The 230,686-nt window shown below is 69.2% G+C and carries 201 protein-coding genes, 1 tRNA gene, 12 pseudogenes and 4 riboswitches (2 of these 218 only partly in view); of the genes and pseudogenes, 113 read left to right on the top strand and 101 right to left on the bottom strand.

Going from position 1 to position 230,686, the window contains the following annotated elements; genetic code table 11:
• Positions 1-537: the 3' portion of a GerMN domain-containing protein gene (locus ASG71_RS11325; RefSeq protein WP_082575071.1), read on the top strand. The gene continues 504 nt to the left of window position 1, outside the view; only the last 537 of its 1,041 coding nucleotides appear in the window; its start codon lies beyond the left edge, outside the window; it ends in the stop codon at positions 535-537.
• Between the two features lie 68 nt (positions 538-605).
• Here the strand turns inward: ASG71_RS11325 and ASG71_RS11320 are convergent, their stop codons facing one another.
• From ASG71_RS11320 to hrcA, 3 genes are all read right to left on the bottom strand, one after another.
• Positions 606-1,373, bottom strand: coding sequence for a 16S rRNA (uracil(1498)-N(3))-methyltransferase (locus ASG71_RS11320; RefSeq protein ID WP_056739251.1), 768 nt, complete (start codon positions 1,371-1,373; stop codon positions 606-608).
• A 2-nt stretch (positions 1,374-1,375) separates the two neighbouring features.
• Entirely contained in the window at positions 1,376-2,500 is a 1,125-nt protein-coding gene (gene dnaJ / locus ASG71_RS11315; protein WP_056739250.1) for a molecular chaperone DnaJ, read from the bottom strand.
• Between the two features lie 78 nt (positions 2,501-2,578).
• Positions 2,579-3,592, bottom strand: coding sequence for a heat-inducible transcriptional repressor HrcA (gene hrcA, locus ASG71_RS11310; RefSeq protein WP_056739248.1), 1,014 nt, complete (start codon positions 3,590-3,592; stop codon positions 2,579-2,581).
• Positions 3,593-3,801: 209 nt separating this feature from the next.
• Here hrcA and ASG71_RS11305 point away from each other — a divergent pair, with 209 nt between their 5' ends.
• A complete protein-coding gene (locus tag ASG71_RS11305; protein WP_056739246.1) occupies positions 3,802-4,653 on the top strand; it encodes a DUF3097 domain-containing protein in 852 nt (283 codons plus the stop codon).
• A gap of 122 nt (positions 4,654-4,775) precedes the next feature.
• Entirely contained in the window at positions 4,776-5,195 is a 420-nt protein-coding gene (locus ASG71_RS11300; RefSeq protein ID WP_056739244.1) for a DUF4870 domain-containing protein, read from the top strand.
• Positions 5,196-5,267: 72 nt separating this feature from the next.
• On the opposite strand, the gene hemW is transcribed toward ASG71_RS11300, so the two are convergent.
• Together hemW and lepA are read right to left on the bottom strand one after the other, a co-directional pair.
• A complete protein-coding gene (gene hemW, locus ASG71_RS11295; RefSeq protein WP_056739242.1) occupies positions 5,268-6,506 on the bottom strand; it encodes a radical SAM family heme chaperone HemW in 1,239 nt (412 codons plus the stop codon).
• Positions 6,507-6,508: 2 nt separating this feature from the next.
• Positions 6,509-8,362, bottom strand: a complete 1,854-nt coding sequence (gene lepA, locus ASG71_RS11290; protein WP_200947981.1) for a translation elongation factor 4 — start codon at positions 8,360-8,362, stop codon at positions 6,509-6,511.
• Between the two features lie 201 nt (positions 8,363-8,563).
• On the opposite strand from lepA, the gene ASG71_RS11285 reads away from it, so the two are divergent.
• Both ASG71_RS11285 and rpsT read left to right on the top strand, forming a co-directional pair.
• Positions 8,564-9,106, top strand: a complete 543-nt coding sequence (locus tag ASG71_RS11285; RefSeq protein ID WP_056739238.1) for a type II toxin-antitoxin system PemK/MazF family toxin — start codon at positions 8,564-8,566, stop codon at positions 9,104-9,106.
• Between the two features lie 187 nt (positions 9,107-9,293).
• A complete protein-coding gene (rpsT, locus tag ASG71_RS11280; protein ID WP_056739236.1) occupies positions 9,294-9,554 on the top strand; it encodes a 30S ribosomal protein S20 in 261 nt (86 codons plus the stop codon).
• A gap of 214 nt (positions 9,555-9,768) precedes the next feature.
• On the opposite strand, the gene holA is transcribed toward rpsT, so the two are convergent.
• The 8 genes from holA to ASG71_RS11240 all read right to left on the bottom strand — a co-directional run bounded on the left by holA (position 9,769) and on the right by ASG71_RS11240 (position 22,293).
• Complete coding sequence (gene holA, locus ASG71_RS11275; protein WP_056739234.1) at positions 9,769-10,782, bottom strand: DNA polymerase III subunit delta; 1,014 nt, start codon at positions 10,780-10,782, stop codon at positions 9,769-9,771.
• Positions 10,716-12,572 carry a ComEC/Rec2 family competence protein gene (locus tag ASG71_RS11270; RefSeq protein ID WP_082575069.1) on the bottom strand — a complete coding sequence of 619 codons (1,857 nt, stop codon included), beginning with the start codon at positions 12,570-12,572 and terminating at the stop codon, positions 10,716-10,718. Before ASG71_RS11270 ends, holA begins: the two co-directional genes overlap by 67 nt.
• Before the next feature lie 298 nt (positions 12,573-12,870).
• A complete protein-coding gene (locus ASG71_RS16435; protein ID WP_414826675.1) occupies positions 12,871-13,611 on the bottom strand; it encodes a helix-hairpin-helix domain-containing protein in 741 nt (246 codons plus the stop codon).
• Between the two features lie 373 nt (positions 13,612-13,984).
• Complete coding sequence (locus ASG71_RS11260; protein ID WP_082575065.1) at positions 13,985-15,091, bottom strand: DegV family protein; 1,107 nt, start codon at positions 15,089-15,091, stop codon at positions 13,985-13,987.
• 70 nt (positions 15,092-15,161) lie between these two features.
• A complete protein-coding gene (gene leuS, locus ASG71_RS11255) occupies positions 15,162-17,690 on the bottom strand; it encodes a leucine--tRNA ligase (protein ID WP_056739230.1) in 2,529 nt (842 codons plus the stop codon).
• A gap of 349 nt (positions 17,691-18,039) precedes the next feature.
• Positions 18,040-19,554 carry a glycerol kinase GlpK gene (glpK, locus tag ASG71_RS11250; protein WP_056739228.1) on the bottom strand — a complete coding sequence of 505 codons (1,515 nt, stop codon included), beginning with the start codon at positions 19,552-19,554 and terminating at the stop codon, positions 18,040-18,042.
• Between the two features lie 69 nt (positions 19,555-19,623).
• Positions 19,624-20,373 (bottom strand): MIP/aquaporin family protein, encoded by a 750-nt coding sequence (locus tag ASG71_RS11245; protein WP_056739226.1) that lies wholly within the window; start codon positions 20,371-20,373, stop codon positions 19,624-19,626.
• A 159-nt stretch (positions 20,374-20,532) separates the two neighbouring features.
• Positions 20,533-22,293: a glycerol-3-phosphate dehydrogenase/oxidase gene (locus tag ASG71_RS11240; RefSeq protein WP_157366428.1), complete on the bottom strand. Its 1,761-nt coding sequence runs from the start codon at positions 22,291-22,293 to the stop codon at positions 20,533-20,535.
• Positions 22,294-22,432: 139 nt separating this feature from the next.
• Here ASG71_RS11240 and ASG71_RS11235 point away from each other — a divergent pair, with 139 nt between their 5' ends.
• Genes ASG71_RS11235 through ASG71_RS11220 form a run of 4 tightly spaced genes read left to right on the top strand, consistent with a single transcriptional unit; the run spans position 22,433 to position 26,338 of the window.
• Entirely contained in the window at positions 22,433-23,395 is a 963-nt protein-coding gene (locus ASG71_RS11235; protein WP_056739221.1) for a sugar-binding transcriptional regulator, read from the top strand.
• Between the two features lie 48 nt (positions 23,396-23,443).
• Complete coding sequence (locus ASG71_RS11230; RefSeq protein ID WP_056739219.1) at positions 23,444-24,313, top strand: aldo/keto reductase; 870 nt, start codon at positions 23,444-23,446, stop codon at positions 24,311-24,313.
• 10 nt (positions 24,314-24,323) lie between these two features.
• Positions 24,324-25,256 (top strand): alpha/beta fold hydrolase, encoded by a 933-nt coding sequence (locus ASG71_RS11225; protein WP_056739217.1) that lies wholly within the window; start codon positions 24,324-24,326, stop codon positions 25,254-25,256.
• The gene (locus ASG71_RS11220) at positions 25,253-26,338 is read left to right on the top strand and encodes a glycosyltransferase family 4 protein (RefSeq protein ID WP_056739215.1); all 1,086 of its coding nucleotides are present in this window, start codon (positions 25,253-25,255) and stop codon (positions 26,336-26,338) included. Before ASG71_RS11225 ends, ASG71_RS11220 begins: the two co-directional genes overlap by 4 nt.
• A 30-nt stretch (positions 26,339-26,368) precedes the next feature.
• Here ASG71_RS11220 and ASG71_RS11215 read toward each other — a convergent pair whose 3' ends face one another.
• From ASG71_RS11215 to pyrR, 17 genes are all read right to left on the bottom strand, one after another.
• Positions 26,369-26,677, bottom strand: a complete 309-nt coding sequence (locus tag ASG71_RS11215) for a transcriptional regulator (RefSeq protein WP_056739213.1) — start codon at positions 26,675-26,677, stop codon at positions 26,369-26,371.
• Positions 26,670-27,137, bottom strand: coding sequence for a hypothetical protein (locus ASG71_RS11210; RefSeq protein WP_056739211.1), 468 nt, complete (start codon positions 27,135-27,137; stop codon positions 26,670-26,672). Before ASG71_RS11210 ends, ASG71_RS11215 begins: the two co-directional genes overlap by 8 nt.
• 61 nt (positions 27,138-27,198) lie before the next feature.
• On the bottom strand, positions 27,199-28,830 hold the full coding sequence (locus ASG71_RS11205) for an HNH endonuclease signature motif containing protein (RefSeq protein WP_056739209.1): 1,632 nt from the start codon (positions 28,828-28,830) through the stop codon (positions 27,199-27,201).
• Positions 28,831-28,940: 110 nt separating this feature from the next.
• Positions 28,941-29,300 (bottom strand): NUDIX domain-containing protein, encoded by a 360-nt coding sequence (locus tag ASG71_RS17210; protein ID WP_082575063.1) that lies wholly within the window; start codon positions 29,298-29,300, stop codon positions 28,941-28,943.
• A gap of 8 nt (positions 29,301-29,308) precedes the next feature.
• Positions 29,309-31,528, bottom strand: coding sequence for a primosomal protein N' (locus ASG71_RS11200; protein WP_056739207.1), 2,220 nt, complete (start codon positions 31,526-31,528; stop codon positions 29,309-29,311).
• Between the two features lie 138 nt (positions 31,529-31,666).
• Entirely contained in the window at positions 31,667-32,902 is a 1,236-nt protein-coding gene (gene metK, locus ASG71_RS11195; RefSeq protein ID WP_056739205.1) for a methionine adenosyltransferase, read from the bottom strand.
• Between the two features lie 79 nt (positions 32,903-32,981).
• The gene (locus ASG71_RS11190; protein WP_056739202.1) at positions 32,982-34,277 is read right to left on the bottom strand and encodes a bifunctional phosphopantothenoylcysteine decarboxylase/phosphopantothenate synthase; all 1,296 of its coding nucleotides are present in this window, start codon (positions 34,275-34,277) and stop codon (positions 32,982-32,984) included.
• Between the two features lie 28 nt (positions 34,278-34,305).
• Positions 34,306-34,569, bottom strand: a complete 264-nt coding sequence (gene rpoZ / locus ASG71_RS11185; RefSeq protein ID WP_056739201.1) for a DNA-directed RNA polymerase subunit omega — start codon at positions 34,567-34,569, stop codon at positions 34,306-34,308.
• A gap of 42 nt (positions 34,570-34,611) precedes the next feature.
• Positions 34,612-35,181, bottom strand: a complete 570-nt coding sequence (gene gmk, locus ASG71_RS11180) for a guanylate kinase (RefSeq protein ID WP_056739199.1) — start codon at positions 35,179-35,181, stop codon at positions 34,612-34,614.
• A 60-nt stretch (positions 35,182-35,241) separates the two neighbouring features.
• Positions 35,242-35,559 (bottom strand): integration host factor, actinobacterial type, encoded by a 318-nt coding sequence (gene mihF, locus ASG71_RS11175; protein ID WP_056739197.1) that lies wholly within the window; start codon positions 35,557-35,559, stop codon positions 35,242-35,244.
• A 148-nt stretch (positions 35,560-35,707) separates the two neighbouring features.
• Positions 35,708-36,574, bottom strand: coding sequence for an orotidine-5'-phosphate decarboxylase (pyrF, locus tag ASG71_RS11170; RefSeq protein WP_056739959.1), 867 nt, complete (start codon positions 36,572-36,574; stop codon positions 35,708-35,710).
• A complete protein-coding gene (carB, locus tag ASG71_RS11165) occupies positions 36,567-39,893 on the bottom strand; it encodes a carbamoyl-phosphate synthase large subunit (RefSeq protein WP_056739195.1) in 3,327 nt (1,108 codons plus the stop codon). The genes pyrF and carB overlap by 8 nt, the downstream gene beginning before the upstream one ends.
• Complete coding sequence (gene carA / locus ASG71_RS11160) at positions 39,893-41,110, bottom strand: glutamine-hydrolyzing carbamoyl-phosphate synthase small subunit (RefSeq protein ID WP_157366426.1); 1,218 nt, start codon at positions 41,108-41,110, stop codon at positions 39,893-39,895. Before carA ends, carB begins: the two co-directional genes overlap by 1 nt.
• Positions 41,111-41,147: 37 nt before the next feature.
• Positions 41,148-41,666, bottom strand: a complete 519-nt coding sequence (locus ASG71_RS11155; protein WP_056739191.1) for a hypothetical protein — start codon at positions 41,664-41,666, stop codon at positions 41,148-41,150.
• Complete coding sequence (locus ASG71_RS11150; protein ID WP_056739189.1) at positions 41,666-43,048, bottom strand: dihydroorotase; 1,383 nt, start codon at positions 43,046-43,048, stop codon at positions 41,666-41,668. The genes ASG71_RS11155 and ASG71_RS11150 overlap by 1 nt, the downstream gene beginning before the upstream one ends.
• Positions 43,048-44,055 carry an aspartate carbamoyltransferase catalytic subunit gene (locus ASG71_RS11145; RefSeq protein ID WP_056739187.1) on the bottom strand — a complete coding sequence of 336 codons (1,008 nt, stop codon included), beginning with the start codon at positions 44,053-44,055 and terminating at the stop codon, positions 43,048-43,050. The genes ASG71_RS11150 and ASG71_RS11145 overlap by 1 nt, the downstream gene beginning before the upstream one ends.
• On the bottom strand, positions 44,052-44,651 hold the full coding sequence (gene pyrR / locus ASG71_RS11140; protein WP_056739185.1) for a bifunctional pyr operon transcriptional regulator/uracil phosphoribosyltransferase PyrR: 600 nt from the start codon (positions 44,649-44,651) through the stop codon (positions 44,052-44,054). Before pyrR ends, ASG71_RS11145 begins: the two co-directional genes overlap by 4 nt.
• Before the next feature lie 177 nt (positions 44,652-44,828).
• On the opposite strand from pyrR, the gene ASG71_RS11135 reads away from it, so the two are divergent.
• Positions 44,829-46,061 (top strand): PrsW family intramembrane metalloprotease, encoded by a 1,233-nt coding sequence (locus tag ASG71_RS11135; RefSeq protein ID WP_235564060.1) that lies wholly within the window; start codon positions 44,829-44,831, stop codon positions 46,059-46,061.
• 64 nt (positions 46,062-46,125) lie between these two features.
• On the opposite strand, the gene nusB is transcribed toward ASG71_RS11135, so the two are convergent.
• The 14 genes from nusB to ASG71_RS11065 all read right to left on the bottom strand — a co-directional run bounded on the left by nusB (position 46,126) and on the right by ASG71_RS11065 (position 59,746).
• Positions 46,126-46,536 carry a transcription antitermination factor NusB gene (gene nusB, locus ASG71_RS11130; protein ID WP_056739182.1) on the bottom strand — a complete coding sequence of 137 codons (411 nt, stop codon included), beginning with the start codon at positions 46,534-46,536 and terminating at the stop codon, positions 46,126-46,128.
• Positions 46,536-47,099, bottom strand: coding sequence for an elongation factor P (efp, locus tag ASG71_RS11125; protein WP_056739180.1), 564 nt, complete (start codon positions 47,097-47,099; stop codon positions 46,536-46,538). The genes nusB and efp overlap by 1 nt, the downstream gene beginning before the upstream one ends.
• 146 nt (positions 47,100-47,245) lie before the next feature.
• Complete coding sequence (locus ASG71_RS11120; protein ID WP_056739178.1) at positions 47,246-47,764, bottom strand: tetratricopeptide repeat protein; 519 nt, start codon at positions 47,762-47,764, stop codon at positions 47,246-47,248.
• A complete protein-coding gene (gene aroB / locus ASG71_RS11115) occupies positions 47,764-48,855 on the bottom strand; it encodes a 3-dehydroquinate synthase (protein WP_056739176.1) in 1,092 nt (363 codons plus the stop codon). Before aroB ends, ASG71_RS11120 begins: the two co-directional genes overlap by 1 nt.
• A complete protein-coding gene (locus ASG71_RS11110; protein WP_056739954.1) occupies positions 48,852-49,394 on the bottom strand; it encodes a shikimate kinase in 543 nt (180 codons plus the stop codon). Before ASG71_RS11110 ends, aroB begins: the two co-directional genes overlap by 4 nt.
• A 59-nt stretch (positions 49,395-49,453) precedes the next feature.
• Positions 49,454-50,653, bottom strand: a complete 1,200-nt coding sequence (gene aroC / locus ASG71_RS11105) for a chorismate synthase (protein ID WP_056739174.1) — start codon at positions 50,651-50,653, stop codon at positions 49,454-49,456.
• Between the two features lie 26 nt (positions 50,654-50,679).
• Positions 50,680-51,558, bottom strand: a complete 879-nt coding sequence (locus ASG71_RS11100) for a shikimate dehydrogenase (protein ID WP_157366397.1) — start codon at positions 51,556-51,558, stop codon at positions 50,680-50,682.
• On the bottom strand, positions 51,555-53,288 hold the full coding sequence (mltG, locus tag ASG71_RS11095) for an endolytic transglycosylase MltG (protein ID WP_056739169.1): 1,734 nt from the start codon (positions 53,286-53,288) through the stop codon (positions 51,555-51,557). Before mltG ends, ASG71_RS11100 begins: the two co-directional genes overlap by 4 nt.
• A complete protein-coding gene (gene ruvX / locus ASG71_RS11090; protein WP_056739167.1) occupies positions 53,269-53,883 on the bottom strand; it encodes a Holliday junction resolvase RuvX in 615 nt (204 codons plus the stop codon). The genes mltG and ruvX overlap by 20 nt, the downstream gene beginning before the upstream one ends.
• Before the next feature lie 13 nt (positions 53,884-53,896).
• Positions 53,897-56,575 (bottom strand): alanine--tRNA ligase, encoded by a 2,679-nt coding sequence (gene alaS, locus ASG71_RS11085; RefSeq protein WP_056739166.1) that lies wholly within the window; start codon positions 56,573-56,575, stop codon positions 53,897-53,899.
• A 225-nt stretch (positions 56,576-56,800) separates the two neighbouring features.
• Positions 56,801-57,073, bottom strand: a complete 273-nt coding sequence (locus ASG71_RS11080; protein ID WP_235564058.1) for a DUF6167 family protein — start codon at positions 57,071-57,073, stop codon at positions 56,801-56,803.
• Between the two features lie 25 nt (positions 57,074-57,098).
• Entirely contained in the window at positions 57,099-57,473 is a 375-nt protein-coding gene (locus ASG71_RS11075; protein WP_056739163.1) for a DUF948 domain-containing protein, read from the bottom strand.
• A gap of 145 nt (positions 57,474-57,618) precedes the next feature.
• Complete coding sequence (gene rpsD, locus ASG71_RS11070; protein ID WP_056739161.1) at positions 57,619-58,245, bottom strand: 30S ribosomal protein S4; 627 nt, start codon at positions 58,243-58,245, stop codon at positions 57,619-57,621.
• 181 nt (positions 58,246-58,426) lie between these two features.
• The gene (locus tag ASG71_RS11065; RefSeq protein ID WP_414826674.1) at positions 58,427-59,746 is read right to left on the bottom strand and encodes a replication-associated recombination protein A; all 1,320 of its coding nucleotides are present in this window, start codon (positions 59,744-59,746) and stop codon (positions 58,427-58,429) included.
• 224 nt (positions 59,747-59,970) lie between these two features.
• On the opposite strand from ASG71_RS11065, the gene ASG71_RS11060 reads away from it, so the two are divergent.
• Together ASG71_RS11060 and arr are read left to right on the top strand one after the other, a co-directional pair.
• On the top strand, positions 59,971-60,618 hold the full coding sequence (locus tag ASG71_RS11060; RefSeq protein WP_056739157.1) for an acVLRF1 family peptidyl-tRNA hydrolase: 648 nt from the start codon (positions 59,971-59,973) through the stop codon (positions 60,616-60,618).
• 162 nt (positions 60,619-60,780) lie between these two features.
• Positions 60,781-61,209: an NAD(+)--rifampin ADP-ribosyltransferase gene (gene arr, locus ASG71_RS11055; RefSeq protein WP_056739155.1), complete on the top strand. Its 429-nt coding sequence runs from the start codon at positions 60,781-60,783 to the stop codon at positions 61,207-61,209.
• A gap of 93 nt (positions 61,210-61,302) precedes the next feature.
• On the opposite strand, the gene ASG71_RS11050 is transcribed toward arr, so the two are convergent.
• Positions 61,303-62,808 (bottom strand): HNH endonuclease signature motif containing protein, encoded by a 1,506-nt coding sequence (locus ASG71_RS11050; RefSeq protein ID WP_056739153.1) that lies wholly within the window; start codon positions 62,806-62,808, stop codon positions 61,303-61,305.
• A 101-nt stretch (positions 62,809-62,909) separates the two neighbouring features.
• On the opposite strand from ASG71_RS11050, the gene ASG71_RS11045 reads away from it, so the two are divergent.
• The gene (locus tag ASG71_RS11045) at positions 62,910-63,410 is read left to right on the top strand and encodes a hypothetical protein (protein ID WP_056739151.1); all 501 of its coding nucleotides are present in this window, start codon (positions 62,910-62,912) and stop codon (positions 63,408-63,410) included.
• Between the two features lie 9 nt (positions 63,411-63,419).
• On the opposite strand, the gene ASG71_RS11040 is transcribed toward ASG71_RS11045, so the two are convergent.
• Both ASG71_RS11040 and aspS read right to left on the bottom strand, forming a co-directional pair.
• Complete coding sequence (locus ASG71_RS11040) at positions 63,420-64,205, bottom strand: GNAT family N-acetyltransferase (protein ID WP_056739149.1); 786 nt, start codon at positions 64,203-64,205, stop codon at positions 63,420-63,422.
• Between the two features lie 80 nt (positions 64,206-64,285).
• Positions 64,286-66,079, bottom strand: a complete 1,794-nt coding sequence (gene aspS, locus ASG71_RS11035; protein ID WP_056739146.1) for an aspartate--tRNA ligase — start codon at positions 66,077-66,079, stop codon at positions 64,286-64,288.
• A 95-nt stretch (positions 66,080-66,174) separates the two neighbouring features.
• On the opposite strand from aspS, the gene ASG71_RS11030 reads away from it, so the two are divergent.
• Complete coding sequence (locus tag ASG71_RS11030; protein WP_056739144.1) at positions 66,175-67,461, top strand: APC family permease; 1,287 nt, start codon at positions 66,175-66,177, stop codon at positions 67,459-67,461.
• Between the two features lie 19 nt (positions 67,462-67,480).
• Here ASG71_RS11030 and hisS read toward each other — a convergent pair whose 3' ends face one another.
• On the bottom strand, positions 67,481-68,839 hold the full coding sequence (gene hisS, locus ASG71_RS11025; RefSeq protein WP_056739142.1) for a histidine--tRNA ligase: 1,359 nt from the start codon (positions 68,837-68,839) through the stop codon (positions 67,481-67,483).
• A 236-nt stretch (positions 68,840-69,075) separates the two neighbouring features.
• Between hisS and ASG71_RS11020 the strand changes: the two genes are divergently transcribed.
• The 3 genes from ASG71_RS11020 (at position 69,076) to ASG71_RS11010 (ending at position 72,110) form a co-directional block, all read left to right on the top strand.
• Positions 69,076-69,876, top strand: a complete 801-nt coding sequence (locus ASG71_RS11020) for a peptidylprolyl isomerase (RefSeq protein WP_056739140.1) — start codon at positions 69,076-69,078, stop codon at positions 69,874-69,876.
• A 60-nt stretch (positions 69,877-69,936) separates the two neighbouring features.
• Entirely contained in the window at positions 69,937-71,403 is a 1,467-nt protein-coding gene (locus ASG71_RS11015) for a DUF349 domain-containing protein (RefSeq protein ID WP_056739138.1), read from the top strand.
• Positions 71,404-71,528: 125 nt separating this feature from the next.
• Entirely contained in the window at positions 71,529-72,110 is a 582-nt protein-coding gene (locus tag ASG71_RS11010; RefSeq protein WP_056739136.1) for a type IV toxin-antitoxin system AbiEi family antitoxin, read from the top strand.
• A gap of 22 nt (positions 72,111-72,132) precedes the next feature.
• Here the strand turns inward: ASG71_RS11010 and ASG71_RS11005 are convergent, their stop codons facing one another.
• From ASG71_RS11005 to pdxT, 9 genes are all read right to left on the bottom strand, one after another.
• Positions 72,133-74,526, bottom strand: a complete 2,394-nt coding sequence (locus ASG71_RS11005; RefSeq protein ID WP_056739135.1) for a RelA/SpoT family protein — start codon at positions 74,524-74,526, stop codon at positions 72,133-72,135.
• A gap of 143 nt (positions 74,527-74,669) precedes the next feature.
• A complete protein-coding gene (gene secF, locus ASG71_RS11000) occupies positions 74,670-75,677 on the bottom strand; it encodes a protein translocase subunit SecF (protein ID WP_056739132.1) in 1,008 nt (335 codons plus the stop codon).
• Positions 75,678-77,438, bottom strand: coding sequence for a protein translocase subunit SecD (secD, locus tag ASG71_RS10995; protein WP_056739130.1), 1,761 nt, complete (start codon positions 77,436-77,438; stop codon positions 75,678-75,680).
• 106 nt (positions 77,439-77,544) lie between these two features.
• Positions 77,545-77,973 carry a preprotein translocase subunit YajC gene (gene yajC, locus ASG71_RS10990; RefSeq protein WP_056739128.1) on the bottom strand — a complete coding sequence of 143 codons (429 nt, stop codon included), beginning with the start codon at positions 77,971-77,973 and terminating at the stop codon, positions 77,545-77,547.
• A 222-nt stretch (positions 77,974-78,195) separates the two neighbouring features.
• Positions 78,196-79,284 (bottom strand): Holliday junction branch migration DNA helicase RuvB, encoded by a 1,089-nt coding sequence (gene ruvB, locus ASG71_RS10985; RefSeq protein WP_056739126.1) that lies wholly within the window; start codon positions 79,282-79,284, stop codon positions 78,196-78,198.
• On the bottom strand, positions 79,277-79,921 hold the full coding sequence (gene ruvA / locus ASG71_RS10980; protein WP_056739124.1) for a Holliday junction branch migration protein RuvA: 645 nt from the start codon (positions 79,919-79,921) through the stop codon (positions 79,277-79,279). Before ruvA ends, ruvB begins: the two co-directional genes overlap by 8 nt.
• A 115-nt stretch (positions 79,922-80,036) precedes the next feature.
• Positions 80,037-80,675, bottom strand: a complete 639-nt coding sequence (gene ruvC / locus ASG71_RS10975; RefSeq protein ID WP_056739122.1) for a crossover junction endodeoxyribonuclease RuvC — start codon at positions 80,673-80,675, stop codon at positions 80,037-80,039.
• The gene (locus ASG71_RS10970; RefSeq protein ID WP_056739120.1) at positions 80,672-81,427 is read right to left on the bottom strand and encodes a YebC/PmpR family DNA-binding transcriptional regulator; all 756 of its coding nucleotides are present in this window, start codon (positions 81,425-81,427) and stop codon (positions 80,672-80,674) included. The genes ruvC and ASG71_RS10970 overlap by 4 nt, the downstream gene beginning before the upstream one ends.
• Before the next feature lie 3 nt (positions 81,428-81,430).
• Positions 81,431-82,135 (bottom strand): pyridoxal 5'-phosphate synthase glutaminase subunit PdxT, encoded by a 705-nt coding sequence (gene pdxT / locus ASG71_RS10965; RefSeq protein WP_056739118.1) that lies wholly within the window; start codon positions 82,133-82,135, stop codon positions 81,431-81,433.
• Positions 82,136-82,227: 92 nt separating this feature from the next.
• Here pdxT and ASG71_RS10960 point away from each other — a divergent pair, with 92 nt between their 5' ends.
• The 3 genes from ASG71_RS10960 to ASG71_RS10950 are packed head-to-tail and all read left to right on the top strand — an operon-like array spanning position 82,228 to position 84,918.
• Positions 82,228-83,532: a Mur ligase family protein gene (locus tag ASG71_RS10960; RefSeq protein ID WP_056739116.1), complete on the top strand. Its 1,305-nt coding sequence runs from the start codon at positions 82,228-82,230 to the stop codon at positions 83,530-83,532.
• Entirely contained in the window at positions 83,529-84,326 is a 798-nt protein-coding gene (locus ASG71_RS10955) for a type 1 glutamine amidotransferase (protein WP_157366395.1), read from the top strand. The genes ASG71_RS10960 and ASG71_RS10955 overlap by 4 nt, the downstream gene beginning before the upstream one ends.
• Positions 84,304-84,918: a GNAT family N-acetyltransferase gene (locus ASG71_RS10950; RefSeq protein WP_082575061.1), complete on the top strand. Its 615-nt coding sequence runs from the start codon at positions 84,304-84,306 to the stop codon at positions 84,916-84,918. Before ASG71_RS10955 ends, ASG71_RS10950 begins: the two co-directional genes overlap by 23 nt.
• Here the strand turns inward: ASG71_RS10950 and ASG71_RS10945 are convergent.
• Together ASG71_RS10945 and ASG71_RS10940 are read right to left on the bottom strand one after the other, a co-directional pair.
• Positions 84,845-85,684, bottom strand: coding sequence for an alpha/beta fold hydrolase (locus ASG71_RS10945; protein WP_056739114.1), 840 nt, complete (start codon positions 85,682-85,684; stop codon positions 84,845-84,847). The two genes, ASG71_RS10950 and ASG71_RS10945, sit on opposite strands and share 74 nt — an antisense overlap.
• A gap of 3 nt (positions 85,685-85,687) precedes the next feature.
• Positions 85,688-87,001 carry a CapA family protein gene (locus ASG71_RS10940; RefSeq protein ID WP_056739113.1) on the bottom strand — a complete coding sequence of 438 codons (1,314 nt, stop codon included), beginning with the start codon at positions 86,999-87,001 and terminating at the stop codon, positions 85,688-85,690.
• A gap of 81 nt (positions 87,002-87,082) precedes the next feature.
• Between ASG71_RS10940 and ASG71_RS10935 the strand changes: the two genes are divergently transcribed.
• Positions 87,083-89,095, top strand: a complete 2,013-nt coding sequence (locus ASG71_RS10935; protein WP_056739110.1) for a M3 family metallopeptidase — start codon at positions 87,083-87,085, stop codon at positions 89,093-89,095.
• 204 nt (positions 89,096-89,299) lie between these two features.
• Here the strand turns inward: ASG71_RS10935 and pdxS are convergent, their stop codons facing one another.
• The 6 genes from pdxS to ASG71_RS10905 form a co-directional block, all read right to left on the bottom strand.
• The gene (gene pdxS, locus ASG71_RS10930; protein ID WP_056739108.1) at positions 89,300-90,226 is read right to left on the bottom strand and encodes a pyridoxal 5'-phosphate synthase lyase subunit PdxS; all 927 of its coding nucleotides are present in this window, start codon (positions 90,224-90,226) and stop codon (positions 89,300-89,302) included.
• Positions 90,227-90,446: 220 nt separating this feature from the next.
• A complete protein-coding gene (gene pgsA / locus ASG71_RS10925; protein WP_056739106.1) occupies positions 90,447-91,085 on the bottom strand; it encodes a phosphatidylinositol phosphate synthase in 639 nt (212 codons plus the stop codon).
• On the bottom strand, positions 91,078-91,722 hold the full coding sequence (locus ASG71_RS10920; RefSeq protein WP_056739104.1) for an HIT family protein: 645 nt from the start codon (positions 91,720-91,722) through the stop codon (positions 91,078-91,080). The genes pgsA and ASG71_RS10920 overlap by 8 nt, the downstream gene beginning before the upstream one ends.
• 14 nt (positions 91,723-91,736) lie before the next feature.
• Entirely contained in the window at positions 91,737-93,743 is a 2,007-nt protein-coding gene (gene thrS, locus ASG71_RS10915) for a threonine--tRNA ligase (RefSeq protein WP_056739102.1), read from the bottom strand.
• Positions 93,744-93,868: 125 nt separating this feature from the next.
• Positions 93,869-97,396, bottom strand: a complete 3,528-nt coding sequence (locus ASG71_RS10910; RefSeq protein ID WP_056739100.1) for a DNA polymerase III subunit alpha — start codon at positions 97,394-97,396, stop codon at positions 93,869-93,871.
• The gene (locus ASG71_RS10905) at positions 97,393-97,722 is read right to left on the bottom strand and encodes a DUF6504 family protein (RefSeq protein ID WP_056739098.1); all 330 of its coding nucleotides are present in this window, start codon (positions 97,720-97,722) and stop codon (positions 97,393-97,395) included. Before ASG71_RS10905 ends, ASG71_RS10910 begins: the two co-directional genes overlap by 4 nt.
• Before the next feature lie 183 nt (positions 97,723-97,905).
• Here ASG71_RS10905 and ASG71_RS10900 point away from each other — a divergent pair, with 183 nt between their 5' ends.
• Positions 97,906-98,292, top strand: coding sequence for a hypothetical protein (locus ASG71_RS10900; protein ID WP_056739095.1), 387 nt, complete (start codon positions 97,906-97,908; stop codon positions 98,290-98,292).
• 49 nt (positions 98,293-98,341) lie between these two features.
• Here the strand turns inward: ASG71_RS10900 and ASG71_RS10895 are convergent, their stop codons facing one another.
• The gene (locus ASG71_RS10895) at positions 98,342-98,668 is read right to left on the bottom strand and encodes a chorismate mutase (RefSeq protein WP_056739093.1); all 327 of its coding nucleotides are present in this window, start codon (positions 98,666-98,668) and stop codon (positions 98,342-98,344) included.
• Positions 98,669-98,682: 14 nt separating this feature from the next.
• On the opposite strand from ASG71_RS10895, the gene ASG71_RS10890 reads away from it, so the two are divergent.
• The gene (locus tag ASG71_RS10890) at positions 98,683-99,105 is read left to right on the top strand and encodes a VOC family protein (RefSeq protein WP_056739090.1); all 423 of its coding nucleotides are present in this window, start codon (positions 98,683-98,685) and stop codon (positions 99,103-99,105) included.
• 45 nt (positions 99,106-99,150) lie between these two features.
• Here the strand turns inward: ASG71_RS10890 and ASG71_RS10885 are convergent, their stop codons facing one another.
• Entirely contained in the window at positions 99,151-99,909 is a 759-nt protein-coding gene (locus tag ASG71_RS10885) for an SOS response-associated peptidase (protein WP_082575059.1), read from the bottom strand.
• A 147-nt stretch (positions 99,910-100,056) separates the two neighbouring features.
• Between ASG71_RS10885 and ASG71_RS10880 the strand changes: the two genes are divergently transcribed.
• The 3 genes from ASG71_RS10880 to ASG71_RS10870 all read left to right on the top strand — a co-directional run bounded on the left by ASG71_RS10880 (position 100,057) and on the right by ASG71_RS10870 (position 102,156).
• Positions 100,057-100,314, top strand: coding sequence for a mycoredoxin (locus ASG71_RS10880; protein ID WP_056739948.1), 258 nt, complete (start codon positions 100,057-100,059; stop codon positions 100,312-100,314).
• 121 nt (positions 100,315-100,435) lie between these two features.
• Positions 100,436-101,521, top strand: coding sequence for an S-(hydroxymethyl)mycothiol dehydrogenase (locus ASG71_RS10875; protein WP_056739086.1), 1,086 nt, complete (start codon positions 100,436-100,438; stop codon positions 101,519-101,521).
• A gap of 11 nt (positions 101,522-101,532) precedes the next feature.
• On the top strand, positions 101,533-102,156 hold the full coding sequence (locus tag ASG71_RS10870) for an MBL fold metallo-hydrolase (RefSeq protein WP_235564055.1): 624 nt from the start codon (positions 101,533-101,535) through the stop codon (positions 102,154-102,156).
• 109 nt (positions 102,157-102,265) lie between these two features.
• Here the strand turns inward: ASG71_RS10870 and ASG71_RS10865 are convergent, their stop codons facing one another.
• The 3 genes from ASG71_RS10865 to cycA all read right to left on the bottom strand — a co-directional run bounded on the left by ASG71_RS10865 (position 102,266) and on the right by cycA (position 105,629).
• On the bottom strand, positions 102,266-103,123 hold the full coding sequence (locus ASG71_RS10865; protein WP_235564054.1) for a methylenetetrahydrofolate reductase: 858 nt from the start codon (positions 103,121-103,123) through the stop codon (positions 102,266-102,268).
• 131 nt (positions 103,124-103,254) lie between these two features.
• Positions 103,255-104,166 (bottom strand): formyltetrahydrofolate deformylase, encoded by a 912-nt coding sequence (gene purU, locus ASG71_RS10860; protein ID WP_414826669.1) that lies wholly within the window; start codon positions 104,164-104,166, stop codon positions 103,255-103,257.
• A complete protein-coding gene (gene cycA / locus ASG71_RS10855) occupies positions 104,163-105,629 on the bottom strand; it encodes a D-serine/D-alanine/glycine transporter (RefSeq protein WP_056739082.1) in 1,467 nt (488 codons plus the stop codon). The genes purU and cycA overlap by 4 nt, the downstream gene beginning before the upstream one ends.
• A gap of 164 nt (positions 105,630-105,793) precedes the next feature.
• Positions 105,794-105,891, bottom strand: a riboswitch (glycine riboswitch).
• Between the two features lie 286 nt (positions 105,892-106,177).
• Positions 106,178-106,277: riboswitch (glycine riboswitch) on the top strand.
• Positions 106,278-106,413: 136 nt separating this feature from the next.
• Here cycA and ASG71_RS10850 point away from each other — a divergent pair.
• The 13 genes and pseudogenes from ASG71_RS10850 to ASG71_RS16420 all read left to right on the top strand — a co-directional run.
• Positions 106,414-108,036: pseudogene (locus ASG71_RS10850) on the top strand (glycine dehydrogenase (aminomethyl-transferring)); the annotation flags it as partial.
• Position 108,037: 1 nt separating this feature from the next.
• A pseudogene (locus tag ASG71_RS16990) lies at positions 108,038-108,504 on the top strand (glycine dehydrogenase (aminomethyl-transferring)); the annotation flags it as partial.
• Position 108,505: 1 nt separating this feature from the next.
• Positions 108,506-109,018, top strand: a pseudogene (locus ASG71_RS16985) (hypothetical protein); the annotation flags it as partial.
• A gap of 1 nt (position 109,019) precedes the next feature.
• A pseudogene (locus ASG71_RS16980) lies at positions 109,020-109,645 on the top strand (glycine dehydrogenase (aminomethyl-transferring)); the annotation flags it as partial.
• A 178-nt stretch (positions 109,646-109,823) separates the two neighbouring features.
• Positions 109,824-110,972, top strand: a complete 1,149-nt coding sequence (gcvT, locus tag ASG71_RS10835; protein WP_056739075.1) for a glycine cleavage system aminomethyltransferase GcvT — start codon at positions 109,824-109,826, stop codon at positions 110,970-110,972.
• A 64-nt stretch (positions 110,973-111,036) separates the two neighbouring features.
• Positions 111,037-111,420, top strand: a complete 384-nt coding sequence (gcvH, locus tag ASG71_RS10830; RefSeq protein ID WP_056739073.1) for a glycine cleavage system protein GcvH — start codon at positions 111,037-111,039, stop codon at positions 111,418-111,420.
• A 131-nt stretch (positions 111,421-111,551) separates the two neighbouring features.
• A pseudogene (glyA, locus tag ASG71_RS16975) lies at positions 111,552-112,465 on the top strand (serine hydroxymethyltransferase); the annotation flags it as partial.
• A gap of 1 nt (position 112,466) precedes the next feature.
• A pseudogene (locus tag ASG71_RS16970) lies at positions 112,467-112,796 on the top strand (serine hydroxymethyltransferase); the annotation flags it as partial.
• Positions 112,797-112,963: 167 nt separating this feature from the next.
• Positions 112,964-113,245, top strand: a pseudogene (locus ASG71_RS10820) (serine hydroxymethyltransferase); the annotation flags it as partial.
• 89 nt (positions 113,246-113,334) lie between these two features.
• A pseudogene (locus tag ASG71_RS16965) lies at positions 113,335-113,729 on the top strand (serine dehydratase beta chain); the annotation flags it as partial.
• A gap of 1 nt (position 113,730) precedes the next feature.
• A pseudogene (locus ASG71_RS16960) lies at positions 113,731-114,334 on the top strand (serine dehydratase beta chain); the annotation flags it as partial.
• 1 nt (position 114,335) lies between these two features.
• A pseudogene (locus ASG71_RS10805) lies at positions 114,336-114,957 on the top strand (L-serine ammonia-lyase, iron-sulfur-dependent, subunit alpha); the annotation flags it as partial.
• 1 nt (position 114,958) lies between these two features.
• A partial coding sequence (locus tag ASG71_RS16420) for an L-serine ammonia-lyase, iron-sulfur-dependent, subunit alpha (RefSeq protein WP_235564051.1) occupies positions 114,959-115,234 on the top strand: 276 nt, incomplete at its 5' end.
• Between the two features lie 4 nt (positions 115,235-115,238).
• Here the strand turns inward: ASG71_RS16420 and ASG71_RS10800 are convergent.
• A complete protein-coding gene (locus tag ASG71_RS10800; protein WP_056739067.1) occupies positions 115,239-115,793 on the bottom strand; it encodes a TspO/MBR family protein in 555 nt (184 codons plus the stop codon).
• 97 nt (positions 115,794-115,890) lie between these two features.
• Here ASG71_RS10800 and ASG71_RS10795 point away from each other — a divergent pair, with 97 nt between their 5' ends.
• Together ASG71_RS10795 and ASG71_RS10790 are read left to right on the top strand one after the other, a co-directional pair.
• A complete protein-coding gene (locus ASG71_RS10795; protein WP_056739065.1) occupies positions 115,891-116,964 on the top strand; it encodes a lipid II:glycine glycyltransferase FemX in 1,074 nt (357 codons plus the stop codon).
• A 33-nt stretch (positions 116,965-116,997) separates the two neighbouring features.
• On the top strand, positions 116,998-118,494 hold the full coding sequence (locus ASG71_RS10790) for a threonine/serine ThrE exporter family protein (protein WP_056739063.1): 1,497 nt from the start codon (positions 116,998-117,000) through the stop codon (positions 118,492-118,494).
• Between the two features lie 2 nt (positions 118,495-118,496).
• Here ASG71_RS10790 and ASG71_RS10785 read toward each other — a convergent pair whose 3' ends face one another.
• Positions 118,497-119,336, bottom strand: coding sequence for a siderophore-interacting protein (locus ASG71_RS10785; protein WP_056739061.1), 840 nt, complete (start codon positions 119,334-119,336; stop codon positions 118,497-118,499).
• Positions 119,337-119,362: 26 nt separating this feature from the next.
• Positions 119,363-120,157, bottom strand: a complete 795-nt coding sequence (locus tag ASG71_RS10780; protein ID WP_414826668.1) for a uracil-DNA glycosylase — start codon at positions 120,155-120,157, stop codon at positions 119,363-119,365.
• Positions 120,158-120,268: 111 nt separating this feature from the next.
• On the opposite strand from ASG71_RS10780, the gene ASG71_RS10775 reads away from it, so the two are divergent.
• From ASG71_RS10775 to ASG71_RS10750, 6 genes are all read left to right on the top strand, one after another.
• Positions 120,269-120,586, top strand: coding sequence for a DUF3263 domain-containing protein (locus tag ASG71_RS10775; protein ID WP_056739059.1), 318 nt, complete (start codon positions 120,269-120,271; stop codon positions 120,584-120,586).
• 91 nt (positions 120,587-120,677) lie between these two features.
• Positions 120,678-121,298, top strand: a complete 621-nt coding sequence (locus tag ASG71_RS10770) for a LytR C-terminal domain-containing protein (RefSeq protein WP_056739057.1) — start codon at positions 120,678-120,680, stop codon at positions 121,296-121,298.
• 167 nt (positions 121,299-121,465) lie between these two features.
• Positions 121,466-121,669: a cold-shock protein gene (locus tag ASG71_RS10765; protein ID WP_056739940.1), complete on the top strand. Its 204-nt coding sequence runs from the start codon at positions 121,466-121,468 to the stop codon at positions 121,667-121,669.
• 119 nt (positions 121,670-121,788) lie between these two features.
• Positions 121,789-123,012 carry an ABC transporter substrate-binding protein gene (locus ASG71_RS10760; RefSeq protein WP_056739938.1) on the top strand — a complete coding sequence of 408 codons (1,224 nt, stop codon included), beginning with the start codon at positions 121,789-121,791 and terminating at the stop codon, positions 123,010-123,012.
• Between the two features lie 294 nt (positions 123,013-123,306).
• Positions 123,307-124,944, top strand: coding sequence for a chaperonin GroEL (groL, locus tag ASG71_RS10755; protein ID WP_056739055.1), 1,638 nt, complete (start codon positions 123,307-123,309; stop codon positions 124,942-124,944).
• Positions 124,945-125,319: 375 nt separating this feature from the next.
• On the top strand, positions 125,320-126,327 hold the full coding sequence (locus ASG71_RS10750; RefSeq protein ID WP_056739054.1) for a ribonuclease HI family protein: 1,008 nt from the start codon (positions 125,320-125,322) through the stop codon (positions 126,325-126,327).
• 17 nt (positions 126,328-126,344) lie between these two features.
• Here the strand turns inward: ASG71_RS10750 and ASG71_RS10745 are convergent, their stop codons facing one another.
• The 6 genes from ASG71_RS10745 to ASG71_RS10720 all read right to left on the bottom strand — a co-directional run bounded on the left by ASG71_RS10745 (position 126,345) and on the right by ASG71_RS10720 (position 133,589).
• Complete coding sequence (locus ASG71_RS10745) at positions 126,345-126,632, bottom strand: WXG100 family type VII secretion target (protein ID WP_056739052.1); 288 nt, start codon at positions 126,630-126,632, stop codon at positions 126,345-126,347.
• 167 nt (positions 126,633-126,799) lie between these two features.
• Positions 126,800-128,407, bottom strand: a complete 1,608-nt coding sequence (locus ASG71_RS10740; RefSeq protein ID WP_082575051.1) for a sensor histidine kinase — start codon at positions 128,405-128,407, stop codon at positions 126,800-126,802.
• A gap of 2 nt (positions 128,408-128,409) precedes the next feature.
• Positions 128,410-129,120 (bottom strand): response regulator transcription factor, encoded by a 711-nt coding sequence (locus ASG71_RS10735; RefSeq protein ID WP_056739936.1) that lies wholly within the window; start codon positions 129,118-129,120, stop codon positions 128,410-128,412.
• Positions 129,121-129,209: 89 nt separating this feature from the next.
• Positions 129,210-130,856, bottom strand: a complete 1,647-nt coding sequence (locus ASG71_RS10730) for a DNA repair helicase XPB (RefSeq protein WP_056739050.1) — start codon at positions 130,854-130,856, stop codon at positions 129,210-129,212.
• Positions 130,853-133,345: a helicase-associated domain-containing protein gene (locus tag ASG71_RS10725; protein ID WP_056739048.1), complete on the bottom strand. Its 2,493-nt coding sequence runs from the start codon at positions 133,343-133,345 to the stop codon at positions 130,853-130,855. Before ASG71_RS10725 ends, ASG71_RS10730 begins: the two co-directional genes overlap by 4 nt.
• A gap of 10 nt (positions 133,346-133,355) precedes the next feature.
• Positions 133,356-133,589, bottom strand: coding sequence for a hypothetical protein (locus ASG71_RS10720; RefSeq protein ID WP_056739046.1), 234 nt, complete (start codon positions 133,587-133,589; stop codon positions 133,356-133,358).
• A gap of 177 nt (positions 133,590-133,766) precedes the next feature.
• Between ASG71_RS10720 and ASG71_RS10715 the strand changes: the two genes are divergently transcribed.
• Genes ASG71_RS10715 through ASG71_RS10705 form a run of 3 tightly spaced genes read left to right on the top strand, consistent with a single transcriptional unit; the run spans position 133,767 to position 136,113 of the window.
• The gene (locus tag ASG71_RS10715) at positions 133,767-134,150 is read left to right on the top strand and encodes a cold-shock protein (protein WP_056739044.1); all 384 of its coding nucleotides are present in this window, start codon (positions 133,767-133,769) and stop codon (positions 134,148-134,150) included.
• A gap of 7 nt (positions 134,151-134,157) precedes the next feature.
• Positions 134,158-134,724, top strand: a complete 567-nt coding sequence (locus tag ASG71_RS10710) for a DUF3027 domain-containing protein (protein WP_056739041.1) — start codon at positions 134,158-134,160, stop codon at positions 134,722-134,724.
• A gap of 45 nt (positions 134,725-134,769) precedes the next feature.
• The gene (locus ASG71_RS10705) at positions 134,770-136,113 is read left to right on the top strand and encodes an MFS transporter (RefSeq protein WP_056739039.1); all 1,344 of its coding nucleotides are present in this window, start codon (positions 134,770-134,772) and stop codon (positions 136,111-136,113) included.
• A gap of 28 nt (positions 136,114-136,141) precedes the next feature.
• Here the strand turns inward: ASG71_RS10705 and serC are convergent, their stop codons facing one another.
• Positions 136,142-137,269 (bottom strand): phosphoserine transaminase, encoded by a 1,128-nt coding sequence (gene serC / locus ASG71_RS10700; RefSeq protein WP_056739037.1) that lies wholly within the window; start codon positions 137,267-137,269, stop codon positions 136,142-136,144.
• Between the two features lie 337 nt (positions 137,270-137,606).
• Between serC and ASG71_RS10695 the strand changes: the two genes are divergently transcribed.
• From ASG71_RS10695 to ASG71_RS10655, 9 genes are all read left to right on the top strand, one after another.
• A complete protein-coding gene (locus ASG71_RS10695) occupies positions 137,607-138,305 on the top strand; it encodes a metal-dependent transcriptional regulator (RefSeq protein ID WP_056739036.1) in 699 nt (232 codons plus the stop codon).
• Between the two features lie 119 nt (positions 138,306-138,424).
• Positions 138,425-138,663, top strand: a riboswitch (cyclic di-AMP (ydaO/yuaA leader).
• Between the two features lie 4 nt (positions 138,664-138,667).
• Positions 138,668-139,486: a M23 family metallopeptidase gene (locus tag ASG71_RS10690; protein ID WP_056739035.1), complete on the top strand. Its 819-nt coding sequence runs from the start codon at positions 138,668-138,670 to the stop codon at positions 139,484-139,486.
• A gap of 110 nt (positions 139,487-139,596) precedes the next feature.
• Positions 139,597-139,790: riboswitch (cyclic di-AMP (ydaO/yuaA leader) on the top strand.
• 258 nt (positions 139,791-140,048) lie between these two features.
• Positions 140,049-140,819 carry an NlpC/P60 family protein gene (locus tag ASG71_RS10685; protein WP_056739034.1) on the top strand — a complete coding sequence of 257 codons (771 nt, stop codon included), beginning with the start codon at positions 140,049-140,051 and terminating at the stop codon, positions 140,817-140,819.
• A 234-nt stretch (positions 140,820-141,053) separates the two neighbouring features.
• On the top strand, positions 141,054-141,554 hold the full coding sequence (locus ASG71_RS10680) for an HNH endonuclease (protein WP_056739934.1): 501 nt from the start codon (positions 141,054-141,056) through the stop codon (positions 141,552-141,554).
• A 71-nt stretch (positions 141,555-141,625) separates the two neighbouring features.
• The gene (locus ASG71_RS16415) at positions 141,626-142,300 is read left to right on the top strand and encodes a molybdenum cofactor guanylyltransferase (RefSeq protein WP_235564050.1); all 675 of its coding nucleotides are present in this window, start codon (positions 141,626-141,628) and stop codon (positions 142,298-142,300) included.
• Positions 142,284-142,571: a DUF6457 domain-containing protein gene (locus ASG71_RS16955; RefSeq protein ID WP_056739032.1), complete on the top strand. Its 288-nt coding sequence runs from the start codon at positions 142,284-142,286 to the stop codon at positions 142,569-142,571. The genes ASG71_RS16415 and ASG71_RS16955 overlap by 17 nt, the downstream gene beginning before the upstream one ends.
• Positions 142,568-144,049: a molybdopterin-binding protein gene (locus ASG71_RS10665; RefSeq protein ID WP_082575049.1), complete on the top strand. Its 1,482-nt coding sequence runs from the start codon at positions 142,568-142,570 to the stop codon at positions 144,047-144,049. Before ASG71_RS16955 ends, ASG71_RS10665 begins: the two co-directional genes overlap by 4 nt.
• Before the next feature lie 84 nt (positions 144,050-144,133).
• Positions 144,134-145,003, top strand: a complete 870-nt coding sequence (gene fdhD / locus ASG71_RS10660) for a formate dehydrogenase accessory sulfurtransferase FdhD (protein ID WP_056739029.1) — start codon at positions 144,134-144,136, stop codon at positions 145,001-145,003.
• A gap of 128 nt (positions 145,004-145,131) precedes the next feature.
• Positions 145,132-148,155, top strand: a complete 3,024-nt coding sequence (locus ASG71_RS10655) for an alpha-mannosidase (protein ID WP_056739028.1) — start codon at positions 145,132-145,134, stop codon at positions 148,153-148,155.
• Between the two features lie 207 nt (positions 148,156-148,362).
• On the opposite strand, the gene ASG71_RS10650 is transcribed toward ASG71_RS10655, so the two are convergent.
• From ASG71_RS10650 to ASG71_RS10635, 4 genes are read right to left on the bottom strand one after another with little or no spacing between them, the layout of a single operon-like run.
• On the bottom strand, positions 148,363-149,061 hold the full coding sequence (locus ASG71_RS10650; RefSeq protein WP_056739025.1) for a hypothetical protein: 699 nt from the start codon (positions 149,059-149,061) through the stop codon (positions 148,363-148,365).
• Positions 149,054-149,851: a hypothetical protein gene (locus tag ASG71_RS10645; RefSeq protein WP_056739023.1), complete on the bottom strand. Its 798-nt coding sequence runs from the start codon at positions 149,849-149,851 to the stop codon at positions 149,054-149,056. The genes ASG71_RS10650 and ASG71_RS10645 overlap by 8 nt, the downstream gene beginning before the upstream one ends.
• Positions 149,848-150,588 (bottom strand): hypothetical protein, encoded by a 741-nt coding sequence (locus ASG71_RS10640; protein ID WP_321164505.1) that lies wholly within the window; start codon positions 150,586-150,588, stop codon positions 149,848-149,850. The genes ASG71_RS10645 and ASG71_RS10640 overlap by 4 nt, the downstream gene beginning before the upstream one ends.
• A complete protein-coding gene (locus ASG71_RS10635; protein ID WP_056739020.1) occupies positions 150,585-151,304 on the bottom strand; it encodes a hypothetical protein in 720 nt (239 codons plus the stop codon). Before ASG71_RS10635 ends, ASG71_RS10640 begins: the two co-directional genes overlap by 4 nt.
• Before the next feature lie 242 nt (positions 151,305-151,546).
• On the opposite strand from ASG71_RS10635, the gene ASG71_RS10630 reads away from it, so the two are divergent.
• Together ASG71_RS10630 and ASG71_RS10625 are read left to right on the top strand one after the other, a co-directional pair.
• Positions 151,547-153,217, top strand: a complete 1,671-nt coding sequence (locus tag ASG71_RS10630; protein WP_056739018.1) for an ABC-F family ATP-binding cassette domain-containing protein — start codon at positions 151,547-151,549, stop codon at positions 153,215-153,217.
• On the top strand, positions 153,214-155,127 hold the full coding sequence (locus ASG71_RS10625; RefSeq protein WP_056739016.1) for an ABC transporter ATP-binding protein: 1,914 nt from the start codon (positions 153,214-153,216) through the stop codon (positions 155,125-155,127). The genes ASG71_RS10630 and ASG71_RS10625 overlap by 4 nt, the downstream gene beginning before the upstream one ends.
• Here ASG71_RS10625 and ASG71_RS10620 read toward each other — a convergent pair.
• From ASG71_RS10620 to ASG71_RS10610, 3 genes and pseudogenes are all read right to left on the bottom strand, one after another.
• Positions 155,124-155,588: an NUDIX hydrolase gene (locus ASG71_RS10620; protein WP_200947992.1), complete on the bottom strand. Its 465-nt coding sequence runs from the start codon at positions 155,586-155,588 to the stop codon at positions 155,124-155,126. The two genes, ASG71_RS10625 and ASG71_RS10620, sit on opposite strands and share 4 nt — an antisense overlap.
• 24 nt (positions 155,589-155,612) lie before the next feature.
• Positions 155,613-156,083, bottom strand: a pseudogene (locus ASG71_RS10615) (DUF6314 family protein); the annotation flags it as partial.
• 1 nt (position 156,084) lies between these two features.
• Positions 156,085-156,157, bottom strand: a tRNA-Arg gene (locus ASG71_RS10610).
• Positions 156,158-156,242: 85 nt separating this feature from the next.
• Here ASG71_RS10610 and ASG71_RS10605 point away from each other — a divergent pair.
• The 6 genes from ASG71_RS10605 to ASG71_RS10580 all read left to right on the top strand — a co-directional run bounded on the left by ASG71_RS10605 (position 156,243) and on the right by ASG71_RS10580 (position 162,336).
• Positions 156,243-157,049 carry a DUF998 domain-containing protein gene (locus ASG71_RS10605; protein ID WP_056739014.1) on the top strand — a complete coding sequence of 269 codons (807 nt, stop codon included), beginning with the start codon at positions 156,243-156,245 and terminating at the stop codon, positions 157,047-157,049.
• Between the two features lie 30 nt (positions 157,050-157,079).
• Positions 157,080-157,970 (top strand): hypothetical protein, encoded by an 891-nt coding sequence (locus ASG71_RS10600; protein WP_157366391.1) that lies wholly within the window; start codon positions 157,080-157,082, stop codon positions 157,968-157,970.
• Between the two features lie 2 nt (positions 157,971-157,972).
• On the top strand, positions 157,973-159,487 hold the full coding sequence (locus ASG71_RS10595; protein ID WP_157366389.1) for a hypothetical protein: 1,515 nt from the start codon (positions 157,973-157,975) through the stop codon (positions 159,485-159,487).
• A 79-nt stretch (positions 159,488-159,566) separates the two neighbouring features.
• Positions 159,567-159,941, top strand: a complete 375-nt coding sequence (locus ASG71_RS10590) for a hypothetical protein (RefSeq protein WP_235564048.1) — start codon at positions 159,567-159,569, stop codon at positions 159,939-159,941.
• A 306-nt stretch (positions 159,942-160,247) separates the two neighbouring features.
• The gene (locus tag ASG71_RS10585) at positions 160,248-160,811 is read left to right on the top strand and encodes an STAS/SEC14 domain-containing protein (protein ID WP_056739006.1); all 564 of its coding nucleotides are present in this window, start codon (positions 160,248-160,250) and stop codon (positions 160,809-160,811) included.
• Positions 160,801-162,336, top strand: a complete 1,536-nt coding sequence (locus tag ASG71_RS10580; protein ID WP_056739004.1) for a putative bifunctional diguanylate cyclase/phosphodiesterase — start codon at positions 160,801-160,803, stop codon at positions 162,334-162,336. The genes ASG71_RS10585 and ASG71_RS10580 overlap by 11 nt, the downstream gene beginning before the upstream one ends.
• Positions 162,337-162,474: 138 nt before the next feature.
• On the opposite strand, the gene ASG71_RS16695 is transcribed toward ASG71_RS10580, so the two are convergent.
• Entirely contained in the window at positions 162,475-162,627 is a 153-nt protein-coding gene (locus tag ASG71_RS16695; protein ID WP_157366387.1) for a hypothetical protein, read from the bottom strand.
• 344 nt (positions 162,628-162,971) lie between these two features.
• Between ASG71_RS16695 and ASG71_RS10575 the strand changes: the two genes are divergently transcribed.
• Positions 162,972-163,898: a hypothetical protein gene (locus ASG71_RS10575; protein ID WP_056739002.1), complete on the top strand. Its 927-nt coding sequence runs from the start codon at positions 162,972-162,974 to the stop codon at positions 163,896-163,898.
• Between the two features lie 151 nt (positions 163,899-164,049).
• Here ASG71_RS10575 and ASG71_RS10570 read toward each other — a convergent pair whose 3' ends face one another.
• Entirely contained in the window at positions 164,050-164,703 is a 654-nt protein-coding gene (locus tag ASG71_RS10570; protein WP_056739000.1) for a hypothetical protein, read from the bottom strand.
• A gap of 93 nt (positions 164,704-164,796) precedes the next feature.
• Here ASG71_RS10570 and ASG71_RS10565 point away from each other — a divergent pair, with 93 nt between their 5' ends.
• The 18 genes from ASG71_RS10565 to ASG71_RS10480 all read left to right on the top strand — a co-directional run bounded on the left by ASG71_RS10565 (position 164,797) and on the right by ASG71_RS10480 (position 185,394).
• A complete protein-coding gene (locus tag ASG71_RS10565; protein WP_056738998.1) occupies positions 164,797-165,669 on the top strand; it encodes an inositol monophosphatase family protein in 873 nt (290 codons plus the stop codon).
• Positions 165,670-165,849: 180 nt separating this feature from the next.
• The gene (pcrA, locus tag ASG71_RS10560) at positions 165,850-168,450 is read left to right on the top strand and encodes a DNA helicase PcrA (RefSeq protein ID WP_414826673.1); all 2,601 of its coding nucleotides are present in this window, start codon (positions 165,850-165,852) and stop codon (positions 168,448-168,450) included.
• 26 nt (positions 168,451-168,476) lie between these two features.
• A complete protein-coding gene (locus ASG71_RS10555) occupies positions 168,477-169,184 on the top strand; it encodes a hypothetical protein (RefSeq protein WP_056738993.1) in 708 nt (235 codons plus the stop codon).
• A gap of 224 nt (positions 169,185-169,408) precedes the next feature.
• On the top strand, positions 169,409-170,578 hold the full coding sequence (gene sucC / locus ASG71_RS10550) for an ADP-forming succinate--CoA ligase subunit beta (protein WP_056738991.1): 1,170 nt from the start codon (positions 169,409-169,411) through the stop codon (positions 170,576-170,578).
• 12 nt (positions 170,579-170,590) lie between these two features.
• Positions 170,591-171,493, top strand: coding sequence for a succinate--CoA ligase subunit alpha (gene sucD, locus ASG71_RS10545; RefSeq protein ID WP_056738989.1), 903 nt, complete (start codon positions 170,591-170,593; stop codon positions 171,491-171,493).
• Between the two features lie 197 nt (positions 171,494-171,690).
• The gene (locus ASG71_RS10540) at positions 171,691-172,419 is read left to right on the top strand and encodes a FadR/GntR family transcriptional regulator (protein WP_056738987.1); all 729 of its coding nucleotides are present in this window, start codon (positions 171,691-171,693) and stop codon (positions 172,417-172,419) included.
• Between the two features lie 236 nt (positions 172,420-172,655).
• Positions 172,656-174,002 carry an MFS transporter gene (locus ASG71_RS10535; protein ID WP_056738985.1) on the top strand — a complete coding sequence of 449 codons (1,347 nt, stop codon included), beginning with the start codon at positions 172,656-172,658 and terminating at the stop codon, positions 174,000-174,002.
• Positions 174,003-174,011: 9 nt separating this feature from the next.
• Positions 174,012-174,788: an SDR family NAD(P)-dependent oxidoreductase gene (locus ASG71_RS10530; protein ID WP_056738982.1), complete on the top strand. Its 777-nt coding sequence runs from the start codon at positions 174,012-174,014 to the stop codon at positions 174,786-174,788.
• A gap of 65 nt (positions 174,789-174,853) precedes the next feature.
• Positions 174,854-176,326 (top strand): four-carbon acid sugar kinase family protein, encoded by a 1,473-nt coding sequence (locus tag ASG71_RS10525; protein WP_235564046.1) that lies wholly within the window; start codon positions 174,854-174,856, stop codon positions 176,324-176,326.
• 4 nt (positions 176,327-176,330) lie between these two features.
• On the top strand, positions 176,331-177,203 hold the full coding sequence (locus ASG71_RS10520; RefSeq protein WP_056738980.1) for an NAD(P)-dependent oxidoreductase: 873 nt from the start codon (positions 176,331-176,333) through the stop codon (positions 177,201-177,203).
• A 31-nt stretch (positions 177,204-177,234) separates the two neighbouring features.
• Entirely contained in the window at positions 177,235-177,939 is a 705-nt protein-coding gene (locus ASG71_RS10515; RefSeq protein WP_056738978.1) for a GntR family transcriptional regulator, read from the top strand.
• Positions 177,940-178,063: 124 nt separating this feature from the next.
• Positions 178,064-179,062: a sugar phosphate isomerase/epimerase family protein gene (locus ASG71_RS10510; protein ID WP_056738975.1), complete on the top strand. Its 999-nt coding sequence runs from the start codon at positions 178,064-178,066 to the stop codon at positions 179,060-179,062.
• 51 nt (positions 179,063-179,113) lie between these two features.
• Positions 179,114-180,835 carry a dihydroxyacetone kinase family protein gene (locus tag ASG71_RS10505; protein ID WP_056738973.1) on the top strand — a complete coding sequence of 574 codons (1,722 nt, stop codon included), beginning with the start codon at positions 179,114-179,116 and terminating at the stop codon, positions 180,833-180,835.
• 11 nt (positions 180,836-180,846) lie between these two features.
• Positions 180,847-181,368 (top strand): ribose-5-phosphate isomerase, encoded by a 522-nt coding sequence (locus tag ASG71_RS10500; protein ID WP_056738971.1) that lies wholly within the window; start codon positions 180,847-180,849, stop codon positions 181,366-181,368.
• Positions 181,365-182,318 carry a 3-hydroxyacyl-CoA dehydrogenase family protein gene (locus ASG71_RS10495; protein ID WP_056738969.1) on the top strand — a complete coding sequence of 318 codons (954 nt, stop codon included), beginning with the start codon at positions 181,365-181,367 and terminating at the stop codon, positions 182,316-182,318. The genes ASG71_RS10500 and ASG71_RS10495 overlap by 4 nt, the downstream gene beginning before the upstream one ends.
• Positions 182,319-182,357: 39 nt before the next feature.
• Positions 182,358-183,125 carry an SDR family NAD(P)-dependent oxidoreductase gene (locus ASG71_RS10490; RefSeq protein ID WP_056738967.1) on the top strand — a complete coding sequence of 256 codons (768 nt, stop codon included), beginning with the start codon at positions 182,358-182,360 and terminating at the stop codon, positions 183,123-183,125.
• Between the two features lie 98 nt (positions 183,126-183,223).
• Positions 183,224-184,570 (top strand): MFS transporter, encoded by a 1,347-nt coding sequence (locus ASG71_RS10485; RefSeq protein WP_056738964.1) that lies wholly within the window; start codon positions 183,224-183,226, stop codon positions 184,568-184,570.
• A gap of 35 nt (positions 184,571-184,605) precedes the next feature.
• Positions 184,606-185,394, top strand: coding sequence for a triose-phosphate isomerase family protein (locus tag ASG71_RS10480; protein ID WP_056738962.1), 789 nt, complete (start codon positions 184,606-184,608; stop codon positions 185,392-185,394).
• On the opposite strand, the gene ASG71_RS10475 is transcribed toward ASG71_RS10480, so the two are convergent.
• Both ASG71_RS10475 and ASG71_RS10470 read right to left on the bottom strand, forming a co-directional pair.
• Complete coding sequence (locus ASG71_RS10475) at positions 185,352-185,834, bottom strand: SRPBCC family protein (RefSeq protein ID WP_056738960.1); 483 nt, start codon at positions 185,832-185,834, stop codon at positions 185,352-185,354. The two genes, ASG71_RS10480 and ASG71_RS10475, sit on opposite strands and share 43 nt — an antisense overlap.
• On the bottom strand, positions 185,831-186,190 hold the full coding sequence (locus ASG71_RS10470; protein WP_056738958.1) for an ArsR/SmtB family transcription factor: 360 nt from the start codon (positions 186,188-186,190) through the stop codon (positions 185,831-185,833). The genes ASG71_RS10475 and ASG71_RS10470 overlap by 4 nt, the downstream gene beginning before the upstream one ends.
• 207 nt (positions 186,191-186,397) lie before the next feature.
• Here ASG71_RS10470 and ASG71_RS10465 point away from each other — a divergent pair, with 207 nt between their 5' ends.
• Both ASG71_RS10465 and ASG71_RS10460 read left to right on the top strand, forming a co-directional pair.
• Positions 186,398-188,041, top strand: a complete 1,644-nt coding sequence (locus tag ASG71_RS10465) for an alkaline phosphatase D family protein (protein ID WP_056738957.1) — start codon at positions 186,398-186,400, stop codon at positions 188,039-188,041.
• Positions 188,038-189,318: an alkaline phosphatase family protein gene (locus tag ASG71_RS10460; RefSeq protein WP_056738955.1), complete on the top strand. Its 1,281-nt coding sequence runs from the start codon at positions 188,038-188,040 to the stop codon at positions 189,316-189,318. Before ASG71_RS10465 ends, ASG71_RS10460 begins: the two co-directional genes overlap by 4 nt.
• 97 nt (positions 189,319-189,415) lie before the next feature.
• On the opposite strand, the gene ASG71_RS10455 is transcribed toward ASG71_RS10460, so the two are convergent.
• Positions 189,416-189,865 (bottom strand): MarR family winged helix-turn-helix transcriptional regulator, encoded by a 450-nt coding sequence (locus ASG71_RS10455; RefSeq protein WP_056738954.1) that lies wholly within the window; start codon positions 189,863-189,865, stop codon positions 189,416-189,418.
• A 169-nt stretch (positions 189,866-190,034) separates the two neighbouring features.
• Between ASG71_RS10455 and ASG71_RS10450 the strand changes: the two genes are divergently transcribed.
• Positions 190,035-191,279: an MFS transporter gene (locus tag ASG71_RS10450; protein ID WP_056738951.1), complete on the top strand. Its 1,245-nt coding sequence runs from the start codon at positions 190,035-190,037 to the stop codon at positions 191,277-191,279.
• On the opposite strand, the pseudogene ASG71_RS10445 reads toward ASG71_RS10450, so the two are convergent.
• Positions 191,276-192,030 (bottom strand): annotated as a pseudogene (locus ASG71_RS10445) (gamma-glutamyl-gamma-aminobutyrate hydrolase family protein). The gene ASG71_RS10450 and the pseudogene ASG71_RS10445 overlap by 4 nt on opposite strands.
• Before the next feature lie 71 nt (positions 192,031-192,101).
• Here ASG71_RS10445 and ASG71_RS10440 point away from each other — a divergent pair.
• Both ASG71_RS10440 and ASG71_RS10435 read left to right on the top strand, forming a co-directional pair.
• Complete coding sequence (locus ASG71_RS10440; protein ID WP_056738950.1) at positions 192,102-192,596, top strand: SRPBCC family protein; 495 nt, start codon at positions 192,102-192,104, stop codon at positions 192,594-192,596.
• Positions 192,597-192,605: 9 nt separating this feature from the next.
• Entirely contained in the window at positions 192,606-193,739 is a 1,134-nt protein-coding gene (locus ASG71_RS10435) for an LOG family protein (RefSeq protein ID WP_056738947.1), read from the top strand.
• 90 nt (positions 193,740-193,829) lie between these two features.
• Here ASG71_RS10435 and ASG71_RS10430 read toward each other — a convergent pair whose 3' ends face one another.
• Positions 193,830-194,747, bottom strand: coding sequence for a matrixin family metalloprotease (locus ASG71_RS10430; protein ID WP_235564045.1), 918 nt, complete (start codon positions 194,745-194,747; stop codon positions 193,830-193,832).
• A gap of 14 nt (positions 194,748-194,761) precedes the next feature.
• A complete protein-coding gene (locus ASG71_RS10425; RefSeq protein ID WP_056738943.1) occupies positions 194,762-195,958 on the bottom strand; it encodes a VIT1/CCC1 transporter family protein in 1,197 nt (398 codons plus the stop codon).
• A gap of 301 nt (positions 195,959-196,259) precedes the next feature.
• Here ASG71_RS10425 and ASG71_RS10420 point away from each other — a divergent pair, with 301 nt between their 5' ends.
• Positions 196,260-196,493, top strand: coding sequence for a hypothetical protein (locus tag ASG71_RS10420; RefSeq protein WP_056738941.1), 234 nt, complete (start codon positions 196,260-196,262; stop codon positions 196,491-196,493).
• A gap of 154 nt (positions 196,494-196,647) precedes the next feature.
• Here the strand turns inward: ASG71_RS10420 and ASG71_RS10415 are convergent, their stop codons facing one another.
• Positions 196,648-198,174 (bottom strand): sodium:solute symporter, encoded by a 1,527-nt coding sequence (locus ASG71_RS10415; RefSeq protein ID WP_056738939.1) that lies wholly within the window; start codon positions 198,172-198,174, stop codon positions 196,648-196,650.
• Between the two features lie 327 nt (positions 198,175-198,501).
• Between ASG71_RS10415 and ASG71_RS10410 the strand changes: the two genes are divergently transcribed.
• Positions 198,502-199,077: a helix-turn-helix domain-containing protein gene (locus tag ASG71_RS10410; RefSeq protein ID WP_056739926.1), complete on the top strand. Its 576-nt coding sequence runs from the start codon at positions 198,502-198,504 to the stop codon at positions 199,075-199,077.
• 279 nt (positions 199,078-199,356) lie between these two features.
• On the opposite strand, the gene ASG71_RS10405 is transcribed toward ASG71_RS10410, so the two are convergent.
• Positions 199,357-200,181 (bottom strand): DUF559 domain-containing protein, encoded by an 825-nt coding sequence (locus ASG71_RS10405; RefSeq protein ID WP_056738937.1) that lies wholly within the window; start codon positions 200,179-200,181, stop codon positions 199,357-199,359.
• A gap of 718 nt (positions 200,182-200,899) precedes the next feature.
• On the opposite strand from ASG71_RS10405, the gene speB reads away from it, so the two are divergent.
• The 10 genes from speB (at position 200,900) to ASG71_RS10355 (ending at position 215,043) form a co-directional block, all read left to right on the top strand.
• Positions 200,900-201,988, top strand: a complete 1,089-nt coding sequence (gene speB, locus ASG71_RS10400; protein WP_056738934.1) for an agmatinase — start codon at positions 200,900-200,902, stop codon at positions 201,986-201,988.
• Entirely contained in the window at positions 201,985-203,646 is a 1,662-nt protein-coding gene (locus tag ASG71_RS10395; RefSeq protein WP_056738932.1) for a thiamine pyrophosphate-binding protein, read from the top strand. Before speB ends, ASG71_RS10395 begins: the two co-directional genes overlap by 4 nt.
• A gap of 199 nt (positions 203,647-203,845) precedes the next feature.
• On the top strand, positions 203,846-204,331 hold the full coding sequence (locus tag ASG71_RS10390) for a MarR family winged helix-turn-helix transcriptional regulator (protein WP_056738930.1): 486 nt from the start codon (positions 203,846-203,848) through the stop codon (positions 204,329-204,331).
• A gap of 4 nt (positions 204,332-204,335) precedes the next feature.
• Positions 204,336-206,471: an MFS transporter gene (locus ASG71_RS10385; RefSeq protein WP_082575045.1), complete on the top strand. Its 2,136-nt coding sequence runs from the start codon at positions 204,336-204,338 to the stop codon at positions 206,469-206,471.
• Between the two features lie 228 nt (positions 206,472-206,699).
• Positions 206,700-208,433, top strand: coding sequence for an ABC transporter ATP-binding protein (locus ASG71_RS10380; RefSeq protein WP_056738926.1), 1,734 nt, complete (start codon positions 206,700-206,702; stop codon positions 208,431-208,433).
• Positions 208,430-210,484 (top strand): ABC transporter ATP-binding protein, encoded by a 2,055-nt coding sequence (locus ASG71_RS10375; protein WP_056738924.1) that lies wholly within the window; start codon positions 208,430-208,432, stop codon positions 210,482-210,484. Before ASG71_RS10380 ends, ASG71_RS10375 begins: the two co-directional genes overlap by 4 nt.
• A gap of 95 nt (positions 210,485-210,579) precedes the next feature.
• On the top strand, positions 210,580-211,008 hold the full coding sequence (locus tag ASG71_RS10370) for an acyl-CoA thioesterase (RefSeq protein ID WP_056739924.1): 429 nt from the start codon (positions 210,580-210,582) through the stop codon (positions 211,006-211,008).
• A gap of 123 nt (positions 211,009-211,131) precedes the next feature.
• On the top strand, positions 211,132-211,389 hold the full coding sequence (locus ASG71_RS10365; RefSeq protein ID WP_056738922.1) for a hypothetical protein: 258 nt from the start codon (positions 211,132-211,134) through the stop codon (positions 211,387-211,389).
• Between the two features lie 197 nt (positions 211,390-211,586).
• Positions 211,587-213,815, top strand: coding sequence for an McrB family protein (locus ASG71_RS10360; protein ID WP_056738920.1), 2,229 nt, complete (start codon positions 211,587-211,589; stop codon positions 213,813-213,815).
• On the top strand, positions 213,802-215,043 hold the full coding sequence (locus tag ASG71_RS10355; protein ID WP_235564035.1) for an McrC family protein: 1,242 nt from the start codon (positions 213,802-213,804) through the stop codon (positions 215,041-215,043). The genes ASG71_RS10360 and ASG71_RS10355 overlap by 14 nt, the downstream gene beginning before the upstream one ends.
• A gap of 56 nt (positions 215,044-215,099) precedes the next feature.
• Here the strand turns inward: ASG71_RS10355 and ASG71_RS10350 are convergent, their stop codons facing one another.
• Complete coding sequence (locus ASG71_RS10350; RefSeq protein WP_235564033.1) at positions 215,100-215,357, bottom strand: hypothetical protein; 258 nt, start codon at positions 215,355-215,357, stop codon at positions 215,100-215,102.
• Between the two features lie 120 nt (positions 215,358-215,477).
• Here ASG71_RS10350 and ASG71_RS10345 point away from each other — a divergent pair, with 120 nt between their 5' ends.
• Positions 215,478-216,140 (top strand): TetR/AcrR family transcriptional regulator, encoded by a 663-nt coding sequence (locus ASG71_RS10345; protein WP_082575043.1) that lies wholly within the window; start codon positions 215,478-215,480, stop codon positions 216,138-216,140.
• Here ASG71_RS10345 and ASG71_RS10340 read toward each other — a convergent pair.
• Positions 216,137-216,559 (bottom strand): very short patch repair endonuclease, encoded by a 423-nt coding sequence (locus ASG71_RS10340; RefSeq protein ID WP_056738915.1) that lies wholly within the window; start codon positions 216,557-216,559, stop codon positions 216,137-216,139. The genes ASG71_RS10345 and ASG71_RS10340 overlap by 4 nt on opposite strands.
• Positions 216,560-216,598: 39 nt before the next feature.
• On the bottom strand, positions 216,599-217,033 hold the full coding sequence (locus ASG71_RS10335; protein WP_056738913.1) for a pyridoxamine 5'-phosphate oxidase family protein: 435 nt from the start codon (positions 217,031-217,033) through the stop codon (positions 216,599-216,601).
• 244 nt (positions 217,034-217,277) lie between these two features.
• Between ASG71_RS10335 and ASG71_RS10330 the strand changes: the two genes are divergently transcribed.
• From ASG71_RS10330 to ASG71_RS10320, 4 genes are all read left to right on the top strand, one after another.
• On the top strand, positions 217,278-217,946 hold the full coding sequence (locus tag ASG71_RS10330; RefSeq protein ID WP_056738911.1) for a DUF308 domain-containing protein: 669 nt from the start codon (positions 217,278-217,280) through the stop codon (positions 217,944-217,946).
• A gap of 388 nt (positions 217,947-218,334) precedes the next feature.
• Positions 218,335-218,835, top strand: coding sequence for a DUF6318 family protein (locus tag ASG71_RS16690; RefSeq protein ID WP_157366383.1), 501 nt, complete (start codon positions 218,335-218,337; stop codon positions 218,833-218,835).
• A 136-nt stretch (positions 218,836-218,971) separates the two neighbouring features.
• On the top strand, positions 218,972-219,775 hold the full coding sequence (locus ASG71_RS16950) for a PKD domain-containing protein (protein WP_235564031.1): 804 nt from the start codon (positions 218,972-218,974) through the stop codon (positions 219,773-219,775).
• Between the two features lie 89 nt (positions 219,776-219,864).
• Positions 219,865-220,935, top strand: a complete 1,071-nt coding sequence (locus ASG71_RS10320) for an alkene reductase (RefSeq protein ID WP_056738909.1) — start codon at positions 219,865-219,867, stop codon at positions 220,933-220,935.
• A 177-nt stretch (positions 220,936-221,112) separates the two neighbouring features.
• Here ASG71_RS10320 and ASG71_RS10315 read toward each other — a convergent pair whose 3' ends face one another.
• The gene (locus ASG71_RS10315) at positions 221,113-224,736 is read right to left on the bottom strand and encodes a TM0106 family RecB-like putative nuclease (RefSeq protein WP_056738908.1); all 3,624 of its coding nucleotides are present in this window, start codon (positions 224,734-224,736) and stop codon (positions 221,113-221,115) included.
• Between the two features lie 161 nt (positions 224,737-224,897).
• Here ASG71_RS10315 and ASG71_RS10310 point away from each other — a divergent pair, with 161 nt between their 5' ends.
• The 5 genes from ASG71_RS10310 to ASG71_RS10295 all read left to right on the top strand — a co-directional run.
• The gene (locus ASG71_RS10310; RefSeq protein ID WP_056738907.1) at positions 224,898-225,563 is read left to right on the top strand and encodes an SOUL family heme-binding protein; all 666 of its coding nucleotides are present in this window, start codon (positions 224,898-224,900) and stop codon (positions 225,561-225,563) included.
• A 15-nt stretch (positions 225,564-225,578) separates the two neighbouring features.
• Positions 225,579-228,020, top strand: coding sequence for a Tex family protein (locus tag ASG71_RS10305; RefSeq protein ID WP_414826667.1), 2,442 nt, complete (start codon positions 225,579-225,581; stop codon positions 228,018-228,020).
• Positions 228,021-228,240: 220 nt separating this feature from the next.
• A complete protein-coding gene (locus tag ASG71_RS10300; protein ID WP_056738903.1) occupies positions 228,241-229,635 on the top strand; it encodes an OFA family MFS transporter in 1,395 nt (464 codons plus the stop codon).
• Entirely contained in the window at positions 229,636-229,779 is a 144-nt protein-coding gene (locus tag ASG71_RS16685; protein WP_157366381.1) for an MFS transporter small subunit, read from the top strand. It begins immediately after the preceding gene.
• A 2-nt stretch (positions 229,780-229,781) separates the two neighbouring features.
• Positions 229,782-230,686 carry the 5' portion of a gamma-glutamyltransferase family protein gene (locus tag ASG71_RS10295; RefSeq protein ID WP_056738901.1) on the top strand. The gene runs 919 nt beyond the window's last position, so only the first 905 of its 1,824 coding nucleotides appear in the window; it begins with the start codon at positions 229,782-229,784; its stop codon lies beyond the right edge, outside the window.

Below are 230,686 nucleotides of genomic sequence, written 5' to 3'. Positions count from 1 at the left end.
ATCACGGTGGATGTCTCCGCCGACGCCTTCAACAGCAACCTCGACGCCGACATGGCCGAACGCGCCATCCAGCAGCTCGTGTACACCGCCACGGCGGCCGGCGCCAGTGCAGGCCTGACGGACACCGGGCAGCAGATCCAGGTCGTCGTCCTGGTCGACGGGCATACCGACTACGTGGCCTTTAACCGGGTCCGGCTCGGCTCGCCGACCTCCCGCAGCGTCGGAATGGTGGCCCCGGTATGGATTATCGATCCGCAGGAGGGCGCCGAACTGGCCGACGGCGCCGTCAAGATCTCCGGCCGGAGCACGGTGCCCGGGGGCAAGCTCCGCTGGGAGCTGCTGCGTACCGACGGATCCGCCAAAGCCCCCTACCTGAACGGGACGATCACGGCCGCCAGCGAGGCGGACCAGGCCGGGATGTTCAACCTGGGCGTCAACCTGGGTCCCGGCAGCTATGAGGTGCGGGTGTCGCAGGTCGATCCCGCCGGCAAGGTCAAGGACCTGAACGTCGACACCCGCGGCTTTACCGTCAAATAGGCCCAGTCAAATAGGCCCAGTCAAATAGGCCCGGTCAAGCAGTCCGGGCGGCCTCCCGGTCGGAAGACCTACCAGCGCCCGAGGATGTCACTGGCGAGCACCGTCGCCGCCGGCCCGGCCGTCGAGGACCGCAGTACGTGGTGGCCGAGCAGGGCCGTCACCGCACCCGCGCCGCAGAGCCGGGTGACCTCGCGGGGGCTGATCCCGCCCTCGGGGCCGACGATCAGGAGCACTTCGCGGCCGCCGGCCGCTCCGCTGCCGTGGGCCCACCCTTCAAGTACCTGGCGCAGCGGCCGAACCGCGTCCTCGTGCAGGATGATGGCCAGGTCCGCGGCGGCGACGGCTGCCTGCAGCCCGGCGCCGTCGACCGCGGGGCGGACCTCGGGGATCCAGGCCCGGCGCGCCTGCTTGGCAGCCGCCGTGACCACCGACTGCCACTTGGCATGGGCTTTCGCGGCCCGCTCGGGCTTCCAGCGGACGATGGAGCGCTCGGCCTGCCAGGGAACGACGGCGTCGATTCCCAGCTCCGTGGCGGTCTCCGCGGCGAGTTCGTCGCGGTCCCCCTTGGCAAGCGCCTGGACCAGGACTAGGCGGATGTCGGGCCGGACCTCCGTGCTGACCTCCCGGCACTCGACCGTCAGTTCCTGCCCGGCGACGTCGGTGACCGTGCCGGTCAGCCGGGTGCCCGCGCCGTCGGCGAGGTCAACGGACTCCCCCACGCCGAGGCGCTTGACGGTCACCGCGTGGCGGGCCTCAGCGCCGTCGAGGACGAACGTCGTGCCGGGGGCCTGCCCGTCGAGGGCGCCTGCCGGGGTGAAGAAGACCGGGTTGCTCACCGCTACAGGTTACCGAGCCGGTCCCGCAGCTTCGCGAAGACACCGCCGCTGGCAGCGAGCTTGCCTTCGGTGAACTGCTCGCCGCGGAGTTTGGCGAGCTGGCGGAGCAGGTCCTCCTGGGCAGCGTCGAGCTTGGCGGGGGTTTCCACCTGCAGGTGGACCTTGAGGTCCCCGCGGCCGTAGCCGCGCAGGTGGGTGACACCCAGGCCGCGCAGCGTGATGACCTCACCGGACTGCGTTCCGGCCTTGACGTCGATCTCCTGCTGGCCGTCGAAGGTCTCCAGGGTGACCTCGGTGCCCAGCGCGGCGGCGGTCATCGGGATGTTCAGGCTCGCGTGCAGGTCGTCGCCTTCGCGCACGTAGGTCGGGTCGTTGTTGACCCGGATCTCGACATAGAGGTCGCCGGAGGGACCGCCGGCCGGTCCCGCCTCGCCCTGGCCCGAAAGCTGGATGCGGGTGCCAGTGGCGACGCCGGCGGGGACCTTCACGGTGAGCGAGCGGCGGCTGCGGATGCGGCCCTGCCCGGCGCACTCGTTGCAGGGGTCCTTGATGACGGTGCCGAAGCCTTCGCAGCTGCCGCAGGGCGCGGTGGTCATGACCTGTCCGAGGATGGACCGGACGGCCCGCTGGACCTGGCCGCTGCCGCCGCAGATGTCGCAGCGCTCCGGGTGGCTGCCTTCGCGGCAGCAGGAGCCCTCACAGGTGGGGCAGGTGACCGCGGTGTCAACCTCGATCTTCTTGTTGACGCCGAAGACGGCGTCTTTTAGTTCGATTCGGACGCTGATCAGGGCGTCCTGGCCGCGCCGCACCCGCGATGCCGGGCCGCCCTGGCCGGCGCCGCCGCCGAAGAAGGTCTCGAAGATGTCCTGGAACGCGAAACCCTGGCCGGCGTAGCCGCCGAAGCCGTTGTCCGTGCCGTTCTCGTTGCCGGTGGTGTCGTAGACCCGGCGCTTCTGCGGGTCGGAGAGCACTTCGTAGGCGTGCGTGACGGCCTTGAAGCGCTCCGCGACGTCCTCGCCGGGGTTGACGTCCGGGTGCAGGGTGCGGGCCAGCTTGCGGTAGGCCTTCTTGATCTCTTCGCCCGTTGCTTCACGGGAGACTCCAAGAACGTCGTAGTGGCTGCTCAAAGTGTGTATCTCTTCCTGGTTGTACTGCCGGTAACGGGCAAAGAAGCGGTAAAGGTCAGGGGCGCCGGGGCCGGCCGGTCAGGGTCCGAGGATCCGCGACAGGTAGCGGGCCACCGCGCGGACGGCGGCCATGGTGGTGGGGTAATCCATCCGGGTGGGGCCGAGGACGCCGACCTTGGCGGTGGCATCCGGGCCGTACCCGGTTGCGACCACGGAGGCCTCGGCCAGGCTGTCGTAAGGGTTTTCCCGGCCGATGCTCACGGTGACGCCGCGGGGGTCCTGGGCCATGTCGCTCAGCAGGCGGAGCATCACCACCTGCTCCTCCAGGGCTTCCAGGACCGGGCCGATGCTCAGCGGGAAGTCCACGTTGGAGCGGGCCAGGTTCGCGGTCCCGGCCATGACCATCCGCTCTTCCCGGCTGCTCAGCGCCAGCGATTCCAGCCCGCGGGCCAGCGCCTGGGCGGCGCCGCGGCGTTCCGGCGGGCAGCCGTCGACGACGGCCGGCAGCGACTGAGGCAACAGCCCCAGCGGAGTCCCGGAGAGCCGGGCGAGGAACTGGGTGCGGAGCCCGGCCAGGTCCTCGTCCCCGAAGTCCTGGCCGACGTCGATCACGCGCTGCTCGACCTTGCCGGTGTCTGCGATCAGGACGGCGAGCACCTTGCGCGGGGCGAGCAGGACGAATTCGATGTGCCGGACGCGGGCCCGGCCCAGGAGCGGGTACTGCACGACGGCGACCTGGTTGGTCAGCTGCGAGAGCAGGCGCACGGTCCGGTCCAGCACGTCGTCGAGGTCGTCCGACCCTTCGAGCAGCGCTTGGATGGCGCGGCGCTCGGCCGGGGACAGCGGCTTGACGGCCGAGATCCGGTCCACGAACAGGCGGTAGCCCTTGTCCGTGGGAATCCGTCCGGCGCTGGTGTGCGGGGCGGTGATCAGTCCTTCGTCCTCCAGCGCGGCCATGTCGTTGCGGATCGTAGCGCTGGAGACACCGAGGTGGTGCCGCTCCACGAGCGCTTTGGATCCGACCGGCTCACGGGAATGGACGTAGTCCTCCACGATGGCGCGCAGGACTTCGAGTTTGCGTGGCTCGCTCACGCTCCACCTCCAATTCGACGCGTATCGCTCCGCCGGCGACCGGCGGTTAGCACTCGACATGCCCAAGTGCTAACCAGTCTAATATGAGTCGCGCCGTTGTTAGCATTGGATTCGCTGCGGGCGTGAACTGCGGGGCCCCTGATTGGCGGGCACACCGCGGCCCGCGCGCCGTTTCCCGTAGTTCCCGAGCGCAAAGCAGTGTGTAGCAGATGTCATACCAGAACTGGGGCCCGCAGGAGCTCTCCGCACCGGCCAAGGCCCAGCTGCCCGAGGTGCCGGTGGAACGGGGCATGGTGCTCGAAGATGTGCAGTCCGGCTGGGTCGGCGCCGTCACACGGGTGGAAAAGTCCGGCGGCATGCACGTGGTGGCACTCGAGGACCGGCGGGGAAAAACCCGCTCGTTCCGCCTGGGTTTCGGCTTCCTGCTGGAGGGCCGGCCGATCCGGCTGATGCCGCCTGCACCGCGGGCCGCACCGGCCGCCGCTGCCGCCGGGCGCACCGCGTCCGGGTCGGTGCGGGTCGAGGGCCAGCGCGCGCAGGTTGCCAAGGCCAGCCGGATCTGGGTGGAGGGCAAGCACGACGCCGAACTCGTCGAAAAGGTCTGGGGCGATGACCTGCGGGTGGAGGGCATCGTCGTCGAACCGCTGCACGGCATTGACGACCTTGCCGGAGCCGTCCGCGACTTCCGGCCCGGACCCGGCCGGCGCCTGGGTGTGCTGGTGGACCACTTGGTCCCCGATTCCAAGGAATCGCGGATCGCCGACGCGGTCATGGCCTCCCCCGGCGCGGCAGGCAACGTGCTGATCGTCGGCCACCCGTACGTGGATGTCTGGCAGGCGATCCGGCCCGCGGTGCTGGGCATCGAGCAGTGGCCGGTGATTCCGCGCGGGGTGGACTGGAAGACCGGCATCCTGACCGCTTTCGGCTGGCCGCACAGCACCAAGGAGGACATCGGCCTGGGGTGGCAGAAGCTGCTCGGCGCGGTGCGCACTTACGCGGACCTTGAGCCCTCGCTGCTGGGCCGGGTGGAAGAGGTCATCGACTTCCTCACGGTGCCCTGACCGCCGCCGCGTGCGTCGAACCGCGGCGGGAGCAAGTATTCTTGGTACGGCGGCTGCAGCCCTTTGCTGCGGCCGTGGCTCGTACAGGCACCATCGCTCCACCGCAATCCAAAGGACTCAACGTGGCAGAAGACGCACGCGAACACCCGGACCACCACGCAGGCCCTGACCGGCCCCAGTACCATGGCGTGCCGGCGAACGCACTGCCGCTGACGGCCAGCGAAGACCGCCAGTGGGCCACCCTGGCGCACTTCGGCGGGATCCTTGGGTGCATCCCCGCGCTGCTGATCTATTTGATCTTCAAGGACCGCGGCCCCTTCACCGCCCAGGAGTCCAAGGAAGCCCTGAACTTCACGCTGCCGCCGACGATCGCCGCGGTCGTGGCCAACCTGCTGGTCTTCGTACCGGTGGTGGGGAACATTTTCGCCGTCCTGGCCACGGTCATCTGGATCGCCCTGGCCTGCTTCTCCGTGGCCGCCGGGATCCACGTCAACCGGGGCCAGCCGCACCGGTACGAGTACAACCTGCGCTGGATCAAATAGCGCGAACGTACACTTCAGGCCCTGCCGGGCCGGAGCGTCCGCGCGCCGCGCCGGCCCGCACCACGCCGCTGACTAGTCCGGCAGGATCCGGCGCACCACGGCGTCCGCGAGCAGCCGGCCCTTGAGCGTGAGCACCAGCCGGCCCTTGAAGGCCTGCTGCGGCTCCACCAGCCCGTCGGCGATCAGCCCGGCGACGGCGTGCCGGCCGGTGTCCCCCAGGCCGCCGAGGCCGGCGATCTCCAGTCCGGTCACCAACCGGGCTTCGAGCATGACGCGTTCCACCTCGCGGGTGTCACTGTCCAGGGTTTCCCGGCCGGCCGCGGGCGAGGCTCCGGCGGAGATCCGGCCCGCGTAGGCTGACGGGTGCTTGACGTTCCACCAGCGGACGCCGCCCACGTGGGAGTGCGCGCCCGGGCCGATCCCCCACCAGTCGTCGCCGCGCCAGTACGCCAGGTTGTGGCGGCAGGCCTGCTCCGGGGTCCGGGCCCAGTTGCTGACTTCGTACCAGCCCAGCCCGGCGGCGGAGATCAGTTCGTCGGCCAGTTCATATTTGACGGCGTGATCGTCGTCGTCGATCCCCGGAACCTCGCCGCGGCGGATCTGGGTGGCGAGCTTGGTGCCCTCCTCGACGATCAGCGCGTAGGCGCTGATGTGGTCCGGGCCGTAGGACAGCGCCTTCTCCAGCGAATGCCGCCAGTCCGCCAGCGACTCGCCCGGGGTGCCGTAGATCAGGTCCAGGCTGACAGCCAGCCCGGCATCGCGCGCCCACTGGACGGCCTGCGGTACCCGGCTGGGGGTGTGGGTGCGGTCCAGGACTTTGAGGACGTGCGGCACGGCCGACTGCATGCCGAACGAGACCCGGGTGAAGCCGGCGTCGGCGAGCAGCTGCAGGGATTCCGGCGTGACCGAGTCCGGGTTCGCTTCCGTGGTGACCTCGGCGCCCGGCTCCAGCCCCCAGGTCTCGATGGCGGCGCCCAGGATCCGGGCCAGGTCAGCGGCCGGCAGCAGCGTAGGCGTGCCGCCGCCGAAAAACACCGTGGACAGGCGGCGCTCGGGCAGTCCCGAGGCCCGGAGCGCCTTACCGGCGAACTCCACCTCAGCGACGGCGGTGCCCGCGTAGGCATCCTGCGAGGCGCCGCCGCCCAGTTCGGTGGCGGTGTAGGTGTTGAAGTCGCAGTAGCCGCAGCGCACGGCGCAGAACGGGATGTGGACGTAGAGCCCGAAGGCCCGTTCAGCGGCGCCCTCCAGCGCCTGGGCGGGCAGCAGCCCGTCCGACGGCGCCGGGTCGCCGAGGGGTAGTGCGCTTGGCATGGCTACTTCTTGGCCTTGTCCTTGGACTCTTCGGTGGTCAGGGCGGCGATGAACGCCTCCTGCGGCACCTCGACCCGGCCCACCATCTTCATGCGCTTCTTGCCTTCCTTCTGCTTCTCGAGCAGTTTGCGCTTTCGGGTGATGTCACCGCCGTAGCACTTGGCGAGGACGTCCTTGCGGATGGCGCGGATGCTCTCACGGGCAATGATGCGGGAGCCGATGGCGGCCTGGATCGGCACCTCGAACTGCTGGCGCGGGATGAGTTCGCGCAGCTTGCCGGTCATCATGACACCGTAGGCGTAGGCCTTGTCGCGGTGCGTGATGGCGCTGAACGCGTCGACCTGCTCGCCCTGGAGCATGATGTCGACCTTGACCAGGTCCGCGACCTGGTCGCCGTCGGCCTTCCAGTCCAGCGAACCGTAGCCGCGGGTCCGGGACTTGAGGATGTCGAAGAAGTCGAAGACGATCTCGGCCAGCGGCAGGCGGTAGCGGATCTCGACCCGGTCCTCGGAGAGGTAGTCCATGCCGCCCATGACGCCGCGGCGGCTCTGGCAGAGCTCCATGATGGCGCCGACGAACTCGTTGGGCGCCAGGATCGTGGCCGAGACCATCGGCTCGCGGACCTCGGCGACCTTCCCCGTGGGGTATTCGCTCGGGTTGGTGACGTGGACGACCTTCTTGTCCTCGAGCGTCACTTCGTATTCGACGTTCGGGGCGGTGGAAATCAGGTCCAGCTTGTACTCGCGTTCGAGCCGTTCCCGGGTGATTTCCAGGTGCAGCAGGCCCAGGAAGCCGACGCGGAAGCCGAAGCCCAGCGCGGCGGAGGTTTCCGGTTCGTAGACCAGCGCGGCGTCGTTGAGCATGAGCTTCTCGAGCGCGTCGCGCAGCACCGGGTAGTCGGTGCCGTCCAGCGGATACAGGCCGGAGAAGACCATCGGCTTGGCGTCGGCGTAACCGGGCAGCGACTCGGCAGCGGGCTTGGCCAGGTTGGTGACGGTGTCGCCGACCTTGGACTGGCGCACGTCCTTCACACCGGTGATCAGGTAGCCGACCTCGCCGACGCCCAGGCCCTTCGAGGGGGTGGGTTCCGGCGCGCTCACGCCGATCTCGAGGAGTTCGTGGGTGGCGCGGGTGGACATCATCTGGATGCGTTCGCGCGGGTGGAGCATGCCGTCGACCACGCGGACGTACGTGACGACGCCGCGGTAGGTGTCGTACACCGAGTCGAAGATCATGGCGCGGGCCGGGGCGTCCGGGTTGCCGACCGGGGCCGGAAGGTCACGGACGATCTTGTCCAGCAGGAGTTCGACGCCGGCGCCGGTCTTGCCCGAAACGCGCAGCACTTCCTCGGGATCGCCGCCGATCAGGTTCGCCAGTTCCTCGGCGTACTTCTCGGGCTGGGCGGCCGGCAGGTCGATCTTGTTCAGCACCGGGATGATGGTGAGGTTGTTTTCCATCGCCAGGTACAGGTTCGCCAGGGTCTGCGCCTCGATGCCCTGCGCGGCGTCCACCAGCAGCACGGCCCCTTCACAGGCGGCCAGGGACCGGGAAACCTCGTAGGTGAAGTCGACGTGGCCCGGCGTATCGATCATGTTCAGTGCGTAGCTGGTGCCGTCCAGCTCCCAGGGCATGCGCACGGCCTGGGACTTGATGGTGATGCCGCGTTCACGCTCAATGTCCATCCGGTCCAGGTACTGGGCCTTCATGTCGCGGGACTGGACGACGCCGGTGTACTGAAGCATCCGGTCGGCCAGCGTGGACTTGCCGTGGTCAATATGCGCAATGATGCAGAAGTTCCGGATGAGGTCCGGATCTGTTGCGGCAGGCACCGGGGCGGTGCGGGCCATGGGAGACACGCAGGGTCCTTACTCTTGGCAATTCTGGGGGCGGCGCGGGCGGACTATTCGCATAGGCCGTTCCGCGGACGGACGCAGCCGGTGGCACACCCGGCCGCGACACGCCGCAATTTTCGTTCTCCTAGTCTCCCACGTCCCGGCGCGTGGCACCGCATCCCGGCCCTTCCCGGCGCGCGGCCCGCCCGGCGGTAGGGTTTCCCCATGTCCCAGACTCTTCGCTCCCTCGCCAGGGCCTTCCGCGGCGCCTGGCGTCTGCTGGCTGGCTCCGGCGGTGCCCCGGCGGCGCCCCGCCGGCCCGCGGCCACCACCAAGACCCGGCGGAAGCCCGCCGTCGGCCTCTCCGGAACCTACCCGGGCGATTTCCAGGGCCGCTCGACGGTCCGCTACAACCCGGCGGCCAACGGCCAGCCCGAACCCGGCGAAATCGTCTGGACCTGGGTGCCGTTCGAGGAGGACCACGGCCGGGGCAAGGACCGGCCCGTGCTGCTGGTAGGCACCCATGGCCGCTACCTGCTGGGCCTGATGCTCACCAGCAAGGACCACGACGGCGATGACCGCCGCGCCCAGGACTACGTCGACATCGGGACCGGCCCCTGGGACCGGCAGTGGCGCCCCAGCGAGGCGCGCCTGGACCGCGTCCTGCAGATCAATCCGCTGGACGTGCGGCGCGAGGGCGCGATCCTTGACGCCGGGCGGTTCGGGGATATTTCGGCCGCGTTGCGCAGCCGGCACGGCTGGTCCTGAGCGACCCGCGGGCGCGGGCCCGAACTCGCCACCGGCGGCGCGGCTCTGCTATTATTGACAGCTGTGTGTCCGTGCAGGTCGACGGCCACAGATGGTTGGTCGCCATAGGTATCCCCACGCCGCTCAGTCAATGGCCAATCTGAAAGCCCTCTAGACCATTTTCCGCATTGAAAAAGAGAGTTCACACGTGGCTAATATCAAGTCCCAGAAGAAGCGCATCCTGACCAACGAAAAGGCTCGCCTGCGCAACAACGCAGTCAAGTCCGAGCTGAAGACGGCCATCCGCGCTGTCAACACCGCCGTTGAGTCCACCGACAAGGATGCCGCTGCTGCTGCACTGGTCACTGCCAGCCGCAAGCTCGACAAGGCTGTCAGCAAGGGTGTTCTGCACAAGAACAACGCTGCAAACCGCAAGTCCGCGATCTCCAAGAAGGTCAACGCACTCTAAGGTTTCCAGTTCCACTGAACTGATGATTGTGGCCGGCACCCCCTGGGTGCCGGCCACAGCCAGTTAAACGCGGGGTACGGCCCGGCTCCTGAGCGGCGCTAGCGCTAACGGCGGACCGTACTGCGGCGCCGGGTCGCGCGTTAGCGGCGGACGGAGCGCCGGGCGAACGTGCTAACCGCTGGCGACGCCCGGTATTGCGGTGACGCGTCGCGCGTTAGCGGCGGACGGACCCCGCAATCACCGAGACGGCGTGCTCAACGGCGTAGACCGGGTCCCGCGACAGGCCCTTGACCTGGGCGTCGGCCTCGGCCGTGACCTGGATGGACTGGACCAGGCCCTCCGGAGTCCAGCGCCGGACCTCACGCTGCGCCTGCTCCACCAGCCACGGCTGCATGCCGAGTTCCTTGGCGATCTGCGCGGAGGAGCCCCGCGCGCCGGCGACCTTGGCCAGCGACCGCAGCTTGGAAGCGAGGGCGGCGACGATCGGTACGGGGTCGGCGCCGGTGTCGAGGGCGTGGCGCAGTGTGGAGAGGGCCAGCGGGGCGTTGCCGGCCATGGCGGCGTCCGCGACTTTGAAGGCTGTGGCCTCGACCCGGCCGCCGTAGTAGCGGTCCACCATCTCAGTGTCCACGGCGGTGGTCGCGTCGGCGATGAGCTGGCTGCAGGCCGCGGCGAGTTCGGCCAGGTGCGCCCCGACCGCGTTGACCAGCGCGTGCACGGCGTCCGGTTCGATCCGGCGGGCGGCGGCCTTGAACTCGGCGGCCACGAACGCGGCCTTGTCAGCGTCTTTTTTCAGCGGCTGGCAGTCCACCACGGGCCAGCCGCCGGCCTTGACCGCGTCGAGGAGCTTCTTGCCGCGCACTCCCCCGCTGTGGCGCAGGACCAGCACGGCGTCCGGCTCCGGCCCGGCGAGGTATTTGAGGCCGTCGGCGAGGAAGGCATCGTTCATCGCCTCGAGGCCCTCGACCTCGATCAGCTTTTGCTCGCCGAACAGCGAGGGGCTGACGTTCATGGCCAGGCTGCCCGGTTCATAGCTGCCGGCGTTGAGCCGGGTCACCTCGACGTCGGGCGCGGCCGCCCGGACCTGCGCGCGGATCCGGTCCATGGCCCGGGAGCCGAGGTAGTCCTCCGGCCCCGCGACCAGCACCACCGCAGCCGGCGTCACATCGCGCCAGGAGGCGGTGTTCGTGGCCGTGGTCCGGGCGCGTTGGGTCTGGGCAGCAGCCACTGGTGGTTCCTCCGAAAGGTAAATTTACAGACTCTAAGCCTGCCACGACGGGCACCGTCCACCAAGCCGGTCCGTACCGCCACGCTCCATGTGCTGGCGGGGCCGTTGACGTGCCTGTTGAGGGGCCTGCGCCCCGCGCCCGAAGCGGAGCCCGGCGGCGTCCTGCCCGGCGGGGCGGGTTGCCGGTCGAGGAGCCGGCCTAGCAGACGGGCGGTGCGCCGGTGCATCTCCGGCAAAGCGGCGAGTGCAGCGGCAGGATGGCAGGCCAGCCAGACTGCGGCCAGCGACAGGACGGAGAACGCCGCCATGGTGGCCGCGCCAAAAGCCCCTTCCGGCCAGGGCAGCGCCGCGCCCGGCAGCCCGGCAAAGTACCGGGCGATTGCTGCCACCGCGCCGGCGAAGATGCCGGCAACGGCGATGGGAACCGCGGCCAGGGCCGGCGCTGCTGCGAGGAGCGGGACGGCGGCAGTACCGAGAAGGGTGATGGGTGCGACCAGGACCGCGGCCGCGAGGTTGGCGGGCAGGGCGTAGCTGGAGAACTGAGGCTGGAGCAGAACGATCACGGGGCCGCAGAAGAGCTGGGCGGACAGCGGAACAGCCAGCGCTGCGGCCAGGCTCCGGGGCACCGCTGCCGGCAGCCAGTCCATGATGGACCGCCCGGCCGCGACGATGCCCAGCGTGGCCACGACGGAGAGCGCGAACCCGATGTCGGTGGCCAGCGCCGGATCGGTCAGCAGGAGACCGGTCGTAGCAACGCACAGCAGGCTGAGGCCCCGGCCGGCGCGACCGAAAGCGAGACCGGCCAGTCCCACCGCCCCCATCACCGCCGCCCGCAGGACGCTGGCATCGGGCCCGACCATCAGCACGAACAGCAACAGTCCCGTCAGGGCCGCGGCGGCGGCAGCGGGCCTGGGGAAACGCAGGGAGCGGGCCGCCAACACCAGCGCACCGAGCACCAGGCTGCAGTTCGCTCCGCTGACAGCGGTCAGGTGGGTCATGCCGACGGTCTGCATGGCCGCAGCCAGCTGCGGATCGAGCCTCGCCGTGTTCCCGGTGATCATCCCGGGCAGCAGGCCGGCGGCATCTCCGGCCAGCTCGGCGGAGGCCGCGCCGAAGTTCCGGGCCAGGTCCGCCGGGGCGCGGGTCCACCCGCCTGCGTCCCGCAGCACGGTCGGAGCGGACGACGCCGCCAGGATTCCGGCCTCCCGCCCGGCGGAGCCCGCGGACTTCAGCTTGCCGGTGGCGCGGATCCGCTGGCCCGGGCGGGCCTGCTCCCAACCCTGGCCGCCCATGACGACCAGCGGCACCCGCACCTCAACGCGGCGGCCGTCGAAGGCCAGCACCCGAAGCGTGGCTGGCACCGCCCAGCGCCCGGCAGAGCCCGGCCGGTCCGGGGCTGCGAGCCGGCGCGGATCCTCGGCCACGTCCAGCTCGGCCAGCACGGCAGCCTCCCCGGAGATGGCCCTGGCGACGTCGTTGGCGTGCCGTTGGACGGAGCCCGCGGCGGCGTGGCCACCCGCGGCGCAGGAGAGCAAAAGGGCGAGGGCCAGCGTGGCCCGGATGCTTTGGTGCGGCGACTGACCGCCGGGCGCGCCGCCAGGGGTGCGGGACCGGCGGCCGCGGGTGTCCTGGCCGCGCGGCCGGCCCCGGCGTTGGGAGCTGCGCCGCGGGCGCCGGACCAGCAGCAGTGCCGCCGCTCCGGCCTGCGCGCCGCACACCACGGCAATGGCAGCGGGTTCCAGGAGCCCGCAGGCCGCGGCCGTTGCCCAGACGGACACGACGGCGGGCAACAGCCGAAGGTCGGTCCGGCGCCGGCGTTCCGGCCTCCCTGCCGGTGTGGCCGGTGTGGCCGGTGCTGCCGGCCGGCCAGCCATCGTCCTGCGGAGGGCACGAGGGGCATGATCCCGCCAGTAGTCCCATGCGCGGTTCCATGCGCCGCGCCTTGCGTTGTTCCATGAGCGGTCCCAGGCGCGACGCCACGCGGAACCGCTCTTTTCGGAAATGGGTGGTCCGGCTGGTTCCCCGGCGATCGTGCGGGCAGCTGCGTCCCGCAAGGCCTGCCATGGCCGCGGCTGCCCCGCCGCCATCTCAGACCTCCACCAGCGGCAGCAGGGACGCCAGCAGCTTGGGCCCGATACCTTCGACGGCGTCGAGCTCGGCGACGCTGCCGAAGTTCCCATGCTCCCTGCGCCAGTCGACGATGCGCTGCGCCAGCACCGGGCCCACCCGCGGCAGCGTGGCCAGTTCCTCGACGCCGGCGCCGTTCAGGTTGATTTTGCCGCCCGGCGGCGCGGTGCCCGCGGGTGCGGCTCCACTGCCCCGGCTGCCGGCACCGTTGCCGGCACTACTGTCGGCACCGTCCCCGTCGCTTGACGGCGGGTCAGGGTCGCCGCGTTTGAGGACGAGAACCTTCTGGCCATCGGCCAGGACGGCCGCCAGGTTTAGCCGGTCCAGATCAGCGCCCGGAGTGCTTCCGCCTGCCGCCCGGATTGCCTCGTGCAGCCGGCTGCCCTGCGGGACTTCCACTATGCCGGGGCGGGCGACCGCCCCGGCAACATGGACGATGATCGTGCCGGCAGGCCCGGAGCCGCCGTCTTCCGGAGCTGCCGGATCGGCGCCGCCCCCGCCCGGCCCGGCAGCCTCAATGCCCGCAGCTTCCGTTCCGGCAGCTTCCGTGCCGGCAGGGTCAGCGCCTGCAGTATCTGTGCCGTCAGCCGGCGGCGTCTCCCCGCCGCCCGCGGCACGTTCGGGGCCGGGCGGCCCGCCGAGGGGCAAGACGCGGGGTGCGCCAGCCGCCGCCTGCCACCAAAACCAGGTGCTCAACAGCACCGAAACAACGGCGACCAGGACAGCTGCCCGCCGCCCGGTCCGCGACCGGAACGCGCCCGCAGGCGGGCGGCGGGTCAGTCCGCGGCTGGACAACGCCTCGGCGGCGGGTTGCTCGGCCGCGGTTTGCCCGCCGACCGGTTGCCCGCCAGCCCGTTGCCCGCCGACCGGTTGACCGCCAGCCCGTTGCCCGCCGACCAATTGCCCGCCGTCGTCCGCCGGTCTTGCCGGCGCCCGGTCCGTGGCGGGGCCCAGGCTGGCGTCCCAGCGGTGCAGGGTCGGCCCTGCTGCGCTGCGGCGGGCAGCTTCCCCGGATCGGCGCGACATGCGCTCCAGCCTAGGAACGCGCTGCGGCGCAGGATAGGACCGGGCGGCGCTATGTGGACAGGTCTCCGGCGGACTCCGCGGAACCGGACGCGCCTCCGTGCCGTTCGGCAGGGCGGCGCGGCACCGCAGGCCCGCGCGCACCGGCTGGGCCGGCGGCCAGACCACCAGCTGGACCGGCGGCCAGGGCGGGCGGGGTGCTGCTCTCCCCCACGATCACCGCGAGGACGCCGAGACCGGCGTGGGCCGCCAGCACGGCGGGCAACGCACTGATCTGTGCGGGCGGACACTCGGGCAGCAGCGCGGCCAGCCTGGCCGACAGCTTCTCCGCCTCGGACTGGTTGCCAAAGTGGTGCACGGCGATCCGGGCCTCGCCGCGCGGCCGTGACAGCGCGTCAGCGGCGGCGATCTCCTCCAGCCGGGCGATGGCGCGGGGGGCCGACCGGACCTTCTCCAGCGGCACGACCTTGCCGCCGTCGACCGCGAGGATCGGCTTGATCGAGAACATTGTGCCCCAGAGCGAGGCGGCGGCGCCGATCCGCCCGCCGCGGCGGAGCTGCTCCAGGCTTGGCACATAAAAGTACACGCGGGTCCGGGCCAGCCGCTCCTCGGCAAACGCCTTGACCTGGGACAGACCGCGTCCGTCGGCGGCCGCTACGACGGCGCTCTGCACGCCCATCCCCTGGGCCATCCCAACGGTGCGCGAGTCCAGGACCTCCACCGGGATGCCCACCCTGCCTGCGGCAAGGCGGGCGGAGTCGGCAGTGCCGGATAGATCGCCGGAGATGTGCAGCGACAGCACCGATTCAAAGCCGCGGGCGGCAGCGGCCTGGAAGGCCTGTTCGAACTGGCCGGGCGAGGGCCGGGAGGTACGGACCGGAACGCCGCTGGCCAGGGCTACGGCGATGGTTTCGGCAATGTCATCCTCGCCCTCGCCGTAGATCTCGTCCCCGACCATGACGGGCATCGGCACGACGGTGAGGCGGCCGTCAGCGGTAAAGTCCCGCACCCACTCAGCCGGGAGCGCGGCGGCCGAGTCCGTGACCACGGCGATCCGGACCGCCGCCGGTACCGGGACCGCGGCAGGACGGCCCGCCTGGCGGAGCCTGGCCAGGCGCTCACGCAACCACGGCCAGCCCGGGGGCTCACGGTCCGGCACGAAGCACCTCCTGGAAAGAGATCCGGCCGCCGGCGTCTGCCAGCGGCCGGATCACGAACGGCTTGTCCGGCTAGGCCGGGACGATGTTGACCAGTTTAGGCGCCCGCACGATCACGGTGCGGATCCCACGGCCGTCCAGCGCACGCTGGACGTTCTCGGAGGCCAGCGCCAGTTCGCGCAGTTCATCCTCGGCGATGCCCGGGGAAACCTCGAGGCGGTCCCGGACCTTGCCCTGGACCTGGACGACGGCGGTAACCGTCTCCTGCACCAGCAGCGCCTCGTCGTGCGTGGGCCAGCCGGCGTTCGCCACCGACGCAGGATGACCCAGCACGTTCCACAGGTCCTCGGCCGTGTAGGGGGCGAACAGGCTCAGGATGACCGCAACGGCCTCGGCGGCCTCGCGCACGGCCGGGTCGGCGCCGCCGGCACCGCTGTCGATCGTCTTCCGGGTCGCGTTGACCAGTTCCATCAGCTTCGCGACCACTACGTTGAACTTGTTGTGGTCCAGCAGGGCTTCGGCGTCCGCGATGGTGCGGTGGGTGACGGTGCGCAGGGCGCGGTCACCGGTCGCGAAGTCGACGCCCGGGGCGCTGGTGACGTCCTGACCGAGCCGCCAGGCGCGGGCCAGGAACTTCGCGGAGCCCGACGGCGAGACGTCGGCCCAGTCGACGTCGTCCTCCGGCGGGGAGGCGAAGATCATGGTCAGGCGCACGGCGTCGACACCGTACTTGTCGAGCTGCTCGCCCAGGTCCACGCCGTTGCCCAGGGACTTGCTCATGGCCTTGCCGCCGTTGAGGACCTGGCCCTGGTTCAGCAGCGCCTTGAACGGCTCGTCGGCTTCGATCAGGCCCAGGTCGTGGATGACCTTGGTGAAGAAGCGGGCGTAGAGCAGGTGCAGGATCGCGTGCTCGACGCCGCCGACGTACTGGCCGACCGGCATCCAGTCATTGATCCTGGCCGGGTCGAAGGGGCCCTCGGTGTACTGCGGGGAGACGAAGCGCAGGAAGTACCAGGAGGAGTCCACGAAGGTGTCCATGGTGTCCGTGTCACGCTTGGCCGGCCCGTGGCAGGAGGGGCACTCGACGTTGACCCAGGCCTCCGCGGCGGCCAGCGGCGAGGTGCCCTTCGGGGACAGGTCTTCGCCGCGCAGGTCCGCGGGCAGCGTCACGGGCAGCTGGTCGTCCGGGACGGGGACCTCGCCGCAGGCCGGGCAGTGGATGATCGGGATCGGCGTCCCCCAGAACCGCTGCCGGCTCAGCAGCCAGTCGCGCAGGCGGAAGTTGACGAACTTCTCCCCCGTGCCCTGCTCCTCCAGGATCCTGATGGCGGCGGGGATGGCCTCGGCCTTCGGCAGGCCGTCGAGGGCGCCGGAGTTGACCAGGGTGCCCTCGCCGGCGGTTGCGGTGCCGGACACGGCCGGGTCCTCCTCGCCGGTGTCCAGAACGGCGCGGACGGGCAGGTCGAAGGTCTTGGCGAAGTCCAGGTCGCGCTGGTCGTGGGCGGGGACGGCCATGATGGCGCCGGTGCCGTAGTCGGCCAGCACGTAGTCCGCGGCCCAGACCGGCAGCTTCTCGCCGTTCAGCGGGTTGATGGCGTAGCGGCCGGTGAACACGCCGGTCTTCTCGCGCTCGGTGGACTGGCGCTCAATCTCGGACAGCGCCTTGACCTGCTCGCGGTACGCGTCGAGGGCGGCGGCGTGCTCGTCGGTGACCAGTTCCACTGCCAGCGGCGCATCGGCGGCGACGACGAAGAACGTCGCACCGTACAGCGTGTCCGGGCGGGTGGTGAAGACGGTGACGTCCTTGGCGGGTTTCCCGCCGTCGGCCTCGATCGCGAACGTAACGTGGGCGCCCTCGGACCGGCCGATCCAGTTCTTCTGCATGGCCAGGACGCGCTCGGGCCAGTGGCCGCGCAGTTCGTCCATGTCGTCCAGCAGCCGGTCGGCGTAGTCGGTGATCTTGAAGTACCACTGGTTCAGGGACTTCTTCGTGACGGCGGTGCCGCACCGCTCGCAGGCGCCGTTGACGACCTGCTCGTTGGCCAGCACGGTCTGGTCCTTCGGGCACCAGTTGACCGGGGAGTCCTTGCGGTAGGCCAGCCCGCGCTCGTAGAAGCGCTTGAACAGCCACTGCGTCCAGCGGTAGTACTCGGGGTCGGAGGTGTGCAGCCGGCGGGACCAGTCGGCGGAGATCGCGTAGCGCTTGAACGACGCCGCCTGGGTGTCGATGTTGGCGTAGGTCCACTCGCTGGGGTGCGCGTTGCGCTTGATCGCGGCGTTCTCGGCCGGCAGGCCGAAGGAGTCCCAGCCGATCGGGTGCAGCACGTCGAAGCCCTGCTGGCGCAGGTAGCGGGCGACGACGTCGCCCATCGCGAACGCTTCGGCGTGGCCCATGTGCAGGTCGCCGGAGGGGTACGGGAACATGTCCAGCACGTAGCGGCGTTCCTTGGAGCCGTCATCCAGGGGCGTGAAGACCTTGAGGTCCTCCCAGACCTGCGGCCACTTGGCCTCCATGGCGGCGAAGCTGTAAGCGCCCTCTTCGGGGCTTTCGCTCGCGCCGGCTGCTGCTGTTCCGGCTTCTGTCTCCGGCTGAACGCTCACTGCTGGCCTCTTCTGTTCATTCGATCGTGTCGGATCAGGCGTGCACGCCTGATCCCTGGGTCCCCTGCTGCGGGCCGGTATTAGTCCCGGACACACAAAAGCCCCTCGCCACGGAGGGGCTGCCGCTCGGCAATCCGGGTTGTCGTCGGGATGCCGGGCGGCTAGCTAAGCAGAAGGATCGCGCGCATACGACTACTTTAGCGCACCCGCAAACCCCCCGACCGTAAGTCGCCCCGAGCGGCTGAAGAGGGGACGCAACAAAAAGGGGCCGGAGACTCCCCGCCATGGTGTGGTGGGCACCGCGAAGCGGGCGGGCGGGAGTCTCCGGCCCCTTTTAGGGGCTAAGGCGCTACTTCACGTCCTCGTCGACCCAGTCCATGGACTTGGTCACGGCCTTCTTCCAGAGCCGCATCTGGCGGTCGCGCTCGGCCTCATCCATCTGCGGCTCCCAGCGCTTGTCCTCGGACCAGTTGGCCGAGCACTCGCCCAGGTCCTTCCAGAAGCCGACGGCGAGGCCGGCGGCGTAGGCGGCGCCGAGCGACGTCGTCTCCACCACCTTCGGCCGGATCACCGGCACGCCGAGGATGTCCGCCTGGAACTGCATCAGCGCGTCGTTGGCAACCATGCCGCCGTCGACCTTCAGCTCGCTCAGCGGCACGCCCGAGTCGGCGTTGACGGCGTCGAGCACCTCGCGGGTCTGGAAGGCGGTGGCCTCCAGCGCCGCACGCGCGATGTGGTTCTTGTTCACATAGCGGGTCAGGCCGACGATCGCGCCGCGGGCGTCGGAACGCCAATACGGGGCGAAGAGGCCGGAGAACGCCGGGACGATGTACACGCCGCCGTTGTCCTTGACCGATGCGGCAAGGGTTTCGACCTCCGGGGCGCTGCTGATCATGCCCAGGTTGTCGCGCAGCCACTGCACGAGCGAGCCGGTGACGGCGATGGAGCCTTCCAGCGCGTAGTGCGGCTTGGCGTCGCCGAGCTTGTAGCCGACCGTGGTCAGCAGCCCGTTCTTGGAGTGGACGATTTCCTCGCCGGTGTTGAAGATGAGGAAGCAGCCCGTGCCGTAGGTGTTCTTGGCCTCGCCGGTGTCGAAGGCGGCCTGGCCGAACGTGGCCGCCTGCTGGTCACCGAGGATGCCGGCGACCGGAACTTCGCGCAGCAGCTGGGAGGTGTGGACCGTGCCGTAGACCTCGGAGGAGGACTTGATGGCCGGCATCATGGACGCCGGGACGCCGAAGGCATCCAGGATCTCCTGGTCCCAGGAGAGGGTCTCCAGGTCCATGAACATGGTCCGGGACGCGTTCGTCACGTCGGTGACGTGCACGCCGCCGTCGGTCCCGCCGGTGAGGTTCCACAGCACCCAGCTGTCGGTGTTGCCGAAGACCAGGTCACCGGCCTCCGCCTTGGCGCGGGCGCCGTCGACGTTGTCCAGGATCCACTTGATCTTGGTGCCGGAGAAGTAGGTCGCCAGCGGCAGGCCCACCTTCTGCTTGAAGCGTTCCGGCCCGCCGTCCTTGGCGAGTTCGTCAACGATCGACTGGGTGCGGGTGTCCTGCCAGACGATCGCGTTGTAGACAGCCTTGCCGGTGGTCTTGTCCCAGACGACGGCGGTTTCGCGCTGGTTGGTGATGCCGACGGCGGCGATGTCGTGGCGGGTCAGGTTCGCCTTGGACAGTGCCGAGGCGATGACCTCACGGGTGTTGTTCCAGATTTCGGCCGGATCGTGTTCCACCCAGCCGGCCTGCGGGAAGATCTGCTCGTGTTCCATCTGGCCCGACGACACGATGCTGCCGCTGTGGTCGAACACGATGGCCCGGGTGCTGGTCGTTCCCTGGTCGATGGCGATTACGTACTGGTTCATGCTGACGTCCTTGTCTGTTGGGCCTGCGGTTGAAGTGATGCGAATCGAACGGGTCGTGCCCGGGGTGGATCAGGCGGCGGCGGTGGCGATGATCGGCACGACGGCTGCCACGATGCCGGCGAGGCCGCCGCCAACGAGCGGGCCGACGACGGGGATCCAGGAGTAGCTCCAGTCCGAGGAGCCCTTGCCCTTGATGGGCAGCAGCGCGTGCGCGATGCGGGGGCCGAGGTCACGGGCCGGGTTGATGGCGTAACCGGTGGGGCCACCGAGCGAGACGCCGATGCCGACGACCAGCAGGGCCACGGCGAGCGGGCCAAGACCGGAGGGGGTTCCGCCGAAGGTCAGGATGACGAACACGAGGACAAAGGTGCCGATGATTTCCGTGATCAGGTTCCACGGGGTGGAGCGGATCGCGGGGCCGGTGGAGAAAACGCCGAGCTTGCTGGCGGGCTCGGGTTCGACGTCGAAGTGCTGCTTGTGGGCGAGCCACATGACGACGGCGCCCAGGAAGGCGCCGAGCAGTTCCCCGCCGAAGTAGGTCAGGGTGGAGGCGAAGTCGACGGGAACGCCGGGAGCAAACTCCTTCTTGCCGTTGAGCAGCAGGCCGAAGGTGACGGCCGGGTTCAGGTGCGCACCGGACTTGGCTGCAACGAAGACACCGGCGAAGACGGCAATGCCCCATCCCCAGGTGACCATCAGGAACCCGCCGTTGTTGCCCTTCGTGCCTTTAAGCGCGACGTTGGCGACAACGCCACAGCCGAGCAAGGTCAGCATTGCGGTGCCGAATACTTCGGACAGGAAAACTATTCCAAGAGACATCTTTGACTCCTCTATTTTCTGTTGTCAGCCCTTCGCGAGTTTGAAGGGCTGTTGGGCCGGCAGCGGTTTCGCGCTGCCGGCCTGCCACTGCGGGGTTCCCCTGGGAGTAACCCCGCAGCCCTTGTGTCCGGAGGGCGGGCCCGCCGGACACGCAAGTCATCAGGCGACCAAGCTGTGCACCTGGACGCCGTGGAAGCGTCGGAGCACCTCCTGGGCGTGATCGATTTCGGCAGCGCGCGCCGCCGCGTCCCAGCCGAGCGGGCCGGAAAGGATCTCCGCGACCTCGTTCAGCAGTTCACCGGTGACCAGCCCGCGGAAGGCCAGCGAGGTCCTCCGGATGAGAACGTCCACCAGGTGCCCGATCTGCTCGTTGCGTGCCATGAACTCCAGTTCACGGACGCTGAGCTCGCGGGTGGAGTGCAGCGGAGCGTCGGGGCCCTCGTCGAGGAAGGCGATGACGTCCGCCGCGCGGGTGCCGTAGCGGGTCAGGAGGCCGGCTGTGCGGTCGGCGTCGCGGCCGGCCGCCATGTGGGCCTTGATCCAGCGCTGCACGCCGTCCTCGGTGGCCGGGAAGTCCGCGCCGCCGCCGATGGCGAGCTTCGCCGTCGAGACTTTCCGCTGCGAACCGAGCTCGGCGAGTACGTCGTTGCTCAGGTGTTCGGACAGGGCACGGAACGTGGTCCATTTGCCGCCGACGAGGCTGAGCACCACCGGGCCGCCGGCGTCGCCGCGGCGCTCGATGCGGTAGTCGCGGCTGACGAAGCCCGGCTGCGTGGCGTCGTGCCGGGGCAGCGGGCGGATGCCGGAGAACGTGTAGACGATCTGGTCCTTGTCCACCGTGATGTCGGGGAAGACGTGGCCGATGAGGTCGAAGAAGTACTCGATCTCGGCGTCCGTGCAGACCGTGTCCTCTGACGGGTCGGCGTCGATATCGGTGGTGCCGACCAGGACGCGGTCACCCATCGGGTAGATCAGCACGATCCGGCCGTCGGTGTGTTCGAAGAAGATTTCCCGGCCCTGGCAGGCGTCGAGCAGCTCCGGATGGTCCAGGACGATGTGGGACCCCTTGGTGCCGCCCATGAAGGCCGATGCGGCACCCATGGCCTGGTTGGTCAGGTCCACCCACGCGCCCGTGGTGTTGACCACGACGTCGGCGCTGAAGTCGAAGACTTCGCCGGTCAGTTCGTCACGCAGCTGAACCGTGCCGGCCTTGGCACCGGCCTGCGCGCCGCCGTCACCCATGGAGACCAGCGACAGGTAGTTGCTGGCGCGGGCGCCGTTGCCGCCCGCTGCGCCGGCCTTTTCCCCGTCCTGCAGCACGTCCAGCGTCAGGCGCTCGGGGTTGTGCACGGAAGCGTCAAAGTAGGTCGCGGCGTATTTGATGCCCGGGTGCAGCCGGGGCAGTTCGGCGAGGGCACGCTTGCGGCCACGGAACTGGTGCCGCGGGACGGTGCCGCCGTCGCGGGAGAAGAAGTCGTAGAGGCTCAGGCCGACCTTGATCAGGAACGCGCCCCGCTCCTTGGGCGCGCCCTGCTGTTTGTGGGTCAGGAACCGCAGCGGTGCGGCGAGGATGCCGGAGAAGGTGCTGAAGATCGGAATGGTGGTTTGCAGCGGCTTGACGTAGTGCGGGGCAATGCGCAGGAGCCGGTTGCGCTCGACGACAGACTCCTGGACGAGGCGGAACTCTCCGTTCTCGAGGTACCGGATTCCGCCGTGGATCATGTGCGAGGAAGCACCGCTGGCGCCCTGGCAGTAGTCGCCCCGTTCCACGAGCGCGACATCGACGCCCTGGAGGGCGAGGTCCCGGAAGGTTCCGACTCCGTTGATACCGCCGCCGATGATGAGCACCTGGGCGTGGGGCCGGTCCTTCAGTCGCTGCACGGATGTGCGTGGTGCGTTCGACGCCGGATTGGCCGGTATTACCTGGTTTCCCAAAACTGCTCCCTCGGGATTGCTGCTCTGCGGCGCGCCGGTAGGCGGGCCGCCGTTCACCACTATTGTTTGGACTAATGGAAAATGGAGTCAAGCACTATGCACAAACGTGCAGAATGGAAATGGAATGTCGCCAACCCGCCCGTCCGACGCCCTCCGCGCCGCCCAGCTGTACTACCTCCAGGACCTGACGATGGATGCCATCGCCCGGGAGCTGCGGACCTCGCGCTCGACCGTCTCGCGGCTGCTCTCGGCGGCCCGGGAATCCGGGCTGGTGCAGATCCAGATCCGCAGCCCGCTGGACACCGGCCCCGAACTGGCGAGCATGATCCGGGCGGAGTACAAGGTGGATGTGCACGTTGTCCCCGTGGTGGACACGCTGAACGAGGCGGAAACGCTGGACCGGGTGGCGATGCAGGCGGCCCGCACGATCGGTCCGCTGGTCGATTCGAACGCGATCATCGGGGTGGCGTGGGGCTCGACCCTCAGTGCCGTGAGCCGGCACCTGACCCGCAAGATCACCCACGACAGCATCATTGTCCAGCTCAATGGCGCCGGGAACATGCAAACCACGGGCATCACCTACGCCTCGGACATCATGCGCCGCTTCGGCAGCGCCTACGGCGCCAGGGTTGAGCAGTTTCCGGTGCCGGCGTTCTTCGACCATGCGGCCACCAAGAAGGCGATGTGGAATGAACGCAGCGTCCAGCGCATCCTGCAGTTGCAGTCCCGGATGAGCATCGCCATCTTCGGCGTCGGGTCCGTCGACGCCGACTACCCCAGCCATGTGTACGCCGGCGGCTACCTGGACGAGGATGACCTGAGCGTCCTGGCGAGCTCCGACGTCGTGGGCGATGTTGCCACCGTGTTCTTCCGCGCGGACGGTTCCTCGGACGGCATCACGCTCAACGAACGGTCCACCGGGCCCGACCTGGCGGAGCTGCGGCAGGTGCGGCGGCGGATCTGCGTCGTCTCCGGCGCGTCCAAGATCAACGGGCTGCGCGGCGCGCTGGCGGCGGGACTGGCGACCGACCTCATCCTCGACGAGGCCAGCGCCCGGCGGCTGGTCAGCGCCGAAGGCCTGTCCTGACGGCCCGTCTCCCCCGTCCCCGGCGTCGGACTGGGTAGAGTCTTCGCTATGAGAATCTCCCCGCGGCTGAGCCTGAACAACGGCGTGCTGATGGACCGACTCGGCTTCGGACTGTACAAGGTGCCGCCCGAAGACGCCGCCGGCCTGGTGACCATGGCCCTCGAGGCCGGGTACCGGCATTTCGACACCGCCGCGATGTACGGAAACGAGACCGGCGTCGGGAAAGCGATCGGCGCCCTCTCGGCCTTCAACGGCTCCACCGGCGGCTCGGGCGAGCTGCACCCCTCGCTCACCCGCGAGGATCTGTTCGTAACCACGAAGCTTTGGAACGACGACCAGGGCTACGACGCGACCCTGCGCGCCTTTGACACCTCGATCGCGAAGCTGGGGCTGGAGTACGTCGACCTTTACCTGATTCACTGGCCGTGCCCGCAGCGGGGTCTCTACACGGAGAGCTACCGGGCCCTCGAAACGCTGTACCGGGAGGGCAGGGTGCGGGCGATTGGCGTCTCCAACTTCCAGCCGGCGCACCTGGAACGGCTGCTCGACGGCGCCGAAGTGGTCCCCGCGGTCAACCAGATCGAACTGCACCCCTGGCTGCAGCAGTCCGAACTGCGCGCCCTGCACGCCTCCCTGGGGATCACCACCGAGGCGTGGAGCCCGCTGGGCCGCGGGCAGGTGCTGGAGGATCCGGTCATCCTGGAGTTCGCCGCGGCACATCATCGCACCGCCGCGCAGATCATCCTGCGCTGGCACCTGGAGCTGGGCAACGTCGTCATCCCCAAGGCCAGTTCGCAGGCCCGGATCCGCGAAAACCACGACATCTTCGGGTTCAGCCTCAGCACCGCCGACCTCGACGCCCTGGCCGGCCTGGAGCGTGGCTTCCGCACCGGTTCGAACCCCGACAATGTCAACTAGGACCGGACGCATGGACGACGTGGCGGCCGGGTCATCGCCCCGGGTTCCCCTGCTCAGCGACGGCCTGGATGCCAGGAGCCGGGCCGCCACGGCGGAGATCAACGGCAGCCGGGTCGCCTACTGGACCTACGAACCCGTCCAGGCGACCGCTGCCACCAGGACGATCCTGGTGATTCACGGGTTCCGCGGTGACCACCACGGGCTGCTGCGGGTGGTGGACCAGCTGCCGGAGATGCGGCTGATCATGCCGGACCTGCCGGGCTTCGGCGTCTCCGAGGCCGCGGGCGGCGCCGGAGAGCACAGCGTCGCCGGCTACGGAAAGTTCGTTGGTGACTTCATGGCTGCCCTCGGGCTGGGACCGGAGACGGTCCTGCTGGGACACTCCTTCGGGTCGATCATCGCGAGCCACTTCGTGGCGGACCACCCCGGGGCGGTGGCCGAACTGATCCTTATCAACCCCATCGCCGCGCCCGCCCTCGAAGGCCCCAAGGGCCTGATGACCAAGGCCGCGGTGCTCTACTACGAGGCGGCCGCCCGGCTCCCCCGCCGGCTTGGAATTGCGCTGCTGCGCAATCAGCTGATCGTGCGCGTGATGAGCGAGACCATGGCGAAGACCCGCGACAAGGACCTGCGGCGGTTCGTGCACGACCAGCACAGTGCCTACTTCTCCGCCTTCGCGGACCGCGACAGCCTGCTGGAAGCCTTCAAGGCCTCGGTCGGCAGCAATGTCGCCGAGGTGGCGCCGCGCCTGGCGCTGCCGGTGCTGCTGGTAGCCGGCGCGGAGGACGAGATCGCAGCCCTTCCCGACCAGCACAAACTGTTGCCGCTGCTGCCGGACGGGACCCTGGAAGTCATTCCCGGCGTCGGACACTTGATCCACTACGAAACCCCCGAACCCGCCGCGGGCTTTATCCGCCGCTTCTTGAAGGACCATGCCGCGTGAAAATTCTCATTGACGCCCGCTTCACCAGGCTCGACCACCATGACGGCATCAGCCGCTACGGCTCCAGCCTGATCGCGGCCGCAGCGAAAATCGCGGACGTCTCGATGCTGATCAGCGACCGGCGCCAGCTGGCCCTGCTGCCGGACGTTCCCTACACGCTGATCAACAGCCCGCTGTCGCCGGCGGAACTGTTCGTGGCCCGCAAGATCAACCCGCTCGGCGCCGACGTCGTGGTGTGCCCGATGCAGACCATGGGCAGCTGGGGGCGCAAGTACGCCCTCGTCCTGACCCTGCACGACCTGATCTACTACGAGCACCCGGCGCCTCCCGGGTTCCTGCCGGCCCCGGTGCGGATGTTGTGGCGGCTGTACCACAAGGCGTTTTGGCCGCAGCGGGTGCTGCTGAACCGGGCCGACGTCGTAGCGACCATCAGTTCCACCACCGAGGCCCTGATGGCAAAATACCGCCTGACCAAGCGGCCCGTGCGGATCGTGGGCAACGCCCCGCAGCCCGGGATCACGCCGCGCGATCCCGGCGCAGGGGCCGAGAAGACGCTGCTGTACATGGGCTCGTTCATGCCCTACAAGAACGTTGAGACCCTGGTCCGCGGCATGGCCGAGCTGCCGGAGATGACGTTGCACCTTCTGAGCCGGATCACTCCCGAACGCAGGGCCGAGCTCGAGGCGCTGGCGCCCGGGGCCGCGAACATCGTGTTCCACAACGGCGTGACCGACGCCGAGTACGAAGCACTGCTGGCCCGCACCACCGCGCTGGTCAGCCTGTCCCGCGCCGAGGGCTACGGCCTGCCCCTGGTGGAGGCGATGGCGCACGGCACGCCGGTGATCGCCAGCGACATCCCGATTTTCCGCGAGGTCGGTGCCGACGCAGTCAGCTATGTCGCCCCCGACTCCCCCCCGGCATTCGCCGCTGCGGTCCGCGCCCTGGAAGACCCGGCGCTGTGGAAGCAGCGCTCGGGCCGGGCAGTGGAGCGGGCGGCGGATTTCAGCTGGGACGAGTCGGCCCGCCGGCTGCTGGAAACCGCCGAAGAAGCCGTCACACTGCGGAAGCGCACCCGCCGGTAGGAACTGTTCCGGTAGGTACTATGCCGGGCGTTACTTCGGGTTGAGTCCGGCGATCTCCTGCAGGGCGCGAACGTGCGCGTCGAAAGCGCGCCTGCCGTCGGGCGTGAGGGACAGCCAGGTGATGCGTCGTGCATCATCGCGGCCCGCGGAAGCCGCTTTCGACGACGCGACGTAGCCGGAGGCGATCAGCGTCTTCAGCTGCTTCGAAAGGGTGGCGTCCGAAACGCCCAGCGCCGTGCGGATGACCGCGAAATCGAGCCGGTCCACCGGGCTGAGCAGACCGCAGATGCGAAGCCGCAGCGGGGCGTGAATGACCTCATCAAACGCCGCCTCAGCCATGGCGGAGGCGGGCCACGGCCGAGCTGTAAGCCACTCCGGCGAGCCAGGTCGTCGACGCGAACGCCGTGACGCTGGTGAGAACGACACCCCAGTGCAGCCCGAGGGAAACCAGGGCCAGAGAGATGCTGTAGAGCGCCAGGCAGGCCACGACAGCGCCGGCAACGGCCACCAGCGCCCGCGGCCCCATGCGGCGGAAGCGGATCCCGGTGTCACGCTGGACCAGGTGAACGAAGACGAGCGAAACAGCCAGGGCCAGCCACCCCATTGCCGGCGGCTGGTACATCTGCCCCGGCGACGTCGCGGCAGCCATGCCCACCCACCAGGCGGCCACTCCACCGAAGCCTGCCATGAGCGCCCGGGGCACCCTGACGTTTTCCGCGAGCCGCTCTCGGTCAGCAGTCAGTTCGTTCAATGCGGCTCTCGCCCCGTCACCGGAGGGCCGCTGAAGATCACTTTCCATAGCGGAAAGACTAATGGTTACTTTCCAAGGCGGCAAGTCACTAGCTGGCCAAGCCTAATCATTATCGGGCGCGTGGCCGGTCAAGCGACGAGCGACCACTCAAAGTCGTCCGGTTCGGCGGCGTCGGGGGCTGGGAAGAGATACCAGTCGGGGAAGGGATCCGCGGGTAGTTCCTGATCCGGGTCCGGCCCGGGATCCGACGGCGGGTCCTCGACGTCCGGCGGGAGCGGACAAGCCTCCGACCAGCCACCGAACCGGCTGTCGGGCCAGTCACCGGCACGGTTCTCCGGCCAGGCCTCGGACCAGTCGCCAGGCATGTCGTCGGGCAAGTCGGGGTGCCAGTCGCCTCGCCAGTCGCGTGGCGTGGAGTCGGGCCAGTGAGGTCCGGGGTGGCGGTCGTGGGGGTCCAGGCGGTGGTGTGCTTGAGGCGGTGGTGCTTCCGGCAAGGCTGGGCCAGGTTACTGATCTCGGTGCTACCGCCGTTGGACCAGGCCAGCAGGTGATCAGCCTCGGTGTCCAGGGACTGGTTGTTGCACGCCGGGAAGGAACACTTCGCATCCCTGAGCCGCAGCCAGTGCCGCAAGGCTTTCGGGATCCGGTAGCTGGTACGGCCTATCTCCAACGGCGCCCCGTCCCGTGGATCGACCAGGACACGGTAGATCGAATCCGCCCCCTCCGCCACCAGTTCCCGGGCCATCGACGGCGGAATCGGCCCGTACCCGTCCAGCACAGCCGGTTCCTCCGTGGCTCCCAGCAGCGAGAACACCGGGACGGTGACCAGCACTTGAGCCCGCGGTACCGGCACCCCGGCGCAAACCCCGCCGGGCCCGCCCGCGGTGGCTGGGGCGGCGCCGCGGGTCAGTAATAACGTCGCGGCCACGTCCGCCCGCAGCTGGGTCAGGGTCCGGGCCTCGGCCGGACCCTGCAACGCCCGCGACGCGGCCGTGAGTCGGTCGAAGATCCCCGTGGCAGTCGCGGCCGGCAGGTACGCGTTGATCCAGGCCATCCCGTCCCGGTCCGGAATGAACTCCACCCGGCGATCTCCCGCCCCGCGGACATGCCTGGCCTCGATACTGGCCGGGTGGTGACGCTCCCGCCACGAACGGGCCTTCGCCCGGAACCGGCCCGGAACCAACTCCCCCGCCGGGCACCCCCGCGCCGGCACCGGCGCCGCCGGATCCAGGAAATGCCCCTCCAGCGCCGCGGCAGCGGCCCGGTCCAGGCCCGCGGCTTCATCCACCATGACTCTCGCGTGCTGCCAGGACAGTTCCCCGGCCTGCAACGCCCCCAACGTCAACGGCAATGATCCGGTCAGCGCTTGCGCATCCGAAAGCAGCGCCGATGCGGACCGCTCGCTGACCGTCAGCACACACGCCACCTCCGCGACCGTCCCCATCTCCCGTGCCGTGTGGTCCTGCGGCGAGGCCACAGGACCTGCCAAGGTCTCCGTCACATGCGCATACCCCGCCGCCAACCAGACCTTCACCGCCGCCAACCGCGACTCGGCCCGGGCCACCTCCGCCAACCCATCCAGGTACGCATCCGACCGCACCTGCAGAGGATCGGCGCCGTCGATACCGGCGTCGTCACCACAAGCGGCCCCGCCAAGGAGAACCTCAAGCACAGCAGACGACTCCGCCAGGGCAGCCGCCGCTGCCCCGATCTCCGCGCTGAAAGCTTCTCCGCTTTGCATACTCAAAGCATCTCAAGAGGCACTGACAATACTGCGGCGGGAGTGCGGAAGTACGGCCATAACTCGCTTCATCCTCAACAGGCAGCTGACCCGTGCGGCGCAGCTTCGACTCAGTCTGCGCTGCTCGTTCCCGTTTCCCAGCTGGTGAAGCTGGGCCGGCGGCGTTGCGCCGCTGCGAATCCGGCATTCACGCCCGCATCCAGTCGATGGAAAGTGCGCCAGTTTGTGTCGACGTCGACCCATCGAGCGGGTTGGCCAGGCTCCGGCCGGAGCTCGCTGGAGGCCTCAGCCACCGCCCAATACGACAAATTGAGCGTCTCCGGCCAGTCCTGCCGGTACGAGCGGGCTGCGGCAAAAGCCGGGCGGTGCGCAATTGCCGGTTCAATCCCTGTCTCCTCCCTGAGCTCGCGGACTGCGGCCTCGCGAGGAGTCTCACCGGCGCCCGCGCCGTCGCGTGCAAGCGGGAACACCGGCGCCGCTAGAGCACGTCGACGCCGTCGAGCCGCAGCTGGACCGGGTCGTCAGTGCGCTTCGCCGCTGCGGCGGCCTTGACGGCCCGCAAGGCCTTCGTAACGTCGGCGGCCTGCGCGTACGGGATAAAGAGCAGGGTTCGGACGTCCCCGGCGGGCTGGACACCGGGAACCTGGGCGCCCGGAGCCGGGTGTCCGCCGGGGCTGTGCTGGGCGCCGGCCGCAGGCCCCGCTCCCCCGGCCAGCGGCGCCGGACCGGCCGAGCGCAGGGTGATGCCTTGTTGCGCCAGCGTCCGCTCCGCGGCCTTGGTGAAGTGGGCGACGGCGGTTCTGCCGCCGGTAACCGATGCGACCCGGACCGCCGGTGGCAGCGACAGTTCCTGCCGCAGGTCAAGCTCCCGGCCCGCGTACCCGGCAGGGTCCCAGCGCAGCAGCGCGCCCACGCCGGCGGTGTCTTCGGCCGTGATGACCACCAGTCCGCCGTCGGACGCCGGACGGACCAGGGCGGCGGCGTTGAACCAACGCCGCACGGCGTCTTCACCGGCTCGGAGGTTTTCGCGGCGCAGCAGCGAGTCGCCGTCGAGCAGCAGTGCCGCGGCGTACCCGCCGGCGGCCACAGGCTCCGCGCCCACGGTGGCCACCACGAGCGCCTTGGCATCCGTCACCTCGGCCAGCACCCGGTCCCCCGAAGAGGTGAAGACGGGTTTGCCGGGGAAGGCCCGGCCAAGCTCCTCGGCGGTCCGCAGGGCCCCGACGGCCCCGCGACGCAGCCGTACCCCGTTGCAGTGAACGCACCGCCACTCCGGCGCCGGCGCGGAGCACCAGCGGCACGCCGGCACCGACGCGCTTCCGCCCGAGCCGGCGATGGCCAGGGGCCCGCTGCAACTGGTGCAGCGCGCCGGTTCGCGGCAACGTTCGCAGGCCAGCGACGGCGCGTACCCGGCGCGCGCTACCTGGACGAGCACCGGTCCGCGCTCCAGTCCCTCTTTCGCGGCACGCCAGGCAGCCCCGGGAAGCCGGGCGATGCGGGCCAGCGGATCGCGCTCCTGCTCGAAACTGTCGGCCGTGTTCAACACCCGCGGCACGGCGCGGCGGACCACGTGGCGCTGAGCCTCCACTGAGCGGGCCCAGCCGGACTCCACCAGCCGCTGCGCTTCCGTGCTGCGGGCGTGCCCGGCGAGCAGGCACGCGGCACCTTCATGGGCGGCGCGGAGCAGCAGCACCTCCCGGGCGTGGGCGTACGGGGCGCGCTGCTCGATGTGCAGATCGTCGCCGTCGTCCCAGCACACCACCAGCCCGAGTTGCCGGACCGGGGCGTACGCGGCCGAGCGCGTTCCCACCGCTACCCCGGCGGCGCCGCTGAGCACCCGGAGGAAGTTCCGGTACCGCGGTGTCTGGCCGTCCTCGGCCGTGAGCCGGGCGACGTCGCCGGCCGGCAGGAGCTCCAGCAGCGCTGCTTCCGCGCGGTCCAGGTCACGCTGGTCCGGGACCACGACGACGGCGCCCCGGCCGGAGCGCCGGACCGCGGCCACCGCTTCGGCCACCAGCCGGGGCCAGCCCCCGCGGCCGTAGCCTTGCAGGGCGCCCAGAACCGCCCGCGGCGATTCCCCGGCGGCCACGTGCTGCAGGAACGCCGGACCATTGTGGTAGTCCGCCCAGCGGGACGGGGCAGCAGCATCGGCAGGGCCACCGGCAACGCCAGGCTCACCGGCAGCGGCGGCCCCGTCACCAGCGTCTGCGAAGAGTGCCGGGTCGAGTCTGCCGTCCGGAGCAAATTCCTTCTCCAGCCGGGCCATGCGGGGCGGGATCGCGACGCGCAGGACATCGCTGACGGTTCCGGCGTACCGCCCGGCGACCCGTCCGGCCAGTTCGGCGACGGCGGGGGTGAGTACCTGGACCGGCGACACGACCTTGTGCAGCGGCAGCAGGGCGTGGCCGGCGTCGGACTCCGCGACGCGTTCGAGCAGGTAACCGCCCAGTTCCTGGCCGCTGAACTTCACCCTGACCCGCACGCCCGGCTGCGCCGCCGCGTCCAGGTCCGCCGGAACGCTGTAGTCGAACGGCCGGTCCAAGTGCGGCAGGGGCGACTCCAGCAACACGCTGGCGACCGGCAGGTCGGCGGCCAGCGGCGGTCCGCCGGACGCCGCGGAGGCAGGGAAGCCCTGCAGCAGTGACAGCTGCAGGGGCTCCTCCGCCGCGGCGGCGGCGCGTCCACGTGGTGTGCTCATGTTCCCTGCCTCCCTTCAGCTGCCGTCGGGCATCTGTCCCGACCCAAAAAGACTGTAGCCAGGCCACCGGTCGGCGGCCTGGCTACAGTCCATCACAGGCCACCGACAGTCGGCGGCCTCCTAAGACATGCGTCGGACTCAGGCGTTGAAAAAGGCCTTCAGCTCGTCGACCCGGTCCAGGCGCTCCCACGTGAAGTCCGGCTCCTCGCGGCCGAAGTGGCCGTGGGCGGCGGTCTTGGCGTAAATCGGCCGCTTGAGGTCCAGGGCGTCGATGATCGCCCGGGGACGCAGGTCGAAGATCTCGGCAATGGCCTCGCTGATCCGGGCCGGATCGACGGTCTCGGTGCCGAACGTCTCCACGTAGGTCCCTACGGGGCGCGCCTGGCCGATCGCATAGGCGATCTGGATTTCGGCGCGCTTGGCGAGCCCGGCGGCCACCACGTTCTTGGCGACCCAGCGCATGGCATAAGCGGCCGAACGGTCAACCTTGGACGGATCCTTGCCGGAGAAAGCTCCGCCGCCGTGCCGGGCCATGCCGCCGTAGGTGTCGACGATGATCTTGCGGCCGGTCAGGCCGGCGTCGCCCACGGGGCCGCCGATCACGAACGCTCCGGCCGGGTTGAGGATGTTGCGGGCCCGGGAGGTGTCCAGGTTCGACATGGCCATGACAGGCCCCACCACGTGCTCGGCCAGGTCGGCGCGGAGCTGGTCGAGGCTGGCGCCTTCGGCGTGCTGGCTGGAGATGACCACGGTTTCGACCGAGACCGGCCGGTCGCCGTCGTAGCCGACGGTTACCTGGGTCTTGCCGTCCGGGCGCAGGTAGCCGAGCTGGCCGGATTTGCGGACCTCGGTCAGGCGTTCGGACAGCCGGTGCGCCAGCCAGATCGGAACCGGCATGTACGAGGGGGTCTCGTCGCTGGCGTAGCCGAACATGATGCCCTGGTCACCGGCGCCCTGGAGGTCGTAGTCGTCCTCCTGGCGGCCCTCGCGCGCTTCGAGCGAGTTGAAGACACCGCCGGCGATGTCATTGGACTGCTGGCCGATGGAAACAGAAACGCCGCAGCGGGCGCCGTCGAAGCCGTTGGCCGAGGAGTCGTAGCCGATGCCAAGGATGGTCTCACGGACGATCTGCGGGATTTCGACGTAGGCATCCGTGGTGACCTCGCCGGCCACGTGGACCAGCCCGGTCGTGGCCAGGGTCTCCACCGCGACTCGGGACTCAGGGTCCTTGGTCAGCAGGGCGTCGAGGATGGCATCGCTGATCTGGTCACAGATCTTGTCGGGGTGTCCTTCGGTCACCGACTCGGACGTGAAGAGCCGGAGCGAGGCGGGCGTGGACCCGTGGAAGTCTGGGATGTGCAGCGGTAAAGTCACTCAACTACCTTACTGGTTGGGAAACGGGCGTCCGGCGGCGTGAGTCCCTGTGCGAAGGAGACCTTGATTACGGCAGCGCTCAAGCGGGCGGGACTGCCCTGCTCAACTCGGCGCTGACGCGGTCAATCACGGCAGCCGCGACGTCGGACTTGGAGCCCGACGCCTCTTGGGGTTCGGAGCCGGACCTCGCAAGGATGACTACGGAGTTGCTGTCCTGGCCGAAGACCTGGTCCTTGCCGACCTGGTTGACCACCAGCAGGTCGCAGGCCTTGCGCCGCAACTTGGCCTGGGCGTATTCCAGGACGTCCCCGTCGGCGTCGCCGGTCTCTGCCGCGAAGCCCACAATCAGCTGGTTCCGTGCGGCGGCGTCGCGGATCTCGACGAGTTCGCGGAGGATATCCGGGTTGCGGACGAGCGAGATTACCGGATCGGCGCCGTCGTCGCGCTTCTTGATCTTGGTGCCGGAGACATCGGCGGGGCGGAAGTCCGCCACGGCGGCCGCCATGATGACGACGTCGGAGTCGGCGGCGGCGTGCAGGGCTGCTTCGCGCAGTTCCAGCGCGGTCTCAACCCGGACGACGTCGACGCCGGCCGGGGCCTGGACGTCCATGTGCGCGGCGAGCAGGCGGACGCGGGCACCGGCGTCGCGGGCGGCGGCGGCCAGGGCCACGCCCTGCTTGCCGGAGGACCGGTTGCCGAGGTAGCGGACGGGGTCCAGGGGCTCCCGGGTGCCGCCGGCGCTGATGGTCACGGTGAGTCCGGACAGCGGCCCAGCGGCTCCGGCCAGCGGCGCCCCGGACTGCGACGACGCCCCGGGCACCGGGGTGTCGGGTGAGTCCGGGACCTCGGCCCCACCGGCCAAGGCCAGCGCGGCGGCGAAGATCGCCTCGGGCTCGGGGAGCCGGCCCGGGCCGGAGTCGGCACCGGTCAGCCGGCCGCTGGCGGGCTCGAGGACGGTGACGCCCCGGCTGCGGAGTGTCTCGACATTGGCCTGGGTTGCCGCATGCTGCCACATTTCCGTGTGCATGGCGGGCGCCATCAGCACCGGACCGCCGGCCATCAGCAGCGTGTTGGTGAGCAGGTCGTTGGCCTGTCCGGAGGCGGCGCGGGCGAGCAGGTCCGCGGTGGCCGGGGCCACCACGATCAGCTCCGCTTCGTGGCCGAGCCGGACGTGGTTGACGGTGTGCACCTCGTCGAAGACGCTGTTGCTGACCGGGTGCCCGGAGAGGGCCTCCCAGGTGGCGACGCCGACGAACCGGGTCGCGGCCTCGGTGGGGATGACGGTGACGTCATGGCCGGCTTCAGTAAAAAGCCGGAGGAGCGACGCCACCTTGTAGGCGGCAATCCCTCCCCCGACTCCGAGGACTATGCGCACGTGACCTCCGTCAGGCAGCAGAGACTAATTACTCTGCGGGTGCTTCGATCGGCGTGGAGACGAGCTTGCCCTCGTTGATCTCGCGCAGGGCGATCGAGAGCGACTTTTCGTTGAGCTTGGTGTCGACCAGCGGGCCGACGTACTCGAACAGGCCCTCGTGCAGCTGGGCGTAGTAGGCGTTGATCTGGCGGGCGCGCTTCGCACCGAAAATCACCAGTCCGTACTTCGAGTCGGCGGCCTTCAGCAGCTCGTCGATCGGCGGGTTGATGATGCCTTCAAGGTTCGTGGACACGAATTCTCCAAATTCTAACGGGCGTACATCCCGTCGCATGGGCTACGGGTTCGGGGTCAGCCCCATGAGTGAAACAAGCTCGTCCGCTGCCCGGCGAACGTCATCATTGATGACGGTGTGGTCGAACTCCGGTTCAGCAGCAAGTTCTAGTTTAGCGGTTTCCAGCCTTTGCTGCTGTTCTTCCGCGGATTCCGTGCCGCGGCCGACCAGCCGGCGGACCATTTCGTCCCAGCTCGGCGGGGCCAGGAAGACGAACTGGGCGTCCGGGACGGCCTTCTTGACCTGGCGGGCCCCCTGCAGGTCGATCTCCAGCAGCACCGACCGGCCCTCGGCGATGGCGGCATCGACGGTGCTGCGGAGCGTGCCGTAGCGGTTCCGGCCGTGCACGACCGCCCACTCGAGCAGTTCGCCGTTCTCGACCAGGGAGTCGAACTCCTCGGCGGACTTGAAGAAGTAGTGGACGCCGTCCTGCTCCCCCGGGCGCGGCGGCCGCGTCGTGGCGGATACGGAAAGCCAGACGCCGGGGTAGTTGTCCCGGATGTAGGTGGACACGGTGCCTTTGCCGACGGCGGTCGGTCCGGCGAGGACTGTCAGTCCGGGTTTCTTGCTCACATATTCCTTTGGCGGTGTTGCGGCCGCGGCGCTGCAAGGCGCCGGGCTGCAAAAAGCGGGCTATTTCTCGTCTATAAAATCTACCAGCGCCCGGCGCTGGTGGATTCCCAGGCCCCGCACCCGCCGGGACGCGGCGATCCCGAGCCTGTCCATGATCGCCGCTGCGCGGACCTGGCCGATCCCGGGCAGCGCCTCGAGCAGCTCCACCACGCGCATCCGGGCGATGGCCTCGTCGGAGTCTCCGGCGCTGAGCAGTTCGCCGACCGACAGCCGGCCGGACTTCAACCGCTCTTTCGCCTCGGCGCGGGCCGCCCTGGCCGCGGCGGCCTTGTGCAGGGCATCGGCACGCTCCTGGGGCGTGAGGGGTCGCAAGCTCACTGAGGTCCTCCCTGCACTATCAACCGAGACCACGCGGACGGCCCGGTCAGCCGGGCCGCACCAGCACGCCGGCCGGTACCGCGGACTTGTCCTGAACTTACAGTCTGGGATCGCCGGAAAGCAATGGACCGGGGCCGCCTTGGTACACCTAGGCCGCGAGGAGCGCGTCCAGGGTGCGGCGCGCGGCCTCCTTGAGGGCGGCAGGTTCCGGGCCGGCAGCCAGGATGTCCCGGCTGGAGGTGCCGAGCACCTGGCCGTAGGCGTCCCCGAAGGTGCGGCGCAGGTCCGCTGCGGTGGCACCTTGCGCACCAAGGCCCGGGGCGAGGATCGGGCCCCGGACGGCCGCGAGGTCCAGGTCCAGGTCCGCCAGCGCCGTGCCGACCGTCGCGCCGACCACCAGGCCCACGGAGCCAAGGTCTCCGGCGTACCGCTGGTTTTCCGTGGCGGCGGCCCGGACGATTCGTCGGGCCACGGAGTCGGCGCCGCCGACGTGCTGGACCGAGGCGCCCTCCGGGTTGGAGGTCAGGGCCAGCACGAAGACGCCGCGGCCGGACTGCGCCGCGAGGTCCAGGGCGGGACGGAGCGATTCGAAGCCCAGGTAGGGACTTAGCGTCACCGAGTCCGCGGCCAGGGCCGAACCGTCGCGCAGCCACGCGTCGGCGTAGGCGGCCATGGTGGAGCCGATGTCGCCGCGTTTGGCGTCGGCGATGCTGAGCACGCCGGCCTCCGTCGACGCCGCGAGGGTGCGTTCCAGCACGGCCATGCCAGCCGAGCCGTGGCGTTCGTAAAGCGCGACCTGCGGCTTCACCGCGGCAGCGAGCGGCGCCACCGCGTCCAGGACGGTGCGCGAGAAGCGCTCCAGCCCGGCGACGTCGTCGGCCAGCCCCCACTGCTGGAGCAGGGCCGGGTGCGGGTCGATGCCGACGCACAGCGGGCCGCGTTCGGCCATGGCCCGCCCGAGCCGGGAGCCGAACGACTCCCGGCCGGGCGTGTCAGCGGTGCCTGCCTCAGGCATCCGCATTCGCTTCCTGCAGGACCCGCTGCTGCGAGGCGGCGAGGGAGGCGGCGTGCTCCTGCAGGCTCGTGACGGACCACTCGTAGGTCCGCATCGCCTCGATGGCCTGCACGGCGGCGTTGAACTCCGCCACCGTGGTGATGCACGGGATGCCGATCGACGTCGCGGCGGCGCGGATTTCGTAACCGTCGCCGCGGGCTTCGCCGCCGGAGGGGGTGTTGAACACCATGTCGATCTCGCCGGCGACGATCAGGTCCGCGATGGTGCCCTCCCCCTCGGCGCTGGAGCCCTCGGCGACCTTGCGCACCGTGGTGGCCTGCAGGCCGTTGCGGCGCAGCACGTCGGCGGTGCCGCCGGTGGAGACGATCTCGAAGCCCAGGTCGGAGAGCCGCTTGACCGCCATGATGATGGCGCGCTTGTCCCGGTTGGCGACCGAGACGAAGACCTTGCCTTCGGTGGGCAGCGCGTTGTTGGCCGCGGCCTGGCTCTTGGCGAAGGCGGTGTCGAAGTGCTTGTCGATGCCCATGACCTCGCCGGTGGAGCGCATTTCCGGGCCCAGCAGGGAGTCGACAACCTTGCCCTCCAGGGTGCGGAAGCGGCTGAACGGAAGGACCGCCTCCTTGACCGCCACCGGCGCGTCCAGCGGCAGCGTGGAGCCGTCGCCGGATTCCGGCAGCATCTTGTAGGCGCTGCGCAGCTGGTTGACGGTGACGCCGGTGCCGATCAGCGCCGCGGCCTTGGCCATCTGCACGCCGGTGGCCTTGGAGACGAACGGCACGGTCCGGGAGGCGCGCGGGTTGGCTTCGAGGACGTAGAGCACATCGGAGGCCAGCGCGAACTGGATGTTGATCAGGCCGCGGACGCCCACGCCCTCGGCGATGGCCCGGGTGGCGGTCCGGACGCGGTCGATCACGTTGTTGCCCAGGGTGATCGGCGGCAGCACACAGGCGGAGTCGCCGGAGTGGATCCCGGCCTCCTCGATGTGTTCCATGATGCCGCCCAGGTACAGGTCCTTGCCGTCGAAGAGCGCGTCGACGTCGATCTCGACGGCGTCCTCCAGGAACCGGTCGATCAGCACCGGGTGGTCCGGGGTGATCTCGGTGGCGTTGGCGATGTACCGGGAAAGGTTCGCCTCGTCGTAGACGATCTCCATGCCGCGGCCGCCCAGGACGTAGGACGGGCGGACCAGGACCGGGTAGCCGATTTCGTCGGCGATCTTCTTGGCGTCCTCGAAGGAAACGGCGGTGCCGTTTTTCGGGGAGACCAGGCCGGCCTCGTCGAGGACGCGGGAGAAGGCGCCGCGGTGTTCGGCCAGGTCGATCGCCTCCGGCGAGGTGCCGAGGATCGGCACGCCGGCGTCGGCGAGCTGCTGGGCGAGCTTGAGCGGGGTCTGCCCGCCGAGCTGGACGAAGACGCCCATCACGCCGCCGGTGCGTTCCTCGGCGCCGATGACCTCGAGGACGTCCTCAAGCGTGAGGGGCTCGAAGTAGAGCCGGGTGGACACGTCGTAGTCGGTGGACACGGTCTCCGGGTTGCAGTTGACCATCACGGTCTCGTAGCCGGCCTTGCGCAGCGCCATCGACGCGTGCACGCACGAGTAGTCGAACTCGATGCCCTGGCCGATCCGGTTGGGACCGGAGCCGAGGATGATGATCGACGGCTTGGCGTGCAGCGCCACCTCGTCCTCCTCGTCGTAGGAGGAGTAGTGGTAGGGCGTGTACGCGGCGAATTCGGCGGCACAGGTGTCCACGGTCTTGTACACCGGGCGGATGCCCAGGGCCTGCCGGACGCCGCGCACGACGGCCTCGGAGTTGTGCGTCAGGGCGCCGATCTGTGCATCGGAGAAGCCGTGCCGCTTGGCGCGCTGCAGCATCTCCAGGGTCAGGGCGGTGGACTGCCGGATTTCCTGGGAAATTTCATTGAGCAGCTGCAGCTGGTCCAGGTACCAGGGGTCGATCCCGGTGGCCTCGAACAGCTGCTCCACGGTGGCGCCGCCGAGCAGCGCGCGCTGGACCTGGTGCAGGCGCTCGGTGCTGGGCCGCTTGGCCTTCTCGACCAGTTCCGCGATTTCCCACTCGGGGACGGCGCTGAAGTCCAGCTGCGATCCCTTCTGTTCCAGGGACCGCAGCGCCTTCTGCAGGGCCTCGGTGAAGTTCCGGCCCATGGCCATGGCCTCGCCCACCGACTTCATGGTGGTGGTGAGGGTGGAGTCCGCGGCCGGGAACTTCTCGAAGGCGAAGCGCGGGACCTTGACGACGACGTAGTCGAGGGTCGGTTCGAAGGACGCCGGGGTCTTCTGGGTGATGTCGTTCGGGATCTCGTCCAGGGTGTAGCCGAGGGAGAGCTTGGTCGCGATCTTGGCGATCGCGAAGCCGGTCGCCTTGGAGGCCAGGGCAGAGGAGCGGGAGACGCGCGGGTTCATCTCGATCACGACGACGCGGCCGGTGCCCGGCTCGACGGCGAACTGGATGTTGCAGCCGCCGGTGTCGACGCCGACCTCACGGATGACGGCGATCGAGATGTCGCGCAGCCGCTGGTACTCGCGGTCGGTCAGGGTCAGGGCCGGGGCGACGGTGATCGAGTCGCCGGTGTGGACGCCGACCGGGTCGAAGTTCTCGATCGAGCAGACGACCACGACGTTGTCGTTCTTGTCCCGCATCATCTCGAGTTCGTACTCTTTCCAGCCCAGGATGCTCTCTTCGAGCAGCACCTCGGAGGTGGGGCTGTACTGCAGGCCCTGGCCGACGATCCGGCGCAGGTCATCCTCGTTGTACGCCAGGCCGGAACCGAGGCCGCCCATCGTGAAGGAGGGCCGGACCACCATCGGGTAGCCCAGGTCTTCGGCTGCGCTGAGGGCCTCGTCCATGGTGTGGATGATGTGGCTGCGGGCCGATTCGGCGCCGCAGCGTTCCACGACGCCCTTGAATTTCTCGCGGTCCTCGCCGAGTTCGATCGCAGCGATGTTGGCGCCGATCAGCTCGACGTTGAACTTCTCCAGCACACCGTTCTTGTCCAGGGCGATCGCGGTGTTCAGTGCGGTCTGGCCGCCAAGGGTGGGCAGGATCGCGTCGGGGCGCTCCTTGGCGATGATCTTCTCAACCACCTCGGGGGTGATCGGTTCGATGTAGGTGGCATCGGCGAACTCCGGGTCGGTCATGATGGTGGCCGGGTTGGAGTTGACGAGGATGACGCGGAGGCCTTCCTCCTTGAGGACGCGCAGTGCCTGGGTGCCGGAGTAGTCGAATTCGGCCGCCTGGCCGATCACGATCGGGCCGGAACCGATGACCAGGACGCTTTTCAGGTCAGTTCTCTTGGGCATTACTTCTTGTCCTCAGTCTTGGAGTCGGGGGCAGTCTTGGAGTCGCCGGCCTTGGTGTCCGCCATCAGCTCGATGAAGCGGTCGAAGAGGTACGCGGCGTCGTGCGGGCCGGAGGCCGCTTCGGGGTGGTACTGGACCGAGAAGGCCGGGATGTCGAGGCAGGACAGGCCCTCGACGACGTCGTCGTTGAGGCTGACGTGGCTGACCTCGACGCGGCCGAAGCGCTCCTCGGGGGCCTGGGTGGCGCCCTCAAGCGGGGCGTCGACGGCGAAGCCGTGGTTCTGCGAGGTGATTTCGACCTTGCCGGTGCGGCGGTCCATGACGGGCTGGTTGATGCCGCGGTGGCCGTAGCGGAGCTTGTAGGTGCCGAAGCCGAGGGCGCGGCCCAGGATCTGGTTGCCGAAGCAGATGCCGAAGTAGGGCAGCTTGGCGTCCAGGACGGAGCGGAGCAGGTTCACCTGGCTGTCGGCGGTGGCGGGGTCGCCGGGGCCGTTGGACATGAAGACGCCGTCGGGGTTGACGGCCTTGACGTCCTCCAGGGTGGCGGTGGCCGGCAGCACGTGGACGCGGACGCCGCGTTCGGCGAAGCGGATCGGGGTCATCCGCTTGATGCCGAGGTCGATCGCGGCGATGCTGAAGCGCGGCTCGCCTTCCCAGCCCCAGTCGGCGGGTTCGACCGTGTAGGCCTCATCGACGCTGACTTCCTCGGCCAGGCGGGAGCCTTCCATCGGCGCGCTGGCCAGCACCGCGTCGAGGAGTTCCTTGTCCGTGGCGGCCGCCGCCTCGCCGGAGAAGATCCCGGCGCGCATGGTCTTGTGTTCGCGCAGGTGCCGGGTGATGGCGCGGGTGTCAACGCCCTGGATGCCGACGATGCCCTGGTCGATGAGCTCCTCGTCGAGGCTGCGCTCTGAGCGCCAGTTCGACGGCCGGCGGGCGGCGTCGCGGACGATGTAGCCGGCCACCCAGATCTTCCGGGATTCGGCGTCGTCCTTGTTCACGCCGGTGTTGCCGATGTGCGGCGCGGTCTGGACCACGAGCTGGCGGGCGTAGGAGGGGTCGGTGATGGTTTCCTGGTAGCCGGTCATGCCGGTCGCGAAGACCGCCTCGCCCAGGGTCGTGCCGGTGGCGCCGTAGCTGGTGCCGCGGAAGATGCGGCCGTCTTCGAGGACGAGCACCGCGGGGGTCGTTGCTGTTTTTGTCACGTCTGTCTTCTTCACTTCTGCGTTCGTCGCTGGCTGGGATTCCGTCACGTCGTTACTTTCCACTATCGGCTTCTGCCTGAGGGGCTGCGGAGATCAAATCTTGGAGGGCGGCCAGGAGCAGGGCCTTGTCCCCGGCCCGTCGGGTCCTGAACCCGGTATCGAGTTCGCGGGCGCCGAGGGTCCAGCTGAGCACCAGGAGTCCGTCCTTCTCGACGAACTTCCCGGCCATGCCGCTTTCCTGCCGCACCCCGGTGAGCCGGCCGGCGGGAACGAAGACCGGCCCGGCGCCGGAACGCTCGAACAGGACGCCTTCGGGGTGGACGCTGAGTTCGGCGTTGGTGCGCAGTCCGAGCTGGTGCACCGCGATCCGGTCCAGCCAGTCGCCCGCCGTGGTGGAGGCGACGTACTGGCCCTCCGCCGCGGCCAGGGGCGCACCCAGCGCGGCGGGAACCGCGGGCAGGGGCTCGACGTCGGCCTGGCGGCGCAGCCGCCCGCGCCAGCCGGCCCAGATCAGGGCCAGGGCGCCGATGATCAGGACCAGCGTCAGGATCAGGGAGAGTTCCTTGACCATCACGCCCGGCCCGCCGCCGGTGCGCCGGCGCTGCCGGGAGCGTCCGGGAGCCAGCGGTACGGGGTGTTCAGTTCCCCGTCCAGGACCGTGGGGTGTCCCTTGAAGAAGGTGGCCACGACCTTGCCCGGGAGTTCCCGGCCGGCAAACGGAGAGTTACGGCCCATGGTTGCCATCTTAGAAGGGTCCACGGTCCAGCGCGCAGCCGGGTCCACGAGTGTGACGTTGGCCGGTTCGCCGGGCTCCAGCGGCCGGCCCTGGTCCGCCAGCCGGCCGATCGCGGCGGGTGTGGTGGAGGTGACGCGGGCGAAGCCGGCCCAGTCCATCAGCCCGGTCTCGATCATGGTGTGCTGGACCACGGACAGGGCGGTTTCGAGCCCGGTCATGCCCATCGCGGCCTGCGCCCATTCGCATTCCTTGTGTTCGCTCGGGTGCGGGGCGTGGTCGGTGCCGACGACGTCGATCGTGCCGTCCGCCAGCGCGGCGCGCAGGGCCTGGACGTCCTCGTCGGTGCGCAGCGGCGGGTTGACCTTGTAGACCGGGTCGTAGCTGCGGACCAGTTCGTCGGTCAGCCAGAGATGGTGCGGGGTGACCTCGGCCGTGACGTTGATGCCGCGGGACTTGGCCCAGCGCACGATTTCCACGGAACCGGCGGTGGAGACATGGCAGACGTGCAGCCGGGACCCGACGTGCTGGGCGAGCAGCACGTCGCGGGCGATGATGCTTTCCTCCGCGACGGCGGGCCAGCCGGTGAGGCCGAGGACCGCGGAGACGGCGCCCTCGTTCATCTGCGCCCCGGCGGTGAGGCGCGGTTCCTGGGCGTGCTGGGCGACGACGCCGTCGAACGCCTTGACGTATTCGAGGGCGCGGCGCATGAGCACGGGGTCGCTGACGCAGATGCCGTCGTCGGAGAAGACCCGGACCCGGGCTCGGGAGTCGGCCATGGCGCCGAGTTCGGCGAGCTGTTCGCCGGCGAGGCCTACAGTGACGGCGCCGACCGGGCGGACGTCCACCCAGCCGGCGGTGCGGCCGAGGGTGAGCACCTGTTCGACGACGCCGGCGGTGTCCGCGACCGGGTTGCTGTTGGCCATGGCGTGCACGGCGGTGTAGCCGCCCAGGGCCGCGGCCCTGGTACCGGTCTCCACCGTTTCGGCGTCTTCGCGGCCGGGTTCGCGCAGGTGCGTGTGGATGTCGACCATGCCGGGCAGGGCCACCAGGCCGGCGGCGTCGATGACGGTGGCGTCACCGGCGTTGCCGAGGTCGGTGCCGCGCGCGGCGATGACGCCGTCGCGGATCAGCAGGTCTTCAGCGGGGCCGCCGAGGATCGCGGCACCCCGGATGAGGTAGGCGCCGGTGCTGCCTGTGTCCTGTTGCTGTGGTGCCATCAGTGGCTCTCCTTGGAGTAGGCGGCGGTGGGGGTGGCCGGTCCCCGGGTGTCCCCGGAGAGCAGCAGGTAGAGGGCGGCCATCCGGACGGACACGCCGTTGCGCACCTGGGCCAGCACGGTGGAGCGGGGTGAATCGGCGGCGGCCGACGATATTTCCAGGCCGCGGTTCATCGGGCCGGGGTGCATGATGATGGTGTCTTTGAGGCCCAGGCTGTCCAGCGCGCGGAGCCGGTTGTCGTCGAACCCCCAGCGCCGGGAGTATTCCCGAGTGGTCGGGAAGAACGAGGCGTTCATCCGTTCGCCCTGGACCCGGAGCATCATCATCGCGTCGACACCGCCGGCGAGGGTCTCGTCCAGGTCGTAGCTGACGCTGCAGGGCCAGTGCTCGACGCCGATCGGCAGCAGGGTCGGCGGCGCCACCAGGGTGACGTCGGCGCCCAGGGTGCGCAGCAGCCAGACGTTGGAGCGGGCCACGCGGGAGTGAAGCACGTCGCCGGCGATCGCGACGCGCATGCCGGCCAGGTCGGCGCCGGCGGACGGGGTGCCGGCGAGCCTGGACCAGTGCCGGCGCATGGTGAACGCGTCCAGCAGCGCCTGGGTCGGGTGTTCGTGGGTGCCGTCGCCGGCGTTGATGACGGCGGCGTCGATCCAGTCGGTGGCGGCGAGCCGGTGCGGCGCGCCGGAGGCCCAGTGCCGGATGACGACGGCGTCGGCCCCCATGGCGGCCAGGGTCTGGGCGGTGTCCTTCAGCGATTCGCCCTTGGAGACCGAGGAGCCTTTGGCGGCGAAGTTGATGACGTCCGCGGAGAGCCGCTTGGCGGCCGCTTCGAAGGAGATGCGGGTGCGGGTCGAGTCCTCGAAGAACAGGTTGACGACGGTGCGGCCGCGCAGGGCCGGGAGTTTCTTGACCTCGCGCTCCCCCACCGCGGACATCTCTTCGGCGGTGTCGAGGATGCGGATGGCGTCGGCGTAGCTGAGGTCTTCGGTGGAGAGCAGGTGCTTCATGCGGTGGCCTCGATGACGACTTCATTCACGGCGCCGCCGTCAGCGGAGTCGGTTTCCTCGAGCCGGACCCGGACCTTCTCCGCGGAGGAGGTGGGGAGGTTCTTGCCGACGTGGTCGGCGCGGATCGGCAGTTCGCGGTGGCCCCGGTCGATCAGGACGGCCAGCCGGACGATCCGGGGCCTGCCCAGGTCGACGATTGCGTCCAGCGCGGCCCGGATGGTGCGGCCGGAGTACAGCACGTCGTCGATCAGCAGGACGACCTTGTTGTCGATGCCGGTGCGGGGCAGCTGGGTGGGGTACGGGGGCCGGGTGGGCTGGTGCGACAGGTCGTCGCGGAACATGGTGACATCCAGCTGCCCGACGATGGCGGCCGGGTCCACGGAGGGATCGGCGGCGGCGATCTTGGCGGCGAGGCGGACGGCCAGCGGATAACCGCGGCGTGGAATGCCCAGCAGGACCAAATCCTGGGAGCCCTTGTTGGACTCGAGAATCTCATGGGCAATGCGGGTGAGTGCGCGGTCGATGTCAGCCTGGGTGAGGACCACCCTGCTGAGCTTGACCGTCGCCGGGACCGGTGCTTCCGGGACAGAAGTCAACGCTCGTCTCCCCTTTCCCCGCCTCACAGGACGGAATTAAAAAAGGATCATTTGCCTTTTCAAATTACCACACGGCCACCCGCCGGAGCGCGCCCGCGGGGGCGGCGTGCATCACACCTGGGACCGTCCGGGCGGCGTCTCTTGGGCCTCCCGCCGCGGGCACCTTAGGCTCAGTGCATGACGAGCTTCAATCCCCCGCCCGGCCGGCAGGTGCCGCAGCAGGCCAATCCCAGCTGGATGGGGCAGGTCCGGCCCCGGGACTACCGGCCGGCTCCGGAGGCCGGCCGGTCAGCGGCACCCGGCGGGCAGCCGGCGTACGCCGTGGCACTGCCCGCGCGCTCCTCGGCCGGGATGGCCGCGCTTACGCTCGGCGGAGGGATCCTGGCGTTCTTCAGCCTGTTCCTGGTCCTGCCCTTCGTGCTGGAGAATACCGGACCCGCCGGGTTTGTCGTGGGGTTCATTGCCTCGCTGCTGCCGTTGGCTTCGGTGCTGCTCGCCGTCCGCTACATCGACCGCTGGGAGCCCGAGCCGAAGCGGCTGCTGTTCTTCGCGTTCGGCTGGGGCGCGCTGGTGTCGATTGCCGTGACGATGCTGATCCAGCCGTTCTTCTCGTTGGCCGCGGGCCCGGCGTCGGGGCTGGACTACCGCACGTTCGCCGTCACGGTCCAGGCCCCGGTGGTGGAAGAGTTCGCCAAGTCGCTGGGGCTGCTGCTGTTGCTGCTCTTCGCCCGCAAGCAGTTCGACGGCCCGGTGGACGGCATCGTGTTCGCCTTCACGGTCGCCGGCGGGTTCGCTTTCACCGAGAACATCCTTTACTTCGGCCGCGCAATTGCCGAGTCCAGCGCACCCGGAGCGGACCTGGCCGTGATTTTCTTCCTGCGTGGGGTGATGTCGCCGTTCGCCCACGCCATCTTCACCGGGACCACCGGGCTGATCCTGGGCCTAGCGGCGCGGCGCTGGCATTCGGGCCTGGCGCTGCTGGCGTTCCCGGTGGGGCTGGTGCCGGCGATGCTGCTGCACAGCGGCTGGAATTCCATGGGCCGGGACTTCCTGGCCCAGTACATCCTGGTCCAGGTCCCGATTTTCCTGCTGGCGGTGCTGGTGGTGGTGTTGCTGCGCGTCGCGGAGCGCCGGCTGACCCGGCAGCGGCTGTTGGAGTACGCCGCGGCCGGCTGGTTGACCCCGCAGGAGGTGGCCATGATGTCAACGCCTGCGGGGCGCCGCTCCGCTCTGCGCTGGGCCGGATCCGTCGGCCGCCGTCCGCAGATGAAGGCGTTGCTGCATGCCGCCACCCGGCTGGCGTTCACCCGGCAGCGGATCCTCAGCGGCCGGGACGTCGCCGCACACCAGCTGGACGAGCAGCACCAGCTCGGCGAGCTGCTCAGGCTGCGGGAAGCCGTGCTGCGGTAGACCCCGGGGACGCCAAAGGCCGGGGGCCGCCTTTCGGCGGCCTCCGGCCTTAGTGGTGTGGTGCTTAGGCCAGCAGCGAGGGCTTCAGCTGCTGCAGGCGGCCCAGCAGGCCGTTGATGAACGTCGGCGACTCATCCGTGGAGAGCGTCTTGGCCAGGGCCACCGCTTCGCTCACGGCGACGCCGTCGGGAACATCCTCGTTGTAGAGCAACTCCCAGGTTCCGATCCGCAGGATGATGCGGTCCACGGCGGGCATGCGCTCCAGCGACCAGCCCTGCGAGTAGGTCTCGAGGAATTCGTCGATGGCCGCCTGGTGCGAGACGACCCCCTCGACGATTTCCAAGGTGTAGGGGTTGATGACCTGATCCGTCATTTCCCGACGGGAACGCAGTACATCGAATGCGGAGGCGGAGCGCTGCTCTGCCTCGAAAAGAACATCCAGGGCCCGGTTACGGGCCTTACCGCGTGCGCTCACTAGTCGTTGACCCGGCCAAGGTAGCTGCCGTCGCGGGTGTCGACCTTGACCTTGGTGTTGTTCTCCACGAACAGCGGGACCTGGATTTCGTAGCCGGTCTCGAGGGTGGCGGGCTTGGTGCCGGCCGAGGAGCGGTCGCCCTGCAGGCCCGGCTCCGTGTAGGTGATTTCCAGCACGACGCTCGGCGGCAGTTCGATGTAGAGCGGGTTGCCTTCGTGGATGGCGATGTTGACCATCTGGTTTTCCAGCATGAAGTTGGTGGCGTCCCCGACCGTGGCGGCCGGGACGGTCAGCTGGTCGAAGTCCGAGGTGTCCATGAACACGAAGTCGGCGCCGTCCTGGTACAGGTACTGGTAGTCGCGGCGGTCAACCGTGGCGGTTTCGATCTTGAGCCCGGCGTTGAAGGTCTTGTCGACGACCTTGCCGGACATCACGTTGCGCATCTTGGTGCGGACGAAGGCGCCGCCCTTGCCGGGCTTGACGTGCTGGAACTCGATGATGTTCCAAAGCTGGCCCTCCAGCTTCAGCACGGTTCCGTTCTTGATGTCGTTAGTGGTTGCCACTGTATCCTCGGGTTTCGTTGTTGGCTGGTTCTAGCCACCGGCCGCTTATGCCAGGCAGGCATGCCGATCGGGGCCTGCCAGCGCGTCTTTATCAAAAATCCAAAAACCATTCTACCGGTTTTGCCGGCGGACTGCCGGTCGGGCCCCTAGCAGGCGAGGTCGAGGACGTCCCGCGCCCGCTGCAGCGCCACGGTCGAGGAGTAGATCAGCGCCGCGTCCGCGGACCCCGCCACCCGGAGGTCGAGCGCCTTCGCGAAGGATTCGACGGCGGCGGCGGCGTGGCCGGCGGCGAAGTGGGAACGGCCCAGGTGCTGCTGGACGACGGACTCCTCCGGGGTGCCCTGGGCCTCCGCCAGAAGCTGGCGGTACAGCTCGACGGCGCGGTCGAACCGGTGCGAGACCCGGAGGACCTCGGCTTCGAACATCCGCAGCCGGAAGGAGTCCGGGTCCTTGTACCGGGCCTCGGCCAGCAGCTCCGCGGCTTCTCCGGGGTGGCCCTGCACGAGGCGGACGAAGATGAGGTCGGTGGGGTCCGTCGAGGCGGCCAGCGCCGCAGCACAGGCCTCGTCGTTGACCACTTCCGGCATGAGCGATTCAGGGTTGATCCGGATGCCGGGAAACCCGCCGTCGGGCCAGTCGCTGGTGCTGCCGCCGTCACGGACCATCAGGAAGCGATTTCCTGGTAGGCCGCAAACAGCAGCGAGGTGTCCGGCACATCCAGGATGCCGGGCCGTGCCACCCCGTCAAGCACGACGAAGCGCAGCAGGTCGCCGCGGGACTTCTTGTCCCGCCGCATGCCGTCCAGCAGCGCCTGCCAGCGGTCCCGCCGGTAGCTGGTGGGAAGTCCAAGGCTCTCGAGGATGCTGCGGTGCCGGTCGGCGTCGGCGTCGCTGAGCCGGCCAACGCTGCGAGCGAGTTCGGCCGCGAACATCATGCCGACCGAGATGGCGGCGCCGTGCCGCCAGGAGTAGCGTTCAGCGAGCTCGATCGCGTGCCCCAGGGTGTGGCCGTAGTTGAGGATCTCACGCCGGCCGGATTCCCTTAGGTCCTCGGAGACGACGGCGGCCTTGACCGCGATCGACCGTTCGATCAGCTCGCGCAGGACCTCCGACCGCGGTTCGGTGACGGCGGACGGGTCCTTCTCGATCAGGTCCAGGATGGCCGGATCGGCGATGAAGCCGCATTTGATGACCTCGGCAAGGCCGGAAATGATCTCGTTCTTCGGCAGGGTGTCCAAGGTGTCCAGGTCCGCCAGGACGCCGGCCGGCGGGTGGAAGACGCCCACCAGGTTCTTGCCTTCGGCGGTGTTGATGCCGGTTTTCCCGCCGACGGCGGCGTCCACCATGCCGAGCAGGCTGGTGGGCATGTGGATGACCTTGACCCCGCGCAGCCAGGTCGCGGCGACGAACCCGGCGAGGTCGGTCACCGCTCCCCCGCCGACGGCGACGATCGCGTCGGAGCGGGTGAAGTCGTTCTGGCCCAGCACCTGCCAGCAGAAGGAGGCGACTTCGATGTGCTTGCCTTCTTCGGCGTCCGGGATTTCGGCCGTCAGCGCGGTGAAGCCGGCGGCGGCCAACTCTTCGCGGACGGTGTCGCCGGTGAGCCGCAGCGCGCGGGGGTGGATCACGAGGACGCGCCGGACACGCTCCCCCAGCAGGGCCGGGAGGCCGGCCAGCAGGCCGCGGCCGACGACGACGTCGTAGTTCTCCCCTGCAGCCTGGCCGGTGACCTTGATGACGGTGGATTCGTTGCTCACAATTCAACTTCCTTTGTTGCCGCTGGAGTGGAGGCAGTTGCCCCGGACCGGCCGGCGGCCAGTTCCTCCAGCGCATCTTCGAGACGGCGGGCGAGTTCCTGGACGGATCCGCTCCGCACGTCGAGGACCAGGTCGGCCAGCCGCTCGTAGACCGGTTGCCGGGTGGCGAAGAGCGTCCGCCAGCGTTCCATGGCGTCCCCGGCCAGCAGCGGGCGGCCGGAGTTCCGGGCGATGCGTTCGGAGACGGTGTCGGCGTCGCATTCGAGATAGACCACCGTGCACCCGGCCAGCAGCTGCTGGGTCCCGGAGTCCAGCACCGCGCCGCCGCCCAGCGAAATCACGGTTGAGGCGCCGGCCGCGTCCTCGATGGCCTGGGCCACCGCGCGGGCCTCCAGTTCGCGGAACGCGCACTCGCCCCGGTTGGCGAAAATCTCGGCGATGGTGCCGTGCCGGGCGACGACCTCGGCATCGGTATCCACGAACCGGGCGCCGAGCTGCTGTGCCAGCTGCTGCCCGATCGCCGATTTGCCCACCGCCATGGGCCCGATCAGGGCCACCGGCCGGGGCTGTCCCTGCGGTTGCTGGTTCCGGGCGGGCACTAGTGTCCGATCGAGTCCAGGGACGCCGGGATGTTGTCCAGGTAACCCTTGAGGTTGCGGGCGGTCTCCTGCACGGAGTCGCCGCCGAACTTTTCCATGACCGCCTCAGCCAGGACCAGGGCCACCATCGCCTCGGCCACGACGCCGGCTGCCGGGACGGCGCAGACGTCGGAGCGCTGGTGGTGGGCCTTGGCTGCCTCGCCGGTGCTGACGTCAACGGTCTTCAGCGCGCGCGGGACGGTCGCGATCGGCTTCATGGCCGCGCGGACGCGCAGGACGTCGCCGATGCTCATGCCGCCCTCAATGCCGCCGGCGCGGTTGGAGGCGCGGGTGATCCTGCCCTCTTCGTCCTTGACAATCTCATCGTGGGCGGCGGAACCGCGGCGCTCGGCGGTCAGGAAGCCGTCGCCGACCTCCACTCCCTTGATCGCCTGGATGCCCATCAGGGCCGCGGCGAGGCGGGCGTCGAGGCGCCGGTCCCAGTGGACGTAGCTGCCCAGTCCGGGCGGGAGTCCGTAGGCGAGGACCTCGACGACCCCGCCCAGGGTTTCGCCTTCCTTGTGCGCGGCGTCGACCTCGGCCACCATGGCGTCCGAGGTCTCGCGGTCAAGGCAGCGCAGCGGGTCGGCGTCGAGGGCCAGGACGTTTTCCGGCGCGGGCAGCGGACGGCCTTCGGGCACGGCAACACTGGCGATCGAGACCGTGTGCGAGACCAGTTCGATGCCGAGCTGCTTGAGGAACGCTGCGGCGACGGCGCCGAGGGCCACGCGCGTGGCGGTCTCCCGGGCGCTGGCACGTTCGAGGACCGGGCGGGCCTCGTCGAAGCCGTACTTCTGCATGCCGGTGAAGTCTGCGTGGCCGGGCCGCGGCCGGGTCAGCGGGGCGTTGCGGGCCTGGTCGGCGAGGACCGCGGGGTCCACCGGGTCCGCGGACATGATCTGCTCCCACTTGGGCCACTCGGTGTTGCCGACCTGGATGGCGACGGGGCCGCCCTGCGTGAGCCCGTGGCGGACACCGCCCAGGACCGTCACGGCGTCCTGTTCGAACTTCATCCGGGCGCCGCGGCCGTAGCCGAGGCGACGTCGGGCCAGCGCCTCAACGATCCGGTCACTGCTGAGTTCCACGCCCGCGGGGACGCCTTCGATAATTCCGACCAGGGCCGGCCCATGGGATTCTCCGGCGGTCAACCAACGCAACATACAATCCATCCTGCCATGCACGGCACTTAGAACACCCGCCGGGGGGCCCCGACTGCGTCACACATCACATCTATGACTTCGGCCGGCAGCGGGCCGTCGTGGCCGGTGAAGAGGCGTACCTGTTCCACGGCCTGGTAGAGCAGCATCTCCAGCCCCGGGACCACGGTGCCGCCCCCGGCCGCCCATGCTGCGGCGATGTCGCTGGGCCAGGGATCGTAGGCGGCGTCGAGCAGGACGCCCGCCGTACTCCGGCCGGAAGCCGCCAGTTGCCCGGCGAGCCCGTCGGCGGCGCGTGGCGGCAGGGTGGAGACCACGACGTCGGCGGAGGCGATCGCGGGTGCTGCCGCGGAGAGCTCCAGGACCCTCAGCGGAAGGCCGACGGCGGTTGCCGCGGCCCGCGCCTCGGCGGCCCGGCTGACATCGCGGACGTAGACCGCCGCTTCCGGCGCGCCGAGCTCCTGCAGGGCCGCCACCGCGGCGGCCGCGGTGCCGCCGCCGCCCAGAATGGCGGCGGAGGGCCGGGGGCCGACGCCGGCGTAGCGGATGGCGTTGACGATGCCGGCGACGTCGGTGTTGTAGCCGACCAGCCGCGCCGCCCCGGCCTGGCCGGCGGTGAGCTCCGCGGCTTCGAACACCACGGTGTTGACGACGCCGAGCTGGCGCGCGACGCCGCGCACGGAGTCAACCTCCGCGGCCATGGCGGCCTTGAGCGGCATCGTCACGGACAGCCCCCGCCAGCTGCCGTCCGCGCGGACCGCGGCCAGGAACTCCGGGAGCTCCGGGACGGTCAGGTCGACGGCGTCGTAGGCGATGTCCAGGCCAAGCCGGGCGTACGCCGCACGGTGCAGCGCCGGTGACTTCGAGTGGCTGATCGGGTGGCCGAGGACGGCAGCCCGCAACATCACACGCAGCGTCCGGGGTTCGCCTCGCACCACGCGTTGTACTTGGCGACGTACCCGTTGTGCTCGGCCAGCGTCTTGGAGAACTTCGTCTCCTTGGTGTCCAGGTTGATGGTCACCCAGTAGAGGTAGTCGTTCTTCTTGGGCTTGGCAGCGGCGTCAATGGCCCGCTTGCCCGGTGAGCCGATCGGTCCCACCGGGAGCCCCACATTGGCGTAGGTGTTGTACTTGTTCGACTTGTCGGCCTTCTGGTCCTCGTCGATGTGGAAGCTGCGGATGCCCAGGCCGTAGGTGACGGTGGCGTCGGACTGGATCAGGCCGTTGGTTTCGGTGTTGCTGGGCTTGAGCCGGTTGTAGATGGCGCCGGCGACGTCGCCGTACTCCGCCTGCCCGCCCTCGGCCTGCACGATGCTGGCCACGGTGATGGCGTCGTACTGTTTCGCCGGGTCCGTCACGCCCTGGGCTTTGAGCTCGTCGAGAGTGGTGCGGACGAGTTTCTGCAGGATGTCCTTGCCGGAGGAGCCCAGCGGGAAACGGTATTCGCCCGGGAACAGGAAGCCTTCGAGGTTCTTGGCCTCAGCTGGCACGCCGAACTGCTTGGGGTTGTTGCTGAGTTCCTTGAGGTCCGCGACCGGGATACCGGTGCCCTCCGAGATGGCCTGCAGAGATTCGTTGATCCGCAGGCCCGCGCTGAGCGCGAAGTACATGACCTTTTCCTGGTCCGCGTTCAGGAGGGCCGCCACCGCGTCCGCGTTGTTCATTTCCTTGCGCAGCGTGAACGTGCCGGGGCTCAGGGACCCGCCGGACGCGGCGAATTGCTTGAGGAAGGAGTCGGCGTTCGCGATGACATTCTTGGACTCCATGTCGGTGGCGACGGAGCTTGGTCCGGCCCCCGGCGGGACGGTGATGGTCACCGAGCCCGTGCCGGGCCCGGGGTAGTCAGCCTTAGTGTTGCCGCCGAGCAGCGGTTTGATGAACTGCGCTCCGACGGCGATCGCGACGACGAAGACCGCGAGGGTGACGACGAGGGCGAGGAAGCGGCGCCGCCGCCGGACCTTCTTGGAAGGGCCTTTGGCGGTGGGAATGGCGGCGGCGCCGACCATCAGGTCGTGGCCTTGGCCGTGGCCGTGGTCGCCGGCGTGGTCGTACCCGTCCGCGGCGTCGGCGTGGTCCTCATGGCCCTGGCCCTCGTAGCCGTGGCTGTCGTAAGGCTGTTCGTCGTAGGACTGCTCGTCGTAAGGCTGGCCGTCGTGGCCGTGGCCCAGGCTGTGGCCGTACTGCAGCTCATCGGCGCGCCGCAGGGTCTCTTCGCGGGACATGGCCGGAGCGTACTCGTGGACGGGTTCCGCTTCGACAGGTGCTGCCTCGACAGGCTCGGCTGCGGGCTGCCGCGGTGCGGACGCTTCACGCACCGGTTCTTCCTGAACAGGCTCTTCGCGCGCGGGCTCGTCACGGACCGGTTCGTGCACGGTCGGTGCGGCTGCGGGCGGCTCCGGAGCGGGTGCGGCTGCGGGCGTTTCCGGAGCGGGTGCAGCTGCGGACGTTTCCGCCGGGCCGGAGCCGGGCGCCGCGGCAGGGGGCGCATCCTGGCCGGTTTCGAAGGCCTGCGGCGGGATGACATCGTGGCCCTGCGTGGCCAGGGATTTTTCCCGGGCCCTGATCTCTTTGCGCGTCAGCGGACGGCCAGCGCCGTCGTCGGCAACACCAGAGGAGTCGTCATGATTGACCGGGCTCACTGTAGCCTTCCATGTCAGGCAGAATGCGTTGTGCAGAATGCGTGTGTACTGCCGGGGCGGCCTGAGCGCCGTCCCCGGGTGGCCCCGGAGGCAGGTCCGCCGTGACGCGGCGGCCTACATCCGTTCCCCTGGCCTTTTGCATATCGATCGCGTGCTGCAGGATACCCGCGGCCGCGACCTGATCAACTACTTTACGGTGGTTTTTGCTGCTCATGCCAGCTTGGTGCAGCTCTCGGTGGGCGCTGACCGTGCTGAGCCGCTCGTCAACCAGCCGCACCGGAACCCCGGAACCGGCCGCCAACAGCGTACTGACCAGTAGCTTTGCATACTCCGTCGCCATTTGGGCGGAAGCGTGCTCCTCGCCTTTCATGGTGCGCGGCAGCCCGACAAAAATTTCCACCGCGTCCAGTTCCTGCACCAGGCCGGCGAGGATGCGCACGTCGGTGTTCTTCTTCGCGTTCCGCTGCAGGGTGCGCAGCGGTGTGGCCAGGATCCCGTCCCGGTCGCACACCGCCACACCCACGCGCACGGTCCCGACGTCCACCCCGAGTTTGACTCCGCGGGGGTAGCCGCCGGGCTCGGCTGAATCTGCCATCCGTGGTTCCGGGCTAGCGCCGGCTGATGGCGTCCACGACGGCGGAGAGCGCCGCGCCGACCTTGGACGCGTCGGTGCCGCCGCCCTGGGCGACGTCGTCCTTGCCGCCGCCGCCACCGCCGAGGATCCCGGCGGCGAGGCGCACCAGCGCTCCGGCCTTGACGCCGGCCGCGCGGGCCGCCTCGTTGGTGGCGATCAGGATGACCGGACGGTCGTTGCTGACCCCGGCGACGGCGACAGCCGCCGCGTCCGACCCGAGGCGGGTCCGCAGGTCCAGGGCGAGGCCGCGGAGGTCGTCGGCGCCGCTGACGGTCCCGGCGTCGTGCGCGATGACCTTCACGCCGGCGGCGTCCTTGGCGGTGCCGACCAGCTGGGCGGCGGCAGCGGTGAGCTGTTCCTTGCGCAGCCGCTCCAGTTCCTTCTCGGTCGCCTTGAGTTTGGCCAAGGTGCCGGCGATCCGCTCGGTGAGCAGGCCGGAGGGAACCTTGAGCATTTCGGTGAGTTCGGTCACCAGGGCCCGCTCAGCCGCGAGGTGCCGGAACGCGTCCATGCCCACGAAGGCCTCGACGCGGCGGTTTCCCGATCCGACGGACTGCTCGCCGAGCAGCGACAGGCTGCCGATCAGCGAGGTATTGGACACGTGCGTGCCGCCGCAGAGCTCGCGCGACCAGGCGCCGTCGATCTCCACGACGCGCACCTCGTTGCCGTAGTTCTCGCCGAACAGCGCCATGGCGCCGAGGGCCTTGGCTTCGGCGAGGCCCATGACCTTGGTCTCCACCTGGAAGTTGTTCCGGATGGCGATGTTGGAGACTTCCTCGATTTCGGACCGGGTGGCGGCGCTGAGGCCCTCGCCCCAGGCGAAGTCGAAGCGCAGGTAGCCGGCCTTGTTGAAGGAGCCGCGCTGCAGCGCTTCCGGGCCGAGGATCTGGTGCAGGGCGGCGTGCACGATGTGCGTGCCGGTGTGCGCCTGCTCGGCGGCGTGCCGGCGTTCCCGGTCGACCGCGGCCTGGACCAGCGAGTCGGCGCCGATTTCACCCTCGCGGACGATCGCCTTGTGCACGCTCAGGCCCTTGACCGGGCGCTGGACGTCGAGGACCTCGACGACGAAGCCGTCGCCGGTGATCAGCCCGGTGTCGGCCGCCTGACCGCCGGCCTCGGCGTAGAACGGAGTTTCGGCGAGGACGAGTTCGATTTCGTCGCCGGTGGCGGCCTGGGAGACCTTGCGGCCGCCGGCGATGATGCCGCGGACCTTCGACTCGCCGGCGAGTTCGGTGTAGCCGGTGAAGACCGTCTCCCCCGCGCCGAGCAGTTCCTGGAAGACGCTCAGGTCCGCGTGGGCGCCCTTCTTGCCCTTGGCGTCGGCCTGGGCGCGCTGGCGCTGTTCGAGCATGAGCTTGCGGAACTCGGGCTCGTCGACCTCGAGCCCGGCTTCCTCCGCCATCTCCAGGGTGAGGTCGATCGGGAAGCCGTAGGTGTCGTGCAGGGCAAAGGCGTCGGCGCCGGAGAGCGGCTGGCCGGCGGCCTTGGATTCCTTTACGGCGTCCTCGAGGCGGGCGGTGCCCGAGGCGATGGTGCGCAGGAACGCCTTTTCTTCGGCGTAGGCGATTCGGCTGATCCGGTCGAAGTCGGTTTCCACGACCGGGTAGACGCCCTTCATGGCGTCACGGGAGACGGGCAGCAGGTCCGGCAGGCAGGCCTTCTCCACGCCGAGCAGGCGCATGGAGCGGACCGCACGGCGGATCAGCCGGCGCAGCACGTAGCCGCGGCCCTCGTTGGAGGGGGTGACGCCGTCGGCGATCAGCATCAGGGCCGAGCGGATGTGGTCGGCCACCACGCGGAGCCGGACGTCGTCGGTGTGGTGCGGGTCCTCGGGGGTCTCGGCGGAGGTGTACTCCTTGCCGGCCAGCTCGGCGGCCTTGTCGATCACGGGGCGGACCTGGTCCGTCTCGTACATGTTCTCGACGCCCTGGAGGATCATCGCGAGGCGTTCCATGCCCAGGCCGGTGTCGATGTTCTTCTTGGGCAGTTCACCGGTGATATCGAAGTCCACCTTGGAGCGGACATTGTCGATCTGGTACTGCATGAAGACGAGGTTCCAGATCTCGATGTAGCGGGTCTCGTCGGCCAGCGGACCGCCTTCGACGCCGTACGCCGGACCGCGGTCGTAGTAGATCTCGGAGCAGGGGCCGGCGGGGCCCGGCTGGCCGGTGGACCAGTAGTTGTCCGCCTTGCCCATCTTCTGGATCCGCCCGGCCGGGACGCCGGTGTTCTTGAGCCAGAGTTCCTTGGCCTCGTCGTCCTCTTCGTACACGGTGACCCAGAGGCGTTCGGGATCGAGTCCGTAACCGCCGTCGTCAACGCTGGTGGTCAGCAGTTCCCAGGCGAACTTGATGGCGTCTTCCTTGAAGTAGTCGCCGAAGGAGAAGTTGCCGCACATCTGGAAGAAGGTGCCGTGCCGGGCGGTCTTGCCGACTTCCTCGATGTCGCCTGTGCGGATGCACTTCTGCACGCTGGTGGCGCGGGAGTAGGGGGCTTCTTCACGGGCGGTCAGGTAAGGAATGAACGGGACCATACCGGCGACGGTGAACAGCAGGGAGGGGTCGCTGGAGACCAGGGAGGCGGAGGGCACCGCCGTGTGGCCCTTGCTGACGAAAAAGTCGATCCAGCGCTTGGTGATCTCCTGCGACTTCATAACCTGGTTTCTTACCCTTCAATATGCACGGCCGGGATGCGCTGCGTGGTGCCGCATCATCGGCTCTGCGTTGTTAGTACTGCTGCGTTTGTTTGTGCTGCCGCGTGTGGTGGGGCTGCGGCATTCGGTGGAACTGGGAGCTGCTGCGTCCCTTGGGAGGGGCGGCGGCCGGCGAGCCGGCGCCCCGCAGTTCCGCGGGCGCCGCTGCTGTCCATTCTCTCCCGGCTAGCGCCGGATCGCACCCCGGACGGTGGCGGCCGCGGAGCCGGCACCGCCGCCGTCGACGCCGCCGTCGACGCCGAGGGCGGTGCGGAGTTCGGTTTCCCGTTCCCGCATGCCGGCGCGGACGGCGTCGGCAAAGTCATAGACGCCGTCGGTCAGCCGTCCGACGGCGCGGTTGAGGCCTTCGGGGCCGAGTGAGGACTGGGCCTCGCTGAGCTTGCGGACGGCGATGACGCCGATCGCGACGCCGATGCCCATCCAGATGATCCTGTTCATGTCCAGCTCCTGTGTGCGGGTCGGGTCAGCGGCTGCGGCGGCCGGTGGCGGGCTTCTTGCGGGCCGTGAAGGCCGAGCGGACCCCGTAGCTGAAGGCGGCGACCTTGATCATCGGCGAACCCACGGTCGCGGCTACCAGCGAGGACAGCGCCGAGATGTTGGCGGAGGCGTCGGAGACGTTCGAGGCGATCCCGTCGACCTTCTTCAGCTGCTGGTTGGTCGTGGAGACGGTTGCGGTGACCTCGTCCATGAGCGGGGTGGCGCCGTCGCTGATGGAGCGGATGGTGCTGCGGACCTCGTCCAGCACGCCGCCGAGCTTGAAGATCGGGACCGCGAGCAGCAGGACCAGCAGTGCAAACACTCCGACCGCGATCAGGCCGGCAATATCGCCACCAGACATAGACGTTCATCTCCTTGAAACTACGTGGATTCCTGCGTGGTCCTCCGGCCGCGGGACGGCGGGCGGAGAACTCCCCCAAGTACCTTACATACAAAGAAGCCCGCGGCGCTTGCCACGGGCTTCTTTGTAAGGTGTCGCGCTGGTTCTAGCGTGCGTAGAATTCCACGACGAGCTGCTCTTCGCAGGTCACGGGGATTTCGGAGCGCTTCGGGCGACGGACCAGGCGGGCCTGGAGTGCCTCGAGCTTGACGTCGAGGTACGCCGGAACCATCGGCAGGACGTCGCGGTGTGCGCCGGCTGCTGCCACCTGGAACGGAGGCATGGATTCGCTGCGGCTGTGGACGTGGACCAGCTGGCCCTCGCCGACGCGGAACGACGGGCGGTCAACGCGGACGCCGTCAACGAGGATGTGGCGGTGCACAACCAGCTGGCGGGCCTGGGCGATGGTGCGGGCGAAGCCGGCACGCAGCACGAGGGCGTCAAGACGCATTTCGAGCAGTTCGATCAGGTTTTCACCGGTCAGGCCCTTGGTGCGGCGTGCTTCTTCGAAGGCACGGGTCATCTGGGCTTCGCGGATGCCGTACTGGGCGCGCAGGCGCTGCTTTTCGCGCAGACGAACGGCGTAGTCGGAGTCCTGCTTCTTGCGCGCGCGGCCATGCTCACCGGGGCCGTACGGGCGGCGCTCCATGTACTTGGCGGCCTTGGGGGTCAGAGCAATGCCGAGTGCACGCGAGAGGCGTGCGGTACGGCGAGCACGAGTGTTGTTAGCCACTTGTGTCCTTCCAATATCTGCGGTGTGTCAGTGTTACTGGCCTCCACGATGGAGAGCATCGGCCAACCGCTGCCTTTTGCTACTGGGCACAGGGCAAACCCGTCAAATCAGCAGGAACTGCCGAAAACTGGTGGATTGTGCGTCCGTGCCTTGCCAGACAACGATCCATCCTACCAGAGGATCACTTGCCCCGGATGATCTTCCGCAGCCGTTCCAGCCTGGTGGAGATGTCGCGTTCCGCGCCATTCGCAGTGGGTTCGTAGTAGTTCCGGCCCACGAGGTCATCCGGCGGGTACTGCTGGGTGGCCACGGAGTGCGGGGCGTCGTGGGCGTACTTGTAGCCCTTGCCGTGGCCCAGCTGCTTGGAGCCGGGGTAGTGCGCGTCGCGCAGGTGCGCCGGGATGCCCCGGCCCAGGCCCGCCCGGACATCGGCGATGGCCTGGTTGATGCCCAGGTACGCGGCGTTGGACTTCGGCGCGGTGGCGAGGTGGACCACGGCCTCGGCCAGGATGATGCGGCCCTCCGGCATCCCGATGAGCTGCACGGCCTGGGCCGCAGCGACGGCGGTCTGCAGTGCAGTCGGGTCGGCCATGCCGACGTCCTCGGCCGCGGAAATCACGATGCGGCGGGCCACGAAGCGGGGGTCCTCCCCCGCCTCCAGCATCCGGGCGAGGTAGTGCAGCGCGGCGTCGACGTCGGAGCCCCGGATGGACTTGATGAACGCGCTGGCGACGTCGTAGTGCTGGTCCCCGGCCCGGTCGTAGCGCACCGAGGCCACGTCGAGGGCGCGCTCGGTGTGCTTGAGCTCGATCGTCACGGGCGTTTCGGCTGCTCCCCCGGTCCCGGGGCCGCCCGCGACGTCGTCCGCGTCCCCGAAGGCGACGCCGGCGGCGGCCTCCAGCGCCGTGAGCGCCCGGCGGGCGTCGCCGCCGGAGAGCCGGACGAGGTGGGCCAGCGCCTCCGGCCCGAGCTTGACCGTGCCGCCAAGGCCGCGGGCGTCGGCGACGGCGCGTTCGAGCAGGCCTTCGATGTCGGCGTCGGTGAGCGGTTTGAGCGTCAGCAGCAGCGACCGCGAGAGCAGCGGGGAGACCACCGAGAACGACGGGTTCTCCGTGGTGGCCGCGACCAGGACCACCCAGCGGTTCTCGACGCCGGGCAGCAGCGCGTCCTGCTGGGCCTTGTTGAAGCGGTGGATCTCGTCCAGGAACAGCACGGTGGTGGTCTTGTACAGGTCCCGGGCGGTGAGCGCCTCGTCCATCACGCGCCGGACGTCCTTGACCCCGGCGGTGATCGCGGAGAGTTCGACGAATTTCCGGCCCGGGCCTTTGGCGATCACGTGCGCGAGGGTGGTCTTGCCGGTGCCCGGCGGTCCCCAGAGGATCAGCGAGCTGGGCCCGGCGGGGCCGGTGGCGTCGCTGCCGGCAGCGAGCTGCCGCAGCGGCGACCCGTGGCCCAGCAGGTGCTGCTGGCCGACGACGTCGTCCAGGCTCCGCGGCCGCATCCGGACAGCGAGTGGACTGCGCGGCGCGGTCCGGGCCGGCGCGCCGTCCGGGGCGCGGTCGCTGCCGTTTTCCTCGGCGTCACTGTCATGGTGCGCGGACGCAGTGTCCTGCCCTGCGCCAAAGAGATCATCCACATAGATAGGCTACTTCTAGTTCCCGGCCGCCCCGACACGGCGGCCGCCACCCTGCCTGCCCCACCGCACCTCACATCGGAGACCGCGCCATGCCCAGCCCCGACACGCGTGTGGCATTTGTCTCCGGCGACCGGCTGCCCGGCTGGGTGGAGCGTTTCGCCGCCAGCCACGGGGAGCTGCGGGAGGACCCGGAGGATGCCGGGCTGCGGCTGATCGCTGCCGACGGCGCCACCGCACTGCTGCTGCCGCCGTGGCCGGTGGACGGCCGCCCCGGCCGCGGGAGCGACGCTGTGGCCCGGCTGGCGTCCCTGGCCTCGCAGCCGCGGCGCCTCGGGGCGGTCCTGGTGCGCCGCGGCGGCTATTCGGTCGCGGTGGTCTCCGAGGGACGCGTCCTCGCGTCCAAGACCGGGACCCGGCATGTGCAGTCCCGCACTGCGGCCGGGGGCTGGTCCCAGCAGCGCTTCGCCCGGCGCAGGGCCAACCAGGCGGACGCCCTGGTCGAGGCCGTCGCCGAGCATGCCGCCCGGATTTTCGCGGACCACAGCATCGAATACCTCGCCCCGGGCGGCGACCGCACCCTGGCCGATCAGGTCCTGGCCGAGCCCGTGCTGAAAGGTTATGCGGCGCTGGCCCGGCTGCCCTTCCTGGATGTCCCCGACCCGCGGGCAGCGGTGCTGAAGAAGGCCGCCGCGGACCTGTGCGCCGTGCGGATCGTGGTGACGGACCCGCCGGCGTAGCGGCAGCCTCGGACCTGGAGCCAGCCCCGGCCGCGGGGTCAGTTCTACGCCGTCGCCCGTCCCGTGACCTCCTGACGGATAAGGCGGCTATCTTGGACCGACGGGCTGCTTACGCCAGCGGCCGCCGGCCGCGAGTGGGACAACGACGTCGAGGAGGAATGCATGGAGGACCATCCAGAGGCGCCCGAGGACAAGGATCCGGGGCCCTTTTACCACGGCACCAAGGCTGACCTGAAGCCGGGGGACCTGCTGGTACCGGGCTACAGCTCGAACTTTGGTGCCCGCAAAAAGGCGAACTTCATCTACCTGACCGCAACCCTGGATGCCGCGACGTGGGGCGCCGAACTCGGTGCCGGCGAGGGACCGGGCAGGATCTACCGCGTGGAACCAACGGGCCCGTTGGAGAACGACCCCAATCTGACGGACAAAAAGTTTCCGGGAAACCCGACAAGGTCCTACCGAACCCGCGAGCCGCTGCGGGTGGTCGATGAAGTGCTGGACTGGCAGCCACATTCCCCCGAGGTGCTCCAGCACATGCGGAATCACCTGGAAGAACTGAACCGGCTTGGAGTCGAGGCCATCAACGACTGACCGAATCACTACAGCCGCTGCGGGTGTTGCCGGGAACGGGCGCCGCCGCGTGGCGCAGAGCAGCCGTGGTAGTCGGGGGCCAGGGGCCGGGGATCAAGCGGCGTCCACGGGCGCGCCGTATTCCAGGATTGCGTCGGTGAGCGGGATGTTGTCAGGCCAGGTTGGTGGTTCCCAGTCCTGGGGTTCGCTGGCGTAAGTCCGCCCCGCCGGTGAAATCCAGCCCGGTGGGCTGGTCTTTGTGGCCCCGACGGGCCGCCACGCCGTGGTGTGTTTGAGGCGGTGGTGTTTCCGGCACGGCTGGCCGAGGTTGCTGATCCCGGTGGTCCCCCCATCGGCCCACGCCAACACATGATCTGCATCCGTGTCGAGGGAAGAGTTGTTGCAGCCGGGGAACGGGCATTTGCCGTCGCGCAGACGCAACCACTGCCGCAGAGCCTTCGTGACCCGGTAACTGGTCCGCCCGATCTCCAGCGGCACCCCATCCCGCGGATCAACCAAGACCCGGTGGAACGAATCCGCGCCGCCAGCCACCAAGCGCCGAGCCGTGGAGGGCGGGATCGGCCCGTACCCGTCCAGCATCGCCGGTTCCTCCGTCAGACCCAGCAACGACAACACGGGGACGGTGACCAGGACCTGAGCCCGCGGCACCGGCGCACCCCCGCCCACAACGCCCGCGTCCGCAACGTCCCCAGCCACAATGTCCTCGTTCACGATGTCCCCGCCGGCCGCATTGTCCGCGCTGCCGGTGTTGTTGCCCGTGAGGAGGAGAGTGGCGGCGACATCCGCGCGGAGCTGGGTCAAGGTCCGGGACTCCTCCGGGCCCTGCAACGCCCTCGCCGTAGCGGTTGTGCGGTTCCAGATCCCCGCTGCGGTCTCCGCCGGAAGGTACGCGTTGAACCACGCCATGCCATCGCTGTCCGGAACGAACTCCACCCGCCGGTCCGCCGCGCACCGGGCATGCCGGGCCTCGATACTCACCGGATGGTGGCGTTCGCGCCAGGTGCGCGCCCTGGCGCGGAACCGGCCCGGAACCAGCTCCCCGGCCGGGCAACCCCGGGCCGTGTCCGGCGCGGCCGGGTCCAGGAAATGCGCTTCCAGCGCCGCCGCCCCGGCCGCGTCCAAGTTCGCTGTCTCGTCCACCATGATCCGGGCGTGCTGCCACGAGAGGGTCCCGGCTTGCAGGGCTTTCAGGGTCAGCGGCAGCCTTTCCGTCAGTGCCACACAGTCGGAGATCAGCGCCCCGGCCGTGCGTTCGGAAACGGTCATGCTACCTGCGACCTCGGCGATTTCCGCCATCTCCTGAGCGGTGTTGAGCAGTTCCGGCGCCGCCAGCGCCTTGGTCGCGTCCAGATATTCCGCGGTGATCCGCGCCCGCAACGCCGCGCTCCGCGCATCCAGCCGCGCCAGCTCCGCGAAACCGTCCAGACACGCTTCCGCCCGTGCCCGCAACGGATCAGCACCATCCGGCAGCGGATCGTACCCGCCGTCGGGCAAGCCGGAAGAAGCCCCGCGAACAAGAGCATTCAGCGCACCGGCGGAATCAGCGACGGCGGCCGCCGCCTCCTGGGTTTCCGTACTAAAAGCCGCGCTGCTTTCCATACCCCCATCAAAGCAGGAGGCACCGACAAAATTAGAGTTGGCTTCGGCTCGGCCGGACGGGTTCCCCGGAATCCCTCAGTGGCGGCCGCTAGGGTGGGCCCATGCCACAAACCGCCGGACAGAAGCTCGGATCGTTACTGCTGCCGCTGTATTTGCTGGCAGTCCTTGCCGGTATGGCAACCGGCGCGGCTGTCGGCGCTGTCCTGAGCGCAATTTCGGCCCTCCAGCGCGTCCTCGACCCCGTCCTCGCCTCGACATGGGGACCGGGCGGACCGGGGATCATCCCCATCCTGGTCGGTGTGCCGGTCGGTGCCGGGATGGCGTTGGCCCCGGCAACCGGCGCTGTCGCGGGGCTTTTCGTGCAGGCTTGGAAATTGCCGTTCCCGTCGGTCAGGAGCCAGGCCCGCGCCGCGGCGTGGGGTGCCGGTCTGGCGTCGGTCCTGCTGACGTGCGGTGCCCTGCTAATGGACGGCGCCAATGTCCCCGCGATCGTGGCGGCCGGGGCAGCGTATGCGCTGGGGTCCTGGTATCTGGCGTCGGCTATCACCTCAAGGCTTCTCCGGCACCGGGAGTCCCGGGAGTCCCGGGACGCGACGGACTGAGACACCTGGTCAGCAGCCCGTGAGGTTCCTCTTGGGCCGTTCCTGCCGGTAAAGGTAGCGGCCGGCCAGCCGGAACCCCGCGCGGGTGTAAAGCTCGCGGGCTCCGGTGTTGGAGGCCACCACCAGCAGCCAGAACGACGTGACGCCGCGGGCTTCGCCTTCACTCAACAGCGCCCGCAGGATCCGGAAGGCGTAACCGCTCCGCCGGGCGTCCGGGCGCGTCGCCATGCAGTACAGCCCGCCCGCGGCGCCGCCGGCGTCCGGTGGCAGGGACAGGCGCCCGACGGCGGCCGGCTCACCGCCGTCGTCGCGCACGAGGGCGTACAGCGAGGGGCACGCTTCAAGGATTTTCCGGGCGACGGCGAGGTCCTTGTCGTCACCGCGGCCGTCCACACTCCACCACAGCCGCAGCCATTCCCGAGTGGGAGCCTCGGATATTTCGACGCCGCCGGCGGCAGGGACCTCCGTCCCGCCGTCCCGGACCAGTATCAGGGTCTCGGACTGCCGGGTGAACCCTTCCTCGTCCAGCAAGGCGTTGAGCGGCGCGGAACGAGGGTCGTCGAAGACCTGGAAGATCAGCGGAAGCCGTCGTTTCCGGTACCAAAGGCGCGCCTCCCTGAGGGCCGCTGACAGCAGGTGCGGATCCGTGCCAGGTTCGCGCGGCCACACGGAATTGGCCCGCTGGGTCACCCCGGAAGCTGCGCGGAGGACCCAGCCCGCGCGCTCCTCCCGGTCGGGGGCGGCCCACGCGGCGTCCATCAACGCTTCGATCCCAGGCATCGGTTCCGCTGCCATGTGGCCCCCACCTCCTACTTCTAAGAGACAGCAAAGGCTCCCCGGATACCCGGGAAGCCTTTGCTGATCGTCATGTCAAGCTACTTGGCGCCGTCCGCCGGAGGCGCGGCTTTCTTGGCCTCCGGCTTGAAGTCCACGCCGGCTTCCTTGCGCTGCTGGGCCGTGATCGGTGCCGGCGCCTGGGTCAGCGGGTCGTAGCCGCCGCCGGACTTCGGGAACGCGATGACGTCGCGGATCGAGTCCACGCCGGCGAGCAGCGAGACGACGCGGTCCCAGCCGAACGCGATGCCGCCGTGCGGGGGCGCGCCGAACTTGAAGCCCTCGAGCAGGAAGCCGAACTTCTCCTGCGCGTCCTCGTGCGAGAGGCCCATGACCTTGAAGACCCGCTCCTGGACGTCTCCCTGGTGGATACGGATCGAGCCGCCGCCGATTTCGTTGCCGTTGCAGACGATGTCGTACGCGTAGGCCAGGGCGGTTTCCGGATCGGTGTCGAAGCTGTCCATGAATTCGGGCTTGGGCGAGGTGAAGGCGTGGTGCACGGCCGTCCACTTGCCGCCGCCGACAGCGACGTCGCCGGAGGCGACCGCGGCCGCGGCCGGCTCGAACATCGGTGCGTCGACGACCCAGCAGAAGGCCCAGTCGCTCGGGTTGATCAGGCCGGTGCGGTGGCCGATCTCGACGCGGGCGGCGCCAAGCAGCGCCCGGGACGGGGTCTTCTCACCGGCGGCGAAGAAGATGCAGTCGCCGGGCTTGGCGCCGACCGCGGCGGCGAGGCCGGCACGTTCGGTCTCGGTCAGGTTCTTGGCCACGGGGCCGGCCAGCTCGCCGTCTTCCTTGAACAACACGTAGGCGAGGCCCTTCGCGCCGCGCTGCTTGGCCCATTCCTGCCAGGCATCGAGGGCGCGGCGGGCCTGCGAGGCGCCGCCCGGCATGACGACGGCACCGACGTACGGGGCCTTGAAGACGCCGAAGTTGGTGTCCTTGAAGAACTCGGTGAGCTCGGTGAGCTCCAGGCCGAAGCGCAGGTCCGGCTTGTCCGAACCGTAGCGGGCCATCGCGTCGTTGTACGTGATGCGCTGGATGGGCGTCGGGATCTCGACGTCGATCAGCTTCCACAGCGCCTTCACGATGCTTTCGCCGAGGTTGATGATGTCGTCCTGCTCCACGAAGCTGGCTTCGATGTCGAGCTGGGTGAATTCCGGCTGGCGGTCCGCGCGGAAGTCCTCGTCACGGTAGCAGCGGGCGATCTGGTAGTACTTCTCGAAGCCGCCGACCTGCAGGAGCTGCTTGAAGAGCTGGGGCGACTGCGGCAGGGCGTACCACGAGCCCGGCGCGAGGCGGGCGGGCACGACGAAGTCGCGGGCGCCTTCCGGCGTCGAGCGCGTCAGCGTGGGCGTCTCGATCTCGACGTAGCCGTCCTGGTGCAGCAGTTCGCGGGCCACGCGGTTGGCCTCGGAGCGCAGCCGCAGGTTGCGGGCGGGGCCGGGGCGGCGCAGGTCCAGGTAGCGGTGCTTGAGGCGGGCCTCCTCGCCGACCTCGACGTGCTCGTCAATCTGGAACGGCAGCGGGTCGGAGGTGTTCAGGATGGTGACCTTCTCGGCCATCACCTCGATCTCGCCGGTGGCCAGCGCCGGGTTCTCGTTGCCCTCCGGGCGCTTGGCAACCGTGCCGATAACCTGCAGCACGAACTCGTTGCGGAGGCCGTGGAAGACCTCTTCCTCACGGACGACGACCTGGGCGACGCCCGAGGCGTCGCGCAGGTCCACGAAAGCGACACCACCGTGGTCACGACGCCGGCCGACCCAGCCGGCGAGGGTTACGGTTTGTCCAATGTGCTCGGAACGAAGCGATCCGAGGTCGTGTGTGCGCAGCACAGCTCGCCTTTCAGCAGGAAAACAGGTGGTATTAGGGTGGACCGTTGCGGGAACGGTCCCGTTTGAGTTTACCCGCTGGAAAGGACCCTTCCGCCATGGCCCTCCCTCCCACCCCGCCGGGGCAGCTGCAGCGCCGCCTCGGCGTGGTCGATTCCACCGCGATCGGCCTCGGGTCGATGCTGGGGGCCGGCGTGTTCGTGGTGTTCTCCCCCGCCGCGGCCCTGGCCGGTGGGCTACTGGCCGTCGCGGTCGCCGTGGCCGGGGTGGTGGCCTACTGCAACGCCGTCGCCTCCGCCCAGCTCGCCGCCCGGTATCCCTCCAGCGGAGGTACCTACGTCTACGGCCGCCGGCAGCTGGGCGAATGGCCGGGGTTCATCGCCGGCTGGGGGTTCGTGACCGGAAAAACCGCGTCCTGCGCCGCGATGGCCCTGACCTTCGGGCACTACGTGGCGCCGGGTTTCGCCACCCCGATCGCGGTGGCCGCCGTCGTCGTGCTGACCGGCGTGAACCTGCTCGGCATCACGCGAACCGCGGTGCTGACCAAGATTCTGCTGGCCGTCGTGCTCGCCACCATCGCGTTCGTGGCGGCCGCGGCGCTGATCGGCCCGCACCCGGCCGGCGCGGGCGCGGCGTCCGGGACCCTGGCATCCGGGATGACGGCGGCCGGGGCGTGGGGCGTGCTCCCGGCGGCCGGGCTGATGTTTTTCGCCTTCGCCGGCTACGCACGGATCGCCACCCTGGGCGAGGAGGTCAAGGACCCGGCGACGACGATCCCGCGCGCCATCCTCGCGGCCCTCGCCGGGGCGTTCGTCATCTACCTTGGCCTGGCTGTGCTGTTGCAGTGGCACCTGCCCGCGGACCGGCTGGCCGCCTCCTCCGCCCCGCTGCTGGACGCCGTCGCGGACTCCGGGCTGCGCGCCGGCGTGCCGCTGGTCCAGGCGGGGGCCGCCGCCGCGTGCCTGGGCGCGCTGCTGGCCCTGATCACCGGGGTTGGCCGGACGACGATGGCGATGGCCCGGGAACGCGACCTTCCCCCTGTCCTGGCCCGGGTGGGCGGGCCGCACACGGTCCCGTTCGTTGCCGAACTCGCCGTGGCTGCGGCGGTGATCGTTCTGCTGCTGACCACCAACGTGCTGACCGTGGTGGGCTTCTCCAGCTTCGGGGTACTGGTCTACTACGCGGTGGCCAACGCCGCCGCGTTTACCTTGACCGGCCCGCGCCGCTTCGCCCCCCGCTGGCTCAACGTCCTGGGCTTCGCCGGCTGCGTGGTCCTGGCGCTGACGCTGCCGCCGGCCTCGGCGCTGGGCATGGCCGGGGTGCTGGCGGCGGGGATCGCCGGGCGGGCGCTGGTGCTGCGGCTCCGGGCGCGCAGCGGGGCCTGACCCGGCCTAGGCAGTACAGCTAGGCCCGGGTCACCCGGACGTGCAGGTCCTCCTCGGCCGGGGCCCAGGTGGCGGGGTCGGCGTCGACCTGCTCGCCGGTGCGGATGTCCTTGACCTGGTGCTTGCCGTCGTCATCGGTGAACCACACGAACGGAATGCCGCGGCGGTCAGCGAACTTGATCTGCTTGCCGAACTTCTCGGCCTTCGCCGCTACCTCGGTCGCGATCCCGCGGGCGCGCAACTGCGCCGCAACATCCTGCGCGGCGCCCCAGCTGCCGTCGTCGTTCAAGGCCACCAGCACGGCCGTGGGGACGGCCCGGGAAGCCTTGGCCAGGTCCTGGCTGAGGATCCGGGACACCAGCCGGGTCACGCCGATGGAGAGCCCGACGCCGGGGAACTTGCGGTTGCCCTTGCTCGCCAGCGCGTCGTAACGGCCGCCGGAACAGATCGAGCCGAGCTGCTCGTGGCCCACCAGGACGGTCTCGACGACGGTGCCGGTGTAGTAGTCGAGGCCGCGGGCAATGCTGAGGTCCGCGACCACTTTGCCCGGGGCGCGCTGGACCGCGGCGGCGATGACCTGCTCCAGTTCGTTCAGGCCCTCCTCGAGCAGCTCGTTGCTCACGCCGAGGGCCCGGACCTGTTCGACGAACGAGGTGTCCGCGGTGCGGATGCCGGCGAGCTTCAGCGCGGCCTGCGCCTGCTCCCCGGTGGCGCCAAGCTCCGACTTGAGCAGCTCGGCGACCTTGGCGGGACCGATTTTCTCCAGCTTGTCGATGCTGCGCAGCACCCCGGCGGTGTCGGTGAGGCCGATGCCGTTGTAGAAGCCTTCGGCCAGCTTGCGGTTGTTGATCCGGAGCAGGAAGTCCGGGATCGGCAGGGCGGACAGGGCCTCGGCGATCACCAGCGCGATCTCGACGTCGTAGCGGAACGGCAGCTCGCCGTCGCCGACGATGTCGATGTCAGCCTGGGTGAACTCGCGCGCCCGGCCCTCCTGCGGGCGCTCACCGCGCCAGACCTTCTGGATCTGGTAACGGCGGAACGGGAAGGCCAGGTAGCCGGAGTTCTCCACCACGTACCGGGCGAACGGCACAGTGAGATCGAAGTGCAGGGCCAGCGCGTGCGGGTCCGCCTTGTGTGACGTGCCGGCCGCATCCGCAGCGTCGCCTGCGTCGTCCTGGAGCCGGCTGAGGCCGTAGACCTCCTTGTCGATCTCCCCCTTGCGCAGCAGCTGCCCGACGGTTTCCACGGCGCGCGTCTCAATGGACGAGAAGCCGTGCAGCTCGAAGGTCCGCCGCAGGGTGTCCAGCACATGCAGTTCCACCAACCGCTCCTCGGGAAGCCACTCGGGGAATCCGGACAGGGAGGCGGTGCGTGCCATGGTGGAATTTTCTCCTTGGGTTACGACGGCGGCGGGAAGGTGCGCGGGCGCAGCGGCCGCGGCGTCCCGCGCAGACCGGCCGGTCATGCATAAACTGTGTGCGGCAGTCAGTTTATGCGCTCGGCGCGCTCATCTCTAATGCGGCGGCGCCCGGACAGTACTGCCGGCAGCTCGCGCGCTGCACCGGACCGGCGCCCCGGCGCTGACCGGGTGCGGCCCTATTTCCAGGAGGACTTTTGGCGGCCAGTTCACGCAGTGCCCGTGAGGCCAAGCGGCGCGTCCAGCAGATGGAGGCCAAGCGGGAGCTGCGCCGTGACCAGGACCGGCGGCGGAAACGCGACAACATCGTCGCCGCCGCGGGCGGCGGCGCTGCCCTTGTCCTGGCGCTGGTGCTGCAGCTCGCCGTGTTCTCCGGCAACCCGAGCGAGGACGACTTCAAGGCCGCCGAAGCCGGCCTGGAGAGCCCCACCGCCAGCCCGTCCGCCGCCGCGAGCAACGGGCCGGACATCCCGAAGCCGGAGACCGCGGCCGGCAAGATGTTCACCGGCACGCTGGCGCTGAACCGCGGCAGCCTCGGCGTCGAACTGGACGGCACGAAGGCCCCGCAGACCGCCGCCGTCTTCAAGTCCCTCGCGGACCAGGGCTTCTACAAGGGCCTGAGCTGCCACCGGCTGACCACCGGGGAGTCCTTCGGTGTGTTGCAGTGCGGGTCCAAGTCCGGCGACGGCAGCGGCGACCCTGCCTACACGTGGGGCCCGCTGGAAAACACACCGGCCGACAACAAGTACCCGGCCGGCACCATTGCCGTGGCCCGGACCGGCGGGAACGCCTACGGCAACGGAACCCAGTTCTTCATCGTTTACAAGGACACCCAGATCCCCGCCGACGCGGCCGGCGGCTACACTGTCGTCGGCAAGGTCACCTCCGGACTCGACGTGGTCAGCAAGATCGCTGCGGCGGGAATTAAACCGGGTTCCAGCGCAACGGACGGCGCACCTAAAGAACCAGTCACGATAGACTCGTTCTCTCTGAAGTAACCAGCCGGGCCCGTGTGGCCACGGTGCCGGTATTTCCCTCCAAGCGAAAGACTTCTAGCGGTGACAGACAGTCAGAAATCCGACGAAACAGTAGCAGCAGCTGCCAACCAGACCGAGGCCCCGGCCACGGCCCCCGAGGCAGGTGCGGCAGCCCCGGCCCCCGCGCCGTCGCCTGCGCCGCGCCCCGCGCCCTCTCCGGCGGCGTTCGCCGCCCGGCCGAAGGCCGCGCCGTCCCCCGTGGTGACCGCTGCCGCTGCCGCGTCCAGCGCCGCCTCCCTGGCCGAAGCGTCCCGCTGGGGCCGGGTGGAAGGAGACGGCCACGTCTTCCTGACCATCGACGGCGAGGAGCACCCGGTCGGCCAGTACCCGGGTGTCAGCGATGACGAGGCGCTGGGCTACTTCGCGCGCAAGTACGACGACGTCCTCGCCCAGATCGTCCTGCTCGAGCAGCGGGTGGCGTCGAAGGCGCCGGCCACCGACATGCAGAAGACCGTGACGCACCTGCGGGAAATCCTTGCCGAGCGCAACATGGTGGGCGACCTTCGCGCCGCCGAGGCCCGCCTGGATACCCTCTCCGGCCAGATCGCCGACCTCGAGAAGACGGAAAAGGCCGAGCACGACGCCGTCCGCGCCGCCGAGCTCGCCGCCCGCGAGGCGATTGTCGCCGAAGCCGAGCAGATCGCAGGGAACGACCCCGCCCAGACGCAGTGGAAGACCTCGAGCGCGCGGATGAACGAGCTATTCGAAAGCTGGAAGACCGCCCAGAAGAGCGGGGTCCGGCTGGGCCGCAGCAACGAGGACGCCCTCTGGAAGCGGTTCCGCGCCGCCCGTACCGTCTTTGACCGGCACCGCCGCGCGTACTTCTCCCAGCTGGACAGCACCAACTCCGCGGCGAAGGCCGCCAAGGAGAAGCTGATCGCCGAGGCGGAGGCACTGTCTTCCTCCACCGAGTGGGGCTACGCCGCCGGCGAGTACCGGCGCCTGATGGACCAGTGGAAGGCCTCGCCGCGTGCCAGCCGCAAGGACGACGACGCGCTGTGGGCCCGCTTCCGCGCGGCCCAGGACGTCTTCTTCACCAACCGGCAGGCCGCCAACGACGAGATCGACCAGGAATACGGCGCGAACCTCGTGGTGAAGGAAGCCCTGCTGGCCGAGGCGAACGAGCTCCTGCCGATCAAGGACCTCGCCGCCACGAAGAAGGCCCTGCAGTCCATCCGCGACCGCTGGGAAGACGCCGGCAAGGTCCCGCGGGCCGACATGGGCCGGATCGAAGCGGGCCTGCGGAAGGTCGAGGACGCCGTCCGCCACGCCGAGGACGAGAACTGGAAGCGGTCCAACCCGGAAACCAAGGCCCGCACCAACAGCGCCCTGACCCAGCTGGAATCCGCCATCGCAGGCCTCAAGGACGACCTGGCCAAGGCCGAGAAGGCCGGGGACGAGCGGAAGATCGCGGCGGCCCGGGAAGCCCTCGAGGCGCGCCAGGCCTGGCTGGAGCAGCTTGAGCGCTCCGCCAGCGAACTCTCCTAGCAGTACAGCGCCGCGAGGCAGCTGCCGCCCGGCAGCCACTGCCGAAGGACAGGCTCCGTCCCGGTTATCCACATGACCGGAACGGGGCCTGTCCTGTGTTCCGGCCCGGACGCGACGATTGCTGCATGGTTCTGCCGCACGCTGCCGACGACGCCTTCGAGGTGCTCTACTCCCCCGGCCGGCTCTTTTCCTGGCCGGAGTTGCAGGCAATGGCGGCCGACGGCGTGCTCGTCCGGTTCGCCCAGCGCGGGTTCCTGCCGCCCGGCGCGCAGTCAACTCCGCGGCTCCGCGCCCGGGCCGTCGCCTGCGCCCTTCCGGCACCGATCCGGCAGCGCGTCGTGGCGGGCCGGATGACCGCGGCCTGGATTTTCGGCTGCGCGCCCGAACCGGACCGGCTCGCCCTGCTGGTGGACGCCAACCGCCGGGTTTCGAGCCTGCGGGCCACCCGCGGCTGCAGTTTCCATGAGGTCAAGCTCGGACCGTTCGACGTCGTGAGCCTCGGCGGGCTGCTGGTGTCCAGCCCGCTGCGGACCGCGGTGGATATCGCCCTGCATGTCGAGCCCGGGCGGGCGCTGCCGGCCCTGCAGGCCTTCCTCGACGCGCCCGGGCTGGGCATCCGCACTGGCCTGCTGCGCCGCGCCGTCGAAGCAGTGCCGCGGCTGCCGTACCGGAAGACCGCCTTGGAGACGCTGGCCGCCCTCGAGTGACCAGACGCCCCGGCTGCCGGCGTCAGCTGCGGCGGCGGTTTCCGGTGGTGCGGTAGACGTCGAAGACACCGTCGATCCGTCGGACCGCGCTGAGCACGTGGCTCAGGTACTTCGGATCTCCCATCTCGAAGGCGAACTTCGAGATCGCGACCCGGTCGGTCGAGGTATGCACGCTGGCGGCAAGGATGTTGACGTGGTTCTCGGAGAGCACCCGGGTGACGTCGGACAGCAGCGACTTGCGGTCCAGGGCCTCGACCTGGATTTCGACCAGGAAGACGCTGGACTGCGTCGGCGCCCACTCCACTTCGACGATCCTGTCCGGCTGGTCCATCAGGCCGGACACGTTCGTGCAGTCGGTGCGGTGGACCGAAACGCCGGAGCCGCGGGTGACGAAGCCCAGGATCGGGTCCGGCGGCACCGGGGTGCAGCACCGCGCCAGCTTCACCCAGACGTCGTCGACGCCGCGGACCACGACGCCGGAGTCGGAGTACCGGGTCTTGCTGACCTGGGCGGGGATGGAGACCTCGGTGAGGTCGTCCTCGGGGGTGTCGTTGCCGCCGAGGCTCTCGACGAGCCGTTCCATCACGGACTGGGCGGAGGTGTGCCCGTCGCCGACGCCCGCGTAGAGACCGGAGATGTCCGTGTACTTGAAGTCCTCGGCAATCGCGGCGAGGGCGTCGTGGGTCATCAGGCGCTGCAGCGGCAGGTTCTGCTTGCGCATCGCCTTGGTCAGCAGCTCCTTGCCGCGGTCGATCGCCTCCTCGCGGCGCTCCTTGCTGAACCACTGCCGGATCTTGTTCCGGGCCCGGGCGCTCTTGACGAAGTGCTGCCAGTCCTGGCTGGGTCCGGCGCCTTCGGCCTTGGAGGTGAAGATTTCCACCCAGTCGCCGTGATTCAGTTCGCTGTTGAGCGGGACGAGCTTGCCGTTGACGCGCGCGCCGATCGTGCGGTGCCCGACCTCGGTATGCACGGCGTAGGCGAAGTCCACCGGCGTCGAACCGGCCGGCAGTGCCATCACCTCACCCTTGGGGGTAAAGACGAACACTTCGCGGGCGTTGATCTCAAAGCGCAGCGAATCGAGGAACTCGCCCGGGTCGGAGGTTTCCTGCTGCCAGTCCACGAGCGAGCGGAGCCAGCCCATGTCGCCGTCGCGCGGGCTGCCCGGCCCCGCGGCGGTGCGGTTGGGCTGGTCCTTGTATTTCCAGTGCGCCGCGACACCATACTCGGCGCGGCGGTGCATCTCGTGCGTGCGGATCTGGATCTCCACCGGCTTGCCGCCCGGACCGATCACCGTGGTGTGCAGTGACTGGTACATGTTGAACTTGGGCATCGCGATGTAGTCCTTGAACCGGCCCGGCAGCGGGTTCCAGCGCGAATGCATGGCCCCCAGCGCCGCGTAGCAGTCCCGGACCGAGTCCACCAGCACCCGGACGCCCATCAAGTCGTTGATGTCGTCGAAATCCTTATCCCGGACGATCATCTTCTGGTAGATCGAGTAGTAGTGCTTTGGCCGGCCCGTGATGGTGGCCTTGATCTTGGCTGCCCGCAGGTCCTCGGTGATTTGGTTGCGGATGACGGCGAGGCTCTTCTCCCGCTCGGGGGTCCGCTCCCCGACCATCCGGACGATTTCCTCGTAGACCTTCGGGTAGAGCGCCGCGAAGGACAGGTCCTCCAGCTCCCACTTGATCGTGTTCATGCCGAGCCGGTGCGCCAGCGGGGCAAAGATCTCCAGGGTTTCGCGGGCCTTGCGCGCCGAGGATTCGGCCGAGACGAAGCGCCAGGTCCGGGCGTTGTGCAGCCGGTCGGCGAGCTTGATCATCAGGACCCGGATGTCCTTGGCCATCGCCACGACCATCTTGCGCACCGTCTCGGACTGGGCGGCTTCGCCGAAGCTCACCTTGTCCAGCTTGGTGACGCCGTCCACCAGCATCGCGACCTCAGGCCCGAATTCACCCTTCAAGTCCTCCAGCGTGTAGGAGGTGTCCTCGACCGTATCGTGCAGCAGCGCGGCGGCGAGGGTGGTGCCGTTCAGGCCGAGTTCGGCCAGGATGGTGGCGACGGCAACCGGGTGGGTGATGTACGGGTCCCCGCTTTTACGCTTCTGTCCGCGGTGGCAGCGTTCCGCGACGACGAAGGCACGCTGGATGAGTTCAAAGTCGTCTTTAGGGTTGTTGGCGCGTACGGTCCGCAGCAGCGGCTCGAGGATGGGTGAGTAGGCGGGGGTGCCGCGGCCGGTGAGGCGGGCCAGCCGCGAGCGGGTGCGTTCGCGGCGGCCCGGGAAGGTGGACCGGGCTCCGGTGTTGTCGACGGGCACGGCCGTGTCGGAACGGCCGTCAGCCACGACGCCGGTACCCGGCCCCTGGCCGGAGGCCTTTTCCGCCGGGGCGGCTGGCGCCGGCGTCGAACGATCTTCCACAGAAGCAACCTCTCAAAACCCGTTAATTATTCAAGTCTATTCCCGCGGCAGGATACTTCGATAACCGCGCCTCCTACGCAGACGGGCCGGAGGACGCCACAAGGACGTTCTCCGGCCCGTCGGGCGCTTCTGTACCGCGGCGGTCAGGCCGTGGCGGGTGCCTGCCTGGCGGGGTCGGCGGCACGGCGCTGCTGGACGCGCTTGGCCTGCTTGACCAGGTCCGGCTCGCCCTGGCGCAGCCACGCGTACAGCGGCGCGGCGACGAAGATGGTCGCGGCGGTGCCGATCAGGATGCCGACGAACAGGGCCAGCGAGAGGTCGCGCAGCGTACCGGCGCCGAGCAGCCCCGCGCCGATGAAGAGGATCGCGCCGACCGGCAGGATCGCCACCATCATGGTGTTGATGGAACGCACCAGGGTCTGGTTCACGGCGAGGTTGACTTCCTCGGCGAAGGTGCGCCGGGTGGATGCCTGCAGGTCCGCGGTGTTTTCCCGGATCTTGTCGAAGACGACCACGGTGTCATACAGGGAGTAGCTGAGCACGGTGAGGAAGCCGATGATCGCCGAGGGGGTGACTTCGAAATCGCTGAGCGAGTACACGCCGGCGGTGATGAACATCGTCACGGCCATGCCGGCGAGGGCGGACAGGGACATCTTCCAGGTCCTGAAGTACAGCGCCATGAGGACCGCTGCGAGACCGACGAAGATGGCCAGGCCGATCAGCGCCTGCTTGGTCACGTCCGCGCCCCAGGTCGGGCCCACGAAGGTGGAGGTCACCTCGTTGTCGGTGACGCCGTACGCCTTGGTGAGCCCGTCCTTGATCCGGAGCGTCTCGTCGTCGCTGAGCTTGTCCGTCTGGATCCGCATCGTGTTGCCGGCGACGTTGGCCACGCGCGGCAGGGTGCCGGAGACGACGTCCTGGACGGCCTTCTCGCCGAGGGCCGGGTCGCGGTCCTTGACGTTGGAGACCGTGAATTCGGAGCCGCCCCGGAACTCGATGCCGAGGTTGAACCCGCCCTTGACGACCGGCAGCAGGATCGACAGCGCTACGGCGGCCGCGGCGACGAGGAACCAGATCTTCTTGGCCCCGACGAAGTCGTAGGATCGCTTGCCGGTGTAGAGGTCGTTGCCGAATGTGGCGAAGCTGGCCATTTACTTGCCTTCCTTGGACGCGCTCTTGCTGGAGCCGGCGAGTTGTTCCTGCCGTTCCGCGAGCCGCCGTTCTGCGATGGTCATGCGGCGTTCGGCCTCGGCCGCGGCACCGGTGTTCTTGGCGCGCGGGGCGGCGACGGGCCGCTCCTCCGGCGTGCGGATCCGCCCGGCACCCCGGTAGAGGGGCACGGCGCCGAGCCGCTTCGGGTCCAGGCCGGAGAACTTGTGGCCTTCACCGAAGAACTTGGTCCGGGCCAGCAGCTGCAGGGTCGGGTGCGTGAACATGAAGACCACGATCAGGTCGGCGATCGCCGTCAGGCCCAGGGTGAACGCGAAGCCGCGGACGTTGCCGACGGCGACGAAGTAGAGCACCAGGGCGGCCAGCAAGTTCACGGCCTTGGAGGCCAGGACGGTGCGCTTGGCACGCTTCCAGCCGTTCTCCACGGCGGAGACCAGGCCACGGCCCTCACGCAGTTCGTCGCGGATGCGTTCGAAGTAGACGATGAAGGAGTCGGCCGTCTGGCCGATGGCCACGATGATGCCCGCCACGCCTGCCAGCGAGAGCCGGTAGTTCTCGGTCCAGCCGAGGATCGCGATGGCCAGGTAGGTCAGCGCGCCGGCGACGACGAGGGAGGCGACGGTGACGAAGCCGAGCGCCCGGTACTGGAACAGCGAGTAGACCACGACCAGCAGCAGGCCGATCAGGCCGGCCAGCATGCCCATGCGCAGCTGCTCACCGCCGAGCGTGGCGGAGATCTGCTGCTCGCTCTGGATATCGAAGCTGATCGGCAGGGCGCCGAAGCGGAGCTGGTCGGAGAGCGCCTTGGCGGACTGCTCGGTGAATCCGCCGGTGATCTGCGGGCGTCCGTCGGTGATGACCGCCTGCGACCGCGGGGCGGAGATGACCTGGTCGTCCAGGACGATGGCGAACTGCGCCTTCGGGTCCGAGCCGGTCTCGCCGCCGGCGTCGACGTAGAACTTGTTCAGCCGTTCGGTGACCGTCTTGAACTTTGCGGTGCCCTCGTCGTCGAACTGGATGTCGACGGCCCACTCGTTGGTGACGGCGCCCTGGGCGCCGCGCTGCAGCTGGAAGGACGAGGACTTGATGTTCGAGCCCTTGACCTCGACCGGGCCCAGGATGTACTTGATCGCGGGCCGGCCCTCGGCGGCGGGTTCGCAGGTGACCAGCGGCTTGGCCGGGTCGGAGCGTTCCTGCTTGTCCTGGGACGGGTTGTCGCAGTCGAGCGCCTCGAACTTCTTGTAGACGTCCGCCGTGACCCAGTTCTCGTCGCTGCCGTTCTTCGGGGCGGCGGTGGGCTTGGGCAGTTTCGCCGCCGGGGTCCGGGACGCTTCGGGCACCGGAGCGCCGGCGCCGGCCTGGATCACCGGGCGGAAGTTCATGTCGGCGGAGGCCTGGATCAGCTTGCGGGTTTCCTTGGAGGGGGTGCCCGGCAGGCTGACGATGACGTTGCGCCCGGACTGCGTGCTGATCTCGGCTTCCGCGACGCCGGAGCCGTCCACGCGCTGGCGGATGATCGCCACCGCCTGGTTCAGTTGCTCTTCGTTAATGTCCGAACCGCCCGCTACCTTGGGCGCCAGGATCATCTGGGTGCCGCCTTCAAGGTCCAGGGCCAGCTTCGGGGCCCAGCTTGCCTGCCCGGCCATGGTGCCGCCCGCGAGGACGGCCGTCAGGACGGCGAGGATAACGCCAAGCCAGACCAGCACCCGAAGGGCTGAATTTTTGGGGCCAGTTCGTGCCATTGTCGATCTTTCTATTGTTTACGGAAGAACCGCCGGCGGGCCCTGACGGGCCGGCGCCGGCGGATGCCCGCGCACCGTAGCTCCGCGGGATAGCTCAGGAGGCAGACTAGCTGTCTTTCCGGCCTTCATCGTTCAGGCGGCGCAGGGTTTCGTCCGGAGTTTCGTTGCGCGGTGTCTCGGCGGCGGGGGCTGCGCCTTCGACGCCGTCGACCGTTGCGTCGGTCTTCCCGAGGGTCAGCGAGGAGGCGTCGTCGGGAACAACCGTGGGCTCCGTGGCGGCGGCTGCCGGCTCAACGATCTTCGTGACGGCCTGACGGTGCACCGTGGCGGTGTTGCCCGGGGAGAGCTCAAGCAGGACCTTGTTCTCGGCTTCATCGATCTCGACGATGCGGCCGAACAGGCCGAAGCTGGTCATGACCTCGACTCCGGGGCCGAACTTCGACTGGAGCTCTGCCTGCTGCTGCTGCGTCTTCTTGTTGCGGCGGAACATCATGAAGACGAACACGCCGAGCATGACGAACAGGAGAATTGTCATTGGATCCAAGGGAAAGTTCCGTTCTGTACTTGCAAGCTGATTGAGGGCATCATCCGCTTCGTTCCGGGGCGGCCCGGGGCTGCCCGGGAAGGACCTAAGCAGGAAACCTAGCGGGACTACCTCGCCCGGCCTGCGACGGCCGGCAGGAACCGCACACGGAAACAAAGGCCCGAACGTGCCGAGCGTCATACCAGTCTAAAGGGAAAAGCCTAAGCGTGAGTGCTACTGCGGGTTACGGATCCATTCCGGATCCGCTTCCTCCGCGCCGTCGGCGGCCTGGAACAGCTCCAGCGGGTCCTGGCCGGCCACCCCGGCCGGCACCGCGTAGCCCAAGTGCGTCCACGCGGCCGGCAGGGCGATCCGCCCGCGCGGGGTGCGGCCGAGCAGTCCCTCGCGGACCAGGTATGGCTCGGCGACCGTCTCCACCGTTTCGGTTTCTTCACCGACGGCGATCGCCAGGGTCGACAGTCCCACCGGACCGCCGCCGAACTTGGTGATCAGCGCCTCCAGCACGGACCGGTCCAGCCGGTCCAGGCCGCGCTTGTCGACCTCGTACATGTCCAGGGCCGCCGACGCCGCGCGCGCGTCGATCTGGTCGACGCCGTGCACCAGCGCCCAGTCCCGGACCCGGCGCAGCAGCCGGTTCGCGATGCGCGGTGTCCCCCGGGAGCGGCCGGCGATCTCGCTGAAGCCGGCGGAATTGACCTTCAGGTCCAGCAGGCCGGCGGAGCGGCGCAGCACGAGCTCAAGTTCCTCGACGGCGTAGAACTCCAGATGGCCGGTGAAGCCGAAGCGGTCCCGAAGCGGCCCGGGCAGCAGCCCCGCGCGGGTGGTGGCACCGACCAGGGTGAACGGCGGCAGTTCCAGCGGGATGGCGGTCGCGCCGGCGCCTTTGCCGACGACGATGTCGACCCGGAAGTCCTCCATGGCCATGTACAGCATTTCCTCGGCGGGGCGGGACATCCGGTGGATCTCGTCGAGGAAGAGGACCTCACCTTCGGAGAGCGAGGACAGGATGGCGGCCAGATCGCCGGCGTGCTGGATCGCCGGGCCGCTGCTGATCCTCAGCGGGGCGTTCATTTCGGCGGCGATGATCATCGACAGCGTGGTCTTCCCCAGGCCGGGCGGGCCGGAGAGGAGCACGTGGTCTGCGCTGCGACCCCGCATCCGGGATGCTTCCAGGACGAGCGACAGCTGCTTCCGGACCCGGTGCTGTCCGACGAAGTCGTGCAGGTTCTTCGGCCGCAGGGCGGCCTCGATGGCGCGTTCCTCGGGTTCCTCTCCCCCGGCGACCAGGGATGGTTCAGCCACGGGCGCCTGCCCGGTTCCCGGCGCGTGCCCCGTCCTGGCCGAGCCAGCGGAGCGTGGCGCGCAGGATTTCGGCAACGTTGCCCTGCTCGGCGAGGTCGGGGGAATCGGCCAGCGACTTGTCGATGCTGCTGGCGGCGTCCTTCTCGGACCAGCCCAGGCTGGTCATGGCGGCGATGACCTGAGGTTTCCAGACCGCCTCGGCGGACACGGCCGGCACGGAGGCTCCGGGAGTGCCGTGCGGCACCAGTTTGCCGGCAAGCTCCAGGACGATCCGGCCGGCGACCTTGGGCCCGATGCCGGGGACCTTGGTGAAGGCCTTGTTGTCCCCGGAGTGGGCGGCGACCCGGATGGCCTCGGGGTCGTGGACGGCGAGCACGGCCAGCGCGAGCCGGGGACCGACGCCGCTGACGCTGAGCAGGATGTCAAAGACCTCGCGCTCGTCGTCGCTGCCGAAACCGAACAGTGTCAGCGAGTCCTCGCGCACGATCAGCGAGGTGAACAGCTTGCCCTCGTCACCGACCCTGAGCCGGCTGAGGGTCTGCGGGGTGGCATTCACGCTCATGCCGGCGCCGTTGAGGTCGATGACTGCCGAGGACAGGCCGACGTGCGCCACCGTGCCGCGGAGAAAACTGATCAAGGCCTGGCTCCTGGGGTTACAGCTGGGGTCCAGCTGAGCTCTTACCGCCGGTACGGCCGGCACGCGCCGTCCATCCGAACATATCTACGAATACCCTAGCAAGCGGCCCGGACATTCAGCGCGCACGGCGCGCTTTGGCTTCCGCGTCCGCCCAGGCCCGCTGGGCTGCCGTGAGCGACCGGCCGCCGGGGGCGGCGTCGGCCCAGGCCCGCTGGGCGGCGGTGAGTGACTGGCCACTGGGTGCCGCGGCGCCTGCGCTCCTGCCCGACGTCGCGCCGCCGGCACGCCAGGCGTGCGTGATGGCCAGCGCCAGGGCATCGGCCGCATCGGCGGGCCGGGGCGGGGCGTCCAGCCGCAGGATTTTAGTCACGAGCTTGGTGACTGCGTCCTTGTTGGAGGTGCCGCTGCCGGTAACGGCGGCCTTGACCTCCGACGGAGTGTGCAGGGCTACCGGGATGCCGCGGCGGGCGGCGGCGGCGATGACCACGCCGGAGGCCTGGGCTACGCCCATTACCGTGCTGACGTTGAGCTGGGAGAAGACGCGTTCGACGGCGAGGACGTGCGGTTCGTGCTTGTCGAGCCAGTCGTCGATGGAGGTCGCGATCACCAGCAGCCGCTGGTCGAGCTCCTCCTCCGGGGAGGTGCCGACGACCCCGTAGGCCACCATCGTGGCCCGGCGGTTCTTCTCGACGTCCACGACGCCGATCCCGCAGCGGGTGAGGCCGGGGTCGACGCCGAGGACGCGAAGGGTCACTCGGCTTCCAGTGCGGCCTGCACGTCGTCGCTGAGGTCGGCGTTGCTGTAGACGTTCTGCACGTCGTCGAGCTCTTCGAGCGCGTCCACCAGCTTCATGAACTTCTTGGCAGCGTCCAGGTCCAGCGGCACCTGCATGGAGGGCACGAACTCGGCCTCGTCGGTGTCGTACTCGATGCCGGCTTCCTTGAGCGCCTCGCGGATGGCCTGCAGGTCGTTCGGCTCCGAGTGGATTTCGAAGCTGTCGCCGTTGTCCTTGACTTCCTCGGCGCCGGCGTCGAGGACTGCCATCAGCACGTCGTCTTCGGTGAGGCCGTTCTTCGGCAGCGAGACGACGCCCTTGCGGGAGAACAGGTAGCTGACCGATCCCGGGTCCGCGATGGTGCCGCCGTTGCGGGAAATCGCGAGCCGGACCTCGGAGGCGGCGCGGTTCTTGTTGTCGGTAAGGCACTCGATCAGCAGCGCCGAGCCCTGCGGGCCGCGGCATTCGTACATGATCTCGGTGTAGTCGACGACCTCGCCGGTCAGGCCGGCGCCGCGCTTGATGGCGCGGTCGATGTTGTCGTTGGGGACCGACGTCTTCTTGGCCTTGGTGACCGCCAGTTCGAGCCCGGGGTTGCCGGCCAGGTCGGGTCCGCCCATGCGTGCCGCGACTTCGATGTTCTTGATCAGCTTGGCGAACGACTTGGCCCGGCGGCTGTCAATGATGGCCTTTTTGTGCTTGGTCGTCGCCCATTTGGAGTGGCCTGACATGCTTTATGCTTCTCCTCTGATCATTCGAATAAACAGTTCGTGCACCCGCTTCTCCCCCGTCACTTCCGGGTGGAAGGAGGTGGCCAGCAGCTTGCCGGAACGCACTGCAACAATTCTAGCCGTCCCGTCGAGGGATTCCGGGTGGCCGGCGAGGGATGGTTCGACCTTGGCCAGCACCTCCACGCCCGGACCGACGCGCTCGACCCAGGGACCGCGGATGAACACGGCGTGCACGGGATCGACGCCGCCGGCCGCGCCCGCGCTGAACTCGAGGCCCTTGAAGACGAGGTCGGTTTCAAACGATTCGCGCTGCCGCCCGAAGGCGTTGCGGCGCACGGTGATGTCGAGCCCGCCGAAGGTCTGCTGCGGGTTGCCGGCCAGGTCGGTGGCCGGATCCGCGATCTCCTCGGCGAGCAGGATCATCCCGGCGCAGGAGCCGTACACGGGCAGCCCGGCGCGGATTCGCTCACGCAGCGGGTCACGGAGTTCAAAGGTCCTGGCCAGCTTGTCGATGGTCGTCGATTCCCCGCCGGGAATAATCAGGCCGTCCAGGCCGTCCAGTTCGGCGGGCCGGCGGACGCCGATGCCGGCAGCGCCGGCGGCCTCCACCGCGTTCAGGTGTTCGCGGAAGTCGCCCTGGAGGGCCAGGACGCCGATCCGCAGGCCGGAGCCCACGCGGGAGCCGGGCGCAGAAAGGGGGGTGGTCATCCTGCCAGCATAGTGCCAGGCGGAGCCGGGAGCCGCACCCGGGCCCGGCCCCGGGCCGGGTTCCATGCCGCTGCTGGGATATATTACAAACCATGCTCTACTTCAGCGTTCCGCTCGGCAAACTCGTCCGCCGGGTGTCCCGGCTCCGGGGCGGAGGCTCTGCCCTCCCCGGCCTGGTGGTCGAAAAGATCGACCCGGGGTTTATGCAGCGGACGCTCGCCACCCTCCCGCTTGGCGTCGCCGTCGTCAGCGGCACCAACGGCAAGACCACCACCACCAAGATGGTCGTGGAACTGCTGGAAAGCCAGGGCCTGAAGGTCTTCACCAACCGCACCGGCAGCAATTTCACCCGCGGCGTGGCCGCGGCGCTGCTGGGCGAGGTGGACTGGCGGGGCCGGCTTAATGCCGATATCGCCGTGCTGGAACTCGATGAGGCCCACGCCGTGCACTTCGTCAACAAGGTTCCGCCGCGCTACTGCCTGCTCCTGAACGTCCTGCGCGACCAGCTGGACCGGTTCGGCGAGATCGACAAGACCGCGGAACTGCTGCAGCACATCGCGGCGAAAACCACCGGCACCGTGGTGCTCAACCGCGAGGACCCGCGGGTGGCGCGGATCGCCGACACCCTCGGCGAGGGCACGGCCAACGCGCCGCAGGTACGTTATTTCGGCCTCGACGACTCGCTGCTGAGCACCTTTCCCAACGACGACGAACTGCGCGCCGCGCCGGGCAGCCCGGTGCCGGCGGCACCCCCCAAGCCGGCCGCCGACGTCGTGCTTCGCCGGGTGGGCGCCGACGACGCCGACTTCGAATACGACGGCGCCACGGTCAGCACGCACATGCTGCTGCGGGGCGTCTACAACATCTTCAACGCGGCGGCGGCCCTCACCCTCGCCCGGGCCATCGGTGGCCGGGACGGAGCGGCAGCCGACAACGGGCGCCTGCTGACGGCCCTGGCCCGGGTGGCGCCGGCGTTCGGCCGCGGCGAAAGCCTGGTGGTGGACGGCCTGCCGCTTGACCTGGTGCTGGTCAAGAACCCCAGCGGGTTCCGGCTGGGCCTGAAGTCCTTCCCGGCGGCCGGCTACGCCACGATGATCGCAATCAACGACAACTACGCCGACGGCCGGGACATGTCCTGGCTGTGGGACGTGGAGTTCGACACCCTGCGCGACGGCGGCGTGGACCAGCTGTCCGGGTCCCGCGCCTACGACATGGCGCTGCGACTGCAGTACGACGACGTCGCCATCGGCGCGGTGGACACCGAGATCGCCCCGGCGCTGGCCGCCTTCATCCGCGGAGCCAAAGACAAGCCCAAGCGGATCTTCTGCACCTACACCGCCATGCTGGCTATCCGCCGCGAGCTGTCCAAAATCACCACAGTGGAGGTGGTCTCATGACCCCGGCGTCCCCCGAAACCCCTGACGGGCTCTCCTTCGGCCACGAACTGCCGCCGGCGGACTCCCCCGCGCCCGGCAAGGGCACCATCCGCGTGCTCCAGCTCTATCCGCGCGACATGAACATCTACGGCGACTGGGGCAACGCCCTGGTCCTGGCCCAGCGGCTGCGCTGGCACGGCTACACCCCCGAACTGCTGGAGTACAACGTCGGTGACGAATTTCCCGACGGCGTCGACCTGATCGTCGGCGGCGGCGGCCAGGACAGCGGCCAGCTGGTGATCCAGGACGATCTGCTCACCCGCGGGCCCCTGCTGAAGGACCTCGCCGACGACGGCCTGCCCATGCTGGTGATCTGCGGGCTGTACCAGCTCTTCGGGAAGTTCTTCAAGACCCGGACCGGAGCGGTTATCCCCGGGATCGGCGTCCTCGACGTGGAGACCCACGGCACGGACGAACGGCTCATCGGCAACGTGTCGGTCTCCTCCCCCGAATTCGGGACCGTGCTGGGCTACGAGAACCACAGCGGCCAGACCACGCTGGGCCCGGACGTCACACCGCTGGGCACCACCGCCAAGGGCACCGGCAATAACAGCAGCGACGGGCAGGAAGGCGCCCGCTACCGGAACGTCGTCGCCAGCTACCTGCACGGTTCGCTGCTGCCGAAGAACCCGGCACTGGCGGATTTCCTGATCCAGACGGCAGTGGAGCGCAAGTACGGCAGCTTCACGCCCGGCGCCCCGGACGACACGTACGCCGTGCTGGCCCGCGAACATGCCGCCCGCCGCCCCCGCTGACACCCAGGCACTGCAGTCCGGGGCCATCGACGTCGCCCGGGACGACCCGGCGCGGACCGACGTGCTCGGGCTGCTGGGCGAGCACCTCGCGGACATGTTCGCCACGTCCCCGCCCGAGAGCGTGCACGCCCTCGACCCGGCGGCGCTGGCCGGCGCCGACATCACTTTCTGGACCGCGCGTCCGGCTCCGCACGGCAGCGGGCTGCTGCTCGGCTGCGGGGCGCTGAAGGAGCTGGACCCCCTCAGCGGCGAAATCAAATCGATGCGGACGGCGCAGCACGCCCGCGGCCAAGGCGTCGCCGCCCTGCTGCTGGACCGGATCCTGGCCGAAGCCCGCGCCCGCGGCTACCGGCAGGTGTTCCTGGAGACCGGCAGCCAGGACTACTTCGCGCCCGCCCGGCGGCTCTACGCCCGGCACGGCTTCACGGCCTGCCCGCCCTTCGCCGGATATGTCCAGGACCCGAACAGCGTCTTCATGGAACGCAGCCTCAACGGCTATCCGGCCCGGTCCAGCACCCTCACCAATCGCGCAGCTGTGCCGCAAACTCCGCGGGCCGGGTGGCCGGCCACCAGTGGCCGCTGTCGACCCTGACCACCCGCAGGTCATCCACCCAGTCCTGCAGCCCGTCGAGCAGGTCCGGGCTGAGGAAGGGATCCCTGACCGGGGCCACGACCTGCACCGGGAGGGTCACCCGCGCGGCCGGCGGCCAGTGCCGGCCGGGGCGGAAGTTGGCCCGGTAGAGCGCCAGCCCGCGGACCGGGTCGTTTCCCACGCCGCGCTTGGCGGTCCGCTCGTAGCGCCGGGCCAGCACCAGCCGCCACGCGGCCTCGGGCAGCACCGGGACCAGGAAAGCGGCGATGTACCAGCTCCGCAGCAACTGCCCGGCCAGCTGCGGCCACGCCCGGGCGTTTCGCAGCCGGGAACGCACCCAGCGGGAGTAATGGCGCAGATCAGGCCCGGAGATGGACGTGTAGCGGCTGATCCGGCCGGCGGCCCGCGGGTCCTGGACGGCGGCCCAGCCCTGGATGGATCCCCAGTCGTGGCCCACCAGGTGCACACCGGAGGCGCCGACGGCGGCCAGCACCGCATAGAGGTCGTCCACCAGGGTGGCCAGGGCGTAGTCGCCCGGTGTGGCGGTGACAGCGGACGCGCCGGCGTTTCGGGTGTCGTACGCGATCACGTGGTGCGTTGCGGCCAAATCCCTGATCGCGGCGGCGAACACCCGGTGGTCGTCCGGGTAGCCATGGACCAGCAGCAGCGTCGGAACAGCCGGGCCGGGCGCCGGGCCGTATTCGTAGACGGCCAGTTCCGCTCCTGCCGCCGTGACCGTCCGCCGTCGTTCCTGCAGCGTGCCCACGGCCTAGCGTTCCTTGGTGATCAGCAGTTCGTGCGCCCCGGCGGCCGCCGCGCCCATGGACTCGACGACGGTCCGGGTCCGCGTTCTCGTCGCGGCGTCCGCGGCGGCACCGGCGCATGGACCCTGCGGGGCGTCGGAGGCGACCGAACACCACCGGTAGGGGTCCCGGACGATGACGGACGGTACCCAGCCCAGGTCGGAGGCGGACCACTTGCCGGCGGCGTCCTGGCTGAACTGTGCCCGCACCAGCAGGCCCTCGTTGTTGACCACGTACCACGGCGAGAGCTCGGTAACGCCGTTGCCCAGCCCGTAGGCGATCCAGGTCCCCTTGTAGCGTTCGATCGGCAGGACCGAGTGGGTGTGGTGGCCGTAGATCATGGTGAACTGGCCGCTGTCCACAAGGGCGTGCGCCACGGTGCGCTGTTCGGCGTTAGGCGCGCTGGCGTACTCATCGCCGGCGTGCATGACGCCGAGCACAATGTCTGCACCGAGCGCCCGCGCCTTCCTGGCCTTGGCGATCATCGCCGCCGGGTCGAGCATGTCCACCTGCCAGGCGTGCTCCGGGAGCTGGCCGTTCAGCCCGTAGGCCCCCTCGATCACGGCGATTTTGGCCGCGGGGGTCTGCAGGATCATCACCTCGCGGGACTCGGCTTCGCTGCGGTAGGAGCCGGTGTGCTGCAACCCAGCTGCATCGAGCGCGTCCAGGGTGCGGACCAGCCCCGCCGTGCCCTGGTCGATCGTGTGGTTGCTCGCGGTGGTGCAGGCCTGGTAGCCGACCTGCTTCGCGGCCGTGATGATCTGCGGCGGCACGTTGAAGGAGGGGTAGGCGGAGAACGGCCCGGTGGGGCTGGAGACCGGCGTCTCCTGGTGGCAGACCGCGAGGTCGCTCTTGGCAATGTACCGGCGCTGGCCCGCCAGCAGCGGCTCAAAGTCCAGTCCCTTGGCGCCGGCGGCGAGGGCGTCCGCGCGGGCCTGCTCCCAGAGCTGCGTGTGGACCAGCATGTCGCCGGTCACCAGGACGGAGGCGCAGCGGACCCCCGGGCACGCCGGGCCCTTCCCCGGCGTCGGGGTGGGCGACGGGCTCGGGGTCGAGGACTCCGCGGCGCCGGGCGTGGACTGGCCGCCCTGCCCCGCCCCGGACGGCGTCCCGGCCGACGAGGCCGTGTTTTTTCCCGCGGATGTGCCCGCGGAGGCACCCGGGGCTTCCGCACTCGGGTTTGAGGCCAGGCCGCAGGACGCCAGCGAGGCGGCAAGGACAAGGGCCGCCGGTCCGGCAAGCAGTAGCCGGCCGGGCCGGAAGGAGGAGATGGTTCGCATTCCGCTATCGTACGGTGGCCGGGGTCACAACACGCCCACCATCCCGTTGTGTACCGCAGCCGTGCATGAAAGAGTTATTTCATGACTAACCCGCTCCTGAGCCCCAGCCCCCTGCCGTACAAACTGCCGCCGTTCGCGGACATCGAGGTCCGGCACTACTCCGAGGCCGTCGAGGCCGGCCTCGCCGAACACCTCGCCGAAATCCAGGCGATCGTGGACAGCCCCGAACCGGCGTCGTTCGAAAACACGGCGCTGGCGATGGAACGGTCCGGCCAGCTGCTGCAGCGCGCGGCGGCGTCCTTCTTCACGCTGGTGTCCGCCGACGCCACCGACGCCATCCGCGAACTGGAGACCAGCCTCTCCCCTAAGTTCTCGGCCCACCAGGACGCGGTGTACCTCAACCCCGGCCTGTACGAACGCTTCGCGGCCATCGGCACCGACCGGCTCGACGCCGAGTCCCGGCGGCTGGTGGAGGAGTACCTGAAGGAGTTCCGCCAGTCCGGCATCGGGCTGGATCCGGCCGGCCAGGACCGGCTGAAGGCCATCAACGCCGAGCTCTCCACCCTGGGCACCGAGTTCGGCCAGCGGGTGAAGGAGGGGATGAAGTCCGCCTCGCTGCTGCTGGACGACGCCGCCGACCTTGCCGGCCTGCCCGCGGACGACGTCGCCAGCGCCGCCGAGGCGGCCCGCACCGCCGGCCACGAGGGCAAGTTCCTGCTCACGCTGATCCAGCCCAGCAACCAGCCTGCGCTCGCCGCGCTGGAAAACCGGGAGGTGCGCCGGCGGCTGTTCGAGGCATCGACCGGCCGCGGCAGCGGCGGCGGCAGCCTGGACGTGCTGGACCTGGTCAAGGACATGGTCCGGCTCCGCGCTGAGAAGGCCCAGCTGCTGGGCTTCGCCAACTTCGCCGAGCTCAGCGTGGACCAGCAGACCGCGCCGGACTTTGAGGCAGTCCAGGCCATGATGAACCGGCTCGCCCCTGCCGCTGTCCGCAACGCCGACGCCGAGGCAGAGGCCCTGGCGGAGATCGCCGGGCACCCGCTGGAGGCCTGGGACTGGGCCTACTATGCGGCGAAGGTGAAGCGGGAGCGCTACGCCGTCGACGAGCAGGCGCTGCGGCCCTACTTCGAGCTGGACCGGGTCCTGAAGGACGGCGTCTTCTTCGCCGCGAACGCCCTGTACGGGATCACATTCCACGAACGCACCGACCTGGCCGGCTACCACCCGGACGTCCGCGTCTGGGAGGTGAAGAACTCCGACGGGACCGACCTGGGGCTGTTCCTGGGTGACTACTACACCCGGGAAAGCAAGCGCGGCGGCGCCTGGATGAACTCGCTCGTGGAGCAGTCCGGGCTGCTGGACAACCGGCCGGTGGTGATCAACAACCTCAACATCTCCAAGCCGCCGGCCGGCGAGCCGACGCTGCTGACCCTCGACGAGCTGCGGACCACCTTCCACGAATTCGGGCACGCCCTGCACGGGCTCTTCTCCGCCGTGACCTATCCGCGGTTCTCCGGCACGTCCGTGCCGCGGGACTTCGTCGAGTACCCCTCCCAGGTCAACGAGATGTGGATCATGTGGCCGGAGGTGCTCGCGAACTACGCCAAGCACCACGCCACCGGAGAGCCGCTGCCGCAGGAAACCGTGGAGAAACTCGAGGCAGCCGCACTGTGGGGCGAGGGCTTTGGCACCACCGAGTACCTCGGCGCGGCACTGCTGGACCTGGCCTGGCACGTCCTGGACGGCACGGACATCCCGGAGGACGCTCTGGAGTTTGAGGCCAAGGCACTGGCCGCGGCCGGCGTGGCGCACAGCCTGATCCCGCCGCGCTACCGCACCGGCTACTTCCAGCACATCTTCGCCGGCGGCTGGTACGCGGCGGGCTACTACTCCTACATCTGGAGCGAGGTGCTCGACGCCGAGACGGTCGAATGGTTCAAGGAGAACGGCGGTCTGACCCGGGCCAACGGTGACTTCTTCCGCGCCGAGCTGCTCTCCCGGGGCAACAGCCGCGACCCGCTGGAATCCTTCCGGGCCTTCCGCGGCCGCGACGCCGGATTGGAACCGCTGCTGAAGCGCCGCGGCCTGGACTAACCCTCAGAACGCAAACGAGTCCGGCCCGTCACCTTGGAAGGTGGCGGGCCGGACTCGTTCAATCAAACGCTCAAGGCGCCGAACGGTGTGATCCGGCAGCGTGCGTAAAAGGGGCCCCGCGCCCCGGCCAGCCGCTTAGCTGCCAACCGGGCGCGGGGAATAGCACGCAGAGGATCGCGCCGTCCGTCGCCCCCGGAGCGCGAGTTACCAGCCGCGCTCGGCGAGGCGGTGCGGCTGCGGGATCTCGTCGACGTTGATGCCGACCATGGCCTCGCCCAGGCCGCGGGAGGCCTTGGCGATGACGTCCGGGTCGTCGAAGAAGGTGGTGGCCTTCACGACGGCGGCGGCGCGCTGGGCGGGGTTGCCGGACTTGAAGATGCCTGAGCCGACGAAGACGCCGTCGGCGCCGAGCTGCATCATCATGGCGGCGTCGGCCGGAGTGGCGATGCCGCCGGCGGTGAAGAGCACCACCGGAAGCTTGCCGGTGGCGGCAACTTCCTTGACCAGTTCGTACGGGGCCTGCAGTTCCTTGGCGGCGACGTAGAGCTCGTCCTCGGGCAGGGCGGCGAGCTTCAGGATTTCGGCGCGGATCTGGCGCATGTGGGTGGTGGCGTTGGAGACGTCGCCGGTGCCGGCCTCACCCTTGGAGCGGATCATGGCCGCGCCCTCGTTGATGCGGCGCAGCGCTTCACCGAGGTTCGTGGCACCGCAGACGAAGGGAACGGTGAAGTTCCACTTGTCGATGTGGTTGGTGTAGTCGGCCGGGGTCAGGACCTCGGACTCGTCGATGTAGTCGACGTTGAGGGACTGCAGGACCTGCGCCTCGACGAAGTGGCCGATGCGGACCTTGGCCATGACCGGCACGGACACGGCGTCGATGATTTTGTCGATCATGTCCGGATCGGACATGCGGGACACGCCGCCCTGGGCGCGGATGTCGGCGGGAACGCGCTCCAGCGCCATTACGGCCACGGCACCGGCGTCCTCGGCAATGCGGGCCTGCTCGACGTTGACGACGTCCATGATGACGCCGCCCTTGAGCATCTCCGCCATGCCGCGCTTGACGCGGCTGCTGCCCGTAACGTTCTTGGCGGACGCGCCGGCTTCGCTGCTTACATCAGGTGTAGACACAAAAACCCCTATGGGTAGATAGATGACCTCGCCGGGGAGAGGAGGGCACGCGGATGGGAATCTCGCCTACACGCTCGCTCACACCGGATTACCGGGAACCATTGGCCGGTAAGGGTAATACTAGTCCCCCGCCGCGGCGGGTTTGAATTCCGGTTACGGTCCCTCCCTCCGCGGAAAGCGCGGCCCGGAAGGGCCCGCTAAGACACGGCGGGTGCGGCCCTCAGGCCGCCGGCTCGCTGGCGGTTCCCCGGTGTTCGTCCAGCGACTGGCGGTGCACCGCAGTGATGCGTTGCACGACGGTGACGAAGCTGGCCAGGGCCAGCAGGCACAGGGTGGCGAACAGGACCACGGTGGGCAGGCCGAGCCCGGTGAAGCCGGTGACCACCAGCACCGAGACGAGCCGCTCGGCGCGTTCGGCGATGCCGACGTTGGCGTGGAAACCCAGGGCCTCCGCCTTGGCCCGCGCGTAGGAGACCACCATGCCGAGGACCAGGCAGAGCAGCGCCGCGACGGCGATCGCCGTGTCCGCGCCGCCGGTGAAGAACCAGATGGCGACGCCGGCAAAAAGGGCGCCGTCGGCGATCCGGTCCAGGGTGGAGTCCAGGAAGTTGCCCCAGCGGCCGCCGCGGTCCTGCAGGCGGGCCATGATCCCGTCGACGACGTCGGAGAAGATGAACGCGGTAATGAACAGGGTCCCCCACCACAGCTCCCCCAGCGGGTAAAGCACCAGGGCGCCGACGACGACGCCGGCGGTCCCCACGATGGTGACCGCATCCGGGGAGACGCCGATCCGCAGCAGCCAGCGTGCGAACGGGGTGAAGAGCGCGGTGAAGAACCCGCGGGCGTGCTTGTTAAGCATCCGTTGCACCGGCCGGCATCTGCCCTGTGTTGCTGCCCTGGTCGCCGCCGCCGTCCTCCGCCTGGGGCCAGGCGTCGGCGACCTGCTGGCGGACCTCGCCCAGCGTCTGGGTGATGGCTTTGGTCTGGGCGATGATCGGGAAGAAGTTCCCGTCCCCGCCCCAGCGCGGCACGACGTGCTGGTGCAGGTGACCGGCGATGCCGGCGCCGCCGGTGACGCCCTGGTTCATTCCGAGGTTGAACCCGGTGGGGTTGGCGACCTTGCGCAGCACCCGCATCGCCGTCTGGGTCAGGTCTGCGAACTCCGCGGTCTCCTCCACCGTCAGGTCCGTGTAGTCCGGGATGTGGCGGTAGGGGCAGACCAGGAGGTGGCCAGGGTTGTACGGGAAGAGGTTGAGCACGACGTAGCACGACCGGCCGCGGAACACGATCAGCGAGTCGTCGTCCTCGCGCTCGGGCGCGACGCAGAACGGGCAGTCGTCCGGGTTCTTGAACTGGTGCTGGCCGCCCTTGATGTAGGCCATGCGGTGCGGAGTCCACAGGCGCTGGAACGCGTCCGGCACCCCGGCCAGGCCAAAGTCGTCGGTCACGCCGTCGTCGCCCGGGTAGCCCGGGACGGCGCCTGTGGTCTCCTGCACGTGCTGCTCCCCCGCTAGCTGGTCCGGTTGCGGACGGCGTCGACGATCCGGCTGACGGCTTCCTCCACCGGCACCCCGTTGTCCTGGCTGCCGTCGCGGAAGCGGAAGGACACGGCGCCGGCCTCGGCGTCGTCGCCGCCGGCGATCAGCACGAACGGGATCTTATCTTTGCTGGCGGTGCGGATCTTCTTCGGGAAGCGGTCCGAGGAAATGTCCACCTCGGCCCGGATCCCGGCCGCCTTGAGCTTGTCGACGACGTCGAACATGTAGTCGTTGAACGCCTCGGCCACCGGAATGCCGACCACCTGCACCGGCGCGAGCCAGGCCGGGAACGCCCCGGCGTAGTGCTCGGTCAGGACGCCCATGAAGCGCTCGATCGAGCCGAACAGGGCGCGGTGGATCATCACCGGGCGCTGGCGGGTGCCGTCGGCGGCCTGGAACTCGAGTTCGAAGCGCTCAGGCAGGTTGAAGTCCAGCTGGATGGTGGACATCTGCCAAGTCCGGCCGATCGCGTCGCGGGCCTGGACGGAAATCTTGGGCCCGTAGAACGCCGCTCCACCCGGATCCGGGACCAGGTCCAGTCCGGATTCCTCGGCGACCTCGGCGAGGGTCCGGGTGGCTTCCTCCCAGATCTCGTCCGAGCCGACGAACTTCTCCGGGTCCTTGGTGGAGAGTTCCAGGTAGAAGTCGTTGAGCCCGTAGTCCTTCAGCAGGGCGAGAACGAAGTTCAGCGTGGTGGTGAGTTCGTCCTTCATCTGCTCGCGGGTGCAGTAGATGTGGGCGTCATCCTGGGTCATGCCGCGGACCCTGGTCAGGCCGTGGACGACGCCGGACTTCTCGTAGCGGTAGACGGAACCGAATTCGAAGAGCCGCAGCGGCAGTTCGCGGTAGGAGCGGCCGCGGGAACGGAAGATCAGGTTGTGCATCGGGCAGTTCATCGGCTTCAGGTAGTAGTCCTGGCCGGGCTTGCGCACGGTGCCGTCCTCGTTGAGCTCCGCGTCGATGTGCATGGCGGGGAACATGCCCTCCCGGTACCAGTCCAGGTGCCCGGAAACCTCGTAGAGGTGGCCCTTGGTGATGTGCGGCGTGTAGACGAATTCATAGCCGGCGTCGACGTGCCGCTGGCGGGAGTAGTCCTCCATGGCCTTGCGGATGATGCCGCCCTTGGGGTGGAACACCGGCAGGCCGGAGCCCAGCTCGTCCGGGAAGGAAAACAGGTCCAGTTCCGCGCCAAGCTTGCGGTGGTCGCGGCGCTCGGCCTCGGCGATCCGCTCCTGGTAGGCCTTGAGCGCTTCCTTGGTCGGCCAGGCGGTGCCGTAGATGCGCTGGAGCTGCTTGTTCTTCTCGCTGCCGCGCCAATAGGCGGCAGAAGAGCGGGTCAGCGCGAAAGCGTTCGAGATCAGCTTGGTGTTGGGCAGGTGCGGTCCGCGGCAGAGGTCGCACCAGACGGTGGTGCCTTCCTTGCGCTCGACGTTGTCGTAGATGCTCAGTTCGCCGCCGCCGACCTCCACGGACGAGCCGTCGGCATCGGAGCCGGCACCCTTCAGGCCGATCAGTTCAAGCTTGTAGGGCTCGTTCTTCATCGCCTCGCGCGCCTCGTCCTCGGTGACGACCCGCCGGACGAACTTCTGGTTCTGGTTGATGATCTTCTGCATCATCTTCTCCAGCTGGCGCAGGTCCTCCGGGGTGAAGGGCTCCTCGACGTCGAAGTCGAAGTAGAAACCGTCGGTGATGTACGGGCCGATGCCGAGCTTGGCGTCGGGGCGCAGCTGCTGTACGGCCTGGGCCATGACGTGGGCGGCGGAGTGGCGCAGGACGTTCAGCCCGTCCGGGGAATCGATGGTGACACCTTCGATGGTGGCGCCTTCGGGAAGCGGCTGGTCGAGGTCTTTCAGCTCGCCGTTGACGCGGGCCACAACGACGTCGCGGCGCTCAAAAAAGAGTTCCGCGCCGGTGGTCCCGGTAGTCACCTTGGTCTCTTCGCCGTCGACGAGAAGGGTGATCTGCTGGGCATCTGACACGGGTGTCTCCTATTCAAAGTTAAGGCTTCGTAGCTTGTGGCGTACGGGGACCACAGCCAGCCTCGTCCATGCTATCGGGTTCCGGAGGGGCCAACCAACGCAGGCTGGCGGGGAAAATCCGCCCTTCAGCCGCCGAACCCGGTGATGGCAAGGTTCCGCCGGATCCCGTCCAGCGGTCCCGGCACGGTCACGTCGGCGGGGACCGGCGAGGCTGTGTCACCGGGTTCGGCTCCGGCGGAGCCCGCGGGCGCAGGGAAGGGCAGGGTGTCGGTGCGGCTGAGGTCCCAGGCCATCGAGGCGCTGATGCTGATGCCGCGCGGCCCGGTCCGGCGGGTGGTGCCGCGGATCAAGAGCAGCCGGGTGCTGAACAGCAACGGGCCGGCCTGCTCCTGGGCCTCGTGGAAGAAGACCGAATCCACGCAGCCGGTCCCGTCGTCGATGCTGATAAACACCACCCGGCGGCCGCCGCGCATCGGCGGGGTCTGGGTGGCAACCCGCACCCCCGCCACCAGCACCTCGGTGCCGTTGCGGAGCCCCAGCAGCTTGTCCGCAGTCGTGACTCCCAGCCGGTCCAGCAGGGGCCGGTGGCTGGACATGAGGTGGCTGCTGACATCCACGGCCATCAGGTCGAGTTCGGCGCGGACAGTCTCCACCAGGGTGGGGGCGGGCAGTCCGGCCTTGATGTTCTTCAGTTCGACGTCGCCCAGGGGCAGGGCCAGCTGCCCTTCGATGACCTCGGCGCCCTTGCGGTGCGTCCGGCCCTGGAGCTGCTGCAGGTGCTGCACCAGGTCTGCCCGGTTGGCGCTGCCTCCCGAGCTCCGGTGCAGCGAATCGAAGGCGCCCAGCTGGGCGAGCCGCTGGATGCTTGGTTTGCTCAGCCGGGCCCGGGCGCGCAGGTCTGCCAGCGAGTCGAAGGGCTGGCCGGCCACAATCCGCTTCAGCTCGGCGCCCGAGAGCCCGAAGATCCCGTTCAGGCTCAGCCGGATGCCGAGCCTGCCACGGTCCGGGCCTTCTTCCACTCGTTCAACCCGGTATTCGGCCTGGCTGCGGTTGATGTCCAGCGGGAGGATGGGAATGCCCAGCCGCCGGGCCTCGGCCACCAGCAGCCGCTTGGGGTACATGCCCGGATCGTGTTCCCAGAGCCCGGCGAGGAATGCCTCCGGGTGGTGGGCCTTGAGCCAGGCCGACTGGTAGGTGGGAACGGCGAAGGCGGCGCCGTGGGCCTTGCAGAAACCGAAGCTGCCGAACGCTTTAAGCGTCCCCCAGACCTTGTCCACCACCGCGGGGGCGTAATTCCGCGCCCGGGCTTCGCGGCGGAAGAATTCCTCCACTTTGGCCTCCAGCACCTCGTTGCCCAGGGCGCGCCGGAATTCATCGGCCCGGGCCAGCCCGCAGCCGGTCATGATGTCGAAGGTTTTGAGGATCTGCTCATGGAAGACGGTGACGCCGTGGGTTTCCTGGAGCACGGGCTTGAGGTCGGGGTGCGGAAATACCTCCGGCGCGAAACCGTGCCGGTGCTCGAGGAACGGCCGGACCATGTCCGACTTCATCGGCCCCGGCCGGAACAGCGAGATGTCAATGATGAGGTCGTTGAATTCCCGGGGCGCCAGCTTGCCGATCAGTTCCCGCTGTCCCGGGGATTCAATCTGGAAGCAGCCCAGGGTGTGGGTGCTGCGGATCAGCTCGAAGGTGGGTTCGTCGTCGAGTGGAACGGCGTTGAGGTCGATGCGGCCGTCCGCGGCGATGAAGTCCGGTCCGGTGCCGTCGGGGCCGGCCGGGTGGCCGCCCGCGGCCATGACCTCGGCCTTCGACGGGTGCAGCCGCACCACCTCCCGGACGGCGAAAGCCATGGCGCTCTGCATGCGGACACCCAGGACATCGAGTTTGAGCATGCCCATCGGATCCATGTCGTGCTTGTCGAACTGGCTCATCGGCAGGCCCAGGCCGCTGGGCTGCACCGGGGTGCGGTCCAGCAGGGTCGCGTCGCCCAGGATCACTCCGCAGGGGTGCATCGAGATGTGCCGTGGCAGCCGGTCGAGCCGTTCGGTCAGGTCCACCAGCAGGTCCAGCTGCTGGTTTTCGCCGAGGTCGCGCTGCTCCACCCGGCCGGCGAACTCCTTCAGCTCGGGTTTCTCCACCAGGGCCTCGCGGAAGTTCCGGGCCGAGAACCGCCACAGCTGCTTGGCGATCTCGTCGATGTCCCCGCCGTCCATGCCCAGCGCCAGGCCGGCGTCGCGGACGGCGCCGCGGGCCCGGTAGCCGTTCTGCATGCTCATCAGGGTGACGCGTTCGGCGCCGAAGCGCTCGAAGATTTTCCGGTAGACGTTGTGGCGTTCGGCGCTCTCGACGTCGATGTCGATGTCCGGCAGCGTGGCGCGGTCCCGGGACAGGAAGCGCTCGAAAATGAGGTCGTGCTGCAGCGGGTTCACCTGGCTGACGCCGATCAGGTAGTTGACCAGGCTGGAGGCCCCCGAACCGCGGGCGGCGGCCCGGACCCCCATGTCCTGGATCATCCGGGACACCTCGGCGACGGTGAGGAAGTAGGACGCGAAACCCAGGTTGTCGATGATCCTCAGCTCGTGCTCCAGCCGGGCGCGCAGTGCTTCGGCCTGCCGTCCGCCGATCCCGGGAAAACGGGCATTGATGCCCGCCTCGCAGCGGCCGGTGAGTTCGACGAGCGGGTCTCCCGCGATCCCGATCACCGAGGCCTCCGGCACCACCGGCTGCTTCCAGCCCATGTCGGCGGCCGGGTCCATCCGGCAGCGGTCCGCGAGCGCCTCGGTCTGTGCGAGCAGGCTTTTCAGGTCCGCGGCGCCATAGCCGGCGGCGTGCATGATTTCCCGGCCCAGCTGCTGCATCTGCCCGGCGGATTTGAGCCAGGCCTGTCCGTTCGGTTGCAGCAGCGGGGCTGCGGCGAGTTCGGGCAGGGACTTCAGGGTGCGCGCGGAGTCCAGCACGTCCGCCGTGGCCGCCCCGTCCTCGGCGCAATACCGCACCGCGTTGCTCAGCACGGCGGGTACCGCGTGTTCGGCCGCGAGCTTGAGCATCCGCACCGCGTGCGCCGTGCTCAGCGGCTCGCCGGGCGGGCTGAGCTGCGAGACCACCTCGGCGGCGACGGTTCCCGGCGGCATGGCGTCCAGCCAGCGTTTGAAGAGGGTGCGGGGGCGCAGGTAGCGCCGCCCGGTCATGGCGCGGCCGACGTCGGAGTCCGGGCCGAGCAGGACGGTCAGGACCGGTTTGAGGGTGTGCGGGTCCAGGGTGCGGGAGGCAAGTTCCGCCCGGGTCACCGCGACGGGCACCGTGCCGCCGGCCTTGCCGGTGGTGCGGGCATGGGCGTCCGAGACCAGCCGGCACAGCGCACGGTAGCCGGCGCCCTGGTTCTGCCCGTGCGCCAGCACGACGACGCGGCCGCCGGGCTGGGCGCGGAAGTCGCCGTCGTCGTCGAAGACCGCAAGGTCCACGCCGACGACGGCGTCCAGCCCCGCGGCCATACAGGCCTTCAGGTGCTTGACCGTGCCGTACAGGCCGTCGCGGTCGGTGCACGCGAGCGCCGTGGCACCGTCGGCCGCGGCCGCCGCTGCCAGCTCCTCCGGCCAGGAAACCCCATAGTGGGCGCTGAAGGCGGTGGAGACGTGCAGATGGGTGAAGCTCATGCCGATTCAGTTTTCCGGACCGGGCGGAGGGAGTCATGGATCCGCAGCAGCCGCCAGCGGCCGCTGCCGGCGTGCCGGCTCAGGTCCAGGGTGAGGGTTTGCTCCGGGTGCCCGGCATCGCGGACCTGGATCCGCCAGATCTCGTGGTCCACCAGCCCTGCCCCGCCGCCCAGAGGAGCCCGCATTTCCTCAGCCCACCATTGCCGCCGCTCGAACCAGCGGACCGGTTCGGCGCAGACGTCATAGTGCCGCCCGGCCCATTCCAGGGACCGGGGCTGACCCGTGGGCGTGCAGTCGACGTCCACCGACTCACTGAACATCCCCATGACGCCTCCCGGACCCACCGGCCGCTACACCGGCCTGAACAAAGCTTTCCCCGGGCCGTTCCCGGGCAGGGCACAGGACCGAGTATTCGAATATATCTTCGAACACTTTCAGTCTACGCCGGGGCCGGGACAAAACCTAGATCGGGGGTGGACGGACGCAGGCGCAGGTAGCAGGATTGAGCCATGAGCTCCCACAGCGCACTCCTGAAGCACGTAAGTATCGCCGCCAAGGATTCAACCTTGGTGGCGAAATTCGATATTGACGGGAATATCCCCAGTTCGGGGGCGTATGTGGTGGGGCTGGTGGCGTCCACCCCGGACCATTCCCATCAGCGCCGGATGGAAATCGAGTTCATGAACGGCGAGGCCGTGTCCTTTTTCTGCTTCAGCCATGACGGCACGGAGGAGAACTTCGACCTCAAGGGTGTGGAGCATTCCGGAAACACCATCACCGGGAACTTTCCGCTCAGCACTGTGATGGGCCTGACCAAGGGCCATCTGATGACGGCCTACAGTGACTGCGACGGCCGTGACTACCAGGCCAACGTACCGGTCGAAGAGGCCCTGTAGCCTCCGGGAACCGCGTCGCGGCGGATGGTGCGGCGGATCGTGCCACCGGTCAGTTGCCGGCCTTGTAGACGTCCAGTTCGAGCCGGGTGAACGCCGCGATCATCGCCTGGTACGTCTCCGTGACGATGTCAGGATCGATGTCTTTTGCTTCCGCCGTCGCCTTGACGTGTTCAAGGACCCGTTCCACCCGTCCCGGGGCCCGCACCTCGGCGCTGTCGGCCTTGAGCGTCCCGGCGATGCGGATCAGCCGCTCCCGGCGGCCGATCAACGCGACAATCTGCTCGTCCACCTCGTCGACCGCCACCCGCACGGCTGCGAGCTGGTCCTTGTCGGCCTGGGCATCTTTGGCGTCACGATGGGATGTGGACATGCCCATGACAGTATCGAACGATGCAACCACGAGTCGACTTCATCTCACTGGGCGTCCGCAGTGTCGACGCCTCGCGCCGCTTCTATGTCGAGGGGCTCGGGTGGCCGGTCCACCGCGAGGTCCCCGGCGACGTCCTCTTCCTGCAGGCCAACCACGGCCTGATTCTCTCGCTCTGGAACGCAGGGCAGATGCAGGCCGAAGCAGGCACCGACGCACCCGCCGGGGTTCCCTGCATCACCCTGAGCCACAACGTGGGCAGCGCCCCGGAGGTGGACGAGGTCCTGCGCCAGGCGGAGGCCGCCGGAGCCGTCATCGTCGCGGTGGCCAGGACCCAGCCCTGGGGTGGCTACACGGGCTACTTTGCCGATCCTGACGGCTTCCGCTGGGAGGTGGGCTTCAACCCCACCTGGACGGTCGACGCCGACGGCAGGGTGACGGTCTAGGTCTCCCCCTGCCACGCCCGGCACGACTATCCCGGGACAGACCCTTTAGAACAGGCTCCCCACGGGCTGGATCAGCTCCGGGGAATCGTTCTTGACGTTCCCTACGGCGGTTCCGACGGCGTCGATCGTCCAGCCCTCGGCGACGTCATGCGCGTTGGCCCGCACAATCCCCACGAGGGCGGCGGCGTCTTCGGCCTGCGGATCCAACCAGGCCTCCATGGTCCGACGGTCCATCGGCAACGGCACCCGGTCGTGCAGCGCCGTCAGTTCCGCCAGCATGCCGCCCGCGTAACCCTCCGGCGGCGAGTCCGTGGTCAGGATCGATGTCGAGAGCAGCCAGCGGCCCGGGTCCCCCTCGGCCTTCGACGGGTCCTTCCACCATTCATAGAGCCCCGCGAAGACCACCGGGCTGCCGTCCTTCGGGTGCACGTAGTAGGGCTGCTTCCCGCGGCCCTCACCCTTCCACTCGTAATAGCCGTCGGCAGGAACGGCGCAGCGTCGGGCGCGCGTCGCTTTCCGGAACGCGGGCTTCTCCAGCACGCTTTCGCTGCGCGCATTGATCATCTTCGAGCCGATGCCGGGGTCCTTGGCCCAGGAGGGCACCAGGCCCCAGCGGGCGATGTGCAGCTGCCGGACCGGTTTTGGCGCGGCCCCGTCGTCGACGAGGCGTTCGAGGATGATCGGCACGTCGGCGGTCGGGGCGACATTCCACGACGGCGGGATCACCACTTCCTCTTCGAGTTCGGCGTCGAATTCGGCCAACAGGTCCCCGACCGCACGGGCCATCACATAGCGTCCACACATGGCACCAGCATGCCACCGGGAAGGGTCCCCGGACAGTACCTGCGGGAATAGCGGCCGGCGGGTTACGGTTATGGGCAATGACGTATGACTTTCATCGGCGCCCCGCGCTTCGCCCCGGCGCCGCCGACCAGCCCTAAGGAGAACTTCGTGGACTTCACCCCCGATTCCGGCACCATCACCATGTTTTCGACGACCTGGTGTGGCTACTGCAACCGGCTGAAGAAGCAGCTGGACGCGCAGGGTATCGGCTACACCGAGATCAACATCGAGGAAGTCGAGGGTACCGCCGAACTCGTTGAGCAGCTCAACGGCGGCAACCGCACCGTGCCCACCGTCCTGTTCCCGGACGGCACCGCCGCGACCAACCCCTCCGCGGCCGAGGTCAAGAGCCGCCTCGCGGCATAGGAAGCCTTCAGCACACCCCCAACCACGTACGGCGCGGACTGCCGGTTCACCCCAGAAGTCCGCGCCGTACCGTTTCCCTCCGGCTTCCGGCGGGAAGACGGCGATGAATAGGAGCTATCCCATGGTCCACAAAGTCAAGGGCGCGATCGTCCGGTCCAAGAACGCCCCGGTCACCCTGGAGACCATCCTGGTCCCGGATCCCGGCCCCGGCGAGGCCCTGGTGGATGTCCTCACCTGCGGCGTCTGCCACACCGACCTGCACTACAAGCAGGGCGCCATCAATGATGACTTCCCCTTCCTGCTCGGCCACGAAGCCACCGGCGTGGTCAGCGCCGTGGGCCCCGATGTCACCGCGGTGGCACCCGGGGACCGGGTGGTGCTGAACTGGCGGGCCGTCTGCGGCGAATGCCGCGCCTGCCGCCGCGGCGAACCGCAGTACTGCTTCAACACGCACAACGCCACGCAGAAGATGACCCTGGAGGACGGCACCGAGCTCACTGCCGCGCTCGGCATCGGCGCCTTCGCTGAGAAGACCCTGGTCGCCGCCGGCCAGTGCACCAAGGTCGACCCCGACGCCGATCCCGCCGCCATCGGCCTGCTCGGCTGCGGCGTCATGGCCGGCCTCGGCGCCGCCATCAACACCGGCAACGTCGGACGGGGCGACTCCGTCGCCGTCATCGGCTGCGGCGGCGTCGGCGTGGCAGCCGTAGCCGGCGCCGCGCTCGCCGGCGCCACCACCGTGATCGCCGTGGACATCGACGCCAAGAAGCTCGAACGCGCCAAGGAACTCGGCGCCACCCACACGGTGGACTCCTCCGCCGTCGACCCGGTCGAGGCGATCCGCGAACTGACCGGCGGCTTCGGCGCCGACGTCGTGATCGACGCCGTCGGGCGTCCCGAGACGTACAAGCAGGCCTTCTACGCCCGCGACCTCGCCGGCACCGTCGTCCTGGTGGGCGTCCCCAGCCCGGAGATGACCCTGGAGCTGCCGCTGCTGGACGTCTTCGGCCGCGGCGGCTCGCTGAAGTCCTCCTGGTACGGCGACTGCCTGCCCTCCCGTGACTTCCCGATGCTGATCGACCTGTACCGGCAGGGGCGGCTGGACCTGGACGCCTTCGTCACGGAGCGGATCACGATCGACCAGATCGAGGAGGCATTCGAGAAAATGCACGCCGGCTCCGTGCTCCGCTCGGTGGTGGAACTGTGAACGGGTCCGGCGTGAGGATCGACCAGCTGGTCACGTCCGGGACGTTTTCGCTCGACGGCGGCACCTGGGACGTCGACAACAACGTTTGGATCGTCGGCAACGACACCGAGTGCCTGGTGATCGATCCCGCCCACGACGCCGCAGCGATCGCGGAAGCCGTCGCCGGCCGGACCGTCACGGCCATCCTGCTGACCCACGGCCATGACGACCACATCGCCGCGGTGGGCGAATTCCGGAACCTGGTGGGCGCGCCGGTCTACCTGCACCGGGACGACTGGATGCTCTGGGACCGGGTCTTCCCGGGCACCGAGCCGGACCACGCGATTTCCGACGGCGACACGTTCGACGTCGCCGGCGCCCGGCTGGTGGCCCTGCACACCCCCGGCCACTCCCCCGGCTCCGTCAGCTTCCGGCTGGAGAGCGAAGGCACCGTTTTCACCGGCGACACCCTGTTCCAGGGCGGCCCAGGAGCGACCGGCCGGTCCTTCAGCGACTTCCCCACCATCATCGAATCCATCAAGTCCCGGCTCCTGACCCTGCCGGCGGACACGGTGGTGCGCACCGGACATGGGGACTCGACCACGGTCGGCGCAGAGGCGCCGCAGCTCGAGGAATGGATCGCCCGGGGCCACTGAACGGCCACTTCGCGGCTCACTGGCAGAGCGCCGCGGCAGGGGCCCCGTCCGGACTCCGGGCGGGGCCCCTGCCGCGCCCGGCCACCAGCGGGCGTGCGGGCGTCGTGGCTCAGCGCGCAGCCACGCCTTGTGGCCCGCGGGCAAGAGCGTACGGGTCAAGGTTGTTGAAGGTGTAGAGGTGGACGCCGGCCAGGGAGGGCTGGCCGGCGGACAACTCCGACACCAGGCGCCGGGGTGAATAGTTACCGCCGTCCATGAGCCGCCGGGCGAGCGGGCCCTTGCGGCTGATGAACCGCAGGGACGGGCCGACGCCAATCTTGGCGGCCAGCGAAATGAGCTTGGTACGCGGCACGGACCCCGCGACCCCGGCCCACACCGGCAAAGAAACGCCCTCCCGGCGCAGCAACTCGACGTACCAGTTAATCCGGGCGGCGGAAAAGCACATTTGCGTGACCACGCTGGCGGCAAGATGCTGTTTTTCCAGCAGCGCGTCGAGCATATGGAGCTGGCTCCGCTGGGGGTGGCCTTCGGGATAGCCGGCGACGCCGACGGCGACCTCCCCTCCGGAGATTTCGGCGATGTCTTCCAGCAGCCGGGCACCGGTTTCGTACGGGCCCGCCGCGTGCGCCGCGTCCCCGCCGACGGCAAAGACCTCGTTGATCCCGGCGGCCCTGCAGTCCCTGAGGACGCCGGCGAGTTGGGCGCGGTCCGCCAGGCTGCGGGCGGCGAGGTGCGGGACCACATCATAGCCCAGCCGGGCCAGCCGGACCGCTGTCTGAACGGTGGGCGTGACGCCGTGGTGCGGCAGGCACGTCACCGTGAGCGCAGCTCCCGGGGGCAGCCCCGACTGGACCCGGGCGACGATGCCGTCGGTGGGGACAATTTCCAGCCGGAGGGGAAGCGCCCCGCCGGCATCGTTGCCGGGCCGAGGGGTGGAAGTTATGGATGAAACACAGTGAACCGTCACGAGGAACTCCAAGGAATGGCCGGCGCAGCGCACCGGAGGGCAAGCCTGGGCAGGATCCGGGACCGGATCCGGTCCGCCATGCGAAGCCGCCCGTGAACCCGGGCGGCTTCGCATGATCGGGCGGAAACGCGTCAGCGAAGGACGACCGTCCGGTTGCCGGAGAGAATAATGCGGCCTTCGGAATGCCAGCGGACGGCGTTCGTCAGGGCCTTGCACTCGGCGTCGCGGCCGACCGTCACAAGGTCGGCAGGCGTGTAGGTGTGATCGACCTCGATGACCTGCTGGGCGATGATGGGGCCTTCGTCCAGTTCCGAATTCACGTAGTGCGCGGTGGCCCCGACGGTCTTGACGCCCCGTTCGTAGGCCTGGTGGTAGGGCTTGGCGCCCTTGAAGCTCGGCAGGAACGAGTGGTGGATGTTGATGGCCTTGCCGGCGAGCCGGGCCGTGAGGTTGTCGCTCAAGACCTGCATGTACCGGGCAAGGACGACCAGTTCCACCTGGTAGGTGTCCACCAGCGAGAGCAGGGTTGCTTCGGCTTCCGGTTTCGTTGCCTGGCTCACGGGCACATGGTGGAACGGGATCCCGTGCCAGCCCACGAGATCCTCGTGGTCCCGGTGGTTGGACACCACGGCCACGATCTCGACCGGGAGTTCGCCGGTGCGGGCCCGGAAGAGCAGGTCGTTCAGGCAATGGCCGTACTTCGAGACCATGACAAGGATCCGCTGCTTGCGGCCATGCGGCTCCAGCCGCCAGTTCATGGCCCATTCCCCCGCGACCGGGGTGAAGTCCTGGCGGAGCGCCTCGGCACTTGGAGCGTTGCCCGAGGAGACGAAGTGCACCCTCATGAAGAAATGCTGTTCCTGCCGGTCACCGAATTGTTTGATGTCGATGATGTTGCAGCCGTGGTCCAGGAGGAATTTCGAAACGGAGCTGATGATTCCAGGTGATTCGGCGCAGTCGAGGGTGAGCACGAATTCCGCGCCGGCCTCCTCGGCCCGGTCCGGGGCGGTGGTGATCGGGTATGTGGCTGTTGCGGTCTTCACTTGCTGTCCACCGCCCGGAGCTCTGCAACATCCTGTTCGGACTGCAGCTCGGCCTGGAACGCCTCGTAGCGGGCCAGGTGGGCCGGCCGGCGGCGCAGGATGGACCACGCCACGCCGAGGACGATGAACCAGACGGGCGTGACCAGGAGCGCGGCCAGCGTGTCCGGCTGGGTGGTCAGGGTCCAGAGCACGAAGGCGAAGAACGCGAACACTACCCACACCATGGGGACGCCGCCGGGCATCTTGAACTTCGACGAGTCATGGAGCTGCGGACGGCGCCGCCGGAAGGCTACGTAGCAGGCGAGGATGATCGACCAGACGAAGATGAAGCAGACAGCCGAAACGGTGGTGACCATCTCGAAGGCTTTCCCGATGTTTTCCCCCGCGTACATGAGGACGACGCCGGCCAGCAGCAGGACGCAGGATAGGAAGAGCGCGTTCTGCGGAACCTTGCGGCGGGACAGATCACCGAAGCGCGCCGGCGCATCACCTTCCTGGGCGAGTCCGTAGACCATTCGTGAGGTCGAGTAGATGCCGGAGTTGGCCGAGGACATCGCCGAGCTGAGGACCACGAGGTTGACGACGGTCGCGGCGGCACCGAGGCCGGCCAGGGAGAACATGGCGATGAAGGGGCTGTGTCCGGCGGCGAACTGGGTCCAGGGGATCACGGACATCAGGATGATGAGCGCGCCGACGTAGAAGAGGAGTACACGCACCGGGATCGAGTTGATGGCCCGGGGCAGGTTCTTCTCCGGGTCCTTGGCCTCCGCCGCCGTCGTGCCGACCAGTTCGATGCCGACGAACGCGAACACGGCGATCTGGAACCCGGCCACAAAACCCATGAATTCGTTGGGGAAGAAGCCGCCGTGGCTCCACAGGTTCGTGAACGTGGCCGGTCCGGCCTCGGAGCTGAAGCCGCTGAAGATCATGAATAGGCCCACGACGATCAGCGCCGCAATGGCGATGATCTTGATGAGGGCGAACCAGAACTCGGTTTCACCGAACGCCTTCACGGTGGTCAGGTTCAGCAGCAGCAGGATGGCGACGGTCGCCAGTCCCGGGATCCACAACGGCAGCCCCGGCCAGAGTTCCTGGGAATACCCCGCGATGGCGATGACGTCCGCGATGCCGGTGATCACCCAGCAGAACCAGTACGTCCAGCCGGTGAAGAAGCCCGCCCACGGCCCCAGCAGATCGGCGGCGAAGTCGCTGAAGGACTTGTAATGCAGGTTCGACAGGAGCAGTTCGCCCATGGCCCGCATGACGAAAAACAACATGAAACCGATGATCATGTACACAAAAATGACGGACGGACCGGCCGCCGAAATGGTCTTGCCCGAGCCCATGAACAGGCCCGTGCCAATGGCGCCGCCGATGGCTATCAGCTGGATGTGGCGGTTACTGAGCTGCCGCTCGAGGTGGGGGGCTTCAACCGTGGTTGAAGCCGGTGTCTGAATCGTCATGAGGAACTCCATCGTTCACGTGGCACTTCAATGCCACATTGATTCGGGTTCCTCCCCGCTCTGTCTGGGACCTGAGAGTTTCCGCGGTCCCTGCCGTGGCAGGAGCCGCTTGCACCTTCGGTGAGCGCGGCGCCAGCGGCGCACGTGCTGCTTTCCAGAGTTGCCTCGCCGCGGCGGTACGGGGGCCTGAGAGATTCCTGGGGAGGATTTGCTCCTACGGCGCCTGCTGAATGTACCGGCAGGACTCTCCCGCCGCAGATCATAAGCATGTTGATTTTGTTGTGAATACGGAAGGCGCAGTGGCTTGGAGGTCAACTCCGCTCAACCACGGGCCGTAAGGTCGTTACTCTTCTCCGGCAATGTGCCCGGATCCGTAGAAACACCGGCGGTCAGCCCAACTGGGACGCGTCCGGCCGATTCAGTGTGGGATGGATCACGCCGGAAAGTCAACCCCGCCGAATTGTTTCGTCGCACGAAGCCGTCATGTTGCCCGGTCCGGGCAATGTGTGTAGCGTGTGAGCCGAATCACCACATTCGAATAAGCCTTTCGAGCCGTGGCGGGAGAGTCCTCCCCGTCATCACCGGGCAGGCGCCGTAGGAGCAAATCCTCCCCAGGAATCTCTCAGGCCCATGTACCGCCGCGGCGAGGCAACTCTGGAAAGCAGTCAGGTTCGTTCCTGGCTCACCGACGGTGCAAGCGGACAAAGGTCTGCGGAATCTCTCAGGTCCAATACAGAGCGGGGAGGAACCCGGTCCCCTCCGGCGCCATTGCGCCGGCCAAACCTTGGAGTTCCTCTTGACGGTTCAATCTCTTCCATCCCAGTTCGCCGACCGCCATATCGGTGCCCGCCGCCAGGCCGACGTCGACGCCATGCTGAAGGCTGTCGGCTACGACAGCGTCGATGGCTTGGTGGACACCGCTGTCCCCGATTCCATCCGCCAGGACGTCGCGCTGCAGTTGGCCGATGCCCTGAGCGAGGTCGAAGTGCTCGCCGAACTGCGCAGGCTGGCCGCCAAGAACAAGACTGCCGTGCAGATGATCGGCCAGGGCTATTTCGACACTGTCACCCCGGCCGTGATCCGCCGGAACGTCCTCGAGGCCCCGGCCTGGTACACCGCCTACACGCCCTACCAGCCGGAAATCTCGCAGGGCCGGCTTGAGGCGCTGCTGAACTTCCAGACCATGGTTCAGGACCTGACCGCCCTGCCGGTCGCCAACGCCTCGCTGCTGGATGAAGCCACCGCCGTCGCCGAGGCCGTGCTGCTGATGCGCCGGGCCAACAAGAACAAGTCGGCCCTCGACGGCAGGACCGTCCTCGACGCCGACTGCCTCCCGCAGACCATCGCGATCGTCAAGGGCCGCGCCGAGGCGCTTGGCTTTGAGGTGGAGGTCGCGGACCTGTCCCAGGGCCTGCCCGGCGGCGACATCAACGGCATCGTGCTGCAGCAGCCGGGAGTGTCCGGCCGGGTCTGGGACCAGACCACTGTCATCGCCGAGGCCAAGGAGCGCGGCGCGCTCGTCACCGTCGCCGCGGACCTGCTGGCCCTGACCCTGATCACGCCTCCGGGCGAACAGGGCGCGGACATCGCCGTCGGTTCCTCCCAGCGCCTGGGCGTGCCGCTCTTCTTCGGCGGCCCGCACGCGGCCTATATGGCCGTGCGCGCCGGAATGGAACGCACCCTGCCGGGCCGCATTGTCGGGGTGTCCAAGGACAACGCCGGCGTCCCGGCCTACCGGCTGGCGCTGCAGACCCGCGAACAGCACATCCGCCGCGAGAAGGCCACCTCCAACATCTGCACCGCCCAGGCGCTGCTGGCGATCGTATCCTCCTTCTACGCCGTCTACCACGGCCCCGACGGGCTGAAGGCGATCGCCGAAACCGTCCACAACAACGCCCGGATCCTCGCCACCGCGCTGGAAACGGCCGGACGGGAACTGCTCAGCGGATCCTTCTTCGACACCCTCACCGTCCGGGTGCCGGGCAAAGCCCGCAAGGTCATCATCGCCGCGGAAGCCCGGGGCATCAACCTGCGCTTCATCGACGCCGACACGGTCGGCGTGTCAGTCGATGAGACCACGACGCCGGAGGTCCTCTCCGCGGTGGCCGTCGCCTTTGGCGCCGGGCCGGTGGGCGAGCCGAACGGTTTTGAGCTGCCCGAGGCGCTGCTGCGCACCTCCGATTACCTGCAGCACCCGGTGTTCAACACCCACCGCTCCGAGACCCAGCTGCTGCGGTACATCCGCCGCCTCTCGGACCGGGACCTGGCCCTGGACCGCACCATGATCCCGCTGGGGTCCTGCACCATGAAGCTGAACGCCACGGCCGAGATGGAAGCCATCTCCTGGCCCGAGTTCGCCTCCATCCACCCCTTCGCCCCGGAATCGCAGACCGCCGGCTGGCGCGAGNAAGCTGAACGCCACGGCCGAGATGGAAGCCATCTCCTGGCCCGAGTTCGCCTCCATCCACCCCTTCGCCCCGGAATCGCAGACCGCCGGCTGGCGCGAACTGATCGAGGGCCTGGAAGCTGACCTGACCGAGATCACCGGCTATGACCAGGTGTCCATCCAGCCGAACGCCGGCTCCCAGGGTGAGCTCGCGGGCCTGCTCGCGATCCGCGGCTACCACCGCTCCCGCGGCGATGAGCAGCGCAACATCTGCCTGATCCCGGCCTCCGCGCACGGCACCAACGCCGCCTCCGCGGTGCTGGCCGGCATGAAGGTCGTCGTCGTGGCCACCGCCGCCGACGGCACGATCGACCACGCCGACCTGCAGGCCAAGATCGAGCAGCACAAGGACGCCCTCTCGGCGATCATGATCACCTACCCGTCCACGCACGGGGTGTACGACGCCGACGTCCGTGAGGTCTGCGACGCNAGGACGACGACGACCCCAACGAGGACCGGCTCGCGCACGTCGTTACGACGCCCGGCGCCGCGGTGACCCCCGTCGGGGCGGAACAGGCCATCGAACAGCTGCAGGCCAAGATCGAGCAGCACAAGGACGCCCTCTCGGCGATCATGATCACCTACCCGTCCACGCACGGGGTGTACGACGCCGACGTCCGTGAGGTCTGCGACGCTGTCCACGCCGCCGGCGGCCAGGTGTATGTTGACGGCGCGAACCTGAACGCGCTCGTAGGCCTGGCGCAGCCGGGTAAGTTCGGTGGCGACGTCTCGCACCTGAACCTGCACAAGACCTTCTGCATCCCGCACGGCGGCGGTGGACCGGGCGTGGGCCCGGTTGCGGCCAAGGCGCACCTGGCCCCGTTCATGCCCGGCAACGCGGCCGACCCGGCGAACGGCGCCGAGGGCACCCCGATTTCCGCGTCCCGCTACGGTTCGGGATCGCCGAAGGGGCTGCCTGGAAACGGATGGCCAGCCACAGCAGNGACCCGGCGAACGGCGCCGAGGGCACCCCGATTTCCGCGTCCCGCTACGGTTCGGCCGGTGTGCTGCCGATTTCCTGGGCCTACGTGAAGCTGATGGGTGGGCAGGGCCTGACCGAGGCCACCAAGTCCGCGCTGCTCGCTGCGAACTACGTTGCCTCGAGGCTCAATGAGTTCTTCCCGGTGCTGTACACCGGTGAGGGCGGGCTCGTGGCGCACGAGTGCATCCTGGACCTGCGCGAGCTCACGGCCAAGACCGGTGTCACGGCCGAGGACGTCGCCAAGCGCCTGATCGACTACGGCTTCCACGCCCCGACGCTGGCGTTCCCGGTGGCCGGGACCCTGATGGTCGAGCCCACCGAGTCCGAGGACCTGGCCGAGATCGACCGGTTCATCGACGCAATGATCACCATTCACGCCGAAATCGAACAGGTCGCGGCCGGCGACTTCAGCCTGGCGGACTCCCCGCTGCGCAACGCTCCGCACACCGCGGCGGCCGTGATCAGCGCCGACTGGGACCGTGCTTACCCGCGCGAACAGGCAGTCTTCCCCGTCCACACGCTCAAGCAGGACAAGTACTTCCCGCCGGTCGGCCGGATCGACGGCGCCGCCGGCGACCGGAACCTGATNCGCGAACAGGCAGTCTTCCCCGTCCACACGCTCAAGCAGGACAAGTACTTCCCGCCGGTCGGCCGGATCGACGGCGCCGCCGGCGACCGGAACCTGATCTGCTCTTGCCCGCCGCTCGAGGCCTTCGAAGATCACTCCGACGACTCCGCAGACTCTGCCAACTAAGGACAGCCAACGATGACTGAGAACTACACCGCGCTCTACGAAGAGCATAAGAAGGCCGGCGCCTCCTTCACCGATTTCGGCGGCTGGCAGATGCCGCTCAAGTACAGCTCCGAACTGGCCGAACACCACGCCGTCCGCAAGTCGGCAGGCCTGTTCGACCTGTCCCACATGGGCGAGGTCTGGGTCACCGGCCCAGACGCCGCAGCGTTCCTTGACTACGCCCTCGTCGGAAAAATCTCCGCGATGGCGGTCGGTAAGGCCAAGTACTCGCTGATCTGCAACGAGGACGGCGGCATCATCGACGACCTCATCACTTACCGGCGCCCGGCGGCCGCCGACGGCACCGACAAGTTCCTCGTGGTCCCCAACGCGGGCAACGCCAAGGTCGTCGCCGCGGAACTGGCCGAACGCGCCGCAGGCTTTGACGTCACCGTCGATGACGTGTCCGCCGAGATCTCGCTGGTCGCGGTCCAGGGCCCGAAGGCGGAGGCCATCCTGCTCCGCCTCGTTCCCGCCGCCCAGCACGAACTGGTCACCGGCCTGAAGTACTACGCCGCCGTCGAGGTCCCCTTCACGGTCGGCGGTGCCGCCAAGGACCTCCTCCTCGCCCGCACCGGCTACACCGGCGAGGACGGCTTCGAAATCTACGTACCGAACGACGACGCTCCGCCGCTGTGGGAGGCCCTGCTGGAGGCAGGCGCGGACCACGGAATCGTTCCCGCCGGGCTCGCTTCCCGCGACTCGCTGCGCCTCGAGGCCGGCATGCCGCTCTACGGCAACGAGCTCTCCCGCGAAGGCAACCCCTACGCCGCAGGCCTGGGCCCGGTGGTATCCCTCGCCAAGGAATCCGACTTCGTGGGCCGGGCGGCCCTGGAAGCCCTGAAGGCCAGCGGCGCCGGCACCAGCACCGGACGCGGGCTCGTCGGGCTCAAGGGCCTCGGGCGCCGGGCCGGCCGCGGCCACTACCCGGTCCTCAAGGACGGCAACGTCGTCGGCGAAGTCACCTCCGGCCAGCCCTCCCCGACGCTCGGCTACCCCGTCGCGATGGCCTACGTCGACGTCGAATTCACCGAATCAGGCACCGCCCTGGACATCGACCTCCGCGGCAAGCCCGAACCGTTCGAAGTCGTCGCCCTGCCGTTCTACAAGCGCGAAAACTAGTTTCACGGGCGCTGAAGCCGCCCACCACGGACCGCTGTCCCGAAAACATCAAAGGAAAAAACACATGAGCAAGGTTGTTGCTGAACTGAAGTACTCCGCGGAGCACGAATGGATTGCTGCCGACGGGTCGGGCCCGGCCGGGATCGGCATCTCCGCCGTGGCTGCGGACGCGCTGGGTGACATCGTTTACGTTGACCTGCCCGAGGTCGGCTCCGCGGTGACCGCGGGCGAGACCTGCGGTGAAGTCGAGTCGACGAAGTCCGTCTCTGACCTGTACTCCCCGGTCACGGGCGAGGTCACCGAGATCAACGACGCCGTCGTGTCCGATCCGGCGCTGATCAACAGCGACCCCTACGGCGCCGGCTGGCTCTTCAAGGTAGCCGTGACCGAAGAAGGCCCGCTGCTGTCCGCTGAAGAGTACGCCGCAGCCAACGGCGGCGAACTGTGAGCGGGGCAACGGCGCTGGCCGCAGGCACCAACACCGCAGTGTTCGAGCAGGTCGTGTCCCCGTCGCTGGACGCTGACCTGTCCGCCCTGGACCCGGAGATCGCCGCGCAGATCGCAGGCACCAACACCGCAGTGTTCGAGCAGGTCGTGTCCCCGTCGCTGGACGCTGACCTGTCCGCCCTGGACCCGGAGATCGCCGCGCAGATCGACGCCGAGTTGGGCCGCCAGCGCGACGGCCTTGAGATGATCGCCTCGGAGAACCACACCGCCCGCGCGGTGATGCAGGCGCAGGGCTCGGTGCTGACGAACAAGTACGCCGAGGGCTACCCGGGCAAGCGCTACTATGGCGGCTGCGAGCACGTCGACGTCGTCGAACAGCTCGCGATCGACCGGGTCAAGGCCCTCTTCGGTGCGGAATACGCGAACGTCCAGCCGCACTCCGGCGCGCAGGCGAACGCCTCGGTCATGCACGCCCTGATCCGCCCGGGCGACACCATCATGGGACTGAACCTGGCCCACGGCGGTCACCTGACCCACGGGATGAAGATCAACTTCTCCGGCCGGCTCTACAACGTCATCCCGTACCAGGTCCGCGAGGATGACCACCGSATCGACATGGCCGAGGTCGAACGCCTCGCCCACGAACACAAACCGCAGCTGATCGTGGCCGGCTGGTCCGCGTACGCCCGGCARCTGGACTTCGCGGAGTTCCGCCGGATCGCCGACTCGGTCGGKGCGTACCTGATGGTGGACATGGCCCACTTCGCCGGGCTCGTGGCCGCCGGGCTGCACCCGTCCCCGGTGCCGCACGCGCACGTAACGACGTCGACGACGCACAAGACCCTCGCCGGTCCGCGCGGCGGGATCATCCTTTCCAACGACGCGGACATCGCCAAGAATATCAACTCCGCCGTATTCCCGGGCCAGCAGGGCGGCCCGCTCGAGCACGTCATCGCCGGCAAGGCCGTGGCCTTCAAGGTCGCCGCGTCACCGGAGTTCAAGGAACGCCAGGAACGTGTCCTGGCCGGCGCCCGGATCCTCGCCGANTTCCCGGGCCAGCAGGGCGGCCCGCTCGAGCACGTCATCGCCGGCAAGGCCGTGGCCTTCAAGGTCGCCGCGTCACCGGAGTTCAAGGAACGCCAGGAACGTGTCCTGGCCGGCGCCCGGATCCTCGCCGARCGCCTGGTCCAGCCTGATGTGACGRCCAAGGGGATCAGYGTGGTCTCCGGCGGCACCGACGTGCACCTGGTCCTSGTGGACCTGCGCGACTGCGAACTCAACGGCCAGGAAGCCGAGGACCGGCTCSCCGCGATCGACATCACCGTCAACCGCAACGCCGTCCCGTTCGATCCGCGCCCGCCGATGGTCACCTCCGGGTAGCCGCCCCAGACGATGATCGCGCCGATCATCAGCAGTTCGCCGGTGTTGATCGAAAGGCTGGCCACCCGCTGCAGGTCGCCGCGGGTCAATGAGCTGACCACTGGCGCAATCGCAGCCGCTCTGTTCCGTGTTTCGTTCCTACGAGGGCTGCGCGGGCCCGGGGNTGCGAACTCAACGGCCAGGAAGCCGAGGACCGGCTCGCCGCGATCGACATCACCGTCAACCGCAACGCCGTCCCGTTCGATCCGCGCCCGCCGATGGTGACCTCCGGGCTGCGGATCGGCACCCCGGCCCTGGCCACCCGAGGGTTCGGCGAGGCGGCCTTCACCGAGGTCGCGGACATCATCGCCGAAGCGTTGACCGCCGACGCCGRCGCGGACCTGACCGGGCTCCGCACCCGGGTCCAGGCCCTCGCYGCCGCCCACCCSCTCTACCCGGAGCTGTAGCCCGTCCCTGTCGTTGAGCCCGTCGTTGGAATTGGGGGCGACGGGCTCAACGACAGGCCYTTGAAGCATGACTAAGTGAGGAACCGACAATGGCTGTTGGCGTYTTTGATCTTTTCTCTATTGGGATCGGGCCCTCAAGTTCGCACACCGTGGGGCCCATGCGGGCCGCCGCGGTCTTCGCCGAGGAGCTGAAGGCATCGGGGGACCTGGACCGCGTGGCGGGGTTGCGGGTTGATCTCTACGGGTCGCTGGCTGCGACCGGGCACGGGCACGGGACGATGACGGCGATCCTGTTGGGCCTGGAGGGCTTCCACCCGGAGACGATCCTGCCCGCGGAGGTCGAAGAGCGGCTGGCCGCGATCGCGGAGACCGGGGTCCTGAACCTTGCCGGGACCGTGCCCCTGCCGTACGGGGTGAAGGACATGGTGCTGCGCCCGCTGACCGTGCTGCCCCGGCACACCAACGGGATGACGTTCACCGTCTCNAGGGCTTCCACCCGGAGACGATCCTGCCCGCGGAGGTCGAAGAGCGGCTGGCCGCGATCGCGGAGACCGGGGTCCTGAACCTTGCCGGGACCGTGCCCCTGCCGTACGGGGTGAAGGACATGGTGCTGCGCCCGCTGACCGTGCTGCCCCGGCACACCAACGGGATGACGTTCACCGTCTCCGACGCCGACGGSACGGTCCTGCTCGCCGCGACGTTCTTCTCCGTCGGCGGCGGCTTCATCGTCCGCGAGGGCGAGGAAGACGCAGCACTGAAGGAACTCGATGAGTCGATCCAGGAGCTGCCCCTGCCGTTCCGCACCGCGGCGGAACTGCTCGAGCACTGCCGGGCKACGGGCCTGTCGATCAGCGACACCATGCTCGTCAACGAACGCGCCGCCCGGACCGAGGACGAGATCCGTACCGGGCTGCTGCACATCTACGCAGTGATGGCCGAATGCGTGCAGACCTCGCTCAAACGCGAGGGCCTGYTGCCCGGCGGGCTGAARGTCCGCCGCCGGGCCCCGGACTGGCACGAACGGCTGATGAAGGAAAGCTGCAAGGAAGACCCGGACTACCGGGACCCGAAGTACTGGCAGGAATGGGTNATCGAGACCATCATCTCAAACGCGAGGGCCTGCTGCCCGGCGGGCTGAAAGTCCGCCGCCGGGCCCCGGACTGGCACGAACGGCTGATGAAGGAAAGCTGCAAGGAAGACCCGGACTACCGGGACCCGAAGTACTGGCAGGAATGGGTCAACCTCATCGCCCTGGCCGTGAACGAGGAAAACGCCTCCGGCGGCCGGGTCGTSACCGCMCCGACCAACGGCGCCGCCGGGATCATCCCCGCCGTGCTCTACTACGCCCTGMACTTCGCYCCCGGCATGGACMAAGCCACCCAGGCCGACCGGGACGAGACGGTGATCAAGTTCCTGCTCGCSGCCGCCGCCGTCGGGGTCCTCTACAAGGAACAGGCCTCGATCTCCGGCGCCGAGGTCGGCTGCCAGGGCGAGGTSGGCTCCGCGTCCTCGATGGCCGCCGCMGGGCTCGCCGAAGTCCTCGGCGGGACCCCGGCGCAGGTCGAAAACGCCGCGGAAATCGCGATGGAACACAACCTCGGCCTGACCTGCGACCCGATCGGCGGGCTCGTCCAGATCCCCTGCATCGAACGGAACGCGATCGCCGCGGCCAAAGCGATCAACGCCGCCAAAATGGCCCTCTGGGGCGACGGNCTGACAATGCGCGGTCACCCCGCCCCGTCCCGAAGGGGGTGGGGGAGAGCCTGCGACCCGATCGGCGGGCTCGTCCAGATCCCCTGCATCGAACGGAACGCGATCGCCGCGGCCAAAGCGATCAACGCCGCCAAAATGGCCCTCTGGGGCGACGGMTCCCACCGGGTCTCCCTCGACGARGTCATCATCACCATGCGCGAAACCGGCAAAGACATGTCCTCCAAATACAAGGAAACCGCCATGGGCGGCCTCGCCGTCAACGTCGTGGAGTGCTGATTCCCTAGTTGTGCAGCGCCGCCCACAGGTTCAGGGACGACGCGAACACCACCCAGGTCAGGTAGGGCAGCATCAGCAGTCCGGCAGCCCGGCTGATCGGACCAAACCGCAGCACCGTCACAGCCACGGCCACCGCCAGCGCGACGATAATAGCGAACGCGGCCCACAGCGCGGGGGTGCCCCACGCCGGGTACAAGCCGAAGAACGCCGGCGTCCACAGCAGGTTCAGCACCAGTTGGACCGCGTACACCGTGAGGGCCGCCCGGGTGCCGGCGGCCCGGCGGCGCCAGACCAGCCACGCCGCAACGGCCATTGCGATGTACAGGGCGGTCCAGACCGGGCCGAAGAGCCAGTTCGGCGGGGTCCACGGCGCCTTGTCCGCGGCGGCGTACCAGCCGTCGACGTTGCTGCCGGTTGCCAGCCCGCCGAGGGCCGCGACCAGCGCCGACGCGGCCAGCAGCACCAGCAGGGCCGCGGCCTGGGCGCCGCGGCCGGGAGCGGCCGACCCCTTCCCACGGAGATCCCGGGAACGGGCCGGCGGTTCCTGCTGCGCGTGCATGGCATCCAGCTTAACCGTCCCGGCCGCCCGATAGACTTGAGGCTGCATGCCAGCCATGCCGCCGAAGCTTGTCCCGCGAAGATTGGATACCGCACCCTTGCGAGAATTCACTGCCCGCTTTGCCTCCGCCGAAGAGGTTGCCAACTGGGATGCCCACGTCACGGCAAACCCCAACGGCGGGAACCTGCTGCAATCCGAAGCCTTCGCCGAGGTCAAGCAACACTTCGGCTGGACACCCCTGCACCTGGTCTACGAAACGGCCGACTACACCAGCTACAACCTCGTCCTGGAAAAGTCCTTCCCCCTCCTGGGCAAGCTCTGGTACCTGATCAAGGGCCCAGACGTCGCATCGGTCGACGACATTCCGGGCATCGCGGCGGCCAACGCCGAATTCGTCAACCGCTCCCGGCTGGGCGTCTTCGCGATCAAGATCGAACCCGACATCGTGCTCTCCGACGACGCACGCCGGGTCCTCGAAGGCGCGGGCCTGGTGAAGACCCCAAACCTGCAGCCCAACGACTCGACCGCGCTGCTGGACATCTCCCCGCAGGAGAATCAGCTGCTGCGCAACCTGCACTCGCGCGGCCGCAACGCCGTCCGCCGCGCCATCCGCGAGGGCGTCGAAGTCCACAACGTCGAACCCACGGAAGAGAACTTCCGTGCCATGTACGCGCTGATGACGACCACCGTGGAGGCCAAGTCGCAGGTCCGGGTCCGGGAGTACGAGTACTACCGGCAGTTCTGGACCAACTTCCTCGACCGCGGCCAGGGCCGGCTCCTCTTTGTCTACGAAAACGATGTCCCGTCGGTGGGGGCGTTTGTCATCAACTACGGACGCAAGGGCACCTACAAGGACGGCGGATCGCTGCAGAAGCGCAGCCAGTACGGTGACTCGCACCTGGTGCAGTGGACGGCCATCAACCAGCTCAAGGAGCTGGGGTGCACCGAGTACGACTTCTGCGGCACGCCGCCCAGCGACAAGCTGAAGGACACCTCCAACCCGTTCCACGGCCTGGGCCTGTTCAAGACCAGCTTCAGCAAGACCGTGACGGACTTCGTCGGATGCTACGACCAAGTGCTCAGCCCGCTGAAGTACAAGGCCTGGACGGCCGCGGGGGAGCGGGTCGCCCGCCAGCTGTACACGCGGCGCACGGGCCAGCAGTTCTACTAGACGCCCGCCAGCCAGATTCGTGAGGAGGCCGGAATGACAAACCCACCCGACGGCCGCCGCGGGCCGCACACCGACGGTCTGCCCCGGACCCAGCCGATGTCTCCGCTGCAGGTCCGCCAGAACGCCGCAGCCAAACGCATGCTCCGCCGGCTCGTCCAGGGCGAAAATCCCCCGACCGCGCCGCTGAGCATCGTGGACCGGCTGGCCGGCAGTCCGTACGCCAACCCGATGATCCAGGTCGGCGGCGTGGACGCCTCCGCCCGCAAGACCATCGACTTCGCCCTGAAGCTCGCCGAATCGATGTTCCGGTACGGTGCCGGTGCCCTCGAAGTGGAAACCAGCATCATCGCCATCACCGCTGCGCTGGGCCTGAAGAACATCGAGGTGGACATCACCAACCAGTCGGTGGCCATCAACTATGCCCCGAAGGACCAGACGCCCATTACGCTGCTGCGGGTGGTCCGGTCCTGGACCAACAACTACGCCGGCCTCGCCGAAGTCCATCAGCTGGTCACGGACATCGTGGCCGGCGGCGTCGGCCGCGAGGAAGCGGTGCGCCGGCTCGAAGACATCACCCGCAGCGCGAAGCCGTTCCCGCGCTGGATGGTCACGGTGGCCTTCGGCGTGTTCTCCGCGGTGTTCGTCGGCGTGCTCGGCGGCGGCCTGGCCGCCTCCGGCATCGCATTCCTGTCCAACCTGCTGGTCAGCCTGCTCGCCCGGCAGCTGGGCCGCTGGCGCACCCCCGACTTCTTCGTCACGGCCGCCTGCTCGTTCGTGGTCACTCTCGTCGCCCTGCTGCTGTGGCGGTTCGGCGACCCGGTGGGAATTCGTATTGCGCCTGCCATCGTCGTGGTGGGCGGCATCCTGCTGCTGCTGCCCACCGGGCGGCTCGTTTCCTCCGTGCAGGACGCGATCAACGGCTTCCCGGTGACCGCGGCCGGCCGGTTCCTCTCCACCATGCTCACCTTCGGCGCGCTCGTCGCCGGAATCGCCGTCGGCTTCGTCGTCGGCGCGATGACCGGAATGCAGTCGATCGACGTCACGGAAACATTCCCGCCCCGGTATCCCTTGTGGCTGCTCGTTCCGCTGGTGGCCATCGCCGTCGTCGCGATTGGCGTCACCGAGCAGACCGCGCCCAAGCTGCTGCTGCCGACGGCGGCGGTCGGCGTGGTGGGTCATCTGGCGCTGATCGGCGGCACAGCGATCGGCATCGGGCCCCGGTTCGCACCGGCCGTGGCCGCCGTCGTGATCGGCCTGCTCGCCCGGGTCGTGGCGCTGCGGATGGGCGCCCCGCAGCTGGTGGTCGCCGTGCCCGCGGCGTTGATCCTGCTGCCGGGCCTGACCATATTCCGGTCGATGTATGTTTTGACGATCGAGGAATCGGAGATCCTGATGGGTGCCGGCGGCATGCTCAGCGCGGGCGCGATCGTCCTTGGCGTGGCCGCCGGAATCGTCCTGGGCGACACGCTCGCCCGGCCGCTGACCCGCAGCCTGGCCAGCAACGAGCGGCGGCGGGCGCGGCGCCGCTAGGCCTAGATCTTTCCGATCGGGAGTTTCTTCTCGGCCTGGAAGTCGTCCTCCACCCGGCCGCGCGCCCAGTAACCGGACAGGGAGACCTGCCCGCGTTCGAGGCCGCGCTCGGCGAAGAACACCTCCCGCAGGGCCTTCATATAGCCGCGTTCCCCGTGGGCGAAGACGGAGACCCGGCCCTCGGGCCACGACGCCGTTCGGACCGCCTCCGGCAGCAGGCCCGCCCCGCCCGCCGGGGCGCCCCGCCGCAGGAGCCAGCGGAGTTCGACGCCGGCAGGGGCCTCAAGCGGCAGGATGTCCGCCTCGCTGTCCACCTCCAGGAACGCCAGTCCGCGGGCGTCCGCCGGGAGCGCTTCAAGGACCGCGCCGATGGCCGGCAGGGCCGATTCGTCGCCCGCGAAGAGGTGCCAGTCGGCCGTCGGGTCAGGGTTGTAGCCGCCGCCGGGGCCGGTGAAGATGAGGGTGTCCCCGGGCCGGGCGGAGGCCGCCCACGGGCCCGCCAGACCCTCGTCGCCGTGGATGACAAAATCGATGGCCAGTTCCGCGGCGTCGTCGTTCACCCAGCGGACGGTGTAGGTCCGGGTGTGGGGCCACTGGTCGCGGGGATGGGACTCCCGCACGGCCCACAGGTCCAGCGGCTGGGGGTAGTCGATGCCCGGCTGCGGGAAGGCGATCTTGATGTACCGGTCGACGTAGGCATTGTTGACGTAGCTCGCGAAGCCGGGCCCGCCCGCCACGATCCGGACCATATGCGGCGAGAGCTGCTCGCGGCGCAGGACCGTCAGGGTGGTCTGCGGCCGGGAGTTCCGGTTGGCGGAGGTGGCGGCGGGAACGGAAGTCATGCTGCCAAGCCTAGCCAAGATTCCGGTCAGGGCAGCGGCGGCAGTTCCCAGTCCACGGCGCCGTCGCCCTGGTCTGTCAGCAGGCCGTTGGCCCGGCTGAAGGGCCGGGAACCGAAGAAGCCGCGGGTGGCGGAGAGCGGACTGGGGTGGGCGCTGGCGAGCACGGCGGTCTGGCCCAGCAGCGGCCGCACCCCTTCGGCGTCCTTGCCCCAGAGAATGGCCACCAGCGGCACCGAGCGGCCGTCCTCGCCGCGCCGGTCCGCCAGGGCCGTAATGGCGGCGGCGGTCACATCCTCCCAGCCCTTCCGGCGGTGCGAACCGGCGGCGCCGGCCCGCACGCTGAGAACCCGGTTGAGCAGCAGCACGCCCTGCTCCGCCCAGCGGCCCAGGTCCCCGTGGACCCGCGCCGGCAGCCCCAGGTCCGCTTCCAGCTCCTTGTAGATGTTGGCGAGGCTGCGCGGAATCGGCCGGGTCCTCCCGTCCACGGCGAAGGCCAGTCCGATCGCGTGCCCCGGGGTGGGGTAGGGATCCTGCCCGACCACGAGGACCCGGACGTCGGAGAACGGCTGGCGGAACGCCCGCAGTACGTTGGAGGCCGCCGGCAGCACCGCGTGGCCGGCCGCGGCCTCATCGGCACAGAACCGCAGGGCCGAACGCAGCTGTGTCTCCACCGGCGCCAGGACCTCGGCCCAATCCGGCGCCACGAGGTCCTCCAGCGGCGCCCCGGCCATGGCCGCAAAATCTGTCACCGCCGCCCCTTCGGGGCCGCCGGGTCCGGGGGCGAGGGGGAAGAGCGCATCGGTGTCGTAGGGGTCCAGCACCGTCCCATTCTCGCAGGCCCGCGTGCCGCCGGCGCGGACCGGCAAATGACAAGCCTGTTATTCAGCCGTAAAATACAATGCGGACCTATTGGCACAAACGGGGGAGCGGCAGTGGCTGAAGCAGCATCCGAGTACCTGCCGGCGCAGGACGCCGCAGCGGAGACGGACGCGGCCGCCTCGCCGCTGAGCAGCCGGGACCGGGAGATGCTGGCCCTGGAGCGCCAGTGGTGGAAGTATGCCGGCGCGAAGGAACAGGCGATCCGGGAGCTGTTCGACCTTTCCGCCACGCACTACTACCAGCTCCTGAACGCGCTGATCGACACCGAGGCGGCGCTGGCCCACGATCCCATGCTCGTGAAGAGATTGCGTAGACTACGTACGTCACGACAACGTGCCCGTACTGCACGCCGTTTGGGCTCGGACGCATAAGCACGCGTCAGGTCCGGCCGGAAGCGCGGAAATCCGCGCGGAGTCCGGCGTCGGACCCCAGCCAGAAAATCAGCAAGGACGTCGTTTTACCATGACCAAATACGCTCGGGACGAATTCGATCGGGTCCCGGAGACCTCCACGCGCCAGGGTGTCCACCGGGCCGTCGCGGCGGCCGGCACGCGCCGCCTGGGCCCCATCCTCGCGGTGGGAGCCGTGGCCCTCGCGATCGGTCTGTTCGCCTTCCTCCTGCTGCCCAAACTGGGTTTCGGCTCCGGTCCCGCGGCCGTCGCCGTTGACCAGGCCGCCAGCAAAGCCACCGCCTCGCAGGCGCCCACCTCGGGCGCGACCGCAAGCAGCGGCCCGACGGCGAGCAGCAGCCCCACCGCCAGCCCCAAGCCAACGGCCACGACGCCAACCGCCTCACCGGAAGCCGGCGTCGACAAGACCCAGCCGGTGGCGATCTACAACGGAACCACGACGCCGGGCCTCGCCGGCCGCGTCGGGTCCACCGTCACCGCGGACGGCTGGGCCGCGGGCCCGGTAGCCAACTGGGGCGGCGCGCCGCAGCAGACCTCCGTCGTGTACTACAGCGGCGCGGCGCAGAAGGCCAACGCCGAAGCGCTGGCAGCCCTGCTCGGGATCGGCACCGTGGTGGATTCGGCGGACTTCCAGATGCCGCTGGTCGTCGTGCTCGGCCCCGGTTTCCAGTAACGCCGCAGTGCGGTGCTCGGTTACGCGTGAATAACTTTCGCGGCGGATCGGCGCCCACGCCGGCGCCCGGACGGCGGGCGCCGGTTAGAGTGGCTGCGGACTTCGTTCCGCAACCCCGGGCCACAGTGGGGTGGTCCGGGAGCAAGCTAGCTGAAAGCGTGGAAGACATGGCACTGGGGACCGTCAAGTGGTTTAACGCCGAGAAGGGCTACGGCTTCATCACCGTCGACAGCTCCGGTGCCGACGTCTTCGTGCACTGGTCAGCCATCGCCGGCGAGGGCTACCGCTCCCTGGCGGAGGGCCAGCGCGTGGAGCTGGAAGTCGGCGAAGGGGACAAGGGTCCGCAGGCCGAGAACGTCAGGTCCGCCTAGTGCCGCTCGCAGCAGTACCGCCCCGCCAGCCAGCCGACGCAACGGCGCGTGCCGCTGTCCGCCGCCGGGCCGCAGGCAGCCGCCCGGCACGCGCCGCGGCAGCCGCCGTTGCCGCGCTCCTGGCCGGGGCGGCCCTTGCCGCCTGCTCGGGACCGGCCGGCAACGCCCGGGTGGCGACAGTGGATGCCAGCGGGGACGGCATCCTGCGCATTGGCCTCATCCTGGACAACACCGGAAACCAGGACTTCCTCAACGCATCCCAGTTGGCTGCGGCGAAGCTCGCGGTCAAGGAAATCAACGCCGCCGGCGGGCACAAGGGCAAGCCGGTGGAGCTCCTGCCGGAGGCCGTCGGCACCGACACCGGCGCCCGGGCGCGGGACCTCGTGGCCGCCAAAGCCGACGTCGTGATCGGCCCCACCGACTCCAGCCGCGCAGCGGACGCCATCGACGTGCTGGCACGGGCCAAGGTGGCGGTCATTTCCCCGGCCAACACCGCTCCGGGGCTCACCAGCTACAAGAGCGGCGGCTACTACTTCCGCACCGCCGCAGCGGACATCGCCCAGGCCTCGGTTCTGGTCAAGCTGGCCAAGGACGGCGGCGCGAAGACGATCGCCGTCGTGCACGAGGAAGGGGACTACGGCAAGGACGTCTCCGTCGCCGTGTCTGCGGCTGCCAAGGCCGCCGGGCTCGGCACCTCGGTGGACGCCGAGTTCAAGCCCGGCCAGGCGCGGCAGGCTGCCGCGGCCGCCAAGCAAGCCGCTCCGGACGCCGTCGTGCTCGTGGCCCGCGGCGGGGCCCAGGGCGCCATCGCCGAACTCAACAACGCCGGCCTGGCCGGGGCGAAACTGATCCTCAGCGACGGGGCCGTCAACCAGTACGGTGCGGGCCTCGGCTCGAAAGCCCTGGACGGCGCCCGGGGAGTCCTCCCCGGGACCTTCCCGTCGGCGCACTTCCAGGCCGAACTCGTGGCCGTCGACCCCGGGCTCAAGGACATGGCCTACGCGGCGGAGACCTATGACGCCGTGAACCTGGCCGCAATCGCGGCAGCGGAGGCCGAGGACGACGCCGGGGCCTCCATCGCCTCGAAGCTCCTCGCCGTCTCCGGCGGAGCGGCCCCGAGCGGCGGCGGTGATTCCGGGGAAGCCGTGGCCTGCAAGGGCTACCAGAAGTGCCTGGACGTCCTGCGCGGAGACAGGCGCCCCGACTACGACGGAGAATCCGGCCCGGTCAACTTCGACAGCAACGGCGACGTCACCGTTGCCGCGTACATGATCTACACCTTCGGCCCGGACAACACGGCCAAGATGACGGGCGCGGAAACCGCCCGCAGCAGCGCTTCCTGATCGCTCCTAGCGAAGCGTGCCCGGCAGGGCCGCCGTCGCGCCGGCCACTGCTTGCACTCTCCCCGGGGGAGTGCTAATTATTGACTTAGCACTCCCGAGTACTGACTGCTAAGACGCCGCCCGGTTTCGCCGGCGGCGGCGGGGCGGCGGAAGGGCCGGGAGCGAAGAAATACCTGGCTGGGGTGAGATCCCCGGCCCGGCGGCGTACAGAGGCTGCCGGGCAGGAATCGTCCGTCGCGGGCACCAAAGCCACGGTTCATTCTTAACGACTGTCCCGAAAGGACTACTGCCGTTATGGCCAAGATCATTGCATTTGATGAAGAGGCACGCCGCGGTCTTGAGCGGGGCCTGAACATCCTCGCCGACGCCGTCAAGGTCACCCTCGGCCCGCGTGGACGCAACGTCGTCCTCGAAAAGAAGTGGGGCGCCCCCACGATCACCAACGATGGTGTTTCCATCGCCAAGGAGATCGAACTGGACGACCCGTACGAGAAGATCGGCGCCGAGCTGGTCAAGGAAGTCGCCAAGAAGACCGACGACGTCGCCGGTGACGGCACCACCACGGCCACCGTGCTGGCCCAGGCCCTCGTCAAGGAAGGCCTGCGCAACGTTGCCGCCGGCGCTGACCCGCTGTCCCTCAAGCGCGGCATCGAGAAGGCTGTTGACGCGGTCACCCGCGAGCTCCTGGCCTCCGCCAAGGAGATCGAGACCAAGGAAGAGATCGCCGCGACCGCGTCCATCTCCGCCGGTGACAACGAAATCGGCGCACTGATTGCTGAAGCCCTGGACAAGGTCGGCAAGGAAGGCGTCATCACCGTCGAGGAGTCGAACACCTTCGGCCTCGAGCTGGAACTCACCGAGGGCATGCGCTTCGACAAGGGCTACATCTCCGCCTACTTCGTCACCGACGCAGAGCGCCAGGAGACGGTCCTCGAGGACCCGTACATCCTGATCGTCAACTCCAAGATCTCCAACGTCAAGGAACTGGTTGCGGTCCTCGAAAAGGTCATGCAGTCCAACAAGCCGCTGCTGATCATCGCCGAGGACATCGAGGGCGAGGCCCTGGCCACCCTGATCGTCAACAAGATCCGCGGTACCTTCAAGTCCGTCGCCGTCAAGGCACCGGGCTTCGGCGACCGCCGCAAGGCGCAGCTGGCCGACATCGCCATCCTCACCGGTGGCCAGGTCATCTCCGAGGAAGTCGGCCTCAAGCTTGAGACCGCCGGCCTCGAACTCCTTGGCAAGGCCCGCAAGGTCGTTGTCACCAAGGATGAGACCACCATCGTCGAGGGTGCAGGCGACGCCGACCAGATCGCCGGCCGCGTCTCCCAGATCCGGGCCGAGATCGAGAACTCCGATTCCGACTACGACCGCGAGAAGCTGCAGGAGCGCCTGGCCAAGCTGGCCGGCGGCGTTGCAGTCATCAAGGCCGGTGCCGCAACCGAGGTCGAGCTCAAGGAACGCAAGCACCGCATTGAGGACGCCGTCCGCAACGCCAAGGCTGCCGTGGAAGAGGGCATCGTCGCCGGCGGTGGCGTGGCCCTGATCCAGGCCGGCGCCAAGGCTTTCGCCAACCTGCAGCTCGCAGGCGACGAAGCCACCGGTGCGAACATCGTCCGCGTCGCCATCGACGCCCCGCTGAAGCAGATCGCCTTCAACGCCGGCCTCGAGCCGGGCGTCGTGGTCGACAAGGTCCGCGGCCTGTCCGCAGGCCACGGCCTGAACGCAGCCACCGGCGAGTACGTCGACCTGCTGGCTGCCGGCATCAACGACCCGGTCAAGGTCACCCGCTCTGCCCTGCAGAACGCGGCCTCGATCGCCGGCCTGTTCCTCACCACCGAGGCCGTTGTGGCCGACAAGCCCGAGAAGGCCGGCGCCCCGATGGGCGGCGGCGACGACATGGGCGGCATGGGCGGCATGGGCGGTTTCTAACCACCCGGCTACCAAGCCTCCAACCCCGGCCGGCACCTTGGTGCCGGCCCCGGTGCAACGACGGCGGCGGTCCCACCTGCGGGTGGGGCCGCCGCCGGCGTTTAACCCGCGTCCCCAACGCTCCCTCGGGTTCGGCAGGGTTTAGGCGCAAGCTCCCTCAGGCGGGCCCCGGAGCTGAAGGAGCGTCGGGTGGGAAGGCCCCGGAGCTGAGGGAGCGTCGGGTGGGAAGGCCCCGGAGGTGAGGGAGCGTTGGGTGGGAAGGCACCGGAGGTGAGGGAGCGTTGGGTGGGAAGGCCCCGGAGCTGAGGGAGCGTCGGGTGGGAAGGCCCCGGAGGTGAGGGAGCCTTGGGTGGCAGGGTCTGGCAGGATAGTGCAGTGACGATTAGAGCAGCAGCCGACGGTTCGGCTTTAGGAAACCCAGGCCCGGCCGGTTGGGCCTGGTACGTGAACGACGACTGCTGGCGGGCCGGCGGGTGGCCGCACGGGACCAACAACCAGGGCGAGCTCATGGCGGTCCTGGACCTCTTCCGCGCCACGGCCCACCTGCCGGACGAGGATCTGCACATCCTGTGCGACAGCCAGTACGTCATCAACTCGGTGACGAAGTGGATGCCGGGATGGAAGCGCAAGGGCTGGCGTAAATCCGATGGCAAGCCGGTGCTCAACGTCGACCTGCTCAAGGACATCGACCGGGCGCTCGCGGGGCGCAAATACACCTTTGAATGGGTCCGCGGCCATGCCGGCCATGACCTCAACGAGGCTGCGGACGACCGTGCCCGGGCCGCCGCCACCGCCTATCAGCAAGGCGTGGCTGTCCGACAAGGCCCCGGCTTTATCCGCGCCGGCGACCCCGCCGCGCCGGCGGCGGGTGGCCAATCCGCCCAGCCCGTGATGTCGGCGGCAGCGGCCCGGCCGACGCGTTCAGCAGCCCCACAGCCGACGGCGGCGCCCACCCTGTTCGGGGGGTCGTCACTCCTGTCCGAACCGGACCTGTTCAGTGAGCTGGAGGACGAGGCACTGCCGCAGCCCGCCGGGGCCGATGAACTGCCTGAATTGGTCGTGGAATCCCTGGAGCGTGAACTGCTGCTTCCCGGCACCCGTTCCGACCTCGGCCGCACGTCGGTACTGCTGCACCCCGACTTCACCGAGATCGGCAGCTCGGGACGCCTCTGGTCCCGCGATGAGATGCTGATGGCCCTGGAGGGAAACCCCGGAAGCCCCGCGGAACTGGAGCTCCTCTCCGCCGACCGCGTCGGCGACAGCTCCGTGCTGCTGACCTACCGCACCCACACCCGGGCCGGGGCGGTGCTGCGCAGCTCGCTCTGGGTCCTGGACGGCGCCCAGTGGCGCCTGCGCTTCCATCAGGGCACCCCGGAGGCCTAAGGAGCCTTGTAGCCCGCCTAGCTGAAACGCTGGGCGTTGCTGAGCTCGGTCTGGGCGTAGTTGGCGGCGGCCGAGTTGAGCGCCAGGTTGATCGAGGCAAGCGAGGCTTCGACCTTGGCCTGGGTCAGGGACCATTCTGCGAGCAGGGCCTGGAAGTTGGTGGCGGCCGAGCCGCGCCAGCTGGCCTGCAGTTCGTCCAGCCCGTGCTTCATGGCCTGGACGTCCGCGCTGATGCGGTCGACGGTGGCCTGGACGTTGGCGGATTTGAGCTGGAGCAAGTCGGTGTCGACGGAAATGATGCTCACGGGAATGCCTTTCGCGGATCCTGCAGGCAGCCGGGGAGTCCGGCTTTCGTCGCCGGCTGGGGTCCCCGACTGCCTGCTGTGGGGGTCGTCCGGACCTTCCGGACACTGCGAGCGTAGGCCGGTTCATGCCGCCGGCCCCAGCTGTGCAGCCCGCTATGTGGAAAACCCTAGCCGCGGGCCGCGCCGTCGCGTCCCGGCTCCGGACCGGATGCTACCTCTGACGCCTCCCCAGGCTGCGCTCCGTCAAAGTGCTCCGATCCGCGCCCTGCCGGCTCGGTCTTGTCAGTGGGCGCCTCTGACGCGCCGGCGCCGGCTGTCTCCCCGGACGTCTCCTCAGACACCTTCGGCTCTGCCAGGTAGGGCAGGCTGACCACGAGGGTCGCGCCGCCGCCCTCGGTGGGCCGGACCCGGACCGTGCCGGAATGCGAACCCACGATGGCTGCCACGATCGCCAGGCCCAGGCCGCTGCCGCCTGTTTCCCGGGTCCGGGACGTGTCGGCCCGGTAGAAGCGCTCAAAGATCCTGGCGGCCTCGTCCTCCGGGACGCCGGGGCCGTGGTCGCGGACCTCGATCACCGAGTGGCGGATTCCGGCGTCGTCGGTCCGCACGCCGACGGCGAGTTCGATCGGGGACCCGTCCGGGGTGTACCTCAGGGCGTTGCCGACCAGGTTGCCCACCACCTGCCGGAGCTTGGCCTCGTCGCCCATCACCGGAGCGGCGGCGCCGGAGCCGCCGTCGAGCCCGCGGAGCGAGATCACCCTGCTGCGGTCGCTGGCCTGGGTGTCCACCACGGCGTCGTGGGCGATCAGCAGCAGATCCACGGGCTTCTGCTGCAGCGGGCGCTGTTCATCGATCCGCGCCAGCAGCAGCAGGTCCTCCACCATGGCGCCCATCCGCTTGGCCTCGCTCTCGATCCGGCCCATGGCGGTCCCGACGTCTTCCGGGGTGGACAGCGCGCCGTGCCGGTACAGCTCGGAGTAGCCGCGGATGGTCACCAGCGGGGTGCGCAGTTCATGGGAGGCGTCCGCGGCAAACCGGCGCATCCGGGCCTCGGACGCCATCCGTGCGGCGAAGGCGGCTTCGATGTGCGCCAGCATGGCATTCAGCGACCGGCTGAGCCGGCCGACTTCGGTGTCCGGATTTTCCACCTCCACACGCCGGGAGAGGTCCCCGGCGGCGATCGCGGCCGCGGTTTTTTCCACCCGCGCGAGCGGCCGGAAGGACCGGGTGACGGTCCAGGTGGCGATGAAGAAGGCCAGCACCAGGGTCAGCAGTCCCACCCCGACCACCACGAGCGTGGCGTGCTCCATGACCGAATCCACCGGGTACAGCGGCAGCCCGATGACGACGACGGCGGGCCTCTGGTTGCCGTCGAGCACGTTGACCGCCACCACTCGCCAGTTCCGCCCGTCGGTGCCGCGGACCTGGAACGGGGCCTCGCCCCGTTCGTGCGCCTGTTCGGGGGTGATGTCGGCGATCGCCGGGCGCGATCCCTTGGAGCCGCCGAAGATGTAGGTGGGCTGGCCCGGGCTGAAGAGCATCAGCGAGTAGTCGGTGGGGACGTTCGAGTTCTGGTCCTGCAGCTGGCTGAAGGACTGCTGCTGCCGCGCTGTTCCGACGGCGGCTTTGAGCTTGTCGTCGACCTGGCCCTGCAGGTAGCTGTGGAGCAGCGCGAGCGTGCCCGCTCCCGTGGCGGTGAGTGCCACGAGCATCAGGGCCATCATGATGGCGACCAGCTGCGAACGCAGCGACGCCGTCTTCCAGCGGTGCAGCAAGGTCAGCGTTTCTCGGCCGTCCGCAGCACGTAGCCGACGCCCCGCTTGGTCTGGATCAGGGCCGGGGCGGAGGGGTCGATGTCCACCTTGCGCCGGAGGTAGGAGATGTAGGACTCGACGATCGAGGCGTCCCCGTTGAAGTCGTACTCCCAGACGTGGTCCAGGATCTGCGCCTTGGACAGCACCCGGTTCGGGTTGAGCATCAGGTACCGCAGCAGCTTGAATTCGGTCGGCGACAGCTCGATCACGGTGCCGCCGCGGCGCACCTCGTGGGCGTCGTCGTCGAGTTCCAGGTCATCGACGCGGAGGACGGCGTCGTCGTCCTGGAGCGGCTGGGTGCGGCGGAGCACGGCGCGGATCCGGGCCACGACCTCGTCGAGGCTGAACGGTTTGGTGACGTAGTCGTCGCCGCCGACGGTGAGCCCGGTGACCTTGTCCTCGGTGTCATCCTTGGCGGTCAGAAACAATACGGGGAAGTGCTTCCCGGCCGCGCGGAGCCGGCGGGTGACGGTGAAGCCGTCCATGTCCGGCAGCATGACGTCAAGGACGGCGAGGTCGGGGGCGTGGAGTTCGGCGGCGGCGAGGGCGTCGCGGCCGGTACCGGCGGAGACGACGTCGAACCCGGCGAAGCGCAGCGAGGTGGAGAGCAGCTCGCGGATGTTGGGTTCGTCATCGACGACGAGCAGCTTGGCTTCGGGACCGTTCTTTTTCATGGTTCCCATGATGCTCCCAGACTCTGTGAGTTTTCTGAACGGCGGATGTGTGTTCTTTGGGCGCCAGCTACCCGCCAGCTACCCGCCGGCTACCCGCCTGCGCCGACGTCCTTGGCGTCCATGATCCGGTAGGCGTAGCCCTGCTCGGCGAGGAAGCGCTGGCGCTTGGCCGCGAAATCCTGGTCCAGGGTGTCCCGGGCCACGAGGGAGTAGAAGCGGGCGGCGCGGCCGTCCTGCTTGGGCCGCAGCAGCCGCCCGAGCCGCTGCGCCTCCTCCTGGCGCGAGCCGAAGGAACCGGAAACCTGGATCGCCACCGAGGCCTCGGGCAGGTCGATGGAGAAGTTGGCCACCTTGGAGACCACCAGGGTCTGGACTTCCCCGGCGCGGAACGCGTCGAAGAGCCGCTGGCGTTCCTTGACGGAGGTGTCGCCCTTGATGACCGGGGCCTGCAGGCGCTCGCCGATTTCGTCGAGCTGGTCGATGTACTGGCCGATCACCAGCAGTTGCTCGCCCGCGTGCTCGGCGACAAGCCGTTCCACGATCCCGGTCTTGGTTTCGGACGTGGCGCAGAGCCGGTACTTGTCCGCGTCCTCGGCCATGGCGTACGCCACCCGCTCGTCCCGCGGCAGGTCCACCCGGACCTCCACGCAGTCCGCCGGCGCGATGTATCCCTGCGCCTCGATGTCCTTCCACGGGGCGTCGTAGCGTTTGGGCCCGATCAGGCTGAAGACCTCGCCCTCGCGGCCGTCCTCGCGGACCAGGGTGGCGGTCAGCCCGAGGCGCCGGCGGGCCTGCAGGTCCGCGGTCATCCGGAAGATCGGGGCCGGCAGCAGGTGGACCTCGTCATAGATGATGAGGCCCCAGTCGTTGCCGTCGACCAGTTCCAGGTGCGGGTAGAGGCCACCCCGCTTGGTGGTGAGCACCTGGTAGGTGGCGATCGTGACGGGCCGGACTTCCTTGACCGAGCCGGAGTACTCGCCGATCTCCTCTTCGGTCAGCGAGGTGCGCTTGAGCAACTCGTCCTTCCACTGCCGGGCCGAAACCGTGTTGGTCACCAGGATCAGCGTGGTGGTGGAACTGGTCGCCATCGCGGCGGCGCCCACCAGGGTCTTGCCGGCGCCGCAGGGGAGGACGACGACGCCGCTGCCGCCGGCCCAGAAGTTCTCCGTGGCCAGCTGCTGGTAGGGCCGGAGCTTCCAGCCGGATTCGTCGAGCAGGATCGGGTGCGGGGTGCCGTCGACGTAGCCGGCGAAATCCTCGGCGGGCCAGCCGATCTTCAGCAGCAGCTGCTTGAGCTGCCCGCGCTGGGAGGAGTGCACGACGACGGTTTCGGCGTCGATCCGGGGCCCCAGCAGGGGAGCGATCTTCTTGGCCCGGCTGACCTCCTCGAGGACCGGGTAGTCGGAGGTGCGCATCACAAGCCCGTGCTGCGGGTCCTTCTCCAGCCGCAGCCGGCCGTAGCGGGACATGGTCTCTTCAATGTCGATCAGCAGCGAGTGCGGCACCGGGAACCGGGAGTACTTGAGCAGGGTGTCGAGGACCTGCTCGGCGTCCAGGCCGGCCGCCCGGGCGTTCCAAAGGCCGAGCGGGGTGAGCCGGTAGCTGTGGACGTGCTCCGGGGCGCGCTCCAGCTCGGCGAACGCGGCGATCGCGTGCCGCGCCTCCGTGGCCTGGTCGTGGTCCACTTCCAGCAGGATGGTTTTGTCGCTCTGGACGATCAGCGGTCCGTCATTCACTGGAGCAGTTCCTCGGTGGCTTCGATGTCGATGATCCGGTGGATGGAGAGGACGCGCTCGGTTTCCTTGGCCGGATCAAACACGCGCACACGCCCGCCATTCACTGCTACCGGAACAACGGTTTCCCGGGTGGCATTCCCCAGACTGTCGACGATGTTCATCACGACCCGCTGCTTGAGCCGGATCGCCTTCTGCAGCGTCTCCAGGCCCAACTGCGTGGCGGCCTCGCCGGGGGTGCCCGTACCGCCGCGGCCGCCCGCCGCTCCGGCGTCGGCGCGGGTGCCGGCGTCCCGCAGCACCGCCAGCTGGGCGTCGACGTCGGCGTCCTCGGGGGCCGTGCGCGGGGCAGTGTAGACCGGGCGGGCACTGCCGGGCGCGGCGGTGCTGCGCCGCAGCCGGACGGCGGAACCGTCGTCCTCGACCGCGGGGGACAGGCCCAGTCCGCGCAGCAGCGCGGCGGCGTCCCGGGCCGGGGCGGGGCTGACCAGCACCGTGGGCGCGATCCGGACCAGGCCAAGGCCCGCGGCGGCGGGATTGTTCAGCAGTTCCAGCAGCGCTGTCTCGTCCTCGCTCTGGATGAAACTGCCCGCGGCGCCCACCCGGATCCTGGCATGCCGGGCGGCGGTGTCCTCGATGAGGTACTGCAGCGGCTGTGGAACCGCCGTCGCCGAATGGTCGCGGAGGAACTCCAGCAGGGCAGCCGCATCCTGGCCGGCGTCGAGCGCCCGCCGGACCGAGGCGACGGAGAACCGGTAGATCGTGGCGGGGCCCTGGCCCTCCGCGTCGGACATAGTGAGGAGTTTCTCGCTCAGCTCCGGATCCAGGTAGCCGGGCGCGACCGCGGTCAGGTCCGCCTGCAGCAGCACGTGGTTCAGCGCCGCGGGGAGGTGCTCACCCAGGATGGACAGGGCCTCGTCGGGCTGTTCGACGGCGATCGCCGCGCCGATCTGGCTCAGGGCGCCGGAGCCGATCAGCCCGAGCATTTCGGCTTCGGCCAGGACACCCTGGACCAGGGAGCTGAAGCGGCGGGCCATCCGCGGCTGGGACCAGTCGGCACGTTCCAGCACGGCGGCGGCGTCGAGCACCGGCGCGTCGCCGTCGGCCGCCGCGGCCTCCCGGGTCAGCTCGTTCAGGATTTCCAGGATCCGTTTCCGGACCACCGGGGCGTCGGGCCGCTGCGCTTCCGCGGAGAGCGCATTGATGGTGCTGCCGGCCATTCCGCGGTGCGCCTGCGCCGCCGGGGTGCCGCTGAGCGGCTGTCCGACCAGCGACGGGACCCGTTCGCTGGCAAGCCAGGCGTTGACCAGCCACAGCCACTGTTCCTGCCGGGGCAGGCCCAGCCACTCCAGCTGCGGCGCCTGGACCCAGGCGGAACTGTCCACATCGAGCCGGAGCAGCCCTGCCAGCGCGCACAGCTCGGCCAGCAACCCGGCCTCGTGGACGCCGATCCGCAGTGCGTCGGCGAGCCGCTTCATCTCGCGGACGCCCACCCCGCCGCTGCGCAGGGTGGTCAGAGGCTGCTCGCGGACGGTGTGGAGCAGCTCGCCGGCCAGCCGCAGTGTTTCGGCGATGGCGCCGAGCGCGGCGTTCCGGCGCAGGGCAGCGCTGGTCTGCCCCAGGGTCGGAACCGGCGGGGTTAGCGTGAAGTGCGCGATCACATAGCCGCCGCGAAGCGCGACGCCGACGCTGTGCGGAAGTTCCACGTGCGCGGCGTCCAGCGGCACCAGCAGCCCGCGGGCCAGCAGCCAGTCGACGGGGCCGACGTCGGGCCCCTCGTTCAGTACCGAGGCGCGGCGCTGTGCCTGCGGCACGGCACCCATGGCCCAGTTTCCGAAGCGTGCCAGCAGCGCCGCCGTGCGCTCCGGCGCGGTGGCCAGGAGCGACCGCAGGGCTTCGGGGGACGCCGTCCAGTGCTGCAGCGACAGCGCCGCTTCCATCGGCGTCGTCGCCGGGGCGACGTCGGCGCCGGCCTGGTGCAGCTCGGCGACCAGGTGCACCACGCGCTGGGCGAAGGCGGGCTGGAGCCGGACCAGCTCGGTGTAGCTTCGCCCCAGGCCTGCAGGGTAGATGCCGATGACGTCCCGGAGGCTGCCCACCGGCAGGTAATGCCGCTGCCGTGCCGCGGCGGCGCCGGTCCCGTGCGGCGGTTCGGCGCGGTGCACGAGGGCAAGTTCCTGGAGCGACTGCAGGAGCGGTTCCAGGGCGGCGAGGGTTGCCCCGTTGATCAGCCGCTTCAGCGTGGCCGCGGACGCACTCTGCCCGGTGTCGGTGTTGGTGCACAGATACAGCGTCTCCAGGACCTGCATCTGCGGACGGTTGAGACGCTCCAGGGCCCGCTGCACGCTGACCCTGCCGCTGGCCCGGGCCGCAAGGGCGGCGAAATCCGGCACCGGGGGCGACATCAGGTCCGGCCGCGCGGCGAACAGGGCCCGCAACGAGTCGTCGCTGCGGGCCTGCATTTCCTTGCTCAGCGCGCGGATGAGGGACATCAGTCCAACGTTACCTTTCGCCGGGCCCGGGTGTCCGGCGCCGGCCGGAGACGGCGTCAATCACGAGCACCAGCATGAGCAGGAACGCAATGGGGAGCCCGTAGAGCGCGGCGGAGGTGATCCACACCGGGGCCACGGAGTTGTTCAACGCCATCAGCATGACGGCACCGACCGCCGCCAGGGACAGCGCCGCAGCCGCAGCCGCAAGGATCAGGAGGGGCCGCCGGAAACGCTGGGGAATCATGGAGGCAACGCTAACAGGGCTGCCCACCCCGTGCCTCAACCCGCCAAAGTGGGCAAGGCAGGATAACCTTGGAGGAACAGACCAACACGGTCCGGGCGGCCACACCCTGAACCCGCATAACCATGCGGATGCGCTGGCCGCCGGACGTGCACCCGCAGAACGAAGAAGGTTGATTACGTGCCCACCGGCAAGGTCAAGTGGTATGACAAGGAAAAAGGCTTCGGATTCCTCGCAGGCGAGGACGGCCAGGAGGTCTTCCTGCCCAAATCCGCGCTGCCCGAGGGCGTCACGGACCTGAAAGCCGGCACCCGGGTGGAGTTCGGCGTGGCTGACGGCCGCAAGGGCGCCCAGGCCCTGGGCCTGCGCGTGCTGGACAAGACGCCGTCGATCGCGAAGGCCAAGCGGCCCAGCGCCCGGGACCTCGCGCCGCTGGTGCAGGACCTGGTGACCGTGCTCGACAACCTCTCCGGCACGCTGTCCGCGGGCAAGTACCCGGAGGGCAACAAGGCCAAGGCGATCGCCGCGGCCCTGCGTAAGGTCGCCGACGAGCTGGACGCGTAAGGCCTCCATGACTCCGGAACCTGAACAGAACGCCGCCCCGGCGGCCGCCGGCGCCAAAGCCGACTCCAAAGCAGGATCCAAACCGCGCTACGGCGTGCCCGTGTGGCGCACCGGTAAACCCGACGCGTTCCTGGCCGCCGCCGTCGACGCCGCCCGGACCGCCGTGGAGGGCATCGCCCAGGCGGACCAGATCGGCCGGCACCTGGCGGCCAAGAGCGAAGGCGACCGCCTGGTCACCCACCTCTTCGAGTCCAAGCTGCCCGGCTACAGCGGCTGGCAATGGTACGCAGTGCTGACCCGCAACTCGCGCTCCAAGGTGGTCACGGTCAACGAACTGGGCCTGCTGCCGTCCGAGGACTCCATCCTGGCCCCGGAGTGGGTGCCCTGGGCTGAACGGGTGCGGCCCGAGGACGCCCAGGAGGACGAGGCCGCTCAGTCCGGCGCCGGCGCCGGGGAAGCGTCCGGGGAGGCACCGCAGGACGGAGCCACCGAGGACGAAGCCCCCGAGGCACCCGGCGACGACGCCCCCGAGGACGAGGCCGCTGAAGCGCCGTCCCAGGTAGAGGCCGACTAGCGGTTTGGGACGGTTCGGGAGAGCGCGGCGGCGGAAGGCCTGGACATGAGGTCCACCTTCAAATCCCTGCACATCCTGAACTACCGGATCTGGTTCATTGGTGCGCTCGTCTCGAACATCGGGACCTGGATGCAGCGCACCGCCCAGGACTGGCTGGTCTTTGACCACCTGACCGACCAGGACGCCGGGGCCATGGGCGTCACGATGGCCCTGCAGCTGGGCCCGCAGCTGTTCCTCGCGCCGGTGGCCGGCCTGGTCGCCGACCGTTTCAACCGCAAGCGCCTGCTGGTACTCACCCAGTCGGCGATGGCCCTGCTGAGCGCGGCGCTGGGCGTCCTGGTGGTCTCCGGGGCCGCGCAGCTCTGGCATGTCTACGTCTTCGCGCTGCTGCTGGGCGTCGTCTCCGCCGTGGACGCGCCGGTGCGGCAGACGTTCGTCTCCGAACTGGTACGCGACGACTACCTGCCCAATGCGGTCGCCCTCAACAGCGCCTCCTTCAACGTGGCACGGATGATCGGGCCGGCCGTCGCCGGGGTGCTGACCGTGGCCATCGGCCCGGGCTGGGTCTTCCTCGTCAACACCGCCACGTTCATGGCCCTGCTGCTGAGCCTGGCCAAGATCCCGTCCGCCTCGCTGCGCCAGCTGCCCCGCGCGGCCGCCGGCAAGGGCCGGATCCGGGAGGGCCTGCGCTACGTGCAGTACCGGCCCGACATCGTGGTGGTGCTGGTGGCGGTCTTCATCGTCGGCACGCTCGGGCTGAACTTCGTCCTGTTCATCGCCGCCATGGTGGGGACGGAGTTCGGCCTCGACGCCGGCGCCTTCGGCCTGATGAATTCGATCATGGCGATCGGCTCCGTCGTCGGCGCCCTGCTCTCGGCGGGACGGAAGAAACCCCGCATGCGCGTGATCTTCGGTGCGGCGGGAGCCTTCGGCGTGACATCCGGCCTCGCCGCCATGGCACCGGACTACTTCTGGTACGGCATCACCCTGGTGCCGGTCGGCCTGTTCGCGATCACCATGATGACCAGCGCCAACGGCTACGTGCAGACCACCACGGACCCGGTCATGCGCGGCCGGGTGATGGCCCTGTACATGGCGATCTTCATGGGCGGCACGCCCATCGGCGCCCCGCTGGTCGGCTGGGTGGCGAACGTCGCCGGCGCACGCTGGTCGATGGGCGTCGCGGCGGCCTCCGGTGTGGCCGCGGCGCTGATCGGCATGGTCTGGATTGTCCGGGCCAAACACCTGCGGATCGCTTTCAACCGGCGCGCCCGCGGGCTCCGGTTCTTCCGGGTGGTGCCCGACGGCGGCGGCCACCACGCGGAGACCACGGAAACCACAGACGGCGCCGCCCGGGGGACGAATCCGGACGACGCCGTCGGACGCTGACGCGTCCCAAGCCGGGACCGCGCCGGGCCTACCGCTGCAGTTCGCCCACTACGAAGTCGATGCACTCCAGCAGCGCGGACACGTCGTCCGGCTCGATGGCCACGAACGTGGCGATCCGCAGCTGGTTGCGGCCGAGCTTGCGGTACGGTTCGGTGTCCACGACGCCGTTGGCGCGCAGCACCTTGGCGATCGCCGCGGCATCGATCGAGTCGTCGAAGTCAATCGTGGCGATGACGTTGGACCGGTCCTCAGCCCGGCCCACGAACGGCGTGGCGTAGGGTGAGGCTTCGGCCCAGCGGTAGATCCGCCCGGCCGAGTCCGCGGTCCGTGCGGCGGCAAAGTCGAGGCCGCCGTTGGCGTTGAGCCACCGCACCTGGGCATCCAGGGTCACCAGCGTGGCCAGCGCCGGGGTGTTGTAGGTCTGGTTCAGCCGGGAGTTGTCGATCGCGGTCTGCAGGTCCAGGAAGTCCGGGATCCAGCGGCCGCCGGCCTTGATCCGCGCGGCCCGCTCCAGGGCGGCCGGAGAGAACAGCCCGAGCCACAGGCCGCCGTCGGAGGCGAAGTTTTTCTGCGGGGCGAAGTAGTACACATCGGTCTGGGCGACGTCCACGTCCAGGCCGCCCGCCGCGGACGTTGCGTCCACCAGCACGAGCGAGCCCTCGTCCGCGCCGGCGACGCGCTGGACCGGGGCCGCGACCCCGGTGGAGGTCTCATTGTGCGGCCAGGCGTAGACGTCGACGCCGGCTTCCGCGTTCGGCGCCGGCCGGGTTCCCGGATCCGAAGTGATGATCGAGGACTCCGCCAGGAAGGGGGCCTTGTTGGTGGCGGCGGCGAACTTGGAACCGAACTCACCGAACGACAGGTGCTGGGCCTTGTTCTCGACCAGGCCGAAGCTGGCAATATCCCAGAACGCGGTGGAGCCGCCGACGCCGAGGATTACCTCGTAACCGTCGGGGGCGCGGAAGAATTCGCTCAGGCCGGTCCGGACCGATCCCACAAGGTTCTTCACCGGCGCCTGGCGGTGCGAGGTGCCCAGCAGCCCCGCCGCGTCGGCGAGGGCCTGCATCTGCTCCGGCCGCACTTTCGAGGGGCCGGCGCCAAACCGGCCGTCCTTGGGAAGGAGGTTCGCTGGGATGGTGATGCTGCTGTCGCTCACTGTGGCTCCATTTTCGGCTGGGTGCGTGGCGGGCTGGGGAGCGGTCCCGGCCAGGTGGGGCCGGAACCTGCTCCTTCATTCTGCCCGACGGCCCGGTGCGGGCGGGAAAAATGTCCGTCACAGTCCGGTCATCGAAACCGGTCGCGGGCGGGTGGGCCGGCAGCCGGCGCCGGGGCGGGGGAGCGGCCGGCCATGCGGCGGCCGGGCCCGGTGATTATCCGGACTAATTCACAATAGGCTAGGCTGAGCGGTGACGTACGGCGGATCCCGCCTGGGCGCGTGCCGCGCGCTGTACGGTGGGAAAGACGCAAGGGCGGCGCCCGAGGAGCTGAGCTGAATGACGGATCTGATCGACACCACGGAGATGTATCTTCGGACCATCCTGGAACTCGAAGAAGAGAACATCGTCGCCCTCCGCGCCCGCATCGCCGAACGGCTGCGCCACTCCGGCCCGACCGTGTCCCAGACCGTCGGGCGCATGGAGCGAGACGGGCTCGTGGTCGTCTCCGGCGACCGGCACCTTGAACTCACCGCCGTCGGCCGGAAACGCGCTATCGAAGTCATGCGCAAGCACCGCCTCGCCGAACGGCTCCTTGCCGACGTGATCGGCCTCGACTGGGCCTACGTCCACGAGGAGGCGTGCCGCTGGGAGCACGTGATGAGCGAGCGGGTCGAGCGCAGGATCTTCGAACTGCTGGACCACCCCACCGTCTCGCCCTACGGAAACCCCATCCCCGGCCTCGCCGAGATCGGCGGCGTACCGCTCGAACCGGCACAGGGGCACGGTGTGGTGAACCTGCTTGACGCCATGGCGGGCTACGCGGAGGGTGCCCGGATCACCGTGAACCGGCTGGCCGAACCGATCCAGGTCGAGCCGGAACTGCTGGCCCAGCTCGATGAGGGGGGAATCCGCCCGGGCGCCGCCGTGTCGCTGGAACGCGTCGGGGAGTACATCTCCGTCCGGGTTCCCGACATCCAGGGGGCCCTTGAGCTGCCGCCCGAGGTCGCCGCCCACGTCTTTGTTACCCTCGGGTAAGTCCGGTCCAGGGGCCGGCCGCGGGACACGCGGAAAGTTCTCCACAACCGGATAACGGAATTATCACTACGGGCCTTAATCCTCTATAGTTGATGACTAGCACTGATACTAAACCGTTATCTGATCCGAAGCCGAGCTCTGCCAGCGGATCAGTAGGCGAATCATCCTTCTGGCAGAGGCGGGGGAACCACTAACGGCTGCTGCGGCAGCCTTGGGGTGAAGTCCGCTAGCGGCAAGCAAACACCAGAGGATGTCCTTGGATTCCCCTGTGCCTGGATGCTTGCACCGGCGGACCGGGTCTTTGATCTCTCTGACCCGAATCCGACAGCTAACTTCGCAGGCTAGCCAGAGAGGAACCCTTCTTGACCACCCAGACCGTCCGGGGCCGCCGTCGTGCGACCGGCCCCGCTCCGGAGCCGCGCCCGGCCGCCGTCGTTCTTACCGGCCGCCCGCGTGACGCGCACCGCGACGAGCGCCGCGGCCGGCGCAGCCCGTTCCGCCAGGTAACTGACTTTGCCGCCGTCAGCGGAGTGGGGCAGAAGGCCGGCATCGCCCTGGCTGCCACGGGCCTGGTCCTGACCGTCGCCGTGCCTGCCACCGGCCCCGCGACGGCCACCGGCGCCGCCCGCACCGGTTCGGTCTCCGCCGCCGCGCAGCCTGAAGTGAAGGCCGCCGCCGCCGAGATCAACTTCAACCGCACCGCCGTGACCACCAAGGGCGACCCGGACGGCCGGCTCAAGCAGCTGCTCAGCGCCCAGTCGGTCGGCTCCATCACGCGCGCCGCTTCCACGGGCAGCCTCGGAGCCCCGCTTGACTCCATGGTCTCCGCCTCGGCCTTCGGCTACCGGATCAGCCCCATCACCGGCGGGGCCGGCGAGTTCCACCGCGGCCAGGACTACGCCGCCCAGTGCGGCACCGCCGTGCACGCCGCCGCGAGCGGCACCGTTACCTTTTCCGGCTGGCACCCCTACGGGGGCGGCAACCGGGTCGTGATCGACCATGGCAACGGCCTGGAGACCACGTACAACCACTTGTCGTCGTCCAGCGTCCACGTGGGCCAGCAGGTCTCACGCGGCGATGTGGTGGCGATGAGCGGAACCACCGGCGCCTCCACCGGCTGCCACCTCCACTTCGAGGTGATGGTCAACGGGGAAGTCGTGGATCCGCTCGGCTGGCTTTAGCTAGCCGAGGGGCAGCTCACATTTTTTTGACACGCCGTGATCTGAATGTGACATTGAGCCCCAACTGCTGTACCGTTTGAACCACGCCAACTTCTCCGAAGTTGGCGCTCTTGAGTGGATTGCCTAACTCTGCCACCGCTCAAGGTCCGTTCGCATCACATCGTCTGGCAGGGGCGGGGGAACCAATTTTGGTCTTCGCAAGAAGGCCTAGGGGTTAAGTCGCAAAGCTTCCCAGGAAGCGGCGCGGCCGGGTGACTCCCATCCGAATCCGACAGCTCACCTCGTAGGCATTGGGAGAGGCTACTTTCGTGTCTTCACGCCACAATGCTGCGCGTTCTCGCGCTGGCGAGGCTCCAGTGAGCCCGCTTACCTCCGTGTCCCGCGTTGCCCTTGCCGGCGCCCGGTCCGGAGTTCTGAACGCAGTTCCCGCTTTTGGCGCGTCTTCGCAGTACACCCTTCGCTAAAAACCCGTTTCGGGGCGATCCGGCGTACCCCCAAGATGCCGGAGCGTCCTTTGTCCCGCCTGTAGCGCGGACACCAGGATCACGAAAGAGAGAACTTAATGACTACTCGTGCAACTACTGCACGCCACCGCGCGGAGGTCACCAAGACCAACTCGCTGGCTGTCATTGCTAAGGTCGTGGGCGACAACGCCGGCGGCATGGGTCGCCAGGCTGCGGTTATCGCTGCCGCCTCCGGCCTGGTTCTGACCAGCGGTATCGCAGCCAACGCTGCCGAGACCAACGTTCAGCGTGAATCGGCTTCCGCCTCCGCCACGGAGGTCCAGTCCAACGCTCCGGCCACCATCTCCGCGGCCTCCAGCATCGCCATCTCCTACGAGAAGCCGGCTGTCACCACCGCGCCGGGCCCGGTCGTCGAGGCGCCCAAGCCTGTCGTCGAGGTCCAGGAGACCAAGGCTGCCACCACGGACGCCACGGACGCCGCGACCACCGGCACCGCCGCGACCGCCTCCCTGGCCACGAAAGCCCCCGCAGCCGTCAGCGGCATGGGTGCTTCGATCGCCGCCGCCGCCTACGCGCAGATCGGTGTCTCGCAGGACTGCACCATGCTGGCCACCAACGCCCTTGCCGCCGTCGGCGTCAACTACCACGGCTGGCCGGCCGGCTACCTGTCCCTCGGCCGCACCGTGAGCGCCGCCGAAGCTCAGCCGGGCGACCTCGCCTACTACCAGAACGGTGGCATGGGCATGGCCCACATCGCCGTCTACGTCGGCAACGGCATGGCCGTGCACGGCGGCTGGAACGGCGGAACCACCGCGCTGTACAGCGTCAACGTCGGCTCCGGCCCGGTCTTCATCCGCGTCGGCGGCTAAGACCCAAACCCGGCCCCGCCGGTAACCGTGTGAAGGACCCCTGCCCATCCGGCAGGGGTCCTTCGCGTTTCCGAAGCAGCACCGCAGCCTGCGCCGCACGCTCCCGACGGAGAAAAAAATTCGGCAATCCCGCCCATCGGTGTTTACTCTTGTGGTGTCGATCCATAGCCCGACCATGCACAGGGCAGCCGGCCCTCGTGCCCCTGGCGGGTGCGGCCGTGAAGAGGTATGCGGATGCGCACTCTCGTTCTGAACGCTGGATATGAACCGCTGGCGGTAGTCACCTTCCGCCGGGCGCTGGTGCTTGTGCTGACCGGAAAGGCCAGCGTGGTGGCCGAAGGGGATGACCCCGTGGTGGGTCCGCAGGACATCCTCGGTCGCCCCTCGGTGATCCTGCTGAACCGGTACATCAGGCCCCGCTATAACACTCTGACGGCCGTCAGCCGCAGGGGCGTGCTCCGCCGCGACAACCACCACTGCGCGTACTGCGGGAAAGCCGCCCACACCATCGACCATGTACAGCCCAAGTCCCGCGGCGGCGCCGACTCGTGGGAGAACCTCGTCGCCGCCTGCCTGCGCTGCAACAACGCCAAGGGAGACCACACCCCGGCCGAAATGGGCTGGAAGCTCAGCTTCGTGCCGGGGCCGCCGAAGGGCACCATCTGGCAGATCAAGGAACTCGAAAAGCCGACGCCGGCCTGGGACCCCTTCCTGCTCCCCGAGCGCGCGCACTGAGCAGCTCCTGCCTGAGCCGCCGCTGCGGCAGCCGGAACCGCCGCCGGCCGGTGCCCGGCTAGGCTGGGCTGGTGGACTTCGATGCTGTGATTCTGGCCGGGGGCCGGTCCTCCCGGCTCGGCGGCGTGCCCAAAGCACAATTGACCGTGGGCGGGGTGAGCCTGCTGGAGCGCGCGCTGCAGGCTGCGGCCGGGGCGCGCCGCACTGTTGTTGTCGGCCCGGATCCCGGCGGCCTCCCGCCCGGGGTGCTCAGCTGCCGCGAGGACCCGCCGTTCTCCGGTCCCGCCGCCGCGCTTGCCGCCGGCCTCTCCGCCCTGGCCGCCGGCCCGGACGCCCGGCCGGCGGCGCCCCTGACCCTGGTGCTCGCCTGCGACATGCCGCGCGCGGCCGCCGCCGTGCAGTCCCTGCTCGCCGCACTGGCCGGTCCGGGGGCGATCCGGTGCGACGGCGCGGTCGCCGTCTCCGCGGATGGCCGGATCCAGCCCCTCGCCGCGGTATATGACACAGGCGTGCTACAACGTGCGGTAGCCGACGCGGACCGCCGTGGCACCCTCTCAGGCGGTTCGGTCTTCGGTCTGCTTGCTAGTCTTGAGCTGCGGAGCGTCCCGGTCCCGCCGGGCTCCACGGACGACGTGGACACCTGGGACGATGCCGCCGCGCTGGGAGTGTCCCGGCCCGGTCACGGTCCCCTCGGGGAGCTGCGGCCCAACCCGACTTTGGAGGCAAACGGTGAAGAGCCAGGATGAAACCCTCGAGGAGTGGTGCCGCGCGCTGCTCCAGGCCCTTGAGCTCGAAGACATCGAGATCGACATCAACGAGGTGCTGGGCCTCGCCGGGGTGGCCGCGCACTCGGTGGTCCGCCCGGCCGCGCCCCTGACCACCTTCATCGCCGGCTTCGCCGCCGGGCTCGCGGCCGGTTCCGGCCAGGCGGACGACGGCGTCGCCATGCAGGCTGCCATGGGCGTCGCCCGGAAACTCGCCAAGGAGCACGCCGCCGCCGAGGCCCCCGGGGCATGACCCCCGAGCCACCTGCCGCCACCGGCGGCGCAGCAGCCGGCGGCCCCGAGTCTGCCCCGGGCGCCGGCGCCGGGGATGGCGCCCACCGGCACCTGGCGCATAGCTGGCAGGAGGCCCGGCAGCTCGCATACGACTGCGCCGTGCCCATCCCGCCCGCCCCGGTGCCGCTGCGCCATGCCCTCGGCCGGACGCTGGCGGAGGACCTCGCCGCGGTCCAGGACATGCCCCACTACGCGTCCTCGGCCATGGACGGCTGGGCGGTCAACGGCAGCGGTCCCTGGATCCTCACCGAGCCCGGGCAGCGGCTTGCCCCGCACCAGGCGAGCCCGATCGTCACCGGCGGCTTGGTGCCGCCCGGCGCCAAAGCAGTGCTGCGCAGCGAGAGCGGGGAAATCGGCCCGGACGAGGATGGGCTGCCGGTGCTCAGGCTCGGCGGCGGTGCCCGGCCCGGTGAACCGCGCAACGGCGAACACATCCGCAAGGCGGCCGAGGAGGCCGCCGCCGGCGACGTGCTCATCCGGGCGGGGACAGTGCTCAATCCGGCGCACCTGGCCCTGGCCGCCCTCGCCGGCCACGACGCCCTCCCCGTCGTGGGCAAGCCCGTGGTCCGGCTGGTGTTCACCGGCGGCGAGGTGATCCGCAGCGGCGTCCCGGCCCCCGGCGAGGTCCGCGACACGTTCGGCCCGCAGCTGGCCGCCGTCGTCGGCATGCTCGGCGGCATCTGCTCGGAGGAACTCAAGATCGGCGACAGCGATGCCGACTGGCTCGCCGCCCTCGAAGACACCGCCCCCGGCGCGGACACCGCCCCCGGCGCGGACACCGCCGCCGGCGCGGACACCGCCGCTGCCGCGGACGCCGGCGCAGCGGACCCGCCTGCCGCCACGGAAACGCTGCCGGCCGACGTCGTCATCACCACCGGCGGTACCGGCCGGTCCGGCACCGACCACCTTCGGCGCACGGTCGCCGAGCTGGGCGGGCGGCTCCTCATCGACGGCATCGCGATGCGCCCCGGCCACCCTGCGGTCCTGGCCGAACTGCCCGACGGGCGGTTCGTGATCGGGCTGCCGGGCAACCCGCTCGCGGCCATGATGGCGCTGTCCACGATCGGCGCACCGCTGCTGGCGGCACTGGGCCACCGGCCGCCGCCGCCGGTGACCGAGGTGCCGTGCGGGTCTACGCTCGAACCGGACCCCGGCCGCACCCGGCTGATGCCGTTCCGGATGCTGTACGGCATGGCGTCGCCGGCCCAGCACACCGGCCCGGGCATGATGCGCGGGCTGGCTGCGGCCGACGGCGTCCTGGTGGTCCCGCCACACGGCGTGCAGCTGGGGGAGCCACTCCCGGCCTTCGCCCTGCCCTGGGGTGAAGCGCTGCCGGACCCCGCAGCCGCCAAGGCGCCCGCGAAGCCCGCCGCGAAACGGCCGGCCCGCAAGCCGGCCGCTGCCGGTCCCGTGGACTGGAGCGAGCTGCTTGGCTGACCGCGTACCCGGGGCGATGATGGATTCAGGGACCTGCCGCGGTAACCGGCAGGATCCGAACGCAATGCTGATGAGGAGTATCTGATGGGCCGCGTGACACAGCGCCGCAAGGTGCACAAATTTGTTCTGGACGGCTCGCCGCAGGCCCTGGAGTTCCCGGTCCGGCACCGCGAAGACGTCCTGGCCGTTGAGGAGCCCCTGGAAATCCGGCTGGACCAGCTCTCCTTCTCCGTCACGATGCGGACCCCGGGCAACGACTTCGACCTGGTGGCCGGGTTCCTGGTCTCCGAGGGGGTCATCTGGGAACCCGAACAGCTGGTCTCGCTCCGCTTCTGCGCCGGCGAGGACGAGGACGGGGTCCAGACCTTCAACGTCGTGGAGGCGCAGCTGCGCCCCGACGTCGTCCGGCCCGATACCGGCCGCAACGTCTTTACCTCCAGCTCCTGCGGGATCTGCGGCACCGATTCGATCGACGCCGTGCACAAGTCCTCGCACTTCAGCCCGGCGGCGGATCCGCTGAACGTGCCGGTGGAAACGCTGGCAGCCCTCCCGGACCGGCTGCGCGAGGCGCAGGCCGTCTTCGACGCCACCGGCGGGGTCCACGCCGCGGGATTGTTCCGGATCGGCGACGACGGCTCGGCCGAACTGCTCTGCCTGCGCGAGGACGTCGGCCGGCACAACGCGGTGGACAAGGTGGTGGGCTGGGCACTGCGCGAAGGCCTGCTGCCCCTGCGCGGCACCGTGCTGCAGGTCTCCGGCCGGGCGTCCTTCGAACTGGTCCAAAAGGCCGCCCTGGCGGGGATCCCGGTGCTGGCGGCCGTCAGCGCGCCCTCCAGCCTGGCCGTCGAACTGGCCGCCGCCAGCGGGATGACGCTGGCCGGGTTCAGCCGGGGAACCACCCTGAACGTCTATGCCGGGCACGAGCGGATCTCGCTGCCCGCCGCCGTCGGCTAAGCCGCACGGACCCGCGCCCGCCGGCGGTCGTTGGTTATTCAACGGTGCGCGGGTAGATTTTATCCAACGACTGGACACAAGGCCCGGCCCGGCTCAGCACCACCCGCCCCAGCGCTAAGAGGATCACATTGCACGACGACCGCCGTCTTACGGAAGTCCGGCTTGACCGCTTTGTCCGCGAACGCATCATCCCTGCCGTCTACCCACGCAGCGTGCCGCTCCGGCTCAGCAGCTGGGACGCTCCGGGTGAACCCGTCCCCGCGCTCGAAGCCATGCGCCAGCCGTTTGGGCCGCAGGAACAGGGTGCCCCGTGGGGGAGCCCCTGGAGCACCAAGTGGCTGCGGCTCCAGGGCGAGGTGCCCGACGGCTGGGGCACCGGCCCCGACACCGCGGTGGAAATCCTCGTGGACCTGGGCTTCAGCGCGGACCTGCCCGGGTTCCAGTGCGAGGGGACGGCCTGGCGGGCCGACGGCACCGTGATCAAGGCGATCTCCCCGCGGAACCTGTACATCCCCCTGAAGCTGCTGGGCAGCGGCATGTCGGTGGACTTCTACGTCGAGGCCGCGGCAAACCCGGACCTGTCCCAGGGCTGGACCTTCGCAGCCACCCCGTACGGCGATAAGACAACCGCCGGCTCCGAACCGCAGTACCGGCTGGGCCCGATCGTCGTCGCCGAACTCAACCAGGCCGTCTGGGACCTGCAGCAGGACATCGCGGCACTCAGCGGGCTGATGCACGAACTGCCGATGGAACTGCCCCGGCGGCACGAGATCCTCCGGGCCCTGGAGCGGATGCTCGACGTCATGGACCCGGATGACGTGGCCGGCACCGCCGCGGCCGGACGGGCCGCACTCGCCGGCGTGCTGGACCGGCCGGCCTACGCCTCGTCCCACACGCTGGTGGCCACCGGCCACGCACACATCGACTCGGCCTGGCTGTGGCCGGTCCGGGAAACCATCCGGAAGTGCGCGCGCACGTTCTCGAACGTTGTGGCGCTGATGGACGAGGACCCCGGCTTCGTCTTCTCCTGCTCCTCGGCGCAGCAGCTCGCCTGGATCAAGGAGTACTACCCGGAACTCTTCGGCCGGATCCGCGAGAAGGTCAAGACCGGCCAGTTCGTCCCGGTGGGCGGCATGTGGGTCGAGGCGGACAGCAACATGCCCGGCGGCGAGGCCATGGCCCGACAGTTCCTCGAGGGCAAGAGCTTCTTCCTGGCGGAGTTCGGCGTCGAGTGCCGGGAAGCCTGGCTGCCGGACACCTTCGGCTACTCCGCGGCGATGCCGCAGATCGTCAAGGCCGCCGGCAGCCGCTGGTTCCTGACCCAGAAGATCTCCTGGAACCAGGTCAACCGGATGCCGCACCACACGTTCAACTGGGAGGGCATCGACGGGACCCGGCTGTTCACGCACTTCCCGCCGGTGGACACCTACAGCTCCGAGGTCAGCGCCCGGGAGCTTGCCCACGCCGAGCGAAACTACCGGGACCACGGCCGCGGGACCATGTCCCTGCTCCCGTTCGGCTACGGCGATGGCGGCGGCGGCCCCACCCGCGAGATGCTGGCGGCCGCGCGACGCACCGCGGACTTGGAAGGGTCGCCCCGGGTGCGGCTGGGGTCCGCCGCGGACTTCTTCGCCGCCGCCGAAGCCGAATATCCCGACCTGCCGGTCTGGGTGGGCGAGATGTACCTTGAGCTGCACCGCGGCACCTACACCAGCCAGGCCAACACCAAGCGCGGCAACCGGCGCAGCGAACACCTGCTCCGCGAGGCCGAATTGTGGTGCGCCACCGCCGCGGTCCGGGCCGGCGCGGAGTACCCGGCGGCCGAACTCAAGCGGCTCTGGCGCCTGGTGCTGCTGCAGCAGTTCCACGACATCCTGCCCGGCAGTTCGATCGCCTGGGTGCACCAGGATGCGGAACGGAACTACGACGCAGTCGCCCGCCGGCTCGAGGCAGTCATCGCCGAGGCCGCTGCCGCCGTGCTGGGCCCGGGGAGTCAGGAGTTCCTGCTCAACGCTGCCCCGCACCCGCGCGACGGTGTCCCGGCGCTCGCCGCCGGTGTGCCCGCCCGGGCCGAAGCGGACGTGCGCGCGGAAACCGACCAGGGCGGCTACATCCTGGACAACGGCATCATCCGGGCCGCGGTCAACGCCGACGGCCTCCTGGTCTCGCTGCTGGACCACGCCAGCGGCCGGGACGCGATCGCGCCGGGGGAGGTCGGCAACCTTCTCGAACTCCACCGCGACACCCCGAACGAATGGGACGCGTGGGACATCGACGCGTTTTACCGCCGCAACGTCACGCCGCTGACCGAGGCCCGCTCTGTAGCGCTCGAGCGCTCCGGCGGCGGTGCCACGGTCGTCGTGGAACGACTGGCCGGAGACTCGGCGGTGACGCAGCGGATCCGGCTGGAACCGGGGTCGACGTCCCTGGTGATCTCCACGGCGGTGGACTGGCAGGAACGCGAAAAACTGCTCAAGCTCGGCTTTGCCCTCGACGTCCGGGCGGACCGGTCCGCCTCGGAGACGCAGTTCGGCCACGTGTTCCGGCCGACCCACCTGAACACCTCGTGGGAGGCCGCCAAGTTCGAGATCTGCGCGCACCGGTGGATCCACGTTGCCGAACCGGGGTACGGGGTCGCTGTCGCCAACGAGGCCAGCTACGGTCACGATGTCACCCGGCACGTCCGGGAGTCCGACGGCGGCACCACCACGACCGTCCGGGTTTCGCTGCTGCGCGCGCCCAAGTTCCCCGACCCGGATGCGGACCGCGGCCCGCACGAGCTGACCGTCACCGTCCGGCCCGGGGCCAGCATCGCCGACGCCGTGGAGGAGGGCTACCGGACCAACCTCGCCCCGCGCATGGTCACGGGAGGCCGCGGCGTGGAGCCGCTGGTTACCGTGTCGAACGCCGCCGTGGTGGCCGAAGCGCTGAAGCTCGCGGAGGACGGCTCGGGCGACGTCATCGTCCGGCTCTTTGAATCCCTGGGGGAGCGCTCGGCGGCGAGGGTGGCGGCGAACTTCGGCACGTCTGCGGTAGAAGCCGTGGACCTGCTGGAGCGCCCGGTGGAGGCGCCCGGCGTGACTTTCCTGGACGGTGCTGCGGACCTGGTGCTTCGGCCGTTCCAGCTGGTCACCTTGAGGTTCCGCCGCTAGAATGTGGGCTTAAACAGGCTGAGTGGGAGCGGTCCTGTCGGACCGCTACCACTCATCCCCCCAATGGCGCTTGGACACAAGCCCGGTTCGTAAGACTGAATCCCCATTCACGAAACCGGCCTGCGTTTTCACACATTCATGATTGTGCCACGCTCTAATGATTTTGTGAACGCCAAAGCTGATATTTTACGGAACGTTGCAGGAGCGTTATCTGCGGAGTTGGCCGCGCTTGGCGGAAATCCAGAAAACGAACAGACCCGTCACGTAACCGAGCACCGCCGCGAAGTTGACCAGGAGTTGCGCCGGTTCCCAGCTGTCCGGAGCAAACGACGCCGGAACCGAAAGGATCGCGGCCACGCCTCCGGCCAGGGTGACGGCGGCGCCGGCCCGCACCAGCCGCGGCAACGCGGCCCTGACGGTTGCCAGCAGCGCCGGCAGCAGCAGCGCCGAGACAAAGGCCGGGTAGCTGCGGCCGGCGGCGGCGTAAAAGGGGCCCAGGACGGCGTTCCGGGCGGTGTCCGCAGTCTCCTTCAGCCCCACCGAGGAGCCGTGGGTGTCCATCAGCCAGAAGGTCAACCCCACCGCGGCGCAGGCCGCAGCCAGGCCCCACCAGCCCGGACGTCCGGTGAGCAGGCGCCGGGCGCCGCCGTCGCCGAGTGCCGTGGTGAGCCTCAGGCCCACCAGGAAGACCATCCCGAAGACGATGTAGCGCAGGATCAGATTCGTCAGGTTCCGGCTGCCGAGGGCCTGGTCGATCGCCAGGTAGGGGCCGGGAATGCTGAGCACGCTGCAGAGCGTCGCGAGCAGCAGGATCCCGAACACTGAGCGGTTGTGTCCGCGGAGGGCGTCCGGTGCCCGGACCAGTAGGGCGACGCCGCAGACCAGGAGGGTTCCCCACTCAAGCATGGGGCGCTTTCGGCGCCCCGCGGCCCGATTCTTCGGGGCCCGGCTCTTCGGGCCCCGGCTCCGCGGTTCCCCGCGGCCGGGCGGATGAGCGGGCGGCGGCGCGGCCGGCCAGCCAAATGGTCGCCAGTCCCAGGCTCATACCCAGGACGGCGGTGAAGTTGATGGTTGCCTGTGCGCCGGTCACGTTGGCCCGCAGCAGCGGGTACAGGGCTGCGGCCACCAAGGCGGCGCAGCCCACGGACAAGAGCAGGGCGCCGGCGCGGACCGCGGCCGGCAGCCGGCTGCGCGTCGCCCGCACCGTGGACGGGAGCAGGCAGGCGGCCACAAAGGCGGGGTAAGCCCTGCCTGCCGTCGCGTAGAGTCCGATCAGCTGGGCGTTCGAGGGACTCCGCAGCGGCAGTTCGCCCAGGCCGGTGGCGGAGCCGGAAGTGTCGGCGAGCAGGAAGAACACCGTGGTGGCTGCGGCCACAGCGCCGAGAACGGCAAGCCCGGCCGGTCCGGCGATGCGGCGCACGGCCCTGCGGTCGTCGAAGGCCCGGGCCGTGCGGTAGCCGACCAGCACTACCGCCCCGTAGACGAAGAACCGCAGGATCAGGTTTGCGTAGTTTTCGCCGCCCAGCCAGGCGTCGACGGCCAGGTAGGGGCCGTCGATGCTCAGCAGGATGGCGAAGGCCGCCAGCAGGAACGCGCCGAAAATGGAGCGGTTGCGTCCCCGGGCGGCATCCGGGAGGCGGCCGAGGGCAACGCCCCCGCAGACCACCAGGGCCGCCCACTGCAGGATCTCGGTCACGGCACTGCACCGCCCGCCGGGGGCCGCGGGAGGCGCCGTGCCGCGAGCCGCCCCGCCCAGATCAGGACCAGCCCCAGCACCAGGCAAAGGATGCCGGTGTAATTGATGACAAACCGCCAGCAGCCGAACCCCGGCGGGATCAGCGGGAACCCCAGGCTCAGCGCTGTGGCCGCCGACCCGACGGCCATCGAGACGGCGCTGCCGCGGATGATCAGCGGGAGCCGGCTGCGGACCGTCCGCACCATCGCGGGCAGGAGGGCGAGCAGCACGAACGCCGGGTAAAGCCGGCCCGCCGCACCGTAGTACTCGACCAGCGCGCGGTTGCGCGCGCTCTTGGCCGCGACGTCGACCAGGCCGGCCGATGATCCGGCCGTGTCCATCATCAGGAAGAGGCCGATGACCACCGCCGAAGACAGCACCGCCACACCGATGCCCACCTTGCCGGTGAGGAAGCGGCGGGCGTCCTCGGCCCCGAATCCCTTGGCAATCTGCAGCCCCAGGAAGAACACGGCCGCAAAAACCACGAAGCGGAGCACGACATTGGCCAGGTTGATGCCGCCCAGGAAGCGGTCGATGACCTGGTACGGTTCCTCGATGCTCAGCAGGATGGCCACCATCAGCAGCAGCAGGATGTAGAAGACCGGCCGGTTCTCGCCCCGCCGGGCGCTGGGGATCCTGGCCAGGGCCACCAGGGCGCAGACCGCGAGCGTGCCCCATTGCAGTACCGTGACGATCATCCGAGGTTCTCCCAGATCTTCTCGGTCTGTGCCTGTTCCTGCTCCTGGCGGCGCAGGGTCTTTCCAAGCGCCTGGAGCCGATCCCCGGCGAGGGTGGCGAGCTCACCGTCGGAGAGCGCCTCGAGGGCGGCCTGCCGGGCGCCCGGGGCCCACCCTGCCTCCGCCTCGGTGATCAGGCCGGTGGCAACGAGTCCGCCGGCCAGGCCCACTCCCGCGGCGCGGGACGTGGCGACGGCCAGTTCCGGGGCCAGCCGGTTGGCCGTCAGCTGGGCGGAAAAATTCTGCCGTGCGATCCCGGTGGCTGCCGAGACCCGGTGCCGGACGTCGCCGTCGTCGATCGCGTCCACCCAGTTGCGCACCGAGGTGGCGTGCGGGGCGGGGCTCAGCGTGGCCGTGGCCTCGCCTCCGCCGGTACGCGCGATAACGGCCCGCAGCAGGTCCGTCGTGGCGATCTGGCTGACCAGCTCCGCCTGCGTGGGCGGCCGGGAAGTGTCCCGCAGACCCGCATAGCTCTCGAAGCCGGCCAGGCCGTCCACCGGGTTCAGGCCCAGCGCCCGGCTGATGCTCACCAGGGTGGCCTCCGCCACCTTGCCGCGCACGAGTTGCTGCGCCAGGGTGGTGCGTTTGATGCCGGCTATCCGGCAGATATCGGCGGTGCTCGTCGCCGGCGCGACACTGTGGAGCCAGTGCTGGAACGCCTTGGCGGGTAAGGGCATCTAGGGAGCTTCCTGCCTGGTTGAACAGCGGGTACAAAACATCGGGCATCACGGGGACAAGCAGGGGAGGACTTCCGATTTTACCTGCCCGCCTTCTTCAACTATGCTAGATGCTCGAACCCGCTGGTCCGTACACCCCCCAAGTCCGGACCGGCGGGTTCTTCTATGCCCGGCGGAATCCCGGCGGAATCCGGCCCTTGTCCGCGGGCCGCCGTTTTGGGCCACGGTGAGAGGATGGACTAATGACTGCAACCCTTGTTGCCAAGGATCTCTCCGGTGGTCACGACCACCGCACGCTCTTCTCCAAACTCTCGCTCACCGTCGCCCCCGGCGACGTCGTCGGCGTCGTCGGTGCCAACGGCGCCGGCAAGTCCACGCTGCTGCGCCTGCTGGCCGGCGTCGACCAGCCGCAGGAGGGCACCGTCAGCCTGGCCCCGGCGGATGCCTTCGTGGGCTGGCTGCCGCAGGAGCACGAGCGGATCGAGGGCGAGACAATCGCCGGCTACATCGCCCGGCGCACCGGCTGCGGACAGGCGACGGCGGAGATGGAAGCCACGGCGGAGGCGCTCGCCACCGGCGCGCCCGGCTCCGACGACGCCTACTCGGTGGCCTTTGACCGCTGGATGGCCTCCGGCGCCGCGGACCTGGAGGACCGGATCCCGGCCGTGCTCGCGGACCTGGGGCTTGAAGTGGGACCGGACGCCGCGATGACCGGGCTCTCCGGCGGCCAGGCCGCCCGGGTGGCGCTCGCCGCGCTGCTGCTGAGCCGCTTCGACGTCGTGCTCCTGGACGAGCCCACCAACGACCTGGACCTGAACGGCCTGGCCAAGCTCGAAGCGTTCGTCCGCGGCCTGCGCGGCGGCGCCGTCCTGGTCTCCCACGACCGGGAGTTCCTGGCCCGCTGCGTGACCACCGTGGTGGAACTGGACCTCGCCCAGAACGCCGTCGCCGTTTACGACGGCGGCTACGACGCCTACCTTGAGGAACGCGCCGTGGCCCGCCGGCATGCGCGGGAACGGTACGAGGAGTTCGCCTCCACCAAGGCCGACCTCGTCGCCCGTGCCCGCACCCAGCGCGAGTGGAGCTCCCAGGGCGTGCGCAACGCCATGAAGAAGAGCCCCGACAACGACAAGATCCGCCGGGCCGCGAACACCGAGTCCTCCGAAAAGCAGGGCCAGAAGGTCCGGCAGATGGAGTCGCGGATCGCCCGGCTCGAGGAAGTCGAAGAGCCGCGCAAGGAATGGCAGCTGCAGTTCAGCATCGGGGCGGCACCGCGCTCCAGCGCCGTCGTCGCGACCCTGCGCGACGCCGTCGTGCATCAGGGGGACTTCACCCTGGGGCCGGTGAACCTGCAGCTCAATGCGGGGGAGCGGATCGGGATCACCGGGCCCAACGGCGCCGGCAAGTCCACCCTGCTGCGCCTGCTGCTGGGGGTGCGGACGCCCGACGCCGGTGACGCGTCCATGGGCGCCTCCGTGGCGGTCGGCGAAATCGACCAGGCCCGGGGGCTGCTGGCCGGCCACCTCAAACTGGCCGACGCCGTCGAGGCCGTGCTTCCGGACTACACCCCGGCGGAGGTGCGGACCCTGCTGGCCAAATTCGGCCTCAAGGCCGACCACACCTCCCGGACCGTCGACTCGCTGTCGCCGGGCGAACGGACCCGCGCCGCGCTGGCGCTGCTGCAGGCCCGCGGCGTGAACCTGCTGGTCCTGGACGAACCGACCAACCACCTGGACCTTCCCGCGATCGAACAACTCGAGGAAGCCCTCGAAAGTTACGACGGCGCCCTGCTGCTGGTCACGCACGACCGCCGGCTGCTGGAAAACGTGCGCCTCGACGCGCGCTGGCACGTCGCCGACGGCGCCGTCACCGAACAGCTGGTCACCACCGGCCCGAAAGGCACCGACAAATGAGCATGGACCGGGTGGCCTGGAGCTCCCTTTACAACATCACCCGCGGCGCCGACGGCTCCAGGACCTTCTCGAAGGCCTTGGTCAAGCGTGTCTTCGGCTTCGCCCGTCCACACCGCAACCGGCTGATCGCCTTCGTGCTGCTCTCCATCGTGATGGCGGTCCTCGCGGTCGCCACGCCGGTGCTCGCCGGCCAGGTGGTCGACGCGATCATCGCCAAAACGGACGCCGGGACGGTCATCTGGCTGGCGGTCCTGATCGCGATGGTGGCCGTCGCCGAGGCCGGGCTCGGCCTGGTGACGCGCTGGCTGTCCTCGACGATCGGCGAAGGCGTGATCCTGGACCTGCGCACCAAGGTCTTCGACCACGTGCAGAAGATGCCGATCGCGTTCTTCACCCGGACCCGCACCGGCGCGCTGGTGAGCCGGCTGAACAATGATGTCATCGGCGCCCAGTCCGCGTTCGCCGGAACCCTCTCCGGCGTCGTCAGCAACGTTGTTGCACTGGCCCTCACCCTCGTGGTGATGCTGAACAAGTCGTGGCTGGTGACCGTGCTGGCCATGATTCTGCTGCCGATCTTCCTCATTCCGGCCCGGCGGATGGGCTCCCGGCTGGCTGAGCTGCGGCGCGAGGCGGCCGAGCACAACGCAACCATGGGCACCCAGATGACCGAGCGCTTCTCCGCGCCCGGGGCCACGCTGGTGAAGCTCTTCGGCCGTCCGGACGAGGAATCCCATGAATTCGCCGTGCGCGCCGGCCGGGTGCGGGACATCGGCGTCCGCACCGCGATGCTCCAGTTCACTTTCGTCACCGCCCTGACCCTCGTCTCGGCCCTGGCCCTGGCCCTGGTGTACGGCCTGGGCGGCTGGCTGGCGCTCGGCGGGCAGCTCGCCGCCGGCGACGTCGTCGTGCTGGCCCTGCTGCTCACCCGCCTCTACGCCCCGCTCACCGCGCTCTCCAGCGCCCGGGTGGAGATCATGAGCGCGTTGGTCAGCTTCGAGCGGGTCTTCGAGATCCTGGACCTCAAGCCGCTGATCCAGCAGAAGCCGGACGCCGTGGAATCCCCGCGCGGGCCGCTGTCCGTGGAATTCGACAACGTGCGGTTCTCCTACCCCTCGGCCGAGAAGGTTTCCCTGGCCTCCCTCGAGGACGTCTCCACCCTGGATACCCGGGGCGGCGAGGAAGTGCTGCACGGGATCAGCTTCCGGGTTGAACCCGGCCAGACCGTGGCCCTGGTGGGGTCCTCCGGCGCCGGCAAGTCCACCATCGCCCAGTTGCTGTCCCGGCTGTACGACGTCGATTCCGGCGCGGTCCGCTTCGGAGGTGCCGGGACAGGTACCGGCGTGGACGTCCGCGACCTCACCTTCGATTCGATGCGCGAGACCCTGGGGATGGTGACCCAGGACGGCCACCTCTTCCACGAGAGCATCGCCGCGAACCTGCGCCTGGCGCGCCCCGACGCGAGCGAGGAACTGATGTGGGAGGTGCTGCGCCAGGCCCGGCTCGAGGACATGATCCGCTCCCTGCCGGACGGTCTGGACACCATCGTGGGGGAGCGCGGTTACCGGCTTTCCGGCGGCGAACGGCAGCGGCTGACCATTGCCCGGCTGCTGATCGCCCAGCCGCGCATCGTGATCCTGGACGAGGCCACGGCCGCCCTGGATTCGACCAATGAAGCCGCCGTGCAGGAGGCGCTGGGAGCCGCCCTGGAAGGCCGGACCGCCGTGGTCATCGCGCACCGGCTCTCCACGGTCCGGGCGGCCGACGCCATCCTGGTGGTTGAGGGCGGGAACATCGTCGAGCGCGGGACCCACACCGAGCTGCTCGCCGCCGAGGGCCGCTACGCGCAGCTGTACCGGACGCAGTTCGCCGAGGCGACCGCCGTCGCCGCCGAGGCCGTGCCCGAGCTCTAGGTTCCGGGGGTTGGCGTCCGCAGGCCCCGGGCGTCCGGGCCGGACGGATCCTGTCCGTCCGGGCCTCGTCCGTCCGGGCCTCCGGCGGCGAGAAGGGGCAGGACGTGGTCGGTGAGGAGCGGCGCGAGTTCATCCGGCCACGGCCGGTCCAGGTCCAGCCAGCGGATCTCGGCGATCTCGGCCGAGGGCCGGGCGTCCCAGCTGCCCGGCGCGGTGAAGACCGTGGCCTCGATCTGCGTGGCGGCCTCGTTGGCGGCGTCCGCGAGCCAGCTTCCGAACGGCAGCAGGTGCTCGGGCGCGACGACGATCCCGACCTCTTCTTCGAGCTCCCGGGCCGCCGCCTGCGCCGCGGTCTCCCCGGCCTCGGGCTTACCGCCCGGGTGCATGAACTTGTCCGTGCCGCGTTTGCGGACGGTCAGCAGGCGCCCCGCGGAGTCGAAAACGCAGACCGCCGACACCACAATCAGCGGATTGGCCGCGAATTCCCTGTGCAGCACCGATTCGAGCAGCAGGTCCTTGGCCGGGCCGGAGACGTCCCAGCTGTAGCGGAACTCGTCCGGGCCGGTCCTGGTGTAGTCCACGCGGTACAGGTCCGGGTCGCACCAGTGGCTGTCCCTGCTGTGCCCGCCGAACCCGATGCGGTGGAAGGGCCTGCCGTCGGGGAAGAACATGTCCATCGTGTCCGGCGCCGCGGAGGGCCGCAGCAGGTAGTCGCGGGTGGCCGGCCCGGTGAACGGGGCACCGCCCTCGGGAGTCCAGGCCACGGTGCCTTCTTCGTGGAAGTGGAGGCCGCCGTCGGAAGTTTCGGTGAAGCGGACGACGCCGGCAAACGTTCCCCGGTTGCCCGTGGCGCGGTCCAGCAGGGTGCGCGTGACGGTCCAGCTGCCGAGGAGATAGGCACGGAGGTCAAGATGCGGGCCGCCGGACGGGTCGGTGCCTGCTGGTTGGGAATCCAAGTGCCCTCGATTGGAATCGAACCAACGACACCGGCTTTAGGAGAGCCGTGCTCTATCCACTGAGCTACGAGGGCGTGTGTCCCGCCGCGCGGCCGTCGGCCGGCCCGTCCGGACACGCTTACCAGCATACAAGGTGAGGGCGCGTACTACGCTCTTGGCATGACCGCCTCCGCCCCCGCCGCGTCCCCGGAGATCATCTTCGTGCCCGACGTCGCCTCCACCCGGAGCTACCTCGGTGCGCTCGCGAAGCTGAGCGTGCTGCAGTACTTCGTCGCCGAGGCAGCAGTTATCGGCGCCTGGGCCGGCCGGGAGCCTTACAGCCGGCGCACCGGCTACATCAGCGATCTCGGCGCCCTCGGCTGCGGCACCTTCTCGGGCCGGGACGTCTGCTCCCCGGCGCACCTGCTGATGAACGCGTCCTTCGTGGTGCAGGGCATCGGCATGATCGTCGGCGCGCTGCTGCTGACCTCCGCCGTGGTCGGCGTCGCGGCCCGGGCCGGGGCACGGCTCGCGGCGTGGCGGGGACAGCGGTCGACGGCGGCGGCCGCCCTCGTGGCGCGGGTCCTCGGCGCGGGCGCCGGGGCCGGGACGGTGATCGTGGGGCTGGTCCCGGAGGACGCCGGTTCGGCCTGGCACCTTGTCGGTGCGCTGCTGTATTTTGCGGCCGGCGGCCTGGCGCTGCTGCTGGTGGGCTGGCTGTGGCGGCGGCAAACGCCGCTGGGCTGGTTCATCCTGGCCTGCGGCGCGGTATCGCTGACTGCCCTGGTTGCGGGCGGCCTGACCGGGATGCACGTGCCCGAACCCGGCACCCTGGAGCGGCTGATGGGCTACCCGATCACGATTGGCATGGCGGCGCTGGGGCTGGTGGTGGCGCAGCGCGTGCGGCAGCAACTGATGGCGCGCAAACAGGAGCGGCTGCGGGGGAGTTCTCCCCATCCCGCGGATCCGAATCCCCCGGTAACGTGAGCGCAGGACGCTACACCTATGGGGGACACCGTGTTGGAACGAGCTGGGGATCCTGCCCCGGGCATCATCAGGATCAGCGGGCTGGCCTGGGCGCTGGCCGTCGACCGTACGCTGCGGACGCTCGCCGCTGAACCGGAAGTGGATGTCGCCGGCTACGAACGGTCGGCGCCCGCCCGGGCGCTGGGCGCACTCGACCCGGCGGACACCGGCAGGCTCGCCGCCGAACTGGCCGCTGCCGGCATCAGCGGCGCGGACGGCGCTATCCGGGAGCCGTGGCTGCTGGCGGTCATGATCGCCGTCAGCGCCCCGGTCCGTGTCAGCGCCGTTGCGCGGTCCGGTGAGTGCTCGGTCCACACCGACCTCGGCCTGGCCGGCGGCCGGGGTGTTGCCGTGGCCTACCGGCGCCGGGTCCGCACCCCGGAAGGTCCGGACACCGGCCCGGTCGACGTCGTCGGTGTTGACGACGCCGTGGAAGTGGCCCTGTTCGAGGAACAGGACGCCTGGGCTGCGCTGCGGCGGGTCCTCCCCGAAGTCCCGGAACTCCGCTCCGCTCCCGGCGCTCCCCGCCCACCGGGCTTACCGGCCGGCGGCCGAACGAGGCTGGATCCGCGGGAGCTGCAGGAGACCGGCGGCGCCGCGGTGCCGCAGGACCTCCGGGACGCCGTCCTGGCCCCGCGCTGCACCGTGCATCTGCAGGTGTCGGCGGCCCCGCCGCGCGGCGGCGCGACCAGCGGTGCTGCGGCGTACCGCTCCGGTGATGTCTGGGCCCTGGCGGACCGGCTCTACTCCGTGCGGACCACCGTCGGTGACCAGCCGCTGGTGCTGGAGGACGTGCCCCCGGGCGACATCGCCGCCACCTTGCAGTGGCGGCTGCTCGGCGCCCGCGAATTCCTCGCCGCGTCCGCGGGACAGGTGGCGTGACCGTGGGCCTGTACGGAATGGACGTCGAATCCGGGCGCCGGCTCAGCGAGCAGCTGGGCCGGGCAGGCGACCGGTTGCTGGCGTTGAGCGCGAACCTGACTCCGGTGATCGCGGCGGCTCCGTGGAATGGCAGGGACGCCACCCGGTTCAAGGACGACTGGACCGGGCAGCGGCAACAGCTGGTCGGCGCGGGGCTGGCCCTGAAAGCCGCGTCGAGCGCGGTGCAACGCAACGTCGAGGAGCAACTGGCCGCGAGCACCCCCGGCGCCGGCGGAACCGGCGCGGCGGGCGGGCCGCGCGGTGGCGGTTCCCCGGCGGACGAATCCCTTTTGGACCGCTTGGCGGGGGCCGTCGCGGACGACGCCGTCGACCTCTGGAAGCAGGCCGGACGTGTCCTCGGCGCGGTCGACGCCGTGGCCGGAGCCTTCACGGCTGCGCCGGACACCGGCTGGAACTGGCTGCAGGGCCACGCGCCGCTGCCGATCAGGAACCTGATGGATGCCGAGGCCAACCTGCTGGACCAGGCCGGCCACTTCGGCGACATGGGCTGGCGCTGGCTGACCGCAGGGGAACCGCCGTCGCTCACCGAGATCGCCTCGAACCAGGTCCTGCTGGGCGCAGGGGCGCTCTCCCTGGCCGCCACGGTCCTGACCGGCGGCCGGTACAACCCGCGACTGCTCGACGACGGGCGTCCCGTGGCCGGCGAGCCGCTCCCGGTCGCGGTCGGCGACCCCGCCGGAACCGACCAGGAGCTGCGGTTCAACACCCCCGTCCCGTCGAGCATCAGCGCCATCCTGCAGACCACCAACGCCGCCTACGGCGACGAGGGCAAGCCCGGTACGCCGGACGCGGCAGTGCGGATCACGACCGTACACAAGCCGGGGCAGGCCGACGCTTACATTGTCAGCATCCCCGGAACGACCCGCTGGTACCCGGACGGAGCCGCCAACCCCACCGACCTGACTGGCAACCTCGAGCTGGCGGGCGGCAATCTGTCCACAGCCGCGGGGGCCGTCCGGCTGGCCATGGAAAACGCCGGCATTCCGCCCGGATCGCCCGTCATGCTCTCCGGCCATTCCCAGGGCGGCATGATCGCTGCTGCGCTCGCCTCGGACGGATCCTTTACGGACCGCTTCAACGTCACCAATGTCGTGACGTTCGGTTCCCCGGTGGATTCGGCACCGATTCCCGCCGGTATCGACGTCCTCGCCCTGCAGCATGCGGGGGACCCGGTGCCCAGGGTCGACCTCGGCGACCTCACAGTCGGGGCAGGCGGGGACGTGACGGCCGGCCGTGACAACGGCGCCCTGGTGGTCACCATGCCCAACCCCGACGTCCCTCCGGGGGTGGCGGGGATCGGCTATCACGATGGCGGCGAGTACGTGAGGTCCACTGGCGCGCTTGAGCACGAAGGCCCTATCGCCGACTACGCTCAGAGGGAGTCAACCCGGCAATTCCTCACCACTGACCCGGGCCAGGTCAGCTCGAGTGTCTCCGGCATCTCGCGCAAGCAATGACCGTGAGCCGACAGGTGCCGGACCAACGCGGAAGTAGACGATGAAAAAGCTAACTAACCCCCTGGCAGGAGCGCTGATCATGGGCCTTCTCGTAACCATGCTGGCCGCTTGCGGGCTGGGCGGTCCCTCGAAAGAACAGCAGTTGGAATCGGCGCTGCAAAAGGCCGGAATGTCGGTCGCCGGGGTGTCCTCCGCCGAAGCGGACGCCAAGGTTAATACCTCCGGAGAATTCATCACCGTAAAACTCGTCGGTGAGACCGCGGAGAAGGAAACGCTGGCCCGGACGCTGCAGGATGCCATGCCCGCGCTGCTGGAGAGCATCCGCGACGTCGACGGCGGAACATTCGGGGTCAGCATCTTCTCGCCGGACGGCGCTGTCAGCGCGGGTCCGCGGGACCTTGGCTACACCGGTTCAAGCTCGCTCTCGAGCGTCCGGGAGTTCTTCGCCAAGTAACAATCGGAATTGTGCAGGGGCGGTTTATCCTCTTGCCATCGGGAAAAGCCATTCCGGAGTGTCGCCGGTCTCACGATGTCGCCGGCGTGGACTATTATGAGGGCATTCGCCGGAACGCGCCGGTGCCTCGTGCGGGATTTGGTTCCAGCGCACGCCGAAATGCCGACTTTGTAGTCTGTGGGGGCAAATGTCTGATCACCTAATTGCGCCGTGCCAGGCAGCGATCGGTCTCAGGGATCCCAGGGCGCCCCGCGAATACCGCCCCACCCCATCATTACCTGCCCTGTCCGGTGCGGGGGTGGTCCGATGACGGTGGAAGCCCCGGCGGCAGCGGACGGCCAGCTCCCCGAGCGCAGCCCTTCGGCCGACGCCCGTCCGGAGCCGCTGGACCTCGACGGCGCGCTCGAACCGGCCGGCGTGCCGGCAGCGGAAGGCGCAACGGACCCCTTCGACATCGCCGAGGCGCCGGAGCCCTTCGGCCTGGCCGTAACGCCGTCGTCGTCTCCTGAGCCGATCATCGTCGTCCGGCAGCTTGAGGGCGGAATCATCGAAGTGGCGCTGCCGCCAAACCGCGAGATCGAGGGACCGGAAGCCCGGGTCGCCGGCGCAACTGTCCGCACCCTCGCCGACGGCAAACGCGTCCCGGTCCTGCTCACCATCTCCGGGGTAGTCGGCGTCAGCGTCGAAGCGCGCCAGGTCTACGCCGGGTCCATTGCGGCCTCGGCGTTCGCGCTGGTGGGGGAGAGCCCTGTTGACCGCGTGATTGCCCACTACCTGCTCCGCTCCAAGACTGAAACAATCCCGGCGCAATTTTTCGTCTCGCGCACAGAAGCCCTCGAGTGGTTAAGGCCTTATACGAGTGAAAAATGATGTTCCTGACCCCCGGCTGCACTCCCTCGTGGAGGGCATTGTCAGGATCGCCAGCGGCGACCTGAGCACCCGCATTCCGCATTCCGGCGCGCGGGACGACGTCGCCGCGGTCATCGCCGGCATCAACCTGATGGCCGATGACCTGCAGACCATCTACCAGGAGCTCGAAGAGCGGGTGGAAAGCCGCACGGCCATGCTGCGGCAGGCCCAGGTGGAGCTGGAACGGATGGCGCTCACCGACCCCCTGACCCAGCTGGCCAACCGCACCGCCCTGAACTCGGTGCTCAGCCACGCGCTCGCCGAAACGTCGCGGGGCGAGATGCCGCCTGCGCTCCTGATCCTCGACCTCGATTCGTTCAAGGGAATCAACGACACCCTGGGCCACAGTGCCGGCGACGACGTCCTGCGCGTCATCGCCCGGCGGCTCCAGGACGCCGTCCGGGTCACCGACACCGTGGCCCGGCTCGGCGGCGACGAATTCGCGGTCATGCTGCCCAAATCCAACCTGGTCCGTGCCCGGCGCGTAGCCAACCGCATTCTCAAGGCCCTCAGCGAGAGCCTGGAGATCGGCGATCTGCGGATCACCTGCGGCACCAGCATCGGCGTGCGCGTGGCCGAACCCGGCCAGTCCGTCGATGACTTGGTGATGGAGGCGGACACCGCCATGTACGCGGCCAAGGCGCAGCCGCACAGCGGAATCAAGATCTTCGAACCGGCGCTGCTGTATGCCCGCAGGCTCCAAAGCCTCATGGTGACCGAGATGCGCGAGGCCATCCAGCAGGACCAGCTCACGCTGCACTACCAGCCGGTGGTGGAACTCGCGACGGGCCGGATCGAGGGTGTGGAGGCGCTGGTCCGCTGGAACCACCCCGAGCGCGGGCTGCTGATGCCGGACCAGTTCATTCCGCTGGCGGAAGAGACCGGGATGATCGTGGAGCTCGGGCACTGGGTGCTGCGCGCCGCGGTCCGCCAGCTGCGGGACTGGCAGGACCGGCTGCCGCTGGACGACGCCTTCTCTGTCCGGGTCAACATTTCCACGACCGAGCTGCAGAACCTCGAACTCATCGAGCACGTCCAGGACATCCTGCGGGAAACCGGCGTCGACGCGGCCAACCTCATCATCGAGCTGACGGAATCGATGGCAGTCACCGGGGGAGATGTGGACAAGTACTCCCTCAGCGGACTGCGGCAGCTTGGCGTCCAGTTGGAGATCGACGACTTCGGTACGGGGTATTCGTCCATCAGTTACCTGCGCAAGCTCCCCGTGAACGTGGTCAAAATCGACCGGAGCCTGATCGACGGGCTGGGCACCGACGCCGAACAGGGCGGCTTCGTGGAGGCCGTGCTGCACCTGATCCACGCCTGCGGCCTTACCGCGGTGGCGGAAGGGATTGAAACGGCCGAGCAGGCCGACGAACTGGTGCGCCTGGGGTGCGCCAGCGGACAGGGCTACTACTTCGGCCGGCCGGTTCCCGCAGCGGACCTGGAAGAGCTCATCAGCCTGGGCCGCTCCGTGGCCCAGTAGGGCGGCGGGCCGTTGACGACGGCTGCGCACGCACCCCGGCTGCGTTAGGGCCTCGAGAGCCGCAAAGCGGCGGACAAAAACAATGGGCGGGAACCGGAATTCACTCCGATTCCCGCCCATTGCGGTGTGCTGACTCCGTTAGTTCTTCGGGGTGGAGTTCGGCCAGTACTCAACGGCCACGACGGAGCCCTGGCCGGAGTTGCCGCCGCTTGCGGAGACCGCGGATACGGCGGACATGCCGGCTGCGGCCAGTGCTCCAGCGACGAGGAGGGTAGCGAGGGTTTTCTTCATTGTTGACTCCTGTTACGGGTGTGACTGATGTGATTTGGACAGTGCAGGATCATCATAGGCGTTTTCGACACGCCACCGTGTAACGATTTGCCGCGGGGGCTATGAGCTCGTGATAGCCACGCAATCCGGACTAACGCGTAAGCGGATGTTTGCGCGCCGCGTACGCATTAGCGGCTTCTGGCACCGATAATTGATTCATGCACTCCGTTTCACCCCTATACGCAGCCGCCGAGCTCCGAGCGCACGAGCAACGCAGCAACCATGCCTTTGCCGAGGCGGCTGGGAGCGCAGAGCGGGCCGCGGAGATAGCACTTCGCGACGGAAACTACGGCTCTTGGTGGAGCATGACCTTCCTTCAAGCCGAGAACCTTCTAGATGCAGGACGCTTTAACGAATGCGCGGCATTGGCCAGCAGCCTCATCGTTGATCAAACGGATGCCTCGAACCTCCACGATCAGGCGAGGACACACATCCTGCTGGCTAAGGCGAGCCAGGGCGCGGGCCTCCTCGAACAGGCAGCCGCCGCGGCTCGTGATGCGGTTGAGCTAACGACCGGAGAGTCGGAGTCCGAGATCAACATCAAAGCTAGGCAGGCTCTGATCGCAGCCTTGGCCGATGGTGGAAAGCTTCCTGAGGCGTGGGAGGAGAGTAAACGTCTCGCGGGTGTCGTTTCCGACGATGTCGACGACCAGTTGGCCGGCAAAGCCTATTGGGTCATTGGCAATGTCGCTTTTCTCTTCGACAAGATCGAGGAAGGCTTGCGCTACCACGAACTTGCAGCAACTACGTTTTCCCCCACGAAGAACTTGGACGTGTGGGCGAAATTCAACAAGGCCTCGGCGGCCATGCGCCTTGCGGCGAACGTCGCAGATGGCGACACATTGCGTTGTATCGAACGAGCCGAGCTGGCGACTGACGTTATTGGCGGGAGCGAGGCCGACCTGCTCCTTCTGAAACGGAACAGGGCTCACTGGAGCTACCTGGCAGGCGACGCGGAATCGGCTATTGCGGCGTTGGAGGACATCCGAACAACAGCAAAGAGCCTCACTCCTCAGACTCTTGGGGATATCTGCCTTCTGCTGGGGAGGGCATACCTAGCAGCCGGTGAACCGGCCATGGCGCGTCAGGCACTCTCGGAAGCTGTGAGCCACTTCGAAAGCGCAGGTGCGTCCGCACGCGCTGAACAAACCAGAACCATCCTCGAAACCGAACTGGGTCGTGATTCCCTGTGGGCGCGCTTCCTGCGCGTTACAGGTCTGGGCCGCAACTAGGTCCGGACGGGCATGCCCTCCGCAACGGCCGAACGATGGGCATACAGGGTCCCTGCCCATTCGTCCCCTCCAGGGGCGAGCATGTCCGGTGGGGCGGAGCCCGAGCCGCAGCTACCGACTCAGCAGCGATCAGCCTCTCCGCCCGAACCTCTTAGGTTCCGGCGGGTCCTGCCGCGTCCGTGCGGGTCGGTGCTTTCTTCCGTCCGAGGAACACCGCCGCGGCGCCTGCCAGCAGGCTCAGGACCAACAGCACCCAGCCGGCCACGGTGAGCGCCGAGGCCAGGGCAACCTGGCCGGCGTCGAGCGTCCCCGCCGACAGCATGGCGTCAACCGACGCGTTGCCCCACAACCGGGTGACGACGAACAGCATCGGCACCGCCCACAGGACCCAGCGCAGCGACTTCCGGGCCACGTTCGTGCCGATCAGCAGCAGCCAGGTGAAGCCGAAGATCAGCGGGAACAGCGTGCCGGCGGTCTTATGCACGTAGTTGAGCTGGCCCCTGGCATCCTGGTCCATGGCCGAGCGCAACTGCTCCGCGAAGCCCCGGTCGAAGCCGCCGACCAGCGAATCGGGCATCGGCAGGCCGCCGCTGAGCTGCGTGAGCTGGTTCAGCGTCAGCAGGTGCAGGTACCAGAAGAGGAACAGGCTGGCGACGACACCCGCGATCAGGATCAGGTTGCTGTTGCTCTGCGCCTTCTCCGGGGTCCGGGTGGTGCTCGGGTTGATCACCGCGGGCAGGTGGTGCTGGGGGACGGCCGCGTTCGCGCCGTGCTTCTTGATCCGCTGGGCGGGTGTCTTGGCCATGGCTCCATTATCGCCCACTGTCCCGCCGCCGGCCGGTCCGCCCCCGGCAGCTGTGCCTGTTGGGCATGCCGGCGCGCCGGATAGGCTGAACCCGTGAGCGAATCAGGCAGCAATGAACTTGGCAGGCACCGGCTCGGCCGGCACAGCACCGCGGAACTCAACCCCCACTTGGATGACTACCAGCTCGCTGAGGCGCTGGTCCGGGAGGCCGGCAACCTGGCGCTGCTGATGCGGCAGGCCGGCCTGGAGGGCCACCGCAAGACCTCGGTGTCCGACGTCGTCACCGCCGCCGACCATGCCGCCGAAGCCTATGTGCTCGAGCAGCTGCAGCGCTGCCGGCCCGACGACGGCATCCTCGGTGAGGAGGGTGCGTCCAAGCAGGGCACGAGCGGCCGGACCTGGGTGATCGACCCGGTGGACGGCACCTACAACTTCCTCCACGGTTCCAGTTACTGGTGCTCAGCGCTCGCCCTGAAGGACTCGTCCGGGGCGCTCCTGGGCGCAATATTCCAGCCGGAAGCGGACAAGCTCTGGCTTGGCGGCACCGGCCGGGCCGCAACGCTCAACGGCGAGGTCCTGACCAGCTTCGGCCGTCCCGCAGACGGCGGCCGGGGCCGGAACGAGGCGCCGGTGGCGGAACTCGGTGCGGCGACCTACATCCACCCCACTTGGTTGGCCGACCCGATGTGCGCCATGCCGTGGCATGCGGCCGCGACGGCCGCCGCGGCCCTGCGGATGTTCGGGTCCGGCTCCTGTGACCTTGGCCGGGTAGCCGACGGCGAACTCGACTGCTGGTTCCAGCACAGTTCCCCGGAGTGGGACTGGCTGCCGGGCCAGGCGATCGTGCACGCTGCCGGCGGCACGACCGACGTCGTGCGCGTCAACGGCCTGGACTGGCACGTGGCCGGAGGAACGACGGCGGTGCGGCAGCTCCGTGCCGCGCTGGAGTCCGCCTCCATCGGCTAAGCCTCCGCGGCGTCGGCCCGCCCTCCGCTCTGACGGACATGCTCAGTGTTCAGCTCTAAGCGTGGGCATGCCGGGATATGCCCGGTCCTCGGCCGGACTGACGGGCATGTCCGTCGGGGTGGGCGGGGGACGCGGGGCGGTCCGTCGGTGCCACCGCCTAGACTTGTTAACACCATGGATATGTTGTTTGACCCCTATGCCGACGGACCTTTCCAAGTTGCCTCCCATCCTGCCGCGCCCGCAAAGGCGTCCGGCAGCCGGGGGGCCGGCAGCGGCATGCCGGACCTTGCCCCGGCGCAGGGGACGGGCGCCACCGCAGGTGTCCCGGTCGCAAACGGGGGCTGGAACAACGCGCCCGGCCGCAACGACGACGGCGGCCCGGGCCACCAGGGCGGCGAACATCACGGCAACGCCCACCACGGGGACCACCACCGCCTGCCGCAGGCCGAAGAGCTGCTCCAGGGACTGAACCCGCAGCAGGAGGAAGCCGTCAAGCACGCCGGCAGCGCGCTGCTGATTGTCGCCGGCGCCGGCTCCGGCAAGACCCGGGTGCTCAGTAACCGCATCGCTTACCTGATCGCCACCCGGCGGGCCCACCACGGCGAGATCCTGGCGATCACCTTCACCAACAAGGCCGCGGCGGAAATGCGCGAGCGGATCGAGCAACTGGTCGGCCCGCGCGCCAAGACCATGTGGATCTCCACCTTCCACTCCTCCTGCGTCCGGATCCTGCGGCGCGAGGCTGCCAACGTCGGGCTGAACTCGAACTTCTCCATCTACGACTCGGCCGATTCGCTGCGCCTGATCACACTCGTGGCCAAGAACCTGGACCTGGACCCGAAACGCTTCGCGCCCAAGGCCATCCAGCACAAGATCTCCGCGCTCAAGAACGAACTGATCGACGCCGACAGCTACGCGTCCAGCGCCAACTACAACGACCCCTTCGATCAGGCCGTCGCCGAGGTCTTCAAGGGCTACACCCAGCGGCTGCGGCAGGCCAACGCCATGGACTTCGACGACCTGATCGCCGAGACCGTCTACATGTTCCGCGCCTTCCCGGCGCTCGCGGACTCCTACCGGCGCCGCTTCCGCCACGTGCTCGTGGACGAATACCAGGACACCAACCACGCCCAGTACGCCCTCGTGCGCGAAATCGTCGGCGAGGGCGAGGGGGCGGCCGAACTGACCGTTGTCGGCGACTCGGACCAGTCCATCTACGCCTTCCGCGGCGCGGACATCCGCAACATCGTGGAGTTCGAAAAGGACTACCCGGACGCCCGCACCATCAAGCTCGAACAGAACTACCGCTCCACCCAGACCATCCTCAGCGCCGCCAACTCGGTGATCTCCCGCAACCCCAACCGGCCCGAAAAACGGCTGTGGACGGCGGAGGGCGACGGCGAGAAGATCGTCGGCTACGTGGGGGAGAACGAGCACGACGAGGCGCAGTTCATCGCCAAGGAAATCGACCGGCTGCAGGACGAGGGCAACCTCCGCCCGGGCGACGTCGCGATCTTCTACCGCACCAACGCCCAGTCCCGCTCGATCGAGGACGTCCTGGTCCGCGTCGGGCTGCCCTACAAGGTGGTCGGCGGCACCCGGTTCTACGAGCGCAAGGAAATCAAGGACGCCCTCGCCTACCTGCGGGTGCTGGTCAACCCGGACGACGACGTCAACCTGCGCCGCATCCTCAACGAGCCCAAGCGCGGCATCGGCGACCGCGCCGAAGGGGCCGTCGCCTCGCTCGCGCAGCGGGACCGGACCTCCTTCATGGCCGCCGCCCGCCGCGCCGATGAGGCGCCGGGCATGGCCACCCGTTCCGTGAACGCCGTGCTGGGGTTCGTGAAGCTCCTCGACGACCTGGCCGAGGTGGCCGCCGGCTCCGGTGCCGCCGCGGCCCTGGAAGCCGTCCTGGAGCAGACCGGCTACCTCGCCACCCTCCGCTCCAGCACCGACCCGCAGGACGAATCCCGGGTGGAGAACCTCGCCGAACTCGTCGCCGTCGTGCGCGAATACGAACGGGACAACCCCGAAGGCTCGCTCGGTGCCTTCCTGGAGCAGGTCTCCCTGGTGGCCGACGCCGACCAGATCCCGGACGCCCCCGGCGCCGACGCGGAGGACACCGCCGCCGCCGTCGCCGAGGCCAAGCGGCTCGGCGTCGTCACCCTGATGACGCTGCACACCGCCAAGGGCCTGGAGTTCCCGGTGGTGTTCCTGACCGGCATGGAGCACGGGCTCTTCCCGCACCAGCGCTCGGCCACGGACCCCAAGGAACTGGCGGAGGAACGCCGGCTCGCCTACGTGGGCCTGACCCGCGCCCGGAAACGGCTCTACCTGACCCGCTCCGAGGTCCGCAGCATGTGGGGTCAGAGCCAGTACAACCCGGCCAGCCAGTTCATCGAGGAAATCCCGGCCGAGCTGGTCGAATGGAAGCGCGAGGGAACCGTCCGCCAGGCCGGCGGGTGGGGCGGCGGATCGATCGGATCCAGCCGGTACAGCGGCTCCTTCTGGGGCGCCGGGACCGCCCGCGGCACCGGCGCGGATTCCGCCGCCGGCTTCAACGCCGACGTGCCCGCCGCCATCGCCAAGAACCGGGTCCAGCCCCAAAAGGAGATCGTCGCGGTCGGGGTGGGGGACAAGGTCAACCACACCAGCTTCGGCAACGGCACGGTGCTGGCGGTCGAGGGTGCGGGGGACAAGACGGTCGCGAAGGTGAAGTTCGACATCGGCGAGAAGCGGCTGCTGCTGCGTTATGCCCCGCTGACCAAGATCGAGGCCTGACCGGGCAGCCGGGGCCGCCGGGCATAATGGAGGCCATGCAACGGACGATCCTGGGGATACTGGCCGGCCTGGCCCTGCTGGCCACCTCGGCGTGCACCATCACGCAAAAGGACCCGGACTACGTCCCGCCGGCGCCGCTGCCGCCCTTGGAACAGCTCCGTCAGGCACCGCTGACCGACCCCGCCGCGCTGGGCTCGGGCCAGGACTACCTGAGCTTCGTCACCGCCGACCGCAACATCGTCTGCTCCCTGACCTCGGCCCGGGGCGGGCACGTCAACCTGCCCTACGAGCCGAATTCCTTCGGAGCCAGCGAAAACGGCAGGTGGGCCACCGTGCCGGTCGCGCACTGCGAGCTGGCCGCCTACCCGAAACCCGAAGCGAAGGACATCCGCGACGACTGCTCCGGGACCGGCCTCGGCTACCTCGGCGGAACGGCCCTGCTGACACCGGACAAGGCCGTCTACGGCGAGTGCCGCTCCGGCGTCACCGCCCAAGAGGCCGAATTCGGTCCCAAGGGCAGGCGCAACGGGCCGATCTCCGCGCTGCCCACCCTCGCCGACGGGAAGAACGTCGAGCGCAACGGCCTGCGCTGCTCCGCGTACGACGGCGGCGTCGCCTGCGGAAACATCTCCGCGGGGGTCGCGTTCTTCATTTCGCGGGACCGTTACGAACTGGTCCAGAGGCCGCCCAAAACCGCCTCCCCGGCGCCGTCGGACGCCCGAAAAACCCCGTAATCTAGCGGTTTTTCTACGCCCAATAGAATAGTGTCCTTACTCACATAAGCGGTACTCTGGGTCGGGCTGGTCCCCGCGAAGGACTAGAGTTCCCAAAGGAGCATTGCGCCGTGTGGCTCGTTTCCAAGCTTGTCGCAGGGTGCGTTTATTCCGCAGCCCGGTAACCGCGAGTACGCGGGGTCCGGCTGTACAGAAACTACTTCGACGTAGAAGGACACTAAACCGTGGACCTGTTTGAATATCAGGCGCGCGATATGTTCGAGGCGCACGGTGTACCCGTGCTTGCTGGCATCGTGGCGCACACCCCTGAAGAAGCAAAGGCAGCTGCCGAGAAGATCGGCGGCGTAACTGTCGTCAAGGCACAGGTTAAGGTCGGTGGCCGAGGCAAGGCCGGCGGCGTTAAGGTCGCGAAGACCGCCGATGAAGCGCTGGAGCACTCCACCAACATTCTCGGCATGGACATCAAGGGCCACACCGTTAACAAGGTGATGATCGCCCAGGGTGCGGACATCGCCGAGGAATACTACTTCTCCGTCCTGCTCGACCGCGCCAACCGCAACTACCTGGCCATGTGCTCGGTGGAAGGCGGCATGGAGATCGAGCAGCTCGCCGTCGAGCGCCCGGAGGCGCTGGCCAAGGTCGCGATCGACCCGGCCGTTGGCATCGACCAGGCCAAGGCCGACGAGATCGTCGCCGCCGCCGGTTTCGCCGAGGAACTGCGCGGCAAGGTCGCCGCCGTCATCCTCAAGCTCTGGGACGTCTTCAAGAAGGAAGACGCCACCCTCGTGGAGGTCAACCCGCTGGTCAAGACCGGCGCCGGTGACATCGTTGCCCTCGACGGCAAGGTCTCCCTCGACGAGAACGCCGACTTCCGCCACCCCAAGCACTCCGCCCTGGAGGACAAGGACGCCGCGGATCCGCTCGAGGCCAAGGCCAAGGCGCAGGACCTCAACTACGTCAAGCTCGACGGCGAAGTCGGGATCATCGGTAACGGTGCCGGCCTGGTCATGTCCACGCTCGACGTCGTCGCCTATGCCGGCGAGAACCACGGCAACGTCAAGCCCGCCAACTTCCTGGACATCGGCGGCGGAGCCTCTGCAGAGGTCATGGCCGCCGGCCTCGACGTCATCCTCGGCGACGAGCAGGTCAAGTCCGTCTTCGTCAACGTCTTCGGCGGCATCACCGCCTGTGACGCTGTCGCCAAGGGCATTGTCGGCGCTCTCGCCGAGCTCGGCCACTCCGCGAACAAGCCGTTGGTCGTCCGTCTCGACGGCAACAACGTCGAGGAAGGCCGCCGCATCCTGGCCGAGGCCAACCACCCGCTGGTTACCCTGGCCGCCACCATGGACGAGGGCGCCGACAAGGCTGCCGAGCTCGCCAACGCAGCGAAGTAAAGGGACACGACTATGTCTATTTATCTGAACAAGGACTCCAAGGTCATCGTCCAGGGCATCACCGGCGGCGAAGGCACCAAGCACACCGCCCTCATGCTCAAGGCCGGCACCAACATTGTGGGCGGCGTCAACGCCCGCAAGGCCGGCACCACGGTCCTGCACGGCGACAACGAGATCACCGTCTTCGGCACCGTCAAGGAAGCCATGGCCGAGACCGGCGCCGACGTCTCCATCGTCTTCGTGCCGCCGGCCTTCACCAAGGACGCCGTCGTCGAGGCCATCGAGGCCGGCATCGGCCTGGTCGTCGTCATCACCGAGGGCGTGCCGGTCCAGGACTCCGCCGAGTTCTGGGCGCTGGCCCAGTCCAAGGTGGACGCCAACGGCAAGCAGGTCACCCGCATCATCGGCCCGAACTGCCCCGGCATCATCACCCCGGGTGAGGCGCTCGTCGGCATCACGCCGGCGAACATCACCGGCAAGGGCCCGATCGGCCTCGTCTCCAAGTCGGGCACCCTGACCTACCAGATGATGTACGAACTGCGCGACCTGGGCTTCTCCACCGCCATCGGCATCGGCGGCGACCCGATCATCGGCACCACGCACATCGACGCCCTCGAAGCGTTCGAAGCTGATCCCGAGACCAAGGCGATCGTGATGATCGGCGAAATCGGCGGCGACGCCGAGGAGCGGGCCGCGGATTACATCAAGGCCCACGTCACCAAGCCGGTCGTCGGCTACGTGGCCGGCTTCACCGCCCCGGAAGGCAAGACCATGGGCCACGCCGGCGCCATCGTTTCCGGCTCCGCGGGCACCGCCCAGGCCAAGAAGGAAGCCCTCGAGGCTGCCGGCGTCAAGGTCGGCAAGACGCCGTCCGAGACCGCCAAGCTGCTGCGCGAAGTTTACGCCGCACTCTAGGCCTCACCCGCTGCGTCCCGCAGCACCGCGCCACCGCAACGCGGGGCCGCCTCCGGCCCATCCCCTGGGATGGCCGGAGGCGGCCCCGCGTTCGCCGCTTAACCGGACGCCGTACAGCCGGACGCCGGCGCTGCGTCTAGTAGGGTTGGAGGAGAGGCAATGCGCCCGGTTCGGGGGCGCGCAGGCAGGGGATCACCATGGCAGAGACGCGGCGGACACTGGTCGACGTCGTCGTGGACCAGGTCCTCGAATACATCCTCAGCGGGCAGATCAAGCCCGACGACGCCCTGCCGCCGGAAGCGGACATCGCCAAGGAATCCGGCGTCAGCCGGCTCACCGCCCGCGAGGCGATGAAGGCGCTCAAGGCCCAGAACGTGGTTTACGTGAAACGCGGCCTCGGCACCTTCGTGAACCCGCCCGAGCGCTGGACCGGCCTGGACGCGATCATGCGCGCCGCCTCCCGGGGCGTGGCCTCGGACCAGGTCGCGCTGCGTCTGCTCGAAGTCCGGCGGATGGTCGAAACCGGCGCCGCGGAGCTGGCAGCCTCCCGCCACACCGAGGCCGACCTGGCCGATCTGACCGAGAGCGTCCGCCTGATGGAGGCCGCGCACCACGCCGGCGACGTCGAGGCGCTCACCGTGGCCGATATCGCCTTCCATGACACCGTCCTGCGCGCCTCCGGCAACCCCTTCGTGCCCGCCCTGCTCGGCCAGCTCTCCACCCTGCTGTACGCCATGCGGCGTGAGACCTCCGCGTTCCCCGACGTGCAGCGGCACGCCATCCACCACCACAAGCAGGTCCTGACCGCGATTGCCTCCGGCGAGCCGGCGGCTGCCCGGTCGGCCATGGACGCGCATATCACCCAGACCTTCGAGGACTACGAACGCTACCTCGCGGTCGCAGCCCGCGGCGCCGCCGCCAGCTGACCCCGGGGGCCATTCTGGCCGTGCCGCAGCCCCGCCCAGCCGCCGGCGTCCGGCCGGACAGTGGTGCGCGACGCATTCCGTGAGCTGTTGACGCCACCCTGCCGTGTGATTAGAATCTCAGACAGATATCAGACATCTGACATCATCGATTGTCACAGAATGCCGCCAGCCAAAGGAGTCTTCATGCGCGCGCACGTCCCTGCCCTGGGCACCACGAACACCGGTGGAGGCCAGCGATGACCTCCCTGACCGCCACCCCGGCCCTGAGCGAACTGGGCCAGACCACGCTGCGCAAGGTGCGCCGCCGGCTCATGCCCCTGATCGTCCTGCTCTACTTCATCGCCTACCTGGACCGTAACAACGTCGGCTTCGCCAAGCTCGGCATGCAGGGCGACATCGGCCTCACCGAAGCCGCCTACGGCCTCGGCGCCGGTATTTTCTTCCTCGGCTACGCCCTGCTGGAAATCCCGAGCAACGGCGGCATGTACCGCTACGGCGCCCGCAAGTGGATCGCCCGCATCCTGATCACCTGGGGCATCTTCGCCACCGCGATGTTCCTGGTCAACGGCGAGACCACGTTCTACATCATCCGCTTCCTGCTCGGCGCGGCCGAGGCCGGCTTCTTCCCGGCCATCCTCTTCTACCTGACCCTCTGGTTCCCTGCCGCGCAGCGCGTGACCGTGCTGGGTATCTTCATCCTCGCCCAGCCGATCTCGAACGCCCTCGGCGCCCCGGTCTCCGGCATGCTGCTGGGCCTTGAGGGTGTCGCCGGCCTGCACGGCTGGCAGTGGCTCTACATCATCGAAGGCATCCCGGCGATCGTCCTGGGCATCATCACCCCGTTCGTCATGACCGACCGGCCCGAACACGCCAAGTGGCTCAAGCCCGAAGAGCGCGAGTGGCTCTCCAGCACCATGAACAAGGAACTGGCCGACAAGCAGAAGTCCGGCAACCACAACTTCCTCGCCGGCCTGAAGGACCCCCGCACCCTGGCCTACTCGGCCCTGTACTTCGGCCTGGTCTGCGGCATCTACGGCCTCGGCCTCTGGATGCCCACGATCGTCAAGGCGCTCGGCAAGTTCGACTCCGTCCAGGTCGGCTTCATCGTCTTCATCCCGTACGCCATCGCGGCGGTGTTCGTGTACTTCTGGAGCAAGCGCTCGGACCGCACCGGCAACCGGGTCTGGCACGCCAGCGCCAGCATGGTCCTGGCCGCCGTCGGCCTGCTCGGCGCCGGGTTCCTGCTGCCGGTCAACGCCGTGCTCTCGATGGTGTTCCTGACCCTCGCGGCCATGGGCATCTACTCCGCGATCGCCCCGTTCCTGGCCATGCCCTCCGCCGCCCTGACCGGCGCCGCCGCCGCCGCAGGCCTCGCGATGGTCAACTCGCTCGGCAACCTCGGCGGCTTCGTCTCCCCGTACATCGTCGGCCTCCTCAAGGACGCGACCGGCAACAGCCAGAGCGGACTGGTCTTCCTGGCCGCCTGCCTCGCGGTCACCGCCGTGGCCACCTACCTCTACGCCCGCAACCGTCCGGAAGGCGTCTCCGCCGCCGCGGCCGACTCCGTCACCGAAAGCCACTAGGAACCACCCATGACTGAAACCAGTACCTTCCCCGCCGAACGCACGGTCGTCCTGACCGGGGCCGCCTCGGCCCGCGGCATCGGCCGCGCCACGGCCGACCGGCTGGCCCGCGACGGTTGGTCCATCGCGATCCTGGACATCAACGCCGAGGACGCCAAGGCCGCCGCCGCTGAAATCGGCTCCAACCGGGCCGTCAAGGCGCTCGGCGTCGGCGCTGACGTCTCGGACGAGGCCTCCGTGGACCGGGCAATCAGCGAAATCGAGGCGTCCCTGCCGCCGATCGTCGGGCTCGCCAACCTGGCCGGCATCAGCTCCCCGACGCCGTTCATGGAAACCTCCGTCGCCGAGTGGGACAAGGTCTTCGCAATCAACATGCGCGGCACCTTCATCGTCTCGCAGCGGGTCCTCAAGGGCATGATCGAACGCCGGCTCGGCCGGATCGTCAGCGTGTCCTCGATCTCCGCCCAGCGCGGCGGCGGCACCTTCTCCAAGGTCGCCTACAGCGCGTCGAAAGCCGGCATCCTCGGCTTCACCCGGGCCCTGGCCCGGGAAGTCGGCGAGTTCGGCGTCACCGTCAATGCGGTCGCACCGGGCCCGATCGACACCGACATCATGGGCGGCACGCTGACCGAGGAGCGGAAGGCCGCCATGTCCGAGGGGATCATGATGGGCCGCGTGGGCACCCGCGACGAGGTCGCCGCCCTGATGGCCTTCCTGCTCAGCGAGGACGCCGGCTACATCACCGCCGCGACCTACGACATCAACGGCGGCCTCCAGGTCTCCTGACCGGACGCTTCCCAGGACGTGCCGTGCGGCTCCGGCCGCACGGCACCACCCGGAAGGACCACAGCATGACCCACGAAACCTCCCCGGTCGGGATGGCTGCCCCCGCCGCCGCTGCCCCCGAGCCGGTGCGCCTGCCCGATGCCCGGCAGCGGATCCGTGCCTACCGTGAGGCGACCGGCCGGCGGACGGCCGTGCTCGACGATGATCCGACCGGCTCGCAGTCCGTGCACGGCGTCTCCGTCGTCACGGTCCTTGAGGCGGACGAGTACGCCGCGGCCCTGGCCGAACCGGCGTCGACCTGCTTCATCCTGACCAACACCCGCAGCCTGGACGAGGCCGACGCCGTCGCCCTGAACCAGGAAGCGGGCCGGGCCCTGTTCGCCCTGGAAGACCGCCTCGGCGCGCCCCTGGACGTGGTCAGCCGCAGCGATTCGACCCTCCGCGGCCATGTCATGGCAGAGATCCGGGCCCTCGACGCCGTCCGGCGCGAAGTCACCGGCCACGGCTTCGACGGCGTCCTGCTGGCCCCGTCCTACTTCGAAGCCGGCCGCTTCACCGCCGGGGACGTGCACTGGGCCATGGTGGGCGGCGAACCCGTCCCGGCCGGTGACACCGAATTCGCCAAGGACGCCACCTTCGGGTACCGCTCCTCGGATCTCAAAGACTTCGTCGCGGAAAAGAGCGGCGGCACGGTCAGTCCCGACCAGGTGCTCAGCATCGGCCTGGACGACATCCGGACCGGCGGGGAGGACCGGGTCGCCGAGATCCTGCGCGCCGCAGCCGGGCTGCAGCTCATCATCGTCAACGCCACAGAGTTCGCCGACCTGGAAATCGTGGTCCTGGGCCTGCAGCAGGTCCAGCGCGAGGGCAAGGTCTTCCTGCACCGCACCGGACCGTCCTTCGTCCGCGCCCTCGCGGGCCTGGACCCCAAGCCCACCCTGCAGGCGCAGGACATCTGGCCCGGCGGACGCCCGGCCGGGCACGGGCTCGCCGTCGTCGGCTCCCACGTCGGCCAGACCGCCCGCCAGGTCGCCGCGGCGCAGGCGCGCGGCGGCGTGAGCGAGGTCGAGCTCTCCGTCGCCGACCTGATCGACCCGGCAGCCCGCGCCGGGCACATCGCGGCCACCGCCGAACGGGTCGTCGGCGCCCTCGCCGACGCCGACGTCCTGCTGTACACCTCCCGCACCCTGCTCAAGGGCGCCGACGCGGCGGCCAGCCTGGAGATCGCCCGCAGCGTCTCCGCCGCCCTGATCGAGGTGGTCCAGGCCGCGCTCGCCGCCCGGCCGGCCTGGGTGATCGCCAAGGGCGGCATCACCTCGCACGACGTCGCGGTCCGCGGCCTCGGCATCCGCCGGGCCACCGTGCTGGGCCAGCTGTTCCCCGGCATGGTCTCGGTGCTCCGCCCCGACGAGGCGGCCCCCGGCGTGCAGGGCATGCCGTATGTCGTCTTCGCCGGCAACGTTGGCGACGAAAACGCGCTCGCCGACACCATTGAACTCTTCCGCGGCACCACGTCCGCGGCCCAGGAAAGGAAGTAACCCGATGAGCAAGGTCGGATGGATCGGACTGGGCGCGATGGGCGGCCCGATGGCGGTCGTGCTGGCCAACGCCGGGCATGAGGTCACGGCGTTCGACGTCGCCGACGGTCGGGCACAGTCACTGGCAGGTCCCGGCCTCACGCCGGCTGCCTCGGCCAAGGAGGCGGTGGCCGAGGCCGACGTCGTCGCCCTGATGGTGGCCACCCCCGCCCAGGCTGACGCCGTGCTCTTCGGCCCGGACGAACTCGCCGCGGCGCTCCGACCGGGCACCGTGGTCCTGCTGATGGCCACGGTCGGCCCGGCCGCCGTGGTGTCGCTGGCCGAACGGCTGGCACCGTTCGACGTCGATCTCGTGGACGCCCCGGTCTCCGGCGGCACCAAGCGCGCCGCCACCGGTGAGCTGCTGATGATGGTCAGCGGCTCCGAGCGGGCCCTCGCAGCGGTCCGGCCGCTGCTGGACGCGATGGCGAGCTCAGCGCCGGTGGTGGGCTCCGCCGTCGGCGATGGCCAGAAGGTCAAGCTGGTGAACCAGCTGCTCTGCGGCGTGCATATCGCCGCGGCGGGGGAGGCCCTGGCCTTCGCGGAGGCGCTCGGCCTGGACCCGAAGGAAACCTGGAAGGTGCTGCGCACCGGTGCCGCGGCGTCGTTCATGTTCGATGACCGCGGCTCCCGGATGGTAGACCCGGAGAATACCGAGGTCCGCAGCGCCCTGGACATCTTCGTCAAGGACATGGGCCTCGTGGTGGACGCTGCGCGGGACAGCACCTACCCGGCCCCGCTGGCCTCCGCCGCCGAACAGCTCTACCTCAGCGGCCGGCGCGCCGGCCTGGGCCGGCGGGACGACTCGTCCGTAATCGAGGTGCTGCGCGGGCGGTAGCACCCGCGGTTGCGGCTATAGGATTCCAAGTATGGCAATCAAGGATCAGGCCTCCCGCGGCGTCAGCAGGCAGGTCCTCGCCGACCATGTCTACGAGGCGCTGCTCATCGCGCTGATGGACGGCCGGCTCGAAGCCGGCACGCCGGTCAGCATCGACGGGATGGCCCGGGAGCTGGACGTCTCGCCGACGCCGGTCCGGGAGGCGCTGGCCCGGCTCGAGGCAACCGGGATGGTGCGCCGCACCGCCCTGCGCGGCTACCGGGTGGCGCCGCTGTTCACCGCGGCGGAGCTCGCGGACCTGATGGACGCGAGGCTGGTGATCGAGCCGGCCAACGCCTTCATGGCCTGCGGCCACGCCGACGCCGACCTCACCGACCAGCTGTCCCAGGCCATCGAGGACCTTAAGGCCGCGCCGCGGGGGCCCTCGTTCGCCGAGTTCCGCGCCTACTGGGAGGCCGATGAGCGGTTCCACCGCCTCATCGCCGAGCACGCCAACAACCAGTTCCTGCTCTCCGCGTACAACGCCCTCGGCGGGCAGGTGCAGCGGTTCCGCTTCTTCGGAGGCCTCGGGGTCACCGACGCGGACTTCGCGATCGCCGAACACACCGAAATCCTGCGCGCCTTCGAGGCCGGCGACGCCGACCTGGCCCGCCGGAAGATGATCGCCCACATCGAGGGCGTCAAGCAGCGCTCGCAGCACGACAGCGAAGTGCACGACAGCGAAGTGCGCAGCTAGGCCGGACGGCCCCTAACGGCCCTCCCCGGCACCCGCCGGAAGGTTCACGTGGCAGAAACCTCTTGACAGGGTCTCCGTGGCCGGTGAATCCTATAGGAAATGTGATTCAAGATTTGGAGTGACAATGTCGTACACCGCTGAAAACTGGCCCATCACCGCGGCCCTCCTGCAGTTCCCGGGGACCCGGCCCGACGGAACGTCGCTCCAGGACGCCCCCGCCTCCGACTGGCAGCAGGTGTTCGAGGAAGTCGCCGACGCCGGCTTTGCCAACGCCGACCTGACCGACAGCTGGGTGCGCCCCGGCGACCTCAGCCCGGCCCGGCTGGAAGAGTTCGCCGCCGCGGCCCGCGCCGCCGGGGTCGGCCTGCCGGCCATCTCCGCAATCCGCCGCAGCGTCATCGACGCCGCCAACTGGGAAGACAACCTGGCCTACACGCACCGCACCCTCGACGCCGCCGCGGCCCTTGGCTGCGAGGTCGTCTCGATCGGTCTGCACCAGGCGCTGACCCCGGCCCAGCGCGAACAGCTCTGGTTCTGGACCGTCGAGGGCCACAAGGACCCGGTGGGGGACAAGGAGACCTGGAACAAGGCCGTCACCCGCATCCGCGAGGTCGGCCGGCACGCCGCCGAACTCGGGCTGCTCGTCTCCCTCGAAATGTACGAGGACACCTACCTCGGCACCGCCGACTCTTCGGTGCAGTTGGTCCAGGACATCGATCTGCCCAACGTCGGCCTCAACCCGGACATCGGCAACCTGGTCCGCCTGCACCGTCCCATCGAGGACTGGCGCGAGATGGTCCACAAGACGCTGCCCTACGCCAACTACTGGCACGTCAAGAACTACTTCCGCGACGAAAACCGGGCGAAGAACCAGTTCGTCGCCATGCCGGCGCCGATGGAGGCCGGCCTGATCAACTACCGCGAAGCTTTCCAGTTCGCGATCTCGGTCGGATTCCAGGGCATCATCTGCACCGAGCACTACGGCGGCGACGGCCTCAGCGTCACCGCCGCCAACCAGGACTACCTGCGCCGCCAGGTCCTGCCCAAGCGCGAGGGCTACGCCCTCGGCACCTCCCTGGTGGCCCAGGGGCGGCAGCAGCCCGCGGCCGTTTCCGCCGTCTAGGGCCGCGGCGCCCCGTCCGTCCAACCGCCCCAACCGGTTCAACGAGGAATCATGACCAAGATATTTGACGATCCCGCACGCTTCGCCGACGACGCCCTCGACGGCTTCGCCGCCGCCCACCGCCAGTACGTGGCCCGGGTCGACGGCGGCGTGGTCCGCTCCACCGAGACCCCGGCCGGCCAGGTCGCCCTGGTGATCGGCGGCGGCTCCGGCCACTACCCGGCCTTCGCCGGCCTCGTCGGCGCCGGTCTGGCCGCCGGCAGCGCCTGCGGCAACATGTTCGCGTCCCCTTCCGCCGGCCAGGTCTACCGCGTGGTGAAGGCCGCGGAAACCGGCGGAGGAGTGCTGCTCAGCTACGGCAATTACGCCGGCGACGTGCTCCACTTCGGCCAGGCGCAGGAGCGGCTCAACGCCGAGGGCATCGAGACCCGGACCGTGCTGGTGACCGATGACATCGCCAGCGCCCCGCTGGAGGAAATCACCAAGCGCCGTGGCATCGCCGGGGACCTTACCGTCTTCAAGGTCGCCGGTGCCGCAGCCGAGGCGGGCCTGGATCTCGACGCGGTGGAACGGCTGGCCATCAAGGCCAACCACCACACCCGGTCCCTCGGCGTCGCCTTCGCCGGCTGCACCCTGCCCGGCGCCGCGGAACCGCTGTTCACGGTGCCCGAGGGCATGATGTCGGTCGGCCTGGGCATCCACGGCGAGCCGGGCATCTCCGAACAGCCCCTGCCGACCGCCAGCGAGCTGGCCACCCTGCTGGTGGACGGGCTGCTCAAGGACAAGCCGGACGCCGCCGGCTCCCGGGTGGTGCCGATCCTCAACGGCCTGGGCACCGTCAAGTACGACGAACTGTTCCTCCTGTTCGGCAAGATCGAGGCCCTGCTGACCGCGGCCGGCCTGGAGATCGTGGAACCCGAATGCGGCGAGCTCGTCACCAGCCTGGACATGTCCGGGCTGTCCCTGACGCTCTTCTGGCTGGACGAGGAACTGGAACAATTCTGGTCCGCCCCCGCCGACACCCCGGCCTTCCGCAAGGGCAACCTCGCCCCGCGCCGGGCCCGGTCCGTCGCTGTCCAGGCCGGTGCCGGGACGGCGACGTCGTTCACGGCCACCGCCGCGTCGGCCGCGCTGGCCGGCACCGCCGTCCAGGCGCTCAAGGTCGCGCAGTCCGCCGTCGTCGAACACGAGGAAGCCCTTGGCAAGCTCGATGCCATTGCCGGGGACGGCGACCACGGCATCGGCATGCGCCGCGGCGTGGACGCCGCCGTCGCCGCGGCAGAACAGTCGCACGCCGCCGGAGCCGGGCTGGAGGAAGTCCTCGCGGCCGCCGGCGAGCAGTGGGCCGAACGCGCCGGCGGCACCTCGGGAGCGCTCTGGGGCGCCGCGGTCACCGCCGTCGGCCGGGCCCTGGGCAGCAAGGACACCTACACCGAGTCGGACGCGGCCGCCGCCGTCGACGCGCTCCGGGACGCGATCCTCACCCTCGGCAAGGCCGAAGCGGGGGACAAGACCATGGTGGACGCGCTGCTGCCGTTCGCCGACGTCTTCAACCGGGGCATCGACGACGGCGACGGCCTGGTCCGCAGCCTGCGGACCGCCGCCGACGCGGCCGCCCGGGCCGCCGACGCGACGGCCGGGCTCAGCCCCAAAAAAGGCCGCGCCCGCCCCCTGGCCGAAAAGAGCCTGGGCCACCCCGATCCCGGGGCCGTGTCGTTCGGCCTGATCGCGGACCGGGTCGCCGAGTACGCAGCCTCGATCGAACGCAGTTGAAGGAGCACCCCATGACAGAACCCACAGAAACCACGGCACCCGCCGCCGAGGCCCGCCAGGGCTGGCGGATCGTCGTCGGCAACGACGAAGCCGGCGTCGAATACAAGAACGCCCTGCTCGCCCTCCTTGAAGCCGACCCCCGGGTCGCCTCCGTCGAGGACGTGGGAGTCGGCGCCGACGACACCACCGCGTACCCGCACCTGGCCGTCGCCGCGGCCCGCAAGGTCGCCGCCGGCGAGGCCGACCGCGCCCTGCTGATCTGCGGCACCGGACTGGGGGTTGCCATCTCGGCCAACAAGGTGCCCGGCATCCGCGCCGTCACCGCCCACGACAGCTACTCCGTGGAGCGGTCCGTCCTGTCCAACAACGCGCAGGTGCTCACCATGGGCCAGCGCGTGATCGGCCTGGAACTGGCCAAGAAACTGGTCAGCGAATGGCTGGACCACCGCTTCGATGACACCTCCGCATCCGCGGCCAAGGTGGACGCAATCCACTCCTATGAAGGAGCTTCGGAAGGATCGGAAAGCAAATGAGCACTCGTAACATCGCCGTCGTCGGCTCCGGCTACATGGGCGGCGGCATCGCCCAGGTCCTGGCCCTGGCCGGCGCCCGTGTCGCACTCGCGGACGTTTCCGCCGAGATCGCCCAGAGCAACTACGAACGCCTCCTGAAGGAATCCGACGAGTTCGTCGCGGCCGGGCTGTTCCCCGCGGGCTCCACCGAGAAGCTCAAGGAGAACCTCTGGGCCGCGAAAGACATCGAGGAAGCGGTCGCCGGCGCCGACTACATCGAGGAAGCGGTGCCCGAGGTCCTCGAGATCAAGCACGCCACCCTCCGCCGGATCAGCGCCGCCGCACGCCCGGACGCCATCATCGGGTCCAACACCTCCACGATCTCCATCGCGAAGCTGGCCGAAGCCGTGGCCAACCCGGAGCGGTTCCTCGGCGTGCACTTCTCCAACCCGGCACCGTTCATCCCCGGCGTGGAGGTCATCCCGCACGAGGGCACCTCCGAGGCCACCGTTGAGACGGCCCGCGCGATCGTGGGGGAGACCGGCAAGGAAACCGCCACCGTCAAGGACGTCACCGGCTTTGTGCTCAACCGGCTGCAGTACGCGCTCTTCCACGAGGCCGCGCAGGTGGTCGAGGAGGGCATCGCGACCGCCGAGGACGTGGACACCATGGTCCGCACCACCTTCGGCTTCCGCCTGCCGTTCTTCGGCCCGTTCGCGATCGCGGACATGGCCGGGCTCGACGTCTACGCCTTCTGCTACAAGTCCCTCCAGACCGGGTTCCCGGAGCGCTTCGCCACCCCGCAGATCCTGCAGGAAAAGGTCGACGCCGGCCAGCTCGGCACCAAGACCGGCTCCGGTTTCCTCAACGTCCCGGCCGAGCGGACCGCCGAACTGGTCGCGTACCGGAACAAGGCCTACGTCGCCATGCAGAAACTCCTCGAGGAACTCGGCCCCGCGCCCCTCGCCTGAGCTTCCTGCACGCACCGAACACTTCCCAAGGAGACTTCCATGACCACCTTCCCCGCAGAGCGCACCGCGATTGTCACCGGTGCCGTCTCCGAGCGCGGCATCGGCCGGGCCACCGCGGCCTACCTCGCCGAGCGCGGCTGGAACATCGGCGTCATCGACCTCGATGACGCCGCCAGCAAGGCCCTGGCCAAGGAGCTCGCCGAAAGGCACGGCATCAAGGCCCACGGCGCCGGCGCCAACGTCGGCGACGAGGCCTCGGTCCGCGCCGCGATCGACGAGATCGAGGCCGAACTGCCGCAGCTCGTGGCCCTGGCCAACGTCGCCGGCGTCAGCTCCCCGGTGCCCTACCTCGAGCTCGACGCCGCCGAATGGGACCGGGTGCTCAACATCAACATGAACGGCGTGCACTACGCGACCCGCCGGGCCGCCGAATCGATGGTGAAGAACCGGCTGGGCCGGATCGTGAACATCTCCTCGGTCTCCGCCCAGCGCGGCGGCGGCACGTTCAGCAAGACTCCGTACTCCGTTGCGAAGGCCGGCGTGATCGGCCTGACCCGCGCCACGGCCCGTGAACTGGGCGAGTACGACATCACCGTCAACGCCATCTCCCCGGGCCCGATCGACACCGACATCATGGGCGGCACCCTCAGCGAGGAACGCAAGGATGAACTGGTCAAGGACCTGGTCGTGAACCGGGTGGGCAGCACGCGCGACATCGCGGCCGCGATCCACTTCCTGATCGGCGAGGACGCAGGCTACATCTCCGGGCAGACGCTCAACGTCGACGGCGGCCTGTACATGCACTGACCCGGCGACCGGAGCCCCCGGGCACCGGAAACCACCAAGACCGCAGGCCGCCGGCCCGCGGGGGAACCACCCCACCTCATCACTCGAAGGAGAGTGCTGTGTCCGTAACTACCGCAACATCCAAGGAACTTCTGGGCCGCCCGGTCTTGAAGTCCGCGATTTCCAAGGCGGCCCGCCGGCTGATGCCGATGCTGGTCATTCTGTACATCGTCTCGTTCCTGGACCGGACCAATGTCGGCTTCGCCGAAGCGGCCCTGGGCGCGGACAAAGGCGTCTCCGCCGCGGCCTTCGCCCTTGGCGCCGGCATCTTCTTCATCGGCTACGCGATCTTCGAAATCCCCAGCAACCTGCTGCTGAAGAAGGTCGGGGCCAAGGTCTGGCTCGCCCGGATCGCGATCACCTGGGGCATCGTCTCCGCCTGCTTCGCATTCGTGCAGGGTGAAACCTCGTTCGTGATCCTGCGCTTCCTCCTCGGCGTGACCGAGGCCGGGCTCTTCCCGGGCGTGATCATGTACCTCGCCGAGTGGTTCCCGAATAAGGTCCGCGTGCAGATGTTTGCCATCTTCTACCTGGCCCAGCCGTTCTCCCAGATGATCGGCAACCCGCTCTCCGGCTGGCTGATCAACATCGGCGACCAGGTGCCGGGCGTCCGCGGCTGGCAGGTGATGTTCTTCGTCGAGGGCATGCTCGCCGTCGTCGCCGGCATCGCGGCCTTCTTCTTCCTGATCAACGGTCCGGACAAGGCCAAGTTCCTCAGCAGCGAGGAGAAGTACGCGCTCAAGGAAGTCATGGCCCTGGAGGACAACATCAAGGACGAGACCGGCCCCCGCGGCATCCTCGCCGCGATGCGCAACGGCCGGGTCTGGTACTTCACCGCCATCTACTTCTGCCTGCAGATCGCCGTCTACGGCGTCACCTTCTTCCTCCCGCAGCAGGTCTCCTCGCTGACCGGGCAGAAGGTGGGCCTCGCCGTCGGCCTGCTGATCGCCGTGCCGTGGTTCTTCGGCATCTTCTCCTGCTACTTCATCGGCAAGGCAGCCAACACGGTGGCCAAACGGCGCAAGTTCGGCACGATCCTGTTCATCTCCACCGGCCTGTGCATCTTTGGTTCGGCCTGGGCCGGAACCAACCACCAGCCGGTCCTGGGCATGATCTTCATTACCCTGGCCGTCTGCAGCTTCCTGGCCGTGGGCCCGGTGGTGTGGTCCTACCCGACGGCGTTCCTGGCCGGTTCCGCCGCGGCCGCCGGCATCGGCCTGATCAACTCGCTCGGCAACCTGGGCGGCTTCGTCGCTCCGATCCTGCGCACCGCGGTCAACGAGGCGACGCATTCGCCGACCGGGTCGATGGGCGTCTACGCCCTGGGTGTGCTGCCGTTCGTGGCGGCGGCGATGATGTTCGCCACCAAGCGGTTCAAGAACAAGGCCGACGAGCTGCTCGACTAGAACCAGCCGACGTCCCGCCCCCTCCGAGGAGATCCATGAACCGCACCTCCGGCACCAGCGCCGAACCCCTGTACATCGGTGTCAGCACCAAGATGTACCTGGGCTACCAACAAAGCCTGCGCTGGCTGTCGGAGGTGCGCGCCGTGGTGGACGCCCGGCCCGCCCTGGGCCGGGACATCCGGGTGTTCGTCATCCCCTCCTTCCCGGTTCTGGCGGCGGCGGGGGAGATCCTGGCCGGCTCGCCGGTCCTCCTCGGGGCACAGAACTGCGCCTGGGGGGACGGGCCGCTGACCGGGGAGGTCAGCCCGGGCATGCTGGCCGAGCTCGGCGTCTCGCTGGTGGAGATCGGCCACGCGGAACGCCGGGCGCTTTTCAGCGAGGACGACGGCGTCGTGGCCCGCAAGGTGCGCGCCGCCGTCGACGCCGGGCTCACACCGCTGCTGTGCATCGGCGAACAGGCCCGGACCGGCCCGGAGGAGGCGGCCGCCGTCTGCCTCGCCCAGGTGCGGGCCGCGGTGGCCGGCGACGAGGCGATGGTCCGGCGCCTCGTCGTGGCCTACGAACCGGTCTGGGCCATCGGCGCGGACCGGCCCGCCGCGCCGGACTACGTCAATGAGGTGGCGGCACTGATCCGCGGGGGCCTCGGCGCCGCTTGTCCCGTCATCTACGGCGGCAGCGCCGGCCCCGGCCTGTTGCCGCAACTTCCCGCCGTCGACGGCCTGTTCCTGGGCCGTTTCGCCCACGACGCCGGCAACCTCGGCCGGGTGCTCGACGAGGCGCTTCAGACCCTGGCGCCGGAAAGCAGCTCCTCGAGCCGCTCGTAGCCCTCGCTGACGCCGGACTCCATCCCGGACTGCGCCATGCCGTCGCGTGCCTCCATGCTGGGGTACACCGCATGCGCGGACAGCCGGGTGCGGCCGCCACCGAGGTCCGTGAAGGTCATGAATTCGATACTGACCACGTCCGGGTAGCCGTCGAACTCAAAGGTCTGGATGGCGAAGTCGTTCTCCCGGACCGTGTGGAAGATCCCGCTGAACACGTGCGGGACACTGTCCGGGCCGGTGTGCGTGTAGCTGTAGCTGCCGCCGGTGCGGAAGTCATAGTGGTCCACATCCATGTGCATCCCGCGCGGGCCGAGCCACTGCACGATGAGGCCGGGGTCCTTGTGGGCGCGGAAGACGTCCGCGACGGGGAAATCGAAGTCCCGTTCGAAGTCGATGAAGGGCAAACCTTCCGGGACGGTGAGTTTCAGGGCGTTGCTCATGATGAGTCCTTTGCCTGCGTGCCGCGTGCTGCGGCCGGTGATTGGAGCACGGCGTCGAGGCTGCGGAACTGCCCCTCGCGGACCAGCCGGTACTGGTCGATCCATGCGGTGAGAGCCTCCAGCCGTGCGGGGTCCAGGTGGACGGGCCGGCGCTGGGCGTCGCGCGTGCGCGTCACCAGCCCCGCCTGCTCGAGGACCTGGATGTGCTTCGAGACCGCCTGCTTGGTGATCGCGAAGGGTTCCGCCAGTTCGTTGACCGTGGCCGGGCCCCGGCTGAGCCGGGCGATGATCCGGCGGCGGATAGGATCGGCCAGCGCCAGGAAGGCGGAGTCGAGCTGTTCGTCGTCGTGGACCACGGTACTTCTACCTTCTTTTTGTCAACCTAAAAGTTGATAAACCTTTCGGTTGTTTAACCGTACGCCGCTGGTTCTTTGTTCGGCAAGGGGCCTAGCTTCGTCGAAGTATGCCGGACGGGTCCGCCACGGTGAACTCTCGGTGAACGTCCGCCCACGGGGGCGGAAAAGCCGGCATTTGGCCCCGGCGGGATGGAAATACTGGAATGCATGACAACCTTTACTCGTCGTCAAGTACTACGCTCCGCGGGGGTTGCCGCCGTCGCGGGAGCCCTGGCCTCGCCCGCGCCCGCCGGCGCCTTCGCGGCCCCCGCCGCCGGGCCGTTCGGTCATGGCGTCGCCTCGGGGGATCCGATGCCCGGCAGTGTGCTGCTGTGGACCCGCGTCACGCCCACGCCGGACGCGCTGCCCGGCAGCGGAACCGGCCCCGACGTGTCAGTGGGCTGGGAGGTCGCCGTTGACTCCGGTTTCAAGAAGATCGTCGCCCGGGGAACTGCCGGCACCGGTCCGGCCAGGGACCACACCGTCAAAGTGATTGCCGACCGGCTTACCCCCGGCACCAGCTACTGGTACCGCTTCACGCTGGGCGCTGCCGTTTCGCCGGTCGGCCGCACGCGGACGGCGCCGGCCGCCGGCGCCCCGGTTGACCGGCTGAAGTTCGGCGTGGTGTCCTGCGCCAACTGGCAGGCTGGCTATTTCTCGTCGTACCGCCATCTGGCCGCCCGCGGCGACCTCGACGCCGTCCTGCACCTGGGCGACTACCTTTACGAATACGGCCCCGGGGAATACCAGGCCCGCGACGTCGTGGTCCGTCCCCACGACCCGGCCGTCGAGATGACGCAGCTGGCGCACTACCGCCGCCGCCACGCCCAGTACAAGACCGACCCCGACCTCCAGGCCCTGCACGCGGCCGCGCCGTTCATTGTGACCTGGGACGACCATGAGTCGGCCAACGACGCCTGGAAGGGAGGGGCCGAAAACCACACCCCGGGCGTCGAGGGTACCTGGAGCGAGCGCTTCACCGCCGCGCACCGGGCCTACGCCGAGTGGATGCCGGTCCGCTACGAGCCGGGCGGGACGATCTATCGCCGCCTGGACTTCGGAACCCTGGCCAGCCTGTCCATGCTGGACCTGCGCACCTACCGCGACCAGCAGGCCGCCAACGGGGCGGATTCTGCCATCAGCAGCCCGACCCGGACGATCACCGGCGCCGCCCAGATGGACTGGCTGCTGGGCAACCTCACCTCGACGGGACCGCAGTGGAAACTCGTCGGCAACCCCGTCATGATCGCGCCCGTCCGCGTCCCCTCCACCCTGAGCGCTGCGGAGCTGGCCGGGGTGCAAAAACTGATGGGTGGAACGAGCATCAGCGGCGTGCCGTACAACGTGGACCAATGGGATGGCTACGAGGCCGACCGCAACCGGGTGGTCCGCCACCTGCGGGACAACAGCATCAAGGACACGGTGTTCCTCACCGGTGACATCCACTCCGGCTGGGCCTGCGACGTCCCGGCGGACCCGGCCACCTACCCGGCGACGGGGGACTCGGTGGCCGCGGAACTGGTCTGCACCTCCGTCACGAGCGACAACCTCGACGACATCCTCAACGTTCCGCCGCGGACCGGGTCCGTCGGCGTCGAGAACGCGATCAAGGCCGCCAACCCGCACGTGAAATACCTGGACTTTGACTCGCACGGCTACTCCGTCCTCGACGTCACGCCTGCCGGTGTCCGGATGGACTGGTACGTCCTCGCCGAGCGCACCGACGCCGGCTCCGGATCGACACTCACCACATCCTTCAACGTCCAAACCACCACGGGCAAGGTCACGCCCGCCCAGGGAGGCATCGCATGAGCCGTTCAACCAACCACCAGCCGACGCCGGGCCGCCGGCAGTTCCTGCAGCTCGTGGCCGCGGGAGGCGCCGCCGTCGTGCTGTCCGCTGCCCCGGGTGCCGCCTGGGCGGCCCCCGCGGCGGGACGCACCCGCAGCTACGTCCTCGTCGTGGACGGTTGCCGCCCCGACGAAATCACCCCGGCCCTGACGCCGCGCCTGGCCTCCCTGCGGGCTGCCGGCACCAATTTCCCGGCCGCGCGCTCGCTGCCCGTGATGGAGACCATCCCCAACCACGTCATGATGATGACCGGTGTCCGTCCGGATCGCTCCGGGGTTCCGGCCAACGCCATCTTCGATCGGTCCGAAGGCGTGGTCCGGGACCTCGACCGTCCCACGGACCTGCATTTCCCCACCCTGCTGGAGCGGTTGCAGGAACAGGGGCTCACCACCGGCTCCGTGCTGAGCAAGAAGTACCTCTACGGCATCTTCGGCACCCGGGCCAGCTACCGGTGGGAACCCCAGCCCCTGCTGCCGGTCACCGGGCACGCGCCCGACGCCGCCACCATGGACGCGCTACTTGCCATGGTGGACGGACCCGATCCCGATTTCGTCTTCACCAACCTGGGCGACATCGACCGCGTGGGGCACTCGGACCTGACCGGAACCACGCTGCGGGCCGCGCGCGAAACGGCCCTCGCGGACACCGACGTTCAGGTGGGACGCTTCATCGACCACCTCAAGGACACCGGAAAGTGGGATTCCAGCGTGGTGATGGTGCTGGCTGACCATTCGATGGATTGGTCCCTGCCGAGCAATGTCATTTCCATTGACCTGATCCTGCAGGCCCGTCCGGAGCTGCAGTCCAACGTCAAAATCGCCCAGAACGGCGGCGCCGACCTGCTGTACTGGACCGGCTCGGACGCCGACCGCGCCGCGGGGCTGGCCGCCGTCGAACAGCTGGTTGCGGCGCACCAGGGCGTCCTGTCGGTCAACCGGCCCGCAGACCTGCGCCTGGGGGCGGAAGCCGGCGACCTCGTGGCGTACTGCCGTGCGGGCTGGCGTTTCTCGGACCCCTACGTGGCCTCGAACCCCATCCCGGGGAACCACGGGCACCCGGCCACAGAGCCGATTCCGTTCTTCGTTTCCGGCGGGAGCCCGGCTGTGGTCAAGCAGTCGGTCTCCTCGGAGCCGGCGCGGACCGCCGACGTCGCGCCCACCATCGGTCGGCTCTACGGTCTCAAGGCCCCCGCCGGAGGCTACGACGGCACGGCTCGGACCGCCGCCCTGACCGTTTAGTACCACCCCGGGACCGGGTCACCCGGTCCCGGGGTCGAAGGCGCCGGAGCCAGCCCCCACGCTGCCTCCGGCGCCTTCCTGCGTCCGAGGCCCGCGATCAGACCCCGGCGTGCAGCCGGGGGAGAGCCTCCACCAGGATCGCCAGCTCCGGCACCTCGCGGGCCTGATCCAGGGCGCGCTCCAAGGCGGCGTCGTGCGCCGGCCGGGTCTGCTCCAGCAAAGTAATGCCGCTGGGCGTCAGTTCGGTGTAGATCCCGCGGCGGTCGTCCGCGCAGAGGATCCGGGTCAGCAGACCGCGGTCCTCGAGCCGGTTCACCAGGCGCGTGGTGGCGCTCGGGCTCAGTGCCGTGGCCCGGGCGAGCTGCTGCATCCGCATATGCCAGCCGTCCTGACGGCCCAGGGCGTCAAGCACGGTGTATTCCACCACCGACAGCTGAGCCTCGGCCTGCAGTGAGCGCTCCAGCTCCGCCTCAATGAGTCCGTGCAGTGCCGCGAGGGTCCGCCAGCCTTGCGCCCGGACCTCGACGGCGTCGTCCTTGATGCCCATCTGTGTGCTTCCTTTCAACTCCGGCGTGCGCCGCCGATCCTGCCCACTGGCGGCGCCCAGAAATAGTTGCTTGCGCGGCATAGTTGCGTGTGCAACAATAAATACCGCGTCTGCAACTAATAGCTTACGACGCACCCATCCCCTCGTACAGTTCAAAAGGAGTTTCTCCATGCCTATCGGGCTGATCGCACTCGCCCTCGGCGGGTTCGGCATCGGACTCACCGAGTTCGTCATCATGGGCCTGCTGCCGCAGGTGGCCGCCGACTTCCACGTCACTGAAGCCACCGCGGGCTGGCTGATCTCCGGCTACGCCCTCGCCGTCGTCGTGGGGGCGTTGTTCTTGACCGCCGCCGTCACGCGCTTTGAACGCAAGCCGGTGCTGGCCGTGCTGATGCTGCTGTTCATCGCCGGCAACCTCGTCTCCGCGACCGCGCCGGATTACGGCCTGATGTTGGTGGGCCGGATCATCGCCGCCCTTTCCCACGGAGCGTTCTTCGGAATCGGTGCCGTGGTCGCCGCCGGCATGGTGGCACCTACCAAGAAGGCCGGGGCCATCGCCATCATGTTCACCGGGCTGACGGCTGCGAACGTCCTGGGCGTCCCCTTCGGCACCATGCTCGGCCAGGCCGCCGGCTGGCGCTCCACTTTCTGGGCCATCACCGGCATCGGCGTGCTGGCCCTCGCGGGCATCCTGGCCCTGGTGCCGAAGACCGGCCCGGGCGAGGCGGCTGCAGGCGGCCTGCGCGGTGAACTCCGGGCGTTCCGCTCGGGACAGGTCTGGCTCTCGATCGCCGTGACCGTCCTCGGCTACGGCGGCATGTTCGGCGCCTTTACCTACATCGCGTTCACCCTGACCGAGGTCACCGGCTTCTCCGCGGCCACCGTGCCGTGGCTGCTGATCCTCTTCGGCGTCGGCCTCTTCATCGGCAACACGGTCGGCGGCAAGGCCGCGGACCGGGACGTGGACCGCACCCTGCTGGTGGTGCTGGCCGCCCTGGTGGTAGTCCTGGTGGTCTTCGCGCTCACCTCGGCAAACCAGCCGATGACCATCGCCTCGATGGTGCTGCTGGGCGGGTTCGGCTTCGCCACCGTGCCGGGGCTGCAGATGCGGGTGATGAAGTACGCCGACGGCGCCCCCACCCTGGCGTCAGGTGCCAACATCGGTGCGTTCAACGTCGGCAATGCCCTCGGGGCTTGGACCGGCGGAGTGACGATTACCGCCGGGCTGGGCTACACCTCACCCATCTGGGCGGGCGCCGGGATCACCCTGCTGGGGCTGGCCGTGATGGCCCTGGCAGCAGGCGCCGCCCGGAAGGCAGCGCCGGCCGACGGCGGCGCACCGGCCCGGGCGGTTGTTGTGGAAACGTCGGCCGGGGAGTCTGCCCCGGAGCCAGTGGCTGCCGGCCGTGGCTAAGCCCGGCCAGCGCCGTTCCGGCAGACCTCCACGAAGGCCCGGAACGGCGCTTGCCGTTCCCCGGCGGGCAGCTCCAGGGCCTCCGGATGCCACTGGACCGACGTCACCCAGCGCCGCGGGTCCTCGAGGGCCTCGACCGTCCCGTCCTCTGCCACCGCGGTGACCACGAGTCCGTCGGCCACGCGGGCCACGGCCTGGTGGTGGCCGGAGGCGATCTTGACCGTCAGCGGCCCGGACGCCCCATACAGGGCAGCCACCTTGGAACCGCCGTCGATCCCCACCTCGTGCCACGCCCAGGGCCCGGCACCGTTCAGCGGGGCGGGCTCCCGGTGCGGCACGGACCCGAAGTCCAGGTCCTGGACCAGGGTTCCGCCGTACAGCACATTCAGCAGCTGATGCCCCGGCAGATCCCCAGCACCGGGACGCCGGCGGCGATGGCCTGCCGGGCCACGTCAAGGTCGAGGGAGTCCTGGTCGCGGTTGACGTCGTAGCAGGCGGACCCGGGCTCCTCCCCATACAGGCGGGGATCCAAGTCCCCGCCCCCGGGAAGGACGACGCCGTCGAGCTCGCCGGGTTCCTCTGCCGCGGTCAGCAGCACCGGGTCGCCGCCGCCGTCGCGCACCAGGGCGACGATGTAATCGAACAGCGCATTGGCCTCGCCAACCCGCGGATCGGGGTCCGAGTAGGAGGTGAGCCGGACCGGAATGCCGATGCGGGGGCGCGCGCCGCAGGGGCCAGCGGGATTCTGCATGCTTCATTCTGCATCACCGCCGCGGCGCGACCGCATCATGACGCCGCGCCGGGCAGGGCTAGGATTGCCGGATGAACAGCAAGTACCTCGTGTCCCGCAGCCGCTTCATCGCCGCCGCCCCGGAAGCCATCTTCGAGGTGCTGGCCACGCCGACGCTGCACAGCGTAATAGACGGCTCGGACACCGTGAAGGGAGCCCAGCCTCGCGGGCCCGAGCGGCTCAGCCTCGGCGCGAAGTTCGGCATGGAGATGAACATCAAGCTGGACTACAAGATCCTCAACACGGTCTGCGAGTTCGAGGAAGGCCGGCGGATCGCGTGGCGCCACTTCGGCGGCCACGTCTGGCGCTATGTGCTGAACCCGGTGACCGACGACGCCGGGACCCCGGGCACCTTGGTCACGGAGCAGTGGGACGCCCGGCATGTACCGGCCAGGATCCTGCTCCGCTGGGCCGGCTATCTCCGCCGCCACCCCGCCAGCATCGAACAAACCCTTGCCAAGCTGGACGCCTACCTGACCTCGGCGGAGGGCACTGCGCCCGGTGCCGCCCTGGATCCCCAGCACTAGGACCGTCGGATGAGCGCCGCCCGCAGCCTGCACCCGAGCCCGCGCACGCTGGAGGTCGAGAGCCTCGACGCCTTCGACCGGCTGGTCGCGGCCGGCGCCCGGAGCATGCACGGCTGGCACCTGCAGTCCCTGGACCTGCGCGGCCGGGGCGAACCGCTCGAAGCACTCGACGCGCAGGGCGCCATCTTCCTGGGCTGCAGCTTCGATGACGGCGTCGAGGAATCACTGCGCAGCCGCGGCGCCCTGATCTTCCCCAAGCTGGAGGCGGTGCCCTTCAACCCCTACCGCGGCCAGCTCTACACCCCGCAGGAGCTGTACGCCGGCGTCGAGCACAACCGCTATGAGGACACCCTGGACGCCCGGGTGTACCAGTGGAGCATCCGGCCCGGCCAGCGGCACCGCCTGGACGCCACGCTCGCCGCCGCGCTGCACGACCATTCGATCGGCGACGCCCTGGAGGAGCTGACGCGCTCCGAACTGTGCCGCGGCCGGACCATGGTGGGGGTGATGGGCGGGCACGCCGCGAGCCGCGGCTCGGCCGGCTTCACCGGGGCGGCGCAGCTGGGCCGCATGCTGGCCCGCAGCGGCCGGGTGGTCGCTACCGGCGGAGGTCCCGGCACCATGGAGGCGGCCAACCTCGGCGCCTACCTCAGCAACGCCGCCGAAGCGGACTTCGACCGGGCGCTGGCCAGCCTCGCCGCCGTGCCCGGGTTCCGGCCCTCGGTCTCGGCCTGGGCACGGACCGCGGCCGCCGTCGTCGACCGCCACCCGGACGGCACCCCGTCCCTGGGCATTCCCACCTGGTTCTACGGCCACGAGCCGCCGAACTATTTCGCCACGCACATCGCCAAATACTTCGCCAACGCCATCCGTGAGGCGATCCTGCTGGAGCTGTGCAACGGCGGTGTGATCTTCCTGCCGGGCTCCGGCGGCACCGTGCAGGAGATCTTCCAGGACGCCTGCGAAAACTATTACGGGGCGCCGGAGACCATCACCCCCATGGTGCTGGTGGGCGCCGAGCACTGGCTGCGCCGATTCCCGGCCTGGCCGCTGCTGCAGAGCCTCGCCTCGGGCCGGCGGATGGAGCAGCGGATCTTCCTGGTCGACAGCGTCGAGGAGGCCCTCGCCGTCCTCGACCGCTAGGCGCGGCCGGAGCCCGGCGCGCCCGGCAGCGTTCGGAACCCGGCGTGCCCGGCAGCGCGCGGCGCGGCGTGCCCGACGGCGCGGCGGGGCTCAGAGGTCCTTGCGGCAGGGGGCGCGGCCCAGCTCGTGCAGGCCGGTCAGGTCACCGGCGGCCAGCCCGTCGGGTGCGCCGATCTCGGGATACATCAGCTGGGTCGGGTCGTCGACGTGTTCGAGGCCCATCACGTGGCCGAGCTCGTGCAGGATCACGGCGGTGGCGTACGCCGAACCGTCGCCGCGGCGCAGTTCGTCGGTGATCTGGGGCGCGTCCAGCTCCAGGCTGCCGGTGACGAAGCTCTTGGGCCCGTCGCCGAAGCTGAAGTGCGTGCTGCCACCGGTGCCGATCACGGCGCCCTTGAGCTGCGGCGCCTGTTCGGGGGTGGTCCACGCGATCAGCAGCGGCGCCCAGCGCTCGCCGTAGCGCTCCTTCTGGTAGGGCGCGCGGGACGGGGAGGGATTCTCGGTCGTGGAGCCGTCGTTGACGAACTTGATCCCGGTTGCCTCGGACACGGTCCTGATCGCGTTTTCCGCCAGCTGCCCGGCGCCCTCCGGGGCGAGCGACGCGTTGACCACGTAGTGCAGCGGCCGGCAGGGGGAGTAGCCCACGGGGGTGCCGTCGGCGTTGGCGGCCAGGAATTTATAGGAGGCGCTGGACGACGGCGGCGGCGCCGGGTGTCCGAGCGGCTGGTCCTGCTCCTCGTAACCCGGCGGCGGAACGGCCATCTGTGAGCCGTCCTCCGGAACTCCGGCCTGCCGACCCACCGGACTGGCCGTCGGATGGGCGGCCGGCGCGGCGGGCTGGGCGCGGGCGCCGTCGTTGAATTCGAACAACCCGACGAAACGGGGATCCCCGTAGACCAGGCCGGCGGCGAGGAACGCGGAACACCCGATCAGGACCACGGCGGCCAGGTCGCGGACCACCCGGGCCGACCCGCGGGCGCGGCTGTGCCGCGGCCCGCGCGGCCTCAACCCGGGATCGTCCACTAGGCGACCACCGCGCCGAAGGCCATGCCAAGGAGGTACGTGACGGCGGCCGCGCCGATGCCGATGCCCAGCTGGCGGAACGCGCGGCTTGCGGGGGAGGTGCCGGAGAGCAGCCCGACGACGCCGCCGGTGAGCAGCAGTGCGATGCCCACCAGGGCAGCCGATACCACCAGGGCGGCAATGCCGGTCATGCCGAGCAGGAACGGAATGATCGGCACGATGGCGCCGGAGGCGAAGAAGCAAAAGCTCGACGCCGCCGCGCTCCAGGCCGTGCCAACGGCCTCGTGCTGGTCCTCGGCCTCGGGCAGCTCCGGGCGGAGGGACAGGCTGGGATCGCAGTCGCAGTCCCGCAGGCCCATCCGTTCCGCGACGCGGTGCTCGGCCGCCTCCCGGGACATCCCGCGGGCCAGGTACACCAGCAGCAGCTCGTTGTGTTCGATGTCGAGTGACGGGGCCGCGGCCAGGGTCACCTGGGTGGGCCGGGTTGCGGCGAGGAGTTCGCGCTGGGAGCGAACGGAGATGAATTCGCCGGCGCCCATGGACAAGGCCCCGGCCAGCAGCCCGGCGACGCCGCTGAGCAGGACCACGGAGCTGCCGACGCCGGACGCCGCCATGCCCATGACCAGCGACAGGTTGCTGACCAGGCCGTCGTTGGCGCCGAAGACCGCGGCGCGGAAGCTGCCGGCGAGCCGGTTGCGGCCGCGGGTCGCCAGGCCGCGGACCACTTCCTCATGGATCTGCTCGTCGGCGACCATCGCGGGGGTGGCATGTGGATCGGTGGCGTAGGGGGAGCGGCTTTCGGCGCGCTGGGCGAGCGCCAGGACAAACACCGAGCCGAAGTGCCGGGCCAGGAAGCCCAGGAACTGGCTCCGCAGCGACGCCGGCCGCGGTTTGCCGGCCTGGCCGCCGAGCAGCTGCAGCCAGTGCGCCTCGTGGCGCCGTTCCGCCTCGGCCAGGGCCAGCAGGATCTCGCGTTCTTCGCCGCTGCGGTTCTGCGCGAGGTCACGGTACACGGCGGCCTCGGCCCGTTCATCGGCGAGGTATTGGCGCCAGCGCTTGATGTCCGCGGCGCTCGCCGGCGACGCCGCCCCCGGTCCGGGCGCGGCGGAGGGCACGGGCCGGGGACCGGGCACGGCGGAGGGCACGGTGCGGTCGGGTCCGGACTGGTTGTGGTCAGATGGCGCGTGCTGGGACACGGAAAGCTCCTGGGTTGACGGGGCATGGTTCGGCCCCATTGCCACCCCAGCCTACCCCGGATTTCCGCGGATTTTCGGCCGGTAATCCTCAGCGGAAAGTTTCGGCGCACCGTAAAGTAAGCGACCTTAGCATCCCCCGCGGTGCGGCTTCCGGACCCTTGACCGCCACCGCCCGCGGTGTTCGAATAAAGGCCTGGGCGGGTTCAACGGCAGGCCCGCCCGGCCGCTTCCGGGACCGCCCTGCGGCACCCGCGGCGGTCCGCACGCCACTGCCGCCGCCCCACCGCACGGAGGTTGCACCATGGACACCACCGGACCACATTCCGCCCAGCCGGCCAGGGATTCCGTTGAGTCGGATCCCGCCTACGACTTTGCCGAGGACGCCCCGGTGGGGGACGCCGAAACCGTCGACGAGGAACTGCTGGAGGAAGCCGACCGGCTCGTGCCCCTGGACGCGGAAGATTTCCTGGGCGACGAGCAGCCCATCGAGCCCGCCGACGCGGACGAATTCCGGGCCCCGGAGGACGAGGAGTAAACGGCGGCGGTGCGCCGGGCGCTCCGGCAGCCGCAGACACGACGACGGCGGCGCCTCCCCGCGGAGGGAAGCGCCGCCGTCGTCGTGTCCGGAACTGTTGCCGGCCCCGCCGGGCAGCCGCGGCTGCCCGCGCTGCCCGGCCGGCGTCGTCCTGCTAGTGGCTGAGCGCCGGTGCCTTGTCCTCCTCGGCAACTGCGCCGCCGGCGACACGTTCCTGCCAGTGCCGCATGACGGCCGGATCCGTGGGCTTGGTCAGCAGCGAAACTGCCAGGTAGACCACGGCGGAAGCCAGCAGGCCGTAGTAAATGGGTTCGTTGGCGTAGATGCCGTCCAGCGGCACCTCGGCGTTGACCTCCAGCACAATCATGGTGCCGAGGGTGATCACCGAGCCGACCGCCATGGAGGCTGCCGCTGCCGCTCCGGTCCCGCGCTTCCACACCAGGCCGCCGAGGATCGCGACGAGCAGTCCGCCCACCAGGATGTCGTAGGCGATGGTGAGGGCGGCGACGACATCCTTGGTGATGATCGCGATCACGATCGCCACGATCCCCAGGCCCAGGACCCAGAGGCGGTTGGCCCGGACGTCGTGTTCCGGGTTGTCCGTGTCATCGGTGCTGATGTGCTTGCCGAACCAGCTGGCGACGAACGGCAGGACGTCGGCGCGGGCCACAGTCGCCGCGGCGATCAGGGCGCCGGAGGCGGTGGACATCATGGCGGCAACGGCCGCGGCGAGGACCAGGCCGCCGATGCCGATCGGCAGCAGGTTCGTGGCGACCTCGGCGTAGACAACGTCCTTGCCGAGGGCCTTGACGTCGATGTCCGGCAGGGCCACCCGGGCGCCGAGGCCGATCATGGCGCCGGCGGCGCCGTAGAGGATGCAGTAAATGCCGGCCGTGGCCCCGCCCCAGCGGGCGACCGTGGGGGTCTTGGCAGTGATGACGCGCTGCCAGATGTCCTGGCCGATCAGCAGGCCAAGGGTGTAGACGACGAAGTAGGTGATGATCGTCTGGACGCCGATGCCGTCGATCTGGAAGAAGCTGTCCTCGACGCGGCTGCGGATTCCGTCAATGCCGCCGGCGGCGTTGAGCGTGAACGGCAGCATGAGCAGGAAGATGCCCACCGTCTTGATCACGAACTGGACCTGGTCGGCCAGGGTGATGGACCACATGCCGCCGATGGTCGAGTAGACCAGGACGATTGCGCCGCCGATGGCGATGGCCAGTGCGCGGTCCCAGCCGAAGAGGACCACAAAGATCGTGGCGTACGCGCTGGTGGACGTGGCGCAGAGCATCAGGGTGTACGCCAGCATGACGATGCCGGAGGTCTGGGTGGCGCGGCTTCCGTAGCGCAGGTTCAGCATCTGCGAGACGGTGTAGATCTTCAGCTTCTGGATGGTGCTGGCGAACAGCAGGCTCAGCAGCAGGACGCCCGCGCCTATGGCGACCACCAGCCACATCCCGGAGATGCCGAACTTGTAGCCCAGGCCGACGCCGCCGACGGTCGAGGCGCCGCCCAGGACGACGGCGGCCATGGTGCCGGTGTAAAGGAACGGGCCGAGCCGGCGTCCGGCTACGAGGAAGTCACTATTGGTCTTGGTGCGGGATTTACCCCACCATCCGAAGGCCAGCATGGCGATCAGATAGACCACCACGATGGCGATGTTGACGAAACTTGCGTCCATTGAATGCTCCTCGGAGCGGTTGGGCGGCGACGCCGCCGGACCGCAACATTGCGGCCGGTGATCGGCGATGCCAGACGGATTGGGGCTGACGGGGATTGGCGTCGGTGGCCGGACGCCGGGGCTGAAGACCGGAGCCTTCGGCCGGAGTCTGCGGCCGGACCCCGAATCATTGCCTCATAGGCAACACTTGTTGCCAAACAGTAAGGTGTGATCCCCACAACAGTCAAGGTGATTCGGCCCCGTGTCCCGGCGGGCCCTCCCGCGCCCCGGGGGGGCTAGGATTGGCTCCAGTACGGGGCCGGGCGGCCGGCCGTGAAAGGTTCCCAGATGAAAGCTCTTCCCGTTGAACCAAGCAACGTTCCCGTTGTTATTGGTTCCCGGATCCGTGCCGCCAGGCAATCGCAGCGGCTCACCATCGAGCAGGTAGCCGACGCCACCGGCCTGACCAAAGGGTTCCTTAGCCGGGTCGAACGGGACCTGACCTCGCCGTCCGTCAGCTCACTCGTGACCCTGTGCCAGGTCCTGTCCATCTCGATCGGGGACCTGTTTGCCGCTCCGGAAACCCATCTCACCCGGCAGGGCGAGGGGCCCCGGATCTCGCTCGGCGGCGAGGGCATCGTCGAACGCCTGCTGACGGCCCGCTCGGAACGCCGGGTCCAGATCATCCAGGCCGTGATCGAACCCCGGGGCCGTGGCGAATCCGAGCTCTACGCCGTGGACTGCGACGTCGACGTGCTGCACGTCGTCAAGGGCCGCATCCGCCTGGTGCTGACCAACGAGGAGTTCGAGCTGGAAACCGGCGACACCGTCACCTTCCCCGGCCGGGAGCCGCATACCTGGATCAACCCCGCCGACGAACCCGTCGAGGTCCTCTGGGTGCTGGTCCCCGCCGCCAGCCGCTAGGCTTCTGGTACCAAGCCTCAATCCTTCGGGGCTCCGGGCCTTCCCGCCCAGTTACTCCCGGCAGCGCCGCGGCCACCGCGCCAAGAAACCCGGATTGCCGCGGCCGGCCAGGTAGCCGGGCGGGTGCGTCCGCCCCTGGACCCCTCAGCGCCCGGGCCTTCCCGCCCAGTTACTCCCGGCAGCGCCGCGGCCACCGCGCCAAGAACCCCGGATTGCCGCGGAAGTCCTGCCGCGGCCGGCCAGGTAACCGGGCGGGAGCGTCCGCCCTGTGACCCTGCCCTAACGGGTCTGCCGCGGTCCCTTCGCCAGGACCGCCCGGATCTCCGCCAGGACGCGCTGCGGTTCGAACCAGATGTCCTCGGGCATGTAGTGGAGCGACGCGAAACCACTGAGGGTCGCGGCATTGTTCCGCTGGAGATCCCGACGAAGGTCTTTCCGGCTCGAGTGGAACGCAAAGCCGTCCACTTCGACGATCAAGAACCCTTCGAGCAGGAAGTCGACCCTGCCGATGCCGGGCAAAATGACCTGGGCGTCGTAGCCGAATCCGTTGGTCCTGAAGAGATGCTGGGCGTCCACTTCCACGATGGACTCGGCCCGCAGATCCAGTAGCCGCAGGGACTGCCGGGCAGTCCCGGACCGGTCGGCGGTGAGTTCTGCTTGCAACAGTTCCAGCGGGACGCCGAGCAGCCGCATGGCCGACGTCGCGATAGCGGTGGACGCCGGGGGAGCGAGGCAGCCCAGGGCATGCAGCACCACATCTTCGACGGCGGCCACGGGAAGCTCCGCGGGCCCCTCGAACCGCACCGTCCGGTGCCGGACGAAGCCGCGGCCGTGTCCGTGGTTGCACGCCAAGTGGTGCCGGGCGGGCGGATCCCGCAGCCACAAGCCGTAGTGATTGGCGGCGCTGGCACAGCTGACCCGGGCGTTGTGTTGCAGGGCAGCAAGGAACTCGGGCTTGCAGTCCGGCAAGGCAAAGACGCCCCGTCGCGGCTGGCGGGCAACCAGGGCAAGCCGGGCAACATCCCGGCGGCTGTAGCCTGCGGACAGGAACTGGCCGGTCCGGGCAATGCCGCCCAGCTGGGTCAGGTAAACGAGGGGATCCATAGGACAAGTGCAGGCAGCGGCCGCCCCGGCTGGAACCGGGAAACCCTGCTAACTGGACAACTTTGCGGCTCCGCGTTCGCCGGCCCCGGGCGTTCCCGCCCAGTTACTTGGCCTGGCACCCGTGCCCGGATGACTGAATTCCGCGGAAATGCAAGGGCCTGGCCGGGCGGCGGGGTCGGCAGCAGCGAGTAACCGGGGAGGAACGTCCGGCCTCGCGGAGAACCGGGCAGGCGGGGTGGCCGAAAAGACCCGGCCGCCGGCCGTGTACGCTCCCGCCCAGTTACTTCTCCGGCCAGCGTGCCGCGGCAGCCAAAATCCGCGGATCCGCGCGGCTTCGGCCGGGCGGCGAGACTGAAGGCAGCCCGGTAACTGGGGAGGAGCGCCCCGCCAGCTCCGAAGGCCGGGCAGGCGGGGTGGCCGAAACGGCTCCGCGCCGCCGGCCGTGTACACTCCCGCCCAGTTACTTCCCCGGCCAGCGTCCCGCGGCAGCCGGAGTTCGCGGATCCGCGCTGTTTCGGCCGGGCGGTGAGACCAGTGCCGGCCAGTAACCGGGGAGGAACGTCCGGCCCTCGCGGAGAACTGGACAACCGGGCGGCCCGGCAGCTCTCGGGGTACCACATCCGGTGGTAGTCAGGTAAACAACTGATGCGCCACAGGCAACTTGAAGTGTATGATGGCAATCACACCCGCCGGACCACCCCCTAAGGAGACGCCACTCGTGGAAGAGCTGCGCATCGAAGCCAACGGCAACCTCGGCCCCATCGATTCCTCCCGCATCCCGCGCTACGCCGGGGCCGCGACCTACGCCCGGCTGCCGCGCCTGGACCAGGTCTCCAAGGCCGATGTCACCGTCGTCGGGGTGCCGTTCGACTCCGGCGTCTCCTACCGGCCCGGCGCCCGCTTCGGCGCCAACCACGTCCGGGAAGCCAGCCGCCTGCTGCGGCCCTACAACCCGGCCTGGGACGTCAGCCCGTTCGAAAACATCCAGGTGGCCGACGCCGGCGACATGGCGGTCAACCCGTTCAACATCAACGACGCGATCGAGACCATCCAGCAGAACGCGCTGGACCTGACCGCCTCCGGCAGCAAGCTGCTCACCCTCGGCGGGGACCACACCATCGCCCTGCCGTTGCTCCGCGCCGCCGCCGAACGCGCCGGCCAGCCCGTCGCCATGCTGCACTTCGACGCGCACCTGGACACCTGGGACACCTACTTCGGCGCCGAATACACCCACGGCACCCCGTTCCGCCGCGCCGTCGAAGAAGGCATCCTCGACACCGAGGCGATCAGCCACATCGGCACCCGCGGCCCGCTCTACGGCAAAAAGGACCTCGACGACGACCACCGCTTCGGCTTCGGCATCGTCACCTCCGCCGACGTTTACTACCAGGGCGTGCTGGAAACCGTCGCCAAGGTCCGCGACCGGATCGGCAACCGCCCGCTCTACATTTCCGTCGACATCGACGTCCTCGACCCCGCGCACGCCCCGGGCACCGGAACACCGGAAGCCGGTGGCCTCACCAGCCGTGAACTGCTCGAAATTATCCGCGGCTTCCGCGGCATGAACCTCGTCGGGGCCGACGTCGTCGAGGTCGCCCCCGCGTACGACCACGCCGAGATCACCGGCGTCGCGGCCAGCCACGTCGCCTACGAACTTGTCACCCTGATGGCGGACAACGCCGTCGACGGCGACCGTGCCGGCGCGCCGAACGGCTACGCCGCGCAGGCCCTTGGCCAGGAATCCCGCCGCCCGGCCGGCTTCGCCGCCGCCGGAACCCGTCCCGCCGAGACCGGGGCTGCGCTGTGACCGGCGTGCGCAACGGCGGAGACCTCGTCGTCGAAACCCTCGAGGCGCTCGGCGCCAAGACCGTCTTCGGGATCCCCGGCCAGCACGCCCTCGGCCTCTTCGACGCGATGGGCCGCGGCAACCTGCACTTCGTCTCCTCCCGGGTGGAGAACAACTCGGCCTTCGCCGCCGACGGGTACTCCCGCGCCACCGGCGAGGTCGGAGTGCTCTTCCTCTCCACCGGACCGGGCGCACTGACCTCCCTGGCCGGGCTGCAGGAGGCCTACGCCACCGGCGTGCCGATGGTCGTCGTGGCGAGCCAGATCCCGCTCGAAGGACTGGGCGCCCGCCGCAAGGGCATGCTGCACCAGCTCGATGACCAGAAGGCCTCCGCCGCCAACGTCACCAAGAGCCAGCGCCTGATCCAGCACGCTTCCGGCATCCCCTCGGCCATCCAGGACGCCTGGACCGAGGCCATCTCCTCGCCGCAGGGCCCGGTATGGATCGAAATCCCGCAGAACGTGCTGCTGGACCCGATCATGGTGCCCCCGGTGGAGGACGCCCTCGCCGAGGCCGCGGATAACCCGCCCCGGGTGGAGCTGGTCCGCGAGGCGGTGCACTGGCTGTCCGAGGCGAAGCGGCCGGCGATCATCGCCGGCGGCGGCACCCGGCGCGGGCACGCAGAGAAGTCGCTGCTGTCCATCGCGGAGAAGCTGCGCGCGCCGGTCATCTGCACCCCCGGTGGCAACGGCGCCTTCCCGTGGAACCACGAACTCTCGCTCCAGTCCTGGATCGAGGACCAGTACATGACCGAGCTGCTCGAGGACGCCGACGTGCTCGTCGTCATCGGGTCCTCGCTGGGTGAAGTCACCTCCAACTACTTCACCTTCGAACCGCGCGGCCGGATCATCCAGATCGACGCCGAACCCCGCGTGCTCGAGTCCAACCGGCCCGGCCTGGGTATCCGGGCCGACGCCGGCCAGGCGCTCGCGGCCCTGGACGAGGCCTTGGTCTCCGCGGACGCCCGGCCGGACTGGCACGGCCGCACGCCGGAGGGCCTGGTCAAGGACACCCTGGCCAAGGTCAAGGCCCGGCTGGAATCCCAGGACCTCGGCAAGGAACTGAAGTTCATGGCCGACATCCGCGAGGCCGTGCCCGCGCAGATGCAGACCTTCTGGGATATGACGATTTCCGCCTACTGGGCCTGGAGCTGCTGGGACGCCCGCGAGGGCCAGTTCCACTCGGCCCAGGGTGCCGGCGGCCTGGGCTTCGGCTTCCCGGCGGCGATCGGCGGCGCCGTGGGCCTGGAAACCACGGGGACGCCCGGCGGCTCGTCCCGCGTGCTCGCGGTCTCCGGCGACGGCTCCGCGATGTACTCGATCTCGGAGCTGGCCACTGCCAAGCAGCACAACGTGCCGGTCACCTGGCTGATTGTCGACGACGGCGGGTACGGCATCCTGCGCGAATACATGGTGGGCGCCTTCGGCAAGGCCACCGCCACCGAGCTGGCCCGTCCGGACTTCGTCAAGCTCGCCGAGGCCTTCGGCGTCCCGGCCGTCCGGGTGGCGCCCGAGGATGTCGGGGACGCGCTGAAGACGGGCTTCGCCGCGGACGGCCCGAACGTGGTCGTCGTCGAAACCCTGCTCAAGATGTTCGCCCCCACGCACCTGGACGTCTAACCCCGTCCCCGCGTCACCCGCCCTCACCCCCTTAACCAACACCCTCCATAGCGCGAACGGACACTTGAGGCCCCGAATCCGAGCGGATTCGGGGCCTCAAGTGTCCGTTCGCGCAGGGGCGGGAGGGGCTTCTTAGTTTCCCAAAGCAATCAAATTAAGCTATTGTTGCTTCGGGCAAGTAATTAAGGGGTGTCCTTTCATGTCAGTTGCATCGAGCACTGCGGCCAAACTGGTCCATCAGATTTTCGACCTCCAGCGCGCCGTCCGCTGCGTTGCCGCGGCCAACCTCCGCGGCGAAGACACGGGCGTGGCGCTGCAGGGCGTGCTGCGCTTCGTGGGGGAGGGCGAGACCCGGGCGACCCGCCTCGCGGAGCGGCTCGGCGTCAGCGCTCCCGTCCTCAGCCGGCACCTCGCCGAGCTGCTGGAGCAGGGCTACGTGGTCCGCCGGCCGGACCCGGAAGACGGGCGGGCGCAGCTGATCGCGCTCTCGCCGGCGGGAGTCGAAAAGCTCCGCTCCATCGAGGCCCAGCGCGCGGCCACCCTGCAGGCCTTCCTCCAGGACTGGAGCGAGGACGACGTCGAAGAGACCGCGCGCACCCTGAAGAAACTCGCTGAATCCCTTCGGAGTTCAGCCCGGGCAAAGACGGCCGGATCCACCGACACGACCACCTTTGTTGAGGAGTAAAACCATGGCCAGCCACGCTGCCGCCGCCGGGCCATCCCCGGCTCCCACACCGCACTCACATCCAGCACCTCCGGTGGCCATGAGCCACCGCCAGATCATGGAGGCCCTGACCGGGCTGCTGGCGGCGTTCTTCACCGCCATCATCAGCAGCACCATCGTGGCGAACGCCCTGCCGACCATCATGTCGGAGCTCAAGGGCACCCAGACCGACTTCGCCTGGGTCATCACCGCCGCGCTGCTGGCGAACGCCGCCACCACCCCCATCTGGGGCAAGCTCGCGGACCTGTTCGACAAGAAGTTCCTCGTCCAGCTGAGCATCGTGATCTTCGTCGCCGGTTCCGTCATGGCCGGTTTGTCCGAAACCATCCCGCTGCTGCTGACCGCCCGGGTGATTCAGGGCGTGGCGATGGGTGGCCTGACCGCCCTGGCCCAGGCGATCATCGGCTCGATCATCCCGCCGCGGGACCGCGGCAAGTACTCCGGCTACATGGGCGCCGTGATGGCCGTCGGCACCGCGGGCGGCCCTCTGCTGGGCGGCTTCATCGTCGACAGCCCGCTCGGCTGGCGCTGGACCTTCTTCGTCTGCGTCCCGCTGGCCATCGTCGCCCTGATCCTGCTGCAGATCACCCTGAAGCTGCCGCACGTGAAGCGCCCCGCCAAGATCGACTGGCTCGGCTCCATCCTGCTGACCTCCGGCGTCAGCCTGCTGCTGATCTGGGTGTCCTTCGCCGGCAACCCCGAGTACTACGACTGGTGGTCCTGGCAGACGGCCGCGATGGTCGGCGGCGGCGTTGCCCTCCTGGCCCTGCTGGTGTTCGTCGAATCCCGCGTGGCCCAGCCGATCATCCCGCTGAAGATCATCTCCGAGCGCACCACCGCGCTGGCCATCCTGGCCTCCGTGGCCGTGGGCGTCGGCATGTTCGGCTCCTCCGCCTTCCTCGGCCAGTACTTCCAGGTAGCCCGGGGCGCCAGCCCCACCGAGGCCGGCCTGCTGACGCTGCCGATGATCGCCGGCAACCTGATCGGTTCGGTGCTCTCCGGCCAGCTGATCAGCCGCACCGGCAAGTGGAAGCGCTACCTGATCGCCGGGTCCATCCTGCTGATCGGCGGCCTCGGCCTGGCCGGCACCATCGACCACACCACCGAACTGTGGGTGACCGGCCTCTACACCGCCGTGCTCGGCCTCGGCTTGGGCCTGCTGATGCAGAACCTCGTGCTGGCCGTGCAGAACACCGTCCGCGCCACCGACATCGGCACCGCCAGCGCCTCCGTCGCGTTCTTCCGCTCCGTGGGCGGCGCAATCGGCGTCTCGGTCTTGGGCGCCGTGCTCGGCAACCGGGTCAAGGAACTGGCCACCGAGGGCCTGGCCGCCGCCGGCATTCCGGTCACCGGGGGCTCGGCGGGCAGCAGCATGGACCTCAAGGACCTGCCCCCGCAGATCCGCGACATCATGCGCGCCGCCTACGGTGACGCCACGGCGGAAATCTTCTTGATCTCCGCAGTGATCGGCATCATCGCCCTGGTCGCCATCCTCTTCATCAAGGAAAAGCCGCTGCGCCGCACGGTGGACATCCAGCCGGAGGCGACAGCCGCTGCGGCCGTCACCGGGTCCGGAGCAGACGCCGACGGCGTGGCTGCCGCCAGCGGCGTGGTCGCGAGCCCCGCCCACGGCGCGGCCAACGCCGCCACCCCGGACGGTGAACCGCAGCCCGCCAGCGGAATCGTCGACCTGGACCGCGAGTTCATCGAGGTCCTGGGCCGGCAGCGCGCCAACGGCTCCCGCTTCCCGGAAGCCGCGCGGTTCTCCCCGGAAAGCCGCCGCGACGGCGAGGCCCGGGCCGAAGGCGCCCGCCCCCGGTCCCGGACCATGCTGGCCGAGACGGACACCAGGGCCGACGCCGCGGAGCTGCTGCCGCTGCTGCTGCACACCCAGCAGCTGCTGGCCGAACAGCAGGTGCAGCTCTCCGAGGCCCTGCGCGCGGTCCAGGAGCAGGCCGCGGAGCAGCGCGCCATCGCCGCCGAGCAGGCCAAGGCCAGCGAGCAGCTCACCACCCTGCGCCGTCAGCTGGCCAAGGAACGGAAGCTGCAGCGGGCGGCGGCGGACTACATCGCCACGCACGGCCGGCACCGCAGCGAATAGCGCTCCCCGGCACGCCACAGCGGCCCCGCACCACCCGGACCCCCGGGCGCTGCGGGGCCGCTGCGTCCCCTGCGGCGGCGGGCCCCCGGCCAAGCTGATCGCTTCCAGCACGGCCCGGAGGTGTTGCCCCGGCGGGAGATTCCGTAGAGTGGGACAGCTCAGGGTGTCGGCCCGGGCTGCTATTACTTTCTTCTCAGCATTTTGACCCTCCCCAAAGGACCCGTGGGCATGCTTGTCACCCTCATACGGCGCTACTCCAAGCCGTATCTGCCGTATATCGCGGCCGTCGTCATATTCCAGTTGGCCTCCACCATCGCAGCGCTCTACCTGCCCAGCCTCAACGCCCAGATCATCGACGAGGGCGTCTCCCGCGGCGACACGGACTACATCTGGCGCACCGGCGGCCTGATGCTCGGCGTCGCCCTCATCCAGGTCGTCACCGCGATCGCCGGCGTCTACTTCGGGTCCAAGGCCGCCATGGCCTTCGGCCGGGACCTGCGCCGGGCGGTCTTCCGCCAGGTCGGCAGCTTCTCCGCCCGGGACGTCAACGTCTTCGGCGCCCCCACGCTGATCACCCGCGGCACCAACGACGTCCAGCAGGTCCAGATGCTCATGCTGATGGGCCTGAACTTCATGGTCGCCACCCCGATCATGTGCATCGGCGGCATCGTCATGGCCCTCCGTGAAGACCTCAACCTCTCCTGGCTGGTCTGGGTGTCCGTCCCGCTGCTGGTCGTGGTGGTCGGCTACCTCGTGGTCCGGCTGATGCCGCTCTTCCGCGCCATGCAGACCAAGATCGACCGGCTCAACGGCGTCCTGCGCGAGCAGATCATCGGCATCCGCGTCGTCCGCGCCTTCGTCCGCGAACCGCACGAGGCGCAGCGCTTCGGCACGGCGAACAAGGACCTCACCGACGTCTCGCTGAAGATCGGGGCCCTGTTCGTGCTGATGTTCCCGGCCATCGGCATGATCCTGCACGTCTCCACCGCCGCCGTGCTGTGGTTCGGCGGCCAGCGGGTGGACGCGGGGGAGATGCAGGTCGGTTCGCTGACCGCCTTCCTGCAGTACCTGCTGCAGATCCTGATGGCCGTCATGATGGGCACCTTCATGGCCATGATGATCCCGCGCGCCTCGGTCTGCGCCGACCGCATCGGCGAGGTGCTCGACGTCGAGCCCTCCCTCCACGAACCGGCCGCGCCCGTCACCCCAGCAGCCAAGGCCGGCCGGGTGGAATTCCGCAACGTCTCCTTCGCCTACCCGGGCGCCGAGGCCCCGGTGCTCAGCGACATCAGCTTCACCGCCGAGCCGGGCCAGACGGTGGCGATCATCGGCTCCACCGGCGCCGGCAAGAGCACCCTCTTGGCGCTGCTGCCGCGGCTCTACGACGCCGGCTCCGGCGAGGTGCTGCTCGACGGTGTCCCCGTCACCGACCTGGACCGTGCCGAGATCACCGGCCGCGTGGCCATGGTGCCGCAGCGGCCCTACCTGTTCTCCGGCACGATCGAGCACAACCTGCGCTTCGGAAAGTCCGAGGCCACCGACGCGGAACTCTGGGACGCCCTCACCGTCGCCCAGGCCGCCGACTTCGTCCGCGAGAAGAAGAACGGCCTCGGCGCCCGGATTGCCCAGGGCGGCACCAACGTCTCCGGCGGCCAGCGCCAGCGGCTCTGCATCGCCCGGGCCCTTGTGACCGAACCCAAGGTCTTCCTCTTCGATGACTCCTTCTCCGCCCTGGACGTCGCCACCGACGCCCGGCTGCGGAAGGCCCTCAAGGCCAGAACCGCTGACGCCACGGTCATCATCGTGGGCCAGCGCGTCTCCACCATCGCTGACGCGGACCAGATCCTGGTGCTGGACAACGGCAGGATCGTGGACCGCGGAACCCACGAGGAGCTCCTCGCCAGCTCCACCACCTACCAGGAAATCGTCGAATCCCAGCTGACCGCGGAGGCCATCGCGTGAGCACCAACCAAAAGCCCGGCCCCGACGCCGCAGGAACGGCCCGTGCGGACGGCGCTGCGGACGCCGCCGAGGAGGACTTCCACGAGGAGGAGTTCACCCCCGGAGAAGCCGACGGCGGCATGTTCGGCGCCGTGCCGGCCAAGAAAGCCCAGCACTTCTGGCCCTCCGCCAAGCGGCTGATGGGCCTGCTCAAACCCGAGCGCGCCGGCATCGCCGCCGTCCTCGCGATGGTGACGGTCGCCGTCGTCCTCAACGTGATCGCACCCCGGATCCTCGGCCAGGCCATGGACGTGATCTTCAGCGGCGTCGTCGGCAAGCAACTGCCGCCCGGCGCCACCAAGGACCAGTTCATTGACGGCCTGCGCGCCCAGGGCCAGGACAACTTCGCCGACATGCTGGCGCGGATGGACGTGGTGCCCGGTGCCGGCATCGACTTCCAAAAGCTGGCGTTCCTGATCAGCGTGGTGCTGGTGATGTATTTCGTCGCGAACATCTTCCTGTGGCTGCAGGGCTATGTGCTCAACGTGCTGGTCATGCGCGTGGTCCGGAAGCTGCGTGATGACACCGAGAAGAAGCTCAACCGGCTCCCGCTGAACTACTTCGACACCCGGCAGCGCGGCGACACCCTCTCCCGCGTCACGAACGACGTCGACAACATCCAGCAGGCGCTGCAACAGGCCTTCGCCCAGCTGGTGAACTCGGCGCTGACGGTGATCGGCATCGTCATCATGATGTTCATCGTGTCCTGGCAGCTGGCCCTGATCGCGCTCATCGCCCTGCCGCTCTCCGGCGTGGCCGCCGGCATCATCGGCGCCCGCAGCCAGAAGCTCTTCGCCGCGCAGTGGAAGAACACCGGGGACCTCAACGGCCAGATCGAGGAGTCGTTCTCCGGCCATGACCTGGTCCGGGTCTTCGGCCGCGACGCGGACATGCTGGCCCGCTTCGACGAACGCAACGAGGAACTTTACAAGGCCAGCTTCGGCGCCCAGTTCGTCTCCGGCATGATCATGCCCGTCATGCAGTTCGTCTCCTACCTCAGCTACGTGGGCATCGCCGTCGTCGGCGGCCTACGGGTGGCCTCGGGCGGGATGAGCCTGGGAGATGCGACCGCGTTTATCCAGTACTCGCGCGAATTCACCCAGCCGCTGGGCCAGATGGCCGGAATGGCCAACATGCTGCAGTCCGGCGTCGCGTCCGCCGAGCGCGTCTTCGAGTTCCTCGACGCCGACGAACAAAACGCGGAGACCGCCACCGAGCAGCTTCCGGCCAAGACCGACGGACACGTCGAGTTCCGGCACGTCACTTTCAGCTACACCCCGGACAAGCCGCTGATCGAGGACCTGTCCTTCACCGCCGAACCGGGCCACACCGTCGCGATCGTCGGCCCGACCGGCGCCGGCAAGACGACCCTGGTGAACCTCGTGATGCGCTTCTACGAGCTCAACGCCGGAACCATCACCCTGGACGGCGTGGACATCACCCGGCTCAGCCGCGCGGAGCTGCGCTCCAAGGTGGGCATGGTGCTGCAGGACGCCTGGCTGTTCGGCGGGACCATTTACGAGAACATCCGCTACGGCAAGCTGGACGCCACCGAGGACCAGATCATGGCCGCCGCGAAGGCCACGTTCGTGGACCGCTTCGTGCGGGCGCTGCCGGACGGCTACGACACGGTCATCGACGAGGAGGGCAACAACGTCAGCGCGGGCGAAAAGCAGCTGATCACTATCGCCCGGGCCTTCGTGGCCAACCCCTCGCTGCTGATCCTGGATGAGGCCACCAGCTCGGTCGACACCCGCACCGAGGCCCTGGTGCAGAAGGCGATGGCGGCGCTCCGCTCGGACCGGACCAGCTTCGTGATCGCCCACCGCCTCTCCACCATCCGGGACGCCGACACCATCCTGGTGATGGAGGCCGGCCGGATCGTCGAGCAGGGCCGCCACGCGGAGCTGCTGGAACTCCGAGGTGCGTACTACCGGCTCTACATGTCCCAGTTCGCCGGGGAGGACGCGGACGCGTCGCTGGAGGAAGAGCCGACGGCGGTGCACAGTTGAGCGCCGGGATGCCCGACGCCGGGATGCCCGACGGCGGGACGGAGTTCAGCGACGCGGCCGCGGTGGCGCCTCGGCGGCTGGAGGTCAGGGTGCCGATGCGCTGGGGCGACATGGACGCCTACGGGCACATCAACAACGTGCAGCTGGTCCGGATCCTCGAGGAAGCCCGGATCGCGGCCTTCGGGCCGCCACGCGGAGCCGGCCTGCCCGGGATCGAACCCGAGGTGTCCCTGTTTAACGACGTCCCGGAGGGAACCCTGGCGCTGGTGGTGGAGCACAAGATCCGCTACGTCAGGACCTTGGAATACCGCAACGTGCCCGCGGTGGTGCAGCTGTGGATCGGCGCGGTCAAGGGCGCCAGCTTCGACATCCACTACCTCGTCCAGGATCCCGTCACCGGGGAGGACTGCGTCAAAGCGAGCAGCCACCTGGCCTTCGTGGACGAGGTGACCGGCCGGGTGCTGCGGCTGACCCCCGACCAGAAAGCCAAGCTGGCCCCCTACATCCGCTCCGCCGCCGGCTGACCTTACCGGCTGAGGGGCCCGCGGCCCCCGAGCACCCTGGCCCTACCTTGGGCGATGTGATGGGTCCTAGACTGGACGGGCCCCGCCGGTAGCGGCAGACGACGAGAGCTAGGAGCACCGACCATGGCCAAGCGAAGCAAGGCGACGGCGCGCAAGAAGAAGACCTGGAAGGAACTCTCGCCGATGGCGAAGTTCGGCACCATCACCGCGGCCATCGTGCAGCTGTCGCTGCTGGTCGCGGCGCAGCGGGATATCTCCCGCCGCCCCGCGGAGGAGATCCGCGGGAGCAAGGCCTTGTGGCGGGCGGCAACCCTGATCAATTTCGTCGGTCCTGGCACGTACTTCACCTTCGGCGTGAAGCGCCACCCGGCCGCCAAATAAGTCTCCCGGCCGCGCGTTCGCGGGCCCCTTCGTCCGGGCGGGATAGGACCCCGCGGCGCGGCCTCCAACGAGGCCGCGCCGGCACCCTTTCCGGAGCCGCGCCGACGGTCCCCGGAAAGCTACCCGCCGGTAATTAAGTTTTGCTGCAGGGAGCCGTCGTGATGCGGGCGCCCAGCTTAAGCCTGTAAATTGAAGGGATGACCCCCAACAAAAAGCCCGCCATGCACCGCGCCCTCGGCATCTCCAAGGAGATCGAAGACGCGGCGTGGTTTGTGCTGGGGCCGGGCCTGCTGGGGAAGGCTTCGCCGCTGGACGGCCGCACCCGGACCTGGTCCGTGGCGGCTGCTTCGGAGCTGCTGGAGCGGCTGGAACGGGGCGTCCCGGACCCCAAGGCGCCAATGATGACCAACCTTCGCGAAAACCTGGAGGGCGCCACCCGCGGGGCCAAGCAGCTGGCCGTCGAGCTGTTGTTCCTGCAGTCGTTGCCGCTGGCGCACGAGGTCAAGTCGCTCAAGGTCAAGCGGGCACGGGTGGCCGAGGCCGCATCGTGGTTGGAGCCGCCGCTGGAGCTTCCCGACGAGCTGTACGCCGGCATGACGGACCACGGCGTCATCCGGGACCGGACCGCCGAGTTCAACTGGACCATCTGGGACCATCTCAAGTGGCTGTGCCGCTTCGTCCGGCACGTCGCCCAACGCCCCGCCGGCGTCGTCCAGGCAGCGGTCAAAGACCCGCTCGCCTTCCATGAACTCACCATGGGCACCCCCGACGACCAGCCCGCGATCCGGCGCAGCATCGAGTTCCTGGTCTGGCCGGCCTACTTCGAACCCGTCGTGGCCGACGTCGAACGCCAGGAGATCCGCGACGCCTTCGCTTCCCTGGTCGGCGGCGCCAAGGGCGACTCCGACGAGGAAGTCTCCGCGGACATCCACCGGATCCGGCTGCACCTCGACGAGCAGGCCGGGCAGCGGATCGACTGGTACTCCCGGCAGCTGGTCAGCCAGTGGCGGAAGGTCGGCGACCCCGGCCGCCGCGCCTGGCTGCTGCGCAGCCACCATGACAATGCCGAGGTCATCGCCGCCTGGCACGACGAGGAAGCGGTGACGCTCGACGTCGAACACCTCCGCCTGCTCGATCCCGGCGTCACCGCGGGACTGGTCCAGCACGCCGTCGACGAGGACTACAAGCACCTCAGCTACGTCGAACGTGAGGACACCAAGAGCGCGATTTTCGCGTTCCTGACCGTGATGAAGCCCGGCGACCTGGTCCTGTACCAGACCGCAGGCACCGTCCGGGTGGGTGTGGTGCTCGGCGAGCCCGAACACCAGGACGACAACCGCCGACTGCGCCGCAAGGTCCGCTGGTTCGACGAGGTCCATGCCATGGCCGAGCTGCCCCGGCACGTGCAGCGGCAACTGGCCAGCTCCGGCCTGATCGTCGACGTCACCCGGGTGATCCAGGCGCTCGACTCGCTCATTCCGGCCGAAGCCGAGGCGGAGGACGCCGACGGCACCGAGCCGGACGCCGCCGTCGAACCCTGCGAGGGTTTCCGCCCACTGTCCGCGGAGTTCGCCGCGTCCCTGCACATGGACCTCGAACCGCTGCAGGAAATCGCCGAACTGCTGGAGGAGAACCGCCAGCTGGTGCTCTACGGCCCGCCCGGCACCGGCAAGACCTACCTGGCTAAGCACCTCGCCGCCGAGCTGGCCGGCGACACCAGCGACGAGCGGGTCAAGCTGGTCCAGTTCCACCCCTCCTACGCCTACGAGGACTTCTTCGAGGGCTACCGGCCGGACAAGACCGACGACGGCCAGGTCTCCTTCAAGCTGGTCGCCGGGCCGCTGCGGCGGCTGGCCGAGGAGGCGGCCAAGCCGGGCAACGAGAACAAGCCGTACTTCCTGATCATCGACGAGATGAACCGGGCCAACTTGGCGAAGGTCTTCGGCGAGCTGTACTTCCTGCTGGAGTACCGCGATGACCGGATCTACCTGCAGTACAGCCCCACGGAACCGTTCTCGCTGCCGGACAACCTCTACATCATCGGCACTATGAACACCGCGGACCGCTCGATCGCCATGATGGATGCCGCGATCCGCCGCCGGTTCTCCTTCATCGAGCTGCACCCCAAGACGGAACCGGTGAAGGGCTCGCTGTTGCGGTTCCTGCAGGCCCGGGACCTGGACACGACGCCGGCGCTGTTGCTCGATGAGCTGAACAACGCCATCGACGAATGGGACCGCGACCTGATGATCGGGCCGTCCTACTTCATGAAGCAGGCCGCACAGACCCCCCAAGGGCTGCGCCGGATCTGGAAGTACGAGCTGATGCCGCTGCTGGAGGAGCACTACCACGGCCAGCTCAACCGGGCGCAGCTTCAGGAGCGGTTCGGCCTGGAGCAGCTGCTGTCCCGCCTTGCGCGTGCCTAGCCCAGCCGCCGGCCGGGTCCGCCACATCGTCCTGGACGAACTGTCCGGCGGGGTGGTGGAGCGCCTCGACCCCGGCAGCGCCGCCTACCTCAACGGCAGCGGACTGGCGAAGGCCTCGCCGCTGGGCATGGGTCTGTTCCGGATCGAACCGGTCGGCAAGGTCGGCTCCGTCCGCACCCCGTCGGTGCAGGTGGAAGTCCGGCCCAAGGAGCGGCTCGGCCTGGACCGGCTGCTGTTCCTGCTCGGCTACACGGAGGACCAGGGCTTCCGCGACGACCCCGTCGCCGCCGTCGAGGACACCGACCTCTGGAGCGCCCTTGCCGAGTCCCTCGCGCAGCTGGCCGATCGTGCGCTGAGCCGCGGGGTGCTGCAGGGGTACCTCACCGTCGATGAGTCGCTGCGTACCGTCAAGGGGCGGATCCGGATGTCGGACCAGATCTCCCGGCGTCCCGGCATGCTGGTTCCCCTCGAGGTCTCCTATGACGAGTTCACCGAGGACATCCCGGAAAACCGCATCCTGCGCGCGGCCCTCGAACGCATGGCGCAGGTGCCGGGCGTGCGGGCCGACGTACTCAGCCGGCTGCGCCGCCTCAAGGGCAAGCTCGACGCCGTGACCCGGCTGCAGTCCGGCGCGCCGCTGCCGGCGTGGCGGGCCAGCCGGATGAACCTGCGCTACCACGCCGCCCTGCGGCTGTCCGAGGTGATCCTGCGCAACGCCTCCGCCGAGGCGGGCGACGGAACGCAGCACTCGGCGTCGTTCGTGGTGGACATGTCCAAGGTTTTCGAGGACTTCGTCGGGACCGCGCTGCGGGAGGCCATGGCCGCCTACCCGGGGGAGATGCGGCTCCGCTACAACGCCATGTTGAACGAAGCCGTGCGGGATTCGGACCGTATTATGGTCCAGCCGGGCGCGGTGCATCTGCTCGGCGGCCGGCCGGTGATGGTGTACGACGCCAAGTACACGGCAGCGTCCGACGTCGGCGCCTCGCTCTCCGGGGACCACTACCGCATGCTGGCGTACTGCACCTCGCTGCGGGTGCCCACGGCGTGGCTGGTCTACCCGGGGGCAGGCGAGATCAAGCTGCGCCGGATCCTGAACACCGACATCGACGTCGTCGAATACCCGCTGGACCTGTCGCTGCCGCCGTCGGGCATCCTGGCCGCGGTGGCGGACCTCGCCCAGCAGTCCTGGGGCGAAGTGGTGCGCCAGGCAGCCATCAGCCGCTGAACCTGGGCCGTGGCGGAACCTGCGTCCCCGGACCAGTGCTATCTGGTCGGCAGGCTTTAGGCGGGTTCGTCCTGGACAGCCGTGGAAATGGCGAGCAGGTGGTTGAGCAGGGCTTTTTCCGGTTCCCCGGGATTGTCCGCGACATGGTGGCGGAGCTGTTCCCGGACGGGGGCCTCATCCGGTTTGGTGTCGTTGAGTATCGCATCGATGATGGCCGAGACCTGCCGGCGCAGGGGCTCCAGATCCTCAGGTGTTTCGGGGCTCCGGGCGGCGTGCCGCGTGCGGGTCTCGGTAGACAACAACAAGTGTGGCATGGTGCTCTCCTGCGGAGTAAGTAGTATCCCCACATACCGGTCGATAGCGTCATAGTCCCCGAGGTTCGATCTTAACCCGGAAGAGACCAGTCTGTCTCGTGCAGCGGTACGATTATTTTGATGTCTTTTTCAAGCAAATCCCAGGCTGAACCTCCGCCGCCCGACCCCTCGGGCAGCGGTGGCGCTCCTGTAGCCGGCGGTGAGACCATCGCCGGTGGTGCTGAGACTACCGGCATCCATGAACGCATTTTGGATGTGGCGTACGAATTATTTTCGCGTCGTGGCGTCCGTGATGTCGGCATAAACGAGCTGATCAGCCGGTCCGGGGTCGCGAAGGCCAGTTTCTACCGGCACTTCGGTTCCAAGGACGAACTGGTCCTGGCGTTCCTGGAGCGCCGAGACCGGCAGTGGACCGTGGCCACGATCATTTCGGAGGCGCGGCGCCGCGGCAGCACGCCGTCCGAGCAGCTCCTTGCCATCTTCGATGTCTTTGCCGACTGGTTCGCGCGCGACGACTTTGAGGCCTGCTCGTTCGTGAACATCCTGCTGGAGATGGGGCCCACGCACCCGCTGGGCCGGGCCAGCATCGATTACCTCGATAAGATCCGCGGGCACGTCCAGAGCCTTGCCGAGGAAGCGGCGCTGCGCGAGCCGGAGAGCTTCGCGCGGTCCTGGTACATCCTGATGAAGGGGTCGATCGTGGCGGCGGCTGGAGGAGACCGGGCCGCTGCTGGTCGCGCCCGCGTCATGGCCGAATGGCTGATCGCGCACCATCAGGCCTAGCTGCGCAGGAAGCTGTCCAGCTGTTGTTCCAGGGCCGAGCGGTCCTTGAGTTCGCACTCCCACACGGTGAGCACCTCCCACCCTGCGCCTTCCAGCGCCCGGCGCTGCTCGGCGTCGCGCGCCCTGGTCCTGGCCCGTTTGGTTTCCCAAAACTCGGCATTGGACTTCGGGGCGTGCTGGCCGACCCGGCAGCCGTGAAAATGCCAAAAACAGCCATTGACGAAGATGACCTTCCGGCGGCTGGCGAAAACCAGGTCGGGGTTGCCCGGAAGGCGGCCGCCGCGGGCCGAGCCGTGCAGACGGTACCGGTACCCCTTGGCGTGCAGCATCCGGCGGACCAGCAATTCAGGCTTGGTGTTCTTGCCCCGGATGCGCGACATGTTCCAGCTGCGCCGCTCCGGGGTCAGACTGTCCGCCATGGCTTCAGTCTAGGCGGCGGGCCTTGCTCCGGAGGCGGCCTAAATCTCCCGCTCGGGGTGTTCGCCGAACTGGAAATGCCGGCCGCTGACTGAGATCGGGGCGATCTCCACGTAGAAGTCCTTGAGCGTCGGCACCCACGGCTTGAGCCCCAGCGCTTCCGCGGCGGCGATGTCTGCGGAGTTCTCCAGGACCCGGGCCGTACCGCGGACCACGACCGACCAGGCCTCGTCGGAGAGGATGCCGTCCGTTTCAAACAGGACCTTGGAATTGATAGTCAGCTCGGCGAGCTTGTTGCCCGGCGCGGTGCGCAGATACAACTTCTTGTCGCTGACCGCGTAATTCACCGGAAAAATGTCCGGTTCCCCCGCGACGGTGACCACGAGCCGCCCGTGCTGTGTTCCCTCAATAAGCTTCCACGAATCGTCCTCCTCCAGGCGCAGGATCGGGTTGCCGTCTGTGTGTTCGAACATCATGGGCCCATTGTTCTGGGTGCTGTAGAAAAGCGCCAGAGCCAAGTGTGCTGTCGGGCCTCACGCTTTATTGTCGGACCCTGTCCTTACCGTCTCCCTTGTTCGGTTTGCATCGCCGCCACGGGTCGATTCGCAGGAAATTCTGAGTATTTGGCCGCTGGCAGGATGCGCCTTTGCGCCATTGGGGGCGCGCGGGCCCGGACACTTCACCGCCAGGCGCAGCCTGGCCAGAAAACATGGGGAAATCATGAGCAATTTCAATTCGCACGGCACCGCGGCCGCGGATCAGCCGACGTCGACTGTTTCGTCCGCGGGTGCCGTTCCGACTGCTTCCGGTGCCACTCCCGCTGCGCCGGCGCAGCGGGGTAATGGCTGGGGCGTCGCCGCCCTGGTCATCGGCATCGTGGCGGTCGTCTTCTCGTTCATTCCGGTGATGGGCGTTATCGCTTTCATCCTGGGTCCGCTCGCCGTGCTGTTCGGCATCATCGGCGCCACCCGCAAGTTCGCCAAGAAGGGTTCAGCGATCGCGGGCCTGGTCCTTGGCGTGCTGGCCATCGTGATCGCCGCCATCTGGATGGCCGTCGTCTCCGCCGCGGTGTCCTCGGCGGACCAGGCGCTCAACTCGGAGCACAAGATGCAGTACGTCGTGACTACGAACGGCAAGGCATCCGTCAGCTACTGGACCAGCGGCGGGATGTCCTCGGAGGACGTGATGGGTGGTTGGAAGAAGGAGCAGACGGTGAAGAATTCGGAGTTCGTCTCGCTGACGGTCACCGGTGATTTCACGAATGCCGCGGCGAAGGTCGGCTGCGAAATCCTGATTGATGGAAAGTCGATTTCCAAGAACTCGGGAGCGGGCCAGGGGGCTATGGCAAGCTGCAGCGGCTCCGGGCTCGGCGCCGACAGCAAGAAGTAGGACAGCGGGGTCGCAGGACCCCGCCAGCCGGCTGGGCGTTGCGGAAGCGTGGCTTCTGCAACGCCCCTTTGCCGTCTCGGGAATCGCAAGGTCCGCCTGCTGTGACCATGTGCGCTCTGTGGGGCAAAAAGGGGTGTGGATAACTCTTACGGCCGGATCGCGGTCTCAGTTACCCTTAGGCATTGTTTGGATTCAGGCGTCTTGATTTCTATCGGGGGATTAGCTGAACATGACATCTCGCACTCCAAGCCCCACCCGCCGATTCACGGCTACCGCCACATTCCTCGCCGCCCTCGTGCTGGCCACGTCCGCTTGCACCAGCGGCCAAGCGTCGCCGACTGCGGCCCCGGTTCCCTCAGCGTCGGCCTCCGCCAGCGCGAGTCCGGTGGTGAGCGCGACTGCCACGGCGCCCCCTAGTTACAAGCCCGCCGATGCTAAAGGCAAAGCGCAAAATGTCCCCGTACCGGTGCTGCCGGAGGCCGCGAAGAAGAAGACGAAGGAAGGTCTGGAGGCGTTCGCCCGGTACTGGTTCCAACTCCTCAGCTACGGCTACGAAACGGGTGACACCACGCGTCTCACGGAGCTGACGAGTCCATCGTGCCGGGCGTGTGAGAAAGCCAAAGCGGTTATCAAGGGGTGGCACGAAGGTGGGCGTTGGATAGTGGGCGGCCGCACTTCAACCCCGGCAGTCAGCACAACGTTTCTCGTCGCACCCGATGGCAACTATCAAGTGGCGATACAGGTATCGCAATCTGCGCTCTCGTACTTCAACCCTGATGGCACGCTGTACCGGTCAGATCCTAAGCCGGACGACACAGGGAATTTGATGCTCTCCGTCTATAGGAACGGATCATGGTTCGTTAACAACATTCAGCCCATAGTCGGTTAAGACTATGAGGAAGCCGGGTGGGCTAATGCTGACGGCGGCAATACTGCCCGTCGCCCTACTAGTGTCAGCGCCTTCCGCCATCGCGGACGGTCAATCACCTCCCGTAACAGGTGATTGGGGCGAAGATTCGATAGACGTGGGGGGCTGGGCAATCGACCCGGCTTCGGGGAGATTCGTCTGGGCGTCGCCCGGATCGCCAGTAGCCGACCCCTTTCAGTACAAATACGAACTCCAGTGCCACCTCGGTGGTGGCGACTTCGACGCCGATTGCCTTGAGACGGTCATTGAATGCAAAAACGGGCCCGACGGGAAGGACGGTATTCCGGTCACGTGGCTAAAAGCTCCTGCAGGCGTGCCCAACCCGGTGTGGAGTTACCACTCCGGTCCAACATGCCTCTTCGACGCCAGACCAGAGGATCTGTTGCCGCGCATCGCCGCAATGATTCAGAGTGAGTTCCAAAAGCTCCCGATTTCCGCCGGCCGGGTGACCGCGCAGCCCAGCCCGCATACCCTCCGGGGCGCGGACACGAACTTCTACGCCGAAGCCGCCGAGCAGCAATTCGACATCAAGATTCTGGCCCAGGACGTCCATATCGAGGCCAGACCCGTCCAATACACCTGGAACTACGGTGACGGCACGACGCTCGGCCCGCAAAACTCAGCCGGTGGTCCGCTGCCTCAGGACCGGTGGGGTGAGAAGACGGCAACCAGCCACGTCTACACCCGGACCGGCGACTTTTCGGTGGTGCTGACCACCTCGTTCCTCGGTACCTACTCCGTCAACGGCGGTCCGCCGCTGCCAATTCCTGGCCAAGGACAGTTCAACGCCCCGCCCCGCCCTGTCAGCGTGTGGCGCTCCATCACCCGCAACTACGCCGACGACTGTCTCAAGAATCCCCAGGGTGCGGGTTGCCCGGGAGCGCCACCGGGGTCGCGCTGACCCGGCGTGATTCGAGTCTCAGACGGAATAGATGCGGGCGCATTGATGCTGTCGCCAGTGGACTCAAACCACTGCGAAAGGAACCGCGCATGCTGTTTTCCACTCTCACCGTTGGCCAGTTGGAGCTGCCGAACCGCCTTGTGATGGCGCCGCTCACCCGGCTTCGTTCCGGCCGGAAAGGTGTGCCCGGGCCGCTGGTCGTGGAACACTACCGGCAACGCGCCTCCCTGGGACTCATCGTCAGCGAAGGCACTTACCCCAGCCCCGCCGGCCGCGGCTTCCCCGGCCAGCCCGGCCTGGTGACCGAGGAACAGCTGAAGGGCTGGGCCGATGTGACCGCCGCCGTGCACGCTGAGGGCGGCCGGATCTTTGCCCAGGTCATGCACGCAGGCCGCGTTACGCACGAAGACACCACCGGCGGACACGAAGTTGTCGCGCCGAGCGCTATCGCCATCGACGGCCAGACCCGTACCTACGAGGGCAAGCAGGCGTTCCCGGTCCCGCGCGCCCTGACCACCGAGGAACTGCCCGCCATCCGCGAAGAATTTGTCCAGGCATCCCGCAAGGCGATCGAGGCAGGATTCGACGGCGTCGAGCTGCACTCCGCGAACGGTTACCTGCTGCACGAATTCCTGACGCCGGCCGCTAACCAGCGCGACGACAATTACGGCGGCTCGCCCGAAAACCGGGCCCGCTTTGTCATCGAGGTCGCCCAGGCCGTCGTGGACGCCGTCGGTGCGGACCGCGTTGGCATCCGTATTTCGCCGGAACACAACGTTCAGGGCGCCCTGGAGCAGGACGCCGCCGATGTGCGCGAGACCTACGGCCACCTCGTGGACGCGCTGGCGCCGCTGAAGCTGGCCTACCTGAGCGTCCTGCACAAGGAACCGACCAGCGAGCTGGTCCAGGAACTGCGTACGCGGTTCAACGGCACTTTCTTGGTGAACACCGGCTTCGGCGTCGTCACGACCAGCGAAGAAGCCCGTGCCCTGGTCTCCGACGGGCACGCCGACGCGGTCGTCGTCGGACGTCCGGCCATCGCCAACCCGGACCTGGTCCGCCGCTGGCGCGAAGGGCTTCCCGTGAACGAGCCCAACCCGGGCACCTTCTACACCGACGGTGCCGAGGGTTACACGGACTACCCGGCGTACCAGAACTAAGGGTTCCCGTCCGGTCGCGGTCCTCTTCGGACGGACATGCCCGACCGGTGCCTCGAGGAGTGGGCAGGATGCCATCCTGTCCACTCCTCGCGCTTAACAACGGGCATGTCCGTCAGGGACACAAGCAAAGAATGAGCATGTCCGTCAGGGACGCCAGAGAATGGGCATGTCCGTCCGCTACGACGGGGCGGACACCGACCGCTGGCACAGGCCGATGAAGCCGCCGAGCTGCTCCAGGGCCTCCGGCCGGCCGGGCAGGTAGTTGGTCAACTCGGGGGAGCGGACGACGACGGCGCGCCACTGTCCGCGCGAGATGGCCACGTTGATCCGGTTGCGGGAGAGCAGGAACTCCATGCCCCGCGGCGCCTCGGCCACCGCCGAGCAGGCCATCGACACGATCACGACGGCGGCTTCCTGGCCCTGGAACTTGTCCACCGTGCCGACGCGCACCTCGGCCAGGCCGGCGTCGTCCAGGGCATCCCGGACCAAGTTCACCTGGGCATTGTAGGCCGCCACCACCAGCAGGTCGGACTGCCCCAACGATCGCTCCTCCTCCGGGGCACAATGCCACTGCAGCCCAAAGTGGCGGCGGACCTGACGGACCACCTCCGCGGCTTCTTCCGGAGACGACGTCGTGTTTCCGCTGTGCGGCACCAGCACGGTTTCGATCCCGGCGGGCACCCCGTCGAGGCGTCGCAAATCCGCGGAGGGCGCGGAGTGCAGCCGGCCGTCGTAGGAGAGTTCGGAGACGGCCCGGCACAGCTCGGAGTGCATCCGCCACGAATCGGCCAGGAAGTAGCCCAGCTCCGGCGGGAGCGTGGCGTGCCCGGCAGACACCCAGCCCAGGGCCGACTCGTCGACCGGTTCCGGGTGCCTTCCCTGGCTGACCTGCGGGAGCTGCTGCGGATCCCCCAGCAGGAGCAGTCGGCTGCTCGCCTGGGACACCGCCAGCGTATTGGCCAACGAGAACTGCCCGGCCTCGTCGATCACCAGCAGGTCCAGGGCGCCGGGCGGAACGGTGGACCCCGTCAGCGTCCAGGCGGTGCCGCCGATGAGGGCGCCGCCCGGCGAGGCCAGCAGGGCCGTCACATCCTGGGCGGTGCGCGAGGTCCAGACCACCGGGTTGTTGTGCTTGACGTCCTTGGCTACCCGGGCGGGGTCGACGCCGGCCTTGGTCACCGCCGTGGTGAGCAGATTCTCCACCACCGCGTGGGACTGCCCGACGACGCCGACCTTCCAGCCGCGGGCCACGAGCCGGGCGATGACGTGCGAGCCCACGTACGTCTTACCGGTTCCCGGCGGGCCCTGCACGGCCAGATAGGAGTGGTCGAGGTCCAGGGCCGCGGCGGTGATGGCGTCGACGAAGCGGTCCGGTCCCGCACCGGGGCGCGGCAGGGCGGCCCCTCCGGTGAGCCGGGGCGGCAGGCGGCGGACCAGGTCCAGCGCCGGGTGCTTGGGGAGGCCGCCGCCGGTAAGGCCGGCCACTACGGTGTCGGCCAGCGATTCGAGGGCCTGCTCCAGACTTTTGGTGGCCAGCGGCTGGTTTTCGGTAAGCGCGATCGGCAGGTCAGCGTACGGTTCGATATTCCGGTGCAGCCGGTCCCGGATAATCACCGTGTCCTTGCCATCCTCGTGGCCCAGTTCGAGGACTTCGGTTTCGAACCAGCCGTTCCGGCCTTTACCGTCCTTGCCGGTGCCCGCGAGTCCGGCCGGCAGCGGCTGCCCGTACATGCGGAACCATTTGCTGCCTTTCCGCAGGTCCGAGCCGGGACTGACGGTGCCGGTCAGCTTCACCCGGCGCTCCGGCAGTTTCCGGCCGTCCTGCTGCCAGTCGCCCAGGACCTCGGCGGCTTCGACCAGGAAGACGTTGCGGTCCCGGTCGTGCGTGTCCGGTCCCTGTTCGCACCGGTCGAAATGCGCCCACCAGAACGATTTCCGTTCCCGGCGGTGGTAGCTGACGGCCGCGGCCAGCATCGCGACGGCTTTGCGGTCCGCCTCGGGCAAAGTGGAGCCGGGCTCGGCGAAGGTCAGCAGTGCCGCCTCGGCCGATCCTTCCCCGCCGCCGTTGTCGACGTCCACTGACGGCGTTGGCGCAGGCGCCGAGTCACCACGCCCGGCGTCGGCCTGCGCCCCCGTGCCACGGGGCTCGATGCCGCGTTCCCGGGCGCGGTCCAGCAGCCAGTTCCGCAGTTCCAGGGTGGAGAGGCAGTCATATTCGTTGTAGTCGGAGATGCCGGCCAGGATCGCGGCGGCGTCCTCGGCGCGGTGCTCGTCACGGGCCGCGCAGTACTTGGCGTAGGCCACCACGGAGGCGCCGGCGTCCTTGACGTCGCCGGTGCGGAGGTGCGCGCCCATGTAGAGCGGCTCGAGTTTCTTGATGCTGTACGAGTTGTCCGAGATGCGGATGCTGTTCCGGACGGTCTGGTACAGATCCACCAGCAGTCCTTCCCGCAGCCAATCGTCCACGACGTCCTCACCGGCGACGTGCTGGACCGACAGTTTGCGCAGGGCGGTCTTCTCGTAGGCGGCGTAGTGGTAGACGTGCATGTCCGGGTAGTCACGCCGGCGCTTCTCGACGTAGTCCAAAAAGTCCAGGAACGCCTGCTTCTCCGCCGCCCGGCTGTGCGCCCAGAACGGCCGGAAGACCCCGGCGGCCCCCGGTGCGGCCGGCGCCTCGATCACGCCGAAGAGGTACTCCAACCCCCACACGCCTGTGTCGGTGTCCTGCCAGAGCGGATCGCCCTCGAAGTCGAAGAAGATGTCGCCGGCGCTGGGCGGCGGAAGCTCGGCCAGGGTGTTCTCCGGGAGGACGCCGTAGCGGAGGACATGCTCCTCGCCGTCCTTGGTGTACAGCACCTGCCCGTCGGCGGGTCCCACGCCGGACTGCATTCGCGCCTGGTCCTGCAGCCGCTGCAGCACCGACGTGGGCTTGGCCAGGGTCGCCGTCGCGAGCTGCCTGACCGTGTAGATGCCCTCGCCGTGGAGGATCTTCCGCTGCGCGGCGTTCATCCGGGCCACCAGCAGCAGGTCGTCGGTGGCCTTCACCTGCTCCTGGCAGTAGTCGCACCGGCCGCAGGCACTGACGCCGTCCGCACCCCAGATAACTGCTCCGGGCTGTGCGATGTGTGCGGCGGTCAGGGCAAGGAAGCGGTCCCGCCGTTCGCGGAAGACCGGCAGGATCTCGGACAGCCGGTGATCGCTTCGGACATTGTCGTAGCCGCCGTCGGCCCGCTGCACCGTGGCGCCGAGCACGAGGGTCACCGCCGGGTCGACCGGAATGCCCGCCTTCAGCAGTTGGTCCCCGTAGGCGGCAAGCTGCAGCAGCGCCGTCACTTTGGCGTGGCGGGCGAGTTTGGTGTCGAACACGGCGTAGCCGCCGTCGGCCTGGCGCACCAGGAAGTCGGAACGGCCGTGGAACTGCCCGTCGAAAAAGGCGGCCTGGAAAACGACGTCGGCTCCGGCCCGCAACGCCCCCAGGGATTCCTCGTGCTTGGCGGTGAGGGTGGCACGGTCCAAGGTCTCGGCGGGAACGACGTCGTACACGCCGCGACCGCGGGCCGGGCCCCACGGCCCGAACTCGGCCTTGAACGCGTCCAGGACCTTCTGTTCATGCCGATCGCCCAGCCGTGCCGCGTGCTCGAGCATCTCGTCGGTCCCGAAGTCCGCCTTGGCGGCGCGGTCCAGTTTCTCATCGAGCTTGCGGAGCAGCTGGTACTCGCAGTCCGCGGCCACCACCAGGTCACTCGCGGAGTAGACCAGGTCCGGTGCCGCGCCCGGTACCTCCGGTTCAAGAAAAAACACTGCGCCCCGCTTTGCTTGGTTGGTCCCGCTGCCGTCCGTCCCTCTGCTGCCAAGCTACCAAAGCCCACCGACACCGAAAGCCCGGCGGGCGCCGGGCCGCCGAACCGGCCCGCGCCGGGGTCTGGCCGCTGTCCGGGGTCCGGCGTATCGTCGGTAGCATCATGACCGAACAGCAACCCTACGAGCTGGTCCGCCACTACCCGCATTTCGAGCTCCGCCGCTACCCGCCGTACGTGGTCGCGGAGGTGCGGGTGACCGCGAGCTTCGACCGGGCCGGGAACGCGGCCTTCCGGCACCTGTTCAACTACATCAGCGGCAACAACACCGCGGTACAGAAACTGGCCATGACCGCTCCCGTGCTCCAGGCCGCCGGCAGCCCGGGGGCCGGGTCCGCCCAGAAGCTGGCGATGACCGCCCCGGTCCTGCAGAGCGGTCCGCTGCCGGGGAACGCGACGGGAGCCTCGGGCGCACCGGGCGCCGGAAACGGCGGGGCGGCCGAGTTTGTGGTGGCCTTCGTGCTGCCGGCCGGCGTGAGCGCCGAGACTGCCCCGGTCCCGACGGACCCGTTGGTCCAGATCCGGGCCGTCCCCGGCGCCCTGGCCGCAGTGGTCCGGTTCTCCGGCGGCGGCTCCGAAGCGGCTTTCGCGCGCCGGAATGAGGGCCTGCAGGCCGCGCTGGCCCTCGCCGGCCTGAGAGCGGTGGGGCCGCCGCGCTTCGCCCGGTTCGACCCGCCGTTCAAGCCGTGGTTCCTGCGGCGCAACGAGCTGGTCCAAGACGTGGCGGAACCCGGCAATGCGCCCGACGGAACCGGCGCCGTAACCGGGTAAGGCAAAATGGGGTGGGTGAGTAACGCCCCGCAGCAGCCCGCCGCAAGTTCGCAGATCGAGACCCTGATCGCCGCCGAGCTGGGGGTGAAACCCTGGCAGGTGAAGGCAGCGGTCGAGTTGCTCGACGCCGGTTCCACGGTCCCGTTCATCGCCCGCTACCGCAAGGAAGCCACCGGCACCCTGGACGACACCCAGCTCAGAACGCTCGAAGAGCGGCTGCGCTACCTGCGCGAACTGCAGGACCGCCGTCGGACCATCCTTGAGGCGATCGCCGCGCAGGGTGCGCTGACCCCCGAACTGGAGTCCGCCGTCGCCGCCGCCGACACGAAGTCCCGGCTGGAGGACATCTACCTGCCGTTCAAGTCGAAGCGGCGCACGAAGGCCCAGGCAGCCCGGGAGGCCGGGCTCGAGCCGCTCGCGGACGCGTTGCTGCGCCGGCCGGAGCTGGACCCGGAACGCGAAGCCGCCAAGTACCTCAACGCCGACCACGCGATCGGCGACGCCGCCGCGGCGCTCGCCGGGGCACGGTCCATCCTGGTCGAGCGCGCCGCGCAGGACCCGGACCTTGCCCAGACGCTGCGCGAACGGCTCTGGACGCAGGGCCGGATGGTCTCCCGCGTGAAAAAGGGCAAGGAAGCCGAGGGACAGAAGTTCAAGGACTACTTCGAGTTCTCCCAGGCGCCGTCTGGGATGCCCTCCCACCGGGTCCTCGCGCTGCTGCGGGGCGAGAAGGACGGGGTGCTGGAGCTGGATCTCACCGAGGCGGACCCTGACGACGACGACGGCGCGCTGGCCGCCGCGCGGGCCCGCTACGAGGGCGCCGTGGCCAGGTTCCTCGGGGTCGCCGACCGCGGCCGGCCCGCCGACGCGTGGCTGCTGCAGACCGCGCAGCTCGCGTGGCGCTCCCGGGTGCTCAGCCGGCTGAGCGGCGACCTGCGGAGCCGTCTCTTCGCCGCGGCCGAGGACGAGGCGGTCCGGGTCTTCGCCGCGAACCTCCGCGATGTGCTGCTCGCCGCCCCGGCGGGGAACCGCGCCACCCTGGGCCTGGACCCGGGCTTGCGGACCGGCGTCAAGGTCGCCGTCGTGGACGGGACCGGCAAGGTCGTCGCGACGGACACGGTCTATCCGCACGCCCCCGCCCGGAAATGGGACGAGGCGCTGCGCACCCTGGCCGCCCTGGCCCGCAAGCACGGGGTTGAACTCGTCGCCATCGGCAACGGCACCGCTTCCCGGGAGACGGACAAACTCGCGGCGGAACTGATCAAGGAACTCGGCGCCGGAAGCGGCCCGGCGCCGCAGAAACTCGTCGTCTCCGAGGCCGGCGCGTCCGTCTACTCTGCGTCGGCGCTCGCCGCCGCCGAACTGCCCGGCATGGACGTGTCGCTGCGCGGGGCGGTCTCGATCGCCCGCCGGCTGCAGGATCCGCTGGCGGAACTGGTCAAGATCGAGCCGAAGTCGATCGGCGTCGGGCAGTACCAGCACGACGTCACGGCCTCGAAGCTGGACCGCAGCCTGGACGCCGTCGTCGAGGACTGCGTCAACGCCGTCGGGGTGGACGTCAACACCGCGTCCCCGGCCCTGCTGAGCCGGGTGGCCGGCGTCGGACCGCTGCTGAGCGAAAACATCGTGGCGTACCGCAACGAACACGGCCCCTTCACCAAGCGCAGCGAGTTGAAGAAGGTGCCCCGGCTGGGGGCCAAAGCCTTCGAACAGTGCGCCGGCTTCCTGCGGATCACCGGGGGAGCGGAGCCGCTGGATGCCTCCAGCGTGCACCCGGAAGCGTACCCGCTGGCGCGCCGGATCAAGGCTGCCGCCGGCGCCGGCGGCGCCCTGTCCGGGCTGGATCCGACGGACTTCGTGGACGGCTCGTTCGGCCTGCCGACGGTCCGGGACATCCTCGCGGAACTGGACAAGCCCGGGCGGGACCCGCGGCCCGCATTCGCGGCGGCGGCGTTCCGCGAGGGCGTCGAGAAGATCTCCGACCTGCGGCCGGGGATGGTGCTGGAGGGGACGGTGACCAACGTGGCCGCGTTTGGCGCGTTCGTCGACGTCGGCGTGCACCAGGACGGGCTGGTGCACGTCTCGGCCCTGGCCAACCGGTTCGTCTCCGACCCCCGCGAGGTCGTGAAGTCCGGGCAGGTGGTCCGCGTGAAGGTTCTTGAGGCGGACCCGGAGCGCAAACGGATCTCGCTGACGCTGCGGCTCGACGACGAACCCGGCGCCGCCGCGCGGCAGGCCCCGGACCAGCAGACGCCCGGCCGGCCGAAGCAGGGCCTCCAGGCGCCGCACCGAAAAGCGTCGGACCGAAAGGCGCCGGACCGAACGGCGCAGAGCCGCCAGACCCCGGCGAAGGGCACCGCGGACCGCACGGGCAAGACCCGGCGGCCGCAGTCGACGCCGTCGCCGGCCAACACGGCACTGGCCGCGGCGCTCCGGGATGCCGGCCTGGCCGACTAACCAGCCAGCCATCCAGCTCCGGGAACCGCTTATCGCGAAAATGCTACCGCTCGTCGTGAAACCGGCCCCGCGCGCCACTGAAATCGGCCACGACGCTGTGATCTGCACCATGATTGCCGGAGGCAACGGCCGAATCCGGGGCCTTCGCCTCTATGCCACCGGGCCCCGCGCCCGGGCGGCGCAGAGACAGCGACGTCTTCGATGAGCAAGGGGAGCAATTATGGGCTGGCTCGACCGTGAACGGACAATCGCCCCGCCGGGCTTCAACCGCTGGCTGGTGCCGCCCGCGGCGCTCGCCGTCCACCTCTGCATCGGCCAGGCGTACGCCACCAGTGTCTACAAGACGGCGCTGGTCAAGCACTTCGGCGCCAGCCTGACCGAAATCGGTGTGATCTTCTCCATCGCCATCGTGATGCTCGGCCTCTCCGCCGCGATCATGGGCACCTGGGTGGACACCAACGGCCCCCGCAAGGCGATGTTCACCTCCGCCATGTTCTGGACGAGCGGCTTCCTGATCGGCTCGCTCGGCATCTTCACCCACCAGCTGTGGCTCGTCTACCTGGGCTACGGCGTCGTTGGTGGCATTGGCTTGGGCATCGGCTACATCTCGCCCGTGTCCACGCTGATTAAGTGGTTCCCGGACCGCCCCGGCCTCGCCACCGGCATGGCCATCATGGGCTTCGGCGGCGGCGCCCTGATCGCCAGCCCGGTCTCCACCGCGCTGCTGAAGATGTACGACCCCAACTCCGGTGCCAAGGGCTGGGTGGCCAGCGGCGACTCCGTCGGCAAGCTCTTCCTGACCCTCGCCGTCGTCTACCTCGCGTACATGCTCTTCGGCGCCTTCACCATCAAGGTGCCGGCCGAGGGCTGGAAGCCCGCCGGCTTCGATGCGGCGAAGGTCAAAGCCTCCGAGCTGGTCACCACGGACAACGTTTCGGCCAGGAACGCGGTCAAGACCAAGCAGTTCTGGCTGGTCTGGATCGCGCTGTTCTGCAACGTCACCGCCGGCATCGGCATCCTGGAGCAGGCCGCCCCAATGATCCAGGACTTCTTCCGGCAATCCGACGGCGCGTCCCTGGTCAGTGCCGGCGTCGCCGCAGGCTTCGTCGGGCTGCTCTCCATCGGTAACATGGCCGGGCGCTTCGCCTGGTCCGCCACGTCCGACCTGACCGGTCGCAAGCGGATCTACATGGTCTACCTCGGCGTCGGCGCGGTGCTCTACACGGTGCTGGCCCTCGCCGGCTCCTCCACCACCTTCCTCTACGTCGCCCTGGCGTTCTTCATCATCTCCTTCTACGGCGGCGGCTTCGCGACGGCCCCGGCGTACCTGCGGGACCTGTTTGGGACCTTCCAGGTCGGCGCCATCCACGGCCGGCTGCTGACCGCCTGGTCCGCCGCCGGCGTCGCCGGACCGCTGATCGTCAACGCGTTCCTGGACGCCCAGGGCAAGCCCGGCCAGCTCAACGCCTCGGACTACCAGCCGGCCCTGCTGACCATGGTGGCGCTGCTGGTAGTCGGCTTCGTCGCCAACCTGCTGGTCAAGCCGGTGGACGCCCGATTCCACGAACCCCGCCCGGACAGCGTCCGGCCCGCCGAACCCGCCATGGAGGCCTAGATGAGCACCACAAACACCCCGGATGCCCGCTCCGCCGTGAACCCGTCCACCGGCAAACTGGTGGTGGGCTGGGCCCTCGTCGGATTGCCGCTGGCCTACGGGGTCTACGAGACCCTGACCCGCGTGGCGGCGCTGTTCGGCTGACCATGACCTTCACCGCGCCCGACCAGTTCACCACCAGGCCCACCCTGCAGGGCACCTTCGGCATGAGCGCGTCCACGCACTGGCTCGCGACGGCGGCGGCCCAGGCGGTGCTCGAACGCGGCGGTAACGCGTTCGACGCCGCCACGGCCGGCGCCTTCGTGCTGCACGTCGTGGAGCCGCACCTCAACGGACCCGGCGGGGACATGACCGGCGTCTTCGTCACTGCGGACGACCCCGGCACCCCGGTGGTGCTGATGGGGCAGGGCCCGGCACCGGCCGCGGCCACGGTGGAGCATTACCGTGCCGAAGGCCTGGACCTCGTCCCGGGATCCGGGGCGCTGGCCGCCGCGGTACCGGCCGCCGTCGACGCCTGGCTCCTGCTGCTGCGGGACCACGGGACGTGGGAGCTGGCGGAGGTGCTGGGCTTCGCCATTGGCTACGCGCGGGAGGGACACCCCCTGCTGGGCCGCGTCGGCACCACGATTGCCGCGGTGGCGGAGCTGTTCCAGGAGCACTGGCCGACGTCGGCGGCGCTCTGGATGCCCGGCGGCGCCGTCCCCGCCGAGGGCACCCTGTTCCGGAACCCGGCCTACGCCCGGACCCTGGAACGCCTTATCGAGGCGGGACCCGCCGCCGCCGGGGCAACCCGCGAGGACCGGATCGACGCCGCCCGGCGCGAATGGCGCGAGGGTTTCGTCGCCAAGGCGATGGCTGAGTCGGTGCGGACGTCGCACCGGCACTCGTCCGGCACCGACCACGCCGGCGTGATGGACCTGGCCGACCTGGCCGGCTTCGAAGCCGGCTTCGAGCCTGCGGCCACCGTCGAGTTCCGTGGCCACACCATCGCCAAGACCGGTCCCTGGGGCCAGGGGCCGGCGCTGCTGCAGACCCTCGCCATCCTGGACGG

It is taken from the genome of Arthrobacter sp. Soil763 (assembly GCF_001428365.1).
Classification (GTDB): domain Bacteria; phylum Actinomycetota; class Actinomycetes; order Actinomycetales; family Micrococcaceae; genus Arthrobacter.
The sequence above is the reverse complement of the archived record's forward strand: the minus strand, read 5'-3'. Positions and strand labels throughout refer to the sequence as shown.

Excerpts from the sequence above, each read along its gene's own strand:
- ASG71_RS10380 (WP_056738926.1), top strand. The coding sequence starts at position 206,700 with ATGCTTGTCACCCTCATACGGCGCTACTCCAAGCCGTATCTGCCGTAT.
- ASG71_RS11200 (WP_056739207.1), bottom strand. The coding sequence starts at position 31,528 with ATGAGCACACCACGTGGACGCGCCGCCGCCGCGGCGGAGGAGCCCCTG.
- ASG71_RS10625 (WP_056739016.1), top strand. The coding sequence starts at position 153,214 with ATGAGCATGGACCGGGTGGCCTGGAGCTCCCTTTACAACATCACCCGC.
- ASG71_RS10585 (WP_056739006.1), top strand. The coding sequence starts at position 160,248 with ATGACGGTGGAAGCCCCGGCGGCAGCGGACGGCCAGCTCCCCGAGCGC.
- ASG71_RS10535 (WP_056738985.1), top strand. The coding sequence starts at position 172,656 with ATGACCTCCCTGACCGCCACCCCGGCCCTGAGCGAACTGGGCCAGACC.
- ASG71_RS10940 (WP_056739113.1), bottom strand. The coding sequence starts at position 87,001 with ATGCGAACCATCTCCTCCTTCCGGCCCGGCCGGCTACTGCTTGCCGGA.
- ASG71_RS11110 (WP_056739954.1), bottom strand. The coding sequence starts at position 49,394 with ATGGCGGTGGGCAAATCGGCGATCGGGCAGCAGCTGGCACAGCAGCTC.
- ASG71_RS10515 (WP_056738978.1), top strand. The coding sequence starts at position 177,235 with ATGGCAATCAAGGATCAGGCCTCCCGCGGCGTCAGCAGGCAGGTCCTC.
- ASG71_RS10895 (WP_056739093.1), bottom strand. The coding sequence starts at position 98,668 with ATGGGCATGTCCACATCCCATCGTGACGCCAAAGATGCCCAGGCCGAC.
- ASG71_RS10605 (WP_056739014.1), top strand. The coding sequence starts at position 156,243 with ATGACCGCCTCCGCCCCCGCCGCGTCCCCGGAGATCATCTTCGTGCCC.
- glpK (WP_056739228.1), bottom strand. The coding sequence starts at position 19,554 with ATGAACCAGTACGTAATCGCCATCGACCAGGGAACGACCAGCACCCGG.
- ASG71_RS10310 (WP_056738907.1), top strand. The coding sequence starts at position 224,898 with ATGACCGAACAGCAACCCTACGAGCTGGTCCGCCACTACCCGCATTTC.
- ASG71_RS10390 (WP_056738930.1), top strand. The coding sequence starts at position 203,846 with ATGTCAGTTGCATCGAGCACTGCGGCCAAACTGGTCCATCAGATTTTC.
- ASG71_RS10570 (WP_056739000.1), bottom strand. The coding sequence starts at position 164,703 with ATGGCCAAGACACCCGCCCAGCGGATCAAGAAGCACGGCGCGAACGCG.
- ASG71_RS10790 (WP_056739063.1), top strand. The coding sequence starts at position 116,998 with ATGACAAACCCACCCGACGGCCGCCGCGGGCCGCACACCGACGGTCTG.
- ASG71_RS10695 (WP_056739036.1), top strand. The coding sequence starts at position 137,607 with ATGACGGATCTGATCGACACCACGGAGATGTATCTTCGGACCATCCTG.
- ASG71_RS10960 (WP_056739116.1), top strand. The coding sequence starts at position 82,228 with ATGCTCTACTTCAGCGTTCCGCTCGGCAAACTCGTCCGCCGGGTGTCC.
- ASG71_RS10725 (WP_056739048.1), bottom strand. The coding sequence starts at position 133,345 with ATGTCCCTCATCCGCGCGCTGAGCAAGGAAATGCAGGCCCGCAGCGAC.
- fdhD (WP_056739029.1), top strand. The coding sequence starts at position 144,134 with ATGGGCCGCGTGACACAGCGCCGCAAGGTGCACAAATTTGTTCTGGAC.
- ASG71_RS16685 (WP_157366381.1), top strand. The coding sequence starts at position 229,636 with ATGAGCACCACAAACACCCCGGATGCCCGCTCCGCCGTGAACCCGTCC.
- ASG71_RS10480 (WP_056738962.1), top strand. The coding sequence starts at position 184,606 with ATGAACCGCACCTCCGGCACCAGCGCCGAACCCCTGTACATCGGTGTC.
- groL (WP_056739055.1), top strand. The coding sequence starts at position 123,307 with ATGGCCAAGATCATTGCATTTGATGAAGAGGCACGCCGCGGTCTTGAG.
- ASG71_RS11305 (WP_056739246.1), top strand. The coding sequence starts at position 3,802 with ATGTCATACCAGAACTGGGGCCCGCAGGAGCTCTCCGCACCGGCCAAG.
- ASG71_RS11145 (WP_056739187.1), bottom strand. The coding sequence starts at position 44,055 with ATGAAGCACCTGCTCTCCACCGAAGACCTCAGCTACGCCGACGCCATC.
- ASG71_RS10955 (WP_157366395.1), top strand. The coding sequence starts at position 83,529 with ATGACCCCGGCGTCCCCCGAAACCCCTGACGGGCTCTCCTTCGGCCAC.
- ASG71_RS10635 (WP_056739020.1), bottom strand. The coding sequence starts at position 151,304 with ATGCCCTTACCCGCCAAGGCGTTCCAGCACTGGCTCCACAGTGTCGCG.
- ASG71_RS10735 (WP_056739936.1), bottom strand. The coding sequence starts at position 129,120 with ATGAAAAAGAACGGTCCCGAAGCCAAGCTGCTCGTCGTCGATGACGAA.
- ASG71_RS10435 (WP_056738947.1), top strand. The coding sequence starts at position 192,606 with ATGAGCGCCGCCCGCAGCCTGCACCCGAGCCCGCGCACGCTGGAGGTC.
- ASG71_RS11065 (WP_414826674.1), bottom strand. The coding sequence starts at position 59,746 with ATGCGGCCGCGGAGCCTGGACGACGTCGTCGGCCAGCAGCACCTGCTG.
- ASG71_RS11210 (WP_056739211.1), bottom strand. The coding sequence starts at position 27,137 with ATGGAAAGTGATCTTCAGCGGCCCTCCGGTGACGGGGCGAGAGCCGCA.
- ASG71_RS10885 (WP_082575059.1), bottom strand. The coding sequence starts at position 99,909 with ATGTGTGGACGCTATGTGATGGCCCGTGCGGTCGGGGACCTGTTGGCC.
- yajC (WP_056739128.1), bottom strand. The coding sequence starts at position 77,973 with ATGACAATTCTCCTGTTCGTCATGCTCGGCGTGTTCGTCTTCATGATG.
- pyrF (WP_056739959.1), bottom strand. The coding sequence starts at position 36,574 with ATGCCTGAGGCAGGCACCGCTGACACGCCCGGCCGGGAGTCGTTCGGC.
- gcvT (WP_056739075.1), top strand. The coding sequence starts at position 109,824 with ATGACTGAGAACTACACCGCGCTCTACGAAGAGCATAAGAAGGCCGGC.
- ASG71_RS11285 (WP_056739238.1), top strand. The coding sequence starts at position 8,564 with ATGTCCCAGACTCTTCGCTCCCTCGCCAGGGCCTTCCGCGGCGCCTGG.
- ASG71_RS10640 (WP_321164505.1), bottom strand. The coding sequence starts at position 150,588 with ATGATCGTCACGGTACTGCAATGGGGCACGCTCGCGGTCTGCGCCCTG.
- ASG71_RS10785 (WP_056739061.1), bottom strand. The coding sequence starts at position 119,336 with ATGACTTCCGTTCCCGCCGCCACCTCCGCCAACCGGAACTCCCGGCCG.
- ASG71_RS10650 (WP_056739025.1), bottom strand. The coding sequence starts at position 149,061 with ATGCTTGAGTGGGGAACCCTCCTGGTCTGCGGCGTCGCCCTACTGGTC.
- secD (WP_056739130.1), bottom strand. The coding sequence starts at position 77,438 with ATGGCACGAACTGGCCCCAAAAATTCAGCCCTTCGGGTGCTGGTCTGG.
- secF (WP_056739132.1), bottom strand. The coding sequence starts at position 75,677 with ATGGCCAGCTTCGCCACATTCGGCAACGACCTCTACACCGGCAAGCGA.
- ASG71_RS11120 (WP_056739178.1), bottom strand. The coding sequence starts at position 47,764 with ATGGTCCGTGACGGCGGCAGCACCAGCGACTGGCCCGACGGCGGGTTT.
- ASG71_RS10525 (WP_235564046.1), top strand. The coding sequence starts at position 174,854 with ATGACCCACGAAACCTCCCCGGTCGGGATGGCTGCCCCCGCCGCCGCT.
- ASG71_RS10345 (WP_082575043.1), top strand. The coding sequence starts at position 215,478 with ATGTCTTTTTCAAGCAAATCCCAGGCTGAACCTCCGCCGCCCGACCCC.
- ASG71_RS10330 (WP_056738911.1), top strand. The coding sequence starts at position 217,278 with ATGAGCAATTTCAATTCGCACGGCACCGCGGCCGCGGATCAGCCGACG.
- ASG71_RS11010 (WP_056739136.1), top strand. The coding sequence starts at position 71,529 with ATGGTTCTGCCGCACGCTGCCGACGACGCCTTCGAGGTGCTCTACTCC.
- ASG71_RS10415 (WP_056738939.1), bottom strand. The coding sequence starts at position 198,174 with ATGGACGCAAGTTTCGTCAACATCGCCATCGTGGTGGTCTATCTGATC.
- ruvX (WP_056739167.1), bottom strand. The coding sequence starts at position 53,883 with ATGGCAGATTCAGCCGAGCCCGGCGGCTACCCCCGCGGAGTCAAACTC.
- ASG71_RS10665 (WP_082575049.1), top strand. The coding sequence starts at position 142,568 with ATGACCCCCGAGCCACCTGCCGCCACCGGCGGCGCAGCAGCCGGCGGC.
- ASG71_RS10500 (WP_056738971.1), top strand. The coding sequence starts at position 180,847 with ATGACAGAACCCACAGAAACCACGGCACCCGCCGCCGAGGCCCGCCAG.
- ASG71_RS10300 (WP_056738903.1), top strand. The coding sequence starts at position 228,241 with ATGGGCTGGCTCGACCGTGAACGGACAATCGCCCCGCCGGGCTTCAAC.
- ASG71_RS10800 (WP_056739067.1), bottom strand. The coding sequence starts at position 115,793 with ATGCACGCGCAGCAGGAACCGCCGGCCCGTTCCCGGGATCTCCGTGGG.
- ASG71_RS11075 (WP_056739163.1), bottom strand. The coding sequence starts at position 57,473 with ATGTCTGGTGGCGATATTGCCGGCCTGATCGCGGTCGGAGTGTTTGCA.
- ASG71_RS10460 (WP_056738955.1), top strand. The coding sequence starts at position 188,038 with ATGAGCCGTTCAACCAACCACCAGCCGACGCCGGGCCGCCGGCAGTTC.
- ASG71_RS10455 (WP_056738954.1), bottom strand. The coding sequence starts at position 189,865 with ATGGGCATCAAGGACGACGCCGTCGAGGTCCGGGCGCAAGGCTGGCGG.
- ASG71_RS11225 (WP_056739217.1), top strand. The coding sequence starts at position 24,324 with ATGGACGACGTGGCGGCCGGGTCATCGCCCCGGGTTCCCCTGCTCAGC.
- ASG71_RS11235 (WP_056739221.1), top strand. The coding sequence starts at position 22,433 with ATGTCGCCAACCCGCCCGTCCGACGCCCTCCGCGCCGCCCAGCTGTAC.
- ASG71_RS10520 (WP_056738980.1), top strand. The coding sequence starts at position 176,331 with ATGAGCAAGGTCGGATGGATCGGACTGGGCGCGATGGGCGGCCCGATG.
- ASG71_RS10465 (WP_056738957.1), top strand. The coding sequence starts at position 186,398 with ATGACAACCTTTACTCGTCGTCAAGTACTACGCTCCGCGGGGGTTGCC.
- ASG71_RS10875 (WP_056739086.1), top strand. The coding sequence starts at position 100,436 with ATGGTCCACAAAGTCAAGGGCGCGATCGTCCGGTCCAAGAACGCCCCG.
- ASG71_RS10510 (WP_056738975.1), top strand. The coding sequence starts at position 178,064 with ATGTCGTACACCGCTGAAAACTGGCCCATCACCGCGGCCCTCCTGCAG.
- ASG71_RS10420 (WP_056738941.1), top strand. The coding sequence starts at position 196,260 with ATGGACACCACCGGACCACATTCCGCCCAGCCGGCCAGGGATTCCGTT.
- ASG71_RS10680 (WP_056739934.1), top strand. The coding sequence starts at position 141,054 with ATGCGCACTCTCGTTCTGAACGCTGGATATGAACCGCTGGCGGTAGTC.
- ASG71_RS11030 (WP_056739144.1), top strand. The coding sequence starts at position 66,175 with ATGGCCCTCCCTCCCACCCCGCCGGGGCAGCTGCAGCGCCGCCTCGGC.
- hisS (WP_056739142.1), bottom strand. The coding sequence starts at position 68,839 with ATGGCACGCACCGCCTCCCTGTCCGGATTCCCCGAGTGGCTTCCCGAG.
- ASG71_RS11205 (WP_056739209.1), bottom strand. The coding sequence starts at position 28,830 with ATGCAAAGCGGAGAAGCTTTCAGCGCGGAGATCGGGGCAGCGGCGGCT.
- ASG71_RS11040 (WP_056739149.1), bottom strand. The coding sequence starts at position 64,205 with ATGGCAGCGGAACCGATGCCTGGGATCGAAGCGTTGATGGACGCCGCG.
- sucD (WP_056738989.1), top strand. The coding sequence starts at position 170,591 with ATGTCTATTTATCTGAACAAGGACTCCAAGGTCATCGTCCAGGGCATC.
- ASG71_RS10370 (WP_056739924.1), top strand. The coding sequence starts at position 210,580 with ATGCGCTGGGGCGACATGGACGCCTACGGGCACATCAACAACGTGCAG.
- ASG71_RS10710 (WP_056739041.1), top strand. The coding sequence starts at position 134,158 with ATGACTCCGGAACCTGAACAGAACGCCGCCCCGGCGGCCGCCGGCGCC.
- ASG71_RS10440 (WP_056738950.1), top strand. The coding sequence starts at position 192,102 with ATGAACAGCAAGTACCTCGTGTCCCGCAGCCGCTTCATCGCCGCCGCC.
- ASG71_RS10505 (WP_056738973.1), top strand. The coding sequence starts at position 179,114 with ATGACCAAGATATTTGACGATCCCGCACGCTTCGCCGACGACGCCCTC.
- ASG71_RS10910 (WP_056739100.1), bottom strand. The coding sequence starts at position 97,396 with ATGAGCTTCACCCATCTGCACGTCTCCACCGCCTTCAGCGCCCACTAT.
- pgsA (WP_056739106.1), bottom strand. The coding sequence starts at position 91,085 with ATGCTTAACAAGCACGCCCGCGGGTTCTTCACCGCGCTCTTCACCCCG.
- ASG71_RS10970 (WP_056739120.1), bottom strand. The coding sequence starts at position 81,427 with ATGTCAGGCCACTCCAAATGGGCGACGACCAAGCACAAAAAGGCCATC.
- aroC (WP_056739174.1), bottom strand. The coding sequence starts at position 50,653 with ATGTTGCGTTGGTTGACCGCCGGAGAATCCCATGGGCCGGCCCTGGTC.
- ASG71_RS11060 (WP_056739157.1), top strand. The coding sequence starts at position 59,971 with ATGCCCAGCCCCGACACGCGTGTGGCATTTGTCTCCGGCGACCGGCTG.
- ASG71_RS10405 (WP_056738937.1), bottom strand. The coding sequence starts at position 200,181 with ATGGATCCCCTCGTTTACCTGACCCAGCTGGGCGGCATTGCCCGGACC.
- carB (WP_056739195.1), bottom strand. The coding sequence starts at position 39,893 with ATGCCCAAGAGAACTGACCTGAAAAGCGTCCTGGTCATCGGTTCCGGC.
- ASG71_RS10685 (WP_056739034.1), top strand. The coding sequence starts at position 140,049 with ATGACTACTCGTGCAACTACTGCACGCCACCGCGCGGAGGTCACCAAG.
- ASG71_RS10360 (WP_056738920.1), top strand. The coding sequence starts at position 211,587 with ATGACCCCCAACAAAAAGCCCGCCATGCACCGCGCCCTCGGCATCTCC.
- alaS (WP_056739166.1), bottom strand. The coding sequence starts at position 56,575 with ATGAAGTCGCAGGAGATCACCAAGCGCTGGATCGACTTTTTCGTCAGC.
- ASG71_RS10705 (WP_056739039.1), top strand. The coding sequence starts at position 134,770 with ATGAGGTCCACCTTCAAATCCCTGCACATCCTGAACTACCGGATCTGG.
- ASG71_RS11135 (WP_235564060.1), top strand. The coding sequence starts at position 44,829 with ATGACGAGCTTCAATCCCCCGCCCGGCCGGCAGGTGCCGCAGCAGGCC.
- ASG71_RS11045 (WP_056739151.1), top strand. The coding sequence starts at position 62,910 with ATGCCACAAACCGCCGGACAGAAGCTCGGATCGTTACTGCTGCCGCTG.
- ASG71_RS10385 (WP_082575045.1), top strand. The coding sequence starts at position 204,336 with ATGGCCAGCCACGCTGCCGCCGCCGGGCCATCCCCGGCTCCCACACCG.
- ASG71_RS10935 (WP_056739110.1), top strand. The coding sequence starts at position 87,083 with ATGACTAACCCGCTCCTGAGCCCCAGCCCCCTGCCGTACAAACTGCCG.
- ASG71_RS10365 (WP_056738922.1), top strand. The coding sequence starts at position 211,132 with ATGGCCAAGCGAAGCAAGGCGACGGCGCGCAAGAAGAAGACCTGGAAG.
- ASG71_RS10340 (WP_056738915.1), bottom strand. The coding sequence starts at position 216,559 with ATGGCGGACAGTCTGACCCCGGAGCGGCGCAGCTGGAACATGTCGCGC.
- ASG71_RS10490 (WP_056738967.1), top strand. The coding sequence starts at position 182,358 with ATGACCACCTTCCCCGCAGAGCGCACCGCGATTGTCACCGGTGCCGTC.
- ASG71_RS10630 (WP_056739018.1), top strand. The coding sequence starts at position 151,547 with ATGACTGCAACCCTTGTTGCCAAGGATCTCTCCGGTGGTCACGACCAC.
- hemW (WP_056739242.1), bottom strand. The coding sequence starts at position 6,506 with ATGCCAAGCGCACTACCCCTCGGCGACCCGGCGCCGTCGGACGGGCTG.
- ASG71_RS10495 (WP_056738969.1), top strand. The coding sequence starts at position 181,365 with ATGAGCACTCGTAACATCGCCGTCGTCGGCTCCGGCTACATGGGCGGC.
- ASG71_RS10475 (WP_056738960.1), bottom strand. The coding sequence starts at position 185,834 with ATGAGCAACGCCCTGAAACTCACCGTCCCGGAAGGTTTGCCCTTCATC.
- ASG71_RS10530 (WP_056738982.1), top strand. The coding sequence starts at position 174,012 with ATGACTGAAACCAGTACCTTCCCCGCCGAACGCACGGTCGTCCTGACC.
- ASG71_RS10900 (WP_056739095.1), top strand. The coding sequence starts at position 97,906 with ATGAGCTCCCACAGCGCACTCCTGAAGCACGTAAGTATCGCCGCCAAG.
- ASG71_RS11215 (WP_056739213.1), bottom strand. The coding sequence starts at position 26,677 with ATGGCTGAGGCGGCGTTTGATGAGGTCATTCACGCCCCGCTGCGGCTT.
- ASG71_RS10450 (WP_056738951.1), top strand. The coding sequence starts at position 190,035 with ATGCCTATCGGGCTGATCGCACTCGCCCTCGGCGGGTTCGGCATCGGA.
- gcvH (WP_056739073.1), top strand. The coding sequence starts at position 111,037 with ATGAGCAAGGTTGTTGCTGAACTGAAGTACTCCGCGGAGCACGAATGG.
- ASG71_RS10555 (WP_056738993.1), top strand. The coding sequence starts at position 168,477 with ATGGAGGCCATGCAACGGACGATCCTGGGGATACTGGCCGGCCTGGCC.
- ASG71_RS10540 (WP_056738987.1), top strand. The coding sequence starts at position 171,691 with ATGGCAGAGACGCGGCGGACACTGGTCGACGTCGTCGTGGACCAGGTC.
- ASG71_RS10410 (WP_056739926.1), top strand. The coding sequence starts at position 198,502 with ATGAAAGCTCTTCCCGTTGAACCAAGCAACGTTCCCGTTGTTATTGGT.
- ASG71_RS11230 (WP_056739219.1), top strand. The coding sequence starts at position 23,444 with ATGAGAATCTCCCCGCGGCTGAGCCTGAACAACGGCGTGCTGATGGAC.
- ASG71_RS10320 (WP_056738909.1), top strand. The coding sequence starts at position 219,865 with ATGCTGTTTTCCACTCTCACCGTTGGCCAGTTGGAGCTGCCGAACCGC.
- ASG71_RS10905 (WP_056739098.1), bottom strand. The coding sequence starts at position 97,722 with ATGGGGATGTTCAGTGAGTCGGTGGACGTCGACTGCACGCCCACGGGT.
- ASG71_RS10335 (WP_056738913.1), bottom strand. The coding sequence starts at position 217,033 with ATGATGTTCGAACACACAGACGGCAACCCGATCCTGCGCCTGGAGGAG.
- ASG71_RS10720 (WP_056739046.1), bottom strand. The coding sequence starts at position 133,589 with ATGATTCCCCAGCGTTTCCGGCGGCCCCTCCTGATCCTTGCGGCTGCG.
- pdxT (WP_056739118.1), bottom strand. The coding sequence starts at position 82,135 with ATGACCACCCCCCTTTCTGCGCCCGGCTCCCGCGTGGGCTCCGGCCTG.
- ASG71_RS10350 (WP_235564033.1), bottom strand. The coding sequence starts at position 215,357 with ATGCCACACTTGTTGTTGTCTACCGAGACCCGCACGCGGCACGCCGCC.
- ASG71_RS16695 (WP_157366387.1), bottom strand. The coding sequence starts at position 162,627 with ATGAAGAAAACCCTCGCTACCCTCCTCGTCGCTGGAGCACTGGCCGCA.
- pcrA (WP_414826673.1), top strand. The coding sequence starts at position 165,850 with ATGTTGTTTGACCCCTATGCCGACGGACCTTTCCAAGTTGCCTCCCAT.
- ASG71_RS10770 (WP_056739057.1), top strand. The coding sequence starts at position 120,678 with ATGACCAAATACGCTCGGGACGAATTCGATCGGGTCCCGGAGACCTCC.
- ASG71_RS10950 (WP_082575061.1), top strand. The coding sequence starts at position 84,304 with ATGCCGCCCGCCGCCCCCGCTGACACCCAGGCACTGCAGTCCGGGGCC.
- ASG71_RS10590 (WP_235564048.1), top strand. The coding sequence starts at position 159,567 with ATGGGCCTTCTCGTAACCATGCTGGCCGCTTGCGGGCTGGGCGGTCCC.
- ASG71_RS10890 (WP_056739090.1), top strand. The coding sequence starts at position 98,683 with ATGCAACCACGAGTCGACTTCATCTCACTGGGCGTCCGCAGTGTCGAC.
- ASG71_RS10575 (WP_056739002.1), top strand. The coding sequence starts at position 162,972 with ATGACCTTCCTTCAAGCCGAGAACCTTCTAGATGCAGGACGCTTTAAC.
- ASG71_RS11050 (WP_056739153.1), bottom strand. The coding sequence starts at position 62,808 with ATGGAAAGCAGCGCGGCTTTTAGTACGGAAACCCAGGAGGCGGCGGCC.
- ASG71_RS11080 (WP_235564058.1), bottom strand. The coding sequence starts at position 57,073 with ATGAACAGGATCATCTGGATGGGCATCGGCGTCGCGATCGGCGTCATC.
- ASG71_RS11155 (WP_056739191.1), bottom strand. The coding sequence starts at position 41,666 with ATGGTCAAGGAACTCTCCCTGATCCTGACGCTGGTCCTGATCATCGGC.
- ASG71_RS11245 (WP_056739226.1), bottom strand. The coding sequence starts at position 20,373 with ATGTCTCTTGGAATAGTTTTCCTGTCCGAAGTATTCGGCACCGCAATG.
- ASG71_RS11150 (WP_056739189.1), bottom strand. The coding sequence starts at position 43,048 with ATGGCACCACAGCAACAGGACACAGGCAGCACCGGCGCCTACCTCATC.
- cycA (WP_056739082.1), bottom strand. The coding sequence starts at position 105,629 with ATGACGATTCAGACACCGGCTTCAACCACGGTTGAAGCCCCCCACCTC.
- arr (WP_056739155.1), top strand. The coding sequence starts at position 60,781 with ATGGAGGACCATCCAGAGGCGCCCGAGGACAAGGATCCGGGGCCCTTT.
- ASG71_RS10765 (WP_056739940.1), top strand. The coding sequence starts at position 121,466 with ATGGCACTGGGGACCGTCAAGTGGTTTAACGCCGAGAAGGGCTACGGC.